Source organism: Streptomyces sp. NPDC005492, assembly GCF_040605995.1.
In the GTDB taxonomy this organism is placed as follows: Bacteria; Actinomycetota; Actinomycetes; order Streptomycetales; family Streptomycetaceae; genus Streptomyces.
Genome location: NZ_JBEXDX010000002.1, coordinates 1 through 224,067 on the forward strand (window position 1 = coordinate 1; position 224,067 = coordinate 224,067).

At 69.3% G+C, this 224,067-nt stretch carries 206 protein-coding genes, 1 tRNA gene and 13 pseudogenes (1 of these 220 only partly in view); 103 read left to right on the forward strand and 117 right to left on the reverse strand.

Annotated elements, in window-relative coordinates; translation table 11 throughout:
* Together ABZT04_RS02740 and ABZT04_RS02745 are read right to left on the reverse strand one after the other, a co-directional pair.
* The coding region (locus tag ABZT04_RS02740; RefSeq protein ID WP_356052167.1) for a hypothetical protein at positions 1-377 on the reverse strand (377 nt) is incomplete at its 3' end.
* A gap of 248 nt (positions 378-625) precedes the next feature.
* A complete protein-coding gene (locus ABZT04_RS02745; RefSeq protein ID WP_356052170.1) occupies positions 626-1,591 on the reverse strand; it encodes a DUF1152 domain-containing protein in 966 nt (321 codons plus the stop codon).
* On the opposite strand from ABZT04_RS02745, the gene ABZT04_RS02750 reads away from it, so the two are divergent.
* Positions 1,582-2,568 (forward strand): sigma-70 family RNA polymerase sigma factor, encoded by a 987-nt coding sequence (locus ABZT04_RS02750; protein WP_356052172.1) that lies wholly within the window; start codon positions 1,582-1,584, stop codon positions 2,566-2,568. The two genes, ABZT04_RS02745 and ABZT04_RS02750, sit on opposite strands and share 10 nt — an antisense overlap.
* 56 nt (positions 2,569-2,624) lie before the next feature.
* The gene (locus tag ABZT04_RS02755; protein WP_356052174.1) at positions 2,625-3,182 is read left to right on the forward strand and encodes a dihydrofolate reductase family protein; all 558 of its coding nucleotides are present in this window, start codon (positions 2,625-2,627) and stop codon (positions 3,180-3,182) included.
* Between the two features lie 59 nt (positions 3,183-3,241).
* Here the strand turns inward: ABZT04_RS02755 and ABZT04_RS02760 are convergent, their stop codons facing one another.
* Together ABZT04_RS02760 and ABZT04_RS02765 are read right to left on the reverse strand one after the other, a co-directional pair.
* Positions 3,242-4,606, reverse strand: coding sequence for an FAD-dependent oxidoreductase (locus ABZT04_RS02760; protein ID WP_356052176.1), 1,365 nt, complete (start codon positions 4,604-4,606; stop codon positions 3,242-3,244).
* A gap of 151 nt (positions 4,607-4,757) precedes the next feature.
* The gene (locus tag ABZT04_RS02765; RefSeq protein ID WP_356052178.1) at positions 4,758-5,516 is read right to left on the reverse strand and encodes an SDR family NAD(P)-dependent oxidoreductase; all 759 of its coding nucleotides are present in this window, start codon (positions 5,514-5,516) and stop codon (positions 4,758-4,760) included.
* Positions 5,517-5,741: 225 nt separating this feature from the next.
* Here ABZT04_RS02765 and ABZT04_RS02770 point away from each other — a divergent pair, with 225 nt between their 5' ends.
* From ABZT04_RS02770 to ABZT04_RS02785, 4 genes are all read left to right on the forward strand, one after another.
* A complete protein-coding gene (locus ABZT04_RS02770) occupies positions 5,742-6,932 on the forward strand; it encodes an MFS transporter (RefSeq protein WP_356052180.1) in 1,191 nt (396 codons plus the stop codon).
* Positions 6,933-7,037: 105 nt separating this feature from the next.
* Positions 7,038-9,758, forward strand: a complete 2,721-nt coding sequence (locus ABZT04_RS02775) for a glucosidase (protein WP_356052183.1) — start codon at positions 7,038-7,040, stop codon at positions 9,756-9,758.
* Positions 9,755-11,239 (forward strand): alpha-amylase family glycosyl hydrolase, encoded by a 1,485-nt coding sequence (locus ABZT04_RS02780; protein WP_356052185.1) that lies wholly within the window; start codon positions 9,755-9,757, stop codon positions 11,237-11,239. Before ABZT04_RS02775 ends, ABZT04_RS02780 begins: the two co-directional genes overlap by 4 nt.
* A 190-nt stretch (positions 11,240-11,429) precedes the next feature.
* A complete protein-coding gene (locus ABZT04_RS02785) occupies positions 11,430-12,347 on the forward strand; it encodes a hypothetical protein (RefSeq protein WP_356052187.1) in 918 nt (305 codons plus the stop codon).
* A 62-nt stretch (positions 12,348-12,409) separates the two neighbouring features.
* On the opposite strand, the gene ABZT04_RS02790 is transcribed toward ABZT04_RS02785, so the two are convergent.
* Entirely contained in the window at positions 12,410-12,865 is a 456-nt protein-coding gene (locus tag ABZT04_RS02790) for a MarR family transcriptional regulator (protein WP_356052189.1), read from the reverse strand.
* Between the two features lie 174 nt (positions 12,866-13,039).
* On the opposite strand from ABZT04_RS02790, the gene ABZT04_RS02795 reads away from it, so the two are divergent.
* Complete coding sequence (locus ABZT04_RS02795; protein ID WP_356052191.1) at positions 13,040-14,497, forward strand: MFS transporter; 1,458 nt, start codon at positions 13,040-13,042, stop codon at positions 14,495-14,497.
* Positions 14,498-14,768: 271 nt separating this feature from the next.
* Here the strand turns inward: ABZT04_RS02795 and ABZT04_RS02800 are convergent, their stop codons facing one another.
* Positions 14,769-16,064, reverse strand: coding sequence for a M18 family aminopeptidase (locus ABZT04_RS02800; RefSeq protein WP_356052193.1), 1,296 nt, complete (start codon positions 16,062-16,064; stop codon positions 14,769-14,771).
* A gap of 120 nt (positions 16,065-16,184) precedes the next feature.
* Entirely contained in the window at positions 16,185-18,011 is a 1,827-nt protein-coding gene (locus ABZT04_RS02805) for an acyl-CoA dehydrogenase (RefSeq protein ID WP_356052195.1), read from the reverse strand.
* A gap of 149 nt (positions 18,012-18,160) precedes the next feature.
* Here ABZT04_RS02805 and ABZT04_RS02810 point away from each other — a divergent pair, with 149 nt between their 5' ends.
* The 3 genes and pseudogenes from ABZT04_RS02810 to ABZT04_RS02820 all read left to right on the forward strand — a co-directional run bounded on the left by ABZT04_RS02810 (position 18,161) and on the right by ABZT04_RS02820 (position 20,021).
* Complete coding sequence (locus ABZT04_RS02810; RefSeq protein ID WP_019073480.1) at positions 18,161-18,634, forward strand: SseB family protein; 474 nt, start codon at positions 18,161-18,163, stop codon at positions 18,632-18,634.
* 115 nt (positions 18,635-18,749) lie between these two features.
* Positions 18,750-18,974: pseudogene (locus ABZT04_RS02815) on the forward strand (pirin family protein); the annotation flags it as partial.
* Between the two features lie 75 nt (positions 18,975-19,049).
* Positions 19,050-20,021 (forward strand): pirin family protein, encoded by a 972-nt coding sequence (locus tag ABZT04_RS02820; RefSeq protein ID WP_356052196.1) that lies wholly within the window; start codon positions 19,050-19,052, stop codon positions 20,019-20,021.
* A 146-nt stretch (positions 20,022-20,167) separates the two neighbouring features.
* Here ABZT04_RS02820 and ABZT04_RS02825 read toward each other — a convergent pair whose 3' ends face one another.
* Entirely contained in the window at positions 20,168-20,383 is a 216-nt protein-coding gene (locus ABZT04_RS02825; RefSeq protein ID WP_329253993.1) for a DUF397 domain-containing protein, read from the reverse strand.
* Positions 20,380-21,195, reverse strand: coding sequence for a helix-turn-helix transcriptional regulator (locus ABZT04_RS02830; protein WP_356052197.1), 816 nt, complete (start codon positions 21,193-21,195; stop codon positions 20,380-20,382). Before ABZT04_RS02830 ends, ABZT04_RS02825 begins: the two co-directional genes overlap by 4 nt.
* Before the next feature lie 131 nt (positions 21,196-21,326).
* Here ABZT04_RS02830 and ABZT04_RS02835 point away from each other — a divergent pair, with 131 nt between their 5' ends.
* From ABZT04_RS02835 to ABZT04_RS02860, 6 genes are all read left to right on the forward strand, one after another.
* Positions 21,327-21,506 (forward strand): hypothetical protein, encoded by a 180-nt coding sequence (locus tag ABZT04_RS02835; RefSeq protein WP_356052199.1) that lies wholly within the window; start codon positions 21,327-21,329, stop codon positions 21,504-21,506.
* 1,054 nt (positions 21,507-22,560) lie between these two features.
* A complete protein-coding gene (locus ABZT04_RS02840; protein WP_356052201.1) occupies positions 22,561-23,679 on the forward strand; it encodes a radical SAM protein in 1,119 nt (372 codons plus the stop codon).
* Positions 23,676-23,870: a hypothetical protein gene (locus tag ABZT04_RS02845; RefSeq protein WP_356052203.1), complete on the forward strand. Its 195-nt coding sequence runs from the start codon at positions 23,676-23,678 to the stop codon at positions 23,868-23,870. Before ABZT04_RS02840 ends, ABZT04_RS02845 begins: the two co-directional genes overlap by 4 nt.
* Positions 23,871-23,954: 84 nt before the next feature.
* Complete coding sequence (locus tag ABZT04_RS02850) at positions 23,955-24,761, forward strand: aminoglycoside phosphotransferase (protein WP_356052205.1); 807 nt, start codon at positions 23,955-23,957, stop codon at positions 24,759-24,761.
* A gap of 219 nt (positions 24,762-24,980) precedes the next feature.
* On the forward strand, positions 24,981-25,361 hold the full coding sequence (locus tag ABZT04_RS02855; protein WP_356052208.1) for an SH3 domain-containing protein: 381 nt from the start codon (positions 24,981-24,983) through the stop codon (positions 25,359-25,361).
* 2,209 nt (positions 25,362-27,570) lie between these two features.
* Positions 27,571-29,136 carry an AAA family ATPase gene (locus ABZT04_RS02860; protein ID WP_356052210.1) on the forward strand — a complete coding sequence of 522 codons (1,566 nt, stop codon included), beginning with the start codon at positions 27,571-27,573 and terminating at the stop codon, positions 29,134-29,136.
* 26 nt (positions 29,137-29,162) lie between these two features.
* Here the strand turns inward: ABZT04_RS02860 and ABZT04_RS02865 are convergent, their stop codons facing one another.
* Positions 29,163-29,765 (reverse strand): hypothetical protein, encoded by a 603-nt coding sequence (locus ABZT04_RS02865; protein ID WP_356052213.1) that lies wholly within the window; start codon positions 29,763-29,765, stop codon positions 29,163-29,165.
* Positions 29,766-29,973: 208 nt separating this feature from the next.
* On the opposite strand from ABZT04_RS02865, the gene ABZT04_RS02870 reads away from it, so the two are divergent.
* Complete coding sequence (locus ABZT04_RS02870; RefSeq protein ID WP_356052215.1) at positions 29,974-30,897, forward strand: HNH endonuclease; 924 nt, start codon at positions 29,974-29,976, stop codon at positions 30,895-30,897.
* A gap of 69 nt (positions 30,898-30,966) precedes the next feature.
* Here the strand turns inward: ABZT04_RS02870 and ABZT04_RS02875 are convergent, their stop codons facing one another.
* Positions 30,967-31,776 (reverse strand): GntR family transcriptional regulator, encoded by an 810-nt coding sequence (locus ABZT04_RS02875; RefSeq protein ID WP_356052224.1) that lies wholly within the window; start codon positions 31,774-31,776, stop codon positions 30,967-30,969.
* Positions 31,777-32,036: 260 nt separating this feature from the next.
* On the opposite strand from ABZT04_RS02875, the gene ABZT04_RS02880 reads away from it, so the two are divergent.
* The 6 genes from ABZT04_RS02880 to ABZT04_RS02905 all read left to right on the forward strand — a co-directional run bounded on the left by ABZT04_RS02880 (position 32,037) and on the right by ABZT04_RS02905 (position 36,611).
* The gene (locus tag ABZT04_RS02880; RefSeq protein ID WP_356052231.1) at positions 32,037-32,420 is read left to right on the forward strand and encodes a hypothetical protein; all 384 of its coding nucleotides are present in this window, start codon (positions 32,037-32,039) and stop codon (positions 32,418-32,420) included.
* Positions 32,420-32,869, forward strand: a complete 450-nt coding sequence (locus ABZT04_RS02885; RefSeq protein WP_356052233.1) for a hypothetical protein — start codon at positions 32,420-32,422, stop codon at positions 32,867-32,869. Before ABZT04_RS02880 ends, ABZT04_RS02885 begins: the two co-directional genes overlap by 1 nt.
* Entirely contained in the window at positions 32,869-34,206 is a 1,338-nt protein-coding gene (locus tag ABZT04_RS02890) for an FtsK/SpoIIIE domain-containing protein (protein ID WP_356052236.1), read from the forward strand. The genes ABZT04_RS02885 and ABZT04_RS02890 overlap by 1 nt, the downstream gene beginning before the upstream one ends.
* Positions 34,203-34,394 (forward strand): hypothetical protein, encoded by a 192-nt coding sequence (locus ABZT04_RS02895; RefSeq protein ID WP_356052238.1) that lies wholly within the window; start codon positions 34,203-34,205, stop codon positions 34,392-34,394. The genes ABZT04_RS02890 and ABZT04_RS02895 overlap by 4 nt, the downstream gene beginning before the upstream one ends.
* A gap of 161 nt (positions 34,395-34,555) precedes the next feature.
* Positions 34,556-36,007 carry a replication initiator gene (locus ABZT04_RS02900; RefSeq protein WP_356052240.1) on the forward strand — a complete coding sequence of 484 codons (1,452 nt, stop codon included), beginning with the start codon at positions 34,556-34,558 and terminating at the stop codon, positions 36,005-36,007.
* On the forward strand, positions 35,997-36,611 hold the full coding sequence (locus tag ABZT04_RS02905) for a hypothetical protein (RefSeq protein ID WP_356052242.1): 615 nt from the start codon (positions 35,997-35,999) through the stop codon (positions 36,609-36,611). The genes ABZT04_RS02900 and ABZT04_RS02905 overlap by 11 nt, the downstream gene beginning before the upstream one ends.
* A gap of 73 nt (positions 36,612-36,684) precedes the next feature.
* Here the strand turns inward: ABZT04_RS02905 and ABZT04_RS02910 are convergent, their stop codons facing one another.
* Entirely contained in the window at positions 36,685-38,454 is a 1,770-nt protein-coding gene (locus tag ABZT04_RS02910; RefSeq protein WP_356052244.1) for a recombinase family protein, read from the reverse strand.
* Positions 38,455-38,521: 67 nt separating this feature from the next.
* On the opposite strand from ABZT04_RS02910, the pseudogene ABZT04_RS02915 reads away from it, so the two are divergent.
* Together ABZT04_RS02915 and ABZT04_RS02920 are read left to right on the forward strand one after the other, a co-directional pair.
* Positions 38,522-39,277, forward strand: a pseudogene (locus ABZT04_RS02915) (pirin-like C-terminal cupin domain-containing protein); the annotation flags it as partial.
* A gap of 65 nt (positions 39,278-39,342) precedes the next feature.
* On the forward strand, positions 39,343-40,425 hold the full coding sequence (locus tag ABZT04_RS02920; RefSeq protein ID WP_356052246.1) for an AI-2E family transporter: 1,083 nt from the start codon (positions 39,343-39,345) through the stop codon (positions 40,423-40,425).
* Here ABZT04_RS02920 and ABZT04_RS02925 read toward each other — a convergent pair.
* Positions 40,359-42,518 (reverse strand): SpoIIE family protein phosphatase, encoded by a 2,160-nt coding sequence (locus ABZT04_RS02925; protein WP_356052247.1) that lies wholly within the window; start codon positions 42,516-42,518, stop codon positions 40,359-40,361. The genes ABZT04_RS02920 and ABZT04_RS02925 overlap by 67 nt on opposite strands.
* Before the next feature lie 155 nt (positions 42,519-42,673).
* Here ABZT04_RS02925 and aspS point away from each other — a divergent pair, with 155 nt between their 5' ends.
* The 3 genes from aspS to ABZT04_RS02940 all read left to right on the forward strand — a co-directional run bounded on the left by aspS (position 42,674) and on the right by ABZT04_RS02940 (position 46,058).
* Positions 42,674-44,437, forward strand: coding sequence for an aspartate--tRNA ligase (aspS, locus tag ABZT04_RS02930; protein ID WP_356052248.1), 1,764 nt, complete (start codon positions 42,674-42,676; stop codon positions 44,435-44,437).
* 128 nt (positions 44,438-44,565) lie between these two features.
* Positions 44,566-45,513: an intradiol ring-cleavage dioxygenase gene (locus tag ABZT04_RS02935; protein ID WP_356052249.1), complete on the forward strand. Its 948-nt coding sequence runs from the start codon at positions 44,566-44,568 to the stop codon at positions 45,511-45,513.
* Between the two features lie 170 nt (positions 45,514-45,683).
* A complete protein-coding gene (locus ABZT04_RS02940) occupies positions 45,684-46,058 on the forward strand; it encodes a hypothetical protein (protein WP_356052250.1) in 375 nt (124 codons plus the stop codon).
* Between the two features lie 45 nt (positions 46,059-46,103).
* Here the strand turns inward: ABZT04_RS02940 and ABZT04_RS02945 are convergent, their stop codons facing one another.
* Complete coding sequence (locus ABZT04_RS02945) at positions 46,104-48,734, reverse strand: ATP-binding protein (RefSeq protein ID WP_356052252.1); 2,631 nt, start codon at positions 48,732-48,734, stop codon at positions 46,104-46,106.
* Between the two features lie 66 nt (positions 48,735-48,800).
* Positions 48,801-49,286, reverse strand: a complete 486-nt coding sequence (locus tag ABZT04_RS02950) for a hypothetical protein (RefSeq protein ID WP_356052254.1) — start codon at positions 49,284-49,286, stop codon at positions 48,801-48,803.
* Between the two features lie 181 nt (positions 49,287-49,467).
* On the opposite strand from ABZT04_RS02950, the gene ABZT04_RS02955 reads away from it, so the two are divergent.
* On the forward strand, positions 49,468-50,829 hold the full coding sequence (locus ABZT04_RS02955; protein ID WP_356052256.1) for a polysaccharide lyase family 1 protein: 1,362 nt from the start codon (positions 49,468-49,470) through the stop codon (positions 50,827-50,829).
* A gap of 62 nt (positions 50,830-50,891) precedes the next feature.
* On the opposite strand, the gene ABZT04_RS02960 is transcribed toward ABZT04_RS02955, so the two are convergent.
* Positions 50,892-51,368 carry a hypothetical protein gene (locus ABZT04_RS02960; RefSeq protein ID WP_356052258.1) on the reverse strand — a complete coding sequence of 159 codons (477 nt, stop codon included), beginning with the start codon at positions 51,366-51,368 and terminating at the stop codon, positions 50,892-50,894.
* A 49-nt stretch (positions 51,369-51,417) separates the two neighbouring features.
* On the opposite strand from ABZT04_RS02960, the gene ABZT04_RS02965 reads away from it, so the two are divergent.
* Positions 51,418-52,116, forward strand: a complete 699-nt coding sequence (locus ABZT04_RS02965) for an AraC family transcriptional regulator (protein ID WP_356052260.1) — start codon at positions 51,418-51,420, stop codon at positions 52,114-52,116.
* Here ABZT04_RS02965 and ABZT04_RS02970 read toward each other — a convergent pair.
* The 8 genes from ABZT04_RS02970 to ABZT04_RS03005 form a co-directional block, all read right to left on the reverse strand.
* The gene (locus ABZT04_RS02970; RefSeq protein WP_356052262.1) at positions 52,095-52,751 is read right to left on the reverse strand and encodes a class I SAM-dependent methyltransferase; all 657 of its coding nucleotides are present in this window, start codon (positions 52,749-52,751) and stop codon (positions 52,095-52,097) included. The genes ABZT04_RS02965 and ABZT04_RS02970 overlap by 22 nt on opposite strands.
* 76 nt (positions 52,752-52,827) lie before the next feature.
* On the reverse strand, positions 52,828-54,555 hold the full coding sequence (gene metG, locus ABZT04_RS02975; protein WP_356052264.1) for a methionine--tRNA ligase: 1,728 nt from the start codon (positions 54,553-54,555) through the stop codon (positions 52,828-52,830).
* Between the two features lie 123 nt (positions 54,556-54,678).
* The gene (locus ABZT04_RS02980) at positions 54,679-56,241 is read right to left on the reverse strand and encodes a VWA domain-containing protein (protein WP_356052267.1); all 1,563 of its coding nucleotides are present in this window, start codon (positions 56,239-56,241) and stop codon (positions 54,679-54,681) included.
* Between the two features lie 134 nt (positions 56,242-56,375).
* A complete protein-coding gene (locus ABZT04_RS02985; RefSeq protein WP_356052269.1) occupies positions 56,376-56,759 on the reverse strand; it encodes a hypothetical protein in 384 nt (127 codons plus the stop codon).
* A gap of 20 nt (positions 56,760-56,779) precedes the next feature.
* Positions 56,780-58,741 carry an FUSC family protein gene (locus tag ABZT04_RS02990; RefSeq protein ID WP_356052271.1) on the reverse strand — a complete coding sequence of 654 codons (1,962 nt, stop codon included), beginning with the start codon at positions 58,739-58,741 and terminating at the stop codon, positions 56,780-56,782.
* A gap of 28 nt (positions 58,742-58,769) precedes the next feature.
* Positions 58,770-59,768 carry an endonuclease/exonuclease/phosphatase family protein gene (locus ABZT04_RS02995; protein ID WP_356052273.1) on the reverse strand — a complete coding sequence of 333 codons (999 nt, stop codon included), beginning with the start codon at positions 59,766-59,768 and terminating at the stop codon, positions 58,770-58,772.
* A gap of 36 nt (positions 59,769-59,804) precedes the next feature.
* Positions 59,805-60,560 carry an alpha/beta fold hydrolase gene (locus ABZT04_RS03000; protein WP_356052276.1) on the reverse strand — a complete coding sequence of 252 codons (756 nt, stop codon included), beginning with the start codon at positions 60,558-60,560 and terminating at the stop codon, positions 59,805-59,807.
* Positions 60,561-60,668: 108 nt separating this feature from the next.
* Positions 60,669-61,610 (reverse strand): hypothetical protein, encoded by a 942-nt coding sequence (locus tag ABZT04_RS03005; protein ID WP_356052278.1) that lies wholly within the window; start codon positions 61,608-61,610, stop codon positions 60,669-60,671.
* A gap of 191 nt (positions 61,611-61,801) precedes the next feature.
* Here ABZT04_RS03005 and ABZT04_RS03010 point away from each other — a divergent pair, with 191 nt between their 5' ends.
* Complete coding sequence (locus tag ABZT04_RS03010; protein ID WP_356052281.1) at positions 61,802-62,371, forward strand: SH3 domain-containing protein; 570 nt, start codon at positions 61,802-61,804, stop codon at positions 62,369-62,371.
* A gap of 85 nt (positions 62,372-62,456) precedes the next feature.
* On the opposite strand, the gene ABZT04_RS03015 is transcribed toward ABZT04_RS03010, so the two are convergent.
* A complete protein-coding gene (locus ABZT04_RS03015; RefSeq protein WP_356052283.1) occupies positions 62,457-62,954 on the reverse strand; it encodes a hypothetical protein in 498 nt (165 codons plus the stop codon).
* Between the two features lie 123 nt (positions 62,955-63,077).
* Here ABZT04_RS03015 and ABZT04_RS03020 point away from each other — a divergent pair, with 123 nt between their 5' ends.
* From ABZT04_RS03020 to ABZT04_RS03030, 3 genes and pseudogenes are all read left to right on the forward strand, one after another.
* Positions 63,078-64,250, forward strand: a complete 1,173-nt coding sequence (locus ABZT04_RS03020; protein ID WP_356052285.1) for a PP2C family protein-serine/threonine phosphatase — start codon at positions 63,078-63,080, stop codon at positions 64,248-64,250.
* A gap of 69 nt (positions 64,251-64,319) precedes the next feature.
* Positions 64,320-64,937, forward strand: a pseudogene (locus ABZT04_RS03025) (hypothetical protein); the annotation flags it as partial.
* An 849-nt stretch (positions 64,938-65,786) separates the two neighbouring features.
* Positions 65,787-66,206: pseudogene (locus tag ABZT04_RS03030) on the forward strand (hypothetical protein); the annotation flags it as partial.
* Between the two features lie 10 nt (positions 66,207-66,216).
* On the opposite strand, the gene ABZT04_RS03035 reads toward ABZT04_RS03030, so the two are convergent.
* Positions 66,217-67,497, reverse strand: coding sequence for an amidohydrolase (locus ABZT04_RS03035; protein ID WP_356052287.1), 1,281 nt, complete (start codon positions 67,495-67,497; stop codon positions 66,217-66,219).
* A gap of 190 nt (positions 67,498-67,687) precedes the next feature.
* Here ABZT04_RS03035 and ABZT04_RS03040 point away from each other — a divergent pair, with 190 nt between their 5' ends.
* A complete protein-coding gene (locus ABZT04_RS03040; protein WP_356052289.1) occupies positions 67,688-71,455 on the forward strand; it encodes a helix-turn-helix domain-containing protein in 3,768 nt (1,255 codons plus the stop codon).
* A gap of 490 nt (positions 71,456-71,945) precedes the next feature.
* On the opposite strand, the gene ABZT04_RS03045 is transcribed toward ABZT04_RS03040, so the two are convergent.
* From ABZT04_RS03045 to ABZT04_RS03060, 4 genes are all read right to left on the reverse strand, one after another.
* Positions 71,946-72,146, reverse strand: coding sequence for a hypothetical protein (locus ABZT04_RS03045; protein WP_356052291.1), 201 nt, complete (start codon positions 72,144-72,146; stop codon positions 71,946-71,948).
* A gap of 331 nt (positions 72,147-72,477) precedes the next feature.
* The gene (locus ABZT04_RS03050; protein WP_356052294.1) at positions 72,478-73,608 is read right to left on the reverse strand and encodes an HTTM domain-containing protein; all 1,131 of its coding nucleotides are present in this window, start codon (positions 73,606-73,608) and stop codon (positions 72,478-72,480) included.
* The gene (locus tag ABZT04_RS03055) at positions 73,598-74,449 is read right to left on the reverse strand and encodes a DUF5819 family protein (RefSeq protein WP_356052296.1); all 852 of its coding nucleotides are present in this window, start codon (positions 74,447-74,449) and stop codon (positions 73,598-73,600) included. The genes ABZT04_RS03050 and ABZT04_RS03055 overlap by 11 nt, the downstream gene beginning before the upstream one ends.
* A 6-nt stretch (positions 74,450-74,455) precedes the next feature.
* Entirely contained in the window at positions 74,456-75,688 is a 1,233-nt protein-coding gene (locus ABZT04_RS03060; protein WP_356052299.1) for an ice-binding family protein, read from the reverse strand.
* A 775-nt stretch (positions 75,689-76,463) separates the two neighbouring features.
* Between ABZT04_RS03060 and ABZT04_RS03065 the strand changes: the two are divergent.
* Both ABZT04_RS03065 and ABZT04_RS03070 read left to right on the forward strand, forming a co-directional pair.
* Positions 76,464-76,946, forward strand: a pseudogene (locus tag ABZT04_RS03065) (transposase); the annotation flags it as partial.
* Positions 76,947-77,100: 154 nt separating this feature from the next.
* Positions 77,101-77,931 carry a hypothetical protein gene (locus ABZT04_RS03070; protein WP_356052301.1) on the forward strand — a complete coding sequence of 277 codons (831 nt, stop codon included), beginning with the start codon at positions 77,101-77,103 and terminating at the stop codon, positions 77,929-77,931.
* A 299-nt stretch (positions 77,932-78,230) separates the two neighbouring features.
* On the opposite strand, the gene ABZT04_RS03075 is transcribed toward ABZT04_RS03070, so the two are convergent.
* A complete protein-coding gene (locus tag ABZT04_RS03075) occupies positions 78,231-78,548 on the reverse strand; it encodes a DUF6401 family natural product biosynthesis protein (RefSeq protein ID WP_356052303.1) in 318 nt (105 codons plus the stop codon).
* Between the two features lie 179 nt (positions 78,549-78,727).
* Between ABZT04_RS03075 and ABZT04_RS03080 the strand changes: the two genes are divergently transcribed.
* The 4 genes from ABZT04_RS03080 (at position 78,728) to ABZT04_RS03095 (ending at position 84,044) form a co-directional block, all read left to right on the forward strand.
* Positions 78,728-80,071: a helix-turn-helix domain-containing protein gene (locus tag ABZT04_RS03080; protein ID WP_356052306.1), complete on the forward strand. Its 1,344-nt coding sequence runs from the start codon at positions 78,728-78,730 to the stop codon at positions 80,069-80,071.
* Positions 80,072-80,198: 127 nt separating this feature from the next.
* Positions 80,199-81,155, forward strand: coding sequence for a permease (locus ABZT04_RS03085; RefSeq protein ID WP_356053039.1), 957 nt, complete (start codon positions 80,199-80,201; stop codon positions 81,153-81,155).
* Positions 81,152-81,871, forward strand: coding sequence for a TIGR03943 family protein (locus tag ABZT04_RS03090; RefSeq protein WP_356052308.1), 720 nt, complete (start codon positions 81,152-81,154; stop codon positions 81,869-81,871). Before ABZT04_RS03085 ends, ABZT04_RS03090 begins: the two co-directional genes overlap by 4 nt.
* Before the next feature lie 139 nt (positions 81,872-82,010).
* Entirely contained in the window at positions 82,011-84,044 is a 2,034-nt protein-coding gene (locus ABZT04_RS03095; protein WP_356053041.1) for a TerD family protein, read from the forward strand.
* 26 nt (positions 84,045-84,070) lie between these two features.
* On the opposite strand, the gene ABZT04_RS03100 is transcribed toward ABZT04_RS03095, so the two are convergent.
* Positions 84,071-84,853, reverse strand: a complete 783-nt coding sequence (locus ABZT04_RS03100; RefSeq protein WP_356052312.1) for a hypothetical protein — start codon at positions 84,851-84,853, stop codon at positions 84,071-84,073.
* Between the two features lie 253 nt (positions 84,854-85,106).
* Between ABZT04_RS03100 and ABZT04_RS03105 the strand changes: the two genes are divergently transcribed.
* The 3 genes and pseudogenes from ABZT04_RS03105 (at position 85,107) to ABZT04_RS03115 (ending at position 88,256) form a co-directional block, all read left to right on the forward strand.
* Entirely contained in the window at positions 85,107-85,805 is a 699-nt protein-coding gene (locus ABZT04_RS03105; RefSeq protein ID WP_356052314.1) for a type 1 glutamine amidotransferase domain-containing protein, read from the forward strand.
* A 186-nt stretch (positions 85,806-85,991) separates the two neighbouring features.
* Positions 85,992-87,218 (forward strand): annotated as a pseudogene (thrS, locus tag ABZT04_RS03110) (threonine--tRNA ligase); the annotation flags it as partial.
* 75 nt (positions 87,219-87,293) lie between these two features.
* Positions 87,294-88,256 (forward strand): nucleoside hydrolase, encoded by a 963-nt coding sequence (locus ABZT04_RS03115; protein WP_356052317.1) that lies wholly within the window; start codon positions 87,294-87,296, stop codon positions 88,254-88,256.
* 27 nt (positions 88,257-88,283) lie between these two features.
* Here the strand turns inward: ABZT04_RS03115 and ABZT04_RS03120 are convergent, their stop codons facing one another.
* Complete coding sequence (locus tag ABZT04_RS03120; RefSeq protein ID WP_356052319.1) at positions 88,284-89,222, reverse strand: LAETG motif-containing sortase-dependent surface protein; 939 nt, start codon at positions 89,220-89,222, stop codon at positions 88,284-88,286.
* A gap of 150 nt (positions 89,223-89,372) precedes the next feature.
* On the opposite strand from ABZT04_RS03120, the gene ABZT04_RS03125 reads away from it, so the two are divergent.
* A complete protein-coding gene (locus ABZT04_RS03125) occupies positions 89,373-91,031 on the forward strand; it encodes a glycoside hydrolase family 13 protein (RefSeq protein WP_356052321.1) in 1,659 nt (552 codons plus the stop codon).
* A 17-nt stretch (positions 91,032-91,048) separates the two neighbouring features.
* Here the strand turns inward: ABZT04_RS03125 and ABZT04_RS03130 are convergent, their stop codons facing one another.
* Together ABZT04_RS03130 and ABZT04_RS03135 are read right to left on the reverse strand one after the other, a co-directional pair.
* Entirely contained in the window at positions 91,049-91,783 is a 735-nt protein-coding gene (locus tag ABZT04_RS03130) for a DUF4142 domain-containing protein (protein ID WP_356052323.1), read from the reverse strand.
* 188 nt (positions 91,784-91,971) lie between these two features.
* Positions 91,972-92,445, reverse strand: a complete 474-nt coding sequence (locus ABZT04_RS03135) for a carboxymuconolactone decarboxylase family protein (protein WP_356052325.1) — start codon at positions 92,443-92,445, stop codon at positions 91,972-91,974.
* Positions 92,446-92,624: 179 nt separating this feature from the next.
* Between ABZT04_RS03135 and ABZT04_RS03140 the strand changes: the two genes are divergently transcribed.
* Positions 92,625-93,320 carry a DUF6445 family protein gene (locus tag ABZT04_RS03140; protein ID WP_356052327.1) on the forward strand — a complete coding sequence of 232 codons (696 nt, stop codon included), beginning with the start codon at positions 92,625-92,627 and terminating at the stop codon, positions 93,318-93,320.
* Positions 93,321-93,358: 38 nt separating this feature from the next.
* Here ABZT04_RS03140 and ABZT04_RS03145 read toward each other — a convergent pair whose 3' ends face one another.
* A complete protein-coding gene (locus ABZT04_RS03145; RefSeq protein WP_356052329.1) occupies positions 93,359-93,850 on the reverse strand; it encodes a hypothetical protein in 492 nt (163 codons plus the stop codon).
* 186 nt (positions 93,851-94,036) lie between these two features.
* On the opposite strand from ABZT04_RS03145, the gene ABZT04_RS03150 reads away from it, so the two are divergent.
* A complete protein-coding gene (locus tag ABZT04_RS03150; protein ID WP_356052331.1) occupies positions 94,037-94,549 on the forward strand; it encodes a hypothetical protein in 513 nt (170 codons plus the stop codon).
* A gap of 73 nt (positions 94,550-94,622) precedes the next feature.
* Here the strand turns inward: ABZT04_RS03150 and ABZT04_RS03155 are convergent, their stop codons facing one another.
* Positions 94,623-94,994: a DUF6479 family protein gene (locus tag ABZT04_RS03155; protein WP_356052333.1), complete on the reverse strand. Its 372-nt coding sequence runs from the start codon at positions 94,992-94,994 to the stop codon at positions 94,623-94,625.
* Between the two features lie 10 nt (positions 94,995-95,004).
* Positions 95,005-96,525 carry an FAD-dependent monooxygenase gene (locus tag ABZT04_RS03160; protein ID WP_356052335.1) on the reverse strand — a complete coding sequence of 507 codons (1,521 nt, stop codon included), beginning with the start codon at positions 96,523-96,525 and terminating at the stop codon, positions 95,005-95,007.
* A 148-nt stretch (positions 96,526-96,673) separates the two neighbouring features.
* On the opposite strand from ABZT04_RS03160, the gene ABZT04_RS03165 reads away from it, so the two are divergent.
* Complete coding sequence (locus ABZT04_RS03165) at positions 96,674-97,342, forward strand: TetR family transcriptional regulator (protein WP_356052337.1); 669 nt, start codon at positions 96,674-96,676, stop codon at positions 97,340-97,342.
* Positions 97,343-97,432: 90 nt separating this feature from the next.
* Entirely contained in the window at positions 97,433-98,599 is a 1,167-nt protein-coding gene (locus tag ABZT04_RS03170; protein ID WP_356052339.1) for a histidine kinase, read from the forward strand.
* A 6-nt stretch (positions 98,600-98,605) separates the two neighbouring features.
* Here ABZT04_RS03170 and ABZT04_RS03175 read toward each other — a convergent pair whose 3' ends face one another.
* From ABZT04_RS03175 to ABZT04_RS03185, 3 genes are all read right to left on the reverse strand, one after another.
* Entirely contained in the window at positions 98,606-100,555 is a 1,950-nt protein-coding gene (locus ABZT04_RS03175; protein ID WP_356052341.1) for an Ig-like domain repeat protein, read from the reverse strand.
* 290 nt (positions 100,556-100,845) lie between these two features.
* Positions 100,846-101,055 carry a DUF397 domain-containing protein gene (locus ABZT04_RS03180; RefSeq protein ID WP_356052343.1) on the reverse strand — a complete coding sequence of 70 codons (210 nt, stop codon included), beginning with the start codon at positions 101,053-101,055 and terminating at the stop codon, positions 100,846-100,848.
* Complete coding sequence (locus tag ABZT04_RS03185; RefSeq protein ID WP_356052345.1) at positions 101,052-101,891, reverse strand: helix-turn-helix transcriptional regulator; 840 nt, start codon at positions 101,889-101,891, stop codon at positions 101,052-101,054. The genes ABZT04_RS03180 and ABZT04_RS03185 overlap by 4 nt, the downstream gene beginning before the upstream one ends.
* A gap of 102 nt (positions 101,892-101,993) precedes the next feature.
* Here ABZT04_RS03185 and ABZT04_RS03190 point away from each other — a divergent pair, with 102 nt between their 5' ends.
* Genes ABZT04_RS03190 through ABZT04_RS03200 form a run of 3 tightly spaced genes read left to right on the forward strand, consistent with a single transcriptional unit; the run spans position 101,994 to position 102,742 of the window.
* Positions 101,994-102,263, forward strand: coding sequence for a hypothetical protein (locus tag ABZT04_RS03190; protein ID WP_356052347.1), 270 nt, complete (start codon positions 101,994-101,996; stop codon positions 102,261-102,263).
* Positions 102,260-102,433: a hypothetical protein gene (locus ABZT04_RS03195; RefSeq protein WP_356052349.1), complete on the forward strand. Its 174-nt coding sequence runs from the start codon at positions 102,260-102,262 to the stop codon at positions 102,431-102,433. The genes ABZT04_RS03190 and ABZT04_RS03195 overlap by 4 nt, the downstream gene beginning before the upstream one ends.
* A 57-nt stretch (positions 102,434-102,490) precedes the next feature.
* The gene (locus ABZT04_RS03200) at positions 102,491-102,742 is read left to right on the forward strand and encodes a hypothetical protein (protein ID WP_356052351.1); all 252 of its coding nucleotides are present in this window, start codon (positions 102,491-102,493) and stop codon (positions 102,740-102,742) included.
* Positions 102,743-102,785: 43 nt separating this feature from the next.
* On the opposite strand, the gene ABZT04_RS03205 is transcribed toward ABZT04_RS03200, so the two are convergent.
* The 11 genes from ABZT04_RS03205 to ABZT04_RS03255 form a co-directional block, all read right to left on the reverse strand.
* Positions 102,786-103,682, reverse strand: a complete 897-nt coding sequence (locus ABZT04_RS03205) for a calcium-binding protein (protein ID WP_356052353.1) — start codon at positions 103,680-103,682, stop codon at positions 102,786-102,788.
* A gap of 163 nt (positions 103,683-103,845) precedes the next feature.
* On the reverse strand, positions 103,846-104,958 hold the full coding sequence (locus ABZT04_RS03210) for an acyltransferase family protein (RefSeq protein WP_356052355.1): 1,113 nt from the start codon (positions 104,956-104,958) through the stop codon (positions 103,846-103,848).
* 77 nt (positions 104,959-105,035) lie between these two features.
* Positions 105,036-105,854, reverse strand: a complete 819-nt coding sequence (pstB, locus tag ABZT04_RS03215) for a phosphate ABC transporter ATP-binding protein PstB (protein WP_356052357.1) — start codon at positions 105,852-105,854, stop codon at positions 105,036-105,038.
* Positions 105,855-105,888: 34 nt separating this feature from the next.
* Positions 105,889-106,797, reverse strand: a complete 909-nt coding sequence (locus tag ABZT04_RS03220; RefSeq protein ID WP_356052359.1) for a sortase — start codon at positions 106,795-106,797, stop codon at positions 105,889-105,891.
* Positions 106,798-106,898: 101 nt separating this feature from the next.
* Positions 106,899-108,890 (reverse strand): Ig-like domain repeat protein, encoded by a 1,992-nt coding sequence (locus ABZT04_RS03225; RefSeq protein WP_356052361.1) that lies wholly within the window; start codon positions 108,888-108,890, stop codon positions 106,899-106,901.
* Between the two features lie 119 nt (positions 108,891-109,009).
* On the reverse strand, positions 109,010-111,676 hold the full coding sequence (locus tag ABZT04_RS03230) for a hypothetical protein (RefSeq protein ID WP_356052363.1): 2,667 nt from the start codon (positions 111,674-111,676) through the stop codon (positions 109,010-109,012).
* The gene (locus tag ABZT04_RS03235) at positions 111,673-113,406 is read right to left on the reverse strand and encodes a phosphate ABC transporter substrate-binding protein PstS (RefSeq protein WP_356052365.1); all 1,734 of its coding nucleotides are present in this window, start codon (positions 113,404-113,406) and stop codon (positions 111,673-111,675) included. Before ABZT04_RS03235 ends, ABZT04_RS03230 begins: the two co-directional genes overlap by 4 nt.
* Positions 113,406-114,809: a phosphate ABC transporter permease PstA gene (gene pstA, locus ABZT04_RS03240; RefSeq protein ID WP_356052367.1), complete on the reverse strand. Its 1,404-nt coding sequence runs from the start codon at positions 114,807-114,809 to the stop codon at positions 113,406-113,408. The genes ABZT04_RS03235 and pstA overlap by 1 nt, the downstream gene beginning before the upstream one ends.
* Position 114,810: 1 nt before the next feature.
* On the reverse strand, positions 114,811-115,839 hold the full coding sequence (pstC, locus tag ABZT04_RS03245; RefSeq protein ID WP_356052369.1) for a phosphate ABC transporter permease subunit PstC: 1,029 nt from the start codon (positions 115,837-115,839) through the stop codon (positions 114,811-114,813).
* A 264-nt stretch (positions 115,840-116,103) separates the two neighbouring features.
* The gene (locus ABZT04_RS03250) at positions 116,104-116,685 is read right to left on the reverse strand and encodes an HD domain-containing protein (RefSeq protein WP_356052371.1); all 582 of its coding nucleotides are present in this window, start codon (positions 116,683-116,685) and stop codon (positions 116,104-116,106) included.
* A gap of 13 nt (positions 116,686-116,698) precedes the next feature.
* Positions 116,699-117,814: a helix-turn-helix transcriptional regulator gene (locus tag ABZT04_RS03255; protein WP_356052374.1), complete on the reverse strand. Its 1,116-nt coding sequence runs from the start codon at positions 117,812-117,814 to the stop codon at positions 116,699-116,701.
* Between the two features lie 136 nt (positions 117,815-117,950).
* On the opposite strand from ABZT04_RS03255, the gene ABZT04_RS03260 reads away from it, so the two are divergent.
* The gene (locus ABZT04_RS03260; protein ID WP_356052376.1) at positions 117,951-118,559 is read left to right on the forward strand and encodes a hypothetical protein; all 609 of its coding nucleotides are present in this window, start codon (positions 117,951-117,953) and stop codon (positions 118,557-118,559) included.
* Positions 118,556-118,747: a hypothetical protein gene (locus ABZT04_RS03265; protein ID WP_356052379.1), complete on the forward strand. Its 192-nt coding sequence runs from the start codon at positions 118,556-118,558 to the stop codon at positions 118,745-118,747. Before ABZT04_RS03260 ends, ABZT04_RS03265 begins: the two co-directional genes overlap by 4 nt.
* A gap of 63 nt (positions 118,748-118,810) precedes the next feature.
* Here ABZT04_RS03265 and ABZT04_RS03270 read toward each other — a convergent pair whose 3' ends face one another.
* Together ABZT04_RS03270 and ABZT04_RS03275 are read right to left on the reverse strand one after the other, a co-directional pair.
* A complete protein-coding gene (locus tag ABZT04_RS03270) occupies positions 118,811-119,167 on the reverse strand; it encodes an antibiotic biosynthesis monooxygenase (protein WP_356052381.1) in 357 nt (118 codons plus the stop codon).
* Positions 119,164-119,763 (reverse strand): LysR substrate-binding domain-containing protein, encoded by a 600-nt coding sequence (locus tag ABZT04_RS03275; RefSeq protein WP_356052383.1) that lies wholly within the window; start codon positions 119,761-119,763, stop codon positions 119,164-119,166. Before ABZT04_RS03275 ends, ABZT04_RS03270 begins: the two co-directional genes overlap by 4 nt.
* Positions 119,764-119,844: 81 nt before the next feature.
* Between ABZT04_RS03275 and ABZT04_RS03280 the strand changes: the two genes are divergently transcribed.
* From ABZT04_RS03280 to ABZT04_RS03310, 7 genes are all read left to right on the forward strand, one after another.
* Positions 119,845-120,135: a hypothetical protein gene (locus ABZT04_RS03280; protein ID WP_356052385.1), complete on the forward strand. Its 291-nt coding sequence runs from the start codon at positions 119,845-119,847 to the stop codon at positions 120,133-120,135.
* A gap of 174 nt (positions 120,136-120,309) precedes the next feature.
* Positions 120,310-121,953, forward strand: a complete 1,644-nt coding sequence (locus ABZT04_RS03285) for a beta-ketoacyl-ACP synthase 3 (protein ID WP_356052387.1) — start codon at positions 120,310-120,312, stop codon at positions 121,951-121,953.
* A 135-nt stretch (positions 121,954-122,088) separates the two neighbouring features.
* A complete protein-coding gene (locus ABZT04_RS03290; protein ID WP_356052389.1) occupies positions 122,089-122,322 on the forward strand; it encodes a phosphopantetheine-binding protein in 234 nt (77 codons plus the stop codon).
* Positions 122,322-123,560, forward strand: coding sequence for a beta-ketoacyl-[acyl-carrier-protein] synthase family protein (locus tag ABZT04_RS03295; protein ID WP_356052391.1), 1,239 nt, complete (start codon positions 122,322-122,324; stop codon positions 123,558-123,560). The genes ABZT04_RS03290 and ABZT04_RS03295 overlap by 1 nt, the downstream gene beginning before the upstream one ends.
* A 47-nt stretch (positions 123,561-123,607) precedes the next feature.
* A complete protein-coding gene (locus tag ABZT04_RS03300; protein ID WP_356052393.1) occupies positions 123,608-124,603 on the forward strand; it encodes a 3-oxoacyl-[acyl-carrier-protein] synthase III C-terminal domain-containing protein in 996 nt (331 codons plus the stop codon).
* A 67-nt stretch (positions 124,604-124,670) separates the two neighbouring features.
* Positions 124,671-125,456: a carboxymuconolactone decarboxylase family protein gene (locus tag ABZT04_RS03305; RefSeq protein ID WP_356052395.1), complete on the forward strand. Its 786-nt coding sequence runs from the start codon at positions 124,671-124,673 to the stop codon at positions 125,454-125,456.
* Positions 125,453-126,646: a cytochrome P450 gene (locus ABZT04_RS03310; RefSeq protein WP_356052397.1), complete on the forward strand. Its 1,194-nt coding sequence runs from the start codon at positions 125,453-125,455 to the stop codon at positions 126,644-126,646. Before ABZT04_RS03305 ends, ABZT04_RS03310 begins: the two co-directional genes overlap by 4 nt.
* A gap of 44 nt (positions 126,647-126,690) precedes the next feature.
* Here the strand turns inward: ABZT04_RS03310 and ABZT04_RS03315 are convergent, their stop codons facing one another.
* The 3 genes from ABZT04_RS03315 to ABZT04_RS03325 all read right to left on the reverse strand — a co-directional run bounded on the left by ABZT04_RS03315 (position 126,691) and on the right by ABZT04_RS03325 (position 129,607).
* Positions 126,691-128,025, reverse strand: coding sequence for a lipase family protein (locus ABZT04_RS03315; protein ID WP_356052398.1), 1,335 nt, complete (start codon positions 128,023-128,025; stop codon positions 126,691-126,693).
* 358 nt (positions 128,026-128,383) lie between these two features.
* Positions 128,384-128,899, reverse strand: a complete 516-nt coding sequence (locus ABZT04_RS03320) for a putative immunity protein (protein WP_356052400.1) — start codon at positions 128,897-128,899, stop codon at positions 128,384-128,386.
* A gap of 393 nt (positions 128,900-129,292) precedes the next feature.
* Positions 129,293-129,607: a hypothetical protein gene (locus tag ABZT04_RS03325; protein ID WP_356052402.1), complete on the reverse strand. Its 315-nt coding sequence runs from the start codon at positions 129,605-129,607 to the stop codon at positions 129,293-129,295.
* Between the two features lie 479 nt (positions 129,608-130,086).
* On the opposite strand from ABZT04_RS03325, the gene ABZT04_RS03330 reads away from it, so the two are divergent.
* From ABZT04_RS03330 to ABZT04_RS03340, 3 genes and pseudogenes are all read left to right on the forward strand, one after another.
* Positions 130,087-130,419 (forward strand): hypothetical protein, encoded by a 333-nt coding sequence (locus ABZT04_RS03330; protein WP_356053082.1) that lies wholly within the window; start codon positions 130,087-130,089, stop codon positions 130,417-130,419.
* 282 nt (positions 130,420-130,701) lie between these two features.
* Positions 130,702-131,157, forward strand: coding sequence for a hypothetical protein (locus tag ABZT04_RS03335; protein ID WP_356052405.1), 456 nt, complete (start codon positions 130,702-130,704; stop codon positions 131,155-131,157).
* 167 nt (positions 131,158-131,324) lie between these two features.
* Positions 131,325-131,747 (forward strand): annotated as a pseudogene (locus tag ABZT04_RS03340) (transposase family protein); the annotation flags it as partial.
* Between the two features lie 46 nt (positions 131,748-131,793).
* Here the strand turns inward: ABZT04_RS03340 and ABZT04_RS03345 are convergent.
* The 3 genes from ABZT04_RS03345 to ABZT04_RS03355 all read right to left on the reverse strand — a co-directional run bounded on the left by ABZT04_RS03345 (position 131,794) and on the right by ABZT04_RS03355 (position 133,641).
* Positions 131,794-132,126, reverse strand: coding sequence for a hypothetical protein (locus ABZT04_RS03345; RefSeq protein WP_356052407.1), 333 nt, complete (start codon positions 132,124-132,126; stop codon positions 131,794-131,796).
* 269 nt (positions 132,127-132,395) lie between these two features.
* On the reverse strand, positions 132,396-133,226 hold the full coding sequence (locus ABZT04_RS03350; protein WP_356052409.1) for an alpha/beta hydrolase: 831 nt from the start codon (positions 133,224-133,226) through the stop codon (positions 132,396-132,398).
* 142 nt (positions 133,227-133,368) lie between these two features.
* On the reverse strand, positions 133,369-133,641 hold the full coding sequence (locus tag ABZT04_RS03355; RefSeq protein WP_356052411.1) for a hypothetical protein: 273 nt from the start codon (positions 133,639-133,641) through the stop codon (positions 133,369-133,371).
* A 148-nt stretch (positions 133,642-133,789) separates the two neighbouring features.
* Here ABZT04_RS03355 and ABZT04_RS03360 point away from each other — a divergent pair, with 148 nt between their 5' ends.
* Positions 133,790-134,521, forward strand: coding sequence for a ferritin-like domain-containing protein (locus ABZT04_RS03360; RefSeq protein ID WP_356052413.1), 732 nt, complete (start codon positions 133,790-133,792; stop codon positions 134,519-134,521).
* Between the two features lie 3 nt (positions 134,522-134,524).
* On the opposite strand, the gene ABZT04_RS03365 is transcribed toward ABZT04_RS03360, so the two are convergent.
* The 3 genes and pseudogenes from ABZT04_RS03365 to ABZT04_RS03375 all read right to left on the reverse strand — a co-directional run bounded on the left by ABZT04_RS03365 (position 134,525) and on the right by ABZT04_RS03375 (position 136,930).
* The gene (locus ABZT04_RS03365) at positions 134,525-135,184 is read right to left on the reverse strand and encodes a response regulator transcription factor (protein WP_356052415.1); all 660 of its coding nucleotides are present in this window, start codon (positions 135,182-135,184) and stop codon (positions 134,525-134,527) included.
* 213 nt (positions 135,185-135,397) lie between these two features.
* Positions 135,398-135,529, reverse strand: a pseudogene (locus tag ABZT04_RS03370) (sensor histidine kinase); the annotation flags it as partial.
* 72 nt (positions 135,530-135,601) lie between these two features.
* A complete protein-coding gene (locus ABZT04_RS03375) occupies positions 135,602-136,930 on the reverse strand; it encodes a sensor domain-containing protein (RefSeq protein WP_356052417.1) in 1,329 nt (442 codons plus the stop codon).
* A 179-nt stretch (positions 136,931-137,109) separates the two neighbouring features.
* Between ABZT04_RS03375 and ABZT04_RS03380 the strand changes: the two genes are divergently transcribed.
* Genes ABZT04_RS03380 through ABZT04_RS03390 form a run of 3 tightly spaced genes read left to right on the forward strand, consistent with a single transcriptional unit; the run spans position 137,110 to position 140,606 of the window.
* A complete protein-coding gene (locus ABZT04_RS03380; protein ID WP_356052419.1) occupies positions 137,110-137,331 on the forward strand; it encodes a hypothetical protein in 222 nt (73 codons plus the stop codon).
* Positions 137,328-138,056: an ABC transporter ATP-binding protein gene (locus tag ABZT04_RS03385; RefSeq protein WP_356052422.1), complete on the forward strand. Its 729-nt coding sequence runs from the start codon at positions 137,328-137,330 to the stop codon at positions 138,054-138,056. The genes ABZT04_RS03380 and ABZT04_RS03385 overlap by 4 nt, the downstream gene beginning before the upstream one ends.
* Before the next feature lie 3 nt (positions 138,057-138,059).
* The gene (locus tag ABZT04_RS03390; RefSeq protein ID WP_356052424.1) at positions 138,060-140,606 is read left to right on the forward strand and encodes an FtsX-like permease family protein; all 2,547 of its coding nucleotides are present in this window, start codon (positions 138,060-138,062) and stop codon (positions 140,604-140,606) included.
* Between the two features lie 19 nt (positions 140,607-140,625).
* On the opposite strand, the gene ABZT04_RS03395 is transcribed toward ABZT04_RS03390, so the two are convergent.
* The 3 genes from ABZT04_RS03395 to ABZT04_RS03405 form a co-directional block, all read right to left on the reverse strand.
* Positions 140,626-140,940 carry a hypothetical protein gene (locus ABZT04_RS03395; protein WP_356052426.1) on the reverse strand — a complete coding sequence of 105 codons (315 nt, stop codon included), beginning with the start codon at positions 140,938-140,940 and terminating at the stop codon, positions 140,626-140,628.
* A 108-nt stretch (positions 140,941-141,048) separates the two neighbouring features.
* Positions 141,049-142,065 (reverse strand): YihY/virulence factor BrkB family protein, encoded by a 1,017-nt coding sequence (locus tag ABZT04_RS03400; RefSeq protein ID WP_356052428.1) that lies wholly within the window; start codon positions 142,063-142,065, stop codon positions 141,049-141,051.
* A gap of 155 nt (positions 142,066-142,220) precedes the next feature.
* Entirely contained in the window at positions 142,221-142,874 is a 654-nt protein-coding gene (locus tag ABZT04_RS03405) for a helix-turn-helix domain-containing protein (RefSeq protein WP_356052430.1), read from the reverse strand.
* 84 nt (positions 142,875-142,958) lie between these two features.
* Between ABZT04_RS03405 and ABZT04_RS03410 the strand changes: the two genes are divergently transcribed.
* Both ABZT04_RS03410 and ABZT04_RS03415 read left to right on the forward strand, forming a co-directional pair.
* Positions 142,959-143,729, forward strand: coding sequence for an MBL fold metallo-hydrolase (locus ABZT04_RS03410; RefSeq protein WP_356052432.1), 771 nt, complete (start codon positions 142,959-142,961; stop codon positions 143,727-143,729).
* Between the two features lie 119 nt (positions 143,730-143,848).
* Complete coding sequence (locus ABZT04_RS03415) at positions 143,849-144,418, forward strand: cupin domain-containing protein (protein WP_356052434.1); 570 nt, start codon at positions 143,849-143,851, stop codon at positions 144,416-144,418.
* A 589-nt stretch (positions 144,419-145,007) separates the two neighbouring features.
* Here ABZT04_RS03415 and ABZT04_RS03420 read toward each other — a convergent pair.
* A complete protein-coding gene (locus tag ABZT04_RS03420; protein WP_356052436.1) occupies positions 145,008-145,616 on the reverse strand; it encodes a TetR/AcrR family transcriptional regulator in 609 nt (202 codons plus the stop codon).
* A 200-nt stretch (positions 145,617-145,816) separates the two neighbouring features.
* A complete protein-coding gene (locus ABZT04_RS03425; RefSeq protein ID WP_356052438.1) occupies positions 145,817-146,005 on the reverse strand; it encodes a hypothetical protein in 189 nt (62 codons plus the stop codon).
* A gap of 106 nt (positions 146,006-146,111) precedes the next feature.
* On the opposite strand from ABZT04_RS03425, the gene ABZT04_RS03430 reads away from it, so the two are divergent.
* The 3 genes from ABZT04_RS03430 (at position 146,112) to ABZT04_RS03440 (ending at position 147,586) form a co-directional block, all read left to right on the forward strand.
* The gene (locus tag ABZT04_RS03430) at positions 146,112-146,594 is read left to right on the forward strand and encodes a hypothetical protein (protein ID WP_356052440.1); all 483 of its coding nucleotides are present in this window, start codon (positions 146,112-146,114) and stop codon (positions 146,592-146,594) included.
* 279 nt (positions 146,595-146,873) lie between these two features.
* On the forward strand, positions 146,874-147,140 hold the full coding sequence (locus tag ABZT04_RS03435) for a CopG family transcriptional regulator (protein WP_356052442.1): 267 nt from the start codon (positions 146,874-146,876) through the stop codon (positions 147,138-147,140).
* On the forward strand, positions 147,137-147,586 hold the full coding sequence (locus tag ABZT04_RS03440; RefSeq protein WP_356052444.1) for a PIN domain-containing protein: 450 nt from the start codon (positions 147,137-147,139) through the stop codon (positions 147,584-147,586). Before ABZT04_RS03435 ends, ABZT04_RS03440 begins: the two co-directional genes overlap by 4 nt.
* Before the next feature lie 277 nt (positions 147,587-147,863).
* Here the strand turns inward: ABZT04_RS03440 and ABZT04_RS03445 are convergent, their stop codons facing one another.
* The 3 genes from ABZT04_RS03445 to ABZT04_RS03455 form a co-directional block, all read right to left on the reverse strand.
* A complete protein-coding gene (locus tag ABZT04_RS03445; protein ID WP_356052446.1) occupies positions 147,864-148,472 on the reverse strand; it encodes an ester cyclase in 609 nt (202 codons plus the stop codon).
* A 38-nt stretch (positions 148,473-148,510) separates the two neighbouring features.
* Positions 148,511-148,708, reverse strand: a complete 198-nt coding sequence (locus tag ABZT04_RS03450; RefSeq protein WP_356052448.1) for an alpha/beta hydrolase — start codon at positions 148,706-148,708, stop codon at positions 148,511-148,513.
* Between the two features lie 80 nt (positions 148,709-148,788).
* Complete coding sequence (locus tag ABZT04_RS03455) at positions 148,789-149,820, reverse strand: medium chain dehydrogenase/reductase family protein (protein ID WP_356052450.1); 1,032 nt, start codon at positions 149,818-149,820, stop codon at positions 148,789-148,791.
* Positions 149,821-149,959: 139 nt separating this feature from the next.
* On the opposite strand from ABZT04_RS03455, the pseudogene ABZT04_RS03460 reads away from it, so the two are divergent.
* A pseudogene (locus tag ABZT04_RS03460) lies at positions 149,960-150,344 on the forward strand (TetR-like C-terminal domain-containing protein); the annotation flags it as partial.
* Between the two features lie 69 nt (positions 150,345-150,413).
* Here the strand turns inward: ABZT04_RS03460 and ABZT04_RS03465 are convergent.
* Both ABZT04_RS03465 and ABZT04_RS03470 read right to left on the reverse strand, forming a co-directional pair.
* The gene (locus ABZT04_RS03465; protein ID WP_356052452.1) at positions 150,414-151,826 is read right to left on the reverse strand and encodes a HupE/UreJ family protein; all 1,413 of its coding nucleotides are present in this window, start codon (positions 151,824-151,826) and stop codon (positions 150,414-150,416) included.
* Positions 151,826-152,935, reverse strand: coding sequence for a DUF3500 domain-containing protein (locus ABZT04_RS03470; protein WP_356052454.1), 1,110 nt, complete (start codon positions 152,933-152,935; stop codon positions 151,826-151,828). The genes ABZT04_RS03465 and ABZT04_RS03470 overlap by 1 nt, the downstream gene beginning before the upstream one ends.
* A gap of 552 nt (positions 152,936-153,487) precedes the next feature.
* Between ABZT04_RS03470 and ABZT04_RS03475 the strand changes: the two genes are divergently transcribed.
* The 4 genes from ABZT04_RS03475 to ABZT04_RS03490 all read left to right on the forward strand — a co-directional run bounded on the left by ABZT04_RS03475 (position 153,488) and on the right by ABZT04_RS03490 (position 157,004).
* Positions 153,488-154,219, forward strand: a complete 732-nt coding sequence (locus tag ABZT04_RS03475) for a hypothetical protein (protein ID WP_356052456.1) — start codon at positions 153,488-153,490, stop codon at positions 154,217-154,219.
* A gap of 213 nt (positions 154,220-154,432) precedes the next feature.
* Positions 154,433-155,713: a D-alanyl-D-alanine carboxypeptidase/D-alanyl-D-alanine-endopeptidase gene (dacB, locus tag ABZT04_RS03480; protein WP_356052458.1), complete on the forward strand. Its 1,281-nt coding sequence runs from the start codon at positions 154,433-154,435 to the stop codon at positions 155,711-155,713.
* Positions 155,714-156,120: 407 nt separating this feature from the next.
* The gene (locus ABZT04_RS03485; protein WP_356052461.1) at positions 156,121-156,810 is read left to right on the forward strand and encodes a DUF4232 domain-containing protein; all 690 of its coding nucleotides are present in this window, start codon (positions 156,121-156,123) and stop codon (positions 156,808-156,810) included.
* Positions 156,811-156,872: 62 nt separating this feature from the next.
* A complete protein-coding gene (locus ABZT04_RS03490) occupies positions 156,873-157,004 on the forward strand; it encodes a hypothetical protein (protein WP_356052463.1) in 132 nt (43 codons plus the stop codon).
* 35 nt (positions 157,005-157,039) lie between these two features.
* Here ABZT04_RS03490 and ABZT04_RS03495 read toward each other — a convergent pair whose 3' ends face one another.
* The 4 genes from ABZT04_RS03495 to ABZT04_RS03510 all read right to left on the reverse strand — a co-directional run bounded on the left by ABZT04_RS03495 (position 157,040) and on the right by ABZT04_RS03510 (position 159,557).
* Positions 157,040-157,486: a hypothetical protein gene (locus ABZT04_RS03495; protein WP_356052466.1), complete on the reverse strand. Its 447-nt coding sequence runs from the start codon at positions 157,484-157,486 to the stop codon at positions 157,040-157,042.
* Positions 157,487-157,520: 34 nt separating this feature from the next.
* Positions 157,521-157,985, reverse strand: coding sequence for an SHOCT domain-containing protein (locus ABZT04_RS03500; RefSeq protein WP_356052468.1), 465 nt, complete (start codon positions 157,983-157,985; stop codon positions 157,521-157,523).
* A gap of 384 nt (positions 157,986-158,369) precedes the next feature.
* Positions 158,370-159,026, reverse strand: coding sequence for a DUF308 domain-containing protein (locus ABZT04_RS03505; protein WP_356052470.1), 657 nt, complete (start codon positions 159,024-159,026; stop codon positions 158,370-158,372).
* A 321-nt stretch (positions 159,027-159,347) separates the two neighbouring features.
* Positions 159,348-159,557, reverse strand: a complete 210-nt coding sequence (locus ABZT04_RS03510) for a hypothetical protein (protein ID WP_356052473.1) — start codon at positions 159,555-159,557, stop codon at positions 159,348-159,350.
* A 266-nt stretch (positions 159,558-159,823) separates the two neighbouring features.
* On the opposite strand from ABZT04_RS03510, the gene ABZT04_RS03515 reads away from it, so the two are divergent.
* On the forward strand, positions 159,824-161,665 hold the full coding sequence (locus ABZT04_RS03515; protein ID WP_356052475.1) for a glycoside hydrolase family 15 protein: 1,842 nt from the start codon (positions 159,824-159,826) through the stop codon (positions 161,663-161,665).
* Positions 161,666-161,704: 39 nt separating this feature from the next.
* Positions 161,705-163,153, forward strand: a complete 1,449-nt coding sequence (locus ABZT04_RS03520; protein ID WP_356052477.1) for an MFS transporter — start codon at positions 161,705-161,707, stop codon at positions 163,151-163,153.
* Positions 163,154-163,222: 69 nt separating this feature from the next.
* On the opposite strand, the gene ABZT04_RS03525 is transcribed toward ABZT04_RS03520, so the two are convergent.
* Positions 163,223-165,916 carry a LuxR C-terminal-related transcriptional regulator gene (locus ABZT04_RS03525; protein WP_356052479.1) on the reverse strand — a complete coding sequence of 898 codons (2,694 nt, stop codon included), beginning with the start codon at positions 165,914-165,916 and terminating at the stop codon, positions 163,223-163,225.
* Positions 165,917-166,233: 317 nt separating this feature from the next.
* Here ABZT04_RS03525 and ABZT04_RS03530 point away from each other — a divergent pair, with 317 nt between their 5' ends.
* A complete protein-coding gene (locus ABZT04_RS03530) occupies positions 166,234-166,473 on the forward strand; it encodes a potassium channel family protein (RefSeq protein ID WP_356053043.1) in 240 nt (79 codons plus the stop codon).
* Positions 166,470-167,510, forward strand: a pseudogene (locus ABZT04_RS03535) (DUF2252 family protein). The gene ABZT04_RS03530 and the pseudogene ABZT04_RS03535 overlap by 4 nt, the downstream one beginning before the upstream one ends.
* Here the strand turns inward: ABZT04_RS03535 and ABZT04_RS03540 are convergent.
* The 3 genes from ABZT04_RS03540 to ABZT04_RS03550 form a co-directional block, all read right to left on the reverse strand.
* Positions 167,488-168,015 carry a hypothetical protein gene (locus ABZT04_RS03540; RefSeq protein ID WP_356052481.1) on the reverse strand — a complete coding sequence of 176 codons (528 nt, stop codon included), beginning with the start codon at positions 168,013-168,015 and terminating at the stop codon, positions 167,488-167,490. The pseudogene ABZT04_RS03535 and the gene ABZT04_RS03540 overlap by 23 nt on opposite strands.
* A gap of 103 nt (positions 168,016-168,118) precedes the next feature.
* Positions 168,119-168,403 (reverse strand): SHOCT domain-containing protein, encoded by a 285-nt coding sequence (locus ABZT04_RS03545; protein WP_356052483.1) that lies wholly within the window; start codon positions 168,401-168,403, stop codon positions 168,119-168,121.
* A gap of 31 nt (positions 168,404-168,434) precedes the next feature.
* Positions 168,435-168,857, reverse strand: coding sequence for a DUF6325 family protein (locus tag ABZT04_RS03550; protein WP_356053045.1), 423 nt, complete (start codon positions 168,855-168,857; stop codon positions 168,435-168,437).
* A 173-nt stretch (positions 168,858-169,030) separates the two neighbouring features.
* Here ABZT04_RS03550 and ABZT04_RS03555 point away from each other — a divergent pair, with 173 nt between their 5' ends.
* Entirely contained in the window at positions 169,031-170,368 is a 1,338-nt protein-coding gene (locus tag ABZT04_RS03555) for a hypothetical protein (protein ID WP_356052485.1), read from the forward strand.
* A 365-nt stretch (positions 170,369-170,733) separates the two neighbouring features.
* Here the strand turns inward: ABZT04_RS03555 and ABZT04_RS03560 are convergent, their stop codons facing one another.
* From ABZT04_RS03560 to ABZT04_RS03590, 7 genes and pseudogenes are all read right to left on the reverse strand, one after another.
* Positions 170,734-172,350, reverse strand: a complete 1,617-nt coding sequence (locus tag ABZT04_RS03560; RefSeq protein ID WP_356052487.1) for an MFS transporter — start codon at positions 172,348-172,350, stop codon at positions 170,734-170,736.
* A 101-nt stretch (positions 172,351-172,451) separates the two neighbouring features.
* Positions 172,452-173,870: a DUF2252 domain-containing protein gene (locus tag ABZT04_RS03565; protein WP_356052489.1), complete on the reverse strand. Its 1,419-nt coding sequence runs from the start codon at positions 173,868-173,870 to the stop codon at positions 172,452-172,454.
* Positions 173,871-174,129: 259 nt separating this feature from the next.
* On the reverse strand, positions 174,130-174,621 hold the full coding sequence (locus ABZT04_RS03570; RefSeq protein ID WP_356052491.1) for a hypothetical protein: 492 nt from the start codon (positions 174,619-174,621) through the stop codon (positions 174,130-174,132).
* Positions 174,622-174,651: 30 nt separating this feature from the next.
* Positions 174,652-174,813 (reverse strand): annotated as a pseudogene (locus ABZT04_RS03575) (SHOCT domain-containing protein); the annotation flags it as partial.
* A 348-nt stretch (positions 174,814-175,161) separates the two neighbouring features.
* Positions 175,162-175,818, reverse strand: coding sequence for a DUF1326 domain-containing protein (locus ABZT04_RS03580; RefSeq protein WP_356052493.1), 657 nt, complete (start codon positions 175,816-175,818; stop codon positions 175,162-175,164).
* Between the two features lie 144 nt (positions 175,819-175,962).
* Positions 175,963-176,799: a DUF2182 domain-containing protein gene (locus tag ABZT04_RS03585; RefSeq protein ID WP_356052495.1), complete on the reverse strand. Its 837-nt coding sequence runs from the start codon at positions 176,797-176,799 to the stop codon at positions 175,963-175,965.
* A gap of 196 nt (positions 176,800-176,995) precedes the next feature.
* The gene (locus ABZT04_RS03590) at positions 176,996-177,343 is read right to left on the reverse strand and encodes a hypothetical protein (protein WP_356052497.1); all 348 of its coding nucleotides are present in this window, start codon (positions 177,341-177,343) and stop codon (positions 176,996-176,998) included.
* Positions 177,344-177,863: 520 nt separating this feature from the next.
* On the opposite strand from ABZT04_RS03590, the pseudogene ABZT04_RS03595 reads away from it, so the two are divergent.
* A pseudogene (locus ABZT04_RS03595) lies at positions 177,864-177,980 on the forward strand (amino acid ABC transporter substrate-binding protein); the annotation flags it as partial.
* Between the two features lie 35 nt (positions 177,981-178,015).
* Here the strand turns inward: ABZT04_RS03595 and ABZT04_RS03600 are convergent.
* Positions 178,016-179,251: an amidohydrolase family protein gene (locus ABZT04_RS03600; RefSeq protein ID WP_356052499.1), complete on the reverse strand. Its 1,236-nt coding sequence runs from the start codon at positions 179,249-179,251 to the stop codon at positions 178,016-178,018.
* A 203-nt stretch (positions 179,252-179,454) separates the two neighbouring features.
* Here ABZT04_RS03600 and ABZT04_RS03605 point away from each other — a divergent pair, with 203 nt between their 5' ends.
* Both ABZT04_RS03605 and ABZT04_RS03610 read left to right on the forward strand, forming a co-directional pair.
* Entirely contained in the window at positions 179,455-179,757 is a 303-nt protein-coding gene (locus tag ABZT04_RS03605) for an antibiotic biosynthesis monooxygenase family protein (protein WP_356052501.1), read from the forward strand.
* 31 nt (positions 179,758-179,788) lie between these two features.
* On the forward strand, positions 179,789-180,619 hold the full coding sequence (locus tag ABZT04_RS03610; RefSeq protein WP_356052503.1) for a MurR/RpiR family transcriptional regulator: 831 nt from the start codon (positions 179,789-179,791) through the stop codon (positions 180,617-180,619).
* 29 nt (positions 180,620-180,648) lie between these two features.
* Here ABZT04_RS03610 and ABZT04_RS03615 read toward each other — a convergent pair whose 3' ends face one another.
* From ABZT04_RS03615 to ABZT04_RS03625, 3 genes are all read right to left on the reverse strand, one after another.
* Complete coding sequence (locus ABZT04_RS03615) at positions 180,649-181,029, reverse strand: hypothetical protein (protein WP_356052505.1); 381 nt, start codon at positions 181,027-181,029, stop codon at positions 180,649-180,651.
* 981 nt (positions 181,030-182,010) lie between these two features.
* Complete coding sequence (locus ABZT04_RS03620; RefSeq protein WP_356052507.1) at positions 182,011-182,580, reverse strand: TetR/AcrR family transcriptional regulator; 570 nt, start codon at positions 182,578-182,580, stop codon at positions 182,011-182,013.
* A gap of 337 nt (positions 182,581-182,917) precedes the next feature.
* Positions 182,918-184,417: an MFS transporter gene (locus ABZT04_RS03625; protein ID WP_356052509.1), complete on the reverse strand. Its 1,500-nt coding sequence runs from the start codon at positions 184,415-184,417 to the stop codon at positions 182,918-182,920.
* 772 nt (positions 184,418-185,189) lie between these two features.
* Here ABZT04_RS03625 and ABZT04_RS03630 point away from each other — a divergent pair.
* Positions 185,190-186,068 (forward strand): alpha/beta hydrolase, encoded by an 879-nt coding sequence (locus ABZT04_RS03630; RefSeq protein ID WP_356052512.1) that lies wholly within the window; start codon positions 185,190-185,192, stop codon positions 186,066-186,068.
* On the opposite strand, the gene ABZT04_RS03635 is transcribed toward ABZT04_RS03630, so the two are convergent.
* Both ABZT04_RS03635 and ABZT04_RS03640 read right to left on the reverse strand, forming a co-directional pair.
* The gene (locus tag ABZT04_RS03635) at positions 186,013-186,456 is read right to left on the reverse strand and encodes a hypothetical protein (protein WP_356053047.1); all 444 of its coding nucleotides are present in this window, start codon (positions 186,454-186,456) and stop codon (positions 186,013-186,015) included. The genes ABZT04_RS03630 and ABZT04_RS03635 overlap by 56 nt on opposite strands.
* Positions 186,457-186,526: 70 nt before the next feature.
* Positions 186,527-186,600 (reverse strand) — tRNA-Gly (locus ABZT04_RS03640).
* A gap of 522 nt (positions 186,601-187,122) precedes the next feature.
* Between ABZT04_RS03640 and dcd the strand changes: the two genes are divergently transcribed.
* A complete protein-coding gene (dcd, locus tag ABZT04_RS03645; RefSeq protein WP_266770151.1) occupies positions 187,123-187,698 on the forward strand; it encodes a dCTP deaminase in 576 nt (191 codons plus the stop codon).
* Positions 187,699-187,700: 2 nt separating this feature from the next.
* Positions 187,701-188,216: a phosphoribosyltransferase gene (locus tag ABZT04_RS03650; protein ID WP_356052515.1), complete on the forward strand. Its 516-nt coding sequence runs from the start codon at positions 187,701-187,703 to the stop codon at positions 188,214-188,216.
* Between the two features lie 53 nt (positions 188,217-188,269).
* Here ABZT04_RS03650 and ABZT04_RS03655 read toward each other — a convergent pair whose 3' ends face one another.
* The 3 genes from ABZT04_RS03655 to ABZT04_RS03665 form a co-directional block, all read right to left on the reverse strand.
* Entirely contained in the window at positions 188,270-188,815 is a 546-nt protein-coding gene (locus ABZT04_RS03655; RefSeq protein WP_356052518.1) for a hypothetical protein, read from the reverse strand.
* A gap of 176 nt (positions 188,816-188,991) precedes the next feature.
* Positions 188,992-189,603, reverse strand: a complete 612-nt coding sequence (locus ABZT04_RS03660; protein WP_356052520.1) for a hypothetical protein — start codon at positions 189,601-189,603, stop codon at positions 188,992-188,994.
* Positions 189,604-189,853: 250 nt separating this feature from the next.
* Positions 189,854-190,258, reverse strand: coding sequence for a DUF6221 family protein (locus ABZT04_RS03665; RefSeq protein WP_356052522.1), 405 nt, complete (start codon positions 190,256-190,258; stop codon positions 189,854-189,856).
* Between the two features lie 595 nt (positions 190,259-190,853).
* On the opposite strand from ABZT04_RS03665, the gene ABZT04_RS03670 reads away from it, so the two are divergent.
* On the forward strand, positions 190,854-191,351 hold the full coding sequence (locus tag ABZT04_RS03670) for a hypothetical protein (protein ID WP_356052524.1): 498 nt from the start codon (positions 190,854-190,856) through the stop codon (positions 191,349-191,351).
* 122 nt (positions 191,352-191,473) lie between these two features.
* Here ABZT04_RS03670 and ABZT04_RS03675 read toward each other — a convergent pair whose 3' ends face one another.
* From ABZT04_RS03675 to ABZT04_RS03695, 5 genes are all read right to left on the reverse strand, one after another.
* Positions 191,474-192,493, reverse strand: coding sequence for a Yip1 family protein (locus tag ABZT04_RS03675; RefSeq protein ID WP_356052527.1), 1,020 nt, complete (start codon positions 192,491-192,493; stop codon positions 191,474-191,476).
* A gap of 93 nt (positions 192,494-192,586) precedes the next feature.
* Complete coding sequence (locus ABZT04_RS03680) at positions 192,587-194,080, reverse strand: FG-GAP and VCBS repeat-containing protein (protein ID WP_356052529.1); 1,494 nt, start codon at positions 194,078-194,080, stop codon at positions 192,587-192,589.
* A gap of 195 nt (positions 194,081-194,275) precedes the next feature.
* Positions 194,276-194,686, reverse strand: coding sequence for a hypothetical protein (locus tag ABZT04_RS03685; RefSeq protein WP_356052531.1), 411 nt, complete (start codon positions 194,684-194,686; stop codon positions 194,276-194,278).
* Between the two features lie 51 nt (positions 194,687-194,737).
* On the reverse strand, positions 194,738-195,184 hold the full coding sequence (locus tag ABZT04_RS03690) for a hypothetical protein (protein WP_356052533.1): 447 nt from the start codon (positions 195,182-195,184) through the stop codon (positions 194,738-194,740).
* Between the two features lie 193 nt (positions 195,185-195,377).
* A complete protein-coding gene (locus ABZT04_RS03695; RefSeq protein ID WP_356052536.1) occupies positions 195,378-197,669 on the reverse strand; it encodes a (Fe-S)-binding protein in 2,292 nt (763 codons plus the stop codon).
* 213 nt (positions 197,670-197,882) lie between these two features.
* Between ABZT04_RS03695 and ABZT04_RS03700 the strand changes: the two genes are divergently transcribed.
* From ABZT04_RS03700 to ABZT04_RS03725, 6 genes are all read left to right on the forward strand, one after another.
* The gene (locus tag ABZT04_RS03700) at positions 197,883-198,905 is read left to right on the forward strand and encodes an MraY family glycosyltransferase (protein WP_356052539.1); all 1,023 of its coding nucleotides are present in this window, start codon (positions 197,883-197,885) and stop codon (positions 198,903-198,905) included.
* Positions 198,906-199,001: 96 nt separating this feature from the next.
* Positions 199,002-200,846 (forward strand): molecular chaperone DnaK, encoded by a 1,845-nt coding sequence (gene dnaK, locus ABZT04_RS03705; RefSeq protein WP_355917745.1) that lies wholly within the window; start codon positions 199,002-199,004, stop codon positions 200,844-200,846.
* Positions 200,843-201,499, forward strand: a complete 657-nt coding sequence (grpE, locus tag ABZT04_RS03710; protein ID WP_356052541.1) for a nucleotide exchange factor GrpE — start codon at positions 200,843-200,845, stop codon at positions 201,497-201,499. The genes dnaK and grpE overlap by 4 nt, the downstream gene beginning before the upstream one ends.
* 45 nt (positions 201,500-201,544) lie before the next feature.
* Complete coding sequence (gene dnaJ, locus ABZT04_RS03715; RefSeq protein WP_356052543.1) at positions 201,545-202,729, forward strand: molecular chaperone DnaJ; 1,185 nt, start codon at positions 201,545-201,547, stop codon at positions 202,727-202,729.
* A gap of 7 nt (positions 202,730-202,736) precedes the next feature.
* A complete protein-coding gene (locus ABZT04_RS03720) occupies positions 202,737-203,189 on the forward strand; it encodes a helix-turn-helix domain-containing protein (protein ID WP_355917754.1) in 453 nt (150 codons plus the stop codon).
* A 289-nt stretch (positions 203,190-203,478) separates the two neighbouring features.
* On the forward strand, positions 203,479-204,585 hold the full coding sequence (locus ABZT04_RS03725; RefSeq protein WP_356052546.1) for a substrate-binding domain-containing protein: 1,107 nt from the start codon (positions 203,479-203,481) through the stop codon (positions 204,583-204,585).
* 13 nt (positions 204,586-204,598) lie between these two features.
* Here the strand turns inward: ABZT04_RS03725 and ABZT04_RS03730 are convergent, their stop codons facing one another.
* The 5 genes from ABZT04_RS03730 to ABZT04_RS03750 form a co-directional block, all read right to left on the reverse strand.
* Positions 204,599-206,581 (reverse strand): PQQ-binding-like beta-propeller repeat protein, encoded by a 1,983-nt coding sequence (locus ABZT04_RS03730; RefSeq protein WP_356052548.1) that lies wholly within the window; start codon positions 206,579-206,581, stop codon positions 204,599-204,601.
* Between the two features lie 2 nt (positions 206,582-206,583).
* Complete coding sequence (locus ABZT04_RS03735; RefSeq protein ID WP_356052551.1) at positions 206,584-206,976, reverse strand: hypothetical protein; 393 nt, start codon at positions 206,974-206,976, stop codon at positions 206,584-206,586.
* Positions 206,977-207,134: 158 nt separating this feature from the next.
* Positions 207,135-207,995 carry a transglutaminase family protein gene (locus ABZT04_RS03740; RefSeq protein WP_356052553.1) on the reverse strand — a complete coding sequence of 287 codons (861 nt, stop codon included), beginning with the start codon at positions 207,993-207,995 and terminating at the stop codon, positions 207,135-207,137.
* 1 nt (position 207,996) lies between these two features.
* Complete coding sequence (locus ABZT04_RS03745; protein ID WP_356052555.1) at positions 207,997-208,929, reverse strand: alpha-E domain-containing protein; 933 nt, start codon at positions 208,927-208,929, stop codon at positions 207,997-207,999.
* Positions 208,926-210,473, reverse strand: a complete 1,548-nt coding sequence (locus ABZT04_RS03750) for a circularly permuted type 2 ATP-grasp protein (protein ID WP_356052557.1) — start codon at positions 210,471-210,473, stop codon at positions 208,926-208,928. The genes ABZT04_RS03745 and ABZT04_RS03750 overlap by 4 nt, the downstream gene beginning before the upstream one ends.
* Before the next feature lie 262 nt (positions 210,474-210,735).
* Here ABZT04_RS03750 and ABZT04_RS03755 point away from each other — a divergent pair, with 262 nt between their 5' ends.
* Positions 210,736-211,812 carry a helix-turn-helix transcriptional regulator gene (locus ABZT04_RS03755; RefSeq protein ID WP_356052559.1) on the forward strand — a complete coding sequence of 359 codons (1,077 nt, stop codon included), beginning with the start codon at positions 210,736-210,738 and terminating at the stop codon, positions 211,810-211,812.
* Here ABZT04_RS03755 and ABZT04_RS03760 read toward each other — a convergent pair.
* Both ABZT04_RS03760 and ABZT04_RS03765 read right to left on the reverse strand, forming a co-directional pair.
* The gene (locus tag ABZT04_RS03760) at positions 211,775-212,758 is read right to left on the reverse strand and encodes a helix-turn-helix transcriptional regulator (RefSeq protein ID WP_356052561.1); all 984 of its coding nucleotides are present in this window, start codon (positions 212,756-212,758) and stop codon (positions 211,775-211,777) included. The genes ABZT04_RS03755 and ABZT04_RS03760 overlap by 38 nt on opposite strands.
* Complete coding sequence (locus tag ABZT04_RS03765; RefSeq protein ID WP_356052563.1) at positions 212,755-213,765, reverse strand: helix-turn-helix transcriptional regulator; 1,011 nt, start codon at positions 213,763-213,765, stop codon at positions 212,755-212,757. The genes ABZT04_RS03760 and ABZT04_RS03765 overlap by 4 nt, the downstream gene beginning before the upstream one ends.
* 144 nt (positions 213,766-213,909) lie before the next feature.
* Here ABZT04_RS03765 and ABZT04_RS03770 point away from each other — a divergent pair, with 144 nt between their 5' ends.
* Positions 213,910-214,089: a hypothetical protein gene (locus ABZT04_RS03770; protein WP_356053049.1), complete on the forward strand. Its 180-nt coding sequence runs from the start codon at positions 213,910-213,912 to the stop codon at positions 214,087-214,089.
* Position 214,090: 1 nt separating this feature from the next.
* Positions 214,091-214,426: a hypothetical protein gene (locus ABZT04_RS03775; RefSeq protein ID WP_266770105.1), complete on the forward strand. Its 336-nt coding sequence runs from the start codon at positions 214,091-214,093 to the stop codon at positions 214,424-214,426.
* A 140-nt stretch (positions 214,427-214,566) separates the two neighbouring features.
* Here the strand turns inward: ABZT04_RS03775 and ABZT04_RS03780 are convergent, their stop codons facing one another.
* The gene (locus ABZT04_RS03780; RefSeq protein WP_356052565.1) at positions 214,567-214,980 is read right to left on the reverse strand and encodes a pyridoxamine 5'-phosphate oxidase family protein; all 414 of its coding nucleotides are present in this window, start codon (positions 214,978-214,980) and stop codon (positions 214,567-214,569) included.
* Positions 214,981-215,101: 121 nt separating this feature from the next.
* Here ABZT04_RS03780 and clpB point away from each other — a divergent pair, with 121 nt between their 5' ends.
* From clpB to ABZT04_RS03800, 4 genes are all read left to right on the forward strand, one after another.
* Positions 215,102-217,699 (forward strand): ATP-dependent chaperone ClpB, encoded by a 2,598-nt coding sequence (gene clpB, locus ABZT04_RS03785; RefSeq protein WP_356052567.1) that lies wholly within the window; start codon positions 215,102-215,104, stop codon positions 217,697-217,699.
* Between the two features lie 137 nt (positions 217,700-217,836).
* Positions 217,837-219,117, forward strand: a complete 1,281-nt coding sequence (locus ABZT04_RS03790) for an ATP-binding protein (protein ID WP_356052570.1) — start codon at positions 217,837-217,839, stop codon at positions 219,115-219,117.
* Positions 219,095-219,685 carry an RloB family protein gene (locus ABZT04_RS03795; protein ID WP_356052573.1) on the forward strand — a complete coding sequence of 197 codons (591 nt, stop codon included), beginning with the start codon at positions 219,095-219,097 and terminating at the stop codon, positions 219,683-219,685. Before ABZT04_RS03790 ends, ABZT04_RS03795 begins: the two co-directional genes overlap by 23 nt.
* 100 nt (positions 219,686-219,785) lie before the next feature.
* Positions 219,786-220,310: a YbjN domain-containing protein gene (locus tag ABZT04_RS03800; RefSeq protein WP_356052575.1), complete on the forward strand. Its 525-nt coding sequence runs from the start codon at positions 219,786-219,788 to the stop codon at positions 220,308-220,310.
* Positions 220,311-220,340: 30 nt separating this feature from the next.
* Here the strand turns inward: ABZT04_RS03800 and ABZT04_RS03805 are convergent, their stop codons facing one another.
* The 7 genes and pseudogenes from ABZT04_RS03805 to ABZT04_RS03835 all read right to left on the reverse strand — a co-directional run.
* Positions 220,341-221,405: a hypothetical protein gene (locus ABZT04_RS03805; protein WP_356053051.1), complete on the reverse strand. Its 1,065-nt coding sequence runs from the start codon at positions 221,403-221,405 to the stop codon at positions 220,341-220,343.
* Positions 221,406-221,714: 309 nt separating this feature from the next.
* Positions 221,715-222,674, reverse strand: a complete 960-nt coding sequence (locus ABZT04_RS03810) for a hypothetical protein (protein WP_356052577.1) — start codon at positions 222,672-222,674, stop codon at positions 221,715-221,717.
* Positions 222,623-223,225: a trypsin-like peptidase domain-containing protein gene (locus tag ABZT04_RS03815; protein ID WP_356053053.1), complete on the reverse strand. Its 603-nt coding sequence runs from the start codon at positions 223,223-223,225 to the stop codon at positions 222,623-222,625. The genes ABZT04_RS03810 and ABZT04_RS03815 overlap by 52 nt, the downstream gene beginning before the upstream one ends.
* Entirely contained in the window at positions 223,222-223,383 is a 162-nt protein-coding gene (locus ABZT04_RS03820) for a hypothetical protein (RefSeq protein WP_356053084.1), read from the reverse strand. Before ABZT04_RS03820 ends, ABZT04_RS03815 begins: the two co-directional genes overlap by 4 nt.
* Positions 223,352-223,453, reverse strand: a pseudogene (locus ABZT04_RS03825) (trypco2 family protein); the annotation flags it as partial. The gene ABZT04_RS03820 and the pseudogene ABZT04_RS03825, both read right to left, overlap by 32 nt.
* Complete coding sequence (locus ABZT04_RS03830; RefSeq protein ID WP_356052579.1) at positions 223,431-223,724, reverse strand: type II toxin-antitoxin system prevent-host-death family antitoxin; 294 nt, start codon at positions 223,722-223,724, stop codon at positions 223,431-223,433. The gene ABZT04_RS03830 and the pseudogene ABZT04_RS03825, both read right to left, overlap by 23 nt.
* A gap of 62 nt (positions 223,725-223,786) precedes the next feature.
* Positions 223,787-224,067, reverse strand: partial view of a pyridoxal phosphate-dependent aminotransferase gene (locus tag ABZT04_RS03835; RefSeq protein WP_356052581.1) — the final stretch only. Its footprint extends 913 nt past the window's final position; the window shows 281 of its 1,194 coding nt (coding positions 914-1,194); the start codon falls outside the window, past its right edge — the gene reads right to left on this strand; its stop codon occupies positions 223,787-223,789.

Genomic DNA, 224,067 nt, shown 5'->3' on the forward strand with positions numbered 1-224,067 from the left:
GGCGCGGGCGCGCTGAAGCCGGCCGGCACCGGACGCGCGCTCGTCGCGGACGGCGCCTGCACGGGTACGACCGGCTCCTCGCGTGGCGGCCGGGTGCGCGGCAGCGGCTTGCCGACGACTCGGGTGTGCGTCATCAGCGAGGCGCAGGCCGCGCAGACCTCGGTCAGGGTCCACACCTGACCGACCGCGGGATCGTGACGCAGTACGAGCAGCACCGAACCCGAGCAGTCGACCCGGGTCCCCTCGTGCGCCGCGCACCGCTGCCGGCGGCAGCCGCAGGCGGCGTCGGGGCGTACGGTCGCCGCTCTGGCATGAGCGGCCGCATGGGCTTCGGCGAAGCGGCGCAGGGCCGCGATGTCGCGCGACCGCGCGGGCATGCCGCACCCGGAGGAGCAACTGACCGACGCGGTGCGGTCGCGGTGACCGGTGATGCGAATAGTCCAGATACGCCCGGGTCGACGGGCTGACGGGGCGTCAGGGTACGCGAGAGCCAAGACCACAGTTCCTTTGAGTGGAGGTGTTCACGCGGAAGAGGCGCTGAGTTAAGAACTACCCGTCGTGAGGCACTTCACAGCATTTATGGTCCCCAAGTATTCGTTCGACCCCGCGATCTCCTTCCGGTCGGTCAGTGGGGGTAGGCGCGTGGTGCCCGCTGCCGTGGCAGTTCGTCGCGGAACTCCGCGATGAGGGAACTCACCTGCCGGATCAGGGCGGTCCCCTCCAGCCGGTCGAGATAGAGATTGCGGCGCGCGAGCCCCAGCGCGTCCACGCAGAAGTACAGGGCCATCAGCGGATTGATGAACAGCTCGCTGCCACGCGTGCGTTCGGTGAACCGGACGTCCCCGAAGTCTCCGCGTACGGCCGCCGCCACGGAACCGTTGACGATGCTCGGATGCTCCGGAGTGGACTCCTGGGCGTGGGCCACCGCGTCGAGGTACAGCCGCCCCTCGCGGCTCTCGCGCGGCAGGGAGAACGCGCCGAGGTAGTGACCGTCACGCTCCAGCGCGGCCAGATTCTCCAGGACCAGCGAGTGGTTGACCCCGTGATACGCGTCGATACCGAAGCCGAGGCACGCCACCAGTCGCACCGCCACCTCGTCGAGCCCGTTCACCGCCGCGAGGCTGACCATGTCCTCCTCCGGCGTGCCCAGTCCGTGCTCGTCACCCCGCATCAGGATGTCGGTCCCGCCGTCCACCAGCACGACGGCGTCGACCCCGCCGAGATGCCCGATCAGCGCGCGGTACGCGTCCCGCAGCGGCCGCACACCGGTGAGCGGGAACGCGTACACCGTGGACGGTATGTCGTGCAGGTCGAGCCAGCGCGCGAGGGACCGCTCGGGGAAGTAGTCGCCCCGGGCCTGTGTTCCGGGCCGGATCGCCGCGACGTCCGGCTCCAGCCACACGTCCTGGTCGAGGCCGTAGAGGTCGGCGAAGGACAGGTTGGCGAGGTGCACCTCCTTGCCGGCCGCGCGCAGCGCCAGGGCCAGGGGCAGCCCGGCGTAGACGTCGAAGCCGCCGCCCGCACCGGCGACGAGAATCCGGCGCGCGTCGCGCAGCCGGGAAAGGAACGGGGGTTCGAGAAGTGAGAACACCTCAGGACGCTAACAGTCCCGTGGGCCATGATGGGCGGGTGGACTTCGAGGCGTTCCGGGGCGAGTTGGTGGCGTACTGCTATCGCATGACGGGCTCGTTCCACGAGGCCGAGGACCTGGTGCAGGAGACGATGCTGCGCGCGTGGAAGGCCCGCGACCGGTACGACCCCGCGCGGGCGTCCGTACGGACCTGGCTGTACCGCATCGCCACCAATGTGTGCCTCACCGCGCTCGAAGGACGGGCCCGCCGCCCGCTGCCGTCCGGCCTCGGCGCACCCGGCGAGGACCCCGGGACACCGCTCACCCCGGCGGCCGACATCCCCTGGCTCCAGCCCTTTCCCGACGCCCGCTACGACATGGAGGCGCGGGCGGACATGCGGCTCGCCCTCGTCGTCGCCCTCCAACACCTGCCGGCGCGGCAGCGGGCCGTACTCGTCCTGCGCGAGGTGCTCCAGTTCAGCGCCGCCGAGGTCGCCGACCAGCTCGACACCACCGTCCCCGCCGTCAACAGCACACTCCAGCGCGCCCGCGCCGCGCTCACGGACGTCGGCGACAGCGACGCGATCACCGAACCCGACGACCCCGAGGCACGCGAGGTGATCGACCGCTACCTGCGGGCCTTCGAGGCGGCGGACGTCCCCGCCCTCGTACGACTCCTGGCCCACGAGGTCGTCCTGGAGATGCCGCCGGTCCCGCTCTGGTTCCGGGGCACCGAGCACTACGGCGCGTTCATGCGCCGGGTCTTCGAACTCCGGGGCACGGACTGGGTGTTGACGCACCTGTCCGTAAACGGTCAGCCGGCACTCGCCGCGTACGCGGCGAGCCCCGAGGGACATCGGTGGCTGCACAGCGTCCAGGTCTTCACCGTCGCCGGCGGGCGCGTCACCGGCAACGTCGTGTTCACCGACCCGCTGGTCCTGGAGTCCTTCCACCTGCCGCGACAGATTTCTTCGGACGGACCGCGCCCGCCGCGATGAGTTCGGCCGACGCCGCCGGTATGTACCGGTGAGCATCGACCGAAGGGACACCCATCATGAGCGTCATCGTCATCCAGTTCATCACCCTGGACGGGATCGTGTCCGACCCCGACGGGTCCGAGGGCAGCCCGGACGGCGGCTGGATCTTCCGCTACGGCCGTGAGGAGATCGGCGGCGACAAGTTCCGGCTGGGCAGCATCCTCGACCAGGGGGTCATGCTGCTCGGCCGCACCACCTGGGAGGCGTTCTCCCGGCTGTGGCCGGGCCGCGACGAACCGTTCGCCGCACACATGAACGCCGTGCCGAAGCTGGTCGCAACCCGCACCCTTACCGATGTGTCGGCGTGGTCGCATTCGACCGTCCTCGACGGCGATCTCGTCGACGCGGTGAAGCGCGAGGAGCGGGACGTGATCGTCATCGGCAGCCTGAGCGTCGTCCGCGCGCTGATGGCGGAGGACCTCGTCGACGAGTACCGGCTGATCACCTTCCCCACGGTCCTCGGCGCCGGCGAGCGGCTCTTCCCGGCGGGCGGCCCGTCCGCGCGCCTGGACTGCCTGGCGGTGGAGAAGACGGGGTCCACCGTGTACGCGCGGTACGGGCGGGCGGTGAGCTGACCTGCGCGAGGGGCCCGGCGATATGTCCGCCGGGCCCCTCGCCTTCAACTCGGTGGCGCTTAGGCGCCGCTCGCCCTGAGCATGTCCTCACGCTCGACGAGCTTCACGCGCTCGCGGCCCTGCGGCTCGCCCAGCGCCTTCTCGGCGGCGTCCAGCTTGTACCAGCCGTCCCAGGTGGTGAAGCGGACGTTCCGCTCGGCGAAGAACGCGTCCACGGCCTCCGGGTCGGGCGAAACAGGCGTGTGCAAACGGCCGTTGACGTGGTCGTCGAGCAGGTTCGCGACCGTCTCGTTGGCATCGCCCTTGGTGTGGCCGATCAGACCGACCGGGCCGCGCCGGATCCAGCCCGTGACGTACGTCGACTGGAGGTGCTCGCCGGTCTCCTGGATGACCCGGCCACCCTTGTCCGGGACCGTGCCCGACTCGATGTCCCAGGGAAGCTTGGGGAGCTTGTCGGAGAGGTAGCCGACCGCACGGTAGATCGCGGTGACGTCCCAGTCCTTGAACTCGCCGGTGCCCTTGACGTTGCCGGTGCCGTCGAGCGCGGTGCGCTCGGTGCGCAGGCCGACGACCTTGCCGTCCTCGCCGAGGATCTCCGCCGGGGACTCGAAGAAGTGCAGGAAGAGCTTGTGCGGGCGGTCGCCGACATCGCGGATCGCCCAGTTCTCCAGGGTCTTGGCGACCATGTCGGCCTGCTTGTTGCCACGGCGGGTGGTGATCGAGCCCTCGTCGTAGTCGATGTCCTCGGGGTCGACGATGACCTCGATGTTCGGGGAGTGGTCCAGCTCGCGCAGCTCCATCGGGCTGAACTTCGCCTGCGCCGGGCCGCGGCGGCCGAAGACGTGGACCTCCAGGGCCTTGTTGGCCTTGAGGCCCTCGTAAACGTTCGGCGGGATCTCGGTCGGCAGCAGCTCGTCGCCCGTCTTGGCCAGGATGCGGGCCACGTCGAGGGCCACGTTGCCGACACCGAGGACGGCGACCTTCTCCGCCTCCAGCGGCCAGGTGCGCGGGACGTCCGGGTGGCCGTCGTACCAGGAGACGAAGTCGGCGGCACCGTAGGAGCCGTCGAGCTCGATGCCGGGTATGGACATCTCACGGTCGGCCGTGGCGCCGGTGGAGAAGACCACCGCGTCGTAGAAGCTGCGCAGGTCGTCCAGGCTGATGTCGGTCGGGTAGTCGACGTTGCCGAAGAGACGGATCTGCGGTTTGTCCAGGACCTGGTGCAGGGCGGTGATGATGCCCTTGATGCGCGGGTGGTCGGGGGCGACGCCGTACCGGATCAGGCCGAAGGGCGCGGGCATCCGCTCGAAGAGGTCGATGGACACGCCGGGTTCGGCGGCCACCTCGGACTTGAGCAGGGCGTCGGCGGCGTAGATCCCGGCGGGGCCGGCTCCGACGATGGCTACCCGCAGGGGGCGCGGCATGATCAGGTTCCCTTCGAGCGATAGTGAGCGACTCGACGGGAAGCCTAAACTAAGGCATGCCTAACCCGGTATGCGGGTCCGGTCTATGACCTCATAAGGCCGGCTTATGGGGTGTCGAAGTCCAGTCCATGGGGCGGTCGGGCCGGGATCCTCAGCCCGCAGGACGGATGTGCACCACGTCCTGGACGACCTCGGGCGGTGTGCCGAGCAACTGGAGCAGGACCCGGGCGACGGTGGCCGAAAGGAGCGGCTTCATGGCTCCCACCCTGGTCAGATAGCCGTCCGCCTCCCACGCCGGGGCGGCGCGCTGCCGGTCCTCGCCGGTGAAGTTCTCGTAGAACGCGCTGTCCGAGACCGAGCCCAGGATCACCAGGGTGACCCGGATGCCGTCGCCGCGCAGCTCCTTGTGCATCGCGGCGGTGAAGCCGTTCAGGCCGTGCTTGCTCGCCGCGTACATGGCCATCAGCGGCATGTGGTCCAGGGTGATCTCGGAGGAGATGTTGAGAATGTCACCGCCTCCCGCCGCCCGCAGCAGGGGCACGGCCGAGCGGATCGTGTGGATCGGGCCCAGGAGGTTGGTGCCCACGCAGGCGTGGATGTCCTCGTCGGCGGTCTCCTCGATGGCGCGGATACGGGCGGCCCCGGCACTGTTCACCAGGATGTCCACCCGCCCGAACCGCTCCTCGACCTGAGCGAACGCCGCGCGGACACTGTCCCCGTCACTCACGTCGGTCGGAATCGTCAGCACCGACCCCGCCATCTCCCGCGCGGCCGCCTCCAGCCGGTCGGCACGCCGGGCGAGCAGCACCACCCGCGCCCCGCTCTCGGCGAGCAATGCCCCGACGGCCCGTCCCACCCCGGTCGAACCCCCGCTGATCACCGCGACCCTGCCCTGCATCGTGCCTGCCATGACGGCCTCCCCGGCGAGACGTGACGATCGAGTGGGAGGCTACCTCTCGCTATGTGAGAACGCCATATTCGCGGCACTGCACAGGGCACCGGACCCCCCGCTCGAAAGGGGTTCAACTCACTGGTGACGGACCGGTCCGCTGGCTAGGCTGCGGACAGAATCGGGATCGTCAACGCGCCGGTGGCTGGGTAGCGCGTCTCTCCGACATGTTCACGGGAGACGCCGATGGCGTACCGATCCCTCCTCCGCGTTCCCGGCGCGGGATTCTTCCCGCTCGGGTTCCTCGCCCGCCTTCCCTACGCCACCTCCGCCCTCGCGACACTCGTCCTCGTCCAGGCCGCCTCCGGCAGCTACGCGTTCGCCGGTCTCGCCGCGGCGGCCCAGGGCTGCGCCAACGCTTTGGGCGGTCCGCTCTCCGGGGCGCTGGCCGACCGGCACGGCCACCGCCTCGTCGGGACGGTCACCGCACTGGCCAACGCCGTTGCCCTGAGCGGCCTCGTCGCGGCGAGCCACACCGGCCGCGCGAGCATGCTCATCGCGGCGGCCCTCTCGGGTCTCACCCAACCGCCGGTCGGCGCCCTGGTCCGCGTGCACTGGTCACGCCTGCTGCGGACAAGCGGGCGAACCGACCTCATATCCACAGCCTTCTCGTACGAGGCCACCGTCGACGAGATCAGCTTCGTCGCCGGACCGGCGATCGTCGGACTGCTCACCTCCCTCAGCCCGACGGCACCGACCGTGGCGGCCGTAGCCCTCCTCGTCCTGGCCACGTTGCCCTTCGCGTTGTCCCTGTCGGACGGGGAGGCCGAGCATCGGGAGAGGCCGCCTTCCTCGCGAACCCCCTTGCCGCGACTGCCACTTGTGGCCCTGTTCCTCGCCATGGCCGCCATGGGCACCGTGTTCGGCGCGGTACAGACCGGTGTCACCGCGTACGCCAACGACAGCGGGCACCCCGGCAGCGCGGGACTTCTCTACGCCCTCTTCGGCATCGGCAGTGCCCTGGCCGGCGCGGCCTGCGCCTGGCTTCCCGCGCGGTTCACCCTGATCCACCGGTATGTGACCTTCGCGGCGACCCTGCTCCTGGGTGCGCTCACCCTGTTCATCGGGGTCAGCCAGAACGCCGTTCCCGCCGCCATGACCCTCGCCGGCGTGACCGTGGCCCCTTACATGATCAGCCTCTACGCCCTCACCGAACGTCTCGCGCCCCCCGACCGGGCGACCGCCGCACTGTCGATCCTGTGCGCAGGAGGCCCCCTCGGCACCGCGAGCGGTCAGGCACTGGCTGGGTACCTCGCCGACCGCCACGGCAGCACCGGAGCGTTCCTGGTCGCGCCGATCGCGGCGGCAGCGGCACTGCTGCCAGCCGTGGCGATGCTCCTCGCCGACTCCGCCGTACGCCCCGTCCGGACCCGGTGATCGAACGGGACAAGACCACCGCATGGCCATCCGTGTCAGCCGTTGCGGTCGGGTCCAAGACGCCTGAGTCTGAAGGAATGTGCCGGGCCATGAGGAGGACACACGATGGGGACGAGCGGTGAAACAGCGGACGCCGAGCGGCGACGGCTGGCCGAGGCCGACGATTCCGGGGTGCCCTGGCGCCGTTGGGGTCCCTATCTGAGCGAGCGCCAGTGGGGGACCGTACGGGAGGACTACAGCCAGGGCGGCGACGCCTGGTCGTACTTCACTCACGACCAGGCGCGCTCCCGTGCCTATCGCTGGGGCGAGGACGGCATCGCGGGTGTCAGCGACGACAAGCAGCGGCTGTGTTTCGCGCTCGCGTTGTGGAACGGCCGCGACCCGATCCTCAAGGAGCGGATGTTCGGCCTCACCAACTCCGAGGGAAACCACGGCGAGGACGTCAAGGAGTACTACTTCTACCTCGACAGCACGCCCACGCACTCGTACATGAAGTACCTCTACAAGTACCCGCAGGCGGAGTACCCGTACGAGGACCTCAAAGCGACCAACCGGGACCGGGGCCGCGGCGACTTCGAGTACGAACTCCTCGACACCGGAATCTTCGACGAGGACCGCTACTTCGACGTGTTCGTCGAGTACGCCAAGGCCGGCCCCGAGGACCTGCTGATCGAGATCACCGCGCACAACCGCGGCCCCGACGAAGCCCCGTTGCACCTGCTGCCGACCCTGTGGTTCCGGCACACCTGGTCCTGGGCGGGCGGCACCGCCGTACCGGCCATCCACCAGGAACCCGGCGGCCCGCTCCGCGCCGACCACGAGGAGCTGGGCCCTCGATGGCTGTACTGCGACGCGGAAGCGCCGACCCTGTTCACCGAGAACGACACCAACAACGAGAAGATCTTCGGCAGTTCGAACGCCTCCCCGTACGTCAAGGACGGCATCGACCGCTACGTCGTCCAGGGCGAGACCGGAGCCGTCAACCCCGACCGGACCGGCACCAAGGCCGCCGTCCACCACGTGCTCACCATCCCCGGCGGGCAGAGCGCCACCGTCCGCCTGCGCCTCAGCGCCGCCGAACTGCCGGACTGGAGCGCGGACTTCGACACGGTCATGACCCGACGCCGCGCCGAAGCAGACCAGTTCTACGACGGCATCACACCCTCCGACCTGGGCGTCGACCAACGACGGCTGATCCGACAGGCGTTGGCCGGGATGCTGTGGAGCAAGCAGTACTACTACCTCGACGTCGAGCGCTGGCTCTCCGAGCACGGGGTCGACCCGCTCGCCTCCGACCCCCGGGTGCGGAACAGCAACTGGTACCACATGGTCAACGACGAGATCATGTCGATGCCGGACACCTGGGAGTACCCGTGGTTCGCGGCCTGGGACCTCGCCTTCCACACCGTCGCCCTCTCGATGGTCGATCTCACCTTCGCCAAGGGCCAGTTGGACCTGCTGCTGCGCCGCCTCTACCTCCATCCCAACGGCCAGATCCCGGCCTACGAATGGAACTTCGGCGACGTCAACCCGCCCGTGCACGCCTGGGCCACCCTGTTCCTCTACGAGTTGGAGAAGCACCGCACCGGCAAGGGCGACCGGGCGTTCCTGGAGAACGCCTTCCAGAAGCTGATGAAGAACTTCACCTGGTGGCTCAACCGCAAGGACACCGACGGCAACAACGTCTTCCAGGGCGGTTTCCTCGGCCTCGACAACATCGGCGTCTTCGACCGCAGCGCCCCGCTCCCTACCGGCGGCCACCTCGACCAGGCCGACGGCACCGCGTGGATGGCCCTGTACTGCCAGAACCTCCTTGAGATCGCACTGGAGTTGGCGGTCGACAACCCCGTCTACGTCGAGCAGGCGCAGTCCCTGTTCGAGCACTTCGCGTGGATCGCTGTCGCCATGAACCGCATCGGCGCGGACAACGCGAGCCTGTGGGACGAGGAGGACGGCTTCTTCTACGACGTGCTGCGGCTGCCCGACGGCACGGCGACCCGGCTCAAGGTACGCTCGCTCGTCGGACTGATCCCCCTCGCGGCCACCAGCCTGGTCGGCGGCTGGGCGGACCAGCGCTTCCCCGAACTCGTCGCGGGAGCAAGGGAGTTCATCGAACGCCACCCGGCCGTGCAGGCCACGGTGTCCACGCTTGAGGCGCTTGGCCCGAACGCCGACGGCCGTTATCTGTTCGCCCTGTTCGGCGAGGACCGGCTGCGGCGCATCCTGTCCCGGATGCTCGACGAGGACGAGTTCCTCGGCCCGCACGGCATCCGCTCCCTCTCCCGCTACCACGCCGAGCACCCGTACACCTTCGAGGTGCACGGGGAGACGTACGGCGTCGGCTATCTGCCGGCCGAGTCCGACTCCGGCATGTTCGGCGGCAACTCCAACTGGCGTGGCCCGGTGTGGTTCCCGGTCAACCTGCTGCTGATCCGCGCCCTGCTCAACCTGCATGTCTTCCACGATGGCGAGTTCACCGTCGAGTGCCCGACCGGCTCGGGCCGACACCTCACGCTCTACGAGGTCGCCCGCGAGATCTCCGACCGGCTCACCGCCACCTTCCTGAGCGACGGCGACGGACACCGGCCGGTGCACGGCGCCCAGGCCAAGTTCGCCAAGGACCCGCACTGGAAGGACCTGATCCTCTTCTACGAGTACTTCCACGGCGACAACGGCGCCGGCCTCGGCGCCTCCCACCAGACCGGCTGGACCGGCCTGTCGGCCATCACCGCCACCCTCTTCCACACCCTGGGCGACGGCGAGTGGTCGGCCCGGGGCCGCGAGAGCCTGCGCCCGACCGGCGACCGAGAGGAGCCGCTGTCATGACCGCCTGGCCCGACCATCCGGTGATCTACGAGATCAACACCCTTGTCTGGCTGGATGAGTTGAGCAGCCGCTACGGCCGCCGTGTCACCCTCGGCGAGGTGCCGGCGCCCGCCTGGGACGAGGTCGCGCTCGCGGGTGTCGACGCCGTCTGGCTGATGGGCGTGTGGCAGCGCAGCCCGGCCGGACTGGAGATCGCCCTGCGCGACCCGTCGCTCCAGGCGTCGTTCCGGGCTGCCCTGCCCGACCTCCGCCCCGAGGACGTGGCCGGATCGCCGTACTGCGTCCGCGACTACGTCGTCGACGCATCCCTCGGCGGCCCCGAGGGACTGGCCGCGGCCCGCGCCCAACTGGCCGCCCGTGGTGTCCGGTTGATCCTCGACCACGTCCCCAACCATGTGGCCCCCGACCACCCCTGGCTGACCGAACGGCCCGGTTGCCTGGTCCAGGGCACCCCGGACGACTTGGCCCGCGATCCCGGCGCCTTCCTGGAGACCGGCGGCAAGGTGTTCGCCCGGGGCCGTGACCCCTACTTCGCGCCCTGGCCGGACGTCGTCCAACTCAACGCCTTCAGTGACGAGTTGCGCACGGCGGCCGTCGACACCCTGGCCTCGATCGCCGACCAGGCGGACGGTGTGCGCTGCGACATGGCCATGCTGCTGATGACCGACGTGTTCACGAAGACCTGGGGCGAACGAGCGGGCACCGTACCGGCCGAGGACTTCTGGCCGTACGTCATTCCGCGGGTCCGCGAGCGCCATCCCGATTTCCTCTTCGTCGCCGAGGCGTACTGGGACCTCGAATTCGCGCTCCAGCAGCAGGGGTTCGACCACTGCTACGACAAACGGCTCTACGACCGGCTGCTCCACGAGGGCGCCGATTCGGTGCGCGGCCACCTCCAGGCGGACGTCGGCTACCAGCGCGGCCTGGTCCGCTTCCTGGAGAACCACGACGAGCCCCGGGCCGCCGCCACCCTGTCACCCGAGCGGGAACGCGCGGCGGCGGTCACCGTCGCCACCCTGCCCGGCGCGACACTCTGGCACGAGGGCCAGTTCGAGGGGCGCCGGGTACGTCTGCCGGTCTTCCTCGCCCGCCGCCCGGAGGAGCCCGTCGACAAGGAACTCCTCGCCTTCCAGCACCAGTTGCTCGCCGCGGTCGCCGCCTCCGGGATGCGCACGGAGGGGGAGTGGCGGCTGCTCGACTGCACCGGCTGGCCGGACAATCCCACCCACGAGAACCTGGTCGCCTGGTCCTGGACGAGGTCGTCCAGCCGTCACCTCGTCGTCGTCAACCTCTCCGACCGGCCCGCCCAGGGCCGGGTCCGCCTTCCGTGGACCGACCTGCGCGGCGGCCCGCACCAACTCACCGAACTGCTCACCGGCCGGACCTACGACCGGGACGGCGACGAGCTGTTCGACCCCGGTCTGTACGTCGACTTGGAGGGGCTTCGCTGGCATCTGGTCGACGTGCTGCCCGGATCTTGACCTGTGGCCAACTGGTGAAGGATTGACGGGAGTTGTGAAAGGTGACAAGAATTCGGCTTGCTTCGCTGTGCTTTCACTGAGTGAAGCGATGTGAGCGGTCCGGTCGCGCACGCCTTCGACCGTTTCTTCCGTGCGCCCACCGGTCGCGCTCTGCCACCTCCCACACCTTTCACCATCGCCGAGGCTCACTTTGTCACGTTCGCACCACCTCAGAACCCTGTCCGCCTTCGCCGCCACCGCGTTCATAGCCGCCGCCGCGCCCGTACTCGCGGCCGGCCAGGCGAGTGCCGCCGAGTCAGGCGGATGCCAGTCCGCGACGGTGCAGTACCGCATCGTCGGCGCCGACGGAAACGTCGTCGGCGCGGACTGGACCTCGCAGGGCGGCTTCCACCAGTGGGACACCGTCCCCGGCACCGTCGAGGTCCGGCTCGCTCCCGACCAGAGCGTGGGAGACGGCTGCAAGTACCCCGTCTCGCTCGCCGAATACACCACCGAGGGCTCCACCTGGTACACCTCGGGCCACCAGGCCATGGTCGACAAGGCCACGGTCTACCTCAGCGCCAAGGACGTCGCCGGCGCGGACGACGCGCAGCACACCTGGCAGCAGCTCAAGGTCGAGTCGCCCGACTGCTACGGCCAGATCGACCTGTACGGCGACGACGTCACCTACGACGGCGGCACGGGCGAGGGCCACGGCCCGCTGCCCTACGAGCCCGACAACATCATGACTCCCTACCACCTCATCGCGGCCTGGAACGGAGGCGACAAGGAGTGCACCCCCAGCACGCCGGACTCGCCCACTCCGACCCCGCCGGCCTCGGCTCCGCCCGCGACGCCGTCGACCCCGGCCGACAGCACGCCTCCCGCCGAGGAGTCGACCCCGCCGGCCAGCCCCAAGCCGTCGACGACACCTCCCACGTCGGCGCACATCCCGCCGCTGAAGGCGACGCCGTCCGCCACTCCGTCGCCGACGCCCAACGGCGGCAAGCAGCCGCTCGCGGAGACCGGTTCCAGCGCGCCGGTCGGTCTCATCGCCGGCGGTGCGGCCCTCGTGATCGCCCTCGGTGCCGGAGGTGTCTACGCGGCAGGCCGCGCCCGCCGCTCCTGACCCGGACACGTCGTCCGACGTGAACTGGCAGCCCTGCCCCGTGAGTTGTCACGGGGCAGGGCTCACGGCCGTGGCCAGGGGCGCCCGCCGAGCCGCTCGATATCGGTGTTGAAGCGTCGTAGAAAGGCCGCGAAGGCGGCGATGTCCGCCTCCGACCAGTCGTCCATGATCTGGTCCAGCGACTGCACGAGCCCCTCGCGCTCCTCGTCGAGCATCCGCGCGCCCAGCTCCGTGATACGGAACTTGCGGGCCATCCCGCCCTGCGGATCGGGGATGCGCTCCACAAGACCGGAGCGCATGGCGGCCGCCGTCTGCCGGTTGAGGGTGGATGTGTCGAGACCGAAGGCGTCGCTCAACTCGCCGATGGACATGGGCCCTTGGATACGGATCCGGCTCAGCAGGATGTAGGCGCTGCGCTCCAGCACACCGTCCTTGCGGCGCCCGCCCCGGTGCGAGAGCAGCCCGTGCCGGCTGAGGAGCATCTGCTCGTACTCGATCTCGCGTGTGCGCCTGTCCATCGGTCCGCTGCCTCCTGCTTCCCGCCGATGCCGCCGCCGTGTCCTGCGGTCCGGGACGGCCGGCCCCATCCTCGCACGAGGGTATGCAGCATGCCGATCACATGCTCGATACATACGATGTGTACGATGCATAAGCCTTATCCCGACTGAACAGATACGCCGAGGAGTCCCGTCATGGACGCCCCCCAGCCCACAGCACGCGCAGGCGGCGTGGTCGCCACGCTGGCCTTCGCCGGCACCACGGCCGCGATCATGCAGACGCTGGTCACCCCGCTCATCGCCGACCTCCCGGAGATGCTGCACACCTCGTCCTCGAACGCCGCGTGGGTGATCACGGCCACCCTGCTGGTGGCGGCCGTCTGTGTGCCGGTCGTCGGCCGCCTCGGCGACCTGCTGGGCAAGCGCCGCATGCTGCTCGCCTGCTCCGTCCCGCTGATCGTGGGCTCGGTCGTCTGCGCGCTCTCCTCGTCCGTCGTCCCGATGATCGTCGGACGCGGTCTGCAGGGCATGGGCATGGGCATGGTCCCGCTCGGCATCGCCCTGCTGCGGGACGTCGTACCGCAGGAGCGGCTCAGCCCCTCCATCGCCCTGGTCAGCGCCTCCATGGGCATCGGCGGCGGCCTCGGCCTGCCGCTCGCCGCGGGCATCGCCCAGTACGCCAACTGGCGTGCCCTGTTCTGGGGTTCGGCCGCCCTCGCCGCGATCGTCGCCGCCCTCATCTGGTTCCTGATCCCGGACGTACCGCCCGCCGCCAAGGGTCAGCGCTTCGACGTCCCCGGCTCCCTCGGCCTCGCCGTCGGCCTGGTCTGCCTGCTGCTCGGTATCTCGAAGGGCGCGGACTGGGGCTGGGGTTCGGCGACCATCCTCGGCCTGTTCGCCGTCGCCGTCGTGGCCTTCTTGACCTGGGGTGTGTGGGAGCTGCGCACCAGCGACCCGCTGATCGACCTGCGCACCACGGCCCGGCCCCGGGTCCTGATCACCAACATCGCCTCGGTGTTCGTCGGCGTCGGCATGTACTCCAGCATGCTGGTGGTGCCCCAGCTCCTTCAGTTCCCCGAGGCCACCGGCTACGGCCTGGGTCAGTCGATGCTCGCGGCCGGCCTCTGGATGGCCCCCGGCGGCATCATGATGATGATCGTCTCCCCGCTCGGCGGAAAGCTCACCAACGCCCGCGGCCCCAAGTTCACCCTGATCAGCGGCGTGCTCGTGATCACCGCCGGCTACGCCCTGTCGATGGCCCTCATGGGCTCCGCCTGGGGTCTCATGGTGGTCGTCATCGTGATCAACAGCGGCGTCGGCCTGGCCTACGGCGCGATGCCCGCCCTCATCATGAGCTCGGTCCCGCTCGCCGAGACCGCCGCCGCCAACGGCTTCAACACCCTCATGCGCTCCCTCGGCACCTCCATCGGCGCCGCGGTGATCGGCGTGGTCCTCTCCCAGCTCACCACCACGGCCGGCGGCTACACCTTCACCTCCGAGAACGGCTTCCGCACCGGCCTGCTCATCGGCGGCGGCGTCGCCCTCGTAGCGGCCCTGGTCGCGGCGACGATCCCGGCGGTACGCCAACCGGCGTCCGAGAAGGAGCAGTCCGAACAGGCCACCGCGCTCGAAGAGGCCGGGGTCGAGTCCTGACCGAAGCGCGCTGAACGCACGGGGAACAGGCTGCCCGGCGACGAAGGACCGCCAGACCGGTCCTAGGCCGTGTCCGCAAAGTCCCGCCTGCCGCGCGGCGCCCGGCACGCTCCCCCCTGCCTCAAGGGCGTGGGAGGTGCCCCCACTCGCCGCACCCGGCGCAGACCCAAGTACGTCCAGTACGAGGGTCTGCGCCGGGCACGGCGAGAGCACGCACCGGACGCCGCGCGGCCCGCCCTGCGGGCGGACGACGGGACTTTGCGGACACGACCTAGCCCTCCAGGAACGCCGTCAGCGAGTTGGCCAGCAGGAACGGGTCCTGGTCGCCGCAGAGTTCGCGGGCGCTGTGCATGGAGAGGATCGCCACGCCGATGTCGACGGTCTTGATGCCGTGCCGGGCCGCGGTGATCGGGCCGATCGTCGTGCCGCAGGGCATGGAGTTGTTGGAGACGAAGGTCTGGAAGGGCACCCCGGCCTTCTCGCAGGCGGCGGCGAACACCGCGCGGCCCGAACCGTCCGTGGCGTAGCGGTTGTTGACGTTGACCTTGAGGATCGGTCCGCCGTTGACCCGCGGGTGGTGCGTCGGGTCGTGCCGCTCCGCGTAGTTGGGGTGCACCGCGTGGCCGGTGTCGGAGGAGAGACAGACCGTGCCGGCGAAGGCGCGGGCCCGGTCCTCGTAGGAGCCGCCGCGCGCGAACACCGACCGCTCCAGCACCCCGCCGAGCAGCGGCCCGTCCGCGCCGGTGTCGGACTGCGAGCCGTTCTCCTCGTGGTCGAAGCCGGCGAGCACCGGGATGTACGGCAGGTTCTCGCGGGCGGCGACGGAGGTGAGCGCGGCCGCTCCGGCGTGCAGGGACAGCAGGTTGTCCATGCGCGGACCGGCGAGCAACTCCTGGTCGCGGCCCAGGTAGGCGGGCGGCTCCACGGAGTGCGTCATCAGGTCCCAGCCGGTGACCTCGCCCGGCGCGAGCCCCGACTCCTCCTCCAGGAAGGCGATGAGGTCGCCGTCGCGGACGTCGTCGTCCATGCCCCAGATCGGCTGGAGGTGGCGCTGCTTGTCCAGCTTGAGCCCCTCCGCCGACACGGAACGGTCCAGGTGGATGGCGAGTTGGGGCACCCTGAGCAGCGGCCGGTCCACGTTCACCAGCCGCGTCGAGCCGTCCCGCAGGCTCAGCCGGCCGGCCAGGCCGAGGTCGCGGTCGAGCCAGGAGTTGAGGAGCGGGCCGCCGTAGATCTCGACGGCGACCTGGCGCCAGCCGTGCGCCCCGGTGTCGGGACGCGGCTTGACCCGCAGGTTCGGGGAGTCGGTGTGCGCGCCGACGATGCGGAAGGAGGTGTGGGGGGCCGCACCTTCGGGGACGAACCAGGCCACGATCGCGCCGCCGCGCAGCACGTACTTGCCGCCACTCGTCCCGTCCCAGGCGTCCGTCTCGGCGACCTGCCGGAATCCGGCCTTCTCCAGCCGCTCGGCGGTGTTCGCCACGGCGTGGTACGGCGTGGGGCTCGCCGCGAGAAAGGACATCAGGTCGTCGGTGTGGCCGCGGTCGAAGCGGGAGGGTTCGCTCATGGGGTTCACCTTAACGACGTACGAGGGCCCGCTCCCGGCGATGGGAGCGGGCCCTCGTAAGGGCGATGTGGGGTTTCGCGAAGGTGTTCCGGTCTGTCCCGGAACGTGTTCTACGGCTGGCTAGAAGGCCGCCTCGTCCAGTTCCATCAGGTCCAGCTCGACACCCTCGGCGACCTTGCGGGCCAGGGTGACACCCGGCAGGACGTTGGCCGCGAAGAACTTCGCGGCCGCGATCTTGCCCGTGTAGAAGGCGCGGTCCTTGGCGGAGGCCGTCTCCAGCTTCTCGGCGGCGATGGCGGCGCCCTTGAGGAGCAGGTAGCCGACGACCACGTCACCGGAGGCGAGCAGCAGGCGGGTGGTGTTGAGGCCCACCTTGTAGATGTTCTTGACGTCCTGCTCGGTCGCCGCGAGGTCGGTCAGCATCAGGCCGACGATGGCCTCCAGCTCGACGGCCGCCTTGGCGAGGTGCTCGCGGGCGCCCGCCAGGTCCTCGCCGCCCGTCCCGAGCGCGAGGAACTTCTTGATGTCCTCGGCGAGGGAGTTGAGGGCAGCGCCCTGGTTGCGGACGATCTTCCGGAAGAAGAAGTCCTGGCCCTGGATCGCGGTGGTGCCCTCGTACAGGGTGTCGATCTTGGCGTCGCGGATGTACTGCTCGATCGGGTACTCCTGGAGGAACCCGGAGCCGCCGAAGGTCTGCAGCGACTGGGCGAGCTGCTCGTAGCCCTTCTCGGAGCCGTAGCCCTTGACGATCGGCAGGAGCAGGTCGTTGAGCGCGTGCTCGGTCGACGCGTCCTCGCCCTCGGCCTCCTTGACGGCGATCGAGTCCTGGATCGACGCGGTGTAGAGGACCAGGGCGCGCATGCCCTCGGCGTACGCCTTCTGCGTGATCAGCGAGCGGCGCACGTCCGGGTGGTGCGTGATGGTCACCTTGGGCGCGGTCTTGTCGCCGAAGGCGGCGAGGTCGGGGCCCTGGACGCGCTCCTTGGCGTACTCGAGGGCGTTGAGGTAGCCGGTCGACAGCGTCGAGATGGCCTTCGTGCCGACCATCATGCGGGCGAACTCGATGATCCGGAACATCTGGCGGATGCCGTCGTGCTTGTCGCCGATCAGCCAGCCCTTGGCGGGGTGGCGGTCGCCGAAGGTCATCTCGCAGGTGTTGGAGGCCTTGAGGCCCATCTTGTGCTCGACGTTGGTCGCGTACACGCCATTGCGCTCGCCCAGCTCGCCGGTCTCGACGTCGAAGAGGAACTTCGGTACGAGGAAGAGGGACAGGCCCTTGGTGCCCGGGCCGTGGCCCTCGGGGCGGGCCAGCACGTAGTGAAGGATGTTCTCCTCCATGTCGTGCTCACCGGAGGTGATGAACCGCTTCACGCCCTCGATGTGCCAGGAGCCGTCCTCCTGCTGCACGGCCTTGGTGCGACCGGCACCCACATCCGACCCCGCGTCGGGCTCGGTGAGCACCATGGTCGAACCCCAGGTCCGCTCCACCGCGAGCTGCGCGATCTTCTTCTGTACGTCGTTGCCCTCGTCGTAGAGGATGCCGGCGAAGGCCGGACCGGAGGAGTACATCCACACGGCCGGGTTGGCGCCGAGGATCAGCTCCGCGTACGACCAGATCAGGGACGGGGGAGCCGTCGTACCGCCGATGGCCTCGGGGAGTCCCAGCCGCCAGTACTCCGACTCCATGAAGGCCTTGTAGCTCTTCTTGAAGGAGGCGGGCACCGGCGCGGTGTTCGTCTCCGGGTCGAAGACCGGCGGGTTGCGGTCGGCGTCGGCGAAGGACTCCGCCAGTTCGTTCTCCGCGAGGCGGGTCAGCTCCTCCAGGACGCTCTTCGCGGTGTCCGTGTCCATCTCCGCGAACGGACCGGTGCCGTACAGCTTGTCGCGCCCGAGGACCTCGAAGAGGTTGAACTCGATGTCGCGGAGATTCGACTTGTAGTGCCCCATGGCGACGACTCCGTAAGAGATATGTGCAACGAGATGCGTTCGGCGATGCGTTCAAAGATGTGTACCAAGCAGTACCTACGATGATGCTACCCGTCGGTAATAAGAAGCAACCCCAAGCCGTCCATCTGTGACTCAGTACTCTTGCTCGCATGTACGGCTACGACCAGAACGTTGGGGCCCAGCAGGGGTATGTCCCGCCCCAGCAGCAGATGGCCGGTGGCGTGGGCGGCTACGGCCAGCAGCCGCCGCTCTACCCCGAGCCGTCACCGCCCTCACTCGCGGACGCGGTGCGCGCCTTCACCACCGGGCAGATGGCCGCCGAGGACTTCCAGCAGGTCTTCGCGACCTCCAAGGTCTACTGCCCGCGCGGCGACAACCCGGGCTTCCTCGCGCTGCACAACACCCAGCAGCCGGTGATCCCGATGTTCACCTCGCTCAAGGAACTGCGCCGCTACGCCGGCAAGGAGTCCAAGTACTTCGTGATCACCGGCGCCGAGGTCATCGACCTGCTGCCGACCGGCTACGGCTTCGTCGTGGACATGGAGGGCGAGCACCGGATGGTGTTCGACGCGAAGGCGGTCGAGCAGATGGTGGAGTTCGCGATGCGCAGGATGTACGGCTGACGTCTGCGCCTCGTTGTACGGAACGCCCGGAGGGAATGCCCTCCGGGCTTCTTCTGTTGTGGGGTAGCAGAAAGTTCAATGCTCAACTAAACTCGACGCACAAGGAGGTCCCGACATGCCTGCAGTGACCGTAGAGAACCCGCTGACCCTGCCCCGCGTGGCCGCGTCGGCCGACGCCGTGGCTCGTCCCGTGCTCGCCGTCGCCACCGCGCCGAGCGGTTTCGAGGGTGAGGGCTTCCCGGTGCGCCGAGCGTTCGCCGGGATCAACTACCGCCACCTCGACCCGTTCATCATGATGGACCAGATGGGCGAGGTGGAGTACGCGCCGGGCGAGCCCAAGGACTCTACCAGTTGGGTGCGTACATCGGTACACGGTCGCTGAGCTGCGGAAACTTCCACCTGAAGGAGAGTCACCATGCCTGCTGTAACTGTCGACAACCCCCTGACGCTCCCGCGCGTGGCTGCCTCGGCTGACGCTGTCGCCCGTCCCGTGCTCACTGTCACGACCGCGCCGAGTGGCTTCGAGGGCGAAGGGTTCCCGGTGCGCCGCGCGTTCGCCGGCATCAACTACCGCCACCTCGACCCGTTCATCATGATGGATCAGATGGGTGAGGTGGAATATCAGCCTGGGGAGCCAAAAGGGACCCCGTGGCACCCTCACCGTGGCTTCGAGACCGTCACGTACATCATCGACGGCGTCTTCGACCACCAGGACTCCAACGGCGGTGGCGGCACCATCACCAACGGCGACACCCAGTGGATGACGGCGGGCGCGGGCCTGTTGCACATCGAGGCGCCGCCGGAGTCCCTCGTCGTGTCCGGTGGGCTGTTCCATGGGCTTCAGCTCTGGGTCAACCTGCCTGCCAAGGACAAGATGATGGCTCCGCGCTACCAGGACATTCGCGGTGGTCAGGTGCAGTTGCTGACGACTCCGGACGGTGGCGCTCTGCTGCGGGTCATCGCCGGTGAGCTGGACGGCCACCAGGGCCCTGGAATCACGCACACGCCGATCACGATGGTTCACGCGACGGTGGCCCCGGGTGCGGAACTCACCCTGCCCTGGCGGGAGGACTTCAACGGCCTGGTGTACGTCATGGCGGGCAAGGGGTCGGTGGGCGCGGAGCGTCGTCCCATCCACCTGGGGCAGACGGCCGTGTTCGGTGCCGGCTCCTCGTTGTCCGTTCGCGCGGACGAGCAGCAGGACGGGAACACCCCTGACCTTGAGGTCGTCATCCTCGGCGGTCAGCCGATCCGTGAGCCGATGGCGCACTACGGCCCGTTCGTCATGAACACGCGTGACGAACTTCAGCAGGCCTTCGAGGACTTCCAGAAGGGTCGGCTGGGCACCATCCCCGCCGTGCACGGCATGAGCGAGGGTGGGCTGTAGGCCTTCGCAGAGCTGAGCAATTCAGCGTCGCCAACCGACAAGTCCCGCTCCCCAAGTGCGGGGCGGGGCTTGGCGGTTGGTTCCTGACACGACAGAACCCCATGTTTCCTGCCTACCAGGAAACATGGGGTTCTCTGTTGAATCGGCTACACGTCGGCGCTGCGCGCGAACGCCACAAGTCCAGCGAACCCTTCGGGCGAGAGCATGAGCGCCGGAGCGTTGGGGGTCTTGCTGTCCCGTATCGGGACGACACCGTGAGTCATGGCGTACGACGGTGCCCACTCGATGCAGTTGCCGCCCTGCCCGTCGCTGTACGTGCTCTTGACCCACACATCGCCGCGTGGGGCGGGGGTGTTGCTCATCTGGCGTGCTCCTCCATGATCGAGTGGATCAGGGCCAAGGAACGTGTCTCTGACTCTGCTGCCGCACGTAGCCGCTCATAGGTAGCCGACCAATCCCGCACGGCAGACGGCGAGTCGTTGACGGACCCCTTGCCGGTGGTCTCCGAGTACAAGACCGTCGCCCCGTCGTCTGGCGTAAGCAGGATAAACGGCAGACCGGACGCGGGGGCACCCGCCTCGAAGGCCAGAACCTGAAGCGTGACGTGCGGGCTTTCCGCCATGTGCACAAGGTGCTGTAGCTGTCCGGCCATGGTTCCCGGATTGCCGACGGTCGTGCGCAACACGGCCTCATGGAAGATGACCCACAGGAACGGCGGCTCCGGCCGGTCCAGGACGTCACGGCGGCGGAGACGAAGTTCAACCCGCGCCTTGATCTGGCTTTCAGTCTCGCGAGGATGTGCCGCTCGGAAGACCGCTTGCGCGTACTCCGGTGTCTGCAACATGCCCATGACGAAGCTAGTGCTGTAGTCCTCGATCTTGGTTGCCGACTTCTCCAACTCCACGTACGGCACGAACCACTCGGGGTGCCCGTGCTGCGAGATCCTGATCAACAGCCGCGTGAAGGAGCCAGGGGTGTTGAAGAAGCGGTCGCACCCCTCGGCGAAGTGGAGTGACGGAAGTGCTTTGCCGTTCTTGACCTTCGACACGTACGGGGCCTTGTAGCCGGTGAAATCCGCCAACTCCTGTTGAGTCGCCCCTTTGTGCTCCAACGCTGCGGCTAGCTCTTGCCCGAACCACTCAAGGCCGTTCGCCGGCTCCGGCTCGTCGCTCACCTGTTCAACTCACCAGCCTTTCCACCTGCGTTGGAAACCCTTTCCCTCTGTTGAGCGTACGCGTCCGCCCGCCATGGTGTGAGGGAGAAGTCACACACAGCAGCGAGACGCGGAAGGTACGGCAACCGACCATGACCAGCACCACCACCGTGACCACAAGCACGCCGGACGACGTGGCGGAGTTGGTCGCGCTACAGCGGGAATTGGGCCCGCATGCCTTGCTCGATTGGAGACCGCGCGGCGGCTGGATCGACTCGCACACGGTTGACCTTCGGGCAGTGGAAGCCGGATTGCGGCGGTTGATCGCATGAAGCTTCCTGACGTCGGGACCACAGCGCGAGACACCCGGAAGGACAAGGTGGGTCGCGTCATGGGGCATGTTGGCGGACGTGTCCAACTCCGGCCCGTTCAGGGTGGGCGGGAATGGGACGTCCTTCCTGACGACGTCGAGCCTGTTGAGCTTTCCGACGCTCTGAGGGGTGCCCTCGCTGAAATCAACGCACGCAGCACGGGGGCAATCTGATGGTCACTAGGAGCGTTTTCCGCTTCGTTCACTTCACAACCCGGCAAGACCCCACGGTTACACCCGAGTACTCCGCAGCGTGCGTGGCAGGTGCCGAAGATCCGTGCGGAGCGAAGTCGGAGGGGTTCGACAACCCCACGGAGGTCGATGACTGGATGCGAAGTCACATGCGGGACACCGGGCACATGCACTTCCGGCGCACCTTTGAGGACTTTGCGGAATTGACCGTCAGTGGAATGCCGACGGACCTGCAACCGGCGCAAGTAAGGCGGGTCACTACGTGAGAGTGACCTCGATGCTAATGGGATGCAGTGCCGCTTTAGACGTGCCTGAGGGCCTACGCGAAACGGCTCTGGCGTTCCCTCACAGCGAGAAAATCCCTGTCATCGTTCCGGACCGCGTTACGTGCGAAATCGACCGGCACCCGTTCGGTGACCATGCCGCGCTACTGCTCGACCTGGGGCCGGACAATGAAGGCGCTGCGTGGGTCACATGGTGCGAAGACGGCAACGACGTCAAGGTGCACCGCAAAACGTACTGTCCGTCACGAAGCCCCGTGCAAGAAGACGCTTGTTGGCTGTACAGCCAACACAGGGGCGGACATTCATGGGAGCGATTCGAGTAAATGGCGTGCCAAGCAACAGCGGGCGGTTCGTGCACTGGATGCGGAGAATGCAGCCCGGAAATCTTCCTTCCCGCACAAGACCCGTATTTCGGTTCGGGTGAACCGGGTGGAGACCAAGACGGACACGAGCAACCCGAAGGGCACCCCCATTAGACCCCCGTTCGGCTATCTGATGACGGCGGTAGCCGAACGGGCTGGAAGTTGAAGCGGAGGACAGATGCACCAGGTGATCGTGAGCCCGCAGCACGACAAGTTCGTCATCGTGCGTCCGGGCGCTCGGCAAGGGATTCAGATTCCGTACGCGATGTTCCGTGAGTTGTCGAAGGCGGTTGAGGACGGGGACTCGGTTCCGGGGTGGCTGTCGGACGCGGCGCGGCAGGCTTGGGGCGTCGAACTCTCCGGCTGTGCCAGCAGGGAAGCCGTCCTCGCCCGTCCCTTGACCCCGCTCAACTACAGCCGCGCGTCGTGGGAGATCAACAAGGGCTGCAACTTCAACTGCGAACACTGCTATCTGGCAGAGCGGAAGTTCGCCGGCCTGCCTGTGGACGGAAAGCGGGAACTCCTCTCCCTGCTTCGCGATGCTGGCGTTCTATGGCTTCAGATCACGGGCGGAGAACCCACGATCGACGGGGACTTCCCTGCGGCCTACGAACACGCCTACCGCATGGGGATTATGATCGAGATCTTGACGAACGGATCTCGACTTCACCGAACCGAAGTGGTTGATCTCCTCGGAGACATGCCGCCACACAGGGTCAAGGTTTCGCTCTACGGTGCAACAGCAGAGAGCTTCGACTCTTTGACCAGGAAGCGGGGAGCTTTCAAGCTCCTGCTCAAGGGGCTCAAGTCCGCCAAGGACGCTGGGATTCCTCTTGAGCTAACTCTGATCATCACAAAGCACAACGCGCATGAGATGGAATCCATGCGCGCCATGGCAGCGGACTACTCCGAAACATACTCGGAGTACTCGAACATCTCCCCCACCTACGACGGAACCCCGGACCCACTTGCGACACAAGTCCCAGGGCTCTTGGACAAGTCCTCGGTGTTCGGGGGATGTCCGGCCGGACACACCTTCTTTCACGTCGACCCCCACGGGTTCGCGACCATGTGCAAGATCGGACGCGAAAACCCAATCAGCTTGATAGCTGAGGGACTTGACGGTCTTTTGCGTCTGCCCGCGATTGCAGATGCCCAAATGCTTCGCACTGGTGGCTGTAGTGGCTGTCAGCTCTCGGGAACGTGCCGAGTGTGCCGACCGCTCGCAAAGGCATACCAGGCTGCGAAGGCGCCACTCGCGAACTACTGCCAACACGAAAAGGGAGCTGTCGCATGACCGCTGTCGCTGTCGAGATCACCGCCCGCCCCGTATCGGGGATGATGGTGCCGCCCCTTCCGCTGAGCCCCCCGCCCGCCGTTCGGCCGGCGAGCACCGAGACGGCCGGGCTCGTCATCGTCGAGAACGTGGAGTCGCTGACTCCGGCCACCCTCGCCGGTTGCGGCGACGACAACCCGTATCAGGGATGAGCAAGTAGCGTGATCCGCGCGGGCTTCATGGCGTTGACTTGCCATGGGGCCCGCGCGGTCCGTTGCATGAGAGTGTGGGGAGCTGTGGCCACTACCCGAATTACCTTCGAGGATCTGCCAGTTGCCGCGCTTGCTGCGGTCGAGAGGCAGACCGGTCCCGTACTCAAAACCGAGACCGTAAGCCAGGGATTCAACAGCGAACTTGCAGCGCGTGTATTCACAGACTCCGGGTCATTCTTCGTCAAGGGACTGCGCGCCGATCACAGATGGGTAAGGACTCAGCGTCGCGAAGCTGAGGTGAATCCGTTCCTCCGGGGAATTGCCCCTGCCTTGCTCTGGCAGATCGAAGAAGCCGGTTGGGTGCTCCTAGGGTTCGAGAATCTTCACGGCCACCACGCCGATTACTCGCCCGAGTCACCAGACCTGCCCAAGGTCGCCGAATTGCTGTGCCGACTCGGGGAAGTCGCCTGCCCTGCAATCCAGTTGCGGCAGGCGGAGCAACGTCTAGAGGTGTACGCCGCCAGGCCGTCGGACCTCGATTACTTCTCTGGTGACTCGCTGCTTCACACGGACCTGAACGACCACAACGTGATCGTTGACGGCTCCGCGTATCTCGTCGACTGGGCATGGGCAACGCGCGGAGCGGCATGGCTGGATGCCGGGTACTGGGTCGTGTGGCTCATGGCTGCCGGACACCACGAACCGGAGTCGGCCGAACAGTGGGCGCGTGAGATCCCCTCGTGGCGCGTCGCTCCCACAGAGGGAATCACTGCCTTCGCTCAGGCGACCGCGAACGTGTGGGAAGAGATCGCGGGCGACGATGCGGACGAGTGGACGGCACGAATGCTCAGTGCCGCTCGTCGCTGGGCTGCGTTCCGGCAGCACGCCTGACACCACGACTGCCTTGCCCGTCCGTCGTTCCCCCGCGACGGGCGGGCTGGGCTTGTTCCGCTCCCGAGCCGCACCATCCCAGGCGTGACGCCACTCATCCGGATAAGTGGTTGACCTTAGTGACTCGTGGGCGGATGCTAGCCACTCATCCGGATGAGTGGCTGTCTGGTGGCACGTTGACGGCTGCTCGTCCTCTTCGGAACCGAAGGGGTATAGATCATGGGACGTAATGCACTGCGGTCGCTGGCCGTGTCTACTGCGTTGGTGGCCGGCGTCGGCCTGGTGGGTGTCTCGGGTGCGTCGGCGGCGGCCCCGGACGTGGAGCGGTCGGGCGTCCAGTCCAGTCAGGTGGCCACGATCAACAGCGCGAACGACGGGCCGTACAAGACGGCCACAGTGAACGGGTTGCGGGTGCGCACGGGTCCGGGCACGAACCGGATGATCCTCGGGTTGGTCTACCGGGGGCAGCGCGTTCGTGTCATCGCGTCGGCGCGTGATCGTCGCGGGCAGCGCTGGGACAAGGTGCGGCTCGTGAAGGCCTCGCCGGGCGGTCTCCCTCGGGGCTTCGTCGGCTGGGTGACCGAGATGTACCTGTACTGATCGGGTACCGGGAGGTCTGACGTAGATCGACGGCCCTTCTCCGCTGCGGCGGGGGAGGGCCGTTCCTGTGTGATCACAGTCGGAGAGTATGGAGATTTAGTGAAGAAAGTATGTAGGTGATGTGGTTATTGGCTCGGTTCCGTGACCGCTCCGCCGTGGCCGGACCCTCGTGTGACGCGTGAGCATATTCTGTTGATCTATTTGCTCATGCTAAGAAATGCTTTACCCCTCGTGGTGTGGCGGGCTCTACCTGGGGTGTGAGTGGCGACGAAGGGGACAGGGGATGGTGTGCGATGGCGAACGGATCGGTTGGGGACTACTGCGAGCCTGAGGACGTCACGTATGTGCCGGGGGTCGACTACGTGGCGGGTTGGCGCATGGCAGCGGAAGCGGCTGAGGAGGTGAACGGCGCCCTGGAGGCGATCGGCATCGACGCGCGGGCTGTGCGGGCGGTGCCTCATGCGGGGGCGCACGGTGAACCGGTGGTGTGGCTGAGACCGGAGGATGCACGGCTGATAGCTCGGGTGTTACGGCGGGGGTGATGACTCATGCTGGGAGATGAGCGGGAAGGGGAGCGGGGATGGCGCGGGACGACTGGAAGACGGCGAAGGGCTCTCGGGTGCGCGTCGAGACCGATCGGCACGGGGAATTCATCGTGTGCGCGGGGTGCCGGAAGCGAATCAAGATCACGGGTGCGGGACCTGTGATCTTCGCTGTTCGGCAGCACACGCAGAGCTGCACCAGGTAACGGCAACGACTGCTTGGGCAGACTGGGCCGACGCATGGCTGTGGTCCGTTGGGTACCCGATCGTGGCGGAAAGTGACTGGTCAACGTGCGTGATGGGCTCAATCGCACACGGATCCGGGCCACGACGAAACCGCATCTGCGATTGAGGTTGTCACGCCTGGGCGGGGTCCAGGGGTGTGCTGTAGCACCCCTGGTACCACCGCCCGCAACCATGGATTCTTCGGTTTTGAGTTCCGGTCGGAAGATATGACAAATCTCGGTCGGGGTATGGAGGGAGACTTTGTTGCCCTATGCTCCGGCTATGGGCAACGGAGAAGCGCAGCTCAACTGGCGGCGGTTGCGTGAGCGTCTGATTGAGGCGCGGGAAGAATTGCGTAGCTCCCTGGAGAGCAGCAACCTTGCGTTCCCTGAAGATTTAACTCAAGCGGCCCTCGCGAAGCTACTCCGTTCGGTTGGACGCGAGTATCCGGATCCGCTTCTGCTGCTTCTCTTGAAGATCGCGAGGCTGATCGCAGAACTTCGTGCAGCTCTGCTGCCGCCCTCACACCATGACGCTGGTCATGACCGGGCTCCCTGCGGTCGGATACGCCTAGCGGCGCCCCAAGTTCCTCGGGCTCCGGGCACGTTCCCCTCCCTGCTTACAAGGCGGGAGTGGGACGGCTCAAAAGCGTGCCTTTCGGGAGAGGCTCAAGCGGCGTAGTCGAGCCGTCCCCGGTTGTTACCGGAGGGCGTAGTGCTACCAACTCATATCGAACTTCCACCGGGTACCCCCTGGTGGGCAGTCTGGTTTCTTGTTTTCCTTATCGTCATCACTCGGTGTGTGGCGCAGATCCTAAAGATCGTGATTCCTCCAACGGCGCATCTCCCCCGGTGGTGGCGTGACCTCTTGGAATATCTGCGGCTCCGGAAGGGGGAGCGACGAGAGGAACAGTCACAATCGCAGGATGACGCTCGCCGGGGTGAGTAGGGGCAAGGCTCTGACGAGTGCCTAACCTGATCGACTAGCCCTGTGAGCCAACGGGCAACGCTGAAGCCCCTCGCGACAGCTTCGCGGGGGGCTTCTTTCCTTTGGTCAGGATGTGTGGGGTGTCGGGCGGTTGCCGACCGGGCGGGATCGGCCGAAGGCCGCACGCCCGACCGGGGCGGCAGGACCGCCCGGCGCGCCGAAGGCGCGCCCTTGAGCAAGTAAAGAGAAGTTACTCCGATGCGGGGCGGCGACGGGCGGGGCGCTTGGCTGCGGGGGGCCTCGTCGGTGTCCTGGAGGTAGGTGAGCTGGCAACTGGGAGTCAGGCTTTAGGCTGCTTGGGCGTGGGCGGCCGGCGCGGTCGGCGTCGTCAGCGGCGTTCACAGGGCGGGTGATCACGAGTGCTAGCAGCCGCTCATCAGGGCTGACATTTCCTGATCGAGTCTTGGGCTGACCAACCACACAGGTCGCTCACAACTTGCCCTATAATCTCGGCCATGCGTATTAAAAGGATCAGGGTAACTGGCTGGAAATCCTACGCGGAAGTAAATATTGAGCTTTCGCAGCTCAATGTGCTAGTCGGGCGAAACAATGCTGGAAAATCGGCCCTCATTAAGGCAGCCCACTGTCTCCAACCCGGCAGTTATTATATTCATCGAGATGAAATCCGCCTGGACTCGGAGAGCGCTTCGTTTCAGTACATTCTTGGAGAGTTCAATGCCAAGAAGTATGCTTCCGGCCCTGTTGAAGCTGGCAACGTTCCGGGACTTGAGGAAGATGGGATGATTGCAGAAGTCATGGCGGAGCTGCATCTTAAGCGACCCAGCAATGGTGACCATCCCTCTGCCACCACTGAATATGTCCTGCGCACGAAGGATCAGGTGTATGGCGGCTTCCCGAAGATCCCTTCAACGGAACCGGATAACTTCATCTACCCCTATCTCTCAAAGCGAAAGGTTCCTAACTACGAGAAATCTGTTAACAAGCAACTTGCCCTTCAAGTTCCAGGGACGCTTCAACAGCTTTCTTCGAAGGTCGCCCGCCTTCTGAGTGCCGGCCACCCCGGTGGCAATCAATTCAGGTCGCTGTGCTTTCGTCTGCTCAATATGGATCTGGGTAACGTAGTGGTGGATGGCGGCCAACTGGTTGGATTCACAGTTGGACAGCTTGGCGATATCACTATCGAGTCCATGGGTGAGGGGGTAGCCGGCGTGCTCGGCCTCATCATCGATTTGTGTGTTGCCGATGGTAACTTGTTTCTCATCGAGGAGCCCGAGAATGACATTCATCCGCAAGGTCTGAAGTCGCTCCTTGAAGTCATTATTGAGAAGTCGACCACTAACCAATTCATCATCTCGACTCACTCGAACATTGTAGTCAAGTACTTGGCCTCAGCCCCTGACAGTCGGTTGTACGCAGTCGAGCAAGGCGTTAATGCTCAAAGTCTTCCAACGTCCACGGTTCGGCTCATCGAATCACCTGAAGACCGTAGCGCGGTATTGCGTGATCTCGGCTATGACCTTCATGATTTCGACTTGGCAGAAGGCTGGCTCATCTTGGAGGAAGCGTCGGCCGAGCGTCTCATCCGGGACTACCTAATTCCGTGGTTTGCGCCCAAGCTCACCCGAATTCGCACGATTGGAGCTGGGGGAACGGGTGACGTGCCGCCCACCTTCAGGGAGTTTGCCAAGTTGGTGCTCTTCATCCACCGAGAAGAGGAGCTGAAGCATAGGGCTTGGGTAGTGGTGGATGGTGACGAGAGCGGGCAAAGCGTAGTCGATAAGCTAAAGGGAAAATATACAACTTGGCCTGCCGACCGGTTCCGTTGTTTTGAGAAAGAGCAGTTTGAGGACTACTACCCACCACGATTTGCAGAGCAGACAGCGGCTGCTTTCAGCCTACCTAAGGGCCTTGAGCGACAGGAAGCGAAGAGCGAGCTTCGTCAAGCTGTACAGGACTGGTGCGATGCCAATCGTGACACCGCCCGCGAGGAACTGGCCGAGTCAGCCGCCGAAGTAATCGCTATGCTTCAAGAGATTGAATCCACCCTGTTCGACGGCTAACCATAAGTAGCGTATTCAGGAACTTCCTATCCCGGAACGGTCGGACTGTTTGACGCGACTCGTTTGCGGCTTCGCTTCTTACTAGTAAACCGGCGCACTGTCCCGTCATCGTCCAGCGACGCGCTGGCGATTGTACTGAATTGATCGGCGCTTTTAGTCAACGTCTGTGCGGATTCGTAAAGGTAATCCACCGAAGAGCTGTATTTTCCTAACTCCTCTTCAAGGTCGTCGTCTTCCTCGTCCATGTATGTAACCCGCTCTTGCAAGTGGCGAGTAATTGCCATCAGTTGAACTACTTCTAGAGCGTCATCACGGAGTCGTGATGCGGCAGAAATAACGGGTTGAGGCCCCAAGAGGCCCACGTCAATCCAGCTTTCATGCACGGACTTGATCAAGGCCTCCTCCTCGCTGAATGTCGTATCCTCGTATTCGTCGTAGGTCACTCGTTCTTTGACAAGCATGACCTGCTGAATGAAGGCTCGGTAAGTATCATGGCGCGGTTGTCGCCTTTCCCGTCGATGTTCAGCCCTTGCAGAGATGCGCGCCGTTTCGTGCTGCGCAAAGGCAGTTGCGACACTGCCCACTGAGGCCGCTATAGCTCCAAGTACCGCCGCCAGACCAGAATCCATGCCCCGAGTGTGCGCACCTCTGGGCCCTCTGTCCAGGGTTCATGGCCGCGCAAACGGTGACCGTTGCGGCTCTAGCTTTCCTCTCCCTGTCGAGTAGCTAGAGGTGGGGAAGGAGGTCATCCACTCAGGGGAGCGCTCTTAGTTCCGTGTTGACGTAGTCCTGGTGAAAAGCACAGCGCCGGCACTGCTGACGAGTCATAATCTGGGCATGGACAAGCGAGAGCATTGGTTCAACGAGGGAGCACCACTCTTCCGAAGAGCGCTCGAACAGCTTGGGCTTGCTGATCGGCTGCCGACCACTGAAGACCGCTACTACGCGTGCCCGTGCTGCCTAATAGCCTACCCCTTCGAAGCGATTGAATCGCAGGTACTTACCATCGAACACGTGCCGCCCGATGCGCTCGGCGGAAAGGGAATGTTGCTCACGTGTAAGCGCTGCAACAACGACGCGGGGCGACACTTTGACGCTCATGCAATAAAGCGCGCAGAAGTACACAATCTTCTACTAGGAAGGCAAACCAACCGACCTGTGCGTGCTGTATTCTTGGCGGACGGAATCTCTGTACGAGGCGAAGTGCAGAGTTCGGGGGCAGGATGGTTCATGCAGGGCGTCCCAAGGCGAAATGACCCGGCGATGCTTGATGCACACGAGAGAGCTCTGCGCGAAGCATCCGAACGAGGTGAAGCGCCTCAGTTCAATTTCGAGCTGGCGGAGCGATTTTCACCTCAGCATGCGGATGTGTCATGGATTCGGTCCGCCTACTTGGCGGCATTCTCCGCCTTGGGCTGGCGCTACATCCTTCGACCAGCGCTTGATCCGATTCGTGAACTGTTGAAATCTGATTCACTGCCAGAGCTGCCGCTTGTCATTGGATTCAACCCTACCGCTGATAGCGGTTCTCGATCAGTCATGATTGTTCGAGAACCAGAGAACCTGAGCAGTGTCCACGTAGCCATCGGGCAATACTCGGTATTCCTGCCAGATCCTTGGGGAATAATGTCCCTGCAAGAGCTTGCGGAATCGATCTCCGGAATGCGCAATGAAGAGGGAGGAGTTTCTGCCATGTTGAGCGGCCAACTCGCATCTTGGCCGAAAAAGCCCATGTACTTGCTTGATAGGGCGATTCCTTAGCGCCAGAACACACGCCAGTGAATTAGCTGCGCTACAAAAGAGCAGGTCGAAAATTGTGCAAGTAGAGAGTCACTCCGAGATAGCTCGGCGACGGGCGGGGCGCTTGGCGGCGGGGACCTTGGTCGGCGTCATGGGGTAGGTGAGCTGGCAGGTGACGGCGGGCGCCTTCAACTCCTCGCACAGCAGCGGGCGTTCCTGGTCCGTGTCGCTGGTGACGCGGTAGGTGATCAGGAGCGGGCTGGCGTCGCCGATGCCCAGTGCGGTCCGCTCGTCCGGGTAGGGGGTGCGGGCGGTGACGTGCTCGGTGAACATCAGATTGAGTCCTGCGTCGGCAAGCTGCTGGTACAGGTCGCTGATCTCCGCGTCGGGCTGCTCGGCGATCGAAGGAACGTCGGCTGCGGTGGACAAGGGGATCAGGACGCGGTGGGCCATGCGGGCGCCGGTCGCCGGGTCGTGGATCATGCGATCAACGCTGATGGCGTCCTGGTCCTGCTGGCTCAACAAGAGTGCCGGGGGCCCCTCCAGCGTGGTCCGGCTGACGGCGGGCGGCTCCGTCTCGGCGGTCTCGGGCAGGCGCCAACTCCCCTTACTGGTGCGCTGGATGGAGCGCTCAACACGGGTCGCCGGCAGGACTCCGCCGGAGGGAAGGACGATGCTGCCCTTGCCCTGCTGCGATTCGACCAGCCCCATGCGGCGCAGCTCGGCAACGGCGGATCGTGCGGTGTGCTTGCCGATGCCGTACATCTGCACCATCGCGGCCTCGGACGGGAGCAGCTCGCCGGGCTGGTAGCGGCCTCGCCTGATGTCTCCGGCCATCCGCTGAGCGACCTGCATGTACATGGAAGGGGCTCGTTCGATGTGCTCTCGGGCTGCTGCCATGTCGGGTGTCCTTGTCGGTCGCCGGTAGGTGGGTCAACGGGTGGCCGGTGCTTGGTCGTCGGGCCGGTTGTCAGTGGTACGTGGTGGGGGACTGCCTTGCCACTCATGAGGATAAGTGGTCGTCCGTCTGCCATACATCACGCTCGGCTCATCCGGATAAGTGGTTGACCGCCGTAGTGTTTGCGAGTGAAAATGATCGCTCCAGTCCACTCGGATGAACGTTCGGGTGGGGTGCGTACTGAGGAGAGAGGCGAACTCCCATGGATAACAAGCCGATCGATGTCGCGCGGCTGGGTGCGATCCGTTGTGTGATCGCTCCGGAACCGCGTACGACGCTGGAAGGTGACCAGCGCCGTGACCGTGAGGGCAACCCGTTGTGGATCACGGGTCTGTCCATCCGACAGGTGACAGGGCGGCGTACGGATGTCGTTCACGTGGTCACCAGCGGTCAGCCGCAGGGCGTCACGGAGGGCAGTGAAATACAGGTCACGAACCTGTGGGCCAACGAATGGGCGGTCGACGGCCGGACCGGTACCACCTACCGGGCCGATGCAATCATCCCCGTGTCGGCTTCGGGCGGCGGGGCGGCGCCGGCTGCTGCTCCGGCCGGTCTGCGTGGCAAGTCGGCGGGCGGTGATTCGTGATGGAGCGCTATTTCTGGCACCTGAGCGGCCCGCAGGCTGACGGTCTGGCCTGCGTGGTGTGCAGCGCGAACTTCTTGATCAATCGGGTCACGTCGATTGCGGTCGGCCGGTCGCCTGCGGACGAGTCTCAGGTTTTCGCATGCAAAGAGCCGTGCGCGGAGCGCATCGCCGAAGAGGCCGAGCGCATGGCGCGCGAGATGCGGACGGCGACGGGCACCACCGCCTTGGACATGCCCCACGGGGACGACTCGCCGTTCGGCGTGGACGGGCCTTTCGGCTCGTTGCTGCGGGACCTGCGGACGCTGGCCGGTACCGAAGCACTGCTGACCACCTCCGATGACATACCCACGATCCGGTTCCTGCTGTCCCTGGCGGCCCGTCACGCCGAAGCGGCCATGATGCGTGCCCGGCTCGTGCTGGCGCAGACCCAGGAAGGGGAGGCGGAGTGATGCTCGGCTCCGTGATCGCGTGGGTGCTGTTCGCGCTGGTCCTGCTCGGCATCGTGACTCGGAAGTCGTGGGGACCGCGTCTGGAGGCTCGGAGCGGGCTGCTTCGGCGGTGGCCGTGGCGGTGGTGGCTGACCGGTTATCCGGAAACCGCGCTGCGGGTCCTCACGACCTGGCGGCGGCTGGCCTACCTGAACGGGCTGTCGGTGAGCATGCGGCCCGATCGCCGTGTGATCGGCCGCGACCTGGTGGTGCAGGGGACGGCGCTGCGGCCTAGGCCTCCTCGGCTGGTCTGGCCGGTGCCGACGAAGACCGGGCTGCGGCTGCGGGTGCTTCTGCATCCGGGGCAGACTCCGGCGCCGTACTACCAGGCGGCCCCTGCCATGGAACACGCCTGGCGGGTCTACGGCGTGCGGGTCACCTCACCTCGCCGGGGGCAGGTCCTCATCCATGTCACGGCCCACGATCCGCTGACTGGTGAAGTCCCCTCTGCCCGGGGGCCGTTGCCTGTACTCCTGTCCGCTGACGTGGGCCGCATCGAGGACGGCGAGCCATGGCTGATCGACCTGCGGCGCGTTCCCCACTGGCTGATCACGGGGGCCACACAGTCCGGCAAGTCGTCCCTGCTGGCCTCCCTGGTGCTCGCGCTGGCACCCCAGCCGGTCGCCCTGGTGGGCATCGACTGCAAGGGCGGCATGGAACTCGGCCTCTTCGGCGGGCGCCTGTCCGCGCTGGCGATCGACCGCACACAGGCACTCGGCCTGTTGTCCGGCGTGGTCGACGAGATCCAAGAACGCATGCGGGTGTGCCGGGCGGCGTGCAAGCGGTCCATCTGGGAACTGCCCCCCTACGACCGGCCGGCGCCCCTGATCGTCATCGTCGATGAGCTGGCAGAGCTGTACCTCACGGACGGCTCGCGCGAATCGCGGGATGAGGCGGAGCAGTGCGGAACGCTCCTCCTGCGCGTCGCCCAACTCGGCGCGGCGCTCGGCGTGCACCTGGTGGTGGCCGGCCAGCGGGTCGGCTCCGATATCGGCCCCCGCGTGACCGCGCTGCGCGCACAGCTCGGCGGACGCGTCGCGCATCGAGCGCATGACGAAGCGTCAGCAGAGATGACCCTCGGGGATATCAACCCGGACGCCGTGATCACCGCGCAGAACATCACGGAGGACGAACAGGGCGTGGCTGTGGTCGCCATGGGCGGCCGGTGGATGCGCGCTCGGTCCCGACTGGTCACTCCTGCCGATACGGCCGAGATCGCCCGGACCGACCCTCCGGCGAATCCGTTCCTGATCCAACCCGACTCCGCGACATTCCAGAAAGGAGAGACAGCGTCATGAATCAGACAGACATGTGGGTCGTCGACCTGTTCCTGTTGCTGTACGTCGTCATGGTCGCCCGGTCACGGGAAATCCGCTGGTACCAGGCAACCCTTATTTCACTGTTCGGATTCCTGCTGGCCGGAACCCCGTTCGCATATCCCGTGTGGTTCATGGTGCAGGAAATCGGCGGAATCTTCCTTAGCTGATGTAGGGGAACAACTGCTGAGGCGCAAGAGGCAATCTCTCAATTACATGAAATTTATTCTTTTAGCTAAGTGAAGCCAAGCCGAATTTATAGCCAAGCAGAGACAAGTCGGGAGCTGACTTATGAACGCCGCGCCTATCTATCGCGAAAGGGGTCCTCCCCATGTTTCCGATATCGGATAAGGCGCGGCGCTCGGTCCTGAATCAGGCTGAGCGTCTGCGCCTTCTTTCGTCCACCGAGCGTGACCTTATCCGGCTCGTCCATGAACCGGGATTCTCGCGCTGGCTCGATCAGATCAAATCCACTGGCGGCTGCGCCCACCCCATCTACCTCGCCGGGCACACCACCACCAGCGACGTTCTCACCGGTGAAGTGCTGCGGCACTACGACACAACGGAAGAGCCGGGTGGCCGTATGCCGGTGCGGTGCCGCAACCGCCGTGAAACCCGCTGTGAGCCGTGCTCCTACCTACACGCAGGCGACACGTTCCACCTGGTCCGCTCCGGGCTGCTCGGCGGTAAGGGCGTCACAGCCGGCGTACGGCATCACCCCCGGCTCTTCGTCACCCTCACCGCCCCGTCCTTCGGTGCGGTCCACCGTGCGAGCGGTCCTGACGGGGTTGTGTGCCGTCCTCGACGCGACGGCGGAGCCTGCGAACACGGGCGGCCTGTCGGCTGCGGTCAGAAGCATGCCGACGACGATTCCGCCGTGGGCCAACCACTGTGCCAGGACTGCTACGACTACCCCGGACACGTTCTGTGGCACGCAAGCGCTGGCTCACTGTGGAACCGCTATTGCCACATGCTCAGGCGGCATCTGGCGACTGCCGCAGGAATCACACAAACCCGTCTCAGCGAACACCTGAAAGTCTCGTTCGCGAAAGTCGCCGAATATCAAAGGCGGGGCGCAGTTCATTTCCACGTGGTTATCCGGGTCGACGGGCCGGAGGGTCCCTCATCGCCCCCGCCTCCGTGGGCCACAACCGAACTTCTCTCGGGCGTGGTGCATTCGGCTGCGGCCTCGGTGGAAGTACGCACCCCGTATTCTCCGGCGACCGGTGAACGGGTCATCAGATGGGGTGAGCAGATCGACGCACACCCAATCCACAGCGACGCATTCACGGAATCCTCGGCAGTCACTGACAGTGCCGTTGCTGCCTACGTCGCGAAATATGTATCAAAGAGCGTAGGTGACGCGGGCGGCATTGACTGCCGCATAACCGACTTCGATAACATCCGCCTAGCCCCGGTGAATTCCCACCTGCGCGCCCTCATGGCTGCCTGCTGGCGCCTGGGTGGCTTGCCGGAACTGGAGGCGCTCAACCTCCGCTCCTGGGCTCACACGCTCGGTTTCCGGGGGCACGTCCTCACCAAATCACGCCAGTACTCCACCACGTACGGGGCACTGCGCTCTGTCCGGGCCGAGCATCAGCGCGGGGGCGCTCTGTTCGCCCTGGAGGACCGAGAGACGGCCACCGAATCAGCCTGGCGGTATGTGGGCTCTGGGCACTCGCCGGCCGAAGCAGACATTGCGTACGGCATAGCCGAAGATCTGGCGAACATACGCGAGATCAGAAGGGACATGATCGCTGAGGGGTGGAAATATGCTGCGTGACGATTGCGCGGGATGGTTTCACTTCGGCAGCCGACAGGACGAGCGACCTGAAACTAGTCAATTCTGGCGGATTGGCGCAGAGAGGGCAGGCGTCGCCGGCAGGCTTAGGGAGATTTTTGGCGGAAATGTTCGGGACGTCGATTCGGATGGCTTCGTCGGGGTGGAGCTAGTGACGGGTGTCTCTCGATTTCAAATTCAGGTGGACGGGTCGGAATCGATAGTCATGGAAATGATTTTGTGGGGTCGCGGTGGAGTGCAGCATCACTGCGACGGCGAGAGCTTCCTTTCCCCGGTGGAGATGCTTGGTTCCTCTTGCGGATGTCCCTCGCGCATGGAAGATCGCAAGGTGAATGCTAGAAATGGAGTCGGACCACAACCCAGTACGTCAATATATTTCCACTTGGGCGAATGTCCCGAGCTGGGGATGTTTAGTTTCCATTCCAATTCGTGGGACATGGCTGAAAGCGCTAGGGAGGCAAGTTCTAGCTTGATGAAGGAAAGTAATGGGAAACCCTTTGAGCTGTCCTTGGAGTCGGTGAACTTTCCGACTAGGAGCGGGCTAGTAGTCACCTACGTTAAACCTGCTGTGAGGCCGTTCCGGTAAAGGGACTTTGGGGAAAACATGGGAGCCCCGGTCATAGTGACCGGGGCTCCCATGTTCTTTGCTTCGTTGATTGTCAGTTCGGGATCACCTCGGAAGTGACCTTCTCGGGCTGGACGAATTTTATTGCTACACGTTCGGCAACCTCGGATCCGGTCCACTGGTTACGCCGCTTCGTCTCGCTTTTGAAGACTGTGATCTTTTCGACGAAGAGAGTTACGAACTCCTGTCGTTCGGCTACGGAAGCCCTATTCCACCAGGAACCATCCCCAATAGGGTCGACTTTCGGGTCCATGGGTAGCCACTGGCCTATAGGCAGTGCCGGCGTCTCCGCTGCTTCCAGCTCGGCTATGCGCTCCTGTGCGGCCTGAACCTGGCTGTTCAACGACTGCTCCTGTCGCAGGAATCGACGGCGTCCTACGTCGCCGCTGTAACCCCCGGCCTGGCGGTCGTCGTACAGGGTCTCTAGGGCTTGTTCGGCGTCGTTGCGTTTGGCTACCAGTGAGCTACGCTCGCCCGCTCGCTCCGGCGACTCTGAGCGGTTGCCGAAACGTCGTGTTGCCTCGGCGATCACGTCGGCGGTTTCGGGATCATGTTCGGCGGTCTGGATGATGGCAAAGATCCGACGTGCCACGTAGTCGTCTAGTGCCTGCTGGCTGATAGTGCAGTCGCCTTCGTGGTGCTCGGGCTTTCGCTGCCCACGAGCGCGAGAACACCTATAGGCGCTCTTGTACGGCCTCTCATTCCGATGAGACTTCTTCGGCTTACCACACTCGCAGAATAGGATGCCTTGTGAGGTGAGAAGCGCCGTACCGCGAGAAAGGCCCTTGCCTCGGCCACGGCTATTGAGCCACTTCTGAAGTTCATGCCACTCTGCCGGGGGAATGATGGGCTCCCACATCATGATGGGTTCCATTGTTTCCGGATCGCGCTTGATTCGGTATTCGGCGATTGTGCTTGTCTTTCGGCCGTCCTTCCCGACTTTGTAAATAATGTCGACCGCGTACCCTGCAATGCGAGGGTCTCTCAGGATTCGATCCAGGGTTTTCGGGTCCCATTCACTGTCTGCGTTCTCCTTCCCAACCGTCTGGCCTCGCGTGGGAACCCTGTTCACGCTCAGGTCAACGCATACACCCGTCTTCGATCCTGGATGGTGCTTACCAGGGCCTGGAGTGTAGGGAAGATTCATGTGCAGCTTGATGGTTGCCCATACGGCCTGGGTTATTACCGTCTCGCTGATCTCGTGCTCAAGAAGTTGAATGACGATGATGCGTTCTTTCCCGTCCTCTCCGACTACCGTCCGGACTTCTGGGACCAGCTTGAATCCGTATGGGGGCTTGCCGCCTACGTAACCGCCCAACTCGCGGGCCCTCTTCTTGGCGTCTAGTACGGCGTCACTTTTATTTTTGCTGTCGTTGTGCGCCGCATCCAGGCGCATAAGCAAGTGGATGAGATCCATAAGGTTTCCCTTACGGAACGTTCCCTCCGTCACGCTCACGATTGTCACGCCGAGATTCAGCAACTCGGTTACGATCGGGATCGCGTCCAACGGGTCCATCCGGGACAGGCGACTGATGTAGTAAACGATCAGTAGATTGACTTTTCCGGCTCGGCAGTCGCTCAACAGGCGCTCGAAGTCAGGCCGTTCGACGCCCGTGAAGGCGGAGATCCCGAGATCTTCGTAAAGCTCGATCCGAACGGCGCCTCGCCGCTTGGCTTCGGCGATACCGGCTGTGTGTTGGGTGGCGGTGGAAGCCTCGGACTTGTTCTGTCGGCGTTCGGACTGGCGCCCGTACACACCTGCGTAGATCTCGGTGACTATAGGTTCCGTAATCGCTGTTGCCATGACGGTCATCACCCCTTGGTTTCCGAAGGTACGGCGCCACTGGCTACGCACCCAACTGGATTTACTCAAGGGCACCCCCTGGCACCCGCACCGCGGCTTCGAGACCGTGACCTACATCATCGACGGCGTCTTCGACCACCAGGACTCCAACGGCGGTGGCGGCACCATCACCAACGGCGACACCCAGTGGATGACGGCGGGCGCGGGCCTGCTGCACATCGAGGCGCCGCCGGAGTCCCTGGTCGTGTCCGGCGGTCTCTTCCACGGGCTCCAGCTCTGGGTGAACCTCCCGGCCAAGGACAAGATGATGCCCCCGCGCTACCAGGACATCCGCGGCGGCCAGGTGCAGCTCCTGAGCACCCCCGACGGCGGCGCGCTGCTGCGGGTCATCGCCGGTGAGCTGGACGGCCACCAGGGCCCGGGCGTCACGCACACCCCGATCACGATGGTGCACGCCACCGTGGCCCCGGGCGCGGAGCTCAACCTGCCCTGGCGCGAGGACTTCAACGGCCTCGCCTACGTCCTGGCGGGCAAGGGCACGGTCGGCGCCGACCGCCGCCCGATCCACATGGGCCAGACCGCGGTCTTCGGCACCGGCTCCGCCCTGACGGTCCGCGCGGACGAGCAGCAGGACGGGAACACCCCGGACCTGGAGGTCGTCATCCTGGGGGGTCAGCCGATCCGTGAGCCGATGGCGCACTACGGCCCGTTCGTGATGAACACCCGCGAGGAACTCCAGCAGGCTTTCGAGGACTTCCAGAAGGGGCGGCTGGGGACTATCCCCGCCGTGCACGGCATGAACGGGAGCGGGCCGCAGGCCTGATCCCTCGTCACTCGGCCGGGCCGCCCCCACGGGACGGCCCGGCCGATGCGTGATCGGCTGGGACCGTGCAGCTCCTCCCCGGTCCCGTACGACGCCTCGCCGCCTGGTGTGTTGTCATCCTGCTCGTTGCCGGGGTCGTCTACGTCGGGATTCGGCTCTGTGTCGAGTTCAGGACCGCTGTGACGCCCGTGCTGCTCGCGTTGCTCGGGACCGCGTTGCTCGGGCCGTTGTACCGGCGGCTGGTGACGGCCGGGGTGAATCGGTCGGTGGCGGCCGGGATCACCTGTGTCGCTGTTGTCGCCGTGGTCGGTGGGGCCGTGTACATCGTCGTGGCCGCGTTGATCGACACCGGGGACCAGATCGTGGCCGCGGTGAAGGACGCGGGGAACTCCGTCGCCGACCACTTCGGGGCGGCCGGGACCTCGCTCGACGACCTCGCCTCCAACGCGCAGGAACTGCTCGCCAAGTTCGGCGGGACGGCCGCTTCCAACGTCATCAGCGGGGTCAGCGTCGTCGGCGAGGCCATCGCCATGGCCGTACTGGCGCTGCTGCTGGTGTTCTTCTTCCTGCGGGATTCGCATCTCGCTACCGGGCTGCTGCGTTCCCTGGCGCCCGGTGGTACCGCCGACATCGTCGAGGCCATGGGCCGCCGGGCCTTCGAGGGGGTTGAGGGGTTCATGCGCGGGACCACGCTCATCGCCCTCATCGACGCCCTCTGCATCGGCGTGGGCCTGCTCGTGCTGGGTGTGCCGGGTGCGGCGGGGCTCGCTGCGCTCGTCTTCGTCGGGGCCTACATCCCGTATCTCGGCGCGTTCCTCTCCGGCGCCGTCGCCGTGCTGGTAGCGCTCGCCGACCGGGGTGGCGTCATCGCCCTGTGGGTCCTGGGGGTCGTCCTCGCGGTGCAGGTGCTGGAGGGTCATGTGCTCCTGCCGATGATCCAGAGCCGGACCGTGCAGATGCATCCGGCGGTCGTGATGATCGCGATCACCGCCGGGGCCTCCGTGGCCGGTGTTCTCGGCATGCTCCTCGCCGTACCGCTGACCGCCGCCGCCTTCGGGGTCGTCCATGAACTGCGGGAGCGTTACGCGTCCCAGGACCCGAACTCAGGGGCCTCGACCGGGCCGTCCCCGGCGCCGTCGGACTCGTAGAGCTCGAACCAGATGCTCTTGCCCTCGCCCCTGGGGTCCACGCCCCAGGTCTCGGCGAGCAGCTCGATCAGGAGCAACCCGCGCCCGGAGGACGCCAGTTCACCGGGGTGCCGCTTGTGCGGGAGGTCGTCGCCGGCGTCCGTGACCTCGACCCGCATCCGCCGCTCACCGGGGTCACCGGCCACCTCGGCGGTGAGCAGGGCGTCGGCGTCGGTGTGCACGAGGACGTTGGTGAGCATCTCGGAGACGAGCAGCACCGCGGAGTCGACCTGGTCGGCATCGGTCCAGTCGTGAAGGAGTTCCCGTAGCTGCTGCCGGGCCACGGCGATCCGCTCGGGCTCGGCCTGCGCGACCGTGAGCATCGTGCGGCGGATCCTCGGCGGTGCGGTCACCGTGTCGCCACAGCCGCAGGCCTCGCCCTCCCGGGACAGCAGCAGGACCGCGATGTCGTCCTCGCGGCGGTCCGCCAGCGGGCCGGTGGTGTGGTGTGAGGAGGGCCCGTGGACGGCCTGCACCAGCGCGTCGGCCAGTTCCTCCAGGTCGCCCTTGTGCTCCTCCAGGATCGCCCGGATCCGCTGCCAGCCGGTCTCCAGGTCGTGGCCGCCGGTCTCGATCAGCCCGTCGGTGCAGATCAGCATGGTCTCGCCGGGCTCCAGGGCGAGCGTGGTCGTCGGATAGTCGGCGTCCGGGTCGATGCCCAGCGGCAGACCCCCCGCCGTGGGCCGCGTCAGCACCGTCCCGTCCGCCATCCGTATCGCGGGATCGGGATGGCCTGCGCGGGCGATCTCCAGGACCCCGGTCGTGGGGTCGGCCTCGACGTACAGGCAGGTCGCGAAGCGCGGGTCCGTCTCCGCGTCGCCGTCGGTGATGCCGTGCAGGAAGCGGGAGGCGCGCGAGAGCACCGCGTCGGGGCGGTGGCCCTCGGAGGCGTAGGCACGCAGGGCGATACGGAGCTGGCCCATCAGCCCGGCGGCCCGCACGTCATGGCCCTGTACGTCCCCGATGGCCAGCGCGATACGGCCGGTGGGCAGCGGGATCATGTCGTACCAGTCGCCGCCGACCTGGAGCCCGCCGCCGGTCGGTATGTAGCGGGCGGCGACGCTCATGCCCGGGATCTCCGGGCCCAGCGTGGGCAGCATCGAGCGCTGGAGCCCGTCGGTCAGTTCGCGCTCGGACTCGGCGGCACCGGCCCGGGACAGGGCCTGTGCGAGCATCCGGGCGACCGTGGTGAGGACGGACCGCTCGTCCGGCGTGAAGGCCACCGGGTAGGTGAAGGCGGCCATCCAGGCGCCCATGGTGCGGCCCGCCACGGTCAACGGCAGGAACGCCCAGGACTGCCGGTGGAAGCGCTGGGCGAGCGGCCACGTGACCGGGTAGCGGTCCTTGTACTGCTCGGGCGAGGAGAGATAGACGGCACGACCGGTCCGTACGACCTCGGCGGCGGGGTAGTCCGTCCCCACCGACATCTGTGAGAAGGGGCTCTCGTCGCCGGGCTGCTGCCCGTGATGGCCGATGATCGTCAGCCGTTCGCCCTGCACCCCGAACACGGCCAGACCGTCCGGCGAGAAGCCAGGCATCGACAGGCCCGCCGCGACCCGCAGCACCTCCGCCGTGGACCGCGCTTCCGCGAGCGCCCGGCCCGCGTCCAGCAGGAACGCCTCGCGTGACCGCCGCCAGTCACCGGTGACCGCCGTCCGCCCGGCGGGCGTGCCCGGTGTGGGCTCGGTGACCTCCTGAAGGGTGCCGATCAGCTCGAACGACCGCTTCTCGGGGTCGTACGACGGCTTGGAGCGGCTGCGGACGACGCGGATCACCTGGCCCCGCTCGTCCATGATCCGGATGCGGACCTCGGCGAGGGTGCCCTCGGCGACGGCGAGCCCGACGACCCCGGTGATCTCGTTCCAGTCGACCGGGTGCAGTCGGGCCCGTGTCTGGGCCTCCGTGAGGGTGGTCTGCTCGGCGGGCAGCCCGAGCAGCCGTGCGGCCTCGGCGTCCACCGTGACCAGCTCCGAGGCGGTGTCCCAATGCCACAGACCGGTCGCGAGGGCGGCGAGTACCTCCCCCACGGCTGGCAGGGGCTCACCAGTGCGCATGGCCCCACTCTAAGAACAGGTGATCGGTGGGTGCCACCGAAGCCGTGCCCGGTGCCGGGTGGCAAATGGTGGGAAGGCCAGCCTGGACTGGCCGGTACGCTGGGGGTGTTTCACGTGAAACATGCCCCCGATCCGCGAAGGCTGGATGAACGACGATGCATCGGTACAGGTCCCATACCTGCGGCGAGCTCCGCGCCTCTGACGTCGGCACCGACGTCCGGCTGAGCGGCTGGCTGCACAATCGCCGAGACCTGGGCGGCATCCTCTTCATCGATCTGCGCGACCACTACGGCATCACGCAGCTCGTCGCCCGCCCCGGCACGCCTGCGTACGAGGCCCTCGACAAGGTCACCAAGGAGTCGACGGTCCGCGTCGACGGCAAGGTCGTCTCCCGAGGCACGGACAACGTGAACCCGGACCTGCCGACCGGCGAGATCGAGGTCGAGGTCGGCGAGGTCGAGCTGCTGGGCGCCGCCGCCCCGCTCCCCTTCACGATCAACACCGAGGACGGGGTCAACGAGGAGCGGCGCCTGGAGTACCGCTTCCTGGACCTGCGCCGCGAGCGCATGCACCGCAACATCATGCTGCGGTCCTCGGTGATCGCCTCGATCCGCTCGAAGATGGTCGCCCTCGGCTTCAACGAGATGGCCACCCCGATCCTCTCCGCGACCTCCCCCGAGGGCGCGCGCGACTTCGTGGTGCCGTCCCGGCTGAACCCGGGCAAGTTCTACGCCCTTCCGCAGGCGCCCCAGCAGTTCAAGCAGCTGCTGATGATCTCCGGCTTCGACCGCTACTTCCAGATCGCGCCCTGTTTCCGCGACGAGGACGCCCGCGCGGACCGCTCGCCGGGCGAGTTCTACCAGCTCGACGTCGAGATGAGCTTCGTAGAGCAGGAGGACGTCTTCCAGCCGATCGAGAAGCTGATGACGGAGCTGTTCACGGAGTTCGGCGGCGGCCAGGAGGTCACCTCCCCCTTCCCGCGCATCCCGTTCCGCGAGTCGATGCTGAAGTACGGCTCCGACAAGCCGGACCTGCGCGCCAAGCTCGAACTCACCGACATCACCGATGTGTTCGAGGGCTCCGAGTTCAAGGCGTTCGCCGGCAAGCACGTCCGCGCGCTGGCCGTGCCGGACGTGTCCGCGCAGCCCCGCAAGTTCTTCGACCAGCTCGGTGACTTCGCGGTCACCCTCGGCGCGAAGGGCCTGGCCTGGGTCCGTGTGACCGAGGACGGCTCGCTGACGGGTCCGATCGCGAAGTTCCTCACCGAGGAGAACGTCGCCGAGCTGACCAAGCGCCTGTCGCTGGCCGCCGGTCACGCGGTGTTCTTCGGCGCGGGCGAGTTCGACGAGGTCTCGAAGATCATGGGCGCGGTCCGCGTCGAGGCCGCCAAGCGCGCCGGGCACTTCGAGGAAGGCGTCTTCCGCTTCTGCTGGATCGTCGACTTCCCGATGTACGAGAAGGACGAGGAGACCGGGAAGATCGACTTCTCGCACAACCCGTTCTCGATGCCCCAGGGCGGTCTGGAGGCCTTGGAGACCCAGGACCCGCTGGACATCCTGGGCTGGCAGTACGACATCGTCTGCAACGGCGTCGAGCTGTCCTCCGGCGCGATCCGGAACCACGAGCCCGACATCATGCTCAAGGCCTTCGAGATCGCGGGCTACGACCGTGACACCGTCGAGGAGCAGTTCGCCGGCATGCTGCGCGCGTTCCGCTTCGGCGCCCCGCCGCACGGCGGGATCGCCCCGGGCGTCGACCGCATCGTCATGCTCCTCGCGGACGAGCCGAACATCCGCGAGACGATCGCGTTCCCGCTCAACGGCAACGCCCAGGACCTGATGATGGGCGCTCCGACGGAGCTGGACGAGACGCGACTGCGGGAGCTGCACATCTCGGTGCGGAAGCCGCAGCCGAAGTAGTCCGCAGCGTGGTCCGCTGAAGCGGGGGCTCGAAACCGACGACGGTTTCGAGCCCTTTCGCGTGCGCACAGGATTCACAGCTCTTTCTCATGTTCATGTCAGGTTTCTCGCCTCTACGGTCCGGGAGCATGACGGATTCCCAAGCACCCACGGATGCTCAAGTCCCCGAAGACAGAGGACGGTTGGCCCGGCGTACGGTCCTGGTGGCCGGAGGCGCGGCGGTGACGGCGGTCGGCGTCGGCGGCACCCTCGCGGCGAACGCCTCGGCCACTCAACAGCACGAGACCCAGGACGCCTGCTACACGCTCACCTCGGAGCTGGTCGAGGGCCCGTACTACATCGACGCCGACAAGATCCGCCGCGATGTGACGGAGGACCAGCCGGGCATCCCGCTCCTCCTCGACCTCAAGGTGATCGACGCGGACACTTGCAAGCCGCTGCGGAACGCGGCCGTGGACATCTGGCACTGCAACGCGACGGGCGTGTACTCCGGCTACGAGTCGGGCGGCAACGGCGGTGGTGGCCCGGCCCCCACGGGCGCACCGCCCTCCGGCACCCCCACCGGCGCACCCCCGTCCGGGGGCCCCGGCGGTGGCGGCGGAGGCCATCAGGAACCGACCGACGACGACCGCTTCCTGCGCGGCACCTGGCACACGGACCGCCACGGTGAGGTCACCTTCCGGACGGTCTTCCCCGGCTGGTACCAGGGCCGCTGCGTCCACATCCACGTCAAGGTCCACGTCGACGGCGCGTGGACCGACGCCGGCTACGAGGGCGGCCACACCTGCCACACCGGCCAGTTGTTCTTCGACGAGAAGGCGGTCCTGGCCTCGGCGGCACTGGAGCCGTACGCCTCGAACACGACGACCCGCACCACGCTCACCGAGGATGGGATCTACCCCCAGAACGGCCATGAGGGCGGCCTGCTGTACCTCGCGTACGACCGGCGGCGGATCGGGCGGGGCGTACGGGCGCGGCTGACGCTCGCGGTGGCACCCGACGAGACGAACGACGGGACGGGCGGCGGCGGCCCGGCCCCCTCGGCGTCCGCCTCACCGTCGGCCACGACAGGCTGACGGCCGCACCGTCCCGCACCCGGCCTCGTACGTCCTTCGGTCCCCGCCATGGAAACCTCGCAGCGGATGCACAGGAATATCGACATGCCCGCACAGAGGCAGGGAGTGTCATGGACGTACGAGGTCGGAACCGCCCGGCCCCATGACCGTGTGAAGGCTGGGAGGAAGCGATGGGATACATCGTGCTCGCACTGCTGTTGATCGTCGGGGCGACGTTCGCCGTCATCGTGCAGCGCCGCTCGCACGGGGATCGGGGCCAGTCCGACCTGGACGCGGAGGTCGAGGCCAGCGGCTGGGTCCTGCGGCTCGGCGCGGGCCTGTCCGTCCCCGAGGCGCGGATCTGGGCGGGCGCCGACGAAACGGCGACCCGCGCGCTGACCGCCGCCGCGGAGTGCCACCGCACCGCCGGACTCCAACTCGCCGAGGCCCACACCGCGGACGAATACGCCGCTGCGTCCCGCACGGCGCAGGAGGGCCTCGCCCACATCACCAGGGCGCGAGCGGCGCTCGACCGCGGGCCGGCACTCGCGGAGTCGGCCGCGTAGGGGAGGGCAGGCTTACGGGGGAGCCAGCACCTCTCTCGGGCCTCTTCAGGCCGGAGGGCGGGTAAGGAGGAAACCCGAGATGGGGACAGGATTTTCATCGTTGAGGGGGCGGGCGTCGGACCAGCTACGTTGCTCAACGGGGGCCAGCAGGGACTCGATCGTGCACGACCAGGTCCGGCACAGGGCTCGCAGGAAGAGTCCATAGAGGCCACCCGACAGGCGCCACCACTCCTTCTGCCAGGTCAGCGCCGTGTCGTTGCGCGCGGACTCATAAGCAGAGTCACGGTTTGCGACGTCCGGGAAAACCATGCTCAGCGGTGCGTCAAGGACCCTGGCGGTGATGACGATCCAGCTGCCGGGGAGCCGTACAGCCGGCCCGGACAGGTAGTCGTAGACCTCGGGTGGCCGACTTCGCCAGGTCAGTGGAAGGCCGGTGGCCATGAAGACTTCACTCCTGTCTGCGGCCCAGCCGGTCACGTCTTCCGGACGCAGGACGCCGTCCGCAGTGAGGGCGAAGCCGACATCGCCGGCGAGTTCGCCGAACGCGTTGTTCAGAGTGTGGGCCAGCTCCAGTTGGACAGGTTCACCGAACTGTCCATTGACACGCAGTTGTTGTTCCTGTCGACCCATCCAGAGCCGGACCTGGTCCTCGTTCGCGACGAGGCCAGCCCGGTCACGCGAGGCCCGGCTGGGCTGGCCGGCGAGGTACCCGGAGAAGGACACCGACTCGTCGGCGAGTAGTCCGTTCACCGTCACGATTCCGCGGAAGCCGCGCCGGGACGACAGGTAGTACATGTCGTTCCAGAGCGTGGCCAGTCCGATGCGTCGCCCCTTATCGTCCAGCAGTTCGGTGGCCCGTGCGATGAATTGATCCCGCAGTTGCAGGCGCTGCTTCTCCTCTCCGACACGCTGGTTGTCGGTCGTGGGAGGGTAGAGGCGGTCGAAGACATTCTCCGGCGACCCTGCGGCGAGCGAGAACGGGGCCAGGATGCAGGGTGTGTTCGAGCCGGGCTCCCAACTGTGGATGGGCACAGCGTTCTCCAGCGCCAGCCGCTGGACCAGCTGAGTGAGCCGATCGTCATCGGTCTGGTATAGAAGCCCTTTCACGTCATTGGGACTCCGTCTTAGTGTGACGCGCACGGTCGTGCCCTCCGGCACCCAGTCCTGGGCGGGCAACGGCGTGAGCAGCGGGCGGCGGGAGGGGCCGTCGAAGGCGAGCCGCCGGGCATCCTGCGTGGAGGAGTCAAAGCGGCGGGTGATCAACTCGACCCGGTCGCCCAGCAGGAAGACAGAGAAGAAACCGATGCCGAACCGGCCGCTGGGCCGGAAGCCGCCGTCGGCGAGTCCGGGGAGCGTGTTGCGGATAGCCGGGGAACTCCAGCCGCTCTTGCCGAAGTCGAGGAGACCGTGGATCAGGGTTTCTTCGTCCATGCCCAGACCGTTGTCACGGATCTCCAACGTCCAGGTCCCGTCTGTCTCGGTCAGCCGTATCTCGATACGCCCCTCAGAGAAGCCGGGTTGCAGAGCACGGCGGGCCTGGACGGCGTCCTGGGCGTTCTGGATCAGTTCCCGAACCCCGACCTCGGGCTCGTCGCCGTACAGTTGCTCTCCGCCCAGGGTCTTGACCAGGGCGGGTACGTCGGTGACCTTGACGGTCGCATCGATGGGACGCCAGCCCTGGACGCGAAAGAGCTCGGCAAAACGTTCGGGGGAATCGACTCCGGCGACCGCGCGGGCAGCCAGCCGGTCCCGGCCGAGATCGTGCAGAAGGGAATCGACCGACTTCAACTCCTCGTCGATACTGCGCAGGTAGTCGAGGGCCAACCACCAGGATGCCGCGTCCTGCGCGGAGAACGGGCGCAACGAGGTGTAACGCACCCGGTCGCCCTTCAGATGCGGGCGGCTGATGTGCTCCTGGAACCGCCAGTGTTGGCGCGCCGTGCCCACCAGACCGCGCAGGGAGAACAGCAGGGTCGGAGCCCGGCGGCTGTCGATCTGCGTCGCGTCAGCCAGCCGGAGCACACAGGCCAGCTTCAGCGGTTCGATGGTCCATTCGCTTGGCTGCCAGGGCAACGAGCCTATGGTGTGCCCGAATTCGCTCGCGAGCCGGCTCACTGGCCACCAGTGGCTGGCCGCCAGATCGCCGATCAATGGGCCGTACACCTCGCGCAGTTGGACTTCCTCGATCAGGAACATTTGGTTGCCCGCGCTGGACTGCCACGGCTGATCCACCAGCCGCCGGGCCTGTTCCGCGTGTGTCTGCCGGATCGCCGTCGCCAGGCAGGCGTCCGTGACCTCGTCGGGTGGAGAGTCGAGTTCCTCCCCGTCCGGCCAGCAGCCACACCGCTCGTAGTACGTCACTGACACCAGGTCGCGCCACCGCTTCTCGCCCAGTGTCGCGCGCACACTCGTCCCGTACGCCGCCGCCCCCATCGCCGCGTCGTGCAACACGAAGGCACAGCCCAGCACATACGTCTCGGCGGGGTTCAGCGTCACCTCACGTCCGCACACGAGGTTGGCCGTCTCCCACAGCGCGTCGACGTGGCTGATGTCGTGCACTGTGAAGTCGGGCATGCTGCGCTCATTCTCCTTGAGGAGGACGGCTGCCTTCTTGCGCAGTTCGACGTACGACGTCCTCAGCCGTTCGCGCTGTTCGGCCTGAGCGTCGGCGCCCATGCGGGGTGCGAGGGTCTCCTGCCACAGGGGCGTGCTGGTGTAGTCGTGCTCAGGCACCGGGGACGATCACCTCATTGCCGGCAGGAGGAAGAACGCGGCGAGCACCCACATGGTGATCACCGAGATGAGGATGAAGAGCAGCACGTAAGTCTCGTACCAACGAAGGAAGTTGCCAGGACGCGGGCGCTTACGGAAGCCGGGGCCGACCACCTCGTCGGTGATGTCGCATTCTTCGTTGCGGAAGTCGAGCCAGGCCAAGGCGCCCACCACGATGAGCGTGCTCGTGAACGCGGCGACCACGGTGACGAGGGTCAGCAGTCCGACGACTCCGCCGCGTGCGGTCGCGGGCGGCACGCTCCACCTGCGGTAGCCGACGAAAAGGGCGAGGGCTGCGCTGACGAGCGTCGTGGCCAGGGTCTGATAGAGGGCCAGGAAACGGTGGGCGTTCTCGTTGACTGCATGTATCTGCTGAAGAATGTACCGGTATCGCTCCAGCGCGAACTCGTTGCGGACCGAGGCTGTTTCAGGCCCCGTCTCCCCCGATGCCGCCATCGCCCCCCACCCGTCTGAACCCTCATCAGCATAGGTAACTCAGCCTCGCTTGGCATCTGGTGCAGCCGAGGTCATGAACGACGACGCGGGGAAAGGAATTTCTGAGCGTTCACGGCAACCTTCTTGATCCCGACGGCCACTGAGGAGTCGTAACCCGCTCACCGCACCGAAGGACTCCCCCGTGGCAACCGCTTCCCCCGCCCCCTCGCACCGCCGCTCCCTCCGCAAGCGCCGCACGGTCGTCATCACCGCCGCCGCGGCCGTCGCGGGCGTCGGCGCGGGCTTCCTCGTGCTGAACGCGAACGCCGCCAGTACCTCCGTCGACCTGTACCACCAGACGCTCGCCGCCAAGGACGGCTGGGCGTCGTCCGGTACCGGTACCACCGGCGGTACGAAGGCCGACGCCGCGCACACCTTCACCGTCAGCACCCGCGCCCAGCTCGTGAAGGCGCTCGGTTCGGCGTCCGACACCACGCCCCGCATCATCAAGGTCAAGGGCACGATCGACGCCAACACCGACGACTCGGGCAAGAAGCTGACCTGCGCCAACTACGCGGCGGGCACCGGCTATTCGCTCTCCACTTACCTCAAGGCCTTCGACCCCGCCACCTACGGCACCTCCAAGCTGCCCTCCGGCACGCAGGAGACCGCGCGGGCGGCGGCGCAGGCCGCGCAGGCGAAGAACATCGTGTTCAAGGTGCCGGCCAACACCACGATCGTGGGCGTGCCCGGCACCAAGGCCGGCATCACCGGCGGCAGCCTCCAGGTGAAGAGCGTCGACAACGTCATCGTCCGCAACCTCACCTTCGCCGCCACCGAGGACTGCTTCCCGCAGTGGGACCCCACGGACGGCGACACCGGCAACTGGAACTCGCAGTACGACGCCGTCACCCTGCGCGGTGCTACCCACGTCTGGGCCGACCACAACTCGTTCACCGACGCGCCGGGCCTGGACACCGCCGACCCGACGTACTACGGCCGCCAGTACCAGATCCACGACGGCGACCTCGACATCACCAACGGCTCGGACCTGGTGACCGTCGAGCGCAACCAGTTCACCAACCACGACAAGACGATGCTGATCGGCAGCAGCGACACCGACAGCGTCGGCAAGCTGCGGGTCTCCATCCACCACAACGTGTGGAAGGGCGTCGTGCAGCGCGCGCCGCTGGCCCGGATCGGCCAGATCCACATCTACAACAACTACTACGACACCACGACCCTCAACGGCTACGTCCTCCAGTACAGCGTCAACTCCCGTGCCAAGGCGCAGGTCGTCGCTGAGGACAACTACTGGAAGACGTCAGCGAGTCAGAAGCTCAGCAAGCTGTTCAGCGGCGACGGCACCGGTTCCATCGCCGGCACCGGCAACCTCGTCAACGGCACGGCCACCGACCTCGTCGCCGCCTACAACGCCGCCAACTCCAAGAAGCTGAAGACCACCGTGAACTGGACGCCGACCCTGACGGCCGGCCTGGAGACCTCGGCGAAGAACCTGCCGACGGAGCTGGCGACCACGACCGGCGCTGGGGTACTGAACTAGCAGTTGCCGGTTCACTCGTCGCCCGCCTGGCCGCGGCTCCCCCTGTGCGGGGTGCTCGCGGCTCAGGAGTCGTACGTGCCGTCCCAAGGCGGTCCGAAGCAGTGCCGGTCCGGGTACAGCTCGGCCCAGCTGCCCTCCTCGTCCTCCTCGACCAGGAGGCCGAACAGGACGCCGTCCACGGTGCGTTGGAAGGGCCGGATCGCGATGTCGGTGTAGCTGCGGCGGGGCAGCGCGCGGAGTAGTTTCGCCAGGTGGATGCGGGCCTGCGAGAGCACCGAGTTGTCGCCGTGCGGGGCGCGCTGCTGCTCGGCCCAGGTGCCGGCGCACCAGATCTCCGAGTCGCGGTACCGGCCCGCGGCGTCGAAGGTGTGGAGGACCGTGTAGAGACGTTTCTGCTCTTCCCAGCCGTCGTCGGGACGGAAGCCTTGGGGAAACGCGTAGGTGACCGACGCCAGGAACTGACCGTCCGCGTAGCGGCCGACGGCCCCGCTGCGCTGATTCGGCTCGTAGGCGATCGGGATGACCTCGGGGACTGCCATGGCGGAACCTTACGGGTTGGCGCGAACACGTCTGCGAGGGGGTCGGACAGTGAGCCAGTATGACCTTACTGAGCGGGGCTTCGCCGTGCACGAGGGGTACGCGGTGTACCGGGGGCCGTCGGTGGGAGGCTCGTCGCACAGCCATGCCGCGTTCCAGATCGCTGTCGCCGCCGACCGGGGTGAGGTGGCCGTAGTGGATGGCTCCGGCACCCTTCATCGCGCCGAGGCGCTGGTCGTGCCGCCGATGGTGCGGCACAGGATGCTTGCCGCGGGGTACCTGCTCACCTTCTTCGTGGAGCCGCACTGTGCCTTCGCCGACCGGCTGCGCGAGCACTGCGGTGCCGGCGTCACCGCTGTCCCCGCGCTGCGCGATCTGGACGAGGCGGAGGTCCACCGCGCTGTCGCGCGGCCGTCCGGCGAGCTCGACCCCCGGCTGCTGGCGGCGATGGACACGCTGGCGGAGCGGCCGGTCCCGATGCCCGAACTGGCCGCGGGCGTCGGCCTGTCACCCCAACGTCTGCGTGCCCTGGCCCGGCAGCAGTTGGCCATGCCCCTCGCCCGCTGGCGCGTCTGGCTGCGGCTGCGCCGGGCCGCCGAGGCGCTGCGCGCCGGACGGTCGCCGGCCGACGCGGCGCTCATCGGCGGATTCGCCGACCAGGCGCACTTCACCCGGCAGATGCGCGCGATGACGGGCCTCACCCCGTCCGCCGTACCGCGTCCGGGGCATCACTCGCGGCGGGCGACGTAGATCGAGATCGAGCCGCTGATCGTCGGCACCACCTCGGCCTCGCGCACCTCGCCGAATCCCGCCTCCGACATCAACCGGGGCAGTACGCCGTCGGCGTTGGGCTGGGTGTCGGCGAAGCCGTCGGCGAACTGCACGACGCGGAACGCCAGCCGCATCCGCCGGGTGCGTTGCAGGCCGTAGTCGGCGACCACCAGCTTCCCGCCGGGCCGTAGCACCGCGTGCATGGAGGCGAGTATCGACTGCTTCATCGGGATCGGGCATTGATGGAGTACGAGGCTGGAGGCGGCCGTGTCCACCGGCCCCGCGCCCTCCAGGGCCTCGGGCAGCGCATCGCCCATTCCGGCCTGCCATCGAACCGTCGCGCCGGCGAGGCCGGCCTTGCGGCGGGCCGTCGCCAGCACCTCGTGGTCGGGGTCGACGCCGATGACGCGCGCACGCGGCTCGACGCGGTGCAGCAGCAGTGCCAGTGAACCCGTGCCGCAGCCCACGTCGACGATCACGTCGTCGGGCCGGGGAGCCACATGCATCGCCAGCAGGCCGCGCCACAGGCGCTCGCGCATCAGGGAGGCCACGGGGTCGTAGAGGTGGGTGGGGGCGAAACGGCCCATCGCGGGGGTGAAAGCTCGTTCGGTCATGCCGAGAGTCTCAGCCCCGCGATGTCACACCGTCTTGAACGAACCGCTCGCCCAACCGCCGCTCGTACTACCCGTGTTACTCGGCGGGCCGGCCGCCGAAACGCTCCTTGTACGTCTCCAGGTCCTCGTCCGTGAGCTTCGCGAAGAGGACCGGGGGGACGGTGAAGGAGGTGCCGGCCGGGACCGTGGTCAGGGCGCGGGCCTCCTCCGGGGACACCCAGGTCGCCGTGGAGTCGGGGAGGACGAAGGCCGCGCGCATCGCCGCGGACGAGGCCGGGATGAAGGGTTCCGAGACCACCGCGTAGAGGTGGATCAGGTTCATCGCGGTGCGGAGCGTGAGGGCCGCGGCCTCCGGGTCGGTCTTGATCTCCAGCCAGGGGGCCTTCTCCTCCAGATAGGAGTTGCCCGCCGACCACAGAGCACGGAGAGCGGAAGCCGCCTTCCGGAACTGGAGGGCCTCCATCTGGGTCTCGTACTCGGCCAGCAGACCCGCGATCTCCTCGCCGAGCTTCGCCTCCGCCGCGCCCGCCGCAGCGCCGGCCGGGACCTCGTCGCCGAAGCGCTTCTTGGAGAAGGAGAGGACGCGGTTGACGAAGTTGCCGAGAGTGTCCGCCAGATCCTTGTTCACCGTGGCCGTGAAGTGCTCCCAGGTGAAGGAGGAGTCGTCGGACTCGGGGGCGTTGGCGATCAGGAAGTAGCGCCAGTAGTCGGCCGGGAGGATCGAGAGGGCCTGGTCGGTGAAGACGCCCCGCTTCTGGGACGTGGAGAACTTCCCGCCGTAGTACGTCAGCCAGTTGAAGGCCTTGACGTAGTCGACCTTCTTCCACGGCTCGCGCACACCGAGCTGGGTGGCCGGGAACATCACCGTGTGGAACGGGACGTTGTCCTTCGCCATGAACTCCGTGTAGCGGACCGGGTTCTCGCCCGTGTCACTCTCGTACCACCACGACTTCCAGTCGCGGTTCTCCGGGTCGAGGTCCGACCACTCCTTGGTCGCGCCGATGTACTCGATCGGGGCGTCGAACCAGACGTAGAAGACCTTGCCCTCCGCCGCCAGCTCCGGCCAGGTGTCGGCCGGGACCGGGACACCCCAGTCCAGGTCACGGGTGATCGCGCGGTCGTGCAGGCCCTCGGTGAGCCACTTGCGGGCGATGGAGGAGGCGAGCTGCGGCCACTCCGCCTCGTGGCGCGCCACCCATTCCTCGACCTCGTGCTGGAGCTTCGACTGGAGGAGGAAGAGGTGTTTGGTCTCGCGGACCTCCAGGTCGGTGGAGCCGGAGATCGCGGAACGGGGGTTGATCAGGTCGGTGGGGTCCAGGACGCGGGTGCAGTTCTCGCACTGGTCGCCGCGGGCCTTGTCGTAGCCGCAGTGCGGGCAGGTGCCCTCGACATAGCGGTCCGGGAGGAAACGGCCGTCCGCGGGGCTGTAGACCTGGCGGATCGCGCGCTCTTCGATGAAGCCGTTCTCGTTGAGGCGGCGGGCGAAGTGCTGGGTGATGTCGCGGTTCTGGGCGGAGGAACTCCGGCCGAAGTAGTCGAAGGCGAGCGCGAAGCCGTCGTAGACCGCCTTCTGCGCGTCGTGCGCGTGCGCGCAGAACTCGTCGACCGGGATGCCCTGCTCCTTGGCCGCCAGCTCCGCCGGGGTGCCGTGTTCGTCCGTCGCGCAGATGTAGAGGACGTCGTGGCCGCGCTGGCGGAGGTAGCGGGAGTACACGTCCGCCGGGAGCATGGACCCCACCATGTTGCCCAGGTGCTTGATCCCGTTGATGTACGGAAGGGCGCTGGTGATGAGGTGTCGAGCCATCGGGGGCTGCTCCCAGGTCGGTCTGCTGGTCGTGCTTGCGAACCTTGAAATCGTAGCCGACATGGGTGTGCCGCCCGCCTCCCGTTTTACGGGGTGGGAAGCGGGCGGCACGGGGTCCGGGTGTTACGGGCGCCAGTCGATCAGTACGCCGTCGTAGAGCTCGGCGTCCGTGAGCTCCAGGGGGGTCGGGCCCGCGTGGAAGAAGGCCGTGTTGTCGGTCTTCAGCTTGCGGAGGTAGTCGAAGGCCTTGTTCTCGTGGTCACCGAACGCGACGAACGAGAAGAACACCGAGGCGTGGGACTTGGCCGCGTCCGTGAGGGACTGGGTGGCCGGGGTCTTCGCGTCCGGGGCGCCGTCTGTCTGGAAGACGACGAGGGCGGGGGTGCCGGGGGTGGCGTTCTTGTCGTAGTGCGCGAGTACGGCTTCCACGGCCGCGTGGTAACTGGTACGCCCCATGCGGCCGAGGCCGGCGTGCGCCTCGTCGATCGCGTTCTCGGGGGAGGCCGGGGTGAGGTCGGTGGTGCCGTCCACTTCGGTGGAGAAGAAGACGACGTGGACCGCGGGGGTGGGGTCCGGGTCCAGATGGGCCGCGAGAGCGAGCGCCTGATCGGCGAGAGCCTGGGCCGAGCCGTCCTTGTAGTACGAACGCATGCTCGCGGAGCGGTCGAGGACGAGGTAGAGCTTCGCCCGGGTACCGGTGAGGTTGGCCTTGGCGAGGGCGGTGGCGGCGGAGTCACTGCCGAGGGGGGCGGCGGCTGCGGGCTCCACGATCGATTCTTCGATGGGGTCCGGCTGGGCGGTGGGCTCGGCTTCCGCTGCTGCGAGCGGTTCGGGCTCCGGCGTGGCCGCTGTCTCGGGGGCGGTCTCCGTGGCTGCCTCCGGCTCTGGCTCCGGGGCTACGGCGGGCTCGGCTTCCGGGGTTGCCTCGGCGACGGGCTCCGCGGTGGGCTCCGCTTCCGCTTCCGCGACGGGCTCTACGGTCGGCTCGGCCTTCGGGGTGGTCTCCGCGACCGCCTCCGGCGCGGGATCCGCGACGAGCTCGGCCTCCGGCTCCGTGGCGGCTTCCGCGACAGGCTTGGCCTGGGGCTCTACGGCGGGCTCGGCTTTGGTCTCCGGGGTGGCGTCGGCGGCGGGCTCAGCCGAGGGCTCGACTTCGGTCTCGGGCTCGGCTTCCGATTCTGCGACCGGTTCGGCAATTGGCTGCGCCTCCGGGGCGGATTCCGTGACCGCCGCCGGCGCGGGATCCACGGCGGGCTCAGCTTCCGCCTCCGGCTCAACGGTCGGCTCCGCCTCCGGGGCGGTCTCCGCGACCGCCTCCGGCTCCGGTGTCACCTCAGCCGCAGGCTCAGCCTCGGTCGTCGCCGCAGCCCCCGTACCCCCCGCCCCCTCCGCCGACGTCGCCGGCTTCGGTACCGCCACGTTGTCGAAAGCCGCTGCCACCAGGTCGTGTTCGTCGTCCTCCAGGGTGGAGGACTGACGGGGTTCCGGGACCTGGGCCGTTGCCGCGGGGGCGGGAGTCGGCGTCGGGGGGAGGGTGGGTTCCGGGGAGGGGGACGGGACCTTCGCGTCCGGTTCCCGGGTGGTCGGCGGCTCTTGCGAAGGAGTGCGTTCCGCACTCTCTGCTTCGGCGGCACGCTCCTTGCGTGACCTGCCGAATGCATTCCGCAGGAGAGTGAGAATGCCCATGTGCGCAACCCTTCGCGTGAGTTGATGCCCGTCAATCCCTGGCCAGGACAGACACGTAAGGTTAGCGGCCCCGAGCGGCGATCTTGGTCAGGGGCGGAACCCCCTGCCGGGACGGTCACCGTGTCGCGCCGTGTTCAGGATGTCGGCCCCTTCCTGTGGCGGTCGCGGACGGCCATGACGGCACAGACGAGAGTCGCTGCGATGCACGCGTAGAGGACTGGGTTGGCAAGCGCCGGAACCAAGCTGTAGGTGCGCCCGCCGGCCCAGTGGCAGGTGGCGGTGAGTGGGAAGGCACTCTGTTCGAACCGGTCCGCTTCCTGGCCGCATTGCTTCGCGAAGTCGGCCGGGATGACGAAGAAGAACAGGCAGAAGGCGTAGACGACCACGGAAGCAGCGGCCGAGAAGAACAGTCCGGGAAGCCACCGCTTTCCGTCGCGCCACCGGTTGATCCCCGATCCGATGAGGAAGACCGGGGCGACGAGTGCCGTCAGGATCACCGCGGCGAAGAAGGTCAGCATGCGGTTGGTGTCTCCGGATGTCAGTGCGGCGACGCGATCGCCCGTGCCGCCGCCACTTCCTGCCGCAACGGCTCCAGCACACTCTCCGCCGGCCCCGAGAGATCCGTGCGGACCTCCACCAGCACCTCCGACTCGCGTACGCCCTTCGACAACTCCCTGAGCTGGAGCGCCACTTGGGTGACCTCGGCGGTGGATGGCGGGGGTGCGCCGTGTTTCACCCGTACCCGGGCCGCCGTTGTCGCGTCGACGATGCGTTCTACGGCGACGACGAGGGGGAGCCAGCCCGCGGCGAGGCGGCCGGTGGGTGGGGGCTCGGTGAGGGCGCGTTGGAACTCGGTGCGGATGGTGGAGAGGTCGCGGTAGAGGCGGCGGCGCATTCGGGCGCGGGCGGCCGGGTCGGTCTCCGCGCCCGGAGTGGCGGGGGCGGCGAACGCCGATTCCACGTAACGGGCCGTGTCCGCCACCGCCTCCGCCAGGCGGTCGCCGACTCGTGTGTGCCAACTCTCCGGCCAGAGCAGATAGCCCGCCACCAGGGCGATCCCGCAGCCGATCAACGAGTCCACCAGGCGAGGGAGCAGCAACGCCGTGCCCTGGTGGTTGAGGACGTCGGAGAGGAGAAGGATCACGGGTGTGATCGCGGCGGTCTGGTAGCCGTAGCCGCGTGGGGTCAGGGCCGGGATCAGCGGGGCCAGGAGGAGCAGGACCAGGACGTCCCACCCGCCGCGAGGGACCACCGACAGGACGGCCGCCGCGATCACCAGTCCGGCCACCGTGCCGAGGGCGCGCAGCAGGGCCCGGGAGAAGACCGAACCGAAGTCGGGCTTCAGGACGAAGGTGATGGTCAGGGCGATCCAGTACGAGCGCGGGACCGGGACGGTCGACACCAGCACCTGCGCGAGGCCGATGCAGAGCGCCAGGCGCAGGCCGTAGCGCCAGGAGCCGGAGGAGAGCAGGACGTTGCGGGCGGCGCGGGCGGCCCGGATGCGGAGCGCCGCCGGGCGGCCGAGGCGGTCGTCGATGCCGTACGGGTCGACGTCCGGGGCGGTGACCACCTCCGCCGTGTGGCGCAGGGCGTGGTCGATCACGCGGGCGGTCTCGGTGGTGGGGGTGGGGAGGTCGAGGCCTATCGGGCCCGTGTAGCCGGTCTCGACGGCCTCGGCGAGGTGGCGGACCGTCGTGCGGATCTGCGGGGGGAGGGGGCGGCCTGACTGGTGGACCGCGGGGGCCGCTTCGACGACCGGGGTGATGGCGTTCAACTGGGCCAGCAGGCGGGTCAGTTCGGGGTTGCGGCCGTGGTGGCGGGCGCGCCGGGCGAGGACGAGGTCGTAGGACTGGTTGAGGGACTGGGTGACGGCGTGGCGGGCGGCGTCGTAGTCGGTGGTGGGGGTGTCGCCGCAGGTGGTGAGGAGGTCGGCGACGGTTCGGTAGGTGGCCGCCACGGCCGTTCGTTCGGGGACGCCGGAGCGCAGGGGCCAGGCCAGCAGGGCCAGGAGGAGGACCAGGAGGCCGCCGCCGGCCATCAGCACGGGGGCCAGCCACCAGGCGCCGGGGAGCGGAAGTCCCGCGCCGATCACCGAGTTGAGGAGCAGGAGCAGGCCCGATACGGAGGCCACCGCGCCGATCGTCGAGATCATCCCGGAGACGAGCGCGACGGCGGTGAGGGCGGCGACCGCGAGCCAGCCCTGGCCGTAGACCGCCGCGCCCAGCGTGACGCCGATCGCGCCGAAGAGCTGGGGGATCGCGATGTTGAGGATGCGCATGCGGTACGCGTCGGCGGTGTCGCCGATGACGCCGGAGAGGGCGCCCATGGAGGCGAGCGCGCCGTAGGCGGTGTGTCCGGCGGCGATGCCGATGCCGAGGGGGAGGGCCAAGGCGACGGCGGCGCGGGCGACGGCCGGCCGGTTGAGCGGGGCCTGCTGGGGTTGGAGGTTCCTCACCAGCCAGTCGGGGGGTGTGAGGCCGATGGGGAACTCGCGGGACATGCGCCCATTATGAGCGGCCCGGACCGGGTCATCCGTGCTGGTGGAGTGTGATGTCGACGAGCAGGGCGCGGTGGTCGGTGTCGGCGAGGTCGAGGAAGCGGGCGCTGTTCGCGGAGAAGTCCGGGGACAGCAGGACGTGGTCGATCTGGGTGCCGAAGGTGGGGGCGAAGCGCTCGGGCCAGCTCGGTGTGCGCGGGTGTCCGGCGAGGCGGGCCTCGTCGCGCAGGCCGGCGTCGAGGATGCGGCGGAAGGCCGCGTGGTCCTGGGTGGAGTTGAAGTCGCCGGCGAGGACGGTGGGGGTGGTGGGGTCGGCGGCGGCGAAGGCGCGCAGCCGGTTCAGTTCGCGCCGCCACAGGCCGACCTGGTTCGGCAACGGGGGCATGGGGTGCGCGAGTTGGAGCCGTACGGAATATCCGCCGACGTCCGCTACGGCGCCGGGCATGCCCATCGTGCCGGTGACGCCCTTCGTGCCCTTGAGGGGGAAGCGGCTGAGGACGACCGAGCCGTGCGAACCGGCCGCGACGACGGCCTGCCGGTAGGGGAACTCGGTGCCGAAGTCCCGTCGTAGCGTGGCCTGGCAGGTGTACTCGCACTCCTCCACGAACACCACGTCCGGCCGCTCCCGCCGGATCACCGGGACCAGCGAACCGGTCCCCCGCCCGAACTCGACGTTCGACGTCAGCACCCGGAACTCCGCGACGGCCGGTCCGCCTGGATCCCCGCTCTTGCCGTACGGCTCGATGAACCACGCCAGCAGCCCGAGCAGCGCGACTCCCCACACCAGGCCGAGCCGCCACCGGGTGAACAGGGAGAGGAGGAGTGCGAGGCCGGTGGGGGCGAGCAACCAGGGGAAGAAGGCGAGGAGTTGGGGGATCGGGGTGAGGGCGTCGGTGTCGGCCGTACGGCAGCCGACGACCACGCTCACGCCGATGAGGAGGAGTCCGGCGCACCAGGTCACGAAGCGGCGCACGCGATGGCGTTCGGGCACGAAGTCGGCGGCGGTCCACTCGGAGGTCGCGGTGCCCAAGTGATGCCCTTCCGCCCGTAGGTGCAGATGCCCGAATCATCCCACGTGTGCCAGGAACTCCCCCAGGATCTCGTTGAACTCCTTCGGGCGTTCGAGATTCGGCAGATGGGCCGCGCCGTCGATCACGTGGAGCGTGGAGTCGGGGAGCGCCGCGTGCATCGCCTCCGCGTCGGAGACCGGGGTGTAGGTGTCGTCGGCGCCCACGACCACCAGGGTCGGTACGTGTACGCGGGTCAACAGGGCGCGGTAGTCCGGGCGTTGGGCGCGGGCGCGGAGTGCCGCCGCGGCGGAGGCGGGGTCGGTGGCCGTCATCATGCCGTGGACGTGGGCCTTGACCTGGGGGTCGGCCGTCGGCGCGACCATCCGCTCCAGCACCTCGTCGGCGTAGCCGCCCATGCCCTCGTGTAGGAGGCGGTCGGCCATGGCCTCGCGGGTGCGGACGCCCTCCGGGGTCTCGGCGGCCGGGAAGGTGTCGGCGAGGACCAGACCCCGGACGCGCTCGGGGAACCGTCCGTAGCAGTCCATCGCGATCTGCCCGCCCATGGAGAGCCCGGCCAGCACGAACGTCTCCACGTCCAGGTCGTCGAGCAGTGCCTCGATGTCGGTGGTGAAGTCCGCGAAGCGGGTGAGTGCGGGGGCCGGGGCGGGGTGGGGGCCGTAGCCGCGGAGGTCGGGGGCGATGACCCTGCGGGTGGGGGAGAACGCCTCGATCTGCGGGGTCCACATGGTGTGGTCGAAGGGGTGGCCGTGAATGAGGACAAGGGGGATGTACGGGTGGGTAAGGGGTGGCATGTGATCGACCCTAGATCGGGCCAACTGCCCAGTGCAATAAGGTCTTTGCCCCCGGTGTGACGCCGGTGAGTGCGTCCGGGGTTGGTCAGAAATGGGCCCCGCCCGCGATCAGACCTGAGCCCGCGTCGGCTGCTGCGGGGGATCCGCGGCAGCCGTCGTCGCGCGCGCTCGCCTGCCCGGTACCAGGCGTAGGAGAAGAGCCGGCAACTCCCTTGCCCGGTGGGCGTAGCGGGTCAGCCAGGTTGTCGCGGCTACCGTCAGGCCCGTGGCCAGGAGGAGCCAGGCGACCTTGCGGAGCGTCGCGGTCAGGGCGTCGTAGATTGCCGCACCCGCTGCCTGGGAGACCTCTGTCGGGAGGTCGGTGGTGGTGAGGTGGCGGCCGATCGCGAGGGCCAGGCCGAGGAGGGCGCCGCCGAGGGCCGTGCCGAGGGCGGTCGCCGTGATCGCTCGGTGGCGGCGCACGGCGACGGCGATGCCGGTGACGGCGAAGACGGCGGCGGCGACGGGGAGCCAGAAGCCGGCGACTTCGAGCACGTGGAACCCCTTCCGGAGCGGGCCCAGTTCACCGGCCGGCAGTACCGCGACCTCGGTGTGCTGGACGGGGATACGGCTTGCCAACGGCACGTGGTCGTTGGCGAGTTGGTGTTTGACGTGAGCGGTGACGGGGGCGAGGTCGACGGTGACGGTGTCGTCGCGTCCCTCGTCCTCCAGGGCGTCCAGCACCGCGTCGTGGGTCGCGCGATTGCCCTCGTCCCAGGCCACCCGGAACGCCTCGGTCTCCGTGAACGACCGCACCGCGTCCTGCACGAACGGCCCCATCGTGCCGTGCATCCCGTCCACATGGACCTCGCGCAGGATTCCCGCGCCGACCGTGTCCGCGACCACGTTCCGTACATCCGGATCGGCGGCCAGCGGAGCCATCGTCGTGACGTACCGTCCGGAGTCGGTCAGTCCGTACGCCGCCCAGGCCGCCAGCGCGCCGAAGGGCGTGAGGAAGCAGGAGAGGGCGACGAGCACGGCCGACAGGGCGCTCCGGAGACGTGGGGGCACCCCTTCAGGACACGGCCACCGGTCGCGACGCGCCAGTCCGATGTCCCGTATCCGGGTGGCCATTCGGGTGCGATGTCAAGCCGAACCAGTGCCCTGACCTCGGAACACTTGGTGGAACTGGCCGTTCCGCTCTCAGGTGGAGGGTTGACCCGAACGGGTGTTTCCTGGAACCGGGGAGAAGGAGGCCGAACATGCGCACCACTCCGGCCCTGCGGACTCTGGCCGCGGCCCTGCTCACCGGTGGCACCCTCGCCGTCGCGGCGGCGGGCACCACGGCGACGGCAGCACCGACCACGTACGCCGAAGGACATGGTGGTGGCGGTGGCAGCAGTCCGATCTGGGGCACGATCGTCTCCCGCACGGATCTGCACGTGCGGCAGTCGCCCACCACCCGTTCCCCCGCCGTCGACTCGCTCTCACCGGGCAGCCAGGACCGCATCCAATGCGTGGTCAGGGGACAGAGCGTCAACGGAAACCCCGACTGGTACTGGCTCGTCGGCGCCCAGGGCTGGGCCAGCGCCGCGTTCGTCGACACCGGCGGCCAGTGGGTGCCGTCCTGCTCGGACCCGTGTCCGGGCTGGAAGGACGGCACGACCTCCGACAACGCCGGCAACTCCAACTGGAACAACGACCCGAACTGGTGCGGCAGTTCGAACTCGTGGAGCACCTCGGCCTCCGGGTCGTGGAGCGTCTCGGGCTCGTGGAGCTGGAGCGCCTCCGGCTCGGCGACCGGCGGCGGCATCTGGAGCTGGACGCCGTAGGACACAGGCCGTAGGGCGGAGGGGGACGGCAGTGGGCCCCGGCACCGAGGTGGTGCCGGGGCCCACTGCCGCGTCCGTCAGTGCCTCAGCGGATGCGGTTGCCCGCTCCGTCCTCGCGCGTGTAGTAGCGGTAGAAGAACACCAGGAAGACTCCCGCGGCGACCGCGACGCCGACGGCCGCCGACCGCAGCACGCTCTCGCCGGTCTGGCTGTACAGGAAGCCGAGCGCCGCGCCCGCGAAGCCGGACTTCACCAGCGAGTGCAGTTCGCGCTTCAGCAGCGGGGCGAACCGCGCCACCGCCAGGCACAGCACGATGAACGCGAGCGCCGTCACAAAGCCGAACAGGACGTTCCAGCCCGTGATGGGGCCGCCGCTACGGCGGTTGGCGGCCGCCCAGTAGCCGTAGACGAGCCCCAGGACGACCGGGATCGCCACCTTCGCCACGCGGTGCACCCGGGCGTCGAAGATGTCGGGCAGACCGCTCGGGCTGGTGAATCCGCTCGTTGCGCCGGGTTTCCGGCCGGTCGATCGGCCGCGTTTGCGGCCCGTCATGCCGCCGGGTGTGGGTGCCGCTTGAGCCATGGGAGCACTCCTCTCTCTCGCCCCCGTTCGCCCCCGTCGAACCCCTGCCTACCAATGCACACCCCGGCGGAGGCGGTGGCAAGTCGGCGTGCGGCCTCGGGCACCCCGTGTTTCGCTGGACCGGTGCGCTACCGCGATGCCGGGCGCTCCGCGCTCGACCGGCTGCCCCGAGCCCGGGACCCCGACGCGCTGCGGCGCCAGCAACTGCTGCGGGTGCGCGGCCGCAGCGTCGCCTGGGTGCCGCCGCTGCTGGTGCTCGTCACCATCCTGCTGGTCGACTGGGACACCGGCGGCGAGTTCCGCACCGTCTCCTGGATCGTGCTCGTGCCCGGTATCGCCGCCGCGATCTGCGGGGTGTGGGGCACGGCCGTCTTCGGGGCGCTGGGCCTGGCCACCTACGCCCTCGCCGACCACGCCTGGCCGCGCCAGTACCAGACCGGCCTGCCCGACTTCATCCTCGTCGGCGTCGGCGGTGTCCTCGCCGTGCTGGCCTGCGCGGTCCGGGTCCGCGGTGAGCGCCGCATGCTGCACATGCGGGACGTCGCCGAGACCACCCGCCGTACCCTGCTGCGCCCGCTGCCGCCGGGCTGGGGCGGCCTCGACCACGCGGCGGTCTATCTCGCCGCGGACGCCGTCGCCCGCGTCGGCGGCGACTTCTACGACATCCAGCCGGGACCGCACGGCACCCGCGCCCTCGTCGGTGACGTCCAGGGCAAGGGGCTCGGCGCGGTGGAGACGGCGGCGGCGCTGCTGGGCACGTTCCGCGAGGCGGGCTACCACGAGGCGGACCTCGCCACGGTCGCCGCGCGTCTGGAGACCCGGATACAGCGGCACGCGGGGCATCTCGCGGCCCTCGACCGCGATGACGTCGACCGGTTCGCCACAGCCGTGCTGCTGAGCTTCCCCGCCGCCGACCCGACCACGGTCGAGGTCGTCAACTTCGGTCACGAACCCCCGCTGATGGTTGGCCCGCACGGGGTACGGCCCCTGCCGCCCGGGCACGGACTCCCGCTGGGGCTGGGCGAGTTGGCGCACCAGGACGGTCCGCCGCCGACGCTCCGCGTCACCCTCGCACCCGGTGAGACCCTCCTCGTCGTCACCGACGGAGTGACCGAGGCACGCGACGGCGCCGGTGTCTTCTACCCCCTCAACGACCGTGTCGCGGAAGGCCTCTTGGCCGATCCGCGCACCGCGGACCCGTCCCGCCTGGTCGCCTACGTCCGCGACGGCACCCTGCGCCACAGCGGCGGACATCTCGCCGACGACACCACGATCTTCGCGGTACGGCGGTCCTGAGATCACCCTTTGCAGCAGCAGAGGTTACGGTGCTGCGGTACGAAGTGACCGAGGTCTGGGGGAGGGCACATGCCCGGGACGGTGCTGCTGCTCGCGGCCTCGCCGGTCGGCAAGGGGCGGCTGGTGGACGCGGCCTCCGTGCTGCCGGTGCTGGCGGCCGTCTCCCCGGACGTGCTGTCCGGCACCGAGACCGCCAACGTCGTGGAACTCGCCGACCCGTTGGAGCCGCAGGCGGTCCTGACCCGCTTGCGCGCCGCCGCCACAGCCCCCGGCCCGCTGACCGTGTTCATCACCGGCCAGCTCCAACTCGACCGGAAACAACACCTTCCGCACCTGGCACTGGCCCGCACGACCCCGGCGACGGTCCGCTACACCGGCTTCCCGTGGGCCTGGATCCGCGAGGAGTTGCGGCTGCGGACCCCGGGCACGACGACCCTGCTGCTCGACCTCCACACCGACGCGGAGACCTGGCAGTGGCTGCACGGCCACCTCCTAGACTCGGGCCGCACGAACGCCGTTTACGGTCGCATCGCACCGCCGCCGGGGCGGCGCGGCGGGGTGGCCGCGCCCACGTACATGAAGGCGGTGGCGACGATCCTGCGAAGCGGGTCGCGGCCGCCGGTGGAGCAGCTGCACCAACTGGCGCTGGCGAGACTGGGCTCCGAGGCCTACGCGGACGTCCTGCTGGCATCCGCCGGCACCACCGCTCCCGGGGTCTCCGCCCCCAGACCCCCATCGCCCCTGAAGGTTCCTCGTCCTCAAACGCCGGACGGGCTGGGTGAGTTCGGGCGGGGGCGAGAGGGTGCGGGCGCGGGTCGAGAGGATGTCGGCGAGGGCCAGGTGGGTGTCGTGAGCCGAGGGGGTGGCGGCGGCCGGAGTCACCCTGGTGAGGGCCGAAGCCATGAGGGAGCTGGCGCGAGCGAGGCGGGTGTCGACCGGAGTCAAGAAGGCGCTGACGGGAGTCAAGAGCGCGTCGACCGGAGCCGAGCAGACGGCGGCGAAAGCCGGGAGGGTGTCGGCGGGAGCCGAGGAGGCGGCGGTCGGAGTCAAGAGGGTGCTGACCGAAGCCGCGAGGACGCTGGCGCGAGCCGGGCGGGTATCGACCTGAGCCAAGAGGGCGCTGACCGAAGCCGCGAGGACGTCGGCGGGAGCCAGGCAGGTGTCGGCTGGAGCCACAGTGGTGCGGGCCGAAGTCACGAGAGTGCTGGCGGGAGCCAGGAGAGCACCGGTCGGGGGCATGGGAGTGCTGGCTGGAGCCACAATGGTGCGGGCCTGAGCCAGGGTGCCGACGGGAGCCGTGACGGTGCCGATCGGAGCCGCGAAGGCGCCGATCGGAGCCGAGAAGGTGTCGGCGGAAGCCAAGAGGCTATCGACCCGCGCCAAGAGGGCGCCGACCCGCGCCAAGAAGATGCCGGCGGGAGCCGAGAGGATCTCTACGGAAGCCTCCTGACCGGCGGCCGTAGCCCGAAGGTCGGTGGCCGGAGACCGCTGGACGGCCGTCGGAGTCAGGTCGATTTCGGTCGGAGTCACGACAACGACCCCCACACCGCCGTCGCCTCCGCCGCCCAAGCCGGTCGGTACGCCGACGCCGACGCTCTCGCCGCCGAGCATGAGCAGGCCGCCGTGCGGGCCCATGGACGCGGGTCCGAAGCGGTGTTGCACTGGGCCGAGGTGCGGGCCGATCTTGCGATGTTGGCCGGGGATCCGGTGCGGAGTTGTCGGGCGTGGCTTGCCGTGGCCGGTGCGCGGCTCGCGGCGGGGGAGTTGGCCGACACGCCTGCGGTCGAGGTGGCCGTGGACCGGGCCCACCATCAGTGGGGGAAGATCCAGGAACCGGCGGCCGCCCGTGAACTCGGCCTCGCGCTGGCCGAGTTGAGGGGACGGGTGCCTGGTCGTCGGGCGGGGGCGCTGGACCACGTACGGAAGCAACTGCACCAACTTCAGGCGCAGGGGTAATCAGTTGACGTCAGTTGACCGTCAGGAGTTCCAACGCGCCTGAGAGCAGGGTGCGTACGCCTGGCGCCACCGTCACCAGGTCCGGTGCGAACTGCGGGCTGTGGTTGCTGGGGACCGCGTGGAACTTCTCCATCAGATCCGTGCCGGGCGCCGCGTCCCACACGTCCGCCGGGGTGCTCGTCACGAACCAGTAGGAGTACGGCACCCCGTCCGGGACCAGGCGGGGGAAGTCCTCGCTGCCCGTCGCCGGGCCGGGGTCGAAGACCGTGCCCGCGCCGAGGACCTCGGTGTGCACGGCGGCGATCCGGCGGTCGGTGTCCGCGTCGTTGACCATCGTGGGGAGGCTGGTGCCGACGGTGACCTCGGGCTCGCGCGGGCAGCCCGCGGCGAGGCACTCGCCGGCCGCGATACGGCGGATCGCGGCGATCATCCGCTCCCGTACGTCGGCGGACTGGGTGCGCAGGTTGAGGGAGATCCGGGCCTCGGTCGGGATGATGTTGTGCCGCGTGCCCGCCTCGATCCGGCCCACCGTCAGAACGGCCGAGTCGCGGGCCGCGATCTCCCGGGAGACGACCGTCTGCAGACGCGTGACCAGGTAGGCGGCCGTGACGACCGGGTCGACCGTCGTCTCGGGACGCGAACCGTGGCCGCCACGTCCGTGCACCACGATGTCGAGGTCCGTGGAGGCCGACATGATCAGGCCGGGCGAGTGCGGGTAGAAACCGGCGGGCCCGGGCGCCGCGTGCTGGGCGAGCAGCGCGTCCGGGCGCGGGACACGGTCGTACAGGCCGTCGGCCACCATCGCCGCCGCGCCCGCCCCCGTCTCCTCCGCGGGCTGCCCCACCAGGACCACCGTCCCCGACCAGGTCTCCCGCCCGGCGGCCAGCGCCTCGGCGGCACCCGCCAGCCAGGTCACATGCAGATCGTGCCCGCACGCGTGCATCGCGCCGGGCACGGTGGAGGCGTACGGCAGCCCGGTCTCCTCCTGCACCGGCAGCGCGTCCATGTCGGTGCGCAGCAGCACGGTCGGGCCCTCACCGTTGCGCAGCACCGCGGCGACACCGGTGCCGCCGATGCCCTCGACGGTGTCGTAACCCGCCTTGGTGAGGTGCTCGGCGAGCTTGCCGGCCGTGCGGTGTTCGTGTCCGGACAGCTCGGGGTTGCGATGCAGGTCCCGGTAGAAGTCCTCCAGGCCGGGGACCGGGAGGTCGGCGGTGAGGTCCAGTGCGGTGCGCGCGGCGGCGGAAACAGAAGAGGAAACAGAAGAGGAAGCGGAAGCGGAAGAGGTCACGACGGCAGAGTATGCGGGGCGGATGTGTGTGCGGGAGCCCCGGCCGGATCGCCGGCGCAGGCTGGGTCCCTCCGTGTCACGCATCCGTCACCTTGAGGCCACCCCGCCGTTTCCTGCCCATCCGTATGGTCATCGTTCCCTGATGTCGCTTTCGTCAGGTGTTTCGTCAGATGCGCGGAGGTATGTGCCGATGGGCCGTCCAGAGCGACCGGTGGACCCGGAGGCCGGTGCCGTTCAGTGGCTCGCGCACGAGTTGCGGGAGCTGCGGCGGGCGGCGGGCGGACCCTCGTACCGGACGATGGCGAAGGAGGCCGGTTTCTCGGCGACCACGCTCTCCCAGGCCGCCGCCGGGGAGCGGCTGCCGTCGCTCGCCGTCGTCGAGGGGTACGTACGGGCGTGCGGCGGCGACCCCGCCGAGTGGGGGCCGCGCTGGAAGGAGGCCGAGGCGGAGGCGCACCGGGCCTCCGAGGGGGAACCCGGGGACGGGCCGGCGCCGTATCGCGGGCTCGCCCGGTTCGAGCCGGCCGACCGGCATCTCTTCTTCGGCCGGGACCGGGTGGTCGCCGAGGTCGAAGCGCTGGTCCGCGACCACCGGTTCGCGGTGCTGTTCGGGCCCTCGGGCAGCGGTAAGTCCTCGCTGCTGCGGGCCGGGCTGATCGCGCGGCTGCGGGAGGAGATCGCGGCCGGCGACTGTCCGGGGAGGCTGCGCATCCTCACGCCCGGGCCGACCCCGGCGACGACCTACGGGCATCTGCTGGCCCCGGGGCCGGGCGAGCCGGAGAGCTGGGTGGTGGTGGACCAGTTCGAGGAGGTCTTCACGCTCTGCCGTGACGCGCGCGAACGGTCCCGTTTCATCGACCTGCTGCTGGCGGCCCGTGATCCGGACACCCGCCTCAGGGTGCTGGTCGCCGTACGCGCGGACTTCTACGCCCGCTGCGCCGAGCACCGCGGTCTGGCCGACGCGCTGCGGGGCGCCGCGCTGCTGCTCGGCCCGATGACGGCGGAGGAACTGCGCGAGGCGGTGGTCGGCCCGGCCCAGGCGGCCGGCTGCCTGGTCGAACGGACCCTGACCGCGCGCCTGGTGGGGGAGGTCCTCGACGAGCCCGGCGGACTGCCGATGCTCTCGCACGCCCTGCTGGAGACCTGGCGCCGCCGCAAGGGCCGGCTGCTCACCCTCGCCGGTTACGAGGCCGCCGGCGGAGTGCGCGGCGCCATCGCGGCGACCGCCGAGGAGGTCTACGGCGGCCTCTCCCCCGACGAGGCCGACGCCGCCCGCCACCTGCTGCTCCGCATGGTCGTACCGGGCCAGGGCACCCCCGACACCCGGCGCCCCCTCACCCGCACCGAACTGGCCCAGTGGCCGAACCCGGCGGTCCCGGTCGTCGTGGAACGCCTCACCCGCGCCCGCCTCCTGACCGCCGACGACACCGGAGTCCACCTCGCCCACGAGGCCCTCATCACCTGCTGGCCCCGCCTCCACCATTGGATCGACCAGGACCGCGACCGCCTCCGCCACCACCGCATGCTCACGGACGCGACCCGCACCTGGCTGGACCACGACCGGGATCCGGGGGCGTTGTACCGGGGGGCGCGGCTGGCTCGGGCGGAGGAGTTGTTCGGTGAGGAGGTGGTTCTTGAGGCCGGCCCCCGCATACCCACCCCCACCCTGACCCTCCCCGAACGCGCCTTCCTCATCGCCGCGTTGGACGCCCGTGCCGCCGAGCAGCGCGTCGCGGCGCGGATCAGTCGGCGGCATCGGATCCTGACCGTCTCGCTGTCGGCCGTGCTGGCGGTGGCGATGATCGCGGCTTACGGGGTGTGCCGTGAACGGGCGGACAACCAGCGGCGCAGTACGCAGACCGCCGCTCGTCGGGTCGCCGACGTGGCCGACGCGTTGCGTACCACCGAGCCCCGTACCGCGCTGCAACTCGGGGTCGCCGCCTGGCGGATAGCCGAGTTGCCCGAGACCCGCCGCGCCCTGCTCGGTTCGCTCGCCCAGGTCGAGACGGACACGTTCACCGATCCCACGCCCGGTGAGGACACCCGGCGGCTGCTCGCCGACGGCGGTCGGACCCTGGTCAGCGCGACCGGTCGCGACTGGCGTACCTGGGACGTGATCACGCATCGCGCGACCGGCTCGGGCCGGGTTCCGGGCGGCGCGGTGACCGAGGTCGGCGCCTCCGCGCACGTCCTCGGGATCGACGACGGCGAGGACGGCGAGGGCGGGTTCCGGCTGTGGAACACGGCCACCGGGCACTGGAGTTGGGCCGGCGGGGCCGCGCTGCACGACGTCGGCGAGGTCGTCTTCTCCGCCGACGGCCGCTCCCTCCTGGCCACCGAGGGTGACCGGATACGGCTGCGCTCGGTCGCGGACGGCCACGTGCTGTTCGACGCACGCGCACCGGACGCCTCGCTCGTCGCCGTCAGCGCGGACGGCCGTACGGCGGCAGCCTGCTCCGGGGACACCATGCGTCTGTGGAACACCTCCAACTCCAGCCTTCTACAAGGTAGTTGGCAGGACAGCCACACTCTCTGCGACACGGACTCCCCCCTCCTCGCCCTCGGCGGCGACCACCTGGCCGCCGCCACCGGCACCGGGTTGCGCGTCTGGAACACCGCCACGGGCCGCAGCGTCGCCGACCTCTACGACACCGGCGTCCAGTACGCGTCCTTCAGCCCGAACGGCGCCTTCGTCGCCACCGCCGACCGCTCGGAGCTGCGCGTCTGGCGGCTCACCGACCCCGGCGCCCCCGTCTTCCGGCACGACCTCAACAACCAGCACCTCTACGGCGGACTCGCCTGGGACCGCGACGGCCGGACGCTGCGCTACCCGGAGGGCGGCACCGTCCACACCCTCGATCTCGGCGCGGCCGTCACCCCCGACTGGCGGCCCGCCGCGCTGAACGACGTCCTGTTCAGCCCGGACGGCCGCACCTATGCCACCACCCTGCGCACCGGCGACCACTACCTCTTCCGCCTCCGCGCCACCCGCAACGGCCACGTCCTGCACACCTTCCCGGCCGTCCCCGTCCCCGTCTCCACCGACCCCACCCTCCCGACCGTCCCCGCAGACACCCTCCCGCTGATGGCCTTCGGCCCGGACGGAACCCGGTTCGCGTACGGCGTCTCGGCACCGGGCCGGGATACGGCGGCGCAACCGGTCCGGGTGTGGGACGTGCCGCACGGGCGGGCCCTGGCCTCACTCGACCTGCCGGGCGGAGCCGTCGTCGCCCTCACGCTCGGCCCGAGCGACAGCCACACCCTGTACGCCGCCCGCACCGACTCCATCGGTGAACTCACCGACGAGACATGGGAGTTCGTAGACGGGAGGAGTGGACAGCGTGGGCGCAGGACGGCTGTCCTGACCGGCGTCGCGGGCGCCCACCTCGCCGTCCGTCCCGACGGCGGGCTACTGGTCGGCGAGGACCGGGTGGCCCGGCCGCCGTCGGGCCGGTCCACCGGTCGCGACCTGGTGCAGGGCGACGAGATCGGCGCGCTGGCCTTCGCCGGGGACGGTTCCCTGCTGGCGGCCGGCGACCTGACGGGCCGGGTCCACCTGTGGGACGGGAACCTCGCCCACCGCGCGGGCGTCCTGCGCAACGTCTTCCCGGCCCCGACCGGCACCACCCCGGAGGGCGTCGCGGCCCTCGCCTTCAGCCCCGACGGCCACACCCTCGCGGTCGGCGGCGACGGCGGCAGCCTGCAACTCTGGGACGTCCCCACCCAACAGCCCCTCGGCAGCCCGCTCACCACCCCGGGCGAGGCCATCACGTCCCTCGCCTTCAGCCCGGACGGCACGACCCTCTTCGCCGGCAGCGCGCACGTCCCGCTCCAGCGGTACGCCGTAGACCCGGAACGGGCCGGGGCGGGGGTCTGCGCGAGGACGGGGAACGCGGAGCTGACACGCGCGCAGTGGCGGACGTACGTGCCGGACGCGTCGTACCGACGCATCTGCTGAGAGGTGGTTCGATCCGCAAACGGGAGTTGGCGTCATCGCATGGGGCGACGGCGAACGGGACGCCGTTGTGTACTCCTCAGCCATGCAGCTCTGTTGTCGTGCACGTGTTCTGGTGGTGATCGAGTCTGTCGTCATCGATGTGATCAAGGACTCTCAGGATTGGTTGTCGGAGACGTGCCGTGCGCAGCGCGTGGCCTCCGTGTCCTTGCGGCGTGCACCGACTTGGGTCCCCACGGCGGGCCGGTGTAGTCCGCGGCCCCGATTCCCGCCCGTCATCGGGGCCCCATCAGCTTCCCCTTGGTCCTGTCGGAGGACCGCACGTACGAAGGTCCTGGCCCGCCCCGAGCGGCCAGGGCCTGCGCGCTGCCGGAGGCGGTGTTCCGTTCCGGCTGGTCGGGGTGGTTGGCTGGTCGGGTTGCGCTGATGAGCGCCCGCGGACTCCTCGGGGGCGCGGTGCGGGGGTGGTGGGGGCCGTGCCCGTACCGCGCGGTCAACGAGGCCAGAGAAGATGTCGGGCGAGGATCGTCCACTCCTCATCCACGCGGCCCGGCACCAGACGGCCATTGGTCTCCCACTGCTCGGCGAGCGCGGTGAAGATCGGCTCCAGCTCGGGGCGCGGAACCGTCTCACTGCTGTCGCGCTGCACGCCGATGACGGGCGGGAGCCGCAGGCGCCGCATTGTCGGAGTCACGCGGGGTTCAACGCCGGCTGGGCCGTCCAGGTCACCCACGGGCGGGGCCGGGTCGACGCAGGGCGGCGCGGGCCTGGTCGGCATTGATGACAGGCGCGAACTCGTGGAGCGTCACGGGCCATCACCGTCTCGGGGCTTGCCCGCTGCCCAGTGGTCCTGCTCGCCACCGTGCCCGGGCCTCCCCAGTGAGAGGCGCATGTCCTGCCGCACCGCCGGTCGAGCGGGCTGAAGCCCCGCCGAGGCACCATTGCCCCTGGCGGCCCCTGCCCAGCTTCGGCGTCCTCGACGAACTCACCATCCGCCTGACCGACACGCTCACAGAATGGGCCCCTCACTGGCTCGGTGATGCAGGCCGCGGCAGCACGAGTGCCGGCCCTCCGCGGGGCGAAGCCCCCGGCTTCCTGACCTGCGCGCGCCTGCTCGTGCGACGCCACAGTCGTCCCACTGACCGGTAGAAGCGGTCCGGCAGGAACACGGCGTCCGCGATGATCATCGCGCCGGAGAAGAGTGGCAGTCCCATGAGGACAGCGATGCCCACGTGCATGCCCAGCAGCATCGTCAGGACCGGGTACTTGAGCCGTCCGAACAGGACGAACGGGAACCCGACCTGCAACAGCACGGTCAGATAGCAGGCGACGGCGATCAGCATGTCGTGCTCCTCCGCAATGACGGAGAGCTCGGGCCAGGGCCGGAACAGGCCGAGGTTCAGGACGTAGTGGAGGGCGGTGCCGTTGCCCCAGGAGCCGCCCTGCACCTTGTAAAGGCCCGCTGATCCGTAGAGGAAGCACACCTGGGCCGCGATGACGAACATGCCGCAGTTGTGGAGTACTGCCGTCAAGGTCCGGCGGGACATGCCCAGTTGATGCCGGAACTCGCTTGCTCCTGAGCCTGCCGAGCTGCTCGCCGCCTTCCCCACGGAGGCTTGGAGACGGGTTCTGCGTGCGTCCAGGGACCAGTGCCGGCCGCATGCGGTGAGGACGAGGTAGACAGCCATCAGGAGGATGAGGTTGTCCCCTCCGTCGGTCATGAAGATCGCCCTGGCGTGGAACGACGCCACCACGACCGCGAACAGCACGGACACCGCTCTCGTCCGCCACCCCAGCATGAAGAGCGCGGACGTGACGACAGCCAGCGCATAGCAGGTCTCGAAGTACGGCCGGCTGTCGGACAGGGTGAGGAGGCTGGCCCACCCGGTCTGGTGGAACAGTTGCCTGGCCAGCTCGGGCGTCCACGGTGAACCGGGCCCCCAGATCTCGTCGCGGTGCGGAAACTCGCGCAAGAGGAAGACAAGGTAGAGGAGTCCGTATCCGATGCGCAGAACGGCCGCGGCGTAGAGAGAGACCGGCCGCTCGGTCAGGGCAGTGAGAAACGCACCGACCCGCTCCGGTACGCGGCGCGGCGGGCCTGTGTCCAACCCGTCGGAAATACGTCGGTGCGGAGCGAGTGCCTGCTCAGTTTCCATGGGAGTTCACCTTCCACCAGGGCAGATACCGCGTTTCGACAGGCCTCGGCCCGGCGGCGGACGAGCCGGGGCCGGGCCCCTCGGCCGGCGCGGCGATGGGCACAGTGATCACCCGCAGCTGGACGGACTCGAACGTGCCGCCGCGTCGGTCGGTGATGCGGTCCGCCGCGATGTTGGCCAGGTACCGCTGCATCATCAACGCCCGCTCCGAGCGAGGCTGATCGTCACCACCATGGGTTTCGAGGTACGAACTCCAGGCCCGTCGCAGCATGTTCTGCGCGGTGTGACTTGGGAAGGCGTTGTGCTTCACCGCCGAGTCGTCGATGCCGCTCAGATCGAACCAGCCGCTCACCCGCACCCTGCCGTCCGGGCTGGTGTGCATGGTCCTTGCCGAGATCTGCCGGTTGACCGACTCCGGATCCGGCGCGAAGAGCCGCCAGTTCTGCTCGAACAGGGGGAAGACCCACGCGTTGACCTGCCGGCTGTACTGCCGGGAGAGGGGGTTCGGGGGTGCCACGTGCAGAAACACGAGGAGAACATGGGCCAGGGCCGTCGCCAGACACAGCACCACAGCGGCGCTCGTCCCCGCCTTCAGCAGGAGGGGCGGAGGCTTCGAAGGCCCTCCGCGCGGAAAGGTTGTCCCACCCTGGTCATTCCGCCCCGTCGGCTCAGGTCCGATCCGGTCCGGCTCGTCGACGTCCACCGTCTCGATGCCGCCCAGCACGGCCCCATCCGGCCTTTCCATCCTGGCATCTCTCACTGTTTCTCCTGAGATTTCGCCAACGGCGCGCGACGGAATCGACAACGATCCGGTCGCGCGCCGCTCGTCCTGCTCGCTCAAGGGGAGCTAGGCAGATTTCTTGTGGTGACCCTCGTGATCGCTGCCATAGCCCTCCGGCTTGTCGGGCTTGCCTTGCTGCCCGCCATAACCGCCGTACTCATCGGGCTTCCCGCCGTGATCGTGGCCGTTGGGCTTCCCGCCATGGTCAGGGCCACCGGGCTTGTGGCCGTGATCGTGGTGACCGTTTCCACCGGTCGAGCCGCCGATCGCACCACCGTTCGTACCGCCCGTGGTACCGCTCGTGGTACCGCTCGTGGTAGTGCCCGCGACGAGACCACCCAGCGCGCCGCCGGTGGTTCCACCCGACGTGAGGACGCCTCCGAGAAGTCCACCCAGGGCACCACCGGTTCCGCCGCCCGTCGGCACGCCGCCGATGACGCCGACCGTGGTGCTGCCCGTCGTGCCCGCCGTGGTGCCGCCTGTCGTGGCACCGGCGATCACACCACCCGTGACCAGCCCGCCGGTGGTTCCGCCGGTGGTACCGGTGGCACACGTACCGCGGTTGATCGTGTTGTTGTCCAGCGTCACGGCGCCAGTGCGGGCCAGCGCCCGGCCGGCGATGGTCGTTCCCGTGGTGACGGTGATCGACTCCTGGGCCATGATGGTGCCCACGAACGTGGAGTTGGTGCCGAGGGTGGCCGAGCTGCCGATCTGCCAGTACACGTTGCACGGCGAGGCGCCATTGACGAGAGACACGTTGCTGCCGGATGCCGTCGTCAGAGTCGAACCGATCTGGAAGACCCACACGGCATTCGGGTCGCCGTGTGCGTCGAGAGTGAGCGTTCCAGTGATACCCGCGGAGATGGGGGCTTTGTAGACGCCCGGATCCAGCGTCCTGCCACCGAGCTCCACGGGGTCGGGAGCGGTGGGATACGTAACGTCCGGTGCCTGTCCGGCGGCGTTGTTGTACGCCGTGACCAGATCGCTCTTGGCCTGGAGCGCCACCGCGTCCGCTGAGTGCTGGGCCCCGTTCACGATGCCGGGCGGGAATCCGGTGATGGCCGTTCCCGGCGACACTCCAAGATCACCGGTGATCAACGAGGGTCCGGTGTTGGTGACCTGTGAACCGGCCAGTACTGCAAAGCTGGTCGCCGTGCCCAGAGGCACAGGCGTGGCAACGGCGCTCGCGGGTGTTGGCGTCATCGCGAGGACGACAGCGGCGATCACCACGGCCGTTAGCGCCGCGATCCACACCGACATGGTGCGCCGTAGTGGAGCGTCAGGGATATTCAGCGTCATCGAGGGGCCAACTCCTTGAGCAGATGGTCTTGGCGGTTCCCGGTCGCACAAAATCGCCTGCTTCTTGCGCTGGCATATTACTGAGGAGTGTGCAGAACGATGATGCCAGCAAGGGGTCCCGCAAAATGCATAAAAATGCTCAATGGGCCAGGTGGTTGCAACCGCATTATTCCCGCCAGATGCGACCACCCGGCATAGCCGAAGGAATGGAGGGCTACCGCGAGAAGATCACGCATGCCCACCGCGGAAGGCAGCCGCCCTCGCGCGCAACCTGGGGCGAGAGAATTTCATGATCTTGTGATCCGTGACCATAATCCGGTCACTGCCTGCAGTTATGTGACAGTCGAAGACGTGATCACGTTAGGCGTGTCGCGGGTGATGCACCCGGCACGATCAAGCGGGCATGCCACGGAATTCGGTGCTTGGCGGCCGAAGGAAAGAGTGCGATCGATGTACCACTCGGGGTACGTTCGACCTGAATTCACGCAGTAGTATTGACTGCGATTAGGTTCACTCTCACATGCAACCGTCCGGAAGAGCGACTCCGGCGTGTTGGCGCCCGGGAAATGTCGACGCTCGGCCGTGGACAGACCCGCCGATTCGAAAGCGCTGCGAGGCGAGCGGAGCAACGCTCAGCGAGAGGCCATAATTCGTGCAGCCAATGCCCGCGAGTGGCGCAGTGAAGCGTCGTCGACCCGACGGGCCACAAGATCGGCCCCCGGTCGCCGCCTCATCCGGACACAGGCAGCCCGCCCAGCGTCGTCGGCGCCACACCGAGTCGTCGGCCTGTGTGATCGACGCGCAGAGCGTGAAGACCTCCACCAGCGTGCCCGCCACGAGTCAGGGCACGGACGCGGGCAAGAAGATCGTGGGCCGCAAGCGCAGCATCGTGACCGACACGCTCGGCCTCCTGCTCGCCGCCGACCACCCCACGATCCGCAAGACCTGGGTGGACGGCGGCTACCGCAAGCACTTCGTCGAGCACGCGGCCACCCTCGGCATTGATATGGAAATCAACGCCCGCAAGCCCGGGACCAGGGGATTCACTCCGATCCCGAAACGCTGGGCGGTGGAGCGGACCTATGGCTGGCTGATGCTCCACCGTCGCCTGGCCCGCGACTACGAGACCCTCGCGGCCCGCTCCGAGGCCATGATCCACCTCGCCATGACCGGCCTGATGGCCCGCCGCCTCACCGGCGAAGCCACCGTCTCCTGGCGTGACCCCACAAATCAGGAGCAACCCCTAACCCGGGGATGAAACATTGGGAAGAAACGACCTCTGAGGACGAGAGCCCTGCCGCCTTCACCCGTACGGCCTCGCCCGCACGGCCACCTCCGCACGGCGCTGCTATCCACATAGGTAGGGGGACGGGAGTACCCCATCGCGTTACCCACCGAAGGAAGTGCCGCTCATGGCCAGCACCCTCGCCATCAACTTCACCCAGGGGCTGAACGACGCCTGGTCGAAGGTCGCGCAGTTCGTGCCCAAACTCGTCGGCTTCCTGATCATCCTGGCCATCGGCTGGTTCGTGTCGAAGATGATCGCCCGCGTCCTGGACCGGGTGCTGCGGAAGGTCGGTTCGGAGAGACTCTCCGAACGGGCCGGTACGACACGGATGTTGCGGGACTCCAAGTACGACATGACCGGCATCGTCTGCAAGATCGTCTACTACGCGCTGATGCTGATCACCCTCCAGCTCGCGCTCGGCGTCTTCGGCGCCAACCCGGTCAGCACGATGATCAACGGCATCGTCGCCTGGCTCCCGCGCGGCATCGTCGCGGTGGTCCTGGTCGTCGTCGCGATGGCCATCGCCAACGCGGTCCGCGGGATCGTCGCCGGCGCCCTGTCCTCGATGTCGTACGGCCGGATGCTCGCGACCATCGTCTGGGCCTGCATCGTGGCGCTGGGCGTGATCGCCGCCCTCGGCCAGGCGGGCATCGCCACCACGGTCACCCAGCCGGTCCTCTACGCGGCCCTCGCGACCGTCGCCGGCATCCTGATCGTCGGCGTCGGCGGCGGCATGATCACCCCGATGCGCCAGCGCATGGAGCGCATGCTGACAGCGGCGGAACGCGAGACGACCAACGCGAAGGGCAGCCTCACGGCGTACCAGGCGGGCCGAGAGGACGCGATGGGCAACCAGCCGGTACGGGAGCGGACGGACATGCGGTCCGACATGGGTTCCGACACGCGACGGGACATGCCCGGGTCGTCGGGCTTGCCGGGGGCGTCGGACAGGTGACCTGAGCGATGGGCTCTACCGGGTCGCGTGGAGATCGAGCACCCGCGTGGCCTGGTGGGCCGGACGGGGCTCGGCCGCTTTGGCCGGGCTTGCCGAGGCCGCTCCGATCAGGGCGGCCACGGCTATGACGGCGGCGCAGAATCCTCTGACGTAACGCGCGGACATACCAACCTCGCAACGACAGTGACAGCGACTACGACAGCGACGAGTTAAGCACGCTTAATGAGTGCCTAACCTAAGGGGTTGGAGTGCGCAACGGGAAGGCCTTCAGGGCGAGTTGAGCCACCGGAAACCCTTTTTCAGTCACCCCGGCGCTGCTCCGGCAGCAGTCCGTGCCGGTGCACCAGCCAACTGATGGCCGTCAGCCTGCACACCGCGTAGTCGTGCCCGACCGGCTCCCGCCAGTCCAGCTCCGCGAGCGCGTCCAGGAAACCGAGCGCGTAGTCCGTGAGGTCGGCGTGGTCCGGGGGCGGGGGCAGCAGATCCGGCCCACCGGCCGACAGGCGTTCCCGCAGCTCGGCCACGTGCTGGTCCACCGCGGCCGTGAAGGCAGGCTCGAAGGCGAACTCCGCGAAGCGGGGTCCGTAAGCGCTGCTGATCTCGGCCAAAGGGGACATTTCTTCACCGTACGACAGTCTGATGGTGATCGGTTACGTGATTCCTGTCACCGGTACCCGGCATGGTGGTCACGCTCGGCGACAGGCCGTAACTGCTCGGAGGGGTCCTCGTCAACTCGCGCTCCATGTAACTGAGTTACCGGCCAGTCCGTAACTCCGCTTACTGGCATGATTAACGCATGGTGAGACGGGACGACCCGGAAGTCATCGGGCGCAGGGTCCAGCAGTTGCGGCATGAACGCGGGCTCACCCAGCGGCAGTTGGCCGAGCCCGCCTACACGCCCGCGTACATCTCCACCCTTGAGGCCGGCCGGGTCCGTCCCTCCGACGACGCGCTGCGGCATCTCGCGAAGCGGCTCGGTGTCGCCTACGACGAGTTGGCCACCGGCCGCCCCGCCCACCTCGCCACCGAGCTGCGCCTACGGCTGACGGAAGCCCAACGCACGCTCGCCACCGGGGAGTCGGAGCAGGCGGCCGAGCAGTACGCCGGACTCCTCGCGGAAGCGGAGTCGCACGCACTGGTGGACGAGGAGGCCGTCGCGCTGCTCGGGCTCGGCGAGTGCGGCCTCGACACCGGTGACCTGGCCGCCGCCCGCCTGTACTTCGAGCGGGCCGAGCGACGGCTGGCCGACGAACCGCTCCCCGCCCGCGTACCGGCCCTGCGCGGCCGCGCGGTGGCGCACTATCTCACCGGTGAACTCCGTTACGCCGTATACCTGTTGGAGTCCACGCTCGACGAGCTGAACCGCGGCGGCCTGCACGACCCCGACGCCCTGCTGCTGCTCTACGCGAGCGCGATCGGGCCGTACATGGACATGGGCGCGCACGCGCGGGCGGCCCAGGCCGCCGAGTTGGCGCTCGCGCTCGCCCCGCAGGTGGCGGACCCGGCGCTGCTGGCCCGGATGCACCGCTCGGTGGCCCGGACCCTGATCGCCGAGGGCAGGGTGGCGGAGGCGGACGCCTCGCTGGCCAAGGCGGCCGAGCTGTACCGCCAGCTCCAGTTCCGTACCGAACTCGCCAACTGCCACTGGATGCGCGGCTACGTCTACGCCCAGGACGGCGAACTGGAGCGGGCCGAGACCGAGTTGAGGCAGGCGCTGGCCATGCTGACGGCCAAGCGCGCGGCGCTCTACAGCAGTCAGGTCGCCGTCGAACTCGCCGACGTCCTGCACAAACGCGGCAAGTCCGAGGAGGCCGCCGCCCTCCTCCACGACGTCCTCAGTGACCTCAGTTCCGAACGCGGCGCCCTGCACTCCGCCGCCGCCCACCGCCTCCTCGGCATCATCGCCGAGGACGCCCGTCACACGGACGAGGCCGAGGAGCACTACGTCCGCGCGCTCAGCCTGCTGGAACGGGCGGGCGCGGCCGGTGACCTGGCCGACCTGTGCCGGATGCTGGGCGATCTGCTGCGCCGTACCGGACGGGTGGAGGCGGCCCTCGACGCCTACCGCACGGGCCTCGGCCACCGCACGGCCCCGGGCACGACGACCCTCGGCCCGGCCCCCGCACAGCCTCCTCTTTGACGAAGCCGCGGTGGCGCACAGGGGTGCCCGCTACGGTGCGACGTACGAGTCGTACGAAACGGGATGAGACTGGCGCGTGCAGAGCGAACGGACTGTGATCGACGGCCTGCGCTTGGCCATCCGCGCCATGGTCTACGCCGTCCTCGGCGGCGCCGCGCTGATCGCCATCGCCACGGTGGTGTCCGTCCTCGGACCGATGCTGGCGATCGACCTCTACACCCCTCCGGTGGCGGCCTGGTGGACGGTCTTCACGGCGGTGGCGGTGCAGGGTGTGCCGTTTCTGTTGCTCGGCACGGTCGTCTCGGCGGCGATCGGAGCGTTCGTACCGGAGCGGGTTTTCACCAAGCTCCTCCCCCGCAACCAGGCGTTGGCCGTTCCGATCGCGGGCGCGGCCGGAGTCGTACTCCCCGGCTGCGAGTGCGCGTCCGTACCGGTGGCGAGCAGCCTGATGCGGCGCGGGGTCGCCCCGGCCGCGGCCCTGGCCTTCCTGCTCTCGGCTCCGGCGATCAACCCGGTTGTCCTGGTGGCCACTTCGATCGCCTTCCCGGGCCAACCGAAGATGGTGCTGGGCCGCCTGCTTGCCTCCCTCGCGACGGCGGTGGTGATGGGCTGGCTGTGGGCACGCTTCGGCAGGGAGGAGTGGCTACGGCTCCCGAAGCGCACGGCGTCCGCCCACTCACCTGCCGGAGTGAAGGCTTTTGTCGCCGGGTTGCAGCACGACTTCCTGCACGCGGGCGGGTTCCTGGTGCTGGGCGCGGCAGCGGCGGCGACCTTCAACATCGCCGTACCGCGCTCGATCCTGGACATCTTCACGGGTTCGTCCTGGCTGTCGCTCCTGCTGCTGGCCCTCCTGGCGGTGGTGCTGTGCGTGTGCAGCGAGGCGGACGCGTTCGTCGCCGCGTCCCTCAGCGGTTTCTCGCCGGCCGCGAAGCTGGCGTTCATGGTGGTGGGCCCGATGGTGGACCTGAAGCTGATCGCGTTGCAGGCGGGCACGTTCGGCCGGTCCTTCGCGCTCCGCTTCTCCTCGACGACCTGGCTGGTGGCCGTGACGAGCAGCTCGTTGGTGGGGTGGTGGTTGCTGTGAGGCGCTACGGTTCGGCGGTCCTGCTCCTGCTGACGGGCGGGGCGGTGCTGCGGATCTCCCTCTTCAGCGAGCTGTATCTGCGGTATGTGCAGGCGGCGTTGCGGCCGTACCTGGTGATCTCCGGGGCGTTGCTGATCCTGTTGGGGTTGGTGGCGGCGGTCAGGGGCATGCGGCAGACACCGGAAGCCGAGGAGCACGAACACGACGACCACGGCCACTCCCACGGCCCCCGTATCGCCTGGCTCCTCACCCTCCCCGCCGTCGCCCTGCTCCTCTTCCCGCCCCCGGCGCTCGGCTCGTACAGCGCGTCCCGCGAGGAGACGCGGCTCGCGGCACAGGGCGTGGGCAGCTTCCCGGCCCTCCCCGCCGGGAAGGTGCTGGACATCTCGGTCGCCCAGTACAGCTCGCGGGCGATCTACGACTCCGGCCACTCCCTCAAGGGCCGCACCCTCCGCATGACCGGCTTCGTGACCCACGGCTCGAACGGCACCTGGTACCTCACCCGCCTCCTCGTCACCTGCTGCGCCGCCGACGCGACCACCAGCAAGGTCGAGGTCCGCGGCGACGACGCCCCCCAGACCGACACCTGGGTCACGGTCACCGGCACCTGGGTCCCCAAGGGCAGACTCGGCACGGACGGGGCGTGGCCACCGGTGCTCGCGGCGACGACCGTCAAGCAGGTGAAGGAGCCGGCGGATCCGTACGAGAAGCGCTGACCGTTCGGGAGTTGCTGTCGATTCCCGCGGGTTAAGGTGCCTCTGATGCGCTGGGTGTGGAGCGTGTCACACATCGCTACGGAACAGGGGTCGCGGGCAGTGCCATGCGGCCGTGCATCTGGGGGGCCTCATGCACGAAATGGTCAAGGGCGGGAACGTCGGTCTGGCGTCGCTGAGCGAGGACGTCGGCTCGGTGATGATGAGTCTGAGCTGGGGCAGTCCGACGGGAGAGGGCGACGCGGACGTCTCCGTACTGCTGCTGTCGGCGGACGGAAAAGTGCGCAGCGACGGGGACTTCTACTTCTACAACAACCCCGTCGCCGCCGACGGAAGCGTGCAACTGCTCGGCAAGGCACCGACGGCGGACGGCAGCGAGGACCGGATCACGTTCGACCTGACCGCGATCCCGGCCGGCGTCGAACAGATCGTGGTGGCGGCGAGCCGCTATGAGAGCGCCCGCTTCTCCGAACTCCAGGACCTGCGGCTGACGTTGGCCGACGGCTCCGGCGAGAGCCTATTGCGCTTCTCGATCGACGATCCGGGCGAAGTCAGCGCGCTGCTCTTCGGTGAGCTCTACCGGCGGGGCGGAGACTGGAAGTTCCGCGCGATCGGACAGGGCTACGAGTCCGGACTGGCCGGTGTGGCAACGGACTTCGGCGTCGACATCGACGACGACGCGGACGTGGAGGCGGACACAGAAACGGCCGTGGAGGCGGATGTAGAGACCGATGTAGAGGCTGCGCCGGAAGTCGTCGCCGCGATTCCCGCGCAGCCGTCGAGTCCCGCGGTCGAGTCCGTTCCCGAGGGCTCCGGAGACTCCGAGGGTTCCGGGATTGCGACCCGTCCCGCCCGTCCTCGTACGGCCAAGAAGAAGGTCACCCTGCCGAAGGTGGCCAAGAAGTCCCTTGCGGAGAACGACTCTTGGCGGGGTGCCCGGCTCTTCCCGGCCTCCGCGCTCAAGAACGACCACGAACGGGAGACCAGGGCGACCTCCGTGCTGCTGTCGGTGATGGCGCAGGTGCCGGAGTTCGGGCGGCGGCTGACGGCGGCGTTCGGGGCTCCGGTCGGCCGGATGGAGACGTTCACCGAGGTCACGCTGCCCAACGGGGAGTCTCCCCGGCGGCCCGACGGGGTGATCCGGGTCGAGCGGGCGGGCAAGCTGTGGACCGCGCTCGTCGAGACGAAGACGAACGGCAATCCCCTCAAGCCGGACCAGGTGCAGGCCTACGCCGACATAGCCGCCCGGCGCGGATACGAGGCCGTCATCACGCTCTCCAACGACGTCGAGTTGGAGGGCAGCCCCCTGGTGGAGGTCAAGCTCGACGGGCGGCGCAAGAACAAAGTGGCGCTCTGGCATCTGTCCTGGGCCGAAGTCGCCCACCAGGCACAGATGTTGATCCGGCACGAGGGCGTCGGTAACGCGGCGCACGCCTGGCTGCTCCAGGAACTGCTCCACTACCTCCAGCACGAGAACTCCGGCTGCCACGGCTTCCAGAACATGGGCCGCTCCTGGGTCCCGGTGCGCAACGCGATCGACGCGGAGACCCTGTGCCAGGGCGACGCGCGCGCGGTGGAGGTCGTGGAGAGCTGGGAACGGCTGGTCCGGCAGGTGTGTCTACGACTGGGCGGCGAACTCGGCCAGAAGGTGCTGCCGGTGCAGCGTGCCAAGCGCGGCACCGATCCGGCCTCCCGGCGCGCCGCCCTCGCCGACCGGCTCTGTGTCGACGGCAGACTCGACGCCGAACTCCGGATCGAGGGCACGCCCGGTGTCCTCGCCCTCTGCGCGGACCTGCGCACCGGCAAGCTGCGCACGTCTATCGAGATCGCCGCGCCCGATCAGGGCTACCCCCTGACCTGGGCCAAGCGGCTGGTCCGCAGGCTCGCCGAGGCTCCGGCCGATCTGCATGTCGAGGCCGTACTGGAGGGGCAGACGGGCGGGCCGCGCGGCACGCTGGAACGGCTGCGACCCGAACCGGCCGACATCCTCCCGAAGAACGGAGCCCAGATCACCGGCTTCCGGCTGTCCCTCTTTAGGGGCATGGGCAACACCCGGGGCACGGCCGAGTCGGGCTTCATCCGTAGCGTCGACGAGTCCGTGGACCGCTTCCACGCCAGCGTGGTGGTCCATCTCGACGGCCGTCCGACGCGTTCGCGCCGACCCGTCGAGGCCTGAGCGCTGCCTCTCGGGCGGCCCCGCAGCTAGATCTGCGCCCGCCCCTGCCGCTGCACATCCGTCAACCGCCGCGCACCCACCTCCAGGGCCGTGGTGGTCGCGTCCGGGGGGACGGTCGACAGGCCGCCGTTGGTGAGGGTGATGGTGTCGTCGCCGATGCGGACGGCCGCGGTGTCGAGGGTGAGGGTGGAGCGGTCGCCGTCCGGGGTGGTGCCGGTGATGGTGAGGCGGAGGCCCTGGCGGGCGTCGCCGACGTTCGGGAGGGTGGCCTCCGTGACCGTCACGGTCTGGGGGCCGGAGCGGGTGGTGGCCGCCGTGAAGTGGGCGCATTTCTGGGGCAGGGTCTTCAGCCAGGCCAGTGTGCGGTTGACGTCGGCGGGTGGGAACGCGGCGACCTGGTAACGGAGTTGGGCCTCGTCGTCGGTGTCGTCGAGGCCGGTTACCGCCTGGGTGGTGGCGGGGGTGCCGAGGAGTTCGTCGGCGTACAGGGCGTCCAGGAGGCGTTGGCAGTCGGGGACGGTGGTCGTCGCCTTGAGGAGGCTGTCGCGCCAGGTCGCCGTGGACTGGGTCGGGGTCCAGGGGGCGCCCAGGTCCGCGTCCGTGATCAGCGCGGCCTGTGCCTGGGCCGGGGTCAGGACGGGGGCGGCGGCCAGGGAAGCGTGGGCGCTGGGGGTGCGCACGGCCGAGGGGGAGGGGGCCGTCGTCACCTTGTGCAGGGCGGCCTCGTTCGCGCAGCTCGCCGCGGTCAGCAGTGTGCCCGCCGACAGTGCCGAGGCGAGGAGGAGGACACGGGCCGGGGAACGGGTCATCGAGGGTCCCTCCTGGGGCATGCGGGCCGGGCATACGGGCAGGTACGGAGCGCCGGACGCGAATCGCCGCGTGCTCGCTCCCACGGCACCACCGCCCGCGCCCGCCCACCAGCGAGCCGGTCCGTCCGGGTGAGGGCGGGCCTCTCGCCAGGGCCATCGGAAAACCAATACCGGGCATGCGATTCATCATTGGCCGCCCTTCCGGACCCGGCCTACTGTCGAAGCCGACCCACCGACCCCCTGGAGACCCCCCATGTCGAAGATCCTCTTCGTGCTGACCGGCGCCGACCACCTCACCCTGGCCGACGGCACCCCGCACCCCACCGGCTTCTGGGCCGAGGAGGCCGTCGTCCCGTACGAGGCGTTCAAGGCGGCCGGGCACGAGGTCGTCGTCGCCACACCCCGCGGTGTCGTACCGCCCGTGGACCGGGGCAGTCTCGCCGCCGACTACAACGGCGGCCAGGAGAACGCCGACCGGGTCGCCGACGTGCTCGCGTCGAGCACCGAGTTCCAGCACCCCGTAAAGCTGAGCGAGGTCGACCTCGCCGGCTACGCCGCCGTCTACTACCCCGGCGGCCACGGCCCGATGGAGGACCTCGCCGTGGACGCCGACTCCGGCCGCCTCCTCACCCTGGCCCTGTCCTCGGGCAAGCCGCTCGGCGTGGTCTGCCACGGACCGGCCGCGCTCCTCCCGGCGACCAAGGAGGACGGCACCAACGCCTTCTCCGGCCGACGGCTCACCGGCTTCACCAACGAGGAGGAGACCCAGGGCGGCCTCGCCCCCAAGATGAAGTGGCTCCTCCAGGACCGACTGGTCCAACTCGGCGCCGACTTCGAGGAAGGCGAGCCGTGGGCCCCGCACGTCGTGGTCGACGGCAACCTCGTCACGGGTCAGAACCCGGCGTCCTCGGGGCCGGTGGCGGAGGAGCTGCTCAAGAAGCTGGGCGCCTGAAAATCCGTGGCCGGGGCGTCCGTACGACTGCTACGGTCCGCACCATGAAGCGCGCCCGTTCCGCCATGACGACGACGCCGGAGAGTGTCCCGGCGCGCTGAGCGATGACTTAGTCCGAAGCCCCGGGGCGAGTGCCCCGGGGCTTCGTGGTGCTCGCCTCTCGGTCCCTTTGTCCGTGAGGAGTTCACCATGTACGACCACCGACGTCTCGGCCGCGAGCTCGGCCTCTTCGACACCGACCCCCTGATGGGCGCGGGCCTGCCGTACTGGCTGCCCGACGGGGCGGTCGTACGGCATGAACTGGAGGAGTATGTAAGGGGTTTGGAGCGGGCGGCCGGGTATCGGCATGTGTACTCGCCCGTGCTCGGCAAGCGGGAGCTGTACGAGATCTCCGGGCACTGGTCGCACTACAGCGACGACATGTTCCCGCCGATGAAACTCGGCGGTGAGGAGGTCGTGCTGCGGCCGAGTCTCTGTCCCCATCACGCGCTCATCTACCGGTCGCGGTCGCACAGTTACCGTGAACTTCCGCTCCGTATCGCCGAGTTGGGTGGCATGTACCGCTCCGAGCTGTCCGGGGTCCTCGGTGGACTGACCCGCGTCCGTGCCATCCAGCTCAACGACGCGCACATCTTCTGCACCCTGGAGCAGGCCGTCGAGGAGGCCCGCGCCGCGCTGGCCCTCATCGCCCGCGCCTACGCCGACCTCGGCATCCGCGCCTCCCGCCACCGCCTCTCCCTGCCGGGGGACGGTGGCAACGGCAGCAAGTACGTTGCCGATCCAGCCCTTTGGCGGCGGGCCACCGCGCTGCTGAGGGAGGTGCTGGACGGGGCGGGGATCGCGTACGAGTCCGTCGAGGGTGAGGCCGCCTTCTACGGGCCGAAGATCGACGTCCAGATCGTCGACTCGGCGGGGCGCGAGGCCACCCTCTCCACCGTCCAGATCGACTTCCACCAGCCCGAGCGCTTCGACCTGCACTACATCGGCGCCGACGGCGCGAAACACCGGCCGGTCATGGTGCATCGCAGTGTCATCGGCAGCGTGGAGCGCGCGGTGGCGCATCTCGTGGAGGAGTACGGCGGGGCGTTCCCGGTGTGGCTGGCGCCCGTGCAGATGGTGGTACTGCCGGTGTCGGAGGCGCAGGAACGGCAGGCGTACGACCTCGTGGAGCGGGCCGTGGGGCAGGGGCTGCGGGCCGAGGTGTCCCGCGAGGGCAGCCTCGGGGCACGGGTTCGGGCGGCGCGCCTGGTGCCGTACCAGGTGGTGATCGGCGAGCGGGAGGCCGACGCGGGCCTGGTCGCCGTACGGCTGCGGGACGGTCGCCGTGTCGGGCCGTTGCCGCCCGCGGAACTTCTGGACCGCGTCGCCGCGCGGGTCGAGGCGCGCGGCGCCGAACTGTGGGCGGATGCGTAAGGTCACAACCGAACCGAACTGAACCGACCTGCGCCGAAACGAACAGCACTGTGCGTCAGTCGAAAGGAATCTGCCGTGAGCGGTCAGCCCATCCCTGTGATCATCGACTGCGACACGGGGGTCGACGACGCCCTGGCGCTGCTGTTCGCCGTCCGGCACCCGGGTCTCGACCTGCGCGCGGTCACCTGTGTCGCCGGGAACGCGGACGTGGACCAGGTCGTACGGAACACCCTGATCGTCCTGGACCACGCCGGCGCCGGTGACGTCCCGGTCGCGCGCGGTGCGGCCCGGCCGCTGATCGAACCGGCCCGTTCGGCCGCGCACGTCCACGGGCAGGACGGCATGGGGGACATGGGGCTGCCCGCGTCGGCGCGCAGGCCCGTGGACGTGGACGCGGTGACGCTGCTGCGCCGGGAGATCCTCGCCTCCCCGCGCCCGGTCACCCTCATCCCCACCGCGCCGCTGACCAACATCGCGCTGCTGCTGCGGACCTTCCCCGAGGTGACCCGCAACATCGAGCGGATCGTGTTCATGGGCGGCGCGGTGGAGGTCGGGAACGCCACGCCGGTCGCGGAGTTCAACGTGTGGCACGACCCGGAGGCGGCGGCGATCCTGCTCACGGCCGGGGTGCCGATCACGATGTACGGCCTGGACGTGTTCGAACGGGTCCAGGTCCCGGCCGCCGACGTACGGCGGCTGCGGGAGAGCGCGGAGCCCCGGCTGAAGTTGGCCGGCGACCTGCTCGCCCACCGCTACCCGGCCGCCTCCGGGGACCTCGTCCCCACCGGCGGTCTCGGCGACGCGGGCGCGGTCTGCGCGGTCGCCGACCCGGACGGCCTCACCACCCGCCTGCTGCCGGTCGAGGTCTCCCTCGCCCCCGGCCCGTCGCGCGGCCAGACCATCGTCGACCGCCGCACGCGCCACGGCGAGTCCGAGATCCACGGCGGGGCCCGCGAACAGGCCCTGGTGGACGTGGGGTTGGACGTCGACGTGGAGCGGTACGTGAAGCTGTGGCTGACGACGGTGGAGGCCGACTGACCCCAGGAGGCAGCCGGCCCGCTACGGCTACGAGTGCGAAGCCCGGCGGCGTCGCGTGGCCACCACGATCGCCGCGCCGCCGGCCAGCAGCACCGCGGCCCCGCCGACGAGTACGCCGGTGTTGCCGCCGCCACCGGTCTCCGCGAGGTCACCGCCGCCGCCGTTGGGCGTGGGCGCCGCCGGGGTGGCGGTCGACTCGGTGGCGGAGGGGGTCGGGGTGGATGTCGAGGTCGACTCCGAGGCGCTGGGCGTCGCCGACGGGGTCGTGGACTCGGAGGCCGACGGGGTGCTCGGCGGCACCGACGCGGGGGCGGACGGGGACGGGGACTGGGACTCGGTGGTCGTGCAGTCCTTCGTGCCGCCGTTCCAGGCCGCGATCAGCTTGTCCTTGATGACCGGGTGGTCGGGGCCCTTGGGCAGGTCGCCGTGGACGAGACCGTCACCGGCGGCGGGGTTGCCGTCGAACTTGACCGCACCCCGGTAGAGGTCGATCTGCGCGAAGCAGCCCTCGTCCGGCACCGCGATGTCCAGCGAGTCGGTCTGCCCCTTCTTCACGGTCACCGTGTCGAAGTCGACGAAGACCTGCTGGCCCGAGGTGGCGAAGGTCGGACCGTGCGCGACGTACGAGGCGAGCGAGGCGGTGCAGGTGGCGGCGTCACCGGCGGTGCGGACCTTGATGTGCACCTTGCCGTCCTCGGTCGGCTTCAGGTTCTGGTCGTCGACCTTGACCGACGGGAAGAAGTCGGTGCCGTCCAGCGAGAACTGGCAGCCCTCGGTCCCGGTGACCGTACCGGCGCCCGAGCCGGGCCGGTAGTGGCTGCCGGAGCCCCAGCCGTCACCGCCGTCGCCGTGACCGCTGGAGGCCCAGGCCCCGGAAGCGGCGCCGACGGAGGCCGCGGCGAGGGCGAGGGAGGCGGCGCCTGTCCCCAACAGGCGGCGCACGGTGACACGACTCGCTATGGACATACTTATCCCATCCTGGCCTGTGCAAGGTCTGAAGAGCGAAGGAACACCGGGCCCATTGGTCACATGCGCCACAGCGTGTACACATCGTGGGTCTACCGGAAGATGACTGTCAACTTGCCTCGTTCCAGAGGGAATTCATAAGGAGACCACGTGACCGACCTGTCCTCCCGTGACCCGAACTGGTGGCGTCAGGCCGTCTTCTACCAGGTCTATCCGCGCAGTTTCGCCGACGCGGACGGCGACGGGCTCGGCGATCTCCGGGGGATCACCGGGCGCCTCAACCACCTCGCCACGCTCGGTGTCGACGCGCTGTGGCTCAGCCCCTTCTACCCCTCGGAACTCGCCGACGGCGGCTACGACGTCGGCGACTACCGGGACGTCGATCCGCGCCTGGGCACCCTCGACGACTTCGACGCGATGGTCGCCGAGGCGCATCGGCTGGGCCTGAAGGTCATGGTCGACATCGTGCCCAACCACACCTCGCGGCTGCACAGCTGGTTCCAGGAGGCGCTGGCCGCGCCGCCCGGATCCGCCGCCCGCGACCGGTACGTCTTCCGGGACGGGCGTGGTGCGGACGGTCAACTCCCGCCCACCGACTGGCCGTCGGTCTTCGGCGGCAGCGCCTGGCGCCAAGTGGCGGACGGGCAGTGGTACTTGCACCTCTTCACGCCCGAACAGCCCGATCTGAACTGGGACAACGAGGAGGTGCGCGACGACTTCCGCACCACCCTGCGCTTCTGGTCGGACCGCGGTGTCGACGGCTTCCGCGTCGACGTGGCGCACGCCCTGGTCAAGGACCTCGCCGAGCCGTTGCGCGACATCGGCCCCATCGCGGCGAACGCCGAGGCCGTCCTCGACTCCCTCCCGCCCGGCAGCCACCCCTACTACGACCGCGACGCGGTCCACGAGATCTACCGGGACTGGCGGAGCACGGTCTTCGACACCTACAGCCCACCCCGCATGGCGGTCGCCGAGGCCTGGGTGCCGTCCGCCCGCCGCGCCTTGTACGCCCGTCCCGAAGAACTCGGCCAGGCCTTCAACTTCGAGTATCTGGAGGCCGGTTGGAACGCGGACGAACTGCGTGAGGTGATCATCGGCTCGCTCGCGACGGCCCACGCGGCAGGCGCCTCGGCGACCTGGGTGCTGTCCAACCACGACGTCGTACGACACGCCTCGCGCCTGATGCTGCCCCCGGGCACCGACCCGAACGCCTGGCTGCTGTCCAACGGCCGCACTCCGCCGCTCGACCCGGCGGCCGGCCTGCGCCGGGCCCGCGCCGCGACACTGCTGATGCTGGCGCTGCCCGGTTCGTCGTACGTCTACCAGGGCGAGGAACTCGGGCTGCCCGAGGTCGCCGACCTGCCCGTCGAGGTCCTCCAGGACCCCATCTGGGAACAACAGGGCCACACCCACAAGGGCCGCGACGGCTGCCGGGTGCCCCTGCCGTGGACTTCGACCGGTCCGTCGTACGGCTTCGGGGCGGGTCCCGCGTGGCTGCCGCAGCCGGCGAGTTTCGCGTCGTACGCCGTCGAGGCACAGGACGGTACGGAGGGTTCGACCCTGGAGCTCTACCGCACCGCCCTGCGGCTGCGCCGCAAGCTGCTCGACGGGGAGTCGCTGACCTGGGCCGCCGACAGCCCGCCCGGTGTGCTGCACTTCGCGCGCTCCGACGGCTGGCGGTGTGTCACCAACCTGTCGGACGGGCCGGTCGCCCTGCCGGCCGGTGAGGTGCTGCTGAGCAGCAGCGGTGAACCGGCGGCAGGGGACAGGGAGTTGGGACCGGACACGACCGTATGGCTGGGGGCGTGACGCGCTGTAAGGGGCACTCACCCCACGGTCGGAGTCGCGCCGGCCGCGCTCTGGCTCGGTGACTCGCCCGGAAGGGCCGGCGGCTGGGTGGTGCTGTTCACCGGCGGGGTGAGCACCACCTCCGGCTGGCCCGCGGCCGGGGGCGGCGGGGTCAGGTCGGTGGCCGGCAGCTTCGGCGGGGTCGTCTCCTGGAAGAGGACCTGGCTGAAGTTGACCAGGCCGGTGTCCTCCATCACCGTGATGTGGTCCAGAACCGTCGCGTTGGCCTGGTTGGCCAGGAGCCGCACCAGGGTGTTCTCGGTCGTCCCGCGGATCTTCGCGATGGTGGCGAAGATCGAACCGTGCGTGACGCGCAGGATGTTGGCGAAGTCCGTGTCGAACTGCTTGCCGCTGTCCGCGTTCAGCGTGTTGATGAACCCCTGCTGCTGCGGGCTGGGCTGGTTCGGGATCGTGATGTTGAGCATGGGTGCGATCTTGCGGACGGTGGAGTCCAGCGCCGCGTGCCCGTCGATGAGGTGCTTGCTCGCGGTGATGACCGCCGGGCTCGCCCCCTTCTTCAGTCCCATCTGGCCGACGGGGTACTCCCACAGCCCTGCCGCGCGCACCTTGACCACGAAGTCGCGGTCGGCCTCGGTCAGCGGCCCCCACTGCGTGTTGGCGATCACGCGTGCGGGCGCGCTGGAGACCGTGTTGACGCCCAGCATTGCCGGATAGGCGAGTGCGACGAGGGTCAGGCTGAGAGCCCCTCCCACAACCATCGTTCCCGTCGCGTTCCGCGAAAAGCGCACCGTACCTCCTGTGTCGTGGACCGCCCGTCGGCGGTACGGACAGTGGGGTATACGGATCGGGGCAGCGCGCGAAGTCTTTTGATTTGGTAAAGCCCGAGTGGGGCGCGTCACAAGTGGCGGGTGATGCCTCCGGTTTCGCGCCCCCCGGGGAGTCAGCCGAACTGGCCGGGCTGGTAGTCGCCGGCCGGCGTCGTGAGCACGACGTTGAGGCGGTTGTAGCTGTTGATGAGGGCGATCAGGGTGACGAGGGCGATCAGTTGGTCCTCGTCGTAGTGCTTGGCCGCGTTCGCCCACACCTCGTCCGGCACGCCGCCCGCCGCGTCCGCGATGCGGGTGCCCTCTTCCGTCAGTTCCAGTGCGGCGCGCTCGGCGTCGGTGAAGACGGTGGCCTCGCGCCAGGCGGCGACGAGGTTCAGCCGTACCGCCGTCTCGCCGGCGGCCGCCGCGTCCTTGCTATGCATGTCGGTGCAGAACCCGCACCCGTTGATCTGGCTCGCGCGGAGCTTGACGAGTTCCTGTGTGGCGGTGGGCAGCGGCGAGTCGTCGATGACCTTGCCCACCGCCATGAAGTGCTTCAGGGCCTTGCCGGCGATCGGATTGGCGAAGGCGTTCAAGCGAGCACCCATGGTGGGCTCCTCTGCGGTTCGTTGCCGTTGCGTGCTTACACAGGTCTGACGGAACGACCCGGCAGGAATGTGACAGCCCCTGATGTGACCTGGGTCTCGCCTCCTCTTTGGATGATGTTGACCGGGACATGGCATCTGGTTGACGAAGCCCCGCCGCACCCCGCTATACGTTCGGCCCCATGCCACCACTCCCCCCACACGCCCAGCGGGGCCGCCAGGCCCAACTCCCCGTCCTCCCCTACCGCAAGCCCACCAAGGGCCGTGACTACTGGGTGCTGAACGACGTGCTCCCGGACGTGGACGCCGTACGGGAGCGGTGTCTCGCCAAGGACGACTGGGTGCAGGGGTATCCGTACACCTCGGAGACCTGGCCGGGACTGCGCACCATGCCGGGCCTCGAACCGTCCGAACTGGGGCGCATAGAGCGGCTGGTGAAGCAGGCCACCGGCGCCAAGGAACTGTGGGTGCAGCAGGCGCCCGGCGGCGGGACCCTCAACCACAACTGCATCCAGGTCGTGGGGGAGGGCGAGAGCGAACCCCGGCCCCACACCGACTCGCGGGCCCTGTGCCGGTACGCCGCCGTGCTGTACCTCAACCCCTCCGTGCCCAAGGACTGCGGCACCAGCTTCTACCGCCAGCACCTGCCCGGCGGACGGCTCGGCGGCAATGTCGTACAGGCCCCGCACAACAACCTCGTGGAGGCGCTGGGTACGCGGTTCGTGGCGCCGGACGCCTTCGAGGAGGACGTACGCGTGCCGCACCGATACAACAGCCTGCTGCTCTACCACGCCAACCTCGTGCACAGCGCGACCGGTTACCACGGCAGCACCCTGGAGGAGAAGCGGATGACCGCCGTCTTCTTCTGGATGGCCTGACGGAGCGCGCAGGCAGCTCGCCGGCGCCGCCGGGCGGGTCAGTAACGCAGTGCCCTCCCGACCTCCGCCTTCACCCCGCCCGACAACTTGCGGTTGCTGCGGGCCGTCGCCGTACCGGACTTTCCGGCCGGGACGTCGGAGACGGTGACGACCACGGTGTCGATGAGGTTGCCGCCCGTGTTCTTGAACTCGACCTGCACGGCGAAGGACTTGGCCGAGCCGGCGGTGTTGTGGGCGGTGACCTCGACGGTGCTGCGGCCGGCCGAGTCGGTGGCCGGTGTACCGAGTTTCACGGCGTCCTTGGCGTCGACACCGTTCTTCACCTCGTCGAGTCTGCGGCCTGCCTCGGCGGTGGCCGACGCGATCGAGCTGGCGGCCTGTGAGCCGAGGGACTCGACGGCGGACGCGGCCTTGCTGGCGACGGAGGACGGACTGCCGTCGTCGGAACAGCCGGTCAGTCCGGTCACTCCGGTGAGGGCGAGGGCGACGACCGCCGTCAGCGTCGCGCCGCCGTGCCTGTTCCTGGCCATGTCGCCTCCATGAGTCGCCGCTTGACCGGGTTGTCCCTCCAGTGAAGGTCCGTTGCCGCCCGACCGCATGCCGACGTCACCCGAGGGACTCACCCGGACGGCGTAACTCCCCTGGTGGAGGGCGTGCCCCGGCCGGATGGTCGAAGCACCGAAGCACCAGTGACCACAGAGAGGTGGGGCACGGCCATGACGCAGCAGCCGCACTCGACACAGCAGCCGCACTCGACGCCCACCGGCGAGGAGAGGCCCCCGGCCTGGGGCGACTCCGGCCAGGCCCCGGGCACGCGGGGCTACGGCGCACCCCCGTCCGGCGGCGGGCTGGCGGCCGGCGGTGCCGTCTTCGCCGGTGTCCTGATGCTGATGAACGGCGTCATCGCCATCCTCCAGGGCATCTCCGCGCTCGCCAAGGACGACGTGTACGCCCGCGTCGGCAGCTACATCTACAGCATCAACCTCACCGGCTGGGGCATCATCCTGATCTGCCTCGGCGCCGTGGGTGTGGCCACCGGCTGGGGCATCCTCCAGGGCATGAGCTGGGCCCGGGTCTGCGGCATCGTCCTCGCCGGCCTCAGCGCGATCCTCCAGTTCATGTTCCTCCCCTACGCCCCGGTCTGGTCGGTCATCATGATCGCGGTCGATGTGTTCGTGATCTGGGCACTGGCGGCCAACCACCCCGCTCCCGCGGGAGCGAACCGGTAGGGAGCCGACGGGAGCAGTCAGCGGGTGGGGCAGCCGTTCAGTTGACGGCACGCCCACCCTGCGGGGCCCCGCCTTACACGTGGCCGATGCCGCCCCCGCCGAAGGAGCCGCTTCTTCCGGGCAGCCAGCGCTGGCGTTTCTGTTCCTTGCCCGTTCTGCTTCCGGAGTGGTGGAGCTGGTACGGCATCAGTCGTTCCTTCTCCTCCGAAGCGAGGGGCATCTCGTCGGGCTCCCGCATCTCGCGCATCTCATGGACAGCGCCGGTGGCGGGGAGGTGGGGCTGCTCCTCGGGGAGCGGCCGTGGAAGTTCCTGGTCCCGGACCTTCATGCCGAAACGTACGGCCCAGACCAGAGCGCCTGCGATCACCAGGCCACCGAGAAAGGCCACGGTCACGTTGAGCGCGTTGTGTGACGCGGCCAGCAGTTCATACGTTGCCATGCTCATACTCCGAGTATCACTCTTTCGGGGTGATCGTGGCGATATGGGACAGATAGTCGCTCACCTCTGCGGGGTCGCGGGTCAGCAGCGCCACGTGGTTGTCGGGGCGGACCAGCACCAGGGCCGGGTCCGTGACGCCGTACGCCCGTCGGGCATGGCCCTCGTGGTCGCGCAGGTCGGTGTCCAGCGTGAACACCTGGAGCAGGTCCCCGTGCTCGACCGCCAACTTGCCCACCGCATCCGCGACTTCGGTGCCGAAGCCGAGCAGCGTGAACCGCGGGTCCGCGAACACCTGGAAGAGCCGGACCGGACTGCCCGAGGCGTCGAGACAGGGTGCGTCCGGGGCGCGGTCGCCCGGGCGCAGGACGTCGGGGTCGCCGGCGTCGGCCGGGGCGGCCAGTGAACTCCAGCGGTAGCCGGTGCCCATCGGGGGCGGGGCGGCGGCCTCGACACCGGTGCCGGGTTCCTTGACCGCCTCCATCACCCGGGCGTACAGGTCGGTCGATATGCCCAGCGTCCAGGCCGCCACCGGGAGGCGCTCCTCCTCGTAGGTGTCCAGGAGTCCGGGTGCCGCCCCGCCCGCCGTCACCAGGGCCAGCTTCCAGCCCAGGTTGTAGGCGTCCTGGATGCCGGTGTTCATGCCGAGTCCGCCCGCGATCGGATGGACGTGCGCCGCGTCCCCGGCGAGGAGGACCCGGCCGACGCGCATTCGGTCGACCATGCGCACATTGACCCGCCAGACGGAGAGCCAGGTGGGGTCGGCCAGCTTGATGCCGGGCACGCGGGCGTACCGGTCGAAGATCCGCTGGAAGCTCTCCAGTGACGGCGGCAACGGCTGGCCGTCCGCGTCCAGTTCGGGGCCCGCCTGGAACTGGAAGGAGTCGGTGCCGGGCATGGGGCACAGCAGCACGCCCCCGTCCGGCGTGAACCACTGATGCCAGAAGTCCCTGCTGATCCCCTTGGCCGCCACGTCACCGACGACCATCGACTGCGCCGGCTCGGTCGTGCCGTCGAACCGCACCCCCATCGCCTTGCGCACCCGGCTGCGCCCGCCGTCACAGCCGACAAGATGGCCGGCTCTGATGCGCTCCCCATCGGCCAGGACCGCCGTGACACCGTCCTCGTCCTGCTCGAACCCGGCGACTTCCACGCCGAGTTCGACCGCGACCCCGAACTCCGCGAGCCGGTCGCGGAGGATCTTCTCCACCTGCCACTGCCCTATGAGCACGCCTGTGTCGTACGGCGCGTCGGGTGTGGGGCGGGTGTCCGCGGCGCGGTCGGTGTCGTTCACATGCGCGCCGTCGAAGTACTTGCGGAACGGCAGCCTGGTCGTCCCGGTGGCGAGGACGCGCTCGGTGACGCCGACGTCCTCCAGGACCTCCAGGGTGCGCGGCTGCAGGCCCTTGCCCCGTGACTCCCGGTGCGGGACGGGCGCCGCGTCCACGATCCGCACCCCCGCGCCGCGCCGGGCCAGCTCGATGGCCAGCGTGAGGCCGGTCGGTCCTGCGCCCGCGATCAGGACGTCTGTGTCGCTCATGTCGGTCCCCTGCCCGTCGTGCCCTCGTCGTCGCATCCATGGAACATCGCCGGGGAAGAAAATACAACCAGGTATCAGAAGATTCTGGGCCTCGTTCGAATCCTGGTCTCATCCAAGGCCGAGTCTCACGATCTGCTATCCTGGCCGCATGGACGAACCCGCCGGTCTGCGCGAGCGCAAGAAGGAACGCACGCGGAACCTCATCGCGCACGAAGCCCTGCGCCTCTTCCGCGAGAAGGGGTTCGACGAGGTCTCGGTCGTCGAGGTCGCGGCCGCCGCCGAGGTCTCCAAGGCCACGCTGTTCCGGTACTTCCCGACCAAGGAGGACCTGGTCCTGCACCGCTTCGCCGACCACCTGGGCGAAGCGGCCCGGGTGGTGCGCGAGCGCCCGCCCGGTCTGACCCCCACGGCCGCCCTGCGCGACCACTTCCTGGACCGCCTCGCCGCCCGCGACCCGATCACCGGGCTGAACGACCACCCCGAGGTACTCAGCTTTATGGATCTGCTCTACGGCACACCGAGCCTCCAGACCGGCCTGGTCCAGCGCTACCGCAGCCAGGAGATCGACGCGCTCGCGCAGGCCCTCCCGCACTCCGGCGGCTCCACCCCGCTCACCAGACGCCTGGCCGCGACCCACCTGATCGTCGCCCAGCAGGAACTGGGCGTGGAGAACTGGCGGGCGATAGCCTCCGGCCGCACCGCCGACGAGGCCTACGACGAGGCCGTCACGCTGGCCGAGCGGGCGTACGGCCAGCTCATGACGGGTCTGGACACGGTGTTCACGGCCGGGGTCACGGGTGGGGCCACCGACGGCTGAGGTGGACGGCTGACGGTGTAGTCCGCTACACCATGCATCCGGCACCCTGCTCTCCCGCGCCGGTCGCCCTCCAATGCCAACGTGGTGGACATGGGTAAGACAGTGCGGCAGGCGACGCGGGCCACGGCTCACCTCTCCAGAGGTGTGGCCATGGCCTTCGGGACGTATCTCTTCGTCGTCGTGCTGGAGATCGCGACCATCGGGACCGTGTTCGTGATCGGCGCCTGGATGCTGCCCGAGGCGGTCCTGCTGGTACGGCGGATCGCCGGGGCGAAGCGGCGGCAGGTGGCCGGGTGGAGCGGGCGCGGGATCGCCGAGGCGTACCGGCTGCTGGACGGGCTGCCGTTGCGCGCACGGTTCGTCGCGGCGGTGCGGGAGCCCGGCACGCTCAGGGACCTGCGCTGGATGGTCGCCCATTACGGCTACGGCCTGCTCGGACTGCTCGCCGTCCCGCTGTGGATCGTAGGACTGCCCGTCGACGGTGTGCGGTGCGGGCTGCTGCGTCGCCGGGCCGTCGTGCTGCCGCTGATCGGGCGGCTCGCGGACCTCGACGCGCGCTGGTCGGCGGCCCTGCTGAAGCCGTCACCGAAGGCGTTGCTCGCCGAGCGCGTCGAGGAGCTCGCCGAGACCCGGGCCGGAGTGATCGCCGCGCACGAGGCCGAACTCCGCCGTATCGAGCGGGACTTGCACGACGGCACACAGGCCCGACTGGTGTCCCTGTCGATGCGGATCGGACTCGCCAAGCGGGCCTACGACCGGGTCGGTGGCGGCGATCCGGAGGCCGCCCGCGCCCTCCTCTCGCAGGCACAGGACCAGGCGGAAGAGGCGCTGACGGAGCTGCGGCTCGTGGTCCGGGGCATCCATCCGCCGATCCTCACCGACCGCGGGCTGGCCGGCGCCGTACGGGCGCTCGCCGCCAGCAGTGGGCTCGAAGTCGCCCTGGATGTGGAGGAGTTGGCGACCGGTCCGCGCGCCCCGGCGGCGGTCGAGGCCGCCGCGTACTTCCTGGTCGCCGAGGCGCTCACCAACGCGGCGAAGCACAGCGGGTCGGAGCACGCGCGGGTCCGACTGGCCCGTGTGCCCTACGGGTTGACGGTGTGCGTGCGCGACGAGGGAAAGGGCGGTGCCGACGAGGCCGACGGCACCGGACTGCTCGGCATGCGCCGCCGGATCGCCGCCCTCGACGGGACCGCCCGGGTCAGCAGCCCCGCCGGAGGACCGACGGTCGTGGAGGCGGAGCTGCCGTATGCCTGGTAGCGGGCGCTAGTTGGAGAAGTACAGGTACTTCCAGCCGGTGTACGTCGTCGAGTTGACGCTGTCGCCGGACGAACCGTTGATGTACGCGGCCCGGATGCGGGCCTTGATGCCGGACTGGCCGGGGGCGCCGAGGTTCACGGCGACCTTGCCGTTGGTGCCCAGGCCGAAGTACTCGGAGTCGGAGTCGTACCACTTGCCGTTGTAGTAGACCTGCAGGTCGAGCCGCTCCTGGCGGTTCTTGTAGTAGGTCATCGTCGTGGTGACGATCGGCGCGGTGTTCTTGTGGAACCAGTAGTACGACGTCGAGCCGATCTTCGCCGTCTTGTACTGCTTGCTGATCGCGGTGGAGACCTTGACCTTGGCGTAGGCCGTGGCCTTCACCGTCTTGGACGCGTAGCGGGCGTCACCCGCGAAGACGGCCGAGACGGCGGTGTCGCGGGTCATGTCCACGGTGACGGAGATGTTGCCGCTGGAGTTGACCTTGCCGGTCTTGAGGAGCTTCTTCGGCTTGTCGGCGCCGAAGGGGTCCGCGTAGATCGCGACCGTGCGGTTCGTGTAGGTCGTGCCGAGATGCGCGGTGAACTTCACGTCGGCGCCATAGCCGTACAGCTTGCCGTTGTTGTTCAGGGTGAGGCTCGTGGCCGCGCGCGACACGGCGACCTTGTCGGAGGCGCTGACGGCCGCGTGCCCGGTGTCGCCCGCGTAGCTCACCTTGTAGGTGACCGTGCCGCCGACCGGCGGGGTGTCCGTGAAGGAGTACGTGCCGTTCGCCGCCACCGTGACGGTGGGCAGCGCCTTGCCCTTCGTGGACTCCAGGTCGGTACGGGTGACCGTCAGCTTGGCGCCCGCCGCCAGCGGGACCGTCGCCGAGAGCTTGCCGGTGACGGTGAGCTTCTTGGCGCGGGCGGCGGAGGAGGGAGCGTTGACCGTGAGGGTCGGGACGTTCTTCTCCGGGTCGGTCAGCGCCTTGAGGGTGTAGCCGCCGCCGGACTTCCCGGCGAGCACGAAGAGCCGCGAGTTGTCCGGGGCCCAGGTCAGATCGGCCGTCCCGTACGAGCCGACGCTGTACGTGCGGATCGCCTTCGTGGCGTTCGGCCTGTACGTCGTGATCGTGCCGTCGTTGGCCTGGGCGACCGTGCCGTCCGGTGCGATGTCGGCCCGCTGGGCGCCGGGATAGGTGCCGGCCTGCGTGAACGCGCCGTTCGCGTAGGCGTCCCGCACCGTGCCGTTGACGAGCACCTCGTCGGAACCCGGCACCAGGTCGATGTCGTAGATACCGCTGTTGAGCGTGTAGTCGCCGTTGTAGAAGGCGACCTTCTGCGGGGTGGCCCCCGAGACGTCCAGGACGGCCATCGAGTCCGTGGAGATACCGGTCTCACCGAGGGCGAGGACACCGGGCCTGGACGCGGCGGTGTCGAGGAAGCCCGGGTCGTTGATCGAGACGCCGTCGGGCTTCTGCCCCAGCGTCACCGGGTCGGTGCCGCTCGCCGGGTCCACGGCCGGGTCGACCGAACCGATGTTGCTGTCCCACTGGTCGCCGTAGCTGAACCAGAGCTTGCCGGAGGTGAAGGCGACGTAGCGCGGCCCCACGTTGGTGGCGACCGGATAGCGTGCCTTCACGTCGAGGGTGGCCGCGTCGAGCGCCACGATCTCGTGCGTGCCCTGGGCCGCCGCGTAGACGGTGCTCCCGTCGTCGGACACGGCCAGGTCGGTGACCCCGCTGATGCCGCCCGCCGAGGCGAGGACGTTGCCCGAGTAGTCGGTGGCCGCGACCGTCCCGGCCGAACTGTCCCCCACGAACACCCGCTTGAGGGCGCCGTCCGCGACGAGCCCGCCGGGTGTGGTCACGCCGGCGGTCGCGGCCGAGGCCGTACCCGTCGCTACGACGCTGAGCGCCGCCGAACCGAGAAGAACCGCGAGCGCCGTCGCGGTAGAGACAGAGACGCTGCTGCGCATCCGCACGTGCTGTACCCCCACATGTACCCCACAAGGAAAACCGGTCTGTAGACCGGGAGTTGAGAGCGCCGCGCAACATCCGGACGTGACCGCGGATGAGAGACGCGGTGACGCGCGGGGCGCGGCTGCTGAGTGCAGGGTATGGCATGCCTGTGACAGGTGGGAAAGGGACCTGGGCGTGCTTGCGGGGTTCGCGGTGCTTCAACGCCCCAGGCACCGTGCGGGGAGGGCCCACTTGCCCGGGGCGAACTTGGCTCCTACGACCGACCCACCGATGCCGTCCCGGTGGTTCAGGCGGAAAAGTCCTCGCTCTTGATGCCACCGATGAACGACGACCAGGCGGCCGTTTCGAAGCCGAGCACCGGGCCGTCCGTGTTCTTGGAGTCACGGACGGGGACCAGGCCGCGCGGGGCGACGAGGTCTGCGGCGACCTCGATGCAGTCGCCGCCGTTGTTGCTGTAGGAAGACTTGAACCAGCGGAGGGACTCGGTCGTGGTCACAGCGTGCCCTTTCGTACCTCGTTGATCATGGCCACCGACGCCGCCTGGGACAGCGCCTCGGCCTGCAACTGATGGTAGGCCGCCAGCAAGGGAAGTACGAACTTCGTATCGCGCTCCAGATGCCCTCGCATCTGGGATTCCGCGTACGCGATCGCGGACAGGTCCGACATCGTCAGCAGGTTCATGGGGAAGTCGAACGGGCGGCGCTCCCCCATGTCGAACGGAGCGATCTGAAGCATGGTGTTCGGCTGCGCGGCGAACTCCACCAGCCGGTCGAGCTGAGCGCCCATGACCTCGTCCCCGCCGACCCGCCTGCGGATACAGCTCTCGTCCAGCACCACCAGCATCATGGGAGGACGGGGCCGCACCAGCGCCGCCTGCCGATCCGCCAGGAACGAGACGCGTTCCTCCGCCTGTTCGGGCGCGATGGCGCCCCGCCACACGGCGCTGTCCGCCAACACCCGTGCGTACTGCGGTGTTTGCAGCAAGCCAGGAACGATCCCGATGTTGTACAGCCGGATCTCAACGGCCCGGCCCTCATGCTCGACGTACTGCGGGAACCCCTCCAGCATGCTGCCGCGCCGCAGCTCGTGCCACTGGCGTTCGAACGTGTCCACGGTGTCGACGATCCGGAAGGCGACGTCAGCACTGCGCGAAAAACGGAGAGTTGGAATCTTGCGACCAGTTTCCACGGCCGAGATGTGGGTGCTGGAGTACCCCATCACTTCGGAGAGGTCCTCCTGCTTCCACCCGCGGGCCTCGCGCAATGTGCGGATACGCGCCCCGTAGGCGGCTTCCGGACTGCTCTCGGGGTCCAACTCCTTGCGATTGACCACCCGTTACCGACCTTCCCTTCGCAGCCCACAGGTTGAGCGGGTATCGACTCTAGGTCACGCTGAACTCGCTTGGTAGTGGAATCGCTACGGAGAGGAACAGTCGTGTCCGGAAACGTTCCCGGCATTCCCGACGAACACGCGGAACATGAGCACCCCCAACACGTCCCGGCCATCGGCACGATCATCGTGGACTCGCGGGGTCGGGTCGGCACGTTCCGTGGCGAGTGGTGCGGTCTGTGGTCCCTGCGTCCGGTCGGCGGTGGGACCGAATGGACCGTCAATCCGGGGGACTTGACGCCGGCCGGCCCGGAGCAGCGCCTGCGTGCCGAGACCGCACGCGCGAACGCGCGAAGCCGGGGTGAGGTGCTGTGACCGCGCGCGACTTCGACGTAAGCCGCCCGCCGCTCCCTGTTCCCAAGTGCCTGACCTGCGCCGAACTCGCCGCTCAACGCGACGCCGCGCGCGCCGAGTTCGACGGCAGCAAGGAGACGGACGCCAACGTGTTGATGCGTCAGCATCAGCGGCGGGAGCGGCACGGATGACCCGTCGAGAAAAGGGGTCAGTTGAACGCGGGGCCCCCGCGCTGGGACCCTGTCCTCGTGTGGATAGCAGTCATGGCCCTGATCCTGGCGCTCGGCGCCGCCTCGGCGATCGTTCAGGCGCGCAAAGGGCGGTGGTACGCCGCCGGTGGGGTTCTGCTGCCCGTTGTGGGGATGGACTTGATGCTGCTCGGTGGGCTGGAGCGGCACAGCATGTTGTTCTTCTGGGGCGGGGTCGGAGTGGCCGTCGTGGGGTTCGGGATGGAGTTCGTTGCTTGGCGGTGGGCGGCCAGGGCGGACGTGACTCCCTAGACCGCCCTCCGACTCCGTTGATTCCGTGGGCTGTTGGGGTGCGTCAGTTCTGGTGGACGACGTTCCGGCCTGGCCCGCCGGACAGGAAGTCCTTGCCCGCGCCGCCCCACAGCGTGTCGTTGCCGGAGTTGCCGTAGAGGGTGTCGGCGCCCGCCCCGCCGTAGAGCCTGTCGTTGCCCTTGCCGCCGTAGAGGAAGTCGTTGCCGGCGTAGCCCTCGAGGTCGTCGTTGCCGGCACCGCCGGACAGGATCTGGTCGCCGTCGCCGCCGCGGAGCTCGTCGTTGCCGGCGCCGCCGTCGGACGAGCTGCTGTCGCCGTCGGTGAAGAGCGCGTCGTTTCCGTTGCCGCCCTGGGTGATGGTCAGGCCGCCGGTGGCGACGATGCCGTCGTTGCCGTCGCCTCCCCAGGCCACTGCGGCCTTGCCGATGTCGATGCTGTCGTTGCCGGTTCCGCCCGAGACGTAGTTACCGTCCACGCGGCCGGTGTCCTCCAGTCTGTCGTTGCCGGGGCCCAGGTCGATCGAGGCGAAGTAGTACGTCTGGTTGGTCCTGTTGTTGTAGTTGACGACGTCGTTCCTGTCGCCGAGCGTCAACTGCGCGGTGGCGTACGGGTCCTGGCTGTCCACCGTGGTGACCGTGCAGGAGACCTTGGTGTGGTCCGAGGCGGTGGGGTACGCGCAGCCGGTACCCGCCTTGATCGTGACCACGTCGTCGATGACGTACGTGACCTTGTCGGAGCCGCTCACCCTGGACGCGGTGACGGTCACCTTGTTGGTCTGGCCGGCGGAGGCCTTGTACAGGACCTCCCCGCCACCGGTGCTCAGCGCGGCCGTGGCCGGGGCCGTGGCCGCGCCCGCCGTTCCGGCGAGGAGCAGCGGAGCGGCCAGGCCGGTACCGAGAGCAAGGGCCAGGGTCATGGCCGAGGTGGAACGAGCGGGCATGGCGCAACCTCCGTGGGCGAGTTCACCTGCGTACAAAGCCTGTGACCTCTTGCCCATCTGGTCGGTTGTGGTCCTTTTCGTACTGGCGTCGTGCGACCGTGAATTGTCGGACGGGGTTCAGCGTGAATTCATCGAATCGCCCGCCGGTCCACCACAACCATCGCTAGGGGCGGGCCAGTTCGGTCGTGTCGCGGCGGAACGCCCACCGCATCTCCGGTTCCATCGCGAAGCGGAAGACCCGCCGCACCGGCGGTGTGCACAGGGCCGTCACGACCACGGCCGCCACCACCGTCACCGTGATCTCGCCGAGCGGGCCCCGCACCCACGCCGGGTCGTACCAGCCCCAGGACTTGGCGCCCTGGGCGAGGAAGCCGTGCAGGAGATATCCGTAGAGCGTGCCCGCGCCCAGGGCGGTGAACCAGGTGCGGCGGCGCGGTACCCAGGCCAGGAAGCAGATGACCAGGAGCGTCGAGCAGGCGAACAGGGCCAGCGTCATGACCGGGCCCTCCCAGTCGGGTGCGCCGAGTTGGTCCGCGCTCGCGTTGTGGAAGAACCAGGCGTAGTCGAAGCGCGGGACCGACCAGTAGGCCACCGCGAGCGCGCCCACGAACACCGGGACCGCCAACTGCCGTACCTCCGGCCGTCGTACGAGCTGGAAGTGTTCCGGCTTCAGGGAGAGGCCCAGGACGAAGTACGGGAGGAACTGCAGGACGCGTTGCAGGTCCAGGTCGTTGCCGATGGAGGGGGAGAGGGTGGCCAGCATCGCGATCGCCAGGGCGAGCGGGAGCGGGTGGCGTACGTGGTTCCAGACCGGCGTGGTCAGGCGCCAGACGAACAGGGCCGCCAGGAACCACGTCAGGTACAGCGGGTCCAGCAGGCTGATCGCGCGGTCGGGGGCGTGGTCCGTCCAGCGGGTGAAGAGGGTGTACGCCGTCTCGAAGACGACGTAGGGGAGGACCACTCCCGTCAGCAGGCGTCGGATCTGGGGCGGGGTCGCGCGGAAGCTCCGGGAGAAGTAGCCGGAGATGACGATGAACGCCGGCATGTGCACGGCGTAGACGAGCGTGTAGAGCGCGGTGACGCTACGGCTGCCGGAGCGCAGCGGCTCCCAGGAGTGGCCGATCGCCACGAGGACGATCGCCAGGTATTTGGCGTTGTCGAAGAAGGGGTCACGCTGGGCGCGTTGCTTCCCGGGGGTGGGGTTCGCCGTGCCGACGTCGGCGGTGGCGGAGGGGCGTACGGGGACGTCGGCGGAGGGGGTGGGAGAAGCGCGCATTCGGCTCGCCTCACCGCTTCCCCGCGATCCAAACTCCTTCTTTGGTGTGATCCTCCCCATGAACCCTCGTGTGGCGCTCAGCCGAAGCGGCCCGCCACATAGTCCGCCGTCCGCTCGTCCTTGGGGGAGCCGAAGACGTCGTCGGTGGCGCCGGACTCCACGATTCCGCCGGGGGTGCCCTGTTCGGCGAGGAAGAAGGCGCACCGCTGGGAGACGCGGGCGGCCTGCTGCATGTTGTGGGTGACGATCACCACGGTGACCTGTCCGGCCAGCTCGTGGATCGTCTCCTCGACCCGGCGGGTGGAGGTGGGGTCGAGCGCCGAGCAGGGCTCGTCCATCAGCAGCACCCGGGGGCGTACGGCGAGCGCGCGGGCGATGCACAGGCGCTGCTGCTGGCCGCCGGAGAGGGCGCCGCCGGGCTGCCGGAGGCGGTCGCGGACCTCTTTCCACAGGCCCGCGCGGGTCAGCGACTCCTCGACCAGCTCGTCCTTCTCGCGGCGGCTCGCGCGCGTGCCGGTCAGGCGCAGTCCGGCCACCACGTTGTCGTAGATCGACATGGCGGGGAACGGGTTCGGCTTCTGGAAGACCATGCCGATACGGCGGCGGGCGTCCGTCAGGCGCCATGACGTGTCGTAGATGTCCTCGCCGTCGAAGAGGACCTCGCCGCCGAAGGCCGCCGAGGGGATCAGCTCGTGCATCCGGTTGAGGGTGCGCAGGAACGTCGACTTGCCGCAGCCGGACGGGCCGATGAGCGCGCTGACCTGGCCCGCGGGCATGGTCAGGGACACCTGGCCGAGCACCTGGTGGGTGCCGAACCAGGCCGAGACGGCGCGGGCTTCGAGGGTCGCGGGGGCGGCCGTCGCGGTGGTGACGGGGAGGACGGCGGTGTCGGTCATGGTCACGGGCACGGTCATCTCTGGTTGCCTCGGTTCACAGGAGGTTCGGCAGCAGTTCGGTGGTGCGGGTGGCGACCTGGAGGCCCAGGACCGCGACGAGCGGGGCGAAGACGATCCATGTCTGGTGGCGGCCCCAGCGGTGCCAGGCCCACACCGCCGCTACGGCGGCCAGCAGCAGCGCCTGCAACCACATCACCAGGGGCCACGGCACGCCGTCGGGGCGGGCGAGGGGTTCCTCGGCGGTGGGCAGGGTGCCCGAGCGGATCACCGCGGCCGGGGTCTGGAAGGCCTTCGAGATCAGGTCGGCGTCGACGCGTAGAACGCCGGACGGCATGTAGTGCGGGCCGGTGGCGGTGACCAGGACCAGCCGGCCCTCGCCCGAGGCGATGGGCGCGGGTGCCGGGTCGCCGGCCCGGCGGACGTCGACGACCTGGTACTTCGCCTTGCCCTGGCCGGTGGTCACGCTGAAGGTGACGCCCGCGCGGAGTTCGGCCAGCCGTCCGAACGGGCCGCCGTAGGCCGCCGCCCGGCCCATCAGGACGCTGGTGCCGGACTGTCCGGGCAGCGGGGTGTCACGGCGGTGGCCGGGGCCGTCCGTCAGGACCGTGGAGTCGGTGCCCTCCAGGACGACCTGGCTGAGGTCCAGGGACGGGATGTCGATCAGTGCGACCGGGGTGCCGGGGGCGAGGAGTCCGCCCTGCTGGTCGGTCTGGGATACCGGGGCGGTGCCCAGGGCGAGTTGGCCGCGCAGTGCGTCGAAGTCGGCGTGCTGCGCGGAGTGTTGCTGGGCGGCGCTGAACACGAGGAGCTGCGCGGTGATGCCGAGCAGCAGGGCGGCGAGGCTGAGCAGGCCGCCGCGGGCGAGGTGGCGGACGGCGGTGACGCTCCGGACGAGCGTGCGCGGCGCGGCCGGGGTGAGCCTGATGGGGGTGGCGACGGTCACTGCGGCCCGCCTCCTTCGCTGTCGTCGGCTGTCTGTCGTCGTCATGGGGCCGCCGGGGAGACGCTGAGGTCTCCCCGGCCGCACGGTCAACTGGGTCTGGATCAGGTGGACTTGATGACGAAGTTGGCGCCGGAGCGCGCGTTCACCGTCGAGGAGCCCGCGTAGTACGCGTGCAGGGTGTGCGAGCCCTTGCTCAGCTTCGGCAGGGTGATGGTCACCTTGCCGCCGCTCAGCGTGCCGCTCGCGATGATCTTCGTGCCCTGGTAGATGCGCACGGTGCCGGCCGGGGTCGTGCCGGTCGCGGTGACCTTGACGGTGACCTTCGCGCGGGCCGTGTGGCTGATGGTGGCGGGCGCGGTCTTGGAGATCGCCGGGGTCGCCTTGGTGATCTTCAGGGAGACGGAGGCCGAGGACGCGTTGAGCTTGGTCGCGCCGGCGTAGGAGACGGACAGGGTGTGCGTGGCGACCTTGAGGTGGTTCGACACGTTGACGGTGACCTTGCCGGAGCTGTTCAGCGTGCCGGTGCCGACGACCGTCGAGCCGTCCTTCACGGTGACCTTGCCGCTGGGGACGACCCCGTGCGTGCCGGTGACGGTGACCGCGACCTTCGGGGTCACGCCGTACGCGGTGGTGGCGGTGGTCGCCTTGGTGGTGCTCGCGTACTTGACAGCGCCGGTCCAACTGGCCGCCGTCCCGGAGCCGTTGACGTTGGCGCCGGTGACCGTGGCGGTGTAGGTGCCGACGGCCAGGCCGGTGAAGGCGTACGACGTGGTGGTGGCCGGGAGGTCCTTGACGGCGACGACGGCGCCGTCCGAACCGGTCAGCGTGACGCGGTAGTCGGTGAGCGGGAGGCCGGTGGCCGCCGGGGCGGTCCAGGACAGCTTCACGCTCGCGTCGCCGAGGGTGGTCTTCAGGGCGGGCGCGGCGGGCGTCGACAGGTCGACGCCGGACTCCTCCAGGCCGCCGAGCTTGGCGTGCTTGGCGAGGTTGACCGAGCCGTTGTACGACTCGTTCATGAAGCCGAAGGACGCGATGACCGACTCGGCGCTGTCGGAGGCGAGGGCCGCCTCGTGGGTGCCGCTGGTGACGAAGACGTCGTAGAGCGCCTTGTCGAAGAAGAGGCCGCTCGGGTCGATCGCGCGGCTGGGGACGACGTTGTAGACGTCGCGGCCGAAGGTGGAGTTCTCGTAGTAGCCGCTCACCGGGGTGAGCTTGCCGTTGACGGTGGTGACCGGGCTGGTCGCGCCGGTGTCGCCGGGCAGGACGACGGAGGCGAGGTGGCCGCCGGCGGTGGCCGCGGTGGTGCTGTAGTCGGGGGCTATGCCGTTGTTCTGGGCGATCCAGCTGCCGACCGAGAACGGGACGAGCGCGCCGTCCTCGGTGAGGGCCGCGTTGCCCTGGTTCTCCTGGACGACCGGGATGCTCGGGGAGATGGTGCCGTCGGTCAGGCCGATCGCGGCGAGGAAGAACTTGCGGGTGCCTGAGCCGCTCTGCGGGATCTTCGGATGCACGGTCTGGCCGTTCACCTCGGTGAGCGAGCCCGCGTAGATGTCGTGCAACTGCGCCACCGTCAGGGTGTTCAACGCCGTGCCCCGCACCGCGACACCGACCGCGTCCCGGGCGAAGGGGATGTAGGTCAGGGCGCTGCCGGAGGCGGACGGGCCGCTGGAGGAGCGGGCGAAGTCGATCTGGCCCTTGACCGCGACACCGGCGCTGTTGGGGAACTTGTCGCCGGTCAGCGACATGCTCAGGGCGAGACGGCCGTTGCCGGAGCCGTTCGGGCGCAGGAAGGCCGCGCCGCCGGAGCGGGTCGTGATGGTGGACGTGGTGGAGCCGGTGCCGGGCTCGATCGCGTCGTAGGAGGCGATGCCGGCGCCGTCCGCCGTGACCGCGGTGGCGGCGTAGCTCTTGGCGTTCACCGTGTCGCCGGCGAGGGCGTTGAGCACGTCCTGGGTGGTGTCGGAACCCACACCGACGAGCTGACGGAAGGTTCCGGCGGGGGTCGGGTCGGCGGACGCGGGGCTCGCCAGAGCCAGCGTGCCGGACACCACGGCGGCGGCGACCATGGCCGCCGAAAGGCGCATTCTGCGCATTGCGGTTCTCCAGGAGAGAGGAGGTGAGGCGGATCTGGCAGGGTGGTGCGGGCCGTCCGCCCCGACTGCCTTTCGGGGCGGACGGCCGTCCGTGGGGAGCGCCGCGCGGGCGCTCGGGGTCAGCCCCGGCCCGGCGGCAGCAGCCTTCGCAGCCGTTCGGGCAGGGCGAGTTGGGGTACGACGGTCATCGACCGGCCGCCGGGCAACGGCACCCGGAGCGGCAGCCGGGCCCGGCCGCCGCCCGCGAAGGGAGCGCCCACACCGGCCACCGCGCCGAGGGCGGCACCGACCGGCACCGCGTAGCGCAGCGGGCTCGCCGGATCGGCGGGCGTGGTGCCCGCCGCCGTCGTCTGAACCGCCTTGCCGCCGTCGTACGACGGCGAGCCGCTCGGTACGGCGCTCGCGGCGGCCGGGGTGGCTGAGGTGGCATCGCCGGCCGGGCCGCCCGCCATGAGCCCGCTCGATCCCTCCCCGGTGCCGATCGTCTCGCTGCCGCTGGTGGAACCGCCCGCGCCGCTCCCCGCCGAGCCGTCGCCGCCGGTCGCGGTGGTCGGGCCGGTGTAGTGCAGGAGCGCGGTGGCCGTGTGCTCGGCGGCGGTACGGAACCTGGTGGGCAGCGGGGCGTAACCGGCCGGGAGCAGGCCCGGGTCGGCGCCGCTGACCTGGCCGTTGGCGGCCGTGTAGCGCAGCAGGGCCGCGTAGTCCTTGCGGGCGGCGGCGTCCAGGGAGCCGGGGCGGACGGCCGCGTAGACGAGCTCGGCGAGCGGGTAGGCCGTCTTGGCCGTGGTGTTCGCGGGGCTGATCTCGGCGACCGGGCTGCCGGTGGCGGTGTTCGCGGCGGCGGTCAGCGAAGTGGCCGTGGGAGCGACGAACTTGCCCGCGCTGTTGCGCAGTCGGGCCGTCTGCAGTCCGTAGCGGGCGGCCGAGGCCGCGTCGGTCACCGTGATCACGAAGCGGGAGCCGACGACCTGCGGACCCGGGCTCTTGAACACGGGCGGGTTGGCCAGCGAGTCCCAGGTCGACTTCCACAGGGTGTCGGCGCGGCGGGTGTGCAGGGCGCCGGAGTGCATGTCGTCGACGTAGGGGTGGAAGTCGCCCATGCACTGCTTGTCGGTGGCGCCGGTCCCCGGCGGGATCGTGCACCACGGGTCGCTCTTGGGGTAGTCGTCGGAGTGGGACGGGTCGAAGGCGATACCGGTCGGGTTCACATCCGCGTTGGTGGAGTAGTACGGGTTGACGCGCATCCCCCAGTCGTCGGAGATCCCGCCGAGGAACTGACGGGCCTCCTTGTCCGACATGATCCACTGCCACAGTGCGCGGGCCGTGTCGCTGTGGCCGAGCGCGGTGAGCAGATCGGTGTCGGTGGAGGGCGTCTCGGCGACCGAGAGATACGCGAACTCCGGGTTCAGGGAGATGAATTCGGGGTCGCTCGCCAGCCCCGCCGGGTTGTTCTTCGCCCAGCCGTAGCCGCTCGCGGCGGTGCCGCCCAGCACCGCGCCCCAGGGGGAGTTGCGATACGACTCGGTGAGCAGCTTGGCGACCAGGCGCGGGGTGAGGTCGATGGACTCGACCTTCGTACCGGCGAGCTTTTCGACCGACGCGGGGGCGCCGGCCTTGGCTCTTCGCTCGATGGTGAAGCCGATGACGGCTCCGGACAGGGCGACCGGGGCGTAGGCCGTCGTGCCGGAGGGTGCCGTCGTGCCGTCGTCGGCGCCCAGCGCGCGGGTGGTGAAGGCGAGTCCGGAGGAACCGTCGGCGGTGAGCCGGGACCGGGTGTCGGGCTCGCCCAGTTCCGTGTAGCCGTAGACCGTGCCGGTCGGGCACAGGGCGGCCTGCCAACTTGTCATCGCGTCGGCGACAAGTTCGCTGCCGGTGGTGGCACGTTCGTCCGAGCCGAGCGCGCAGTTGGTGCCGACCGGGTTGAAGTGCAGCGGGATCGCGACGCGGTTCTTCCAGTTGGTGGAGGAGACCGGGGAGCCCGCGTTGACCTGGCTGCGGTCGGCGTACGGCTTGCCGTCCAGGTCGAGATGGCCCTGCGGGACGATGACCAGCCAGCAACTCCTGGGCTTTGTCACGCCGTTGGTGGAGACCGGGGTGCCGCAGCCCAGGTGCGGGGCCTCGTTGGCGGTCTGGACCTCGAAGTACTCCTTGCCGGTGCCGTCGGCGCCGGTGCGGGCGAAGTCGACCTCGTTGGTGGTGTTGTGGTTGAACAGGGCGTTGTTCTGGGTGCCGCTGGTGATGACCGTGCCGTCGACCGACTTGAAGGGGACCTCGCCGGGGGCGTTGGGGTTGGCCGCGCCGTAGCGGTCGTCCTGGCCGTAGTTGGTGGGGTCCGCGCTGTAGAAGACCTTCCGGGTGTCGTCGTAGTCGTTGCCTGGCCAACTGCCCCGGTCGGTGGTCGGGGAGGCGCCGTACTGGCACTGGGTGCGGGACGGGCCGGGGTTGGCGGGGACCGTCCCGTCGTCGTCGCCCCAGCACTGCATGATCTGCACGTAGTCGGTGTCGAACAGGGTGCCCGCGAGCGTGGTCGACGTGCCGCCCGTCCAACTCACCGTCACCGCCTGGCTGGTGAGGTGGGTGGTCTGGTCGACGGTGAACCGCATGTCCTTGAACTCACCGCGCCCGGCCACCGTCACGGCGGAACTGGTCGTCGCGGCGGCGGGCGGCGCGGCCTGCGCCACGGCGAGCCCGACGAGGGCGCCGGTGGCGGCACCGGCGAGGAGGCGGCGCAGTATCCGGCGGAGGTGTCTGTGCGGAGGTCGGCGCGATTCGGGGGTGCTGGTCATCGTGAACTCCCCTCGTCCTGGCGGTCGTTGGTGCCGCGAGTCGTCATCAGACGGGAGGCGATCGACGGGAGGAGCAGGAGACCCAGGACCAGGATCGCGGCGAGCAGCATCAGGGTCTGGGTGGTGGTCCAGCCCGGGTCGGCGGAGACGGCGACCGGCTGGGCGAGGGCGATCGTGCCGTCAGCGGCGGCTGCGGCGGTGCCTGTACCGCCGGTGCCTGAGCCGGTACCGGTGCCGCCCGAGGTCAGGGCCTGGCCGGTGTCGGGGTCGACGGACGGTTGCGCGGAGCCGCCGCTACCGGTGCCGCCGACGGCGGAGGCGCCGGTACCGCCGACCGTTCCACCGGTGGCCGTACCGCCGCTGCTCCCACCGGAGTCGCTACCGGTACCACCCGAACTCCCACTGCCCGTCGACGACTTGGCGCCGCCACTGCCCGTGGTGCAGGCGGTCGCCCCCTGCTTGTCGCAGGCCGACGGGTAGGGCGCGGTCTCCGCCAGCTTGTTGCGGCCGTCGGTGGTGAAGGTCGGGTTGTTGCAGTTCTTGATGTTGATGTTCTGGGTCTGCACACCCGGGATGCGGCGGATCTGGTCGAAGCCGGCCTGTACGAGGTTGATCGGCAGGGGTGAGTAGCCGAGCGAGGGCGCCTGTTGCTGGCCCTGGCACATGAAGTAGTAGGAGAAGGCGCCGAGCGTCTTGCCCTTGGTCTTCGTGAACGTGCCCTGCACCTTCAGCGGCAGGATCATGTACGAGTAGCTGGACAGCGGGTAGTTGCGCCGGTCGGTGTCGTTGTAGACGCCGTTGAGCTGCTGGGTGAGGTAGTCGGCGGAGCTCTTGTTGGTGTTGATCTTCGCCTTGAGGAGCGAGACCGCGACGTTCTGCGGGGTCGGCTCGGTGTAGTAGCCGGCGTGGTTGAGGACCTTGGCGACCGGATAGTGCGCGTTGAGGGCGTACGAGTAGTTGACGTAACCGATCGCGCCCTCGCCGTAGTTCTGCGCGATGTAGCCCGCGACACCGAGGTCGCCGGACTGGGCGATCATGCCGGAGACGGTCGGGTAGTACGAGGTCTGCCCGCAGGCACCCGAGCGGCCGACCTTCGCGCAGTACGCGTTCCACAACGACTTGTGCTGGGCCGCCATCCACATCGTGAACTGAGCGGTGGAGCCGGAGCCGTCGGAGCGGACGACCGGCACGATGGTGCGGTGCGGGAGCTGGAGCCCCGGGTTGTCGGCCTTGATCACCGGGTCGTCCCAGGTCTTGATGACCCCGGTGAAGATCTTGGTGACGACGGCACCGGAGAGGCGGAGGTTGGTGACCCGCTTCCCGTTGACGGTCAGGTGGTACATGAACACGGTCCCGCCGGCCACGATCGGCATATAGGCGTACGACCCCGAGCCGGGCCGCTCCGCCGCGCTGCCGTCCGTGGGATGCGTCTGGAACGGGATGTCCGACACCGCGAAGTCGACGGTCCCACTGAGGAATTGACGCCGCCCGTCGGAGGACCCGGTACCGGCATAGCTGATCCGCATCCCGTACTGGTTCACCGCCCGCCGCCACTCGTCGACGGCGTTCTCCGCCCAGGTAGAACCGGCCCCGGCGATGGGCGTGTAACTGTCGGCGGCAGCGGGCCCGGCGAGGGGCCCCGCCAGCAGCGCGACGAGCGCGGCGAACACGGCACCGAGGGTTCCCAGCGCCCGTAGGGGCCGGGGGAGGGTGAGATGGCTGGGCATCATCAGGCGGTCTCTCCGGGGGCGGGGGCGGGGGCGGGTTCCGGTGCGGGGGCGGGTCTGGGTCCGGGTGAGTCGTCGGGTGCGGGCGGCCCCTGTAGGGCGGGTTCGTCGTTGGCGGCTGCGGTCGGTTCGTCGGTATGCGGGTCCTCGCCCTGCTCCCGCACCTCGAACAACGACAGTCCCGGTGACCGGAGTTCGTCGAAGCGGGCCGCGTCCCGCCGCGACGCCCGGGCCGTGCGGCGGGCCTGGGTGCGGGTCTGTTGGCCGGGGCCCCGGCCGCCGATGATCCGGGCGATCACGAACAGCACCAGGACCAGGGCCATCAGCACCGCCGCCGCCCCGAACCCGCGGGCGATCATCGCGGGTTCGGGAGAGCGGACGAAGCTGAAGACCGCGAGCGGGAGGGAGATCATCGGGCCGTGCAGGGGGTCGTAGTTGGTGGCGGCCGTGAAGCCCGCGGTCAGCAGGACCGGCGAGGTCTCGCCGATGCCGCGGGCCGTGCCGAGGATGACGGCCGTGGCGAGTCCGGAGCGCGCGGTCGGCAGCACCACGTGCCACACCGTCCGCCAGCGCGGCGCGCCCAGCGCCTCCGCCGCCTCGGTGAGCGTCCCCGGCACGAGCCGTAGAACCACGTCCGACGCCCGGACCACGATCGGCAGCATCATCACACTGATCGCGAATCCCGCCGCCAACCCCGACTTCTCCATGCCGAGTTGGAGGACCCAGACGGCGTACACCATCAGGCCCGCCACGATGGACGGCAGCGCGGTCATCGCCTCGACGATGGTGCGGACGAACCGGGAGAACCGGCCGGGGATCTGGTTGAGGTACACCGCGCAGGCCAGCCCCAGCGGGACGGTGATCAGCAACGCGATGGTGATCATGAGGAGGGTTCCGACCATCGCGTGGGCTATACCGCCGACGCCCAGCGGGTCCAGCGGGCCCGCCGCCTGCATGTCCTGGTGGAAGAAGTTGAGGTACGTGAGCGCCTCGTGGCCGCGCCACAGAGTGAAGCCGACGACCATCGCGAGCGCGGAGAACAGCAGCCCGGCCGCCGTCCACAGCACCACCGTCATGACCCGGTCCCGTACCGCCTCCCCGTTCTCTTCCAGACCGGTCAGCACGCCGTACACGGTGAGAAAGACGACGTACCAGGTGACCGCGAAACCCAACGCCCCCGAGAACGGCGCGAGTTCACCGAACAGCAGCACACTCACACACAGCCCGGACACCGCCGCCCCGCACAGCGCGAGCACCCCGGAACGGGTCGGCCCGCCGATCCGCCGCGGAATGTCTGGCAGTTCGGCAGCGGCGGACTCCGCCTCGACGGACGCCGCGACCTCAGCTGCCCCTTCTGCTGCCTCTTCTACTTCCTCTACTTCTTCGACTTCTTCTACGACCGTCATCTCATGCCTCGCTCTGCGCGCCGGACCGCGAGCGGGCCGCGATCGTGGAGGCGGTGAAGTTGACCGCCAGGGTGAGCAGGAACAGCGCCAGGCCCGCCGCCATCAGCGCCGACATCCCGAAGGGGGAGGCATCGCCGTAGTGCAGGGCGATGAGGGAGGAGACCGAGTTCGAGCCGGTCTGCAGGATGTGCGGCTGGATCACGAAGACCGGCGAGATGATCATGTAGACGGCGATGGTCTCGCCCATCGCCCGCCCGAGCCCGAGCATCGTGCCGCCGATGATCCCGCCCTTCCCGTACGGCAGGACGACCGCGCGGATCATGCCCCAGCGGGTGGCGCCGAGCGCGTAGGCGCCCTCGCGTTCACCGGCCGGTGCCTGCGCGAAGACCTCGCGCATCACCGAGCACTGGATGGGTGCGACCATCAGCGCGACGACGATCCCGGCGACGAACGCGGACGCGGTGTAGACGCTCGCGGAGGCGAGCGGATCGCCCGGGTGGGTGCCGTCCACCGTGAAGAGCGGGATCCAGCCGAACCAGTCGGAGAGCCAGCGCGACAGCCCGATCACGTGCGCCTGGAGGAAGAACAGCCCCCAGAGGCCGTAGACCACGGACGGTACGGCCGCCATCAGGTCGACCAGGCTCACCAGGGTGCGGCGCAGCCCGCGCGGTGCCACGTCGGAGATGAACAGCGCGGTCCCGACGGCCAGCGGCACCGAGATCGTGACCGCGACGGCGGCGATGAGCAGCGTGCCGGTGAGCACGGCCGCGATGCCGAACTTGTGGACGTCCGGCTGCCATTGGGCCGTCGTCAGGAACGACAGCCCGGTGGCGCGCAGCGCCTGCGTCGCCCTCAGCAGCAGGAACAGTCCTACGGCGGCCATGATGCCGAGGACGACGGCCCCGGCGGCCGTCAACTGGAAACGGAAGACCCGATCGCCGAGCCCGCGGACGGCCTGCGGCCGTCTGGGCGGCGGATCGAGCACGGGTCTGTGGGGCTCCGGTCTGCCGGAGCCCTCCTGCGCGGACACCACGTGTCCCCCCACTGACGGAAACGATGCGCTCCGCGACTCCGGGTGGATGCCGCGCGGAGTGAGTCAATGGCCGAATTCTTTCGGCGCAGAGCGTCATATGTGGAGGATCGGTGAACGGGTCATGTCACTTCGGTGGGGCCGCTGTGGAGGAGGCGCCAACGAGGGCAACCATGGCGTCTGTGGGGGGGCAGCCTGTGGGGTCGGTTGGACTGGTCGGTTGGACTGGTCGGTTGGGGTGGTCGGTCGGGGTGGTCGGTCAGGTCAGTTGGGCTGTTCGCCCAGCACCGTACGGAGCCAGTCGAGCGGGTCCATGCCGAGCAGTTGGTCGGCGAGCTCGTTGGCCGTCTTGGTGACGAGGCGTCCGCGGCTGTTGTCGATCCAGCGCTGGGCGAGTTCGTAGCCCTGGGCCTTGTACTCGATGCCCTGGAGCAGGCACTCCAACTTGTCCGCGTCCCGTGCGCAGACGGCTTCGGCGGACTCCCGAGCCTCGTACTCCGCGACCACGTCCTTGACGACCGTTGCGAGGAACTCGGGCATGCCCGAGACCTGATCGGCGGTCACCGCCTGGGGATCCGCCTCGCCGGCGTACTTCTTGCCGAGATGGTTGACGTCCCCGGTCCGGGTCTCCTGCGAGTCGTGCCACACCGCGAGGAACGCGGCGCGCGCGGGATCGGCGCCTTCCAGCGCGGCGATGACGGAAGCGATCAGCGAGGTGCGCCAGGCATGCTCGGCGACACTCTCCGGGTCCCGGACACCCGCCATCCACCAGCCGGTCCGCCGGGACGCCTTGAGCGTCCCGCTCTCGAACAGGAACCGTGCAACCTGGGCCATTTCATCGGCCACGGTCGGTCTCCTCTCACGCCTCGGCAAGGCGGATCGCGTACATGATGCTCTCAAGCTCCCGGTGCGCGCGGTCCGACAGCTCTCCGCCATCCAACATCACGGGCAGCCGGTCGCGTAGAGCACGGGCCGCCACACCGGACTTGAGGAGATTCGGCCGGACGGCGAGGAGTGACCACAGCGAGTGGATGTTGAGGTCCACGTATCCGTGGTGGGGCGCGAGTCCCTCAACGAGGTGGGCCAGCAACTTGTCACCAGGCCACGGCCCGGGCGTACGGGAAGCGATGAAGTCGTCGGACAGTTGCAGGTGTTGGCTCTCCCCGACCCAATAGGCCCAGTAGTTCAGGTTCGCGGCTTCGCCCGCGTCATCGTCCATCAGTGCCGAGTTGATGAAGTGGTTCATCCGCTCGCGGTCGCCTTGGCGTGCGGCGACGGCGGCCACTGAACGGGCGTTGAGCCAGCCGACCAACCATCCACGGGGGCGTTCGGTCGCCTGCTGGTGCGCCAGCCATTCCGAGGCGTCGGGCTGATCGTCGTAGCCGGACAGGTACAGAGCCTGGCGCCGCAGTAGGAACTGTGCGTCGCCTCGCGCCTGCTCCGCCGTCTGCCGCATGTGTGTGAAGAACCGCCGTCGATCGTCCGTCGGCAATTCGGGCGCCGACGGCACAGGGCCACGCCGCTGCCGCGGGGGCGAAGGAAGGCCCCGGACGGTTCGCGGTGGAACGCCGTTGAGAGGCCATGCCAGGACTTCGACCAGGTCACGTTGCATGACCCAGGCACCCAACGGACTGTCCTCGGCCGACACATCGCCATCCAGAGCACTGGCAAGGAGGACGTCCGCCTCCATCGCCCGCTCTAACGCCTGCAGGAGGGCAGGCACAGTACCCAACCGCATCAGGCGGCGGCGGTACACGAGAATCTGCCCGACCGGCACGGCGGTCAGCGGCCGCCGCCCGGACTCCCAGCCCGCGACCGTGTCCGCGGAGACGCGTAACTGCTCGGCGATGGTCTCCTGCGTGTGCCCCAACTGCTCGCGTATCAGCCGGAAAACGTAGCCCGAAATGACCCCGCTTCTCGACCGCGACGGTGAACCCCGACCACCAGTCAGGGTTGGTCCTGCACCCGACGGCATACGACCACCCAATCCCCGTGCCTTGCGTCATCCACCCGTACTGGCAGTCCCTTCAAGCGCCGAACTCCGCTTCCTATTGTTCAGGTAGTCGCCCAGCAACTCAGCGTATAGGGAAGGTGCTGCCGTGGAATCGGAGATGCCTACAACCACCTGCGAGGAGGACACGCCCTCGCACGGCGGTCACGCACTACAGCCCGTGGTGGCGGAGTCCATGACGCTGGTCTCCGCCACCGAGCGGCGTCTCGCTGTCGAACACTGGCTGTTGTCGACGCATCCAGCACCGGGCCACCCCCGGATTCGACTGGAGTGGCAGGAGCACGGGGTTGCGATGCTCCGGCTTGGCGCACTGTTCTCCGCAGTCCGGTTGCCCGGGGATCTGGTGCTCGCCGCGTCGGACTGCCCGGGCGAAGCGGCAGAGGTGGATGCGTTCCTGGACGAGGCGCTCAACGGCGGCCCAGTCATCTGCGACCCACGTGGACGCCGGTACTACGCCCTCACACCCCCCGGCCTGCCCGACAGTTGGCAGCAGGCCGCCGACGACTGGCGCGCGCTCGGTGTGGACCTCCTCGGTTGTGCGACCTACCTCGGCGTGCCGCGCCCGGACGCGGTCGAACTCGACATCCAGGCCTATGGCCCGTACTGGTCCGTGCCGATTTCCTCCGTGGCGAGGCTGTGCGCACCGCTCGACCTCGCGCGTCTCATCGCGGTCGGCGAGCGCCGTATGTCCGAAGAGGTCGAGGCGTGAGCGATGGTGCCGGCCGCGTGCGGCGCATCGCCGGCATCGGCGTCCACACCCGAACGCAGACGGCGTACCAGGCCTACCTGAGCCACCGCAGCGCCTGCGAGAGCTGTTCCGAGGGCGCCTGCGAGACGGCCGACGGCCTTTGGGAGACCTACCGTGACGCCAACATCGCGGCAGACCAAGTCAGTTGACTACGACGAGGCGGCGCGGCCGTCACGAGCGGCGCCCGCCCACCCGGCGACGAACCTCCGCCCCTACCCCTCCCTCGGCCCCGCCTGCTGCACCACCTCGAAGGTCCACAACGTCGCGTCCGTCGCCGCGGGCTTCGGCCGCTCACCCTGTGCGGAGCCCTCCTGCTGTGCGGACCCCTGCGGCCCGCCGCGGTGAGCCGCCTGGCCCCCCATGCCCGACATCCAGTTCTTGAAGTCCTCCTCGGCACGCCAGCGCGTGTAGACGAGGTAGGTGTCGGTGCCCTCGACGGGCCGCAGCAGCTCGAACCACTCGAACCCGTCCGAGCTGTCCACCGTCCCGGCCCGGTTCGCGAAGCGCTTCTCCAGCGTCTCGCGCTGCTCTTCGGGAACGGTGAGTACGTTGATCTTGACGATGCTCATGGGCTCATCCTGCCGGACGGGTGATCAGGTGGGCGTGAGCGGTCGGACGGAGTTCGCGCGGGTGCCGAGGCGGCTTCGGACGCGGCCTCGCACACGGTCTCGACGAAGGAACGGACCCGTGCCGTGACCCCGTTGCGGGGCCAGAGCAGGCCGTACTCGATCGGTGGCGCGTCATGGAACGGCACGAAGACGATGCCGGGCCGCGAGTGGTACCGCGCGGCGCGCACCGCGGCGGGCGACACTCCGCGACCGGCCGCGACGAGCGAGAGCACCTCCATCCAGTAGACGACGGTGACGGCGTGAGGGATGGGCCGTCCCTCAGGGGTTCGGCGAGGGTAGTGGTAGTCGAGCCAGTAGGGCGGGACGTCGCCCGACACGCTCACCATCCGAGTACGCGCCAGGTCTTCGAGCCCGACCGACTTGCGCCGGGCGAACGGGTGTTGTGCGGGGACGATGAGTGCGCGCGGTTCTGAGAAGAGCACGGGTCCGGCCACCAGATCCGGCTCGGCGACGGGGAACTCGGTGAGTTGCAGATCGAGCGCGTTCGCGCGCAGCGGACCGAACGGGTCGCTGAGTTGGACCTCCTGAATCTCCACCGCGCAGTCGGGATGCCGTTGGACCAACGACGACCAGCCCTACCCGTTGAACGTGCCCGGGGTGCTGAGCGTTCCTACACGGTGGAACTCAACGACCTGGGCCTGTTCTCCAAGGGCACCACCGGGGCCGAGTTCGTGCAGATCGTCAAGGATCAGTACGAGCAACTGCGCGCCGACTCCGAGCACAGTGGACGCGTGATGGCCCTGGCACTGCACCCGTTCGTGATCGGCCAGGCCTTCCGCGCCACCTATCTGAACCAGGCGTTGGCCCATCTCGCGGCCCAACCCGACGTCTGGCTGACCACCAGCGACGAGATCGCGGAGCACTACCGGCGCACGGTCACCCGACACATCGCGCCCCCTTTCGGGTGATCTGTGCGCAACGTAATAGGCGTAACGTTTCCTCAATTTAGGCGCGGAGCTGGGCTTTTGGGGTAAAACGGCCGTAACTGGTCAGTAGTTCGGATCGCGTCACGCTCCCGCCCCGATCTTGATCCGATCTACAGTCGTGCCGCTCGTCCAAGATCACTCCCGAACGAGGCGTGTGTGACCCTCCGACTGCCCAGCGCAGCCCCCCTCTTGAAGCCGACGCAGACGGCCGTCCTCGAGGGCATCGCCGGTTTCGTCCCGCCGGACGCGGTGGCGAACGACGCCCTGCCCGCCGCCTGGGACGTCGACGACGCCTGGGTCCGCAGACGTACCGGCATCCGTGAACGGCGCCGCGCGGCACCGGGCGTGACCACCGGAGATCTCGCCCTGGAGGCGGCCCGCCGCGCGCTCGCGGTCGCCGGCCATCCCCTGGTCGACACGGTGATCGTCGGCACCTCCACCCCGGACCGGCCGATGCCGGCCATGGCACCCCGGCTCGCCACCCGCCTCGGACTCGGCGGGACACCCGCCTGGGACGTCTCCGCCGCGTGCAGCGGATTCGTCTACGGCCTCGCCGCCGCCGTCGGCGCCCTGAACTCGGGGTGCGCCGACCGCGTTCTGCTGGTCACCGCCGAGGTGTACTCGACACTTCTCGATCCGCAGGACCGTTCCTGCGGAATCCTGTTCGGGGACGGCGCCGCGGCGACCGTCCTGCGGCGCGGGGCGCGGGACGAGCCGGGCGGCGTAGTGGCGTTGGACCTCGGCAGCGACGGCTCGGGCGACGAACTGATCCAGGTGCCGGGCGGCGGTGCGCTGGAGCGCTCCCGCCCCGGCGACCACGGCCCCGACGACCGCTACTTCCGGATGCGGGGACGCGAGGTGTTCCAGCACGCGGTGACACGCATGACGCAGTCCGCCCACACCGTGCTCAAGCGCGCCGACTGGACGCCCGAGGACATCGACCGCTTCTGCGCCCACCAGGCCAACGCCCGCATCCTGTCGGCCGTCGGCGACCGTATCCCGGTATCGCGGAACCGACACGTCACCAACATCGAGCGGGTGGGCAACACCGGCGCGGCCTCCATCCCGCTGGCCCTGGCCGACGCCGCGGCCTGGGGTGAACTGCGCGCAGGGGAACGGGTGTTGCTGACGGCCTTCGGGGCGGGGTTGACGTGGGGGTCGGCGGTCCTGGTATGGCCGGAGCTGCCGCGTGTGCCTCGGATCGACGCGGGCGTCGCGGCCGGCGCCGACCCGGCAGCGGATGCCGCCGAGGCGGCTGTGCTCGTGCCGGCGGGTGCGTCCAGCGCGTCGGTGGTGGGTGTGGCCGGGTGCGGAGCCGACCCGATGGGGTCCATCGCCGATCCGGTCGTGTGCGTCGCCGATCTGGCCGTGTGCGGCGCCGACCTGGCGGTGTCCGCCGCTGATCCGGTGGGGTCCATCGCCGATCCGGCCGTGCGCGGCGCTGACACAGCCGTGTGCGTCGCCGATCTGGCCGTGTGCGGCGTCGATCCGGCCGTGTCCGCCGCTGATCCGGTGGGGTCCATCGCGGACCTGGTGGTGTCTGCCGGTGACTCGGCCGTGTGCGGCGCCGATCCGGCCCTATGCGGCGCCGATCCGGCCGGGTCCATCGCCGATCTGGCCATGCGCGGCGCTGACCCGGCCGTGTGCGGCGCCGATCCGGTGGTGTCCGCCGGCTTGGCGGCATCTGTCACCGTCCCAGCCGTATTCGTTGAGCCGGGCGCGTCCGCTGTCCCAGCCGCTTCCGTCGCCGACCCGGCTGTATCCGCCGCCACCCCAGTCGTACGGACCCCGATCGTCTGAGACCTCGTCCGGACCACGCCTGTCCGCAGGCGCCCCCGCTCCCAGGCGCCCGCCGCCCGGGAAACAGGTCGAGCGCCCTCATTCCGACATTCCGAAGATCGTCCGCTCGTCCGCTCGTCGAAAGGCAGGAACGCCATGTCCCCCGTTCAGACCGCCGTGGCCACCGTACTCACCGGAAAGTTCGAGGTCAGCCCCGACAACATCCGACCGGAGGCCACCCTGGAGAGCCTCGACCTGGACTCCCTCGCGTTGGCCGAACTCGCCCTGGCGTTGCAGGAGGCGCTGGGTGTTCCGGTGGCGGAGGAAGAGGCCGCCAAGGGCAGCACCGTGGGTGAACTCGTCGCCGCGCTGAACGCCAAGCGGGCGTGATGCCGGCACCCTGCGCGCCCGTCTCCGTCACCGGCCTGGGGCTCATCACCCCGGCCGGGGTCGGCCGCGAGGCGACTTGGGAGGGGGTGATGAGGGGGCGGTCCGTCGCCGCCACCGATCCCCGACTCAAGGGCTGCGCCGTCGACTTCGCCTGCCGTATCCCGGACATGACCCCGGAGCAGGCGCGGATCGGCGGCGGAAAGGCCTGGCGCATGGGCCGGTTCAGTCAGCTCGCCGTGCTCGCCGCGCGCGAGGCGGTCGCCGACGCGGGGCTCGACCCCGCCGGGTGGGACGGCGCCCGGGTCGCCGTGGTGATCGGTTCGGGGCTGGCCGGGGCCGCGCATCTGGAGGACCAGACGGTACGTCACCATCAGGGCGGCCCTGAACTCGTCTCGCCCGCGCTCGTGCCCATGCTGATCTCCAACATGGCTGCGGGAGAAGTGCTGTTGGACCTCGGAGCCCATGGTCCGTCCATGGCGACCGAGACCGCCTGCGCCTCCGGTGCCAGTGCCCTGGCCACCGCACGCCACCTGCTGCTGGCCGGGCTGTGCGACATCGCGGTGGCGGGCGGCGCGGAGGCGGCCGTCACCCCGGTGATCACCTCCGGTTTCCAGCGGATGGGCGCGCTGTCGTCCCGCGTCGACGATCCCGCGGCCGCCTCACGGCCCTTCGCGGCGGACCGGGACGGCTTCGTGATCTCGGAGGGAGCCGCCGTGCTGGTCCTGGAGCGGGAGGCGGACGCCCGCGCCCGTGGACAGCGGCGCTACGCCCGGTTCGCGGGCGCCGGTCAGACCTCCGACGCGTATCACCCAACCGCCCCCGCACCGGACGGAGTTCATGCCGAGGCCGCGTTACGGTACGCGCTCGCCGAGGCCGGGCTCGACGCGACGGACGTCGACCACGTCAACGCGCACGGGACCTCGACCCCGCTCAACGACCTGACCGAGGCGGAGTTGATCCGACGGGCACTGCCGCACCGGCCAAGTGTGACCGCAGCCAAGGGGGTTCTCGGCCACAGCCTCGGCGCGGCCGGTGCGATCGAGGCCGCGCTCACCGCCCTGACCGTGCACCGCTCCACCGTGCCGCCCATCGCCAACCTCACCCCGCACAACCTCCCCTACGACCTGGACTGCGTGACGGGCGCGCCCCGCGCACAGCGCGTCCGGGCCGCCGTCAGCCACTCCTTCGGCTTCGGCGGCCACAACGTGGTGCTCCTCTTCACCACGGAGGACCGATGACGTCATCGCCGTAGGCCGACCGTTGAGGACCGACCGAGATGGGTTCAATGACCGTTCACAGCACCATCGTTCACGCCACCGTCCACATCCCCGAGGGACGGCAGAGCGTCTCCGCGGTGGAGGACCGGTTCCGCGCGGCCAGCCCCGCCGTACCGCTGTCGCGTGGTGTGCTCCAGCGGATGTACGGCCTGGCCGAGCGCACCGTGGCCGACGACCTGGAGCAACCTTCCGACCTGGCCGCGCACGCGGCCCGGCGTCTCTTCGAGGACACCGGCACCGATCCGCGCGGCGTCGACCTGCTCCTCTACGCCGGCATCCTCGCCGACATGGAGGAGCCGGCCACCGCCCATGTCGTCGCCGACAAACTCGGCCTCGGCTGCCCGGTGTTCGACCTGAAGAACGCCTGCAACGGAGTCCTCAACGCCCTCGAGGTCGCGGACGCGTTCATCCGGGGTGGCCGGTATCGCCGGGTGCTGGTGACCACCGCCGAGGTCAGCACCCGGGAGAGCCGTTGGCAGGTGGACGACCCGGCCGACCTGTCGACCGCGTTGCCAAGTCTCAGCACCGGCGACATGGGCTCGGCCCTGCTGATCGAGGCGGGTGAGCGGCCCGGCATCCTCGGCTCCCGTTTCTTCGCCAACTCCTGGGGCTGGCGGGCCGCGACCCTCCCCAACCCGTACGCGCAGCACCGCAGGCTCGGCCATCTCCGTATCGACTCCGCACAGTTGGTGGAGTCGTTCGAGGGGCTGCCCGGCAAAGTGCGGGACGCGCTACAGGAGTTGGGCGTCGACGCCGACGACCTGGACCTCGTCTGTGTGCACCAGCCCTCGGTGCCCTTCACCAAGGTCGTCTGCGACTGGGTCCGCGTGGACCCGGACCGCGTCCTGGCCACCTTCCCCACCCACGGCAACGTGGCGACCAACACCATCCCCCTGCAACTGGCCACCGCCCTCGACAGCGGCCGACTCCAACGCGGCGACCTGGTCGGCATGTTCGGCTTCGCGAGCGGGGCCAGCGCGGGAGTGGTCGTCTGCCGCTGGTGAACTACGCCAACTTTTCGTCCCCATCCAGCCCAGCCCAGACCCGCACGGGTACGAACCTGAAAGAGCTATGACCAAGACCCCCGCCCTCGCCCCCGTCCCCCGCATTCCTCCCCTCCCGCTCGCCCAATGGCCCGCGTCTCTACGGTCCTTGCTCGCCGACTCCCACCAGGACGGCCCCGGCCGGAAGAACCTGTTCGGCACCCTCGCCCACCACCCCGCGCTGGCCCACGCCTGGCTCTCCCTCGCCCGCGTCCTCACCCACGAGGGGACCCTCGGCCACCGCAGACGCGAACTGATCGTCCTGCGGGTATCGCACCGCCTCGACGCGCCCTACGTCCACCGGCGGCACCGCACACCGGCCGCGGCCGCCGGACTGACGAGCGAGGAGATCGACGCGACGGCGGCCGCCCCGGGCTCCCACGCCTGGACGGACGAGGACCGCACCCTCCTGGAGGCGGCCGATCTGCTGGCCGCCAACATCCCTGTCCCGCAGAGCCTTTGGGACCGGCTGGCCCGCGCCCTTCGCCCCGAGCAGCTCGTGGAACTGCTGGTCCTGACCGGCCAGACCGCCAGCATGTGCACCACCCTGAACGTGCTGCGCACCCCCTCCGACAGCGAAGCCCCGCGACCGTCGTCCCTCGCCGTACTCCTGGACCGGGAGCGCTGTTGCAGCGCGGGCCACTGCGTCGGCGCCGTACCCGAGGTGTTCGAGCAGGACGAGTCGGACGGCCGGGTCACCCTCCTCCTACCGGACCCCGAGCCGTGCCACGCTGCCGAGCTGCGTCTCGCCGCCGACTTGTGCCCCAGCGGAGCCATCACGCTCGTAGCCCACGAGGAGTCGGCCCGCCCATGACGAAGGTCTCCACCCTCAATCTCCCTTCCCCCTACGGAAGTTGCCCCTTCGACCCGCCGCCCGCGTACACCGAGGCCGCCCGTGAGGCCGCCGTCACCCGCGCGGTGCTGCCGGACGGCACCGCGTGCTGGCTGGTCACCGGCTACGACGAGGTCCGTGCCGTGCTGTCCGACGCGCGCTTCAGCGCCGACGCGCGCACTCCGGGATTCCCTTTCCTCTCCGCCGGACAGCGTGAACTGGCCACCGCCCAGCCGAGTTTCATCCGCATGGACGACCCCGAACACGCCAGGCTGCGCCGCATGGTCAGCAAGGATTTCCTGGTCAGGCGGATCGAGGAACTGCGCCCGGGCATCCAGGACATCGTGGACCGGGCGGTGGACCGCATGACCGAGGGACGTACGTCGGCCGACCTGGTGACGGACTTCGCCCTGCCGATCCCCTCGCTGGTCATCTGCCTGATGCTCGGGGTGCCGTACGAGGACCGCGACCTGTTCCAGTCGCTCAGCCGCACCCTCCTCGACAACCGCACCACCCGACCGGAGGCGGTGCGGGCACACGCCCAACTCCTGGGCTATTTGGCGGAGTTGGCCGAGCGCAAACGCAGCCGCCCCACGGACGACATCCTCAGCCGACTCGCCGCCCGCGACGACCTGACCCCGCGGGAGACGGCGTCGCTGGGCTTCCTGCTGCTGGTCACCGGGCACGAGTCCACCGCGAACATGACGGCCGTCGCCGTACTCGCCCTGCTGCGCCGCCCCGACCAGGCGGACCTGCTGCGCGCGCAACCGGGCCTGGCCCAGGGGGCGGTGGAGGAACTCCTGCGCCACCTCACGATCATCCACCTGGGCCTGGGCCGCGCGGCGACCGAGACCGTGCGGGTGGGCGGGGTGACGATCCCGGTCGGCGAGGGCGTGATCTGCATACTGTCCACGGCCAATCGCGACGAGCAACTCTTTGGCACCGCACACGACTTGGACCTCACCCGCGACGCCCGCCGCCATGTCGCCTTCGGCTACGGCATCCACCAGTGCCTGGGCCAGACCCTGGCCCGCGTGGAACTCCAGACCGTCCTCACCACCCTGCTCCGCCGCCTGCCCGGCCTGCGCCTCGCAGTCCCGCCGGAGCAACTCTCCTACAACCAGGACGCCATCGTGTATGGCCTGCGGTCCCTCCCGGTGACCTGGACCTGACCGGACCGCCCGCCCGGGGACGCACACGGCAAAGGGGTTGGCGATCAGGGCTGGGCGGGCATGGTCCAGCAGTTGGAGGCGGCGGGCTTGCCGGACAGGCGGGCGGTGAGCCAGGAGATGGCGTCGCCCTGGTCGGTCAGCAGGGGGGTGAGGTGGTTGAGGAGCGCGCTGCCGAGACTGGGCAGGACGACGGGCTTGTAGATGACGTCGGCGCCCTTCGCGCACCAGTCGAGGGCGAGTTGGCGGGCCTGCGCGTGCGGTACGAGGTTGTCGCTGACACCGGTCGCCAGGCGGACGGGTCCCGACGGTTTCAGGGTGCCGATGCGCTGGTTGTCGAGGAAGGCCTGGAGTGCGGGGGTCGCGGCGATGATGTCGCTGATGGACTGCCCGTCCGTGGTCCAACTGGTGCTCTTCGTATAGCCGTAGCCGAACAGCGCGTCGCCGACGCACATGGTCGACAGATCGGTGAGGGCGGCCTTTCCGGCGTCGTTGAGATGCGCCTCGGCGAGGGGTTTGAGCTCCGGGTCGGACTGGAGGAACCCGTTGAGCGACCAGCCCAGCGCGCCGGCGAGTTCGCTGCCGTCGATGGCTTTGGTGACCGAGGTCAGGTCGGCGGGCGGGGCTCCGGCGTAGGTCCCGGACAGGGTGACGTCGGGGGCGTAGGAGGACTGGAGTTCGGCGGCCGCGGCGGTCGCCCCGCCGCCCTGGCTGTAGCCGTAGAGCCCGACCGGTGAGGCGGCGGTGACCGAGGCTCCGCCGACCGAGCGGGCGGCGCGTACGGCGTCGAGCACGGCGTGCGCCTCGTCGACCCGGTCGACGTAGGTGTGCAGTCGGTCCGTGGCGCCGAGCCCGACGTAGTCGGTGACGACGACGGCGACCCCTTCGGCGAGGAGGCGGTAGATCGCGAGGTCCTCGTAACCCACGGACAGCGTCTGGGTGTTGACCGTGAGCGGGTGTTCCAGGCCCATGGACGCGGCGCACTGGTCGCCCTGTCCCAGGGTGCCGGGGGCGACCGCGACGAGGGGGCGCGGGCCGCTGCCGGACCAGTCGGCGGACGGTTCGATGTAGGCGCCGGTGACGGCGACGGGCCGGCCGTTGGAGTCGGTGGACTTGTACATCAGCCGGGTCGCGGTGCCGGGGAGCGTGCCGTCGAGGCCGGGCAGGCTCAGGGCGAGGGGGAGGGGCTCGCTGCGGACGAGGGCGCCGTCGGCGGCGGGCAGGGTGGTCGGCGGGTTGTAGAACGCCGGGATCGTGACACCTCTGGACACGACCTCGTCCGACGCGGTGGCGGCACCGGCCGCGGTGATGGCGAGCGCCTGGGTACCGATGCAGGCGGCGGCGGTGACTGCCGCGGCCAGTATGCGTGTGCGTGCGGGCATGGCGAACCTCCTGTGGAGCGGCCGTCAGGAAACGGCGGCGCGGCTCCGCACCCACGCGTCCCACGTGTGTGCGTCCGCGCCACCCGAAAGTGGTTCGCCTGGAACTTACCTGCGGGTAAGTTACTCGTGATACCCGTTGGTAGGTTACGGTTCGGTAATGTGGCGGACTGTTAGTTCGCTGTGTGGTGGGTGGGGGGCGGTGCGGCGGTTGGCGATGGGCTGCGGGTGGCGGTGGCGGTGGCGGTGGCGAGGGCGGCGCGTTGGATCTCGGCTCACCGGCTCACCTGCTCACCGACGCGGTGGGTGGACGTGGCCCTCCGCGCGCCGCCCGACGAACTCCCTCTCCGACCCCGGTACTTCAGCAGTCGAACACCGACCAGCAGATGTCGTTGCGCAGCCGCTGGTCGTCGAGGACGAGCTCGCGGATGGCCTCCGGGAGCTGGTCGCGCTGCCACTGGCACTCAAGTCGGCCGGCGGCCTCGCCCTCCCCTTCCGGTGCCGCCGCCCGCGCGGCCTTGATCGCGTAGGCGGCCGCACCGAGCTCGTGCGCGGCGACGTGGGCCACGGCTCCGGCCTGGCCGGCGGCGTACGCGGCATGCCGTGCCGCCCCGCGCAGCTCCCTGGCCGCCCCCATCGCATGCCCACCCGCCGCACGGGCCTGCATCATCCCGACCTCACCCCGCACCCAGGCCCTGGCCTGCTCGATCGCTTGCCGCGGCTGCGGATCCTCGGGCCGCACCGACTCGAAGAGACCAAGGACGTGCTCCGCGCACGAGGCGGCCCACAGTGCGAGGAGATGGTGATCCGCGTCGGTGAGGGTGCCACCGCGCCGGATGGTCACGAAGCGGGGGTCCCGGACCTTGGGGAGAATCACGGTGCGGGTCCCTCCTGCCTGCATTCGAGTGGATACATATTCGGGTGGATTCAGGTGAATTCAGGTGGGTCTCGACCGTGTCCTTGACGTCGAGGTGGTCCGCGAAGCCGATCCCTTCGATCTCGTACCAGTTTGAGGATCAGGCCCGTGTTCAAGGGGAGTTGGGGGCGGTGGGTCGGCTCCGGGGGTACGGCGGCTTGGGCCAGATCGGTTCCGGTTTGTCCAACTGATCGGTGATGACCGCTGTTGTGTGGTCGGTCGCGTGGAAGTAGTCGTACAGCGCGCCCATGTCTCGCCCCGTCGCTCACGGTGTTCTGCGATCGAGTAGAGCAGACGGCACTGACAAGGTGGACGAAGCCGCGTGGTGCGGAGCGGAGTTCGTCCAGTGGCTGATCAGCCGGGCACGTTCCATTCGTCGAGGCGGATCTTCACCTGGTGGTTGTGGTCCGCGTGCCAGATCACCTCACCGGCGACGATGGTGCCCAGTTCGGGCAGCTCCATGTGGTGAGGCATGGCGGTGATCTCGGCGAGGCCCACGGCGTTCGGCACGCCGTTGAGGAGGAGGAAGACGCCGAACGGCTGCCGACCGACGACCCGTCCGCTGACGTGACTTCCAAGGGGCAGTGCGGAGACCGTTGCCGGCCAGCTTCGGACTATGTCTTCCGACACCGGAACCTGCGAGCGGTCGGGCCAACTGAACTCGGGCATGGGCCAATCATGTTCAGAGCGCGGGAAGTTGTCGACGGGCGGCTGCGGTGGCGCACCGCTCGGGCCGCGAGACCGACACGCTGGAGGCGGGGCGAGCGTCTCCGTCGTGCTCCCCTACCGAGACGTCCCTCAGCCCTCATGTGCGTCGGCGGCGAGTGGGGCGGTGTCCTTCGTCAACCGTGCCAAGGCCGCGAGCCCAACTCGGTGTGCGTCCTGAGATCTGCTGGGGGCTTGGGAGGTATGTGTGTCAGACATGCTTGCGCCAGGTTCGGCGGCCGTACGCGTGGCCGGGGCTCTCAGCTTGGGAAACTGCGGGCATTCGTGGGGTAGTTGGGGCGCTGGCCTGGGCGAACCGTGGATCTGGCACCTCATGTTGCCGGGCCGCTTTCCCCGTGGTTCCCCGCCCTATCTGGTGCGCCTTAGCGCACAGCGTCTCCGGCACCGGGCACAGGCGGCGGGAGTCCCGCTCGGTCAAGACCATGGCCATCGCGGCGAACCTCGGCGGGATCGCCTTCCCGCAAGCGCGGCTGGCACTGCGCATCCACCGGCGCCGCCAGGAGAGCGGCAAGCGGCAGACCCCGGAGACGGTCTACGCCGTCACCAGCCTCGATACCCACCAGGCCAGCCCTGCCGACCTGGGCGGATACGTGCGCGGGCACTGGGGAATCGAAAATTCCAGCCACCATGTCAGAGACGTGGTGTTCGCCGAGGACGCCTCCACCGTCCACACCGGCAGCGCACCGCGAACACGCCCTCTGGATCTGGCGCATCACCGACAGCCCGCTCCTACCGGGAACTTGAAGCCATCCTGAGGTGATCTTGGTCGAGAATCCGTCTACCAGGGGCTTCGTCGTTGCGCAGGATGGTCCAACTCGCGGTCACCACCGCCAGCTTGGAAAGAGCTCATTGAATCGTGCGCGAAATGTAAATCCTGCCGACTTGCGATCAGGATTGCGGAGTGCTGCTCTGGAATAGGTAGGGGTAAAGAGCTAAATGATCGGGCCCGAACGGGTGGGGTTCAGCCGAAGTAGGGGGACGACGCGTCGTGTGACGACGGGATGCCCCGCGCTGCGACCCGCTATCGGAGGTTCACGATGACACAGGTCTCTTCTGCCCGCATTCCACTACGCCAGATCATGGTCGCGCTCTTGACGGCCGCCCTGACGCTCTCCCTCTCGGTGGTGCTGACCGTCACCTCGACGAAGGAAGCAGCTGCCTTGTGCTCCGCCAGCCGGTTCAACGGCACGTGGCGCTCGTCCGACGCGAGGCTGAAGCGTATTGACGTATGGCAGGGAGGGGACTGCCACCTGTACGCCAGGGCCTGGTCCGTCTGCGAGAACGACTCGTCGTATATCTGCAGCTGGGGAAACAGGAGAATGGGAGACAGTCCCGAGCCGAACTTCCAGTTCGTCGGATACAACTGGAGCGACGCCGATGAAGTGCTGCAACTGCGGATGCAGGACACGTCTCACATCTCGGTGTGGGACAGCACCGACTACCACAACGGTAAGAAGGTCAGCTTCACGGTCCCGATGTACAAGAGCGGTTGAGCCCGCGAAGGGCAGCAACTCAGCTGCCAAGGCAGGTGGGGCCTCGCCGCTCGTCCCTCGCCCCCGACAGGATGCGAACCGCGCCGGGGTGGGCCCCTGTTCGCGGATACCGTGCCGGCTCGACGAGCGAACGGAAGCACTGAGCGTTTTCAGCGTGGTCACTGATCGGGATATCCGTCGGCACCGTCCACGCGTAAGTCACCACCGTGACCGGCCCGCTCGCCGAACGAGCCCCTGGCCTGTTCAAGACACTGCGCGAGCACGATCCGGACTTCGTCCTGCTGGACGGAACTCTCGCCGAGTGCGACCGCGTCGGCGACTGCTGGGCGGACTACTCGGCCAAGCACCGTCGGCACGGCGTGAACGTCCGGGTCCTTACCGATCCGGCCGGCGAGCTGCTGTGGATCTCGCCCGCCCTGCCCGGCCGCACTCATGACCTCAGCGCGGCGCGCACCCACCGGATGATCCGTATCTGCGAACGCGGCATGGCACGGCGGAAGTCCTGGCAGATCTTCCGAAGATCCCGCATCAGTCCCAACCGCAGGACCGTCACCACCAAAACTGTCCTCACCCTGGAGGGGCAACGCTGAAAACGCCCCGTGAGTTCGTGCCCCCCGAGTCCGCTTCACGAGTTCGTCAGGCGCGCTCCTTGATCCCGAGATCTGCCTTGAACAGGTCGATCACCTCGTAACGCCGCTGGTTTACGGCCTCAACTGCGGCCTCGGCTACGGCCGTACGCTCGGCGATGCGTGAGTGCACATCCAGGACCGCGTTTGTGAGGTCACGCGCCTGTCTGGCGACATGCTGCCCGGAGAGGATCTCGATCTCGGCGGTAGTCGCGAGGAGCCCGGCGTCCTCGGAGCGCTCTCTCTGTCCTGACGTCGCCTGGACGTAGCTCGCGCTGATCGATCTCAGATACTCGGTGTAGACGCCGCGTTTCGCTCCCTGAGGGAGTCTTCGCGTTCCCATCTGTGGCTACGTGCGGCCTGTACTTGCTGGAGGGTGCTGCCGATCAGGACCCCCGACAGGGTTCCGATGACACCGACGATGACGGAGCCCATGCTCATCCTCCTGATGTGGCCGGACGATGGCTTCCCGGGATGTGCGGTGTTCTGTGCGGCCGGGCGCCCGGACCCCGCTCACGCCAACATGCTCTGCCCGCCCGGTAGTTGATCGCCACCGGCACCACACAGGTCCGGGTCCACGACTCGAGCCCGTCCGTGGAGCGGGCGGCCCCGTCAGGCCGAGGTGTCCGGCTTCACGACCGTGCTCACGAAATCGCCGATCGCGTCCAGAGTGGCCCCCAGCGCCTCGATCTGCGGGAAGTGGGCCGCATCCGGGATCGGGACGAAGTGGCTGTTGGGGAAGGCGTCGGCGTAGCCGCGGCCGTACTTCAGGGGGGCTATGCCGTCCTTCTCGCCCCAGACGACCAGGACCGGGACGGTGACGCGGTGGAGGCGGGCGCGGAGCTTCGGGTCGTAGGTGAAGTGTTCGCCGCCGTAGATGGCGAGGGTCTGCTGGTTGGCGGCGTTCGCGGCGCGCTGTTCGTCGGTGAACGAGGTGAAGTCGGGGCGGAACTCGGCCTTGGCGAAGGAGAGTTGGCTGATGTCGGCCGGGGCCATGGGGCGCGGGTCGACGACGCGGTTCTCCGCCATGTGGGCGTGGATGCCGACCGCGTTCATGAGGGTCAGTGCGGCGATCCGGCCCTGGTTGTCGCGCAGGGCCATCTCCGCCGCGATCCAGCCGCCGACGGAGTTGCCGACCACCATGACGTCCTTCAGGTCCAGGGTGTCGAGCAGGTCCAGGTAGGCGATGGCCAGGTCGGCGACGGTGTCGAAGCGATCCGGGCGGGGGGTGCCGTCGAAGCCGGGGTGGGTCGGTGTCACGACGTAGACGTGCTCGGACAGGGCCGTGGAGATACCGGTCACCGTGCGCGGGCCGGCGCCGCCGTGCAGTACCAGCACACCGGTGCCCTCGGTGTTCTCGCCGAACTCCTGGATGGTGACGGAGAGTCCGCCGGGGAGGGCGACGGTGCGGGTGGAGGCGGGGGTGGGAGCGGACGTGGTCATGGTGGGGTCCTTGTCATATCGCTGGTTCTCGCGTGCTGAGAGCTGGCTCTCATGAAGGTAGGGGGTGCGCTCTCTTTATGCAAGCCAACTCTCACGATGAGGGTCGGCCGTCCCTCTGCTGTCTTGGGGTGGGCCTCAGGTGCTAGTCGGCCGTGCCGGGGCGCGGGTGTTCGACCGGCGTGCGGGCCGGTAGGCCTCGCAGGAGGGTGTCCAGGAACAGGTCGAAGCGGGGGCGGGCCGTGCCCAGGCCGAGGTCTGTCTCCGCTGTGCCCAGCCACTGCGTGACGCCCAGTCCGAACGCGTACCAGCTCTGCTCCGCCTCCGGCGGCTCCGCGCCGGCCGCGACGAGGGCCGCTACGACGCGCTCGCGCAGGCGGCCGAAGGAGTCGGGGTTGTGGCGGTGCGGGCGCGCCACGTCCCTGAGTGGTGCGCATGTGAACGGTAGGGCCCCGACTTCCACCGCGAGTGCGGGCGGCCGTGGAACGGTTCGGCGGTCGCCGGGCGTCGTCCCTCTCCAGGGCACGGTGGCCGTGTCGCAGGGAGTCCCAGGGAGGGGAGACCGGGTGCGGACGGACGGATTCGCCAAGTGGACACAGCGGTTCGAGGACGAACGGGAGCGGCGGGAGGCCGAGGGGGACCCGGACTGGGAGCAGGGGGCGACGCTCCCGTCGGCGGTGTGGGCCGGTATCCAGCGCTTCCAGATCGGCGAGGACGGTGACGGTACGAACCTCATCGGCAAGGCGGATCAGGCCGGCGACGCCGACTACGCGCGGGCGGTCCGGCTCTTCGTCGCCGAGGAACAGAACCACGCCCGCCTGCTCGCCCGGTTGCTGGCCGCGGGGGGCGTGCCGACGCTGAGCGGGCACTGGAGCGACACGGTCTTCGTACGGTTGCGCCGACTCATGGGCCTGCGCATGGAACTGCTGGTGCTGATGATCGCGGAGGTGGTGGCCCTGCGCTACTACCGCGCCCTGCGCGACGGCACCCGCGACCCGCTCACCTCGGATGTGGCGGCCCGGATCCTGGCCGACGAGCAACGCCATGTCCCGTTCCACTGCGACCGGTTGCACGCGTCCCTTGCCGAACTGCCCCGTCCGCTGCGCCGCCCGGTGATGTTCCTCTGGCGACTCCTGCTGCTCGCGGTCACCCTCGTCGTCGCCGTCGACCACGGCCCGGCGCTACGGCGGCTGGGTGTCGGGCGGCTCCGGTTCGCGGCGGACGTCGTTGCACTGGGCGGCAGGGTGGTCTCTTCGGTACTGGCGCCGGTGCCGGACGCGTGGTCGCCGGGAGCCTGAGGCTCAGGACAGCCGCCGTAGATCCTCCAGATACCGCAGGACGGCCGCGACCCGGCGGTCCACCTGGTCCGTGGGGGAGAGGTCGAGCTTGGCGAAGATGCTGCGGATGTGTTTGTGGACGGCGCCGTCGGTGACGACGAGTTTCTCGGCGATGGCGGAGTTGCCCAACCCCTCGGCCATCAGGGCGAGTACGTCCCGTTCGCGGGGGCTGAGCCGGTCCAGGCGGGTGTCCTGGCGGGAGCGGGTGAAGAGCTGGGCGACGACCTCCGGGTCGATGGCGGTGCCGCCGGCGGCCACGCGCCGCAGGGCGTCGAGGAACTCCTCGACCCGGCCGACCCGTTCCTTGAGCAGATAGCCGAGGCCGTTCACCCCGCCGCCGAGCAGCTCGGTCGCGAAGCTCTGCTCGACGTACGCCGACAGCACGAGCACCGCCAGATCGGGCCGCCTACGCCGGGCCTCGACCGCGGCGACGATCCCCTCGTCGGTGTGCGTCGGCGGCATCCGTACGTCGAGGATGGCGACGTCCGGCTTGTGCGCGTCGATGGCGTCGAGCGCCTCGTCGGGCGTGCCCGCGGTGGCCACGACGTCGAGCCCCTCGGCACGCAGCAGCAGGGCGAGGCCTTCGCGCAGCAGCGGGTCGTCCTCGGCTATCACGATGCGCATGTCAGGTTCCATATCTCGCGTTCCGTGGTCCGTCAGTCTGGTGGCGGATGCCGGGGAGTCCGGAGCCGCTGTTCTTGCGGGCGCCGCTCCGGCCGTCGTCCCCGGCTGTCACGTTGGGGCCGCGGTTCTCGTGGGCGCCGCACTGGCCGTCGTCCCCGGTCACCACGATCCGCACGGCAGGCTCCACCTCTCCGGACCTCTGACCCATGGGTCTCAGGCCCCGCATGGAAGGTCCATTTTGAGGGTGGTCGGCCCTCCGGGTGGGCTGTTCAGGGTGAGGGTGCCGTCGTGGGCGGCGATGCGGCGGTGGATGCCGGTGAGGCCGGAGCCCGCGTGCTCGTCGGCGCTGCTGGCCGTCGCCGGCCCTCACGATCCGCACGGCAGGCTCCACCTCTCCGGACCCCTGACCCATGGGTCTCAGGCTCCGCATGGAAGGTCCATTTTGAGGACGGTCGGTCCCCCGGGTGGGCTGTTCAGGGTGAGGGTGCCGTCGTGGGCGGCGATGCGGCGGTGGATGCCGGTGAGGCCGGAGCCCGCGTGCTCGTCGGCGCCGCCGTGGCCGTCGTCCTCTATCGAGAGGAGGAGACGGCCGGCGCTGCCGCGGGCCGTGACGACGGCGTGCTGGGCGCCGCTGTGCTTGGCGATGTTGGTCAGGGCCTCGGCGACGACGAAGTAGGCGGTCGCCTCGACGGACGCGGCGCAGCGTTCGGGCACGTCGACGTCGACCCGGCAGGGCACCGCGCAGTTCGCGGCGAGGCCGGACAGCGCGCCCGCGAGCCCCCGGTCGGCCAGTACCGGTGGCAGGATGCCGCGCGCGACCGTGCGCAGTTCGGCCAGCGCCTGTTCGGCGGCGGACTGGGCGCGTTCGAGGAGTTCGTCGGCGCCGGCCGGGTCGCGGGCCACCATGCGGCGGGACGCCCCGATCAGTACGGCGACGGAGACGAGCCGGTTCTGCGCGCCGTCGTGCAGGGAGCGTTCGATGCGCCGCAGTTCGGTGGCGTGGGCGTCGAGCGCGGCGGCCCGGGTCGCGGTCAACTCCGCTACCCGCAGGGAGAGATCGGCGTCCGGTCCGGCCGACAGCAGCCGCCGCCCGGGCCCCGCCTGCAGCCGGGCCATCCCGGGGGCCAGCCCCAGGATGATGGCGATCCACCCCACGCCCAGCAGCGTCACGCCGAGGGCGTCCGCCCAGGTGTGTGCGTTGCCCACGCCCACGGAGGTGGCGGTCGCGCCCTCGGGCATCAACCTCCAGTACAGCGGAAACGCGGTGTCCCGCACGGCGAGGATCGGCAGCAGGACGCCGAGCAGACCGAGCAGCGCGCCCGTCGTGGAGTGCCTTACCAGCCAGGCCAGTTCGCGCCGGGTGGTCGTGTCTACGAGGGCCGCCCGCAGCCGCGTCGGCGGGGGATCGGGGGCAGCGACCTCCGGCCCGAAGCGGGCGAGCCGGTCGCGTTCCCGGCCCGCCAGGGCGTGCAGCGCGCGCAGGGACGCGGGCGCCATGAGCAGTCCTACGCCTACGAGGCTCGTCGCGGCCGTCAGGGCCAGCCACAGCAGCAACAGCACAGCCGGCAGGCCCGTGTTGAACCCGGAGACGAGTTGGGCGATGGCCCGACCGGCGGCACTCAGCGTTCGTAGGGCGATGTCCTTGAAGCTCTCGCGGTTCTCGGCAGTCTCGCCGTTCTCGCCGCTCCCGCTGTCCTCACGCGGGCCCGCCGCCGCACCGCCCGCCTCGCTCGTGCTCGCTGCCATGCGAACGACCCTATGTCGCGCCGGAGTTCGCCGTCACCCGAGAGACAAGGGAGTACAGCCTGCTGTACCCCGAACCGGGCGGACTGCGGGATCGGCCGCGAGGGGTGCCGATCCATAGCGTCGGTGACGACAGCGGGTACGGCCCACGGCCCCCTCACCCACTCACGGGAGCAGCCCCGATGCACAACACGCAGAACACGACGACCTCCGATCCCGCCGACCGGCTCAGCTCCGGGGACATCGCCCGCACCCTGCTCTGGATGGTGGTGGTGGCCAGCGCGCTCACCAACATGGCGCTCTCCTTCGGCGGTGCCCACACCTGGGTGCACCTGGTGTGCGGCGCGGTCACCGTGCTGTGCGCGGGCGCCCTCGTCGTACGCAACCTGCGGGGCCGTCGATGAACGCCAACGCCCCGGCCATCGCCCTGGAGCGGGTCAGCAAGGCGTACCCCGGCGGCGTACTCGCCCTGGACGACGTCTCGTTGACCGTGGAACGCGGCACCTTCCTCGCCGTGATGGGACCCTCGGGTTCCGGCAAGAGCACACTGATGCACTGCGCCGCCGGACTCGACTCCCCGACCTCGGGCAGCGTCCGCATCGACGGTCACGAGATCGCCGGGCTGAACGAGACCCGCAGGACCCAACTGCGCCGCGAACGCGTCGGGTTCGTGTTCCAGGCGTACAACCTGATCCCCTCCCTCTCCATCGAGGACAACATCACGCTGCCCCTGCGGCTGGCGGGACGCACGGCGGACCGCGACTGGCTGCGGACGCTGGTGGAGCGGGTCGGACTGGGCGACCGGCTGAGCCACCGCCCCGCCGAGCTGTCCGGTGGGCAGCAGCAACGGGCCGCCGTAGTAAGGGCGTTGGTGGCCAGGCCCGCCGTCGTGTTCGCCGACGAGCCGACCGGCGCGCTCGATCTGCGCAGCGCGCACGAGGTCCTCGACCTGCTGCGCGACCTCGTCGCCGATCTGGGCCAGACGGTGGTGATGGTCACCCACGATCCGGCCGCCGCCGCCCGCGCGCACCAGGTGCTGGTGATGGCGGACGGCCGGGTGGTCGAGGCCCTCAAGGCGCCCACCGCCCCCGAACTGGCAAGCCGCATGGTCGCGTTGGGAGAGGTGTGAGTCATGTTCCGTCTCGCGATACAGATGGTCGGGCACCGCGTCACGGCGCTGATCGCCGTGGCCTGCGCGGTCCTCGGCGGCGCGGCGCTGATCACCGCGACCGGCGTCCTGGCCGAGTCCGGCCTCCGCTCCCACCTGCCCGCCGGCCGGCTCGCCGGAGCGTCCGTGGTGGTCGCGGCCGACCAGGAGTACCACCCGCCCGGCGACCTGCCGCTCGCCCTCCCGGAACGCCGTAGGATCCCGGCCCAACTCGTCGGCGAACTGGGCAGGTTGCCCGGTGTCACGGCCGCGGTCGGCGACGTCGGCTTCCCCGCCGCCCTCGTCGAAGCCCACGGACAGGTGGCCGTACCGGCCGGCGATCCGCAGGCCGCGGGGCACGGCTGGTCCTCGACGAAACTGCTCGCGAACGCGAACGCGGACGCGCACGTCACCGGCAGCGCGCCGGACGCCTCCGACGAGATCGCCGTGGACCGCGCCACCGCCACGGCGGCGGGCATCGGGCCGGGCGACAGGGTCCAGGTCGTCGTCAACGCCCGCCCGGCCACCGGCTATCGGGTCTCCGCCGTGGTCGACACGCGGGGCGCGGGCGCGGGCTTGTACTTCGCCGATACGACGGCCCTACGACTCTCCGGTCGCGCGGACCGCGTCGACCTGGTGGGTCTGCGCACCGCGCCCGGCGCCGAGGGGCGGGTCGCCGCCGAGGTCCGTACGGAGCTGAAGGGCACCGGCCTGCTGACCGTCACCGGCGACGGGCGGGGCGACACGGCCGCGCCCGGGGCCGGCGCCTCCCGCTCGCTGCTGGTGCTGCTCGCCGGTTCGCTGTCCGGGATCGTCGTGCTGATCACCGGGTTCGTGATGGCGAGCGCGCTGGCCGTGTCGATCGCCGGGCAGCGCCGCGACCTGGCGTTGATGCGGGCGGTCGGCGCGACCCCGAAGCAGATCCGCCGACTGGCCGCCGCCCAGTCCAGCGTCGTAGCGGCGGTGGCCGTGGCACCCGGCGTCGGACTCGGCTACCTCCTCGCCGGACAGTTCCGCGGCCTGCTCGTGGACCACGCTGTCATTCCCGCCGAACTCCCGCTCACCTTCAGCCCGTTGCCCGCCCTCGCGGCGATCCTCCTGCTGCTCCTGGCCGTCCAGGTGTCGGCCCGCTGCTCGGCCTGGCGCACCTCGCGGATGCCGGCCACCGAGGCGGTCGCCGAATCCCGCAGCGAACCGCGCGAACCGTCGCGGACCCGGACCCGGATCGGCGTGATCGTCATCCTCGCCGCGCTGGCCATGTCGGCCGTGCCGCTCTTCCTGCGTACGGTCATCGGCGCCACCGCCACCTCGATCGCCGGCATCGTCGGGGCGATCGGCCTGGCGCTGGCCGGTCCGGCGCTGGTGCGGGGCATCGGTGGTGCGGCGGCCCGCGCCACGCGGTACGGCGGGTCCGCGTCGACCTGGCTGGCGATGGCCAACCTCCGCGCCTACGCCCTGCGCAACGCGGGGATCGTCTCCACCCTGGCCATGGCGGTCATGTTCGTGCTGACGTACACCTTCACCCAGACCACCGTCCTGGCCGCCACCGCCCACGACACCCGCACCGGCACCCTGGCCCAACTGCGCCTGAGCGCACCGGAGTTGGGCGGACTGCCCCCGGACACCCTCGCCGCCGTACGGAAGACGGCCGGGGTGCGGGCCGCCGCCCCGGTCGGCACGACGACCGTGGTGTGGGAGTACGAGCAGTTCGGCGACCCGGCGTCCGAGTCGGGTCCCGCGACGATCCTCACCCCGGACGCGGCGGGCGTCCTCGACCTCGACGTACGCGACGGCGCCCTGGACCGCCTCACCGGCGCGACCGTCGCCGTCAGCGCCGATGTCGCCCGCTCGCGCTCCGCGACGGTGGGCCACCGGGTGAACCTGGTCCTCGGCGACGGCACCCGGGTCCGTGCCAAGGTCGTCGCCGTCTACGGCCGGGGCCTCGGTTTCGGCACGGTGGTGCTCTCCCACGACCTGGCCGCCGGTCACACCACGACGGCCCTCGACCCGTCCCTCCTGATCCGCACGGACGGCACGGCGAGGGCGAGGCAGAGTCTGACGGCTCTCGCCGCCTCCCACCCCGGCCTGGACCTCGCCCCCGCCAACTCCCCCTCCACCGGCGGCCTGAAGGACGCCCCGCCCGAGGTGTGGATCAACCTGGTCACCATCGTCGTCCTGCTCGGCTACCTCCTCCTGAGCATCGCCAACAAGCTCGTCGCGGCCACCGCCCAGCGCCGGGTCGAACTGGGCGCCCTCCGCCTCAACGGCACCACCCCCCGCCAGATCCGCGCGATGATGCGCCGCGAGGCCGCGGTCACCGCCGCCACCGCACTCACCACCGCCCTGCTGCTCTCCGCGCTCCCCCTGGCCCTCCTCGGCCAGGGCTTCCTCGGCCACCCCTGGCCGGCGGGCCCCACCTGGCTCCTCCCGGCCCTCGCCCTCACGGTCACCGCCACGGCGTTCCTGACCATCGAACTCCCGACCCGGCAGGCCCTGCGGACGGCACCGGCGGAGGCGATTCGGGCGCAGTGAGCCGCCTTGCCCCGAGCCTTCAGGGAGCGGATGCCGAGACGTCGACGTCCTCGGCACCCGCCCGCCGCTCCCGGTCCCGCCCCCTCCCGACGAAGAAGCCCAACACCGCCGTGACGGTGGACGTGAGGGCGATCCGCACGGCCCATGTGCCGACGAGGTCGTCGCCGATGACGGAGGTGACGGCCGGGCCGTGGAGCAGCGCGTCGCTCAGGAGCACGGCGCCCGCCGCGCTCAACGCGTAGATCCACAGCGGAGGTTCGTTCGCGGCGATGAGGACCGAGGCGGCCGCGACCACGACCGCGCTGAGTACGACGGTGAGCGAAATGATGTCCATGGCCTCCAGCATTCCGGCGGCGGGGCGGCCGGTCGTCGGCGCTGCGGAGGAAAGGGACCTATACCAAAGGATGGAGACGGTGGGTCGTGCGCGCCCCCCGGGGGAGTGTTACGGGACCGTCGGCTCCTTCGTGCTCCGGCCGCGCGGCCCGTCCAGTTCCGCCGCGAACTGGGCGCCCGTGAGCAGCGCCAGGTTCGACAGCCACAGCCAGACGAGGAAGACGACGATGCCGGAGAGCGAGCCGTACAGCCTGCTGTAGGCGCCGAGGGTCGAGGCGTACGACGAGAAGCCCGCGGAGACGCTCAGCCACAGCGCGGCGGCCAGCGCGCCGCCGGGCAGGGTGTGGCCGTGGCGGCGGGCGGAGGCCGGGCCGGTGTGGAAGACGACCACGACCAGCAGGGCGACCAGGCACAGCAGTACCGGCCAGCGCAGCAGGCTCCATGCCCAGGCCGCGGTGGTGCCCATGCCGAAGGCCCGGCCGACGACCTCCGCGAGCGGGCCGGTCAGCAGCAGGGTGAGCGAGCCGACGAGCAGCAGACCGAGCAGGACGAGCGCGGTGAGCACGATGCGGTGCGCCTTGCGCCAGGTCGAGCGCTGGTCCTCGACGCGGTGCATCCGGTGCAGGGCGCGGCGGAACACGGCGAGATAGCTGGACGCCGACCACAGCGCGCTGGCCGCACCGGTCACGAGCAGCGGCCACGCCGTACCGTCCGCGTCCAGCGCGTGGGACAGGACGGCGTGCAGGTCGGCGCCGGAGCCGGCCGGGGCGTAGGCGGTGACGTGGATGACGAACTCCTCGGCCGTCTCCGGGCTGATCAGACCGAAGGCCAGGACCGTCGCCAGCATCGCGGGGACCACCGCCAGGATCGCGTAGTACGTCAGCGCCGCCGCGTAGTCCGTGATGTCGTCGTTCCACAGCGACACCGGCGTGCGCCGCAGCGCGGGCCACCAGGCGGCGGGCGGCCGCAACCCGGCGATACGGCGGGCCCGGCCGGCGTACGGCTCCGCCGCGCTCACGGCTTCCCCGTCAGCGGCGGGACGGCCGCCGGGGACGTACGGATGGAGCACGTCACAGGTCGTCTCCTGGTGGGTCGACAGGCGGCGGTGGGGGTGGCTCGTGCCCATCTGCCCCCAACCTCCGGATTCCCTTCTGCCCGGGCCTGGACGTCCTACTCCACGCGGGGCGGCTCGGGCGGTCCGGCCGAGGACGAGGTCGTAGAGGATCGGTTCGCCGGTCGCGGACGCGCGAGTGCCCGGAGTGCGGCATGCCCGCGCGCCGCTCACCCCTCCCGGGATGGGAGCGGCAGGAGCGTGGCGGTGAGGGTGTTGGCCAGCCACTCCTCGTAGGTGGCGGCCGGCCAGCCGCGTCCCGCGGTGAGCTGGGTGAACAGTTGCGGTCCGGCCAGCGCCCAGACGGCGTCCACGACGTGGGCCGGGTCCGCGTCCGGACGCAGCGCGCCGGTCTCTTCGAGGTGGGTGACGAACGCGGTGACGCCGGTCAGCCGCTCCTGCTCGGCGGTGGCCAGAACCTCGCCGACGTCCGGGCCGGCCTGGGTGAGCAGGGCGAACAGCGCGGCCACGCGTTCGTTGAGCCCGCGCACGAACGCGGCGTAGAGCAGGAACTTGGCGACCGGGTCCGTCGTCCGCAGGACCTCGCGCATCTGGGGGCGGTCGGCCATGGCCACCGGTTCGTCGTCGCCGGCCAGCGTGATGTCCCACAGGGCCTTGACCATGCCCGGTTTGCCGCCGAAGGACTTGTAGATGGTCTCGGCGGAGACACCGGCCCGTTCGGCCACCGCGCGGATGGTCGTGGCGTGGAAGCCGTCCCGGAAGAGCAGCTCTCGGCAGGCCGCCAGCACCGCGGCGCGGTTGCGGTGCGCGGCTTCTCGCCGGCGCTCGGAGTTGTAGGGCCGGCGTGGCGTCTCGCCTGGCATCGGCGCTCCTCCCTCAATCTGTTACAGTCGACTGTATTGAAATTCCGAATTCGTTTCGGCACAGCTCCGTTGCCGGAGGCTCTCATGTCCCGTCCCGCGACCGTGCAGGTGGCACCCGGCGTCCATCGCCTCGGTGATCACGGCGTCAACTTCTACCTGATCGAGGACCCCGACGGCCTCGTCCTGGTCGACGCGGGGCTGCCCGCGCACCGGGAACAACTCGACGCGCTGCTGGACGACCTCGGCCGTCCGCCGGCCGACATCCGTGCCGTGCTGCTGACCCACGGCCATCTCGACCACACCGGCCTGGCCCACACCCTCCAGCAGGCCGGCGCGGACATCTGGATCCACGAGCGGGACGCCGGCATCCTGCGCGACGGCCCGCGGAGCGCCAACCGCCATGCCAAACCGGAGCGTTCGATGCTCCCCTACCTCCTGCGCCGGCCCTCCGCGCTCGCCCTCCCGCTCCGACTGGCCCGCTCCGGAGCCTTCACCGCCCCCGCCGTACGGGACGCGCGGGTCTTTGACACCGACCGGGTGCTGAAGGACCTGCCGGGCGCCCCGCAGGCCGTCGTCATGGCCGGACACACGCCCGGCAGCACCGCGTACCTCTTCGCCGACCGGGGACTGCTCTTCACCGGCGACGCCCTGGTCACCGCCGACGCGTTCTCCGGCCGCACCGGGCCCACGCTGGTGTGCCGCTGCTTCACCCACGACAGCCGCGCGGCGCTCGCCGCCCTCGACCGGCTCGACGAACTGCCCGCGGTGGGCATGCTGCTGCCCGGCCACGGCGAGCCCTTCACCGGCGGCATCGGGGCGGCTTCCCGGCTGGCACGCGAGTACGGCGTGCGCTGACCCGGCCCGATCCCACCCGTAGCGCGGCTCGCGGTGTCGCGCCACAGACCTCCGGGCGGTGCCCCGTCGCCGCCCGGCGCATCGATGCACCTCACGTTCCGAACTCCCAAGGAAATGACATGAGTTCTGCACCGTCGAACAACGACACCGAGACGAAGGACCCGCAGACGGCGGACTACCTCCGTCCGCGCGTCATGCACGTCCCCGCCGAGAAGGGCATCGTCAAGTGGATGTCCGGCGACGTCTACTCGACCCTGGCGCCGGCCGACTCCACCGGCGGCATCCTGGGCTTCACCGACTGCCGGCTGCCTCCGGGCGGCGGGCCGATCGCGCATGTCCACCGGAGCGCGGACGAATCCTTCTACGTCATCTCGGGCGCGGTGGAATTCCTGAACGGTGAGGAGACCTTCACCGCCAACCCCGGCGACTTCGTCTTCGTACCCAGGGGCACGCGGCACCGCTTCCGCAACCGCACCGACGAACAGGCGCACATGGTCTCCTTCTTCACCCCCGGCGGAGGCGAGAACCTGTGGCTGGAGGGCGGGGACGACCCCGTCCCCGGCGAGGAGCCCACGTTCTGGCCGGCGGAGCGCGGCATAGCCCTGGGCCCGCTCCTCTCCCGTCCGGAGATCGACTTGGTGCTGCTGCCGGAGGCTCCGGACTTCGAGACGCCTGCCGACGGGGCCTGATCCACTTCGACGAGGCCTGACCTGCGACGGCCTGGTCTGGTCTACGAAGATCTGGTCTGGTCTCGCCGACCTGGTCTGGTCTACGCCGACCTGGTCTGGTCTACGACGGTCTGGTCTGATCGGCGCCGCGCGGCCCGGTCGGCATAGCGGGAACCGATCGCTTCTGCGCCGTCGCGGGTTCGCCGCTTGTCTCGTCCCCGCGCCTGTCCCCGTCTTCGCCGCCCTAATCCCTGTGCGCTCGCGCTGAGCCGTCGATATAGACACGGTCGACGTAGGGACGAAAGACGGATGGACGGGGCGGGCGGTCTGGAGCGGGCTCCCGCCGTCTCGAACGCGTCCGCGATGCCGTCGTCGGGGGCGGCCGGTAGAGGTCTGGGCTGGACCGGGGACTGGCCTGGGCGCATGCCGCATTCCCGGCCGTGTCGGGTCCGCGTCACCCCACGACGTGGCCCGCGCGGGGTAGGTCCGCGATGCCCTGGTCGGGGGCGGCCGCAGATGTCTGGGCTGGCCCGGACCGGCCGGACGTGTGGACCTCCGGACTTGGCTGGGCGCGTGGCTTGGCCACTGCCCCGGCCGCGTCGGCTCCGCGTCACCCCCTGACGAGGCCCGCGCGGCGCAGATCCGCGATGCCCTCGTCGAGGGCGGCCCGCAGATGCGTGGACCGGCCGGTCGACAGCAGGATCGACACGCCCCCTTGGATCGCGGCGAGCAGCGCCGCGGCCCGTGCGTCGACATCAAGGCCGTCCGAGAGCTCGCCCGCCGCCTGTAGCGCCCGGATGCCCGCCGCCAGGCTCTCCTGCCATCTGCGGAACAGCTCGACCACGATCGCCCGCGCCCCGGGGGTCGAGCGCCCGACCTGGAGGAACAGTGCGCCGAGCGGACACGCGTCCCCTTGTGCCTCGTAGCGCTTGACGACCGCGTCCCGCCACTGGTCCCAGGCCTCCCAGGAGTCGAGGCTCCCCAGATGGGGCTGTTGGTCCTCCAGGACCTGGTCCGCCTCGAACTGGGCCACGGCGAGGAGGAGTTCGTCCTTGCCGGCCGGGAAGTAGTGGAACAGTTGGCTCTTGCTGGTACTGGTCCGCGCCATGATGTCGTCCAGCGTCGCCGAAGCGACACCTTGCTCCCGCAGCACCTCCGCCGCCCCCTGGACGATCCGGCCCCGCGTAGCCCGCCCCTTCGCCGTCAGCTTCCCGGACATGACCCGCCTTCTCGCAGTGGCAGTGGACTGGGTGGTCCATCTTGCCCGCCGCGCGAAGTGAGATCCATGAGGGTCAGTCGGGCCACGGCGACGAGCCCGAATACACCAGGGAAGGGGAACTCGTGCCCCAGTAGCGGCGAGGCCGGGATGAGCCGGATCGACGAGGCCCACTGGGTCGGCGTGCCAGCTGGCGCCGGGCTCTAGCGCAGGGCGTCCTCGGGTTCCCGCCAGGGCGTGGAGGCGATCGCCTGACGCGTCCAGCGGCCGTAGGCCACGAAGCCGAGGCGCTGGGTGTCGGACAGACGCGTCAGTACGGCGAGGTCGACGGCCGTGATGCCGGGGGCGGTGGCGAAGCCCTCCTTCAGCGTGGCGACGATGTTGGAACCCACGGACGTCAGCCACCACAGGACGCGGTCCCGCTTGGTGAGGTTCTTCAGCGTCGGGCGTCCGCCGGGCGTGAGCCCAGGCGTCTGGCGGCATGGAGTCGAGGTCCTGTTGCCGCACAACAACCGAAAGCACCGAGCAGTCCACGCCTACGGCACAGCCGGCGGCCGGATTGTCCGAGAAGGCGGTGTTCACCGCTTCGCAGACGGTGTCCTCGTCATTGGCGAGCAGGGCGTGCCACCAGCGTTCGGCCTCGTCCGTCAACCGATGGCGAATCTCTCGCAGTCGCGCTGTCTCGGCGGCCAGGTAGGCGGGCGCGTCCTGTTCCGCCCGTTGCCTGGCCGCAGCCCTCTCTGCGCGGGCCAGCCGCCCCACGCCCTGAAGATGGAACGTCCGGGCTTCGGCGAGCGCCCAGGACAGGCTCAGTTGAGGGGCGTCCGGGATGACGGGCGGATGCGCCTCGGGGAAGGACTCCAGGTGAACGCTGGTCATCTGCCGCCTGAGCTCGCGCAACTGAGCGATGGCGGCATCACGCTCCGCCTCCTGCTGAGCCCGGTCCGCCTGACGGCGAACCCGGTCCAGTTGCGCGACTGAGGGGGCGACCGCTCGAGATCCTGTCGTACGCCGCGTACTGGTACGCCGTCGATTGCCGCGGAGGGAACTCGATGCCTAGAAGGGGCCGCGTCCGGTCGACATCCTGGCGCCGCCACTGCCCACGCTGAGCCTCGCCGCACGTGGCCCGATCGAGGTGCGCACCCCACGAGTGGAGACCCGCACACTCATCCCGGGCACACCGACACGGAAACCGAACCCCATGACATACCCCTCTCCCGTCCGGATACATCAATCCGGTACATGGACTACCCTTGGTACATGTCGATGAAGCGCACCAACGTCTACGCCGACCCCGAGGACCTGGCCATCATCAAGGAGGCTGCCAAGCGCCGAGGTATAAGCGAGGCCGAGATCATCCGCCAGGGCATCCACCTCGCGGCCATGGCGAACCGGGTCTGGGACGAGCCGCTTTTCTCGCGGACCTTCGAGGGGTCTGGGCGGACGTTGTCCAAGTCGGAGGTCCGCGACACGGTCGCCGAGGCCGTCCGGCGTGAGACCGGCTCGGGTTCCGGATCCGCCGCGTGATCATTGTCATCGCCGATACGTCCGGCCTTCTGGCAGCCCTGGATTCGACTCATCCGGAACACCAGGCGGCGAACGAGGCGATCATGGCGGCCGGCCTACTGGTCATGTCCCCGCTCCTGCTTGCCGAACTGGATCACGTGGCGACGCGTGAGCTCGGTAGGGAAGCAGCCCTCAGCGCGGTCGACGACCTACGGCGCTGGATGAGCCGCGGTCGTGTCGTCATGCCGGAGATCACCGAGGCCCACCTGGGTGCCGCCCAGTCCGTCCGTGTCCGCTACCGCGCGCTGGACCTCGACCTCGACCTCGCCGACGCCGTGAACGTGGCGCTTGCCGCCGACTACGACACGGACGCGATTCTCACCCTCGACCGACGAGACTTCCGAGCCGTACGCCCATTGGGCTCCTACAAGGCGTTCCGGGTACTTCCCGACGACCTCCCGCTCTGACGCAGGGCCCGGAATCGTACGCGTACAGCGAATTCGCGAGTCGGCCGATCCTGCCCAACCAGGCCCCGGCGCGGTCGAGTTGTCCGCGGGACCCGCGTCGACCTGAGCTTCGACGAGGCGCTGCGGCAGGCGCGGGCGTTCGCTCCCTGCCTCATCGTGTGCGAACAGAACGACTTCGTCGGCCCGCTGGCGCTCCCCTTGCGACCCGCGGCCAACTAGTCGGATGTCCTGCTCGTGACGCTCATCGGCTTCGCCGCGCTCCTCGCCGGACGGGATGTCAGAACGCCTTCAGCTGCTTCAGCAGTTCCAGGGTGTCCGAATTGAGCCAGTACTCCACGAACTTGCCGTCCCGTATGCGCAGCGTGTCCGTGCCGGTGAAGGTGACGGCCGTGCCCGGCTCTGCCTTGGCGCCGGGGAAGCCGCCGGCGTAGGTGCCGGTGGCCGTCCAGCGCACGGAGGCGTAGTGGCCGTCGATCAGCGGCTCGACCTGTGCGGAGAAGTGAAGGTCGGGGAAGGCCGCGCGGGTCTGGCCGATCCAGGCCACCAGACCGTCGACGCCCCTGATGGAGCTGCCGTCACCGCCGTCGAGGAGGGCGGCGTGGACCCGGAAGTCGGGAGAGATGATGCCGGGCGCCTGGGAGAAATCGCCGTTCCAGACCTGGATCCAGGCGTCGAGCATCGCCTTCGTGGTCTTCGTGGTCTTCGTGTTCGTCGCGTTCTTCTCGTTCATCGTGAGTCCCTTGTGGTTGTGGGTGGTGACCGCGTGCGCGGCTGCGGATGTGCGCGCCGGGTGTGCGGCGGCCGTGGTGGCGGTGATGGCCAGGGCGGCCAGTGCCGTGGGGATGATCAGGCGGAGACGGCGGCGGGCGGTGGTGATCGTGGGCATGGCGATACCTCGTACTTCCGGACCTCCGGTGGTGGGAATCAGTCGGTGCAGGTGGTGCCGGGCGCGGGCAGGACGCGGGTGGTCAGGTACTTGTTGGTGGCGTCGCGCACGCACTGGGAGAGCGGGAACACGCTGTAGTCGTCGCCTTCTCGGCTGAGGACGACGCTGCCGGGCAGTTGGGCCGCCATGGCGTAGCCCGCGCTGTGTGTGGGGGGCGAGGGCGCGATTCTGAACATGACAGCTCTCCCGGAGCGTCGTCGAGCCACGACCGGCGCGGAAGGGGAGGACCGCGCGATGGCCAGCTGCCGTGCGGGCGCTACGGGTTGAGTACGACCTTCCCGGCGACCGTGCCGGACTCCGCCAGCCGCAGCGCCTCGGCGGCGCGGGCAAGCGGCAGTTGGGCGGCGATCTGCGCGGTGATCTCGCCACGCTGGAGCGCCGCGAACACCTCGGTGAGGTCGGAGTGGAGCCGGGCCCGGAAGCGGCTGCGGCTGAAGCCCCGGCCGGCCCAGACGTTGAAGAAGTAGGCGCGGCGGCGGTTGGGCAGCGCGTTCCAGAGCCACACCCGGCCGAGCAGCTTGAGCACGGGCCACTGCTTGGAGCCGCTGTCGTCGCGGGTGGAGGCGCTGCCGTAGCAGACCAGCGTTCCGCCGGGCGCGAGGAGGCGCCAGGAGTCGACGGCGCTACGGCCGCCGACGTGATCGAAGACGGCGTCCACGCCGCCCGGGGCAAGCTCGCGGACCCGGGCCGGGATGTCCTCGGTGCGGTAGTCGACGGGGATCACTCCCCGTTCCCGCAGGGCGGCGTGGTGGCGCGCGGACGCGGTGCCGATCACCTTCACGCCTGCGGCGTGGGCGAGTTGGACCAGGACCGTGCCGACGCCCCCGTTGGCGCCGTGCACGAGGATCGTCTGACCGGCGCGGACGCGGGCCTTGCGGTGCAGCATCTGCCAGGCGGTGATGCCGTTGACGACCACGGTCTCCGCCTCGGCCGCGCCGACCCCGTCGGGCACCGGCACCACGTCGGCCGCGTCGACGAGCACATGGCTGGCCCAGCCGCCGACCTTGACCAGCGCGGCCACCCGGGTGCCGACCAGGTCCGCACGGACACCGTCTCCGATCTGCGCAACGGTGCCGACCAGGTCGTAGCCGGGGATGAACGGGAACGGCGGCTGGTCGTAGTAGCGGCCTCGGCGCATCTGCTGCTCGGCGAAGGAGACGCCGGTCGCCTCCAGGCGGACCAGCACCTGACCCGGCCCCGCGGCGGGGACGACTCCCTGCCGTATCTGCAGCCCTTCGGGCTCCACCGTGCCCGGCAGTACGACCTCGACCAGTGTTTCGGCGCTCATCGCAACTCTCCAGAGGATCTCGCGTATGTCAGTGACTCACTCGTTCGTTAGAAGTTATAACTGACTTCAGTCGTGAGGGTCAAGTACTTTCGCTATAGGGTCTAACTGGGAGCAGCTCGCCGCTTCAGGGGCGTCCGGCACCCTCGCCGACACCGTGCGCGACGCCGCCGCGACCGGAGCGGATTCGACCGGACCCGGCCACGCACTGCGTGCCTGGGCGCTGGCCGACCCTCAGCGATACTTCCTCGTCGACGGCACACCGGTCCCCGGCTACCACGCCCCGACGAGGCCCGTCTCGAAGCCCATCTCGCCGAGCACCGGCACTGGGCGGCCGACCACCCCGCGACCCCGCCCGCGCTGCGCCGCGCACTGCTCCTCTGGACCCGCCTCCACGGCATCCGTCCCTGGAACTGGCAGGCCACTTCACCGGCATGGGCCTCGACCCGGCCGTCCTCTACGACACCTACGACACCGAACCGCACCAGCTCACGGGACTGCGCGCGCCGTGTACCTCGCGGCGCTGAGGGTCGATAACAAACAAACCCCAGGCCAATGGCCTGGGGTTTCATCACGGAGCGGGTGACGAGAGCGGCTCAACGGCGCGAGACCGCCTCGGCCCCGGCGGTGACCGCGGACGGCGTACTGACCCTCTCCTCGGTGCCCCGTCCGCGACGGTGCGTGATCATCCAGAGCGTGGCGAGCAGCGCGGTGGAGGCGAGGACGAGGAGCAGTTGCGATGTGTGCGTTCCGGCGCTGTCCGCCGTGCGGGCGACGGGGTTGGGCAGGCCCAGGCGGTCGAGCAGCCAGCCGAGGGCCAGAGTGGCGGTCAGCAGCGCGCAGGCATTGCGGACGGCGGAGTGCCTGCGCAACCGGACCAGGCAGATCAGGCTCGGCAGGGCGAGCAGGACGAGGAGGAGTTGCATGCACTCGATGCCGAGGTTGAACCCCGCCAGACTGAGGGCCAGTTGACTGGTGGAGAGGTTCATCTCGGCCAGGGTGAGGGAGAAGGCCAGACCGTGTCCGAGACCGAAGACACCGGCGATGACGGCCTCGTGTCCCGGGAAAATCGGACGCACGGCGTGGACGGCCCCGACGAGAATGCTGAAGGCGATGAAGGCCTCGACCGGCTGGGCCGGGATGTCGAGGCGACCGAAAGCGCTCACGGCCAGCGCCAGGGAGTGGCCGAGCGTGAACGCGAGAGTGGTGCGGCCGATCCGGCCGAGGGCGGTGCGGGTGCGCACCGATCCGCGCCAGCGGTTCCCGGCCGCCTGGAGCGGTGCGGGCAGCAGCAGGATGAGCAGGAACAGCAGATGGTCGGTGCCTTCGAGGATGTGGTCGGCGCCGAGCCGGAACATGGCGTAGGTCCCGCTCCAGACACTGCCGCCCTCCAGGTCGACGGTGAGGGGGGCGATGGTCATGGAACGGGTGTCGATGCGGATGACGCCGACCTGGGTCGCGCCGTCCTGGCCCTTGTCGGCCACTTTGCCGGTGGCCCAGTCCTGCCGGACGGAGACCAGGACGGTGTGGGTGACGACCTGGTGGACGATGGCGTCGTAGTCCAGGACGAACCGCCGCACGTCCCCGCCGGGAGGCGGTGTGAGGGTGGCCTGGACGGTCAGCTCCCGGTAGACACCGGTGGAGGTCTGCTCCGCCCGGCTCAGTGCCATGGCACCGAACGTGACGGCCCATGCCTTGCCCTTGCCTTTGCGGGAGGTGGGGCGGACGTGGGCGGACAGGTAGCGGCGGATCGCGGGGATCCGTGCCGACAGTTGCCTCGCCGTGGTGGTGTCGTCCAGGGCGATGCCGCTGGCCCGGGAGAAGTCGCTGAGCGGCAGGTCCAGTTCGGCGGTCACCGATGCCTCGTGCACGTCGAGCAGGAGCACCGAGTGCGGCATGGGATGCGCGGCGGCCGGCGGCGCCGCCAGAAGCAGCGCCGCCAGGACCGCCACCGCCAACCCGACCGTCACGCGGAGCGCTGATGACAGGGAGAGCGGCGAGCGGTTCATCAGAAGGCGAACTCCCCGCCGTAGTCGCGGGTGTGGTCGCGGTAGACGGTGTGGTAGTGCACCTGGTTGCGGTAGATGACGCCGTTCTGGCAGACGAACTCGATCCAGACACCGGGTCCGTCGATGCGCACGTAGTCACCCTGGCTGCTCAGGCCGCTGCCGCCCGAGTAGGAGATGTAGGTGCCGGCGAGCTCCGACTGGTAGGTGGCCAGCAGCGAGGCGGAGGTCGTGTCGTCCGCGACCTTGACCCACGGGGTGATGGCCGCGAGCACGAGCGCCTGCTGGGCGCTGGAGAGTCCGCTGACCGCGAGGCCCTGCTTGGTCGTCGGGAACTGGCCGTCCTTGCCCGGGCCCAGCAGGACATCGCTGAACGACGACGACAGCTTGGCCTGGGAGAGCTGGCTGCTGCTCAGGCCGGCGAGCATGGCGACCATCGCGTCACGCATCCCGCTCAGCGGTGCGTACGTGGTGCCGTTCGAGGTCCAGCTCGACGGCTCCACGCCCACGAAGTAGGGGGTCGTGCCCTCGACCGCGCCGTCCTTGTAGGTGAGGTTCACCGCGAGGTGGTGGCCGCCGAAGTGAAGCTGCCAGGTGCCGCTCGTGCTCGGGGTGCCCAGGAAGGCCAGGTAGTAGTTGCCGCTGCCGTAGCCGCCGGAGCTCTGCCCGAGGATGTCGTCGGCGGCCAGGATCTTGGAGACCTGGTCGTACCCGGTTCCGCTGCCCGTGCCGGTGGCCGCCTGGACCACCGCCTTGGCGGCGGCGAGCTGGGTGCTGCTGAGCGTGCTGAACTGAATGCCGACGCGGCAGGAGGAGCCGCACGGGAGGTTCGACCAGGCTGTGGCGTTGGCCTCCGTGAAGCCGAGGAGCACCTGCGATTTCTGGCTCGTGGACAGGGTGTTCAGGAACGTGTTGGCCGCGGTGACCACGTCCGAGACCGCCGCGGTCGACACGGTCGTGGTCGCCGAGGCGTTGGACGAGTCGCTCTGGGCGGTGGCGGCGTTCGCGTGGACGTACGCCCCTCCCACGAGGAAGACGGTGGCCGCGGTAACGGCCACGCCCGTCCGCTGCCAACTCCCCGCCAGTCTGCTGCGCGTGCTGTTTTCTGGCACCTCAAGGGTCCCTTCGGTAGTAGTCCGCAGGGCTTCCGAAGACCGCCTCACCAGCATGTTTGTCATGCATCTGACAAGTCTTGCCTCGTGTCGGGCCGGAGAGGAGAACCGGAAGTCCTGTGTCGTTGTCCGAACGCGCTGGAGCGCAGAAAACGCTGCTGCGCATCGCCCCGAAAAGCAATCTGAGCAACCTGTGAATTCACCCAGGAGCCGAGAGTGGCTGTTTTTGATCGTCGGGGAGGGATGTTCCCACTGGACAACAAGCAACCCCCAGGCCGCTGACCCGGGGGACGGCATCACACGTCGAGCTTGGACACGTCCGGCGCGTCGGCAGCGACGTGCCGACCGGCACGGGGGCGGACGGGCCGTCCCGGAACGGCATTCCAGGGCAGTACCGTTCCCGCAGGTCAAAGGGCATCTTTCCATTCCACTGTCCCGTACCTGTTGAAGATCATTGCCTACCTCGGGGCAGTCATCCCACGCTGTTGTCCAGCAGCGGATCCGGGCCGTCCGGATTCCACGGAACAGACATGTGAACGGGGAAGAACACTCATGCTCCAGCACCGCATCCGTACCACCGCCCTGGCAGCCACCACCCTCCTGGCCGCCCTGTCGCTCACCGCCTGCAACGGCCTGAACGACACCGCGTCCCCCGCCTCCACGCCCAGCGCCTCCAGCACTTCGGGCAAGAACACCGGCGGTACTCAGGACACCGGCGCGAACGGCGCCGCCAGCACCGGCAGCACCGGCAGCTCCGGCAGCTCCGGCAGCACCACGGGGAAGAAGACGACCGCCGGTGGCTCGTCGTCCGGCTCCGGCTCCTCCTCCACCGGCGGGTCCTCCTCCGGCAGCGGCGGCAAGAGCGGCTACGGCCAGAGCTGCGGCACCAACGACCTCACCTGGAGCACCCGCTCCGAGACCCAGGCCGGCGGCTACATCCTCATCATGGCCAAGGCCAAGCCCGGCATCACCTGCGTCCTGCCCAGCGGCCTCCCCGTCGTGGCCTTCGGCTCGGACGGCACCCAGGCGCGCAACGCCGAACAGGTCGTCGGCAACGAACTGACCCTCAGCGGCTCCACCATCGCCTACGCCGGCGTCAACCCCAAGACCACCAACACCAACGACGGCAAGGAACTGACCAGCATCATCGTCAGCGTCAGCAACAACGACCCCCACCCCGTCTCCCTGAAGACCGGCACCATCACCGTCGACAAGCCCATCGTCACCGACTGGCACACCTCACCCGCGGACGCCGTCCCCGGCGACGGCGGCACCGACGACTGACGTCTCCCACACGGGGGTCCGTGGCCCGCGGGCGGCATGTGTAAGGCATCGGTGCCGTCATGCCGCCCTTCGGCATCGCCACTCCTGCCGCTTCCCCTTTCCACATCTTCCGGTCCGTGTTCGTTGGTTCTTCGACCCCAGTCTTGAGGCTCACCTGTGCCCAGATCCTTGCCCGCCGCCACTGTCCGCGGCCGTCACCGCAAGCCCAGAGCGATGAGCCCGGCGGCCCGCCGAGCACTCGTGGTCGTGGCGACCGGCCCCATCGCGGGGTCGATCCTGGCCGCTCCGTCAGCCTTCGCCGCCGGCGAGGCCGTCCCGAAGAGCACCGTCACCTCACTCGATGCCGCCGAGCAGAAGATCGCGGACAATCTCAACACCCGCAGCCAGGACGCACGGCTCGGCAGCACGCTCAGCGGTGTCGTGATCGACGCCAAGTCCGACAGGGTGGTCTGGGGCCATGACGCGACCACCGCGCTCATGCCCGCTTCCAACACCAAGCTCGCCACCTCCACCGCCGCGCTGACCGTGCTCGGCCCCGACCATCGGTTCACCACCAAGGTCGTCTACGGCGACGGCACGCTCACCCTCGTCGGCGGGGGCGACCGCACGCTGTCCACCGAGGACCTCGACGCACTGGCCAAGACCGCGGTGGCGGGTCTGAAGAACGCCGGTCTCAGCTCGGTGAAGGTCCGCGTAGACGACAGCCTCTTCCCCGAGCCCACACTCGCCAACGGCTGGAACACCGGCTACTACCCGACCGAGGTCGCGCCGGTCCGGGCCCTGGTGGTGGACGGACACGCCGTCACGGACACCTCCTTGGACGCGGGGCAGGCCTTCGCCAAGCTCCTCGCCGACGGGGGCGTCACGGTCACCGGTGATGTCACCCGCGGTGTGGCCGGGGACGCGGACGTCCCCGTGGCCCGGCACCGGTCCGAGAAGCTGTCCGCGATCGTGAAGCACATGCTGAAGGTGAGCGACAACAACATCGCCGAAACGCTGCTGCGGATGACCGCGCTCGGCGCGGGCCGCCCGGCCACGTTCGAGGACGGAACGGCGGTGGTACGGGAGGTACTCAGCCACAGGTACGGGGTGTCCCTGGACAACTTCGAGATGTACGACGGCAGCGGGCTCTCCCGCTCCACCCGGATCCCGGCCCGGACCCTGGCCGACATCCTCGATCTGACCACCGACCCCCGTTACCACCGGACCCTGAAGTACATCGCGGACGGCCTGCCCGTCGCGGGCGAGGCGGGAGCCACCCTGGGGCCCGAGTGGGGGCGGTTCGACACTCCGGACTCCCAGTGCGCCGTCGGAAAGGTCAAGGCCAAGACCGGCACCCTCACCGGCGCCATCGCCTTGAGCGGCATGACGAAGGCGCAGGACGGGCGCTGGAAGGTCTTCTCCTTCGTCGAGAACGGTTCCACCGCCGCCCCGGGCGACATCAAGGACGCCTTGGACGGTCTCGCCGCCACCGTCAACGGCTGCTGGGCGTGACACGCGGCAGTGCTACGGGATCCGTCAGCGATGTGGCGGATCCCGTGTGCCGTCGAAGCCGCCGGCCTGCCGCACCGACCTCACGTCGGGTGCCGTCGTCCTGTGGATCGAGGACGACGTCGTCCACCGCCCAGCGGGTAGTCGTATCCCGGGCGGCCCGCATCCGCGCTGGCCGTTCTTGACGAGCGTCGACGTACTCATGTGCAGCCGCTTGGCCAACGCCCCATAGCTGCCCCCCGGTGTTCCAGTCGCGCATTCCAGGGCAAGTGCGTTCCCCCTGGTCAGGGCGTATTTCGCCGTTCCAGTGTCCCCACCTGCCCGCCCGGCGTGGCGGCTGGGACGGATCACCTCACAAGCTTCAGTCATCCAGGCATCACCCCACCCGAAGACCGAAGGGGGTCAGTCACGTGTCCGACATCCGGGCCTCCCGCACCCGCCTCGTCGCCGCCGCCGCGACCGTCGTACTCGCCGCGCTCTCCCTGACCGCGTGCAACGACGGAACTGGCATCAAGGACGACGGCGCCGCGGCGAAAACCTCCAGCACCCTCCACCACCCCACCGCTTCCACGACCCCGCCCCCCTCTTCCGACGCCGACGTCAACGCCTCCTCCTCGGACTCGGACGCCAAGTCGGCCCCCGCCGCGAAGAGACCCGGCGTCTCCTCCGGCAAGCCGGTCACCTGCGAGGGGTCGAACACCAAGGTGGTCGCGGTCCCGCTGACCCGCCCCGTGAACCACATACTGCTCACGGTGACCAACACCGGCGGCAAGAGCTGCTTCCTCTACGGCTACCCGGCCGTCCGTTTCGGCGAGGCCCAGGCCGTGCCCCCGGTCATCGACGGCTCGCGGCCGCAGGCGGTCGTCACGCTCGAGGCAGGCCAGTCCGGCTACGCCTCCGTGAACCTGTCCGCCGCCGACGGCAGCAGTTCGAACGGCCACACCGCGAAGTCCCTGACCGTCTCCTTCTACGGTCCCTCCCTCAGCGGAAGCGTCGGCGCGGCCGCCCGTCCCTCGTTGCCCGCGAAGGGCGTCTACGTCGACGACTCGCTCAAGGTCACGTACTGGCAGCAGTCGATGGGCGACGCCATCAGCTGGTGATGTCCGAGAACACGTTCGAAGAAGCACAGCGGCCCACAAACCCGGTCAGGCAGGTACCTCACATGAGCAGCACTCGCAAGATCTCCCGTCTCGTGACCATCTTCGTCGGCGCGGCCTTCCAGGTGATCGTCCTGGGCGGCACCGGCGACCTCGCGGAGGAGGCAGGGGTCGTCCGGCGACGCCACCCGGCCTGAACACGCCGGCCGGATGGGCTCCTTCGCTTGCTCATTCACATGTCGTGAGGTGCGTGCTCGTACGGGTCGAAGGACTCGTCGCGCTGGACCACGCACAGGGCCCAGATGATGAACCCGGAGAGCGCGATCATCACGACGGACCACACCGGGTAGTACGGCAGGGAGAGGAAGTTGGCGATGATGACGAGTCCGGCGATGGCCACGCCGGCGACGCGTGCCCAGGTCGCGGTCTGGAACAGCCCGATGCTGACGATGACGGCGACCGCGCCCAGGGCGAGGTGGACCCAGCCCCAGCCGGTCAGGTCGAACTCGAAGACGTAGTTGCGTGTGGTGAGGAAGATGTCGTCCTGGGCGATGGCCATGATGCCCCTGAAGATGTCGAGCAGGCCGACGAGGACCAGCATGACGCTCGCGAAGGCGGTCAGGCCCCCTGCCCACTCCTGCTTCGTCGCGTCCGCCTGCCGTGTGTGTGTCGCGGTCATGCCCGTGCCCCTTTTCGTGTCGTCCCGCGCGTGCTCAGCCTCCGTAGGAGGAGGTGGTACCCGAGCCGGTGGCCGGCCCGTGGCCGGTCAGGACCAGTTCCTTCGCCCTGTTGAACTCCTCGTCCGTGATGTCGCCGCGCGCGCGGATCTCGGACAGCGTGGCGAGTTCTTCGACGCTGCTGCGTTGACCCTGGTCGCCCGCGGCCTGCCTGATGCGGGCGTCGAAGGCGTCCTGCTGTGCTCGGGCCTGCGCTATCTCTCGGCGGCCCATGTTCTTGCCGCGGGCGATCACGTAGACGAGGACGCCCAGGAAGGGCAGGACGATGGTGAACACCAGCCAGCCGGCTTTCGCCCACCCGTTCATGGCGTCGTCACGAAAGATGTCGACGACGACCCGGAAGAGCAGGACGAACCACATGATCCACAGGAAGAACAGGAGCATGCTCCAGAAGACGCTCAGCATGGGGTAGTCGTACGCAAGGTACGTCTGCGCGCTCATGTCTCTCCTCCATCCCGGGCGCTCGCCCGGCCGCCGTTGTGCTCGCTTCAGGGTGCGCACGGGCCAGGGCCCGGTACCTCACCCTTCGCGGGTGAGCGTGCGGGCCGTCCAGTCCGCCCGGTCGACGCGCTCCGGCGGTCGGATCAGGGGCCGGCCTTCGTACGGCGGCGGGGTGCGGCGGCTGTCCGGTACCTTGCCGGAGCAGTCGGCCGTACTCCGCGCGTTCCTCGGCGGTCAGGACATGGGAGGCCTCCGCGGATCCTTCCGGGTCCGGCGAAGCCGGGGCCGAGGCCGGGTTCATGGATGGTCCCCTCGTCATGTGGTGAGCGGGTCGCGTTCCGGCCGCCCGTCGGCACCTGCCGGTCTCGCCGGCCGGGCCGGTCGTCAGGTCGTCGTGGCGGGGCGGTGCGGGCCGCGCGCCCTTCGGAGCGCGGCCCGCCAAGCGAGGGCGACCGCCGCTTCGGCCAGACCGAGCAGGACGAGCCACAGGCCGAGCAGCCGGGTCAGGGCGCGGGCCGATTCAGTCGGCAGGGCCAGCACCACGATCCCCGCGACGATGCCGAGCACCGCGACGCCCAGGACGACGCCGCGGTGCGGCAGGTCCTTGTCGGCGATGGCCGCGTAGAGGGTGAGGACGCCGGACACCAGCCAGACGACGCCGACGATCAAGGACAGCGCGGCGATGGTCTGGAGCGGGTTCCGCAGGCACAGCACCCCGGCGAGGACGTACAGCACGGCCAGCAGCAGCCCCGGGAGCCGTTCGCCGCGCTCCTCCCGGCCGAAGCAGGCCACGAACCGGAACCCCCCGGTCAAGAGCAGGTGCAGGCCGATGAGGACAGCCAGGACGTGCAGGGTCTCGTCCGGCCAGACCAGCACCAGAACGCCCGGCACCATCGTCGCGACCGCCGAGCCCAGGATCCAGGTCCACGAGCGGCCCAGTTGCGCCAGTACGTCCGCGGCATCACTCACCGGGCGGGGGGCCGCCCCGTCGGCAGGAAGTTCCGGTTCGACAGGCGACGCCGGGTCACGCGACGTGGTCATGGCTCCTCCTCGCACGATCGGGCGGGTCGCTCCCGGACCGCCGACGGGGCGGTGCGTGGGGAACCCCTGGCTGCCTCAGCGTCCCGCGTGCCACCCGACCGCCGGGTCACCCACGGCGGGTGATCGGGCGGCACCACCGTGGCGATGGGGTTGGGAAGTGGATGCGTTCGCCGAGCCTGCGATGAACGCGCGACGTGCGGCGAACGGAACGAAGAGTCACGAGATGAGCGGCGAGCAGGGCGCGGAACCCGGCCGCGACCGGCGCCCACCGGCCGGGCCTGAGCCGTCGGCCCCAATCCGGCTGCTCTTGTGTCGGGATTGTCAGTCGGCCTGACCCTCCGGCAGTTGGCGCATCTCCAGGACACGCAGTCCCAGCGACTGGAAGCGGGCCAGCAGTCCGTAGAGGTGCCCTTCGTCCACGACGGGGCCGAACAGGACCGTCTGGCCGGACATCAGCACATGGCCCAACTCCGGGAAGGCTTTGGTCAGCGTTTCCGACATGTGTCCCTCGACGCGAATCTCGTAGCGCATGGGCAGGTCTCCCGCGGGCGGCGTGGGGGCAGGCGGACGGCGCCCTTCTCTGAGATCGTCCACCTCCCTGCCTGGCCGGACCTCACCCGGTACAGGTGACCCGCCGCCCGGTGCACATTTGATTTCGTGTGGTATCCGACGGCGCGGGCCAGGCCCTCGGATCACGCCCGACGGGCGTGCGGGCTCCTGGGCTCCTGGGCCCCCGGTCCCAGTACCGGGTCGAGCCGCGGTCCAGACGTTCGTGCCCCGCATCACGAGGAGATGCCATGGACGACTACCCCCCGATCGCCGATCACGGGCTCGTCGGCGACCTGCAGACCGCGGCGCTGATCGCCGCCGACGGCACCGTCGACTGGTGGTGCACCCCGAGGTTCGACTCTCCCAGCGTGTTCGCCTCCCTGCTCGACAACGACCGCGGCGGCCACTGCCGACTGACCGCCGACGTCGAGGAAGAGGTCACCGTACGCCAGCTCTACCTTGCGGACACGGCCATCCTGGTGACCCGCTACATGGCCCCGGACGGCGTCGGCGAGGTCCTCGACTTCATGGAGCCGGACCCCTCGACGACCCCGTCCGCCTCGCACCGCTTGGTCCGGGTGGCCCGTGTGGTGCGCGGCAGCCTGCCGTTCGAACTGATCTGCCGGCCGCGCTTCGACTACGGCAAGGCCGAGCACTCCCTGGACCGCCTCGACGACGGTTCCGCCGTCTTCCACGGTCCCGACACAGACCTGCACCTACAGGCCACCGACCCGGTCGACCTCGACCCGGACGGCAGCGACGTCACCGCCCGCTTCACCCTGCACGCCGGCGAACAGGTCGCGATCGTCCTCACCAGCGAGAGCGGCGACGCCCGCAGCGGGCGCCCCGGCGGCCCGACTCCCGACATCGAGGCGCTCACCGCGGCCTTCCACGCCTGTCGCGCGTTCTGGCTGACCTGGCTGCGCTCCTGCCGCTACCGCGGCCGCTGGCACGAGATGGTCGTCCGCTCCGCGATCACTCTCAAACTCCTCACCTACGCCCCCACCGGCGCCCCGATCGCCGCCGCCACCATGGGCCTGCCCGAGCAGATCGGCGGCGAACGCAACTGGGACTACCGCTACACCTGGATCCGGGACGCATCGCTCTCCGTCCGCGCACTGATCGACCTCGGTTTCACCGACGAGGCCAACGCCTTCCGCCGCTGGCTGCGCGAACGCCTCGAAGCCGGCGCGTCCGCCTCCGGCGAACCGCTCCAGATCATGTACCGCGTCGACGGCGAACCCCACCTGAGCGAGGAGGTCCTCGACCACCTGGAGGGATACCGTCGTTCCGCACCGGTCAGGGCCGGAAACGAGGCCGCCGACCAGATCCAGCTCGACATCTACGGCGAGGCCGCCTACGCCATCGCCCAGGCCGAGGACATCGGCGGCATACGCGGCTGGAAGGCTTTCGCTGGCCTCCTGGACTGGCTCGCCGAGCACTGGGACCGTGCCGACGAGGGCATCTGGGAGACCCGCGGCGGCCGGCAGGACTTCACCTACAGCCGCCTCATGACCTGGGTGGCCTTCGACCGCGGCGTCAGGCTCGCCACCGCCCACTCCCGCCCCGCCGACCTCGCCCGCTGGGGCGCCACCCGCGACACCGTCTTCCACCAGATAACGGATCGCGGCTGGAGCGAGAAGCGCCGCGCCTTCGTCCAGCACTACGACACGGACGTCCTCGACGCCTCCCTGCTGCTCATGCCCCGCGTCGGGTTCCTCGCCCCCAACGACCCCGACTGGCTGACCACCCTCGACGCCATGGACGAGGAACTCGTCAGCGACAGCCTCGTCTACCGCTACGACCCGGCGGCCTCCCCCGACGGACTGAAGGGCTCCGAGGGCACCTTCAACCTGTGCAGCTTCCTGTACGTCCAGGCCCTCGCCAAGTCCGGCCGCCTCGACCAGGCCCGCTATGCCTTCGACAAGATGCTCACCTACGCCAACCACGTCGGTCTCTTCGCCGAGGAGATCGGGCCGTCCGGCGAGCAACTCGGCAATTTTCCCCAGGCGTTCACCCACCTGGCCCTCATCGATGCCGCGATCGCTCTCGACGAGGAGCTCGACAGGGCGGAAGCCGCGGCGGGTTGACCGCCGGCGCTACGACAGGACGCGAGGCGCGGAGGGACCATGACCGAGCAGAGACCCGCAGCAGGCCCCCGCACCCCGTCGCGTGCCGGTTCCGGCCGACGGGTCCTGGCCCCGCTCGCCCTCGCGCAGTTCATCTGCAGTTTCGCCGGGTCGAACATGAACGTGATGATCAACGACATCAGCCACGACCTCGACACGACCGTCCAGGGCGTCCAGGTCGCCATCACGATCTTCCTGCTGGTCATGGCGGCGCTGATGATTCCCGGTGGCAAGTTGACCGACATCCTCGGCCGTAGGCGCTGCTTCCTGACCGGCCTCGTCGTGTACGGGATCGGTGCCGTGCTCAGTGCGGTGGCGCCCGGGCTCGGGGTGCTGATCCTCGGCAACTCGATCCTCGAGGGCGTCGGCACCGCACTGCTGATCCCGCCGGTCTACATCCTCACCACGCTGCTCTTCACCGACCTGACCTCACGCGCACGCGCTTTCGGTGTCGTCATGGCGGCCGGCGGAGTCGGCGCGGCGGCGGGTCCGCTCATCGGCGGTCTGATCACCTCGGCGATCAGCTGGCGTGCGGCGTTCGTCTTCCAGGCCCTGGTGATCGTGCTGATCGTCGTCCTGAGCCTGCGGCTCGAGGACCCGCTGCCGCCCGATCCGGGCCGGCACTTCGACGGCCCCGGCGCCGTGCTCTCCGCGGCCGGCCTCGTACTGATCGTCACGGGCATCCTCGCCGCCGACAACAACCTCTGGCTGACGGCCGCGCTGCTGACGGCGGGGACACTCGTCCTGGTCTGGTTCTTGCTGTGGGCCCGCAGAGAGGAGAAGGCCGGGCGGGAGCCGCTGCTGTCGACCGGCCTGTTCCGCAACGGCACCTCCAACCTCGGCCTGATCACCCAGAACGCCCAGTGGCTGCTGCTCATGGGCACGTCGTTCACTGTCGCCGCGTTCCTGCAGGTCGTCCGCGGCTACGATGCCGTCCAGACGGGCGTGATCTTCACCGCGGCCACCCTCGGCCTGCTCGCCTCCTCGCTCGCCGCCGAACGCCTCGCGAGACGATGGCCGCAGCGCACACTGATCATGACCGGGTTCGCACTGGCCATCGCCGGGATCGGCGTCCTGATCGCCCTCGTCGCCGGCTCCCCCGGGCCGTGGGCGTTCGCGCCGGGCCTGCTGCTGATCGACCTCGGGCTCGGCGTGATGCTGACTCCCTCCGTCAACGTCGTCCAGTCCGCCTTTCCCGAGCAACGCCAGGGCGAGATCTCCGGTCTCTCCCGCAGCGTCTCCAACCTCGGCTCGTCCTTCGGCACCGCCATCGCCGGCACCATCCTCGTCGCCGGCCTGTCGAAGAACGCCTACGCATCCGCGATGGCCGTCCTCGCCGTCGTGGGGCTCGGCGGCCTGACCGCCGCCGTCTTTCTCCCCCGTACCACCACACCGACCGCGGGCCACCACCCGGATGATCTACGGCAGACGCCGGGACCACACCGGTGACCGGCCCCAGGCATGCGGGGGATCCCGGCACCCGTTCATCGACGCGGATTCACAGCAGCTGACGCGGATTCACAGCAGCTTGAGGTCGCGCGCGCGGCGCACCGCTTCGTTGCGCCGGTTCACCGCCAGCTTCCGGTAGACGCTCTTGAGGTGGGTCTTCACCGTATTGACCGACACGTAGAGGTCGGCGGCGATCTCCTCGGTCGACATCATCCCGGCCAGCCGCTCGAGGACGTCGTGCTCGCGTCGGCTCAACTCCTCCGCGACGAGCGTCAGGGGCCGCTCGTCGACCGCAGTCGGCTCACCTGGTCGTGACGGACCAGGCGTGAGCCAGCCCTCGGCCAGCTCGCGGAGTGGCTCGGTGGACAGGAAGGAGTTGATCCACGGTCGGGCATCGAGGAACGGCCTCCGAAGTCGCTCGCGCCGGGCACTGAGGAGTGCCTGCTCGACGAGCCGGCGGGCGGTGGCCGCGTCCCCCGCCCCGTCCGCGACCTGGGCTCTGACCAGGCCGGCCCGAACAGACACCGCCGGCCCGGTCTGGCCCCGGGGTGCGATGCTGTCGAGCAGGTCGACCGCCGCTCCCGGACGGCCCGCGGCGAGCAGAGTCCGCGCGGCCTCCACCGCACATGCCGGTTGGTCACCGGACACGCCCTGGAGCACCTCGGCGGCTCTGTCCGGCCGCCCTTCGGCCACATGCGCGGCGGAGGCGACCAGCGCCTCATGACTCGCTGCCCAGGGTGAGGGCACGACGGCGCGGACGCCCGGGTCCGCCGCCTCGACGGCAGTACGTGCGTTGCCCCGAACCAGCAGCAGACGAGCCCTGGCCATGGCATGCCCCGCGGCCATCACCGGATCGTGTGTCGTGGAGGAGAGCAGGACGGTCTCGTCGAGGAGAGCCTCGGCCCGGTCCAGCTCATCGCGGTCGACGGCCACGGCGGCGAGCACCAGCAGTCCTATGCCCGTACCCGCGACCGAGCCGGAGGCGCACGGCTGGGACGAACCGAGCCGCCCCGCCTCGGAGACCCCCGCCAGAGCCTTGCGCTCCGCCCGGCCGATCCAGCCGTTCAGGTAGTCGATCAGTGCCAGGTGCCCCATCGACTCCTCACGGGGGAGCACAGTGGACGATCCGCCAGGAGTGCCGGCCACCGTGGTCAGGGCGGCCCGCGCGTCGTCGAAGCGCCCGGCCCACAGGAGTGTGGAGCCCAGATGGGTCAGCAGGAGCGCGGTGAGTTCGGGATGCCTGTCCAGGAGATGTCCGGGGACCTCCCGCTGGAGTTCATCGGCCGCCTCCGCGGCCTTCTCGGCCCGTTCGGGAGAACCGGTCAGCCGGGCGGCCAGTGCCTCCAGCAGCGCACAGCTCAGTTTCGCGGCCGCCCCGACGGGCGCGGCGGCCAACCGCTCCTCGGCGTGGTGCAGGTGGGACAGGCCGCGCTCGACATCGCACCGGGACAGTTCGCGGGCCGCCCGGACGAGGTCCGTCGCGGGGCCGGCGGCCTCGAGGTCCATCCCGGCGAACAACTGGTCCAGTTCACCCGAGTGCAGGCCGGTGAAGAGCTGTCCGATCGCCAGGTCGTCGATGAGGGCGCCGGCGGTGAAACCCCAGTCGCCCGAGGCCGCGCCGTGAGCCAGTGTCTCCGGGAGGGATCCGCAGCTGAGCAGCCACTGCGCGGCCCGCCGGTGGAGTTCGGGCTCAAGGCCGGGCTGGCGCACCCGCAGATGGGCCCGGAGTATCTCCCCGAACAGCGGGTGGAGCCGGTACCACGAGTGCCCCAGGTGCTCGACGAACGCGTTCGCGCGGTGCAGTCCGACGAGAATGGGTTCGGCATCGGTCCGCTCAGTCAGCGCGTTCGCCAGATCGGGACAGAAACGCTGCAGGACGCTGACGCGCAACAGGAGGTCCTGCGCCTCCTCCTTCTGCCGCTTGAGCACCTCGGCCAGCAGGAAGTCCGCGACCGTACTGCGGCCCGCCTCGAACTCCTTCAGATACACCTCCGGGTCGGCGCTCTCCCCCGCGGCCAGGGCGCACAGGCGCAGGCCGGCAGCCCAGCCCCGGGTGCGGTCCACCAGGGCGCGCGCGGCGTGGACCGGCAGGCTCAGACCGTGCAGCTCCAACAGGGTTACGGCCTCCTCGGGGGTGAAGGCCAGCTCCGCCGCGCGGATCTCCGTCAGCTCGCCGGCCGTCCGGTAGCGGTGCAGCGGCAGCAGGGGTTCCGTGCGGGTGACGAGGACCAGGCGCAGGCCAGGACCGGCGTGGTGCAGGACGAATTCCAGCTGCTCCGCCACCTCGGGGGCGGTCACCCGGTCGTACTCGTCGAGCACGACGACCACGGGCCGGTCACGTTCGTTCAGTTCGGCGGCGAGCGTCGCCAGCAGCTTGTGGTCCACCCTGGCCGCCTCACTCGGAAGCCCGACGGCACCGGAGACCGGCACACCGCACGCGCGCAGAGCCTGGAGGACGTACGCCCAGAACACACCGGGACGCCCGTCCCCCTCCTCGGCGGTGAGCCAGGCGACCGGCTGCCGCAGTCCGGCGGCCCAGTCGGCGGCCAACAGCGTCTTTCCTGTGCCGGCCGCTCCGTTGACCAGCGTCAAAGGCGTCTGGAGAGCCTGGTCCAGGTGCCGGACGAGCCGCTGCCGCCGCAGGTATGTCGCCGGCCTCGACGGCAGCGCGATCCGTGTGCGGAGAAACGGGTCCCCCAGAGGATCGACGCACAGAGCAGTGGGACCGGCCGTTCCTTGAGCACGGTCATCGGCATCCGCCACGGCGCTCACCACCACTGTCCGTCAGAGTCGGGTCATGGGCAGCGCTCTTTGGTCCAGCATCCCAGTGTTCCTGCTCCCGCGCTCGGGAGCAGGGTCCGACGGTTCGTCGGGGTCACCCACCACGGTGATCCGTCGACGCCGCCGCGGCGGTGAGGTGGGAATTCCCGGGCACCCTGTTCCCTCGGTCATCCGGCCGGACGGAACCAGAGGGAACCAAGGCACATGAGATGAGCGATCCGAGCACCGCCGGGGCGGACCGCACCCGGTCCGGCCCAGGCGGGCACCGGCGACGGCGGCCGGGGAGCGGGTAGGACGCCCTGCACTTCACGCTGATCACCTTCAGTACCGTCGGCTTCGGAGACCTCACGGCACGGTCCCGGACCGGGCGCCTGCTGACTATGGCGCAGATGGCGGGAGGGGCCGCTGCCAGTGGACGTCGCCGCACGGCGCCGGCGAGCGCGGTCCAGGCGTGGCCGCTCCGTCAGCGCGGTGGGCCGTCGGCGAAGTCGCGTGCTGCATCCGACGTCGGAACCCCCGACCGGGAGGCCGGACCATGACCGTACCGAGCAACTTCACCGCGTCCCTGCCACTGACCGACCGAGCGGCCCACGGCAGGAGGGCGCGCACGCGCGCGTCGCGTTCGAGTCACGGCTGGTTCGAGGTGGATCAGCGGCGGCCCGATCCGGTGGAGGTGATCGAGCGTCAGTCGGCCTAGCGAGTACCGGAGTTGGTGCCGACCCGCTACAGCCGGATGCTCGAGTCACCGTTCCGTTTCTACCGCGGCGCGGCGGCGAGCATGGCAGCCGACCTGGCGCCCCTCCCGAGCACCGGGCTGTGGGTGCAGCTCTGCGGGGACGCCCATCTGCTCAACTTCCGACTGCTGGCCTCGCCGGAGCGTCGTCTCGTCTTCGACCGCCGGTACGCGCACCCTGGACATCTGGTACGCGCAGGACGACGCCGACCGGGTGGGGCAGCTGCTGGCCTCCTCGATGAACGAGGGGGTCCGGCGCCGTACCTCCCGGGCAGCGGAGCGGGCTCGCACGCGTACTCATCTCCGGGCTTTCGCGAAGCTCACCCGGGTCACGGCCGAGGGCCGGCGCATCGCACCGGACCCGCCGCTGATCACTCCGCTCGGGCAGCCGGCGCCGACCGACCCGTCCGAGGCCGGGCGGCCGTCTGGTGGACATGGCCAACCCAGGAGTCGGTGCTGGCCGTTCACACGGGCGGCGAACGCTACGACAACCAGGGCCGCCGGGTGGTGGCCGGTCAGCGCCTGATGCAGACGGGCTTCGACGGGCCGGACCGGGACTTCTACGTGCGCCAGCTGTGGGACTGGAAGGGCATCGCCCGGCCGGAGAGCATGAGTCCGGCTTTGCTGGCCCTCTTCGGCCGGTTGTGCGGGGCGTCCCTGGCACGGGCCCACGCCCGCTCGGGCGATCCCGTCGCCATCACCGCCTACCTGGGCGGCAGCGACCGCTTCGACCGCGCACTCACCGAGTTCGCCCAGTCCTACGCCGACCAGAACGAGCGGGACTACGAGGCACTGGGAGCCGCCTGCCGTACAGGCCGGATCAGTGCTTCAGAACGATCTTGAAGGAAATGATCAGCAGGCCGAGCACCAGGTTGACCGACGCCGTGGCGGCCACAAGCCGCCGCGAAGCACCGGCGCTCCGTGCCGCGGCCACGGACCAGCCCACCTGGCCGGCCACGGCGACGCAGAGAGCGAGCCAGAGGGTTCCGCGCACATCCAGGCTCAGGAGCGGGCTTACGGCCACCGCGGCCGCCGGCGGTACGGCGGCGTTGACAATCGGCCACTCGTCGCGGCAGACGTCCAGCACGACCCGGCGGTCCAGTGCTCGCTGCGCCAGGCGCGCCCCGAACAGGTGGGCGTGCACATGCGCGATCCAGAACACCACGCCGGTGAGCAACAGCAGCACCACCAGCTCGGTACGGGGGAACGAGCCCAGGGAGCCGGCGCCGATCACCACGGAGGCCGCGAGCATGGATCCGTAGACCCCGCCCGTGTAGTCCGCGCGGGCCCGGTGCTCGGCCCGGTGCGCACTGCTGGCCGTGGTCGGGCCGGTCCTGGTTCTGGACACCGGCGACTCCCTCCAGTGGAGCCGGCCGGAGTGTGGCCGGCGAACGGTCCACCGCTCCGCTCATCGCATCCGAAGTACGCGCCATGTGCCTCCCCGGAGCGGGTCAGGAACCGAGGAGCTTGCGCTTCTGGTCCTCGAACTCCGCCTCGGTGAGAATGCCCTGGGCCTTGAGGTCGCCCAGCTGCTTCAGCTGTTCGATCTTGCTGGTCATGTCGGAGGCGGGCGGAGCGTTCCGCTCGACAGGAGGCGCCGACTGCGGTGCGGGCGCCTGGTACTCCTGCTGCGCCGCCCACCGCCCCTGCTGTCGGCGGGATACGCGGTTCGACACGGCGGTCGCCGTTCCGGCGACGACGGCCGTGCGGGCGACACCTCGGAGGAGTCCCGGCATGGCGATCTCCCTTCTCGCTTCTCGTTGTTCGTCAGGGCGCGGTCTCGGTCGCGTCGAGCGCGGCCAGAACGGCCGGCGCGGGAATTCGTCCGGAGGCGACCAGCTCGGCACCGCCGCGATGCAGGGCGGCGGCGAACGGCGCGGCCCAGAGGTTCTCGTAGATCAGAACGCCGGCGGAGTTGCCGGGTTCCAGGGCGGCGGCTGTCTCTTCGAGGTCGTCCTGGCCCAGCAGGCCGGAGGACGCTCCTTCGAAGACGGTCAGGTCGAGTCCGCCGTCGCCGGTGAGATCCCCGATCTCCAGGCCGGTCACGGATCCGTCGGTGTCCTTCCGGATGAACGTCAGGTCGAGGATCCGGATGAGGCCGCGGTCCACCAGATCGACCAGGAGGGGGAGGCCCTCGCCGGTCATTCGGTTGCCGGGGAACTCGACGACCAGATAGTCGATCGGTCCCATCTCGCCGGATGTGTCGACTTCATCGAATGCGTCGCTCACGGCGTCACCTCTGAGCTCGTGGCTGCCCCTCTGCCATTGCATCATCGGACCGTGCCGGTCGCACGTCGTGGAAGGTTCACTCGTCGGGCCCACCCCGGTGGCGCCTGCGGCATCGCATCGATCTTCTGGTGTCCATGGCCCACACAGGTGACGAGCCGCTCTCGAACCAGGAGCGCAGCGAACTGGATGAACTGCGGCACCGCGTGGGTGCCCTCGAGAGTGGCACGCGCCCGCAGGCGGCCCGGCATCACCCGTTCCGGTCCACGGGCTCCGTGCTGCTGATTCTCTTCGCGGCCCTGCTGTCGCTGCTGTCCGTCGTCGCGGTCTGGGCGAACAGCGTCGTGCGGGACACGGACCGCTACGTCGCCACGGTGGGGCCGCTGGCATCCCATCCGGAGGTGCAGAGGGCGGTCACCCGGCGGGTCACCGACCAGGTGCTGGCACAGATCGACGTGGACGCACTGGTCAAGCAGCTGCAGGACACCGTGTCGGAGAAGGGCGTCCCACCGAGGGCAGCCCAGCTGGTCGGCAATCTGCATGCGCCGATCACGAGCGGTCTGAAGCAGCTGGTCAGCGGCACCGTGGAGCGGGTGGTCACCAGCACTGCCTTCAAGACGGTCTGGGTGGAAGGCAACCGCAGAGCGCACTCGGCCGTCGAGAAGGCCCTGACGGGCAGAGCCGATGGCGCGGCCTCCCTCCAGAACAACCAGGTGGTGATCGACGTGGCACCGATCGTGGCCAGGGTCAAGGAGCGGTTGGTCAGCGCCGGCCTCGGCGTGGCCGCGAAGATCCCGGATGTCCACACGAACTTCGTGGTGTTCGAGTCGAAGGACATCGGCAAGATCAAGACATACGTGAGGGTGCTGCAGATCATGGGAAGCTGGCTGCCCGTCATCGCCCTGCTGGTCGCCGCTGCGGGGGTCTACACCGCGTTCAACCGCCGGCACGCGCTGATCGGGGCCGCGTTGGCGGTGTTCGCGGCCATGCTGTTCCTCGGCATCATGCTCACCGTCTTCCGTGACGTGTACCTCGACCATCTGCCCCCCGGCGCCTCCCCGGCCGCCGCCGGAGCGGTGTACGACGCCCTGATCAAGTTCCTGCGCGCCGGGGTACGGGCGCTCGGTGCCGCAGCCCTCGTCACCGCCGTCGGCGCTTTCCTGAGCGGCCCGTCCCGGATCGCCGTCCTCGTCCGCACGAGCTGCCGCAGGAGCATCGGCGCCATGCGTGACGTGGCGGTCTCCGGAGGGCTTCGACTGGGGGCGGTCGGGCGGTTCGTGCACCGCTTCAAGCGGTGGATCGGGGCCGCGATCGTGGTGATCGCCGCGATCGTCCTGTTCACCTGGAGTTACCCGACCACGATGGTCGTCGTGTGGACCGCGGTCATCGTGCTGGCGGGCTTCGCGATCCGCGAATTCCTGGACACCGGATCCGCACCGGCCGCCACCGACTCCCGGTCTACCGCCACTCCCTGACGTGCTGTTGGTGGGAGCCTGCTTTCCGGCCGGACGGCGTCGAGCTCGCCCACACGCCCCAGCCGGTCCATCACCCAGAGGTCACGCCTCCAGGCCACTGACCTGCGCTTTCGCAAGAACGGGGCGTGGAACGCGTCCAGGGACGGGCGGCCCTGCAACTCGGCCGTGGCCGGCCGCGACGAGGTCGACAGGCCCGGCACCGCGGTGCTGTCCCGCGCTGGGCCAGGATCTCCTGGACCGGCCGGGCGCGGTCGTAGGCGCATCGTCGACCGGCACCCGGGATCGGGCACTTGCGAGGTGCGGCGGGATGCCCGGCCCACAGGGGAGGCCGGGACCTTCGGGGTCGTCGTGCCACCGGCCGGGGGCTACCGCCCCGTCGACCGGGGTTGGGCCGTCGGGATCCGTGAAGTGAAGAACAGGGCAAGCAGCGCGGTCAGGGCGAGCGCGGCGAGTGCGGCGCGCAGGCCGTCGAGCCGAGCCTCGGTGTTCGCGTCGAGGACCTTCTGGGATGCCTCCGCGCTCACGCCGGCCTTGTCGAGAGCCGTCTCCAGCTGAGCGTCCGACAGAAAGGGCGCGCCGCTTTGGAGTTCGACGGACACCTGGCTCTTGACGTCGCCCGGCACCGCCGGGTTCTGCTCGACAGCGGTCAGGAACGACGACGTGAGCGCGGCGATGAGGATCGACCCGGCGAGTGCCGTGCCGATCGAGGCGCCCAGGTTGGTGACGGCGTTCTGGACTCCCCCCACTTCCGGACTCTGTGCCTCGGGCACCGCGGACACGGTGACCGAACCGAGCTGGGACGCGAGCGCGCCCATGCCGAGCCCGATCAGCAGGAGCGGGATGGTGACGATCTCCCCACCGGCGTCCGCGTCGAGCGCGGCCATCAGGACCACCGCGCCCGCGAGCAGCGCGAGGATCCCGAGCCGCACCACCCGCCGTGGTGAGACGTCCGGAAAGAAGCGGGGGATCAGGATCGCGGCCGCCAGCAGCGTCAGCGAGAGGGGCAGGAGGCGGGCGCCGGTCTTGAGCGCGGACAGGCCCAGGGCGACCGACAGATACAGCGGTACGACGAAGAACACACCCATCTGCACGAGGTACTGGAAGAAGAACATCGTCAGACCGCCGGCGAGCTGCTTGTTCTCCAGCATGGCCGGGTCGACGAGCGGCTCCCCGGACCGCCGCACCACACGTGCCTCCCAGCGGAGGAAGAGCCAGAGCAGAAGCAGACCGGCCAGCATCAGCCACACGACCAGCGACACCCCGAGCCACGAAGGCGCGTCGGGTTTCGGCTGGAACCAGCCCCACTCGTCGGAGCGCAGGACCCCATAGACGAAGACCCCGAGCCCGGCGGCGGAGAGCACGACACCGACGAGATCGATACGCGCGCGTTCGCCGGTCGGCGCGTCGGCGATCCGGCGGGCGAGCAGCAGGATGCCGAGCACCACGACGACCTCGCCGGCGAACACCCAGCGCCAGGAGAAGTACGTTGTCGCGACACCGCCGATGAGCGGCCCGACCGCGATCGCCACGGCTCCCGCCGCCGTGACGAGTCCGTAGGCGGCGGGACGGCGTTCCACGGCGAAGTTGCTCGCCACGAGCGTCACGATCGCGGGCAGGATGAGCGCGGCTCCGATCCCCTCCAGGAACGCCCAGCCGATCATCAGGACGGTCAGGTTCGGTGCGAGCGCCGTGGTCAGGGAGCCGCAGCCGTAGATGGCGCAGCCGATCATGAACGCGCGTCTGCGGCCGATCAGCGCGCCGATCTTGCCGCCCGGGATCATGAACATCGCCATCACCAGGGTGTAGGCCGTGATGGCCCCCTGGATATCGGTCACCGTCGAGTCGAGGTCCTCGGCCACGGTGGCGATCGAAACGTTCATGACCGAGCTGTCGAGAGCCATCAGGAACTGCCCCGCCCCGAGTGTCAGCAGGACGACTCGCGCTTTCACCGGATGTGGGGCAGCTTCTGCGATGGGTGCCATGAACGAATCGTGTCGGTTGCGCCGAGGGCGGGCCCTCGACGCGCCACCGGGGTCGACCGGTTGGCGGCGACGGGGCGAGCGCCGAGCTCCTCAGAGCCCGTTCAGAGCGATTCGGCGGGAACCCGGCCCGTTCGGACGGCGTCGACGAGTGCCTGGTGGTCGTGCTCGTTCTGGTCGGCATAGCGTTCGGCGAACACCGCCAGCGCCCGGTCGAAGATGTCCCCACCGCCGAGGTATGCGGCGATGGCGATCCGGTCACCGGACCGGGCGTGGGCCCGTGCCAGCGTGGCACCGCACACCTCGCCGAAGGTCCGCATGTTGTCGGGCGTCATGGTTTCCGGCTCGGCGATGCCCTTCCAGTCCCGCAGCTGCCGTATGTAGAAGTCCCGCCGTCGGCCGTCGATGCCCTCGACACGTTCCCAGCCCAGGAAGATGTCGCTGGTGGCCTGCATCAGGCGCTGGCCGGACACCACGCGCTCGCCCTGCGTCCGGTGGGCGCCGGCACCGGCGTACGGTGCGAGGACGGACTGGTCGGCCTCCTTGGCCTGCAGGAACAAGGGGTCCTCGTCGTCCCTGCCGAGCAGGAGCAGGATCCAGCAGCGGGTGCCCACGCTGCCGACTCCGACGACCTTGCGCGCGATGTCGGCCAGCCGGTACTGCTCCAGCAGGAAACGCCGGTCCGACTGCAGGGTCTGTCCGTAGCGCTCGATCAGACGGTGGAGGTCCCTCTCCAACTGGTCGCGCTCGCCGCCGGGAAGGAGGTCGTGCAGGGGCATGATCAGCGGCGGGTCCGGGGCGATGCGTCGATGGCCGTCGACGACGGTGGTGAGTCTGTCGAACGCCTGGAGCGTGTCCCGCCGCTTCGCCTTGGCCACCGTACGGGCGAAGCGCTTACGGACTTGCCGGTCGACCTGGGGCGAGTACCGCTCGGCGATCGCGTCCACGTCGAACTGGGCGTACCAGACCGGCAGATTGCCCATCCCGGCGTAGACGCGCATCTGCTCACGGTACGAGCGGACGGTCGCCCGTACGATGGCGGCCCGCTCCCCGGTGCTGAAGCCGTTGGCCCGGCCGGCGATGACGAAACTGGCGGACAGACGCTTCACGTCCCATTCCCACGGGCCGGGCAGGGTTTCGTCGAAGTCGTTGATGTCGACCATGAGACGGCGTTCGGGCGAGGCCAGCAGCCGGAAGTTCAGCATGTGCGCGTCGCCGCAGAGCTGTGTTCTGAACCCGGTCTTCGGTGTGTCGGAGAGATCACCGGCCATGATGGCCGCGGCACCCCGGTAGAAGCGGAACGGCGACTCGGTCATCCTGCCGTAGCGGATCGGTACCAGCTCGGGCACCCGCGTCGCCGACTGTTTCTCGATGACCTCCACCGGGTCCGGCCGCTTCCCCCGGGGTTCGTACTCGGCGTGGCTGGAACGCGGAACCGCGGACCGGGCGTCCTTGCCCCGCGCGGCACGTTCCTGAGGTGTGCGGTGGAGTATGTCGTCACTCAACGCGTTGTTCATGGCCATTGCAGTGGCTCCCCTCAGGGCGCCGACGCGTGGGCAGGAACTCGGGTTGACCACATCGGGGTTCGGTGCTCCAGACGGTGGATCCGTCTCGCGGCCGACGCCGCCCGGTGGGCGAGTGGCTCTCCCCACAACTTATCCCCGGTGGGAGACCTCTACCAGTCGGCGAGGGACCGTCCACTCGCGATCCGCTCCGCCGCGTCCACCACCCGGCCGGCATCCGCCCGATCCGTTCCGCCGCCGCTCCCTGAGGCCGCTGTACTCATGCGGGCCCGTGCGGCGGATACGACATCCTGTGCGGCTGACGCTCCTCGGACAGCGGGCGTTCCTCGGACAGGTCGAAGAGGTTGTCGCGCGGGACCATGCACAGGGCCCAGATGATGAAGCCCGAGAGTGCGATCATCACGACCGACCACACGGGGTAGTACGGCAGGGAGAGGAAGTTGGCGATGATGACGAGCCCGGCGATGGCCACGCCCAGGACGCGCGCCCAAGTCGATGTCCGGAGCAGCCCGATGCTGATGATCACGGCGAGCGCGCCCAGCGCGAGGTGGATCCAGCCCCAGCCGGTCAGGTCGAACTGGAACGCGTAGTTGCGTGTGGTGAGGAAGATGTCGTCCTGGGCGATGGCCATGATGCCCCGGAATATGTCGAGCAGGCCGACAAGGAAGAGCATCACGGCCGCGAAGGCGGTCAGGCCGGTTGCCAATTCCTGCTTCGCGGTGTGTGCCGGCGATGTCTGTGCCGCAGTCATCCTGCGCCTCGATTCGTGTCGTGCCGATGCTCACAACTCGTCGTCCGTGATGTCGCCGCGGGCGTGGATCTCGGACAGCTTGGCGAGTTCGTCGACGCTGCTGGGCCGGGCCTGTGCCCCGGCAGCCTCCCTGAAGTGGGCGTCGAAGGCTTCCTGCTGTGCTCGGGCCTGGGATATCTCCCGGCGGCCCACCCGCCCAGCCGTTGGTGGTGCCGTCCTCAGCGTGGGCACAGCCGGAGCCGGTGGCCTCACCCGACGCGGGTGACCTTGCGGGCGGCCCGGCGCCCGTCGATCGGCGCGCCACCGCCAGTACCGGTCGGCGGAGGCGACGTACTCGCCGAGGGCGAGCCCCGAGACGGCCACGCGAACTGAGACTTCGTGTAAGCGGCTTCGTCCGTCCGCCGCCCTCGAATTGGACTGGACAACAAACAACCCCCAGGCCGCTGACCTGGGGGCGAATGCTGGAGCGGGTGACGAGAAATCGAACTCGCACTCTCAGCTTGGGAAGCTACGACGCGGCCCCTGCAACGCCGGCCTGCGTCAGTCGGGGCCGCTCCAGTCGAAGGGGAAGTGCTTGCTCGACCTGCCGGAGCGATCCCAGGAGAAGCCGAACGCGTTCGCCTGGTCGACGGTGGCCCGGCCCCAGGTGGCGACCTGGCCCGGCCCGACCTCGGCGCCCGGGGCGTTGTGGACCTGGACGCGCCCGCCGTCGGTGGTGGTCGGGCCGGTGAGTGCCTCAGCGACCGCCGTGACCCGGCCGGGGACCTCGGCCCGCCAGGTGGCGAGGTCATCGTCTATTTCCACGTGGATGGGAGCGACATCCATCCCGCGCATCTCGGGGTGGAGCATCTCCCCGAACTGCGCAGGCCAGCCGCCCGCCTCGCCGCCGAAGACGGCCCCGAGAGCACCGCGCTGCTGTTCGTCGGCGCGTTCGTCGAGGAACACCGCGGCGTAGGGGTCGCTGTGCTCGCCGGCCCAGATGTTGCCCGTGAAGGAGCCGAGCATCAGGACGTTGAGGCCGTCGAGCCGGACATCGCCGTAGCTGCCCTCCCGGATGTGCCAGACCAGGACGCCTTCGCAGTCGCCGTAGGTCGGGGGTTGTGCGAAGGTGCACGGGCAGGGGATGGCGCACTTGCACACATCGAACCAGTCGCCGGTCAGATGCCAGCGCGTCGCAGTCGTGGCCTGTTCTGTCATCTCGCTTCCCTCCTGCCGAGCTCCAGGGAGCTCACTCGGAGTGGCGAGACCGCGTGCGCCGAGCCCGGTCCCGGGGACGGGATACGGTCTCCCTTCCAGCTTGCACCTCCCGCCCCCTGCGCGGAACCCGGTTACGCGCAGGGATCACATGTCGTCCATCGACGGCATCGAGCCCTGCAGCCCGGGCAGCAGCCAGTCCTGGAAGGGCGCGAGCACGGCCAGGACGAGGAATGCCACGCCCACGACCCGCCCCAGCAGCACACCCCGGGGCGACAGCTTCTCCAGGAAGATCACCAAGGCCAGCCCCGCCATAGCCGCCACGTTCATCACGCCCAGCGGAACGAGGACGACCATCAGCCCGGCGCAGCAGCCGACGCAGTAGGCGCCGTGGTGGAGGCCCACCCGCAGGTCGCGGGTCGGCCCCCGGAAGCCGGAGTAACGCACCAGATGGCCCAGGGGGTCGCGGCAGTGCCGCAGGCAGACGTACTTCAAGGGGCCGAGCTGGTAGAGGCCGGCGAGCAGGAAGGCGACCGAGCCGATCCAGCGACCGGCTGTGGGGTGGTTGTCCACGAGGCTGCCGGAGAGGGCCAGTGCGACGTAGGCGAGCAGCCCGAACGCCGTCCACACCAGCAGATATCCGGCGACGAACTCGACGGTGCGGACGGTCCGGGCCCAGCCGGAGGACTGTCGGCCGATGCCCCGGACCCAGGTGATGGCCACCGGCGCCATGGACGGCAGCATCATGGCCGCCATCATCGTCACCCAGAGCACCAGGAACAGCGGCAGCGCCATCCCCATCGTGCCGGGCTCGACCCCCATGTCCTGGGCCTGCCCGATCGTCAGCACCCAGGCGGGGACGGCGATCAGGACCACGAGGAACCAGGCGGCCGCGAGATCCCGCGTGGGCAGCAACCCACCACCCGTTCCGGTCGGGGCGACCGACCGGCCGGCTGTGACAGCGAAACCCCGGCTGTGACGCATCGGCGTGTTCTCCTGCGGCTCCTTCCAGGAGAGCATTTCCCCGCCCTCGGCGCGAGCTGGTCCGGGCAGTTCTTCGCGAAGGTCTTGGCGCGCATTCCCATGCCTGCCGGCTTGACCGGCAGCGGCGGCCCGGCGAGCTCTACGCCCTTGGCAGGAGCGGTCTCGACGGCGAGCCACGGGTGGCGGCAGTCATCCTTCAGGCGGCCTTGCGGGCGCGGACGACGACCGCCACGGCGACCGCGTCCTGCCGCGCGGCCGGTACGAGGCGCCGCATGAGGGCGATGGTGTCGGCGTCGAAGAGCGGGTAGCGGGTACCGGGCGCAGTCGTCGACGGAGAGGGGGCGGCGGTGGACGATCTGGATGTCCTGGAAGCCGGCGCGGGCGAGTTCGCGTACGACGTCGTCCTCGGCGAGTGCGCCAGCCACACATGCGGCCCAGGCGGCGGGGCGGGTGAGGATCTCCGGGGCAGGTCCTCCTGGTGGACGGTGAGGTCGGAGACGCACAGCCGTCCGCCGGGGCGCAGGACGCGGGCGCATTCCGCCATCACGCGTGCCTTGTGGGGCGAAGTTGTCCTGACCGCCATGGGCTTTGAACCAGCCCGCGCGCTCGGGGCGTTGCGGCTGTCACTGGGACGCTGGACCACTCGGTGGCCCGCCCGCCCGGCCGACCTCGCCCAGGCCCTCGACACCGCCTGCCGGCCTGCAAGGCCCACCCCTGTGACCTGAGCCCCCGTGCCCGCCGCGTGTCCTGTTTTCGCGCGCCTGGAGGGCCAGAACTGCCGAAGAACCCCAGGCAACACTCAAGCCACAGGCCGCTGACCTGGGGCTTCAAAAAGAGCGGGTGACGAGAATCGAACTCGCACTCTCAGCTTGGGAAGCGACGGCGCTCGGGTGGCCGTATGGCCTCTGAGCTGCGTGAATTCGCTGGATCTGGGACGCCTCACCAGCCGGTTGGCGCCGCTGTCGACCGTGGTATGGAAGCCGGTAGCGGCCCGAAGGCTCCTCTTGCAAAGCACACCATCGGTTCCCGCAGGTCTTCGAAGCTCGGCAATTCCGGCAGCCGGCTTCTCCCGCACGCCGGGCATCGGCGTCCGGCAGTGGGTCTGGCCGCCGGTCCGGTTCCGGGTCGTCGGCCGGGATCCGGCGGAGCCCGGCCGCTTTCGGGTCCTTTACGCCGGGTGAGCGGAGCTCTGTGCACCCGGCCGCGTGCCCCTGGTTCAGATGGCGGTTCCGGCCTTGATGACGTGGCGCAGGTTCTGCTCGGGGCGGGTGAGGACGCTGATGTCGTTCAGGGGGTTGCCGTCGACGACGAGCAGGTCGGCGTGGGCGCCGATGGCGAGTGTGCCGATCTCGCCTTCCATGCGCAGCAGCCGGGCGGCGGTGGTGGTGGCGGAGCGGAGGATGTCGGCGGGGGGCTGGACCTGGGCGCGCAGGGTGAACTCCTCGAGTTGGGCGGTGTGGAGGGGGCCGAGCAGGTCGCTGCCGTAGACGAGGTTGACGCCTGCCTTGTGGGCGCGTTCGAGGGCGCTCAGGCCGGCTTCGTGGACGTCGGCGATCTTTCGGTAGGACTGTTCGGCCATACCGGACTGCCTGCCGAGCCGTGCCATCTGGTCGTAGGTGACCAGCGTCGGAACCAGGAAGGCGTCGTGTTCGAGCAGCAGGCTGATGGTCTCGTCGTCGAGGAGGTTGCCGTGTTCGACGCAGCGGACGCCTGCCCGCAGGGCGCGGTTCACGCCGCGGGGGTGGTAGCCGTGCACGGTGACGTAGCGGTTGTGGTTCTCGGCCTCGGTGACAGCGGCACGGATCTCCTCGTCGGTGTACTGGACGGCCGAGACCTCGTCGTGGGGTGAGGCGACGCCCCCGCTGATCAGCATTTTCAGGTGGGCGGCGCCCTTGCGGAACTCGTCGCGGGCGGCGGCGCGCACCGCGTCCACGCCGTCGGCGACGCGAGCGAAGGCGGGGCGGCTCTGGCAACAGGGCAGGGTGTCGTCACTGAGCGGGCGGACGTCTCCGTGGCCGCCGGTCTGGGACAGGGCCTTGCCGCCGAACACCAGTCGCGGTCCGAGGGCGAGGCCCTCGTCGATCGCCCGGGCCATGCCGTGGTCGGCGCCGCCGACGTCGCGCACGGTCGTGAACCCGCGCCGCAGCATGCGCTCGGCTTCCCGCAACGCGCGGACGGTGGCGTATCCGGCCGTCCACGTGCTCGCCTCCCTCGCGTCGAAGGTGGTCAGCAGGATGTGGACGTGGGCGTCGATGAGGCCGGGCAGGACGGTGGCCCCGGCGGCGTCCAGGACCGGCACGTCCTCGGGGGCGGCGGGCGGGCGTCCGGTGCCGTGGTCGGCGATGCGGCCGTCGGCGACCTCCAGCCATGAGGCGTCGGTCAGTTCGCCGCTCTCGGGGTGCAGCAGACGGGCGTTGGTGATCAGCAGGCGGGCGGCGGCGGGGGCGGTCATGCCGGGAGTTCCTTCCAGTTGTTCCAGGCTGCGGCCGGAGGTCTTCTCGCCGAGGGGGTGTCCTGGATGGCCACCATGCCTCCAGCGGGGACGGAAGAGCCGGACGGAGGGGGGGAGGGGGCCAGAAGAGCGCGGGGCAGAAGGGTGGTGGGGATCTAATGCAACGTTAAGTGCATATGAAGTATTCATGCAACAGTTGATGCATGACATTCACCGCACTGTCCCTCCGCCCCGCGCCCGGCCGCCGGGACGAACTGGTCGCGTACTACCGCTCAGCCGGCATCCTCGAAGCGTCCGGTGCACTCGCCTCGCAGGTCCTGATCCCCGAGGACGACCCGGACACCGTCGTCGTCACCGCCTTGTGGGCCGACGACGACGCCCGCGCCGCCTGGCAGAATTCGCCCCGGCGTCTGGAATTCGCCCGTGGCATGGCACCCTTCTTCGACTCGGCCGACGCCGCGAGCACCCGCGCATTCCGCGTCGCCCACCATCACGTCACGCGGTGAACCCGCCCGGCCCGCTAGGAGAATCGGCGCAGTGACCATCGAGGCGTGGCTCACCGACCGAACCCGTGGGACGCTCGGCCCCCAGGCCGGGCGCGTCGTCCATGTCCTGGCCCGCGCACCCCAGTTCGCCGGCTACTCCTCGGCCCGCGAGGTCGCCGAGCGCGCCGGTGTCAACGTCTCCACCGTGGTCCGTACCGCCCAGCAGCTCGGCTTCGACGGCTGGCCCCAGCTACGCGAAGAGCTACGGGCTCGCTTCCTCGCCTCGGTCTCCTCGGGAGACCTCACCCCCGGCCCGGCAGCCGACACCGCGGCCCAGACCCTGCGCCAGGACGCCCACAACATCAACGCGCTCGCCACCCCCGAGACGCTGGACGCCATCCGCGCCACGGCGCGGGCCGTCAAGGCGGCCCGCCGCACCCTCGTCATCAGCTCCGGCAGCGGCGCGGGTCCCGCTCACGTCCTCAGCTACCTGGGGACCATCGCAGGCCACGACATCCAGCTCGCCCTCGGCTCCCCCACCACCCAGGCCGTCCAGGTCACCCGCCTGGAAGAGGGCGACTGCCTCATCGCCGTCAACGTCTGGCGCCTGACCCGGACCCTGCGCGCCCTCACCCGCCTCGCCCACCAGCGCGGCGCCACCGTCATCGTCCTCACCGACCTGCGCTCCTCGCCGCTCGCCGAAGACGCCGACCATCTGATCGTCACTCCCATCGAAGGCGTCCACGGCGGCCCGTCCCTGACCGCCATGGTCGCCACCGTCCAAGCCGTCCTCAGCGAACTGAGCGACGACGACGCCCTCCGCTCAGCAGGCCACATCCAGCAGATGTGGGACGAACTCGACCTGATGGACGACCAGCCCTGAACGGCGGTCCGCCGTGCCCGCTCCGCTGATCACGGCGGCGGCAGTGCGAAGGGCACGCGGCCCGCGGACCGGCCCTGAAGGTCGAGGAGCCGGTCCATGCGCTTGGCGGAGTGGAGCACCACGGTACGGTCCCGCACCTCCAGCTCCGGGAAGCGGTCGGCGAGCAGCGCCTCGAACGGGTCGACGGCGGCGAGCCCGTGGAGCCACACCATGACGAGCAGGCTGTGCGGGCCGCTCACGGAGACACACGTGCGCACCTGTTTCACACGGGCCAGGTCGTTGCCGGTCGCCTCGCGCCGGGAGTGCGGGACCGAGGCGCCGTAGATCATCGCCGTAGGCAGTCCCGCGAGGGGGCGGGCCAGGTCGCAGCGGAGGGTGATCTCGCCTCGCGCAGCATGCGCTGGAGCCATCGGCGGGCGGTGTGCTCGCTCATGCCCGTCATGGCGGCCAGTTCGGTGTAGCCGAGTCTGGCGTCGTCACGCCGAGCCCGGCGGCCACCGCGACGGTCTTGTGTGCCACCACCCAGATCCGCTCGCGGGGGAAGCGGTCCATCTCCTGGGGGAAGCCGACCGACGGGTTGAGGGCCCGGTATCCGGCGTCCTGGAGTGCCTGGGTGACCTTGCGGGCGGCGTGGTTGGCCTGTTCGTCGGTCTGGTGGAACTCCTGTTGGCCACGCTGCGGGCGGGGGAGCGGCAGTTGTCGCGGTTCATCCGGACCGCCATCGCGATCAGGGTGCGGGTACCGGGCAGTGCGGACTGGGCGTACTCGCGTTCACCGGCCAGGTCGGGGTGGTCCAGGCTGACCGCGGCCGCGTCGTCGGCGCCGGCCGTCAGGCACAGCTCGCGCAGCCAGGCCGCGTCGATCACCTTCGGCGGGCGCACCACGTCACCGGCCCTGCGCCGGGCGAGCACTGCCTGCACTGATAGGTGGGCGGCCAGCTTCGCCGGAAGCCTGAGAGGCGGGGCCGTCGGTTGCCCCTCTGCGTCGCGTGCGGCGGCCATCCAATGCTCTTGGGGATTCGGGATTCGGGATTCGGGATTCGGGATTCGGGGCTCGCCTCGACGGCGACGAAACCGATCAGTTTCCACCTACCCTGAACCGATCGGTTTTCGCACGCAAGCCCTAGCGGCGAGCCTCTCCTTCGGGCTGTCGGTCAGGTTCCTCGCGGGCGTCGGTGATCGATCGTCAGGCGATCAGGACTCAGCCGGAGAGTCAGGCCGCGAGTCGGGCCGCGAGTCGGGCCGAGGTGCTGGCCCCCGGCTGGCAACGGGCATGGGGGCCCATGGGAGTTGCTCGGTCGCCGGGAGTCGGCTGCGACTCGTCGAGCGCGTCGCTCGCCGCGGCTGTTCGTCGAGCGCATCGCTCACTGCAGCCGCTCGTCACGCGATACGTCAGCGCATGTCCGCCGCATCGAGCAGGGTGGTCACGGTGGGGACGATGAGCCCTGCCTGCGTGTCGGCTTTGATTCCCGCACGGGCGCTGGCGCCGTCGAAGACCAGGATCAGCTGACGGGCCAGCAGGTCCGGGTCGCTCGCCCCGCCCTGTTCGGCCTCGGCGCGGAAGAAGGCTGTCAGGTTCTCCTTGACCCGATGGGCCACCCGGCTCGCGGGGTGGCCCGGGTCCTTGAGCTCGATCTGCACGACGAGGTACCGGCAGCCCTGGAAGTCGGGTGCACCCGCCTGTGTCTCCGCCCGTTCGAAGACGTGCAGGATCCGCTCGCGGGGTGGACGGTTGTCGTCCGCCGCGGGAAGGAGGGCCGTCACGTAGGCGGAGGTGCGTTCCTCCAGGCTTGCCGCCAGCAGTTCGCCTTTGCTCTCGAACAGCTTGTACATGGAGCGCTTGGACACCCCCGCCGCCTTGCACAGCGCGTCGACGCCGATGTTGACGCCGTCTCGGTAGGTGAGCGTGGCCGCTGCCTCCAGCAGTCGCTCTCGGGAGCTTGGCATTGTTTCGGTGGTCATATTGCGAGGTTAACTCGATTCCGGCCTATTGGAAACCGATCGGTTTACGGTGAATGCCGCGAGGAAGCGGTAGAGGCCGGGCGACGCCTTGATGGGGGTGGCGTCCGGGCGTCGGCACCCCCATCGCGGTCTGCGGAATTGGTGCGCTCACCCTCCTTGCCGCGCCCGGTGCGCCCGGCATCGCTCGCCTGCCGCTGCTCTGAGCTGCTGTGGCTTCCCCCCGGGGGCACCTCCGAGGGCCGGCGTGTCCACCGGCCTCGGAAGTTCAGCCCGCATCGTGCGTGCCTCCACCGGTGATGATCGGAGCGCAGGACATTTCTCGCCACGGTGGACAGGCTCAGTGGGCGATCACAGGCTCGCCCTCCGACGGTGCCAGAGCCGCATTCGGCATCAGGAACGCCGTGAGCACCGCACCGACCACGAAGATCCCGGCGCCCCACGCCAGGGTGGCCGTGTAGCTCTCGACCCCGGCTTGGGCCACGGTCAGCGCGCCGGGCTTGTGCGAGGACAGGTAGTCGGTCGCGGCGGATGAGGCAACGGTGGTCAGCAGTGCCGTGCTGATCGAGCCGCCCACTTGCTGGCTGGTGTTGATCAGCGCCGAGGCGACGCCCGCGTCCTCGTGGTGCACGCCTGCGGTCGCACCCTGGAACGCGGTGGTCATCACCGCACCGATGCCGAGGCCCAGCAGGATCATGCCCGGCATGATGTGCGCGACGTAGGTGCTGTCCAGCGTGAGCCGGGTCAGCAGGGCCATGCCGGATGCGGAGACCAGGAAGCCGGCGCTGACCACGGCCTTCGGGCCGATCTTGGGCAGCAGCAGCGAAGGCACCGTGGTCGAAGAGGCGACGATGCCGCCGACCATCGGCAGGAAGGACAGACCGGCCTCGATCGGCGAGTAGCCGATGCTGGCCTCCAGGTAATAGGTCAGGAACAGGAAGATCGAGAACATCCCCATGCCCAGGACGAACACGGCCAGGAACGAACCGCCTCGGGTCCGGTCCAGCACGACTCGCAGCGGCAGCAGCGGATGCGCGACCCTGAGCTCCAGCCAGACGAATACCGCGAGCAGCACCACGCCGCTGATCATGGAGCCGAGGGCGACCGGGTCGGTCCAACTGGTGGACTCGACGTGCGCGAATCCGTAGACGATGCCGAACAGCGCGGCGCTCACCACGACGGTGCCGGGAATGTCGATCTTGGGTCGTTCGGTGACCACGGGCTTGGCCAGCAACAGCAGCGCACCGACCAGTGCGACGCCCGCGAAGACGACGTTCACGTACATCACCCAGCGCCATGACGCCCACTCGGTGAGCATGCCGCCGAGCAGGAGTCCGACCGCGGCGCCCGCACCGGACAACGCACTGAAGATGCCGAACGCCTTCGGCCTTTCCGCCGGGTCGGTGAAGGTCACGCTGAGCAGTGACAGCGCCGCGGGCGCGAGCAGCGCGGCGAACAGCCCCTGGGCCACGCGGGCCGCGACGAGGATCTCGAAGCTGCCGGCCGCGCCGCCGACGACGGATGCGGCCGCGAAACCGATCAGGCCGGTCACGAAGGTCGTACGCCGGCCGAACAGGTCACCGAGTCGGCCCCCGAGCAGCAGCAGGCTGCCGAACGCCAGGGCGTAACCCGTGATGACCCACTGCCGGCTGCCGTCGCTGAAACCGAGGTCATGCTGCGCCTGTGGCAGCGCGATGTTCACGACGGTCGCATCGAGCGTGACCATGAGCTGCGCCACGCCCAGCACGACGAGCACCAACCAGCGCACGGCATGTGAGCCGCGGCGGCCCGAGTCTGTTTTCCCGGAGGCGGGCGCCCCGCGGTCGAAGGTGGTACTCACGTTTCCCCTTAGTCGCTGGTCATGGGCCGACCACTGGTCGGAAACCGATCTGTTTCCACCCAGGAAAACAGATCGGTTTCCTAGGCGCAAGTCAACGGATCGCTTCTGGCCCGGGAGTGACCCGACAGGGTCGAAGCCCGCGCAGGCCGATGGCGCCGCCTCGGCAGGCGACTGATCGCTCGGCGTCGCGGCACGGCCGTTCGGTCGACGGAGCGTCCATATCGGAGCCGGCAACGTGTGCCGTACCGCCAAGACAGCGGGACGCCCGGCCGTGCTTGGCCGGTGGGTCGGCCGTCTACGGCGACACTCTGGACGCGCCCGGGCCGGGTGCTGCCGCCACTGAAGGCCGTCTATGGCACGGCAACCGCGGCGGGCCGGGCCGCAGGACGTCGGCCGCCTGGCCGTGAGTGCGCGCTGCTGATGTTCGTGTCACGGGGAGTCCGCCACCCGACACGGGTCCCGTTCTCCGCGGCGGCCGTGGCGATCCGCGACCTGAAGGTGGCCGTGCCCGGCGGCCCGCAGTGCCGCGCGTGCATCGACGGTGCACCCGGCTCGACGTCCACGCTGCGAGGTGACCTCTCCAGTCCTCCGGCTCCACCTCGCGACCGGCATCGTCCCGGAGTGGCTCTACGGCACGGTCGGACCGGGAACCTGCTGGGCTTGCGCCGGGAAACCGATCGGTTTAGCCTGCTGGAAACCGATCGGTTTCTCATTCTCCGGTGAGAGTCGTGACCGTTTTGGTAATCCCCCTCACACACCAGGAGTCGGCGAGATGCCCAGCCAAGAGTCACGTCCCACGATCCACATTCCGGGTACCACCAGTCACACCATCACCCCGCGCGCGGGCCTTGACGGCCGCGAGGGAACGCTGCGGTACCTCAAGGCGGGTACCGGTGCCCCGCTGGTCCTGCTGCACACCGTGCGCACCCAGGCGGAGCACTTCCGCCACCTCATCCCGCTGATCGCGGACCGGTACACGGTGTACGCCCTCGATCTGCCGGGGATGGGCTACTCCCAGATCGTGCCCGGCGCCTCGTACGAAGAGCCGGCCATGCGCGCGGGCGTCGAGCGGCTCCTGACCGAACTCGACCTCCACGACGTGACGTTGGTGGGGGAGTCCATGGGTGCGGTGCTCGCCCTGACCACCGCTGCCGAGTTGCCGGAGCGCGTCCGGCGCGTCGTCGCGGTGAACGCCTACGACTTCCGCGGCGGAATCGCCCGCTCCAGCCTCCTCGCCCGCGTGGTGGTCACCGGTGTCCTCGCCCCCGTAGTGGGCCCGGTGATCGCCGGGGTAGAGCCCAAGCCCGTCCTCCGCAAGATCCTTCAGGGCGGCCTCGGCGACAAGAGCGCCCTGCGGACGGACTACGTGGATGAGCTCCTCCAGGTGGGCGCCCGCCCCGGCTACCCGACCGTCGCCCGGGGCGTGTACCAGGCCCTGCCCAGCCTCATCGCAGCCCGCCCGCGCTACCCCGAGGTCAAAGCCCCCGTCCACCTCGTCTACGGCGAGAACGACTGGTCCCGCCCCTCGGATCGGCAGGCCAACCAGCGACTGATGCCGGCCGCCGACTTCACCCAGGTGCAGGGAGCGGGCCACTTCATCGCCCTGGAGAGGCCCGACGTGCTGGCCGACCTGTTGAACGCGGTGGCCTGACCCCCGGGAGCGCCGACCCGAGGAGGAGCGCGGCGCGCAAGGCGTCGGGGTCCGGGTCGGTGAGAGTGTCGTCGTCGGGGAGTTCGCACCAGCCGCCGAACCAGTCGTCCATCAGCTCCGGGCCCGGTGCCACGAGCCAGGAGTTGCTGCACAGATGCCGTACCGGCAGGCCGTCCCCGCTGCTCTCGGCGCCGCCGGTCTGGATGGCGTAGTAGAGGCGTTCGCTGGGGCTGTCGTAGAGGACCGGGCCGATCGGGGCGCCGAGGGCGCGTGGCGCAGCGTGGTGCGCACGGACATCAGGTGCCTCCCTGCCGCTGGAGGTGGACCTCGACAACTGCTGCCGGCCGACGGGCCCAGGGAGGCCGTCCGGCCACGGCTCAGGCCACACCAAGGGCACGCCACCCTCAAATTGGTCTGGATAACAAGAAACCCCGGGTCATCGACCTGGGGGTTTCATATGGAGCGGGTGACGAGAATCGAACTCGCACTCTCAGCTTGGGAAGCTGATGTTCTACCACTAAACTACACCCGCGCAAGACGCCGGTTGAACCGGTGTCGGAACGCTCCGTCACTCTACCGCATGTCGGGTCCCCGGTGCTGATGCCATGGGGGCCCGGTCGCGTTTCGGAGGGCGGACGGGGCTGCGGGGGGCCGGAGTTGGGGCGTACGGTGGAGGCGTGGGAGAGGGTCCGGGTGGGACCGGAGTGCCGCCTGGAGAGTCGTTCCTTTCATCCCGTAATGTGGCATTTGGTGTCCGGCGAGCAGCAGCCGGACGCGGCTCTTGGGGAAGGGACTCATGGACTTGATGGAGCGCACCGTCGTCCGTTGTGCCGATGGGCACGTGTTCAGCACCGCTTCGTTCCCGATGCAGCAGGCCGAGCGGCTCGGTCCCGGACGGCTCGTCCGGTGTCCACGGTGTGCCCGGCTCCGCAGCGCGGTGCCGGTGACCTTGGAGAAGCGGTAGAGGCCGAAGAAGCAGCGGTACCGGAGTAGTCGCAGGCGCGCGGGTCCGTCCGATGGTGGTCGGTCCGCGCGTCTTGCGTATCCTCGGGGCGTGCTTCTCTCAGACAAGGACATCCGGGCCGAGATCGACGCCGGGCGGGTCCGGATCGATCCCTACGACGAATCCATGGTGCAGCCGTCCAGTGTCGACGTGCGCCTCGACCGCTACTTCCGGGTGTTCGAGAACCACCGCTACCCTCACATCGACCCCTCCGTCGAGCAGGCGGATCTGACGCGGCTGGTGGAACCGGAGGGCGACGAGCCGTTCATCCTCCACCCCGGTGAGTTCGTGCTCGCCTCGACTTACGAGGTCGTCTCCCTCCCCGACGATCTCGCCTCGCGCCTGGAGGGGAAGTCCTCCCTCGGCCGGCTCGGGCTCGTCACGCACTCCACCGCCGGCTTCATCGACCCCGGCTTCTCCGGGCACGTCACGCTGGAGCTGTCGAATCTCGCGACGCTCCCCATCAAGCTCTGGCCGGGCATGAAGATCGGCCAACTCTGCATGTTCCGGCTCAGCTCGCCGGCCGAGTTCCCGTACGGCAGCGAGCGCTACGGCTCCCGCTACCAGGGCCAGCGCGGCCCGACCGCCTCCCGCTCCTTCCTCAACTTCCACCGGACGCAGGTGTGAGCATGGGGGACACGGGCGTGCGGGAGAACCTGACCTACGAAGGGTTCGGCGTCGCCGTGCGCGAACTCGCGCAGACCATCGCCGACGACGGCTACGAGCCCGACATCGTCCTCAGCATCGCGCGCGGCGGGGTGTTCGTCGCCGGCGGCCTGGCCTACGCCCTGGACTGCAAGAACATCAGCCTCGTGAACGTCGAGTTCTACACAGGCGTCGGCACCACCCTCGACATGCCGGTCATGCTCGCGCCCGTCCCGAACGTCATCGACTTCTCCGACAAGAAGGTCCTGATCACCGACGACGTCGCCGACACCGGCAAGACCCTCAAACTGGTCCGCGACTTCTGCCTCGACGCCGTCGCCGAGGTGCGCAGCGCGGTCGTCTACGAGAAGTCGCAGTCGCTGGTGAAGTGCGAGTACGTGTGGAAGCGGACCGACGACTGGATCAACTTCCCGTGGAGTGTGTTGCCTGTAGTACGTAAGTCGGGCGAGCAGGTCACGCCGTCACGAGAAGCACTCTGACCTGCTGGCCTGCCAACCGAAGATTTACCGGCGGTTGATGTCGCGGTGGCCTCTCAAGTGCCCAGGCTGTTGGTGGTCGGCAGGAGGGCGGCCAAGTCGGTGTCGTCCGGGCGGTGGACGGCCTCGGCCGCCTTGCGCAGAACGGCGCGGTCGACCTTGTCCGCGTCCGCGATCAGATGAACCACCACGGCGTCGATGGACACCGCGTATTCGTGGCTGGCACCTGCTTTGCGGTACCAGGCGTCGCCGTCGTGCTCGCAGGTGACCCGCTTGTCCGACACCTCGCCCAGTGGCTGCTTGGGGCAGCTCTGCGCTGTCATGGTGCCGTGACCTGCGAAGAGGCCGAACTTGGTGGTGCCCTCGTCGGACCGGTACGCGACAACGAACTCGTCCTCGTACTCGCCGGCCGACTCCTTGAACACGGTGTAGCCGGAGACCTTGGTGACATAGACGAGTTCCGGCGCGACGCCCCAGACATGCGCGGCGGCGTCGAGGTCGGCGCTGTCGGCGGTCGCTCCGCCGTTCTTGTCCGCGTCGCATCCTGTGAGGAGAACTGGCAGCAGGAGGAGGGGGAGCAGCGCACGCGCGGGTCGCATCATGCCCACACCTTTTCGCATGGACATGCCGTAGGAACAATCGATTTCCGGATTCCCTCCCCCACGTTGTGACCGCGGGTCCAAATCCCACCCGCGTCGTGTCCGTGACTGACTGTGGTTCCCCGCTCGATCTGGTCGCGGTTGTGGTGCGAATGTGCAGAGAGTGGGTGGCGCTGCGGTCAGTGCTCGCGGAGGCCGCATTCAGCTGGGTAGAGGGTGGATCCCGGGATGATCCCGGACGGTGTTTGCGTGAGTTGGATGCACGCGGCGCCGGACGAGTCGGCCGTCAGGGCGTCGATACGTACCGTCACAGCAGGTTGCATGAAGGGCGGCACGTGCAGTTCGGCCTCAGCCGGCGGCGGGAGCGGTGTGCCTTCGAGGACGGCGATGGCTGTGAGAGTGCCGTCGAGTTGGAGCTCCGTCTCCTCGATGGTCAGCCGCCAGTGAAGCTCTGCTTCTGCGATGAGTTGCCTGCCGTAGCGTCCGTGGGCGCGAAGGACAGCGCGACGGCTGCGGATGCGCCGCGCTATCGCGCAGCAGAGTGGGACGTTTGTTCCGTGGGCGGTGTCCACTCGGTTGTGGCCGGCGGGCGGCAAGGCGCACAGCGCGTCGAACAGGAGGCCGAGGGCTGCGTCTTTGATGCGCGGCCGTTGGCCGTGCTCGACGAGATTGAGCAGGATCGGGGTGGCCGCGTACGCGGCCGGGAACACCATGCCGGCGTGGTCACAGACGAAGCCGCCACCGGCGAGGAGGGATGCTGCGTCACCCGTCTCGTTGGCGGTGGTGGACACCGTCAGCCGCCGCAGTGCGTGGGCTACGCGCTCTGGGTCGTCGCACTGGTCACCCGTCGGGTTGGATATCGCGGACCAGTTCACGGCGTCGATGGCATCAACGGACACACTCGCATTCTGCCCGAGTCCACTACGGGCAGGCCTTGGCGTTGACCTGGGCGAACGCCGGAAGTACGACTTCGACGGGCTCGGTTGTCTTCAGCGTGGTTCCCCGCTGTTCCCCGCCTTATCCGGTGCGCCTGTGGTGCGGTCACTCGGCTACCCGGTTCGGCTTGTAGCGCTCGGGAAAGTTGGGGTGCTTCTGGTAGGGCAGGGCGAGATCGAGTAGGTCGTCGCAGGGCCAGAGGTCGCCGTCGAACTGGCAGTCGTCACGGTCGTCCCAAGGTCGCTCGGGGTCGCCTTCGGCCGGACTGAGCGTATGCCGGTTCAGCACGTGCCGCTTGGCCTCGACTTCGCGCAGCACGCGGGCAGGGGCGTGCAGGGCCACGTGCTGCGCGATCGCAGTGTGGAAGCTGGTGGGATCACCTCGGCCGAAGTCGACTGCGGCTCTGTGCGCGATCCACTCCGCGGAGAATCCGGCCCCGTCACAGCGCCGGGCCAGGTCGGCGTCTTCGTCCAGGCGCGCCTTGAGGAACGCAACCAGATCGTTGGTCATGGCGGCATCCTCAACCATGGGGCCTGCGTCGGCACTTGCTTTATGCCCGTCGCTCATCTCCGATCGTTGGACCAACACGCTTTCCAACTGTGTTGGTTGGGTGGCGGGTGTTCTTCGGGAGCGTTCACCTGGGTTCGTGTGCGGCCGGTCGCCCACGCGGGGACGGCTTCAGGTCTCCCCTGAACGCCCGTGAACGGGCCTGAACGAGACGGAAAATGAGACGGCCGTGAGCGATCCATCCCTTCTCGTTGGGGTGGTGAGCCCGAAGGAGGACGTAGGCCCTTGTTGGCCAAATAGGCATGCTTGTCCGGCTTCTTGGCGTGTCCTCACACTTCCGGCATGGTGTATCGGTGCCGTGCGCAGACCGACGACGGGACGTTGTGCAAGAACCGAGTGACTGGGCCAGACATGTGCTGCTACCGCCATACCGGTCGGTTGGCTGGACGCGTCCCCCCGCCCCGCAAACAGCCTGCGAAGCGGGCTCAACCCCCGCCCCGAGCACCGCGACAGTCGCGTCTCGGGTGTGCGGCCGTCGGCCCGTGTTAGCGGATATCGGTCATGTGGGTAACACACCTGAGTGGACTGGATATCTCCGGTGAGCACGCTGGCCGGCGCCGTCGTCGGGGTGGGTTCCGCACTGATCGCCGAGCGCATCCGCTCACGTCGTGACCTGGAGCGGGAGGGTGCGCAGACACGGAGGTCGGTCTACTCCGACTTCCTCATGGCACTCAGCCGTGCGCACTCCGAGATGCGGATGGTCGTTCTCAAACCTGACCGCCCGACCGGCGAACGACTCTACGGTGATCTCTATCGGGCCCTGGACAACTCGGGCGTCTGGAGGCTGAGACAGAGCCTGTCGCTCACCGCCTCGGCCGAGATCATTCAACTGGCGGTGAGCGCCTGTGATGCACTGATTCGCATGCGGGACGGGCTCGTCGAGGACCCGGATGTCCGAAGCGACTCCTACCTTCGAGTGAGAGCCGACCTCTGGAGGGAGAACGCTCATCTTCGGGAAGCCATGCGCAGAGACCTGGGCATGGACGGGCCACCGGATCCTGAGGTGGGTCAGTACCGCTATCCGGCCTCATCGTGAACACGCCCGAGCGGGGCTGTGGTTTTCTGCGAAGGCGGTGGGCTCCCGGTGCGGAACCGGGAGCCCACCGCCGTCGGTCGTAAGCCGTCGTAGCGGAGAAGCCTGTCGTAGCGGAGAAGCCCCTAGAAGGTGCCCAGCTTCACGATCGACAGCAGGGCGATCAGTTGGATCGCCGAGGCGCCCAGGGCCTTGGGCCAGGGGAGGTCGTGGGAGCGGCTGACCATCATGGTGAGGAGGGCTCCGGCCGCTACCCAGGTGGCCCAGCCGAGGGCCTGGACGAAGGTCGCGTCGCCGCCGAAGAACATGGCGAAGACCAGGCGGGGAGCGTCCGTGATGGACATGATCAGCATGGAGAGGCCGACCGTGGGCTGCCAGGCTCCGTCGCCGCCCAACTGGCGGGCCAGGGTGTGGGTGACCACGCCCAGGACGAAGGACGACAGCACCAGTGCCACCGCCGTGATCAGGACGATCGGGACCGCGTTCGCCAGTGTGGCGTTGATCGCGTCCTGGCGGGCACCGTCGAAGCCGAAGACGGCGAGCAGGCCGTAGAGGAACGTCACGATCAGGGCGGGGGCCCACATCGTGTAGTCCCGCATCTGGAGGAAGGTCTGCTGGGGGGCGAGGACGATGCCCCTGAGCAGGTCCTTCCAGTGCAGGCGGGGGCCGACCGGACCCGTCGGCGCCTGGGCCGAGCCCGCGCGGTAGGTACCGCCCTGGGTGTACGGGTCCTCGCCCACGGAGAACGCCTGGGTGTTGCCCGGGTTGTTCGCCGCGTACGGGTCCGCGGTGCCCGGGTGACCACCCTGGCCGTGTCCGCCGGCGTCGCCGAAGTACTCCGGCTCGTCGCCGTAGCCGCCGCCGTTGCCCGCGTTCCCCTGGGACCACTGGCGGCCGTACTGCGGCGGCTGCTGCTGCGGGTACGGCTGCGGCGGGGCCGCGGGGTAGCCGTACGGCTGTCTCTGCGGCGCCGGGGGCGCCTGCTGTCCGTACGGAGGTTGTTGAGGGCGCGCTTGCGGGGCCCTGCCGTCCCGGCCGCCGCGTCCGATCCTGAATCCAGCCACGTCATCGAACGTACCTGGTTCCGGAGAGTCACGTGCCGGGCCGGGGGTTTCGGAAGGGGCTTTGCTGCCGAGCTGTGACATCCCCTAAGGGCCCCCTGAGGATCCATTAAGGGGATTCTCAGGGGGCCACAGGGAGCTGGTCTGCTGCCTTCTTTTCTCTCTCCCTCGCGGGTCCTAGTCGGCGAAGAGGGCGCCGAACTGCGCGGTGCCCGAGGTGGAGACGCCGACCGAGGTCACGGAGAGGGCGCGGGAACCGGTCGTACCGATCTTCGTGCCGGTGGACGGCAGGTAGGTCACCGCTCCGTCGCCGCCGTCCTCGTACGAGCCGACGACCAGGTCGGCCTTTCCGTCGCCGTTGACGTCGTCCAGCTTCACGTCGGCGCCGAACAGGTCGCTCTTCTCGCTGGTGCCGGGGACGCCCGTCGTGTTCTGCTCGAAGGACTGGAGGCCGGTGGAGGTGTTGACGCCGCTCGCGGAGCCGTACATGACGGTGACCATGCCCGCGTTGGTGACGGAGCCGAGGTCCTCGTTCGGGGTGGAGACCACCAGGTCCTGGTAGCCGTCACCGTTGACGTCGCCCAGGTCCAGGTCCCAGCCGAAGGCGTCGCCCTTCTCCGAACTGCCCGGCACGCTCCCGGTGTTCTGGGTGATGCCGACGGTCGAGGCGGGGCCGGACGCGGAGCCGTAGGTGATGCTGACCTTGCCGCCGTTCGCGGCGTCGGGGATGGTCTGGCCGTCGCTGGTGGTGGCGTCCCAGCCGACGCCGGTGACGATGTCGCCGTAGCCGTCGCCGTTGATGTCGCCGATACCGGTGACGATGCCCGGCTTCAGGGTCTTGACGCCCGCGACGCTCAGACCGCTCGCGGTGCCGGGCACCCAGTAGTTGGTGTTCCAGCCGTTCTCCGTCTGCGTCTCGAAGCCGTCGACCACCAGGTCGGTGCGACCGTCGCCGTTCACGTCACCGGCGGTGAGCTGCTCTGGGCCGTACGGGAAGCCGGCCGAGCCGGGCGCGATCGGGGGCTTGATGGTGTAACGGCCGCCGGGCTGGCCGGTGGAGTTGCTGAAGCCGCCCTTGTAGACGTAGAGCGTGGCGGAGGAGTTGCCGACGGCCAGGTCGGCCTTGCCGTCGCCGTCGAAGTCCCCGGCGGCCAGGGACAGGCCCCAGTTGTCGTGCGAGGAGACGGCCGGGTCCGGTACGTCGCTCGCCTTGCCGGTGAGGCCGCTCGCCGAGCCCCACAGGATCGCGAGGGCGCCGCCGTCGGTGTCGGTGCCAACCTTCTCCTCCGGTGAGGCCACGGCGAGGTCGTCGTATCCGTCGCCGTTGAAGTCGGCGTAGGCCGTCGCGCCGCCGAATTCGTCGCCGGCCTCGGCGGTGCCGGGCACAGTGCCGGAGTTCTGGCTGAGGACCGAGCGCTTGGCCGAGGTCACGCCGGTGGTCCTGCTGCCGTAGAGGGCGACTATCTGGCCGGCGTCCGCGTGGCCGCTGACGTAGGCGCCGGCGGCGGAGGTCACGACGTCGCCGATCCCGTCGCCGTTGAAGTCGGCCTTCGCGACCCTGAACGAGTCGGCGGCGGTGGCCGTCGTCGCCGAGAGCGTGAGCAGACCGCCCGTGAGCGCGGCCGCGGCGGCCGTCGCGAGGGCGAGTCGCAGGTGGTGCTTCTGGTGCATGCGGGGTTCTCCTGCGGCATGCGGGGGATGCCGGCGGGCATCCGCGTCGATGGGGTGCGGACCGTCCGTGTTTGCCTGGTGTTGTCCTGGGAGACACGGGCGGTTGGCGATCAGGAGACCCCTGGTGGGGCGTAAGGGTTGTACGGGACGCCGGTGGTTCTTCGCCGGCGCATCCCGCCTGCCCCTACGGCTTCCCTACGAGGTGCAGACGTTCTTCAGCCTGTCCGCCGCCGCGTCGATCTTGCTGGAGTCGGGGTTCGTATCGCCGTTCAGGATCGACTTGTTGTAGTCGGAGATCGCCTTGTCGAGGTCGTCGACCGCCTTGTCGACCTTGCTGTCGTCCGAGTCGGAGCCGATCTTGTCCAGGTTCTTCTCGAGCGTGCTGATGGCCTCGTCGCTCTTGGTCGGGTCCTTGGCCGCGGCCGCGCCGGTGTCGTGGATCTCCTGGAGGCTGTCGGTGATCGTGGTCCAACTCTTCAGGCAGTTCAGGGAGTTGGAGGCGTCGGAGGTGTCCGTGGGGTCGCAGGCCGTGAGGAGGCCGGTGGTCAGGGCCAGGGCGGCGACGGTCACGGTCAGGGTGGCCGTACGGCGGCGGTTCGTGGTCATGGGCGTGCCCTTCAAGTCGATGGTGGGGTGGCGCGTGGGTCGCTCGATCGGTCAGGCCCAGGGCTCGCTCACGGCGGGGGACTTGGTGGCCGCCGACTTGGCACGGCGGTTGCCGAGCAGGCCGCCCGCGGCGCCCAGCGAGACCAGGCCCATGCCGGCGGCGGTCGCGATGCCCTTCGCGCCGTCCATGGTCAGGTAGGCGAAGGCGGCGACACCGCCGTTGAAGAGGAACAGGAACCACAGCGTGGACGTCTTCGACAGGAAGGCCTTGATCTTCGGCTTCTTGGCGATGCGCGAGCCGGTGACGAGGGAGACGGCGATGCCGGTGAAGGTGGCCGCGGTCTTCGCCGTACCGTCGAGGACCGCGCCGGAGGCGGAGCTCGCGGCGAGGCCTGCGGCGAACAACGACCACAGCAGCAGGTTGGCGGCGAACGACTTCACGGCGGCGAACGACTTCACGGCGGCGAACGACTTCACGGCGGCGAGCAGCGACTTCACGGGGATTCCTTCGGAGTGGCGGAAGCAGGGGACGTGATCTCTCTTGCTTCTACGATCCCGTCGCGCGCTCGCCGCCACGAGGGACCGCTCTCCCGGATCCGGGGTGTAGCCCGCTACACCATCCACGGCTACGACGACGCCCCGCGCCCTCCGATGAGGGTGCGGGGCGTCGTCGTGGCGGACCGGCCGGTGGTCACTCCACCGGCTGGGGCTCCGGGGTGTTCTCGGTCTCCGACTCGCCCGCCGGGGGCTCGTCGTCGGCCGGCTTCTTGACCGACTCCAGGAGGAGTTGGGCCACGTCGACCACCTGGATCGACTCCTTGGCCTTGCCGTCGTTCTTCTTGCCGTTCACGGAGTCCGTGAGCATGACGAGGCAGAAGGGGCAGGCCGTGGAGACGATGTCCGGGTTGAGGGACAGGGCCTCGTCGACGCGCTCGTTGTTGATGCGCTTGCCGATGCGCTCTTCCATCCACATACGGGCGCCGCCCGCACCGCAGCAGAAGCCGCGTTCCTTGTGGCGGTGCATCTCCTCGTTGCGCAGGCCCGGGACGCTCGCGATGATCTCGCGCGGGGGCGTGTAGATCTTGTTGTGGCGGCCCAGGTAGCACGGGTCGTGGTAGGTGATGATGCCCTCGACGGGCGTCACCGGGATCAACTTGCCCTCGTCCACCAGGTGTTGGAGCAGCTGCGTGTGGTGGATGACCTCGTAGTCGCCGCCGAGCTGCGGGTACTCGTTGCCGATGGTGTTGAGGCAGTGCGGGCAGGTCGCGACGATCTTCTTGGCCGACTTGGGCTTCGCGGACTCCGCGACGACCTTGCCGTCGTCGTCCAGCTCCTCGCCGAACGCCATGTTCAGTGCCATGACGTTCTCCATGCCGAGCTCCTGGAACAGGGGCTCGTTGCCGAGGCGGCGGGCGGAGTCGCCGGTGCACTTCTCGTCGCCGCCCATGATCGCGAACTTGACGCCCGCGATGTGGAGCAGCTCGGCGAAGGCCTTGGTCGTCTTCTTCGCGCGGTCCTCCAAGGCGCCCGCGCAGCCGACCCAGTACAGGTACTCGACCTCGGTGAGGTCCTCGATGTCCTGGCCGACGACCGGGACCTCGAACTCGACCTCCTTGAGCCACTCCAGGCGCTGCTTCTTGGCCAGGCCCCAGGGGTTGCCCTTCTTCTCCAGGTTCTTGAGCATCGTGCCCGCCTCGGACGGGAACGCGCTCTCGATCATCACCTGGTAGCGGCGCATGTCGACGATGTGGTCGACGTGCTCGATGTCCACCGGGCACTGCTCGACGCAGGCGCCGCAGGTGGTGCAGGACCACAGGACGTCGGGGTCGATGACGCCGTTGTCCTCAAGCGTGCCGATCAGCGGGCGCTCGGCCTCCGCCAGAGCCGCCGCAGGCACTCCGGCCAGCTGCTCCTCGGTCGCCTTCTCCTCGCCTTCCATGGACTTGCCGCCACCGGCGAGCAGGTAGGGCGCCTTGGCGTGCGCGTGGTCGCGCAGGGACATGATCAGGAGCTTGGGGGAGAGGGGCTTGCCGGTGTTCCACGCGGGGCACTGCGACTGGCAGCGGCCGCACTCCGTGCAGGTGGAGAAGTCCAGCAGGCCCTTCCAGGAGAACTGCTCGACCTGCGATACGCCGAAGACGTCGTCGTCGCCCGGGTCGGTGAAGTCGATCGGCTTACCGCCGCTGGTCATCGGGAGCAGGGCGCCGAGCGAGGTCTCACCGGTCGCGTTGCGCTTGAACCAGATGTTCGGGAAGGCCAGGAAGCGGTGCCAGGCGACGCCCATGTCGGTCTTCAGGGCGACCGTGATCATCCAGATGAAGGAGGTCGCGATCTTCACGCCGGCGAACAGGTACGTGAGGTTCTGGAGCGTGGAGACGTCCAGGTGACGGAGGGCCGAGACCACCGGGTACGAGATGAAGAAGGAGGCCTCGTACGCGTCGACGTGGTGCTGGGCGCCTTCGAGGGCGTGCAGCATGAAGATGCAGACGCCGACGATGAGGATGACGGCCTCGACGAAGTACGCCTGGCCGAAGTTGGAGCCGGCGAAGCGGGACTTGCGGCCCGGCTTGTCCGGCCTGCTGAGCTGGCGGATCACGATCAGCGCGAGGATGCCGAGCACGGTCATGGTGCCGATGAACTCGACGAACATGTTGTACGGCGCCCACTCGCCGATGACCGGCAGCAGCCAGTCGGCCTGGAAGAGCTGGCCGATGGCGTTGACGATCGTCAGCAGGAGGGAGAAGAAGCCGACCGCGACGAACCAGTGCGCGACTCCGACGATGCCCCAGCGGTTCATCCGGGTGTGGCCGAGGAACTCCTTGGCCACGGTGACGGTGCGCTGGACGGGCTCGTCGGTGCGGGTGCCCGCGGGTACGTTCTGGCCGAGTCGCATGAAGGTGTAGATCTGCAGGACGGCGCGGGCGAACAGCGCCACACCGACCACGATCAGAACCAGCGACACGATGATCGCGGCGAGTTGCATTTCAGGGCTCCTCGGGCCTGCGAGGGGTCAAGGCATAACCAAGAACATTACTAAGCGGTAACTTAATCGGTCCGACCGAGATTACCCTCATTCTCTGTCGCACTGTAGCCAGCGGTGCGGTGATCTATGTCGCTGAGGGTCGCCTTAAAAACCTGTGACGGTCTGATCGTGTTATTCGTACTGAATTGGTACATTTGCGTCTAATTTAGATCCGTGCTCTACGGGATTCTCGCCGCCACGACCGCCCTGCTCCTCTCCGCCGTCCTGGCGGCACTGCTCCGGGTGCCAGCCACGCGTGCGCGCATCCTCGACCGCAGACGGCGTACCCGCCCGGTACCGCTGCTCGGGGGACTCGCCGTCGTGATCGCCGTCGCGTCGGTGACCTGGGGATGCGACTGGACCGGCGTGGCGCCGCTCGGCGACGACGTCGGCGGACTGCTGGTCGCCGGGTCCGCCGTGGCCGCCCTCGGGCTCGTCGCCGACGTGTGGCGGCTGAAGACGAGGTTCCTGGTGTTCGGTACAGCGGTGGCGGCGGCCTGTGTCGTGCCGTACGGCGAGATCGGGGTGCCCGGCGGACTGCTGGCCGCGGCCTGGATCGCGTTCGTGGCCGCCGCCTTCAAGGGGCTCGATCACGCCGACGGGCTCGCGGGGACCGTGGGGGTGATCACCGCCTTCGGGGTCGGGGCCTGCGCCGCGATGGAAGTGATGGACGGGCTCGCGGTGTTGCTCAGTGTGCTGGCCGCCGCGCTGACCGGGTTCCTGATGCACAACTGGCATCCCGCGCGGATCGCGCTCGGCGCGTGCGGGTCGCTGTTCACGGGCTTCGTGCTCGCCTCGGCGGCCGTGCTCACCCGCAGCGGGCACGATCTCGGGTCCAGCGCGGGCGTGCTGTTCGCGCTCACCGCGGTCGCGAGCGCCGACGCCGTCCTGGTGCTGCTGTCGCGGCGGCTGGCCGGGCGGGCGCTGGCGCGGGGCGGGCCCGACCATCTCGCCCACCGGCTGCGGCGGTTGGGGCTCACTCCGCAGGGGGCGGTGGTGCTGCTCGCGATCGGAGCCTTCTCCGGGGTGCTCGTGGGGGTGTTCGTGCACAACGGGTGGGTGGCCGAATCCGCCGTGATCTGGGTGGTCGGCGGGGCCGCCGTGGTCGTACTGGGACTGCTCAAGGTCTCGGTCTACGGGGTGCGGCGTGCCGTATCCACGCAGGTCAGGACGCAGTTGCGTGTAAGGAACGGATAAGAGTTGAGCCTGCCTGACTCAGCTCTGTTGACCCAGCGATGAGTGTCGTGCACACTTGAGTCCGTTCCACTCAAGTCATTGCTGGAGGAATCAACCATGGCACGTGCGGTCGGCATCGACCTGGGCACGACTAACTCCGTCGTCAGCGTTCTTGAAGGCGGCGAGCCCACCGTCATCACCAACGCAGAGGGCGCCAGGACCACGCCGTCCGTCGTCGCCTTCGCCAAGAACGGCGAGGTGCTCGTCGGAGAGGTGGCCAAGCGCCAGGCGGTCACGAACGTAGACCGGACCATCCGCTCCGTGAAGCGCCACATGGGCACGGACTGGAAGATCGAGCTGGACGGCAAGAGCTTCAACCCGCAGCAGATGAGCGCCTTCATCCTGCAGAAGCTGAAGCGCGACGCCGAGGCTTACCTGGGCGAGAAGGTGGCCGACGCGGTCATCACCGTCCCGGCCTACTTCAACGACTCCGAGCGCCAGGCGACGAAGGAGGCCGGCGAGATCGCGGGCCTGAACGTCCTGCGCATCGTGAACGAGCCGACGGCGGCGGCGCTGGCGTACGGCCTCGACAAGGACGACCAGACGATCCTCGTCTTCGACCTCGGTGGCGGCACCTTCGACGTGTCCCTCCTGGAGATCGGTGACGGCGTCGTCGAGGTGAAGGCCACCAACGGCGACAACCACCTCGGTGGTGACGACTGGGACCAGCGGGTCGTCGACTACCTGGTGAAGCAGTTCGCCGCCGGTCACGGCGTCGACCTGGGCAAGGACAAGATGGCCCTCCAGCGCCTCCGCGAGGCCGCCGAGAAGGCCAAGATCGAGCTGTCGTCCTCCACGGAGACCTCGATCAACCTGCCCTACATCACCGCCTCCGCCGAGGGCCCGCTGCACCTGGACGAGAAGCTCACCCGGGCTCAGTTCCAGCAGCTGACGGCCGACCTGCTGGAGCGCTGCAAGACGCCGTTCCACAACGTCATCAAGGACGCCGGCATCTCCATCAACGAGATCGACCACGTGGTCCTCGTCGGTGGCTCCACCCGGATGCCCGCCGTCGCGGAGATCGTGCGCGAGCTGACCGGCGGCAAGGACGCCAACAAGGGCGTCAACCCGGACGAGGTCGTCGCCATCGGCGCGTCCCTCCAGGCCGGTGTCCTCAAGGGCGAGGTCAAGGACGTCCTGCTCCTCGACGTCACCCCGCTGTCCCTCGGTATCGAGACCAAGGGCGGCATCATGACCAAGCTGATCGAGCGGAACACGACGATCCCGACCAAGCGGTCCGAGATCTTCACCACCGCCGAGGACAACCAGCCCTCCGTGCAGATCCAGGTCTACCAGGGCGAGCGCGAGATCGCGGCGTACAACAAGAAGCTCGGGATGTTCGAGCTGACCGGTCTGCCGCCGGCCCCGCGCGGTGTCCCGCAGATCGAGGTCTCCTTCGACATCGACGCCAACGGCATCATGCACGTGACCGCGAAGGACCTCGGCACGGGCAAGGAGCAGAAGATGACCGTCACCGGCGGCTCCTCGCTGCCGAAGGACGAGGTCGACCGCATGCGCCAGGAGGCCGAGCAGTACGCGGACGAGGACCACCGCCGCCGCGAGGCCGCCGAGTCCCGCAACCAGGGCGAGCAGCTCGTCTACCAGACGGAGAAGTTCCTCAAGGACAACGAGGACAAGGTCCCCGGCGAGGTCAAGACCGAGGTCGAGGCCGCCGTCGAGGAGCTGAAGGCCGCGCTCAAGGGCGAGGACACCGCCGAGATCCGCACCGCCACCGAGAAGGTCGCTGCGGTCTCGCAGAAGGTCGGCCAGGCCATGTACGCCGACGCCCAGGCCGCGCAGGCCGCGGGCGGCGACGCCCCGGGTGCCGAGGCGCCCAAGGCGGACGACGACGTGGTGGACGCCGAGATCGTGGACGACGAGCGCAAGGACGGTGCCGCGTGACGGAGGAGACCCCGGGCTTCGACGAGAAGCCCGACGTCCCCTCCGGCGCCACCCCCGACGACGCCGAGCCGCAGGCCGCCTCCCCCTCCAGTGGGGAGGGGGCGGCCCCGGCAGGGGACGCAAGTGCTCAGATCGCCGGTCTGACGGCCCAGTTGGACCAGGTGCGCAAGGCGCTCGACGAGCGCACGGCGGACCTCCAGCGGCTCCAGGCCGAGTTCCAGAACTACCGCCGCCGGGTCGAGCGCGACCGGATCGCGGTCAAGGAGATCGCCGTGGCGAACCTCCTGACCGAGCTGATGCCCACGCTCGACGACATCGGTCGCGCGCGGGAACACGGTGAACTCGTCGGCGGTTTCAAGTCGGTGGGGGAATCCCTGGAGACCGCCGCGGCGAAGATGGGACTGCAGCAGTTCGGCAAGGAGGGCGAGCCCTTCGACCCGACGATCCACGAGGCGCTGATGCACTCGTACGCGCCGGATGTCACGGAGACGACCTGCGTGGCGATCCTTCAGCCCGGGTATCGCATCGGCGAGCGCACCATCCGCCCCGCGCGGGTGGCGGTCGCCGAGCCGCAGCCCGGCGCCCAGGCGGCCAAGGACGAGTCCGAGGCCGAGGCCGGCGAGGAGAAGGACAACGGCCCTGAGGAGGGCTGACGCCATAAGGACCGAGCGGAACACCGGAAAGGGGGCGCGTCGAGGATGAGCACCAAGGACTTCATCGAGAAGGACTACTACAAGGTCCTCGGCGTCCCCAAGGACGCCACCGAGGCCGAGGTCAAGAAGGCGTACCGGAAGCTCGCCCGCGAGTTCCACCCGGACGCCAACAAGGGCAACGCCAAGGCGGAGGAGCGCTTCAAGGAGATCTCCGAGGCGCACGACGTCCTCGGTGACACCAAGAAGCGCAAGGAGTACGACGAGGCCCGCGCACTGTTCGGCAACGGCGGCTTCCGCCCGGGGCCGGGCGGCGCGGGCGGCGGCAACTTCAACTTCGACCTGGGCGACCTCTTCGGAGGCGGCGCCCAGGGCGGCGGCGCGGGTGCCGGCGGCTTCGGCGGCGGTATCGGTGACGTCTTCGGGGGCCTGTTCAACCGCGGCGGCACGGGCACGACCCGTACGCAGCCCCGGCGCGGCCAGGACATCGAGTCCGAGGTCACGCTCAGCTTCACGGAGGCCATCGAGGGCGCCACGGTGCCGCTGCGGATGTCCTCGCAGGCGCCCTGCAAGGCCTGTTCGGGCACCGGCGACAAGAACGGCACACCGCGTGTGTGCCCGACCTGTGTCGGCACCGGCCAGGTGGCGCGCGGCTCCGGCGGCGGCTTCTCGCTCACGGACCCGTGCCCGGACTGCAAGGGCCGGGGCCTGATCGCCGAGCACCCGTGCATGGACTGCAAGGGCAGCGGGCGCGCCAAGTCCTCGCGGACCATGCAGGTCCGGATCCCCGCGGGGGTCACGGACGGCCAGCGCATCCGGCTGCGCGGCAAGGGCGCTCCGGGTGAACGGGGCGGTCCCGCAGGGGACTTGTACGTCATGGTGCACGTCGACACGCATCCCGTGTTCGGCCGCAAGGACGACAACCTCACGGTGACGGTCCCGGTGACCTTCGCCGAGGCGGCACTGGGCGGCGAGGTCAGGGTCCCCACCCTGGGCGGGCCGCCGGTGACGCTCAAGCTGCCGCCGGGCACGCCCAACGGCCGTACGATGCGGGCCCGTGGCAAGGGCGCGGTCCGCAAGGACGGCACCCGGGGCGATCTCCTCGTGACCGTCGAGGTGAGTGTCCCGAAGGACGTGACGGGGAATGCTCGTGACGCGCTGGAGGCGTATCGCGAGGCGACCGCGGGGGAGGACCCGCGGGCGGAGCTGTTCCAGGCCGCGAAGGGAGCATGAGAGAGCCATGGATTCGACCGGTCGTCGACGCAACCCGTATGAGCTGACCGAAGAGACCCCGGTCTACGTCATCTCGGTGGCGGCCCAGCTCTCCGGTCTGCACCCGCAGACGCTGCGCCAGTACGACCGCCTCGGCCTGGTCTCCCCGGACCGCACGGCCGGGCGCGGCCGGCGCTACTCGGCCCGCGACATCGAACTGCTGCGCACCGTCCAGCAGTTGTCGCAGACCGAGGGCATCAACCTGGCCGGAATCAAGCGCATCATCGAGCTGGAGAACCAGGTCGTCGCCCTCCAGCAGCGCGTCGCCGAACTCCAGGCGGCGGTCGAGGGCGCGGCGGCGACCATGCAGCAGCGCGAGGCGGCGGTGCACGCGTCGTACCGCCGCGACCTGGTCCCGTACCAGGAGGTCCAGCAGACCAGCGCGCTGGTGGTGTGGCGCCCGAAGCGGCCCAAGGACTGACCCGCTCGCGACGAAGGGGCCCGGAGACGAAACGTCTCCGGGCCCCTTCGCGTGCAATCGGCTGGTTGTGCCGATCTTTGCCTTCCCATGAACTCCCTTTGGATGGACGGTCCGTAAAGAGTATTTGGAGGTGATTTCGCGAGGTCTCCACATACCAAGCGGAACGTGACGTTGCCATCTCGTTAAGTGGTTCCGCTTGACGCCGGTGGTCACCGCCGCGTTGGCTTTTCAGTCACCTGGGTTGTAACGCTGCACCCACGTCCGGACGGCACCAGAAGTGAGCTCACCAATGCGTCGTATCGCCATATCCGTGGCCGCGTCCTCGCTGGCCCTCCCCCTGGCCGCCTGTGGCGTGCTCAACTCGTCGGGGAGCAGCTCGGACGCGACTCCGGCGAAGGGCAACGACATCACCGTGGGCGTGCTCATGCCGGAGAAGACGAACACGCGGTACGCGGAGTTCGACTTCCCGATCATGAAGGCGAAGATCCAGGAACTCACCGCGAACAAGGGCAAGGCCGAGTACGAGAACGCCGGCGGCGACGCGGCCGTGCAGGACAAGCAGATGCAGCAGATGATCGACGACAAGGTCGACATCATCGTGCTCGACGCCGTCGACTCGCACGCCATCCGGACCATGGTGAAGAAGGCCAAGACCGCGGGCATCCCGGTCATCGCCTACGACCGCCTGGCCGAGGGGCCGATCGACGCGTATGTCTCCTTCGACGGCGAACTCGTCGGCGAGGTGCAGGGCCGCTCGCTGGTCGAGGCGCTGGGCAGCAACGCGGACACCTCCGACAAGGTCGTCATGATCAACGGCTCGCCGACCGACCCCAACGCCGCGGTGTTCAAGGGCGGGGCGCTCTCCGAGCTGCAGGGCAAGGTGACGGTCGCCGCGAGCTACAACACCAAGGCCTGGGACCCGGATGTGGCCCAGAAGGAGATGACCGAGGCGATCGACAAACTCGGCAAGAACAACATCGCCGCGGTGTACTCCGCCAACGACGCGATGGCCGGCGGCATCATCAAGGCCCTCAAGGCCGCGGGCGTGACGACCATGCCGCCCATCACCGGCCAGGACGCCGAACTCACCGCCGTGCAGCGGATCGTCACCGGCGAGCAGTACATGAGCGTCTACAAGCCCTACCCCGACCTGGCCGAGGCCGCCGCGAAGATCGCGGTCGCCCATGTCCAGGGCAGGGACATCGAGTTCGACGCCCTCACCCGTGACTCGGTCGACAGCCCCAGCAACAAGAAGATCCCGGCGCAGTTGGTGTCCGTGGTCGCGCTGACGAAGGACAACATCAAGTCGACGGTGGTCGCGGACGGGATCTACAAGATCTCCGACATCTGCACGGCCGCCTACAAGTCGGCGTGCTCGGCGATCGGGCTGAAGTAGCGCCTGCCGTGGTTCAGCCGGTGGCGTCGATGGCGTAGAGGCGGCCGTCGTCGCCGCCGACGTACACGACTCCGTCGGTGACGGCGGGCGAGGACGCGACGGGTCTGCCGGTCGGGAAGCGCCAGCGCTCCTGGCCGGTGGCGGTGTCCACGGCGTAGATGTTGCCGTCGTCGCTGCCGAAGTAGACCGTGCCGCCCGCGAGCGCCGGGGTGGAGCGGACGGGCGCCATGGCGGTGAACCGCCACCGCATCGCGCCGGTGAGGGCGTCGAAGGCGTACACGCGGTCGTCGTCGTTGCCGACGTACACCGTGCCGTCCGCGACCGCGGGAGCGGAGCGCACGGGGCCGCCGGTGTCGTAGCGCCACGCCCTGTGCCCGTCCGAGAGGTCGAGGGCGTGCAGTTCGCCGCGCCGGTCGCCGACGTAGAGATGCCGGCCGGAGACGGCGGACGGACCGGAGACGGGGTAACCGCCGGCGATGCGGGTGCTCCAGGCCAGCCGCCGGGTGGAGTTGTCGACGGCGTACACGTGCTTGCCCCGGTTGCCGACGACGGTCACCGGTCCCGCCATCACCAGCCACTGGTAGTAGGACGCGCCGTTCACCGGGCCCTGCCAGTCCAGGCTGCCGTTCTCGGTGTCGAAGACCTGCACCCTGCCGACTCCGGCGTACACCCGTCGATGGGCGACGCCCACGGTCCGGGACACATCGCCGCGCAGGGTGGTCGCCCAGCGGATCAGTCCGGTGTGGATGTCGACCGCGAACAGCGTCCGGGCGACGGCGGCGAACACGGCACCGTCGCCGACCGCCGGGCCGCACCGGACGGGGCCGCCGCCCAGCGGGCAGCACCACCGCTGCTGCCCGGTGACCGTGTCGACGGCGTACAGAGCGCCGGTGTCGCTTCCCACGTAGACGACCCTGTCGGCCACGACCGGCGCGGACCGCACACAGCCGCCGGTCTGCAGGTTCCACCGCTCGGTGCCGGGCGTCGGCCGGGCGGGAACGGGCTTGGTGGGAACGGGAGTTGGAGCTGGTGTCCGTTCGACGGCGGCGGGCCGGTCCTGGAGGTGGGCCGCCGCTGCCCTGGACACGCTGATGCTGTCGTCGTCCGTCAGCTGCCGGAGTTCCTCCTCCGCCCGCCGGCGCACCGTCTCGTTGCCGATGCGGTGCAGATGCGCGAGCGCCTCCACCGCGCCGAGCCGGTCGTTCGCGAGCGGGCTGCGCAGGGCGTTCCGGAGATGTGCGGGCAGGGTCCAGTGGACGTTCCGGGCGATGACGATACGGCCCTCGACGTTGTCCTGCCGCTTGGGTCGCTGCTGCGGCATTTCGGCTACGACCCGGTCGTGGACGTAGGCGTACAGCTCGTCGAGTGTGATGTCGCCGTCGGCGTCGAGATCGGCGGTGCCCTCGCGCAGACCCTGGACGAGGTGCCGGGTGAAGACCGACTGCGGGGCGCCGCCGGTGACCTGGTCGCCCTCGAAGGAGTACTGGGTGGCGTCCGACGCGGTCAGCACGGTGCGTCCGCGCCCCTGGAAGGCCTCCAGGGCGTGGACCCCGTCGTCGGCCTTGGTGGCGAGCCGGGTGGCGGCCGGGAAGGCGCCGCTGTAGCAGCAGTCGAGGATCAGCACCTGGCGGCGTGACATGCAGCCGCTCATCGCCCGGTCGATCTGCTCGGCGGGCAGCGAGGTGAACAGGAGGTTGTCGCGGCGGGTGTCGGTCGCGGCGAGGTGGAGCCGGCCCGCGTCGTCCTTGAGACCGTGGCCGGTGAAGTACAGCAGGGTGAGGTCGTCACCACGGCGGTCGTGGAAGAACTCGCCGAGGGCCTGGCCGACGCGGTGGTGCGGTTCGTTCACCAGGATCGTGACGTCGAACCCGGCGATGTCCGGATCGCGCAGGACCTCCGCGAGCGCCTCCGCGTCGTGCCCCGGCGAGGTCAACTGCCGCAGCCCTTCGTCCTCGTAGGCGTACGTCGCGATCAGCAGCGCCAGTTTGCGCCCCACGGCTACTCGGTCCCCGAGCGGTGCCGGCGCACGAACGCGTCGACCAGCTCCCGGCGTTCGGCCGCGGACGCCCGCTCCAGTTCGATCGTGTCGCCGTCGATGGTCACCGAGATACGGTTCCGCGCGGACTGCCGGCCGAGCCAGTCCCGCAACGTCTCGACGAGCGCGGTGAGGACACCGGCGGGGGCGCTCAGCGCGAGTACGACGGCCCCGACGGTGACCGGATCGACCCCCTTGGCCCCATCGGGCGGCACGCCGTCGCCACCGGCCGCGGCACTCAACCTCAGTGCGTCCAGGTCGAGTTCCCGCAACTCGGCCCGCAGCCGCCCCACGAGCCTCTCGCCCTCCTCGGCGTCCACGTCCCCGTCCGGCGTGAGCCCCAGCAGTACGTCCATGTGTGTCCCTGCCTCCCCGTACGTCCCAGTGTGCTGAACCGGGATGACCGGCGGGGAGATTTTCCCGGAAGTCGATGTGGGGGTGGGGGACTTCGGGTGGGGGTTTTATGGCGGGGCGGTTGTGCGGCAGGGAAACCCCGGGTCCCCGGGTTCCCGGCTCACCCCACCCGCGTGAACTCCACCCTCACCTCCGGCGGCCCCCCGGCCACCCCCCGGTAGATCCCCTTGTGCGGCGTGACGTCGTCGTAGTCCCGCCCCCGCCCCACCACCACATGCGACTCGTTCGCCCGGGTGCGGTTCGTCGGGTCGTAGGCGTACCAGTCGCCCGCCCAGTACTCGATCCAGGCGTGGCTCTGGCCGGCCACCGGGCGGTGGAGTTCGGCGTCCCGTTCCGGGTGGAGGTAGCCGGAGACGTAGCGGGTCGGGAGGCCGAGGCCGCGCAGGAGGGCGATCGTGACGTGGGCTATGTCCTGGCAGACGCCGGCGCCCTGTTCCCAGGCCTCGGTCGCGGAGGTGTTCACGCCTGTCACCCCGGGGAGGTAGGCCACCCGGTCGGCGACCAGGGCGGAGACCGTCACCGCCGTCTCGTGGGGGTCCAGGTCTACGGCTGCCTTGCGTGCCTTCTTCACCAGCCTCGGCGGGACCGTCGTACGGACCGTGGGGGCGATGAACTCCAACAGGCGGGAGTTCGTGGTCTGTTCGGTCACCTCCTGCCACGTGGGGGCGGCGGCGAGCGGCTCCGGTGGGGACGTCTCGACCAGGCTCGACGCGGTGATCGTGAGGTTCTCGTGCGGGTCCATCAGGTCGAAGCCGGTGACCTGGGTGCCCCAGTAGTCCCAGTACGACCAGGTGGGTGTGGTCGGGTTGACCGTCACGCGGGCGTCCAGGGTGGTCTGGCCGGGGAGCGTGAGCGGGGTCATCCGGACCTCGTTGTGGGAGGAGACGGCCGCCTGGGCGTACGACACGCTCGTGGTGTGGCGGATGCGAAGCCTACGGGTCGGGGGCAGGGTCGGGGTCATCTCAGGCTCCTTCCTGGGCCCACTCGACGGGGCCCTGGTACGGGAAGAACAGCTCCGCCACCGCCTCCGCCGAGTCCATGCAGGCGTGCTGCAAGTCCTTGAGGAGGGCGGGCAGTTGGTCTTCCAGGGCGTGCGAGTCCAGGTATTCGAGGCGGGTGCGGAGGCGGCCGATGGGGCGGCGTGCCGGGTCCTGGCGGGTGCGGCCGAGCGCGGTCAGGCACTCCTCGGCCGTGGTCAGCGCGTGCAGTGCCGAGCGCGGGAAGTCCCGGTCCAGGAGGAGGAATTCGGCCACCCTGGGGGTGTCGCCGAAACCGCCGTACACCCGCGCGTACGCCTCGTCGGCGCCGCTCGCGCTGAGCAGCGTCGGCCAGTCGGGCGCGTGCGCCGCGTCCAACACCCGTACCGACAGCAGCCGTACGGTCATGTCGACCCGTTCGAGGCTGCGGCCCAGCACCACGAAGCGCCAACTGTCGTCCCTGCTCATCGTCGAGTCCGCCAGGCCGAAGAACAACGCGGCGCGTCTGCGGACCAGTTCGAGGTAGGCGTAGGGGCCCGTGCGGCGGGCCGCGAGGCGTTGATCGGCCAGGGCGTGCCAGGTGGAGTTGAGGCATTCCCACATCTCCGAGGAGACCGCCTCGCGGGCGCTGCGCGCGTTCAACCGGGCCGCGCCCAGGGCGCCTTCGATGGAGCACGTCGAGCGGGCGTCGAAGGCGAGCTGGTCCAACACCTGCTGCATGTCCACGCGTTCACCGCCCGCGTCGACCCCGAGGATCGCGTACAGCGACCGGCAGGCCACGTCCTCGTCGCGCCAGGGGTCCTCGAGGAGGCGGTGGAGGTAGGCGTCGAGGATGCGGCCGGTGGCGTCGGCCCGCTCGACGTAACGGCCCGTCCAGGTGAGGGACTCGGCTATCCGGGAGAGGATCACGTCGTTCACTGCTGCTGCGCTCCTTCCTGTACGGCGGTGGGGTGGCCGTCGGGGCCGAGCTGGCGGGGGACCACCTCGGGCAGGGTGCCGTCCGGGGCCGGTGGCGCGGGGTGCTCGGCGGGGCCCTCGGCGAGTACCCAGGTGTCCTTGGAGCCGCCGCCCTGGCTGGAGTTGACGATCAGGTTGCCCTCCTGGAGGGCGACCCGGGTAAGGCCGCCGGGGAGCACCCAGACGTCGGTGCCGTCGTTCACGGCGAACGGGCGGAGGTCGATGTGGCGGGGCGCCATGCGTTCGCCCGCGAGGGTGGGGGAGGTGGACAGGGCGACGGGGCGTTGGGCGATCCAGCCGCGCGGGTCGGCGGCGACTGCTTTGCGAGTGCGTTCGATCGTCTTCGCGTCCGCCTTGGGGCCGATGACGATGCCCTGGCCGCCGGCGCCGTCGACCGGTTTCACGACCAACTGGTCGAGCTGGTCGAGGACAGCCTCCAACTGGCCCGGCTCATCGGGGCGATAGGACTCCACGTTGGGAAGGATCGGTTCCTCGGAGAGGTAGTAGCGGATCAGGTCGGGGACGTAGGTGTAGAGGAGTTTGTCGTCCGCGATGCCGTTGCCGACGGCGTTCGCGAGTGTGACGTTTCCGGCCTGGGCGGCGTTCATGATGCCCGGGCAGCCGATCACCGAGTCGGGGCGGAAGTGCAGCGGGTCGAGGAAGTCGTCGTCGAGCCGCCGGTATACGACGTGGACGGGCACCTCGCCGCGCGTCGTGCGCATCCACACGCGGTTGTTGCGGCAGACGAGGTCGTGGCCCTCCACCAACTGCACGCCCATCAGGCGGGCCAGCAGGGCGTGTTCGAAGTAGGCGGCGTTGCTGGGTCCGGGGGTCAGGACCACGACCCTCGGGTCCTGGGTGCCGGCGGGCGCCGCGCACCGCAGGGCGGCCAGCAGCCGTCCCGCGTACCCGTCGACGGGGACCACGTGCTGTTCGGCGAAGAGCGAGGGGAAGATCCGGGTCATGGCTCTGCGGTTCTCGATGACGTACGAAACCCCGCTGGGTACCCGCACGTTGTCCTCAAGGACCCGGAACTCCCCGGCCTCGTCCCGTACGAGGTCGATGCCGGCGACATGGATGCGGACTCCGCCCGGTGGCTCGACGCCCTGCGCGGCCCGGTGGAAATGGGCCGAGTTGAGAAGCAGTCGCCAGGGCACGACACCGTCCTCGAAGGCGCGGCAGTGTCCGTAGGCGTCGGAGAGATAGGCCTCCAGGGCCCGCACCCGCTGCGCGACACCCCGCTGGATGAGGTCCCACTCCAGCGCGTCGATGATCCGGGGCACCAGGTCCAGCGGCCAGGGCCGTTCCTCGCCCGCGAAGGCGTAGGTGACGCCGCGGTCGGTGAACGCCCGGGCCATCTGGTCCGCGCGGAAGCGCAGTTCACTCGGCTCGATCGGCTGGAGTGCCGCCAGTACCGGCTCGTAGGCGGTTCTGACCTCACCCGGCCGCACAAACATCTCGTCCCACGCATCGGCCAATGCGTATGCGTCAAATATGTCCGCCATGGGGGGACGTTAGAGGCGGTACGTAACACGACGATCTCTGAGTGATTTCCGGCAGCTCACGCGGAAAGTGATGCGACGAGACGACCACCGACCTTGATCCACAACCCCCCAGCTTGTTGCAACGCGAGGCTCGGAGGCCGGGAGATAGCGGGTGATACCCCCAGTTTTCGGCTCCCGTTCGAGCGGGAGCCGTGTTGCGGAGCAGGTCCGGTCCGCGCATAGTTGCGCTGCGGAAGAGGCGGAGACCGGGGTGGGATGGGCGATGACCGGGCACGGGACGGACGAGCATCCACACGGTGCTGACCGACTGTGCGACGCCGGGGACCTCGTGTACTCCCGGGCCGTACGGCGGGGCCGTGTGCCGCGTACGGACGCCGAGCCGGTGCCGTGTCTGCTGGAGCTGGCCCTTCTCCACCCCGACCCCGACGACATGGACTGGCTGGTGCCGACCTCCCCGCAGGAGGTCATGACCCGGCTGCTGCGCGGGGTCTACGACGAGGTCAGCGAGAGCCACCGGCGGGTGGGTTCGGCGGTCGAGGCCTTCGAGCGGTACGCCGGTCTCGGCCGCCGTATCCAGGCGTCCGCCTCGGCGTCGGCGTCCCTGGAGGGCGCCGCGATCCGCGTCCTGGACGGTCTCTCGCGCATCCAGGCCGCGATGGACGACGCGACCGAGGCCTGCACGAGCGAGGTCCTCACCGTCCAGCCCGGCGGCATCCGCCGTGAACCGGAACTCACCGAGGGTCTGCACCGGGCTCTGGCCCTGCGCTCGCGCGGGGTGCGGATGCGCGACCTGTACACGCATGTCGCCCGGCACGGCCAAGGGCTCCTGAACTACCTGGAGTTGATGGGCGACGCGGTCGAGGCGCGGACGCTGGACGAGGTCGTCGACCGCCTCATCCTCTTCGACCGCACGGTCGCCTTCATCCCCGCCAACGCCGACCACACGATGGCCCTCGAACTGCGCCACCCGGCGCTGATCGACTACTTCGTCACGGTCTTCGACCGCCTGTGGCGCCTGGCGATCCCCGTCGCGGCCGCGCTGCCGGACACCGGTATCGATGGCATCTCGCACCGCGAACAGTCCATCGCGGCCCTGCTCGCGGACGGCCACCAGGACGCGGTGATCGCGGAACGGCTGGGCATAAGCGTGCGGACGTGCCGGGCCCATATCGCCCGCCTGTCGGAGACCCTGGGCGCGGCGAGCCGTACCCAGCTCGGGGTGCGCATCGCCCAGGCGGGGCTGGACAGCGCCCCGTCACGGATGCCGGAGGTGCCGGGCCTTCCGGAGGTACCGGCCCAGCTCACTCCCGCTGATCGAGAATCCCCGACCGCCCTATGAGATAGCCGAGTTGGGCGCGGCTCTCGCTGCCGAGGGTGGCGGCGAGTTTGGCGATGTGGACGCGGGCGGTGCGGATGTTCATGCCGAGGCGGTCGGCTATGACGGCGTCGGTGTGGCCCTCTATGAGCAGGCTCGCTATGGCCCGCTGGCGTGGGGGGACGCCGTTGAGGTGGGGCTGCTGTACCGCTTCGGGGTACATGGGGGTGGCCAGGTGCCAGAGGCGGTCGAAGACCGTGACGCAGAAGGTGATCAGGGAGGGGTGACGGACCTCCAGGGCCAGGGTGCGGTCCTCGTTGGCGGGGAGGAAGGCGACCGTGCGGTCCACGATGATGAGCCGGTCCGGGATCTCGTCCAGGGTGCGTGCCTCGACATCGCCGGTGAGTCGCTCGTAGCGGGCGAGGACGGACGGCGCGTGGCGCAGGGTGTGCTGGTAGAGCGTACGGATGCGGCCGCCGCGGTCCAGCAGGGCCTGGTCGCGGGCCAGGGCTTCGGCGCGGATCTCTGGGGTCGTCGGAACGGTGTGGGTCACGTGCGGCTGGATGGCCAGGATCTCGCCCGAGGAGTCGGCCATCGCTCTGGTGATGGCGCTGCTGATCCGGTCGAGCCCGCTCAGCACGCCGAGGGCGGGGACATGTTCCGTGCCCGTCCGGGGGCCGTCGATCCGCAGCAGCGGTTCGAAGGCCTCGGTCAGCCGCTGCTCGCGGCGCCGCTCGTCGGCGACGCGCTCCTCCATGGCCCGCAGCATCCGGTGTAGGGCGACCGCGGGGGCGACCGGCTCCAGTCGGCGCAGGTCCGTGACGGAGTGGGTCAGCAGACCGAAGTCGAGCAGACAGGGCGCCGGTTCGGCCTCAGAGCTGCTCACGTGCCCTTCGCGCAGGGCACGTTCGTACAGCTCCGTCCCCGCCGCGCAGAGGTCCTCGACGCCGTGCGGATGCGCTGCGGTCACGGGTGGCCATCTCCCCCCTGTGTCGAGTGGTCCTGCGCCAGCATCCCCGACTGGGCTATGAGGAAGCCGAGTTGGGCGCGGCTGCCACTGCCCAGGGCCGTCGCCAGTTTGGCGATGTGGGCGCGGCAGGTGCGCACGTTCATGCCCAGGCGGCGTGCGATCGCCTCGTCGACGTGGCCTTCGATGAGGAGCTTGGCGATCGAGTGCTGGATGTCGGTGATGCCGTCGGCGGCGGTCTCGTAGGGGCTGCCGGCGCTCAGCGGGACTGCGCGGCTCCACATGAACTCGAAGACCTTGATCAAGTAGAGGACGAGACCTGGGTGCCGCAGTTCCAGGGCGACCTGCCGGTCGTCGCGTATCGGGATGAAGGCCACTGCCTCGTCACAGATGACGAGGCGCTCGACCAGTTCGTCGATGGTGCGGTACTCCACCTTGCCGTTGGCGAACTGGTCCACGTAGGCCAGTCGTTCGGGGCTGTACCTGGCGGTGTGCTGGTAGAGCGTCCTGATCCGCACCCCACGTTCGATCAGCGGCCTGTCGCGTTCGAGCCCTTCGATGAGCCTGCTTTCGGGGCGATGGCCGCTCGGCTGGACGGTGAGCATCTCGTTCTGGCACTGGGCCGTGGCCAGGTCGAGCGCCGAGTTGATGCGGTCGAGCCCCTCCAGCACCGTGATGGAGTGCGTGGGCGCGGTCGCCTGGGCGCTGAGGGCCATGAAGGGCTCGAAAGCTTCGGCCAGATCGATCGACATACGCCGACGCTCTGATATCTCCCGCTCGATGGGGCTGAGCCGCTGGGCGAGGGCGATCGTCGGGGCTACCGGGCGCAACCAGTTGACGTCGTCCGGATCCGGCTGGAGCAGGGCGAACTCTGTCAAACAGGGAGCGTCCTCAACATCCGCGCGGGCGATACGTCCCGTCCGCAGCGCGTTCGCGTATAGACGCCCCCCCTCCTGGCACAGCTCTGTAACGGCATGGGGATGTGTCGCCTTAGTCCGATTTGTTGTCAAATCTCCACCCCCCAGGGTCCTGAACATGCAGGAACATGATGCACTGATTGTGTGGCCATGACGTGCCCGAATAAGCCATCGTCTTATCGGACGGGGGAATGAGGGGACCTTCAAGTGAGGACGAAGCCGACTATGCGTATGAGAATGCTTCGCTCGGTGCTTGTCGCCGCCTTCTCCGCCGTTGTGGCCTTCGGAGCAGCCGGTGGCCTCTCCGTCGCGAAGGGTGACGTTCGAGCGGACAGCGTCTGGGCAGTGACAACGGCTAGCGGTGCGGTGGCAAGTGGCGACACTAGTGACGGCACAGACGACAGCGTTTGGGCCTGACATGACGACTCCTCCCGACGACCGCTCCTTCCGCCGCGAAATGGCCACGGCCTACCGCTCCGGCTGGCACTTCATCGATCTGGCCACCGCCATCCCCCACAGCGGTGACTCGCTCATGGTGACCGTGTTCGGCGAGCCGGTCGTGGTGACGCGGGACGAGGACGAGGACGTACGGGCGTACCGGTGTCTGCGGCGGCCTCGGGGGGCGCCGCAGCCAGTGCGATGTGCCATCCGGTACGGAATGATCTTTGTGAATCTTGACCAGCGAGACCACCGGCTGGTGGAACCGGATGCCCCCGACGTCCAGACCATCTCAGCCACCCCCCGCAGTGCCTGACGCGATTCCCCCGTCGTAAAAGATCGCTCAGGTACTTCCCCCCGCAGCGGCGTCACCGTGACCTGAACACGGTGACGCCGCTGCAGTTTGTGCGGAATGTTCGGGTATGGGTACCGCGCCAGTGGCCAGAACTGATCGCTTCAGCCCTTCCCCAGCGCTCGCGTCAGCTCGATCTCGATCACCACCCGGGACGGGTTCGGCGACGGCGTCCGTCCGTAGCGCTCGGCATACCGGCGCTCCGCCTCCGCGACCCGGTCGCGTTCCAGGCGTACGAAGCCCCGGCCCTCCAGCGTCGCCCAGCGCCGCCCGTCCACCTGGCACACGGCGACCCGCGCCCCCTCGGGGCCGGCGGCCAGGACGTTCGCCACCTTCCTGCTGGACTTGTTCGCGATGACCCGAGCCAGTCCCGCCTCCGGGTCGTATGTCACCCCGACAGGCACGACATGTGGGCTGCCGTCGGGGCGCGGAGTCGTGAGGGTGCACAGATGTCGTTCCTGCCAGAAGGTGAGGTACGACGGGTCGGGATCGCCCGGGTCGACCGGATGTGAGGTCATGGTCCCGGAACTTAGTCCGTCGATCCTCCCCGCCACTGCCTTGAGTGGAATAGACTCAACTTTGTGCACGTTGACCGAGTCAGTCCGTGCACGAAGGCTGTAGGAGGAGGAGTACCGGAACGTGGACGCCGAGCTGACCAACAGGAGCCGGGACGCGATCAACGCGGCCAGCAAGCGTGCCGTGACCGGGGGGCACGCGGATCTGACCCCGGCGCATCTGCTGCTTGCCCTGCTGGAGGGGCAGGACAACGAGAACATCACCGACCTGCTGGCCGCCGTCGACGCCGACCAGGCCGCCGTGCGGTCCGGTGCCGAGCGGGTGCTCGGCGCACTGCCCAGCGTGGCCGGGGCCACGGTCGCGCCCCCGCAGCCCAGCCGTGAGCTGCTGGCCGTGCTCGCGGACGCCGGCGAGCGCGCGAAGGACCTCGGCGACGACTACGTCTCGACCGAGCACCTGCTGATCGGTATCGCCGCCAAGGGCGGCGCGGCCGGCGACGTACTCTCCCAGCAGGGGGCCGGCGCGCAGAAGCTGCTGGACGCGTTTCAGAAGAGCAGGGGAGGGCGCCGGGTGACCACACCCGACCCCGAGGGGCAGTACAAGGCGCTGGAGAAGTTCGGTACGGACTTCACGGCCGCCGCGCGCGAGGGCAAGCTCGACCCCGTCATCGGGCGGGACCAGGAGATCCGGCGGGTGGTGCAGGTGCTGTCGCGCCGCACCAAGAACAACCCCGTCCTCATCGGCGAGCCCGGCGTCGGCAAGACCGCCGTCGTCGAGGGGCTGGCGCAGCGGATCGTGAAGGGGGATGTGCCGGAGTCCCTCAAGAACAAGCGGCTGGTGTCGCTGGACCTCGGTGCGATGGTCGCGGGCGCGAAGTACCGCGGCGAGTTCGAGGAGCGGCTCAAGACCGTCCTCGCGGAGATCAAGGACTCCGACGGCCAGATCATCACCTTCATCGATGAGCTGCACACCGTCGTGGGCGCCGGCGCGGGCGGCGACTCCGCCATGGACGCCGGCAACATGCTGAAGCCGATGCTCGCCCGCGGCGAACTGCGCATGGTCGGCGCGACGACCCTGGACGAGTACCGCGAGCGCATCGAGAAGGACCCGGCGCTGGAGCGCCGCTTCCAGCAGGTGCTGGTCGCGGAGCCGACGGTCGAGGACACGATCGCGATCCTGCGCGGCCTGAAGGGGCGTTACGAGGCCCACCACAAGGTCGTCATCGCGGACAGCGCGCTGGTGGCGGCGGCCACCCTCTCCGACCGGTACATCACCTCCCGCTTCCTCCCCGACAAGGCGATCGACCTGGTCGACGAGGCGGCGTCCCGGTTGCGCATGGAAATCGACTCGTCCCCGGTCGAGATCGACGAACTCCAGCGCTCCGTCGACCGGTTGAAGATGGAGGAGCTGGCGCTCGACAAGGAGACGGACGCCGCCTCGATCGAGCGTCTGGAGAAGCTGCGCCGCGATCTCGCCGACCGCGAGGAGGAGCTGCGCGGCCTCAATGCCCGCTGGGAGAAGGAGAAGCAGTCCCTCAACCGGGTCGGCGAGCTGAAGGAGAAGCTCGACGAACTGCGCGGGCAGGCCGAACGCGCCCAGCGCGACGGCGACTTCGACACCGCCTCCAAGCTGCTCTACGGCGAAATCCCGTCCCTGGAGCGGGACTTGGAGGAGGCCTCCGAGGCCGAAGAAGAGGCCGCCAAGGACACGATGGTGAAGGAAGAGGTCGGCCCCGACGACATCGCGGACGTCGTCGGCTCCTGGACCGGCATCCCGGCAGGCCGCCTCCTGGAGGGCGAGACCCAGAAACTCCTGCGCATGGAGGAGGAGTTGGGCCGTCGCCTCATCGGCCAGCGGGAGGCCGTACAGGCGGTCTCCGACGCGGTACGGCGCACCCGCGCCGGCATCGCGGACCCGGACCGCCCCACCGGCTCCTTCCTCTTCCTCGGCCCGACGGGCGTCGGCAAGACCGAACTGGCCAAAGCCCTGGCCGACTTCCTCTTCGACGACGAGCGGGCGATGGTCCGTATCGACATGTCGGAGTACGGCGAGAAGCACAGTGTGGCCCGACTGGTCGGCGCCCCGCCCGGATACGTCGGCTACGAGGAGGGCGGCCAGCTCACCGAGGCGGTGCGCAGGCGCCCGTACTCGGTGATCCTGCTCGACGAGGTCGAGAAGGCGCACCCGGAGGTCTTCGACGTCCTGCTCCAGGTGCTGGACGACGGGCGGCTCACGGACGGCCAGGGCCGCACGGTCGACTTCCGCAACACCATCCTGATCCTCACCTCCAACCTGGGCAGCAACTTCCTGATCGACCCGATCACCGGCGAGGACGAGAAGAAGGCACAGGTCCTCCAGGTGGTCCGGTCCTCCTTCAAGCCGGAGTTCCTCAACCGCCTCGACGACCTGGTGGTCTTCTCCGCCCTGAACCGCGAGGAGCTGGGCCGCATCGCCGGCCTCCAGATCGACCGCCTCGCCAAGCGCCTGGCCGAACGCAGGCTCACACTGGAAGTCAGCGACGAGGCCCTGGCCTGGCTCGCGGACAACGGCAACGACCCGGCCTACGGCGCCCGCCCCCTGCGCCGCCTCGTCCAGACGGCCATCGGCGACCGCCTCGCCAAGGAGATCCTGGCGGGCGAGGTCAAGGACGGCGACACGGTGCGCGTGGACGCCTTCGGGGAGGGGCTGATCGTGGGGCCGACGACGGGGAAGACGCTGTAGCCGGTCGCCGGTACGTGCGGGCCCGTCACCCCTGTGGGTGGCGGGCCTGTTCTTTGTGCACGCGTGCACATAGCATGGAGCAGACCTCGAAATGTGCTATTCACTTGTTCACAAGGCCTGGAAGTGAGGTGTGAGGGGTGCTGCTGAGCTTCCGTGTGGCCAACCACGGCTCGCTGCGTGAGCCGCAGGAGCTGAACCTCGTGCCGGTTTATGAGGACGAGCGGCCGGCGCTGACTGTCGCGGCGATCTATGGGGCGAATGCTTCGGGGAAGTCGACGGTGCTGGACGCGTACCAGTTCTTCCGGCGGGCGGTGGAGGAGTCGCAGGCCCGGTGGCTGCCAGGTGCGCCCATTGAGCGGCGGCCATTTCTGCTGGACCACGAGAGCAGGAACGAGCCGTCGACGTATGCCGTGGACTTGCTGATCGACGAGATTCGGTATGTGTACGGATTCGCCGTCACCGACACGGAGGTGGCGGAAGAGTGGCTGTACGTCTACCCCAAGGGCCGCAAGCGGGTTCTCTTCGAGCGTCGGGGCATGGACGTGACGTTCGGGAACTCGCTGGGGGGCGAGCGGGCGGCGGCGGAGCGGGTGATGCGGCCGAACAGTCTGTATCTGTCTGCTGCTGCGCAGACCGCGCATGAGCAGTTGGGGGTGGTGTGGGAGAAGATGCACTCCGTTCAGGTCGTCAACGATCGCACGCGGCACGCCCTCACCACCGGTGGTGCACTCCTCACCCAGTTGTTCGAGACGTTTGAGAAAGCGGGTCTTGCGGGGAGCGACGCGGTCTTGGCGGCGGCTGATCTCGGAGCGCACGGCGTACGTCGAGGTATGGACGACGACCCTCTCTTTGCCGGAGTGCAAGACACTGAGGAGTGGGACCGGCTTCAGGGCGACTTCAAGGCCGCCATGTCGAAGTCCCTGTACTTCGTGCATCGTGTGGGAGACGAGGAATTCCTGCTCTCGGCCAAGGATGAGTCAGCCGGCACCAAGACCTGGTTGAACCTGGTTTCTTGGGCGTTGCTCGCTCTGCCGTCGGGGCGCCAGATCTGGATCGACGAGGTGGATGTCAGCCTGCACCCGCTGCTTGCCGCGAAGCTCGTCAAGCTGTTCCAGAACCCGGAACTCAACCCCCTCGGCGCTCAGTTGGTCTTCACCACCCACAGCGCCTCATTGCTCGGCACCATGCTGGGTGAGGAGGTCCTTCGCCGGGACCAGATCTGGTTCGTGGAGAAGAGCCCGGAGACCGGTGCCTCGGAGCTGTTCCCGCTCAGCGACTTCAAGCCGCGCAAGGGGGAGAACTTCGAGCGGCGGTACCTCGCGGGTAGCTACGGCGCGGTGCCGGTGTTGCCGGACACTGCGCTGGAAGACGTGGTCAGGAAGTTCTGGGGGGCGTATGCCAAGGCCGTTTCCGCGTGAGGGCTCGGGTCGGCGGCGCGGCCCCACCCGTAGATCCGCCCGGACCATTCTCGTCGTCTGCGGCAGCAAAGAGACGGAACGCCAGTACCTCCAAGGACTGCGGGACCACCTCCGCAACCCCGCCGTCTCCGTCGTCGTACGCGGAAAGGCCTGCTCGCCGACCCAGCTTGTCGCCTACGCCAAGACGCAGCGGAACGTCGGCAAGGGCGACTTCGACGAGGTGTGGTGCGTCTTCGACGTGGACCAGTTCGTGGATGTCGCCCAGGCCGTGACCGTCGCCGGGCGAGCGGGTATCAAGGTCGCGATCTCCAACCCGTGCTTCGAACTGTGGCTGCTTCTCCACTTCGCGCGGCAGACGGCACACGTCGCGACGTACAAACAAATTCTCCCGCTCCTGCAGAAGCACGTCCCGGGCTACGACAAGACCCGCGTCGACTTCGCCCTCTACCGTGACGGCCGTGCCGATGCCACGACACGTGCCCAGGACCTCGACCCGACGGGCCAGGACCACGCCCGTAATCCCTCCACAGGCGTGTGGCAGCTCGTCGAGAGGATAGAGGGACACTGACCGGATTCGATCAGCCCGTGGCGGACAGTCTCGGCAGGGGTTGCCACCCCCCTCCCCGCATGGGGGAGGATGGCGGAATCCGTACGAAGGGAAATACACGGTGAGCATCGACCCGTCCTCGATTCCGAACTTCGGGGGCCAGCCCGAGCCCCAAGGACCGACGGGCCCCGTCGTCCCGGATCAGGACCTTGTGAAGCAGCTCCTCGACCAGATGGAGCTGAAGTATGTCGTCGACGACGAGGGTGACCTCGCGGCGCCGTGGGAGCAGTTCCGTACGTATTTCATGTTCCGCGGCGAGGACGACCAGCTCGTCTTCTCGGTGCGGACGTTCTACGACCGTCCCCACGAGATCGACGCCAAGCCGCAACTGCTGGAGTCCATCGACGACTGGAACCGCCGCACCCTGTGGCCCAAGGTCTACAGCCACACCCATGACGACGGCACCGTCCGTCTGATCGGTGAGGCGCAGATGCTGATCGGCACCGGCGTCGACCTGAACCACTTCGTGTCCTCGACGGTCAGTTGGGTGCGCGCCGCCATCGAGTTCGACCGCTGGCTGGTCGAGCAGCTCGGCCTCACCGAGGAAGTCGATGAGTCGGAGAAGCCCGAGGACGACGAGGAGTAGTCGCTCCGTCACTCCAGTCCGTGCGCTGAACTACAGCGGTGTGTGGGCGTACACCACCACATACGCGCCGTATGCGAACGAGAGCCCGGCCAGGGCCGCGACCACCACGGTCGCGTGCCAGGGCCGGGCTCTCGCCGTCCGGACCAGCGCGCGGGCCGGTGGCAGCAGGAGCGGGAACGCCGGGAGCAGGAAGCGCGGCTTCGACTCGAAGAAGCCCGAGCCGCCGAGCGCGATGAGGAGAAGGATTCCGCTGTAGACGAGGAGGGGGAGCGGGGGCCGGTCGGCCACCAGGAGGGCATAGAGCAGGACGCCCGTAGCCACGATCACCATCGTCATCGCGAAGGCGAAGGGGCCGCCGTGCAGGAGTTGGTGCTTGATGGAGCGCAGGGAGCCGTCGCCGAGGTCGAAGGTCGAGCCCCACAGGCTCTGCACCCGGAAGTAGCCGTGCAACAGGTCGCCCTCGTGTCGACCCACCCACAGGACGTACGCCCCCCAGCCCAGCGGCGCCAGGGCCGCGCCCGTCCACAGCCTGTGGGAAACCCGGCCGCGTCCGCGCCAGATCTCGTACGCGGCCGTGGCCAGAACCGCCGCCGCGACCGCGAAACCGTTCGGCCGGGACAGGCCCGCCAGGGCCGCCAGCGTGCCCGCCCACACCCAGCGGCCGGTGAGGACGGCGTACAGCGACCAGGCGGCGAACGCGGTCAGCACCGGTTCGGTGTACGCCATGGTCAGTACGACGGAGTGCGGGAGGAGGGCCCAGAGCAGGACCAGCGTGGTGGCCACCGCGCGGCCGTAGAGGTGCGTGCCGATCGCGTAGATGCCGCATGCGGCGGCCGCCGCCGCGGTCCAGGACACCACCAGGCCCGCCCCGCCGCCGCTCAGCGGGGTCAGCGCGGCGAGCGAGTGCACCAGGCCCGGGTACAGCGGGAAGAACGCCAGGTCGCTCCGGATGACGCCGGGCCGGACGTGCTGGGTGCGGACATAGCCGTGGGCGGCGATCCCCAGGTACCACCGTGAGTCCCAGGAGCGGGCGAGCAGCGCGACCGGGTGCCCTTCGCGGGCCCAGGCGGTCACGGCGAGCACGGCCGCGCCCATGAGCCGGGCCACGGCGAACAGGGCGAGGGCGGAACCGGCCGTCACCAGGTGGGCGTGCCGGGGGCGGGCGCGTCCGCCGACGCCGGGGCGGGCGACGGTGGGAGGCGGCGGAGCGGGCGTACGAGTGCGGGTGCTGGCGTGGGTCACACCCGCACAGTGCCGGGGCAGCGCGATCTTCGCGAGCAGGGCGCGCCCGGGCGGGTGCGCTTTCGACGCGTTCGGCGTGGCGGCGTGACGGGACGGCCGCCGCCCTCTTCGTCATCCGCCCTCTTCGTCACCGCGCACCGGAACGGCCGGGCGCCATCCGGGTCAGGAACCGCAGACGGTGACTCGGACGCCGGGGAGTGGGGGGACCGGAGTGTCCGGGGGTACCTGGCGCAGGACCAGGCGGCGCAGGTCGGGGAGGGCGGCGGTCATGGCCGGCAGGTCCGCCTCCGGGGACGAGTCCAGGACGACCGAGCGGACGTCGTCCACCTCGTCGAACCGGATCCTGCGCGCGCCGGAGACCAGGCTCAGATGGCGAACCCGCCGGCCGGCCGGGAGGCGGTCCAGGTCGCGTGGGCGGGATTCCAGGCGCAGGCTGTCCAGCCGTACGCCGGGCAGGCCGGCGAGGTCGACGCGGGTGGTGATGCCCTCGATGACGAGCCTGGAGATGCGTGTCCCGCGCAGCGGGGACAGGTCCACGGGGCGGGCGCCGGCGTTTCGGGCGCACCGGTCCAGGACGAGCACCCGGAGCGAGGGGACGCCCGGCAGGGTGCGCAGCGAGGTCATGTCGTTGTCGCGCAGGGTGAGCCGGCGCAGGCGGGGCAGTTCGGTGAGCGGGGTCAGGTCGAAGACGCTGTTGCGCAGGGTCAGCGTGACGATCGACTTGAGGTCGCTGATGTGGTCGGTGCGGCGGCCGTTCTGCAGCTCGACGTCGAAGCGGCTGAAGTCGATCTGGCTGAGCACGTCCCGCGCGTACGTCTCGTAGTCCCCGTACCGGCCCCATGCCTCCAGCAGCTCGTTGATCACCCGGGGCGGGGCGCCGGGCACGGCGTACTGGAGGATCTTCTCGATCGCGCCGGTCGGGTTGTCCCAGCGGGCCGCGATCCGGGCCGCCGCGCGCACCACCAGGACGGCCTGTTCGTCGGTGATGTTGCGCGGGTCGGGCAGCAGGTCGAGGACGAAAGGACCGGCCGCGGCGAGCTGGTCGGCGGCGCCCCGGTCGCGCGGCGGGATCAGTACGGCCAGGTCGTCGTTGACCTGGTCGCGTACGTCTCCTCCGCCCACAGCACGGCCCCCGACATGCCCTCCCACGGGGACACCGCGCCGCCCGTGCCGGGGGCGAGGAGGGCGGGCCGGGCGGAGACGACCACCTCCAGGGTGTGTTCCCGCCAGTGCGACAGGAGCGCCACGGTGCCGATCACATGGGCGCTGTCCCTGAACCAGGCCGGGGAGGTGGCGGCCGTGGTGCCCGCTCCGGTGCCTCCACGCAGCTTCCAGCGGGGGAACCCCACTGCCTGTACGGGCAGTTGGGCGGCCCGCGTCCTGATCCGCCCGTATCCGGCCTGCACCGGCGCCGGTTCGTCCGGCCGGGGCGCGATGCGTACCGCAGCGAGGTCCGAGGCGTCGTCGGCGGACCAGGACAGCGCGTCCGCCGTCCACTCTCCCGGCAGATCGGGCTCGAAGCGGACGCGCACGGACACGGCGTCCTCCAGGACGTGCGCGGCGGTCAGCACGGCCTCGCCGTTGACCCGGTAACCCGACCCGCGCCGCCGCCCGTTGGCGTGGGTCACCACCAACTCGGCGACCCGCGCACGGTCCAGGCCCTCGGAGCTCATCGCTCGCCGTCGACTTCCTCGCCGGAGATCTTGCCGTCGGCGCCGAGCTCCGCGACCCAGAACCTGACCTTGCCCCCCGCCACCGGCCTCTCGGCCCACTTCCAGCGCCAACTCCAGCTCGACCGGCCCCAGTTCGAACCGCGGCCCGGCACTCTCACCGGCCCGCATGGCCTCGGTGAGCTCCGCCCGTAACTGCGCTATCAATTCAGCCAGTTCCACACCTGGCATCACGACCACCCCCGTTCCCAGCAGTTGTCCCCGGGGGTGTGGGGCTGTAAGCGTCTTCGGTCGCCAGCTCGCGTACGGCGCTGCCGCCGTTCTCCAACTCGTCGATGGACGCAAGCAGGCGCCGGGCGTTCGCCGGGCTGCGCAGCAGGTACGCCGTCTCCTTCAGGGACTCGTAGTCCTCAAGGGAGACGATGACGACCGGGTCGTGTCCGGCCCGGGTGATGACGACCTCTTCACGGTCAGCCCTCCTTTGACGTACAGCACATCGCACGTCGACACTTGTGGCGCGGCAAGCATGCGAATGAGGCCGTGGCCGCCTCCATACCGCTTCGGTCAGTGGCCGAACGCCTTGTGCAGCCGCTCCACCGCCTCCTCCAGCACACTCACCCGCTTGCAGAACGCGAACCGTACGAAGGGCGCCCCCGCCTCCCGGTGGTCGTAGAAGACGGCGTTGGGGATGGCGACGACGCCGGCGCGTTCCGGCAGGGCGCGGCAGAAGGTGACGCCGTCGGGGGTGGCGAGGGGGCTGATGTCGGTGGTGATGAAGTACGTGCCGGCCGGGGTGAAGACCTTGAAGCCGGCCTCCGTCAGGCCCTTCGCCAGGATGTCCCGCT

What these genes read in the sequence shown, in the direction of transcription:
- ABZT04_RS02755 (WP_356052174.1), top strand. Translation starts at nt 2,625, where the DNA reads ATGAGCGTCATCGTCATCCAGTTCATCACCCTGGACGGGATCGTGTCC.
- ABZT04_RS02760 (WP_356052176.1), bottom strand. Translation starts at nt 4,606, where the DNA reads ATGCCGCGCCCCCTGCGGGTAGCCATCGTCGGAGCCGGCCCCGCCGGG.
- ABZT04_RS02765 (WP_356052178.1), bottom strand. Translation starts at nt 5,516, where the DNA reads ATGGCAGGCACGATGCAGGGCAGGGTCGCGGTGATCAGCGGGGGTTCG.
- ABZT04_RS02770 (WP_356052180.1), top strand. Translation starts at nt 5,742, where the DNA reads ATGGCGTACCGATCCCTCCTCCGCGTTCCCGGCGCGGGATTCTTCCCG.
- ABZT04_RS02775 (WP_356052183.1), top strand. Translation starts at nt 7,038, where the DNA reads ATGGGGACGAGCGGTGAAACAGCGGACGCCGAGCGGCGACGGCTGGCC.
- ABZT04_RS02780 (WP_356052185.1), top strand. Translation starts at nt 9,755, where the DNA reads ATGACCGCCTGGCCCGACCATCCGGTGATCTACGAGATCAACACCCTT.
- ABZT04_RS02790 (WP_356052189.1), bottom strand. Translation starts at nt 12,865, where the DNA reads ATGGACAGGCGCACACGCGAGATCGAGTACGAGCAGATGCTCCTCAGC.
- ABZT04_RS02795 (WP_356052191.1), top strand. Translation starts at nt 13,040, where the DNA reads ATGGACGCCCCCCAGCCCACAGCACGCGCAGGCGGCGTGGTCGCCACG.
- ABZT04_RS02800 (WP_356052193.1), bottom strand. Translation starts at nt 16,064, where the DNA reads ATGAGCGAACCCTCCCGCTTCGACCGCGGCCACACCGACGACCTGATG.
- ABZT04_RS02805 (WP_356052195.1), bottom strand. Translation starts at nt 18,011, where the DNA reads ATGGGGCACTACAAGTCGAATCTCCGCGACATCGAGTTCAACCTCTTC.
- ABZT04_RS02810 (WP_019073480.1), top strand. Translation starts at nt 18,161, where the DNA reads ATGTACGGCTACGACCAGAACGTTGGGGCCCAGCAGGGGTATGTCCCG.
- ABZT04_RS02820 (WP_356052196.1), top strand. Translation starts at nt 19,050, where the DNA reads ATGCCTGCTGTAACTGTCGACAACCCCCTGACGCTCCCGCGCGTGGCT.
- ABZT04_RS02825 (WP_329253993.1), bottom strand. Translation starts at nt 20,383, where the DNA reads ATGAGCAACACCCCCGCCCCACGCGGCGATGTGTGGGTCAAGAGCACG.
- ABZT04_RS02835 (WP_356052199.1), top strand. Translation starts at nt 21,327, where the DNA reads ATGACCAGCACCACCACCGTGACCACAAGCACGCCGGACGACGTGGCG.
- ABZT04_RS02840 (WP_356052201.1), top strand. Translation starts at nt 22,561, where the DNA reads ATGCACCAGGTGATCGTGAGCCCGCAGCACGACAAGTTCGTCATCGTG.
- ABZT04_RS02845 (WP_356052203.1), top strand. Translation starts at nt 23,676, where the DNA reads ATGACCGCTGTCGCTGTCGAGATCACCGCCCGCCCCGTATCGGGGATG.
- ABZT04_RS02855 (WP_356052208.1), top strand. Translation starts at nt 24,981, where the DNA reads ATGGGACGTAATGCACTGCGGTCGCTGGCCGTGTCTACTGCGTTGGTG.
- ABZT04_RS02860 (WP_356052210.1), top strand. Translation starts at nt 27,571, where the DNA reads ATGCGTATTAAAAGGATCAGGGTAACTGGCTGGAAATCCTACGCGGAA.
- ABZT04_RS02865 (WP_356052213.1), bottom strand. Translation starts at nt 29,765, where the DNA reads ATGGATTCTGGTCTGGCGGCGGTACTTGGAGCTATAGCGGCCTCAGTG.
- ABZT04_RS02870 (WP_356052215.1), top strand. Translation starts at nt 29,974, where the DNA reads ATGGACAAGCGAGAGCATTGGTTCAACGAGGGAGCACCACTCTTCCGA.
- ABZT04_RS02875 (WP_356052224.1), bottom strand. Translation starts at nt 31,776, where the DNA reads ATGGCAGCAGCCCGAGAGCACATCGAACGAGCCCCTTCCATGTACATG.
- ABZT04_RS02880 (WP_356052231.1), top strand. Translation starts at nt 32,037, where the DNA reads ATGGATAACAAGCCGATCGATGTCGCGCGGCTGGGTGCGATCCGTTGT.
- ABZT04_RS02885 (WP_356052233.1), top strand. Translation starts at nt 32,420, where the DNA reads ATGGAGCGCTATTTCTGGCACCTGAGCGGCCCGCAGGCTGACGGTCTG.
- ABZT04_RS02890 (WP_356052236.1), top strand. Translation starts at nt 32,869, where the DNA reads ATGCTCGGCTCCGTGATCGCGTGGGTGCTGTTCGCGCTGGTCCTGCTC.
- ABZT04_RS02895 (WP_356052238.1), top strand. Translation starts at nt 34,203, where the DNA reads ATGAATCAGACAGACATGTGGGTCGTCGACCTGTTCCTGTTGCTGTAC.
- ABZT04_RS02900 (WP_356052240.1), top strand. Translation starts at nt 34,556, where the DNA reads ATGTTTCCGATATCGGATAAGGCGCGGCGCTCGGTCCTGAATCAGGCT.
- ABZT04_RS02905 (WP_356052242.1), top strand. Translation starts at nt 35,997, where the DNA reads ATGCTGCGTGACGATTGCGCGGGATGGTTTCACTTCGGCAGCCGACAG.
- ABZT04_RS02910 (WP_356052244.1), bottom strand. Translation starts at nt 38,454, where the DNA reads ATGGCAACAGCGATTACGGAACCTATAGTCACCGAGATCTACGCAGGT.
- ABZT04_RS02925 (WP_356052247.1), bottom strand. Translation starts at nt 42,518, where the DNA reads ATGCGCACTGGTGAGCCCCTGCCAGCCGTGGGGGAGGTACTCGCCGCC.
- aspS (WP_356052248.1), top strand. Translation starts at nt 42,674, where the DNA reads ATGCATCGGTACAGGTCCCATACCTGCGGCGAGCTCCGCGCCTCTGAC.
- ABZT04_RS02935 (WP_356052249.1), top strand. Translation starts at nt 44,566, where the DNA reads ATGACGGATTCCCAAGCACCCACGGATGCTCAAGTCCCCGAAGACAGA.
- ABZT04_RS02940 (WP_356052250.1), top strand. Translation starts at nt 45,684, where the DNA reads ATGGGATACATCGTGCTCGCACTGCTGTTGATCGTCGGGGCGACGTTC.
- ABZT04_RS02945 (WP_356052252.1), bottom strand. Translation starts at nt 48,734, where the DNA reads ATGGGCGCCGACGCTCAGGCCGAACAGCGCGAACGGCTGAGGACGTCG.
- ABZT04_RS02950 (WP_356052254.1), bottom strand. Translation starts at nt 49,286, where the DNA reads ATGGCGGCATCGGGGGAGACGGGGCCTGAAACAGCCTCGGTCCGCAAC.
- ABZT04_RS02960 (WP_356052258.1), bottom strand. Translation starts at nt 51,368, where the DNA reads ATGGCAGTCCCCGAGGTCATCCCGATCGCCTACGAGCCGAATCAGCGC.
- ABZT04_RS02970 (WP_356052262.1), bottom strand. Translation starts at nt 52,751, where the DNA reads ATGACCGAACGAGCTTTCACCCCCGCGATGGGCCGTTTCGCCCCCACC.
- metG (WP_356052264.1), bottom strand. Translation starts at nt 54,555, where the DNA reads ATGGCTCGACACCTCATCACCAGCGCCCTTCCGTACATCAACGGGATC.
- ABZT04_RS02980 (WP_356052267.1), bottom strand. Translation starts at nt 56,241, where the DNA reads ATGGGCATTCTCACTCTCCTGCGGAATGCATTCGGCAGGTCACGCAAG.
- ABZT04_RS02985 (WP_356052269.1), bottom strand. Translation starts at nt 56,759, where the DNA reads ATGCTGACCTTCTTCGCCGCGGTGATCCTGACGGCACTCGTCGCCCCG.
- ABZT04_RS02990 (WP_356052271.1), bottom strand. Translation starts at nt 58,741, where the DNA reads ATGTCCCGCGAGTTCCCCATCGGCCTCACACCCCCCGACTGGCTGGTG.
- ABZT04_RS03000 (WP_356052276.1), bottom strand. Translation starts at nt 60,560, where the DNA reads ATGCCACCCCTTACCCACCCGTACATCCCCCTTGTCCTCATTCACGGC.
- ABZT04_RS03010 (WP_356052281.1), top strand. Translation starts at nt 61,802, where the DNA reads ATGCGCACCACTCCGGCCCTGCGGACTCTGGCCGCGGCCCTGCTCACC.
- ABZT04_RS03015 (WP_356052283.1), bottom strand. Translation starts at nt 62,954, where the DNA reads ATGGCTCAAGCGGCACCCACACCCGGCGGCATGACGGGCCGCAAACGC.
- ABZT04_RS03040 (WP_356052289.1), top strand. Translation starts at nt 67,688, where the DNA reads ATGGGCCGTCCAGAGCGACCGGTGGACCCGGAGGCCGGTGCCGTTCAG.
- ABZT04_RS03050 (WP_356052294.1), bottom strand. Translation starts at nt 73,608, where the DNA reads ATGGAAACTGAGCAGGCACTCGCTCCGCACCGACGTATTTCCGACGGG.
- ABZT04_RS03060 (WP_356052299.1), bottom strand. Translation starts at nt 75,688, where the DNA reads ATGACGCTGAATATCCCTGACGCTCCACTACGGCGCACCATGTCGGTG.
- ABZT04_RS03070 (WP_356052301.1), top strand. Translation starts at nt 77,101, where the DNA reads ATGGCCAGCACCCTCGCCATCAACTTCACCCAGGGGCTGAACGACGCC.
- ABZT04_RS03075 (WP_356052303.1), bottom strand. Translation starts at nt 78,548, where the DNA reads ATGTCCCCTTTGGCCGAGATCAGCAGCGCTTACGGACCCCGCTTCGCG.
- ABZT04_RS03080 (WP_356052306.1), top strand. Translation starts at nt 78,728, where the DNA reads ATGGTGAGACGGGACGACCCGGAAGTCATCGGGCGCAGGGTCCAGCAG.
- ABZT04_RS03085 (WP_356053039.1), top strand. Translation starts at nt 80,199, where the DNA reads ATGGTCTACGCCGTCCTCGGCGGCGCCGCGCTGATCGCCATCGCCACG.
- ABZT04_RS03095 (WP_356053041.1), top strand. Translation starts at nt 82,011, where the DNA reads ATGGTCAAGGGCGGGAACGTCGGTCTGGCGTCGCTGAGCGAGGACGTC.
- ABZT04_RS03100 (WP_356052312.1), bottom strand. Translation starts at nt 84,853, where the DNA reads ATGACCCGTTCCCCGGCCCGTGTCCTCCTCCTCGCCTCGGCACTGTCG.
- ABZT04_RS03105 (WP_356052314.1), top strand. Translation starts at nt 85,107, where the DNA reads ATGTCGAAGATCCTCTTCGTGCTGACCGGCGCCGACCACCTCACCCTG.
- ABZT04_RS03120 (WP_356052319.1), bottom strand. Translation starts at nt 89,222, where the DNA reads ATGTCCATAGCGAGTCGTGTCACCGTGCGCCGCCTGTTGGGGACAGGC.
- ABZT04_RS03135 (WP_356052325.1), bottom strand. Translation starts at nt 92,445, where the DNA reads ATGGGTGCTCGCTTGAACGCCTTCGCCAATCCGATCGCCGGCAAGGCC.
- ABZT04_RS03140 (WP_356052327.1), top strand. Translation starts at nt 92,625, where the DNA reads ATGCCACCACTCCCCCCACACGCCCAGCGGGGCCGCCAGGCCCAACTC.
- ABZT04_RS03145 (WP_356052329.1), bottom strand. Translation starts at nt 93,850, where the DNA reads ATGGCCAGGAACAGGCACGGCGGCGCGACGCTGACGGCGGTCGTCGCC.
- ABZT04_RS03150 (WP_356052331.1), top strand. Translation starts at nt 94,037, where the DNA reads ATGACGCAGCAGCCGCACTCGACACAGCAGCCGCACTCGACGCCCACC.
- ABZT04_RS03155 (WP_356052333.1), bottom strand. Translation starts at nt 94,994, where the DNA reads ATGAGCATGGCAACGTATGAACTGCTGGCCGCGTCACACAACGCGCTC.
- ABZT04_RS03160 (WP_356052335.1), bottom strand. Translation starts at nt 96,525, where the DNA reads ATGAGCGACACAGACGTCCTGATCGCGGGCGCAGGACCGACCGGCCTC.
- ABZT04_RS03165 (WP_356052337.1), top strand. Translation starts at nt 96,674, where the DNA reads ATGGACGAACCCGCCGGTCTGCGCGAGCGCAAGAAGGAACGCACGCGG.
- ABZT04_RS03170 (WP_356052339.1), top strand. Translation starts at nt 97,433, where the DNA reads ATGGGTAAGACAGTGCGGCAGGCGACGCGGGCCACGGCTCACCTCTCC.
- ABZT04_RS03175 (WP_356052341.1), bottom strand. Translation starts at nt 100,555, where the DNA reads ATGCGCAGCAGCGTCTCTGTCTCTACCGCGACGGCGCTCGCGGTTCTT.
- ABZT04_RS03205 (WP_356052353.1), bottom strand. Translation starts at nt 103,682, where the DNA reads ATGCCCGCTCGTTCCACCTCGGCCATGACCCTGGCCCTTGCTCTCGGT.
- ABZT04_RS03210 (WP_356052355.1), bottom strand. Translation starts at nt 104,958, where the DNA reads ATGCGCGCTTCTCCCACCCCCTCCGCCGACGTCCCCGTACGCCCCTCC.
- pstB (WP_356052357.1), bottom strand. Translation starts at nt 105,854, where the DNA reads ATGACCGACACCGCCGTCCTCCCCGTCACCACCGCGACGGCCGCCCCC.
- ABZT04_RS03225 (WP_356052361.1), bottom strand. Translation starts at nt 108,890, where the DNA reads ATGCGCAGAATGCGCCTTTCGGCGGCCATGGTCGCCGCCGCCGTGGTG.
- ABZT04_RS03230 (WP_356052363.1), bottom strand. Translation starts at nt 111,676, where the DNA reads ATGACCAGCACCCCCGAATCGCGCCGACCTCCGCACAGACACCTCCGC.
- ABZT04_RS03235 (WP_356052365.1), bottom strand. Translation starts at nt 113,406, where the DNA reads ATGATGCCCAGCCATCTCACCCTCCCCCGGCCCCTACGGGCGCTGGGA.
- pstA (WP_356052367.1), bottom strand. Translation starts at nt 114,809, where the DNA reads ATGACGGTCGTAGAAGAAGTCGAAGAAGTAGAGGAAGTAGAAGAGGCA.
- ABZT04_RS03255 (WP_356052374.1), bottom strand. Translation starts at nt 117,814, where the DNA reads ATGCCGTCGGGTGCAGGACCAACCCTGACTGGTGGTCGGGGTTCACCG.
- ABZT04_RS03260 (WP_356052376.1), top strand. Translation starts at nt 117,951, where the DNA reads ATGCCTACAACCACCTGCGAGGAGGACACGCCCTCGCACGGCGGTCAC.
- ABZT04_RS03270 (WP_356052381.1), bottom strand. Translation starts at nt 119,167, where the DNA reads ATGAGCATCGTCAAGATCAACGTACTCACCGTTCCCGAAGAGCAGCGC.
- ABZT04_RS03290 (WP_356052389.1), top strand. Translation starts at nt 122,089, where the DNA reads ATGTCCCCCGTTCAGACCGCCGTGGCCACCGTACTCACCGGAAAGTTC.
- ABZT04_RS03295 (WP_356052391.1), top strand. Translation starts at nt 122,322, where the DNA reads ATGCCGGCACCCTGCGCGCCCGTCTCCGTCACCGGCCTGGGGCTCATC.
- ABZT04_RS03300 (WP_356052393.1), top strand. Translation starts at nt 123,608, where the DNA reads ATGACCGTTCACAGCACCATCGTTCACGCCACCGTCCACATCCCCGAG.
- ABZT04_RS03305 (WP_356052395.1), top strand. Translation starts at nt 124,671, where the DNA reads ATGACCAAGACCCCCGCCCTCGCCCCCGTCCCCCGCATTCCTCCCCTC.
- ABZT04_RS03310 (WP_356052397.1), top strand. Translation starts at nt 125,453, where the DNA reads ATGACGAAGGTCTCCACCCTCAATCTCCCTTCCCCCTACGGAAGTTGC.
- ABZT04_RS03315 (WP_356052398.1), bottom strand. Translation starts at nt 128,025, where the DNA reads ATGCCCGCACGCACACGCATACTGGCCGCGGCAGTCACCGCCGCCGCC.
- ABZT04_RS03325 (WP_356052402.1), bottom strand. Translation starts at nt 129,607, where the DNA reads ATGCCCGAGTTCAGTTGGCCCGACCGCTCGCAGGTTCCGGTGTCGGAA.
- ABZT04_RS03330 (WP_356053082.1), top strand. Translation starts at nt 130,087, where the DNA reads ATGGCCATCGCGGCGAACCTCGGCGGGATCGCCTTCCCGCAAGCGCGG.
- ABZT04_RS03335 (WP_356052405.1), top strand. Translation starts at nt 130,702, where the DNA reads ATGACACAGGTCTCTTCTGCCCGCATTCCACTACGCCAGATCATGGTC.
- ABZT04_RS03345 (WP_356052407.1), bottom strand. Translation starts at nt 132,126, where the DNA reads ATGGGAACGCGAAGACTCCCTCAGGGAGCGAAACGCGGCGTCTACACC.
- ABZT04_RS03350 (WP_356052409.1), bottom strand. Translation starts at nt 133,226, where the DNA reads ATGACCACGTCCGCTCCCACCCCCGCCTCCACCCGCACCGTCGCCCTC.
- ABZT04_RS03365 (WP_356052415.1), bottom strand. Translation starts at nt 135,184, where the DNA reads ATGCGCATCGTGATAGCCGAGGACGACCCGCTGCTGCGCGAAGGCCTC.
- ABZT04_RS03375 (WP_356052417.1), bottom strand. Translation starts at nt 136,930, where the DNA reads ATGGCAGCGAGCACGAGCGAGGCGGGCGGTGCGGCGGCGGGCCCGCGT.
- ABZT04_RS03380 (WP_356052419.1), top strand. Translation starts at nt 137,110, where the DNA reads ATGCACAACACGCAGAACACGACGACCTCCGATCCCGCCGACCGGCTC.
- ABZT04_RS03385 (WP_356052422.1), top strand. Translation starts at nt 137,328, where the DNA reads ATGAACGCCAACGCCCCGGCCATCGCCCTGGAGCGGGTCAGCAAGGCG.
- ABZT04_RS03390 (WP_356052424.1), top strand. Translation starts at nt 138,060, where the DNA reads ATGTTCCGTCTCGCGATACAGATGGTCGGGCACCGCGTCACGGCGCTG.
- ABZT04_RS03395 (WP_356052426.1), bottom strand. Translation starts at nt 140,940, where the DNA reads ATGGACATCATTTCGCTCACCGTCGTACTCAGCGCGGTCGTGGTCGCG.
- ABZT04_RS03400 (WP_356052428.1), bottom strand. Translation starts at nt 142,065, where the DNA reads ATGGGCACGAGCCACCCCCACCGCCGCCTGTCGACCCACCAGGAGACG.
- ABZT04_RS03405 (WP_356052430.1), bottom strand. Translation starts at nt 142,874, where the DNA reads ATGCCAGGCGAGACGCCACGCCGGCCCTACAACTCCGAGCGCCGGCGA.
- ABZT04_RS03410 (WP_356052432.1), top strand. Translation starts at nt 142,959, where the DNA reads ATGTCCCGTCCCGCGACCGTGCAGGTGGCACCCGGCGTCCATCGCCTC.
- ABZT04_RS03415 (WP_356052434.1), top strand. Translation starts at nt 143,849, where the DNA reads ATGAGTTCTGCACCGTCGAACAACGACACCGAGACGAAGGACCCGCAG.
- ABZT04_RS03420 (WP_356052436.1), bottom strand. Translation starts at nt 145,616, where the DNA reads ATGTCCGGGAAGCTGACGGCGAAGGGGCGGGCTACGCGGGGCCGGATC.
- ABZT04_RS03435 (WP_356052442.1), top strand. Translation starts at nt 146,874, where the DNA reads ATGTCGATGAAGCGCACCAACGTCTACGCCGACCCCGAGGACCTGGCC.
- ABZT04_RS03445 (WP_356052446.1), bottom strand. Translation starts at nt 148,472, where the DNA reads ATGCCCACGATCACCACCGCCCGCCGCCGTCTCCGCCTGATCATCCCC.
- ABZT04_RS03450 (WP_356052448.1), bottom strand. Translation starts at nt 148,708, where the DNA reads ATGTTCAGAATCGCGCCCTCGCCCCCCACACACAGCGCGGGCTACGCC.
- ABZT04_RS03455 (WP_356052450.1), bottom strand. Translation starts at nt 149,820, where the DNA reads ATGAGCGCCGAAACACTGGTCGAGGTCGTACTGCCGGGCACGGTGGAG.
- ABZT04_RS03465 (WP_356052452.1), bottom strand. Translation starts at nt 151,826, where the DNA reads ATGAACCGCTCGCCGCTCTCCCTGTCATCAGCGCTCCGCGTGACGGTC.
- ABZT04_RS03475 (WP_356052456.1), top strand. Translation starts at nt 153,488, where the DNA reads ATGCTCCAGCACCGCATCCGTACCACCGCCCTGGCAGCCACCACCCTC.
- dacB (WP_356052458.1), top strand. Translation starts at nt 154,433, where the DNA reads ATGAGCCCGGCGGCCCGCCGAGCACTCGTGGTCGTGGCGACCGGCCCC.
- ABZT04_RS03490 (WP_356052463.1), top strand. Translation starts at nt 156,873, where the DNA reads ATGAGCAGCACTCGCAAGATCTCCCGTCTCGTGACCATCTTCGTCGGC.
- ABZT04_RS03495 (WP_356052466.1), bottom strand. Translation starts at nt 157,486, where the DNA reads ATGACCGCGACACACACACGGCAGGCGGACGCGACGAAGCAGGAGTGG.
- ABZT04_RS03500 (WP_356052468.1), bottom strand. Translation starts at nt 157,985, where the DNA reads ATGAGCGCGCAGACGTACCTTGCGTACGACTACCCCATGCTGAGCGTC.
- ABZT04_RS03505 (WP_356052470.1), bottom strand. Translation starts at nt 159,026, where the DNA reads ATGACCACGTCGCGTGACCCGGCGTCGCCTGTCGAACCGGAACTTCCT.
- ABZT04_RS03510 (WP_356052473.1), bottom strand. Translation starts at nt 159,557, where the DNA reads ATGCGCTACGAGATTCGCGTCGAGGGACACATGTCGGAAACGCTGACC.
- ABZT04_RS03515 (WP_356052475.1), top strand. Translation starts at nt 159,824, where the DNA reads ATGGACGACTACCCCCCGATCGCCGATCACGGGCTCGTCGGCGACCTG.
- ABZT04_RS03520 (WP_356052477.1), top strand. Translation starts at nt 161,705, where the DNA reads ATGACCGAGCAGAGACCCGCAGCAGGCCCCCGCACCCCGTCGCGTGCC.
- ABZT04_RS03545 (WP_356052483.1), bottom strand. Translation starts at nt 168,403, where the DNA reads ATGCCGGGACTCCTCCGAGGTGTCGCCCGCACGGCCGTCGTCGCCGGA.
- ABZT04_RS03550 (WP_356053045.1), bottom strand. Translation starts at nt 168,857, where the DNA reads ATGGGACCGATCGACTATCTGGTCGTCGAGTTCCCCGGCAACCGAATG.
- ABZT04_RS03555 (WP_356052485.1), top strand. Translation starts at nt 169,031, where the DNA reads ATGGCCCACACAGGTGACGAGCCGCTCTCGAACCAGGAGCGCAGCGAA.
- ABZT04_RS03560 (WP_356052487.1), bottom strand. Translation starts at nt 172,350, where the DNA reads ATGGCACCCATCGCAGAAGCTGCCCCACATCCGGTGAAAGCGCGAGTC.
- ABZT04_RS03565 (WP_356052489.1), bottom strand. Translation starts at nt 173,870, where the DNA reads ATGGCCATGAACAACGCGTTGAGTGACGACATACTCCACCGCACACCT.
- ABZT04_RS03570 (WP_356052491.1), bottom strand. Translation starts at nt 174,621, where the DNA reads ATGACTGCGGCACAGACATCGCCGGCACACACCGCGAAGCAGGAATTG.
- ABZT04_RS03580 (WP_356052493.1), bottom strand. Translation starts at nt 175,818, where the DNA reads ATGACAGAACAGGCCACGACTGCGACGCGCTGGCATCTGACCGGCGAC.
- ABZT04_RS03585 (WP_356052495.1), bottom strand. Translation starts at nt 176,799, where the DNA reads ATGCGTCACAGCCGGGGTTTCGCTGTCACAGCCGGCCGGTCGGTCGCC.
- ABZT04_RS03590 (WP_356052497.1), bottom strand. Translation starts at nt 177,343, where the DNA reads ATGGCGGAATGCGCCCGCGTCCTGCGCCCCGGCGGACGGCTGTGCGTC.
- ABZT04_RS03600 (WP_356052499.1), bottom strand. Translation starts at nt 179,251, where the DNA reads ATGACCGCCCCCGCCGCCGCCCGCCTGCTGATCACCAACGCCCGTCTG.
- ABZT04_RS03605 (WP_356052501.1), top strand. Translation starts at nt 179,455, where the DNA reads ATGACATTCACCGCACTGTCCCTCCGCCCCGCGCCCGGCCGCCGGGAC.
- ABZT04_RS03615 (WP_356052505.1), bottom strand. Translation starts at nt 181,029, where the DNA reads ATGGCTCCAGCGCATGCTGCGCGAGGCGAGATCACCCTCCGCTGCGAC.
- ABZT04_RS03620 (WP_356052507.1), bottom strand. Translation starts at nt 182,580, where the DNA reads ATGACCACCGAAACAATGCCAAGCTCCCGAGAGCGACTGCTGGAGGCA.
- ABZT04_RS03630 (WP_356052512.1), top strand. Translation starts at nt 185,190, where the DNA reads ATGCCCAGCCAAGAGTCACGTCCCACGATCCACATTCCGGGTACCACC.
- ABZT04_RS03650 (WP_356052515.1), top strand. Translation starts at nt 187,701, where the DNA reads ATGGGGGACACGGGCGTGCGGGAGAACCTGACCTACGAAGGGTTCGGC.
- ABZT04_RS03655 (WP_356052518.1), bottom strand. Translation starts at nt 188,815, where the DNA reads ATGATGCGACCCGCGCGTGCGCTGCTCCCCCTCCTCCTGCTGCCAGTT.
- ABZT04_RS03665 (WP_356052522.1), bottom strand. Translation starts at nt 190,258, where the DNA reads ATGACCAACGATCTGGTTGCGTTCCTCAAGGCGCGCCTGGACGAAGAC.
- ABZT04_RS03675 (WP_356052527.1), bottom strand. Translation starts at nt 192,493, where the DNA reads ATGTCACAGCTCGGCAGCAAAGCCCCTTCCGAAACCCCCGGCCCGGCA.
- ABZT04_RS03680 (WP_356052529.1), bottom strand. Translation starts at nt 194,080, where the DNA reads ATGCACCAGAAGCACCACCTGCGACTCGCCCTCGCGACGGCCGCCGCG.
- ABZT04_RS03685 (WP_356052531.1), bottom strand. Translation starts at nt 194,686, where the DNA reads ATGACCACGAACCGCCGCCGTACGGCCACCCTGACCGTGACCGTCGCC.
- ABZT04_RS03695 (WP_356052536.1), bottom strand. Translation starts at nt 197,669, where the DNA reads ATGCAACTCGCCGCGATCATCGTGTCGCTGGTTCTGATCGTGGTCGGT.
- dnaK (WP_355917745.1), top strand. Translation starts at nt 199,002, where the DNA reads ATGGCACGTGCGGTCGGCATCGACCTGGGCACGACTAACTCCGTCGTC.
- dnaJ (WP_356052543.1), top strand. Translation starts at nt 201,545, where the DNA reads ATGAGCACCAAGGACTTCATCGAGAAGGACTACTACAAGGTCCTCGGC.
- ABZT04_RS03720 (WP_355917754.1), top strand. Translation starts at nt 202,737, where the DNA reads ATGGATTCGACCGGTCGTCGACGCAACCCGTATGAGCTGACCGAAGAG.
- ABZT04_RS03725 (WP_356052546.1), top strand. Translation starts at nt 203,479, where the DNA reads ATGCGTCGTATCGCCATATCCGTGGCCGCGTCCTCGCTGGCCCTCCCC.
- ABZT04_RS03735 (WP_356052551.1), bottom strand. Translation starts at nt 206,976, where the DNA reads ATGGACGTACTGCTGGGGCTCACGCCGGACGGGGACGTGGACGCCGAG.
- ABZT04_RS03740 (WP_356052553.1), bottom strand. Translation starts at nt 207,995, where the DNA reads ATGACCCCGACCCTGCCCCCGACCCGTAGGCTTCGCATCCGCCACACC.
- ABZT04_RS03750 (WP_356052557.1), bottom strand. Translation starts at nt 210,473, where the DNA reads ATGGCGGACATATTTGACGCATACGCATTGGCCGATGCGTGGGACGAG.
- ABZT04_RS03755 (WP_356052559.1), top strand. Translation starts at nt 210,736, where the DNA reads ATGACCGGGCACGGGACGGACGAGCATCCACACGGTGCTGACCGACTG.
- ABZT04_RS03770 (WP_356053049.1), top strand. Translation starts at nt 213,910, where the DNA reads ATGCTTCGCTCGGTGCTTGTCGCCGCCTTCTCCGCCGTTGTGGCCTTC.
- ABZT04_RS03775 (WP_266770105.1), top strand. Translation starts at nt 214,091, where the DNA reads ATGACGACTCCTCCCGACGACCGCTCCTTCCGCCGCGAAATGGCCACG.
- ABZT04_RS03780 (WP_356052565.1), bottom strand. Translation starts at nt 214,980, where the DNA reads ATGACCTCACATCCGGTCGACCCGGGCGATCCCGACCCGTCGTACCTC.
- ABZT04_RS03795 (WP_356052573.1), top strand. Translation starts at nt 219,095, where the DNA reads ATGCCAAGGCCGTTTCCGCGTGAGGGCTCGGGTCGGCGGCGCGGCCCC.
- ABZT04_RS03805 (WP_356053051.1), bottom strand. Translation starts at nt 221,405, where the DNA reads ATGGGCGCGGCCGTGCTCGCCGTGACCGCCTGGGCCCGCGAAGGGCAC.
- ABZT04_RS03815 (WP_356053053.1), bottom strand. Translation starts at nt 223,225, where the DNA reads ATGAGCTCCGAGGGCCTGGACCGTGCGCGGGTCGCCGAGTTGGTGGTG.